Origin of the sequence: Allobosea sp. WAO (assembly GCF_001509835.1) — a bacterium.
GTDB lineage: Bacteria > Pseudomonadota > Alphaproteobacteria > Rhizobiales > Beijerinckiaceae > Allobosea.
Genome location: NZ_JXTJ01000006.1, coordinates 330,759 through 552,097, shown reverse-complemented (window position 1 = coordinate 552,097; position 221,339 = coordinate 330,759). Strand labels below are relative to the sequence as shown.

Sequence of the window (221,339 nt, the reverse complement as noted above, 5' to 3'; positions counted from 1 at the left end):
GCACGCTGATCGCCTCGCCCGAGCGCAAGCTCTGTTGCCGTTCGGCCTGCAAACGTCTTCTCCCCATGCGACCTTATTCCAAGAAAATGGAACGTATGATCCATTTCCCTCATCGCTTGGAATAAGCGTAGCGGACACTTGCATCGCCGTGCAACAGCTTTGTGAAGGCCGTCGGCCGCCCTGACGAGCCAGCCTCATCACGCAAAACCCCTGTGGACAGGCTCTTGTGCGCCGGCAAAATACCAGCATTCTCTCGCTCGCCGGGGGAAGATGCGCAGGAAGCCGCGGATTCGGCTGGGTAGAGGCAACGTCTTCAGGAAGAGCCGGTCAGCGCATGGTATCAGTCGAGCTCAAGGCCGTTTCCAAGAACTGGGGCGGGACCGCCGCCGTCGACCGGGTGACCTTCACCGTCGGGCAGGGGAAGCTCGTCGCGCTGCTCGGCCCCTCCGGCTGCGGCAAGTCGACGACGCTGCGCCTGATCGCCGGGCTGGAGGACGCCAGCTCGGGCGTGATCGCCATCGGCGGCAAGGACGTTACCCAGGCGCCGCCCTCCGGGCGCGGCATTGCCATGGTCTTCCAGAACTACGCGCTGTTCCCGCACCTCTCGGTTGCCGAGAACATCCTGTTCGGGCTCAGGGTCCGCAAGCTGCCGCGCGCCGAGCGCGACGAACGCCTCACCCGTGCCGCCGAGATCCTCGGCCTCGGCGCGCTGCTCGACCGCAAGCCCTCGCAGCTCTCGGGCGGCCAGCAGCAGCGCGTCGCGCTCGGCCGCGCCATCGTGGCGCGGGCCCCGGTTTGCCTGATGGACGAGCCGCTCTCCAATCTCGACGCCCAGCTGCGCGTCGAAATGCGCCGCGAGATCCGCGAGCTCCAGCAGAAGCTCGGCATGACCATGGTCTATGTCACCCATGACCAGGTCGAGGCGATGACCATGGCCGACCAGGTCGTCCTGATGCGCAACGGCCGCATCGAGCAGGACGCCCCGCCGGACGAGCTCTACGAGAACCCTGCCAGCATCTTCGTCGCGCGCTTCGTCGGCACGCCGCCGATGAACGTCGTGCCACTGCAGGCGCTCCGCTCCGGCGGCGGCGACATCGCGCCGCCGCCCGGACTCGATCCCGCCAAGCTCAGTGTCGGTGTCCGCCCCGAAGTGAGCGAGCTCGCCGAGAGTGGTATCGGGGCCGACGTCGTCGCCGTGGAATATCTCGGCGCCGACACGCTGATCGAGGCACGCATCGACGGCCATCCCTTCATCGTGCGGCGTCCCGGCAAGGTCCGGGCCATGGCCGGCGACAAGGTCTACATCAAGCTGTCACAATCGCTGCTGCACTGGTTCGACCAGTCGACCGAGCAAAGAGTGGTACCGGGGTGAGCCGGCCGTAGAAGCCGGGCGATCGCACGAGAAAAGGGAGTTCAGGACATGGACAGACGTGAATTCATGACCGGCGCGATGGCGCTGGCAGGTTCGGTGGCGATGCCGGCGCTGGCGCGCGCGCAGCAGGCCGCGGAGATCTCGTTCTTCTACCCCGTCGCCGTCGGCGGCCCGATCACCAAGCTGATCGATGCCTATGCCAGCGGCTTCGCCGGCGAGAACGCCTCGCTCAAGGTCAACCCGATCTATGCGGGCACCTATCAGGAAACGATCGTCAAGGCGCTGACGGCCCACAAGAGCGGCACCCCGCCGGTGCTCTCCGTGCTGCTCTCGACCGACATGTTCACGCTGATCGACGAGGACGCCATCGTCCCCTTCGACGAGTTCGTGAAGACCGACGAGGACAAGAAGTGGCTCGCCAGCTTCTTCCCCGGCTTCATGGAGAACAGCCAGACCGGCGGCAAGACCTGGGGAATCCCCTTCCAGCGTTCCACCGTGGTCCTCTACTGGAACAAGGAGCTGTTCAAGGAAGCCGGGCTCGATCCCGAGACCCCGCCCAAGACCTGGGCCGAGCAGCTCGCCTTCGCGCAGAAGCTGACCAAGCGCGACGCCGCCGGCAACGTTACGCAGTGGGGCATCCAGATCCCCTCCTCCGGCTTCCCCTACTGGCTGTTCCAGGGCCTCTCGACGCAGGCCGGCTCGATCCTCGCCAACCCGGCCGGCGACAAGACCGACTATGCCAACCCGGCCGTGGTCGAGGCGCTGCAGTACTGGGTCGACCTCGCGCAGAAGCACAAGGTTCACCCCCCCGGCATCGTCGAATGGGGCACCACGCCGCGCGACTTCTTCGAGCGCAAGGTCGCGATGATGTGGACGACCACCGGCAACCTGACCAATGTCAGGACCAACGCCAAGTTCCCCTTCGGCGTCGGCCTGCTGCCCGCGGGCAAGCGGCTCGGCAGCCCGACGGGCGGCGGCAATTTCTACATCTCGAAGAAGGCCTCGAAGGCCGAGCAGGAAGCCGCCTTCAAGTTCGTGCGCTGGATCACCACGCCCGAGCGCGCCGCACAATGGAGCATCGACACCGGCTATGTCGCGGTGCGGCCGGATTCCTACGAGACTGCGGCGATGAAGAAATACGCCGCCGACTTCCCGGCCGCCCTGGTCGCCCGCGACCAGCTTCCGCACGCCGTCGCCGAGCTCTCGACCCATGAGAACCAGCGTGTCACCAAGGCCCTCAACGATGGCCTGCAGGCAGCGCTGACCGGCACCAAGGCGCCGCAGAAGGCGATGGAGGACGCGCAGGCCGAGGCCGAGCGCATCCTCAAGCCCTATCGCTGACCGGACGACGAAGCGGACGATGAACACCCGCGCGACCGCGACCCTCCATGGCTGGCTGCTGCTGCTGCCGGCCATGGCGTGCCTCGCCCTCTTCACGCACTGGCCCGCTGTCGCGAGCTTCATCGATTCCTTCTACTCGACACCGCGCGGGCGCAGGCCCGCGCGGTTCATTGGCCTCGACAACTACCAGCAGATGCTCGCCGACCCGATCTTCTGGAAGGCGATGACCAATAACCTCTGGTTCGCGCTCGGCACGGTCCCGACCTCGATCGCCCTTGCCCTGCTGATGGCGGTCTGGGTCAACGACCGCATCCTGGCGCGCACCTGGGTCCGCATGGCCTATTTCACGCCGACCGTGCTGCCGATGATCGCGGTCGCCAATATCTGGCTGTTCTTCTTCACGCCGCAATACGGGCTGCTCGAGCAGATCGTCGCCTTCTTCGGCGGCAGGCCGACCAACTGGCTCGGCTCGCAGGACACCGCGCTCTACGCCGTCACCATCGTCGCGGTCTGGAAGGAAGCCGGCTTCTTCATGATCTTCTACCTGGCGGCGCTGCAGACGATCCCGCCCAGCCTCGGCGAGGCGGCGGCGATCGAGGGCGCCTCGCGCTGGACCTATTTCCGGCGGATCCAATTCCCGCTGCTGATGCCGACGACGCTGTTCGTGCTGATCAATGCGATGATCAACGCCTTCCGCATGGTCGACCATCTCTTCGTGATGACGCGCGGCGGCCCGGACAATGCGACGACGCTGCTGCTCTACTACATCTACCAGGTCGGTTTCAGCTTCTGGGACACGGCCTATGCGGCAGCGCTGACCTGCGTGCTGCTCGCCCTGCTCGCCCTGATAGCTTTCATCCAGTACGGCTGGCTCGAACGCAGGACGCATTATCGATGAGCGCCGCCGCCAAGCCCGCAAAGCTGCCCGCCGGCAGCATCACCCGCACCGACCCTTACGCACCCACGGGCCTTTCGCTGACGCTGGAATCCTTCGGCGCCATCCTGCTCGCGCTGATCTGGGTGCTGCCCTTGGCCTATGCGGTCTGGGCGGCTTTCCACCCCAGCGAGTTCACCACGCGCTTCGAGCTGACCGCGCCGCTGACGCTCGAGAATTTCTCCCGCGCCTGGGCCGCCGCGCCCTTCGCCCGCTACTTCCTCAACACCTTCGTGCTGGTGACGCTGATCCTCGCCTGCCAGCTCGTGCTCGGCACGCTCGCGGCCTATGCGCTGGCGCGCCAGGATTTCTGGGGGCGGGACGTCGCCTTCGCGCTGATCCTCGCCCAGCTGATGATCATGCCGGACGCGCTGATCGTCGAGAACTACCGCACCATGGCGAAGTTCGGACTGGTCGACACCATCACGGCCATAGCCCTGCCCTATATCGCCTCGGCCTTCGGCATCTTCCTGCTGCGCCAGACCTTCAAGACGGTGCCCAAGGAGCTCGACGACGCCGCCCGCGTCGAGGGGGCGAGCCCGCTGCAGGTGCTGATGAAGGTCTATGTGCCGCTCGCCAAGCCGACCTACATCGCCTACGGACTGGTCTCGGTCAGCTATCACTGGAACAACTTCCTCTGGCCGCTGCTGGTGACGAACTCGGTCGAGGCACGCCCGCTAACCGTCGGCCTGCAGGTCTTCTCCTCGACCGACCAGGGCATCGACTGGGCGGTGATCTGCGCGGCGACGCTGATGACCTCGGCGCCGCTGCTGGTCGGCTTCCTGCTGTTCCAGCGCCAGTTCGTGCAGAGCTTCATGCGCGCTGGCATCAAGTGACGAGACGGCTAATCCAATGAAACTGATCACCTGGAACATTCAGTGGGCCCGCGGCATGGACAACCGCGTCGATCCGGCGCGCGTCGTCGCCCATGCCCGGCAGATGGCCGATTTCGACGTGCTCTGCCTGCAGGAAGTCGCCGACAACTTCCCCGAGCTCGACTTCAACGACGAGACGAACCAGTTCGCGCGCTTCGCCGAGTTGCTGCCCGGCTTCACCGCGATCGAGGGCATCGGCGTCGATGTCGATGACGGCAAGGGCGGCCGCCGGCGCTTCGGCAACATGCTGCTGACGCGCTATCCGGTCGCGCAGATTCTGCGCCATCTCCTGCCCTGGGAAGCGGCCGAAACCCGCAACATGCCGCGCATGATGATCGAGGCCATGGCGCTGACGCCGATGGGGCCGGTCAGGCTGATGACGACGCATCTCGAATACTCCGCCTCCGAGCTGCGCGCCGCGCAGGTCGAGGGTATCCGCGAGGCCCATCGCATGGCACTTGCGCGTCACGCGAAGCCCCGTTCCGCCGGGCCGCACACCTACAGGATGACGCCGAGCTCGCCGAGCGCGGTGCTCACCGGCGACTTCAACATGCGGCCCGACGATCCGGTGCTGGCAAGGCTGATGGCGCCCTTCGCGGGCGGCGAGCCGCCGCTCGTCGATCTCTGGCCCTCGGTGATGGGCGAGGCGCCGCACCCGCCGACCGCCAATCTCTTCGACCAGACCTATGGCCAGCCCGGCTGCCTCGACTACGTGCTGGCGACGCCCGATCTCGCGGCCCGCGCGCGCACCGTCATCTGCGATGTCGAGACCAAGATCTCCGACCACCAGCCCATCCTCGTCGAGTTCGACCTCGGCTGAACGCCGCAATCGAACCGCGCCCTCCACGACCGGACCACGATGATCTTCTCACGCCAGGACCATGAGACGCTCGCGCGCATCCTCGCCGAGGCCGGCCGCCGCGAGGTGATGCCGCGCTTCCGCAACCTCGCCGAGGGCGAGATCCGCGAGAAACGCTCGGCGACCGACCTCGTCACCGAGGCCGACGAGGCGGCGGAGCGCTTCATCAGCGCCGAGCTCGCTCGCGCCTTTCCGGGTGCCGCCCTGATCGGTGAGGAAGGCGTCGCTGCCAATCCGGCTCTGCTCGAGAGTCTGGCGGATGCCGAGCTCGCCTTCGTCATCGATCCGATCGACGGCACGCTCAACTACGCCTCCGACCTGCCGCTCTTCGCGGTGATGGCGGCAGCGCTGGTCAAGGGCGAGGTCGTCGCGGCAGTGATACATGACCCGATCGTCGCCGACAGCGCCATGGCGTTGCGCGGCGAAGGCGCCTGGCTCGCCCGCGAGGACGGCAAGAGCCGCGATCTGAAGGTGGCGCCGGCCGCCGCCCCTGCCGAAATGACCGGCATGGTCAGCTGGCAGTATTTCCCCGAACCGCTGCGGAGCGAGATTCCGGGGCGTCTGCCGGCCTTCGGCAATGTCTCCTCGCTGCGCTGCTGCGGCCATGAGTACCGGCTGGCCGCCGCCGGAAACGGGCATTTCCTGCTCTATGGCCGGCTCAGCCCCTGGGACCACGCGCCGGGCTCGCTGATCTATGCCGAGGCCGGCGGCCATGTCCGCATGCTCGACGGCGAGCCCTATCGCCCGGCGAACCCGACGCTCGGCCTGCTCTGCGCGCCCGATCGCGAGAGCTGGCTGCGCACCCGGGCGATCCTGGCGCCGTCCTTCGCCTGAGGCGCAAGAGCAGCTCCCCCGAGAAAGCCGTTGCCACCTCCGGGCATCGGGAGCGATATGAGGCCGACCCGCCGTTGAGCCTCGCAGCGAGGCTCGGGAGAGCCCCGTTGAATGCGACACGCCCCAAGCTGCACCACCTGAACTGGAACCTGCTCCACACCTTCCTGGTGATCGTGGAGGAGCGTTCCATCACCAAGGCGGCAGACCGCCTGCTGGTCCGGCAGCCCTCGGTCAGCGCCGCCCTGCAGCGGTTGGAGGAGACGCTGGGCAGCCAACTGATCCAGCGCGACAGCCGCCGCTTCGTGCTGACCAAGCGCGGCGAGCTGCTCTACAAGGAATGCGTCGACATCTACCGCAGCGTCGCCCGGATCGGCGACAAGCTGTCGGAGGAGCATGACGAGCTCACCGGCCTCGTCCGCATCCTGGTCGTCACCCATGTCGTGATGCCGGTGCTCGACCGTTCGCTGACCCTGCTGAACCGCCAGCACCCCTCGGTCAATGTCCGCATCGACGTCGCGACCAGCCAGGACATCGTCCGCGCCGTCTCACAGAAGCTGAGCCCGTTCGGCATCTGCCTCTTGCCGAATCCACTGGCCGGGCTGACCTGCCGGCTGCTGCTGCGCGAGGAATTCGGCATCCTGTGCGGACGCGACCACCCGCTCTACGGGCTGAAGGACATCCCGCTCGCCGACATGAAGGACGAGCCCTTCATCGCGCTCGCCTGCGGCCAGGACGGGGCCCTCGAACCGATGGTCTCGCTGCGCCAGGGCGTCGGCCTCGGCAGCCGCATCGTCGGCTCCAGCCCCAATCTCGAGGAGGTCGCGCGGATGATCGCGGCCGGCATGGGCATCGGCATCCTGCCCGTCGCCTCCGTCCAGGACGCGCTCGATGCCGGCACGCTCTGGGACCTTTCCTTGCCGGACGAGAATCTTGGCGCCGATCTCTACTTCATCACCAACCCGGCGATGGAACTGAGCGCTGCGGAAGCGGCGTTCCAGCGCGTCTTCGAGGCCGAATTGCTGACGGCCGAGCCGGCGGGCGACAACCCGGACTCTGCTTCGGATAGCCAATATCTATCTGACGCCCCGCGCAAAGCCCTCTAGCCTTCGCGGGAACCAGATCGAGAAGGCTGCGCCTGCCATGAAAAGAGAAATCATCGAAGTCCCCGTCATCTCGGAGGCGATCCGCCGGCTCGGCGCCCCGACCTCGGCGCTGGCCCGCGCCGGCGGCCTGCTCTTCACCTGCGGCATGCCGCCGGTCGATCTGGTCACCGGCGAGATCGTCACCGGCGATATCGAGACCCAGACCCGCGCTGCGCTCGACGCGCTCGACGTCGCGCTGCGCCATGGCGGCTCCTCGCTCGACGCCGTCGTGAAGGCGACCGTCTACGTCACCGACCCCGCTCTGATGGCCGGCGTCAACGCCGTCTACCGGACCCGCTTCGCCGACGGCTTCCCGGCGAGGACCAGCCTCGCCATCAAGCCCTGGACCCTGCCCTTCGACATCGAGATCGAGTGCATCGCCACGATCGGCTGAGGCGCCTCGCGCCACAAAGAAAAGGGGCTCGCCAGGGAATGCCCGGCGAGCCCTTTTTCATGAGTTGCAGTTGCCTTAGCGGTCGGCGCGGGCGACGACCGACTGGAGCAGCACGTTGAGGCCGGGCTCGAGATCGTCCCGGTCGCAGTTTTCCTCGTTGTTGTGGGTGATGCCGCCCTTGCAGGGCGCAAAGATCATCGTCGTCGGGGCATGGCGCGCGACGAAATAGGCGTCGTGCCCGGCCTGGCTGAGGATGTCCTGCGTCCGGTAGTCCATGGCGTGCGAGGCGCTGCGGACCTGCTCGATCAGCTCCGGCGCGAAGATCGCGCCGCCCCAGTTCCAGACGTCGAGGATCTCGGCGCTGCAGCCGGCACGGGCCGCCGCCTCGCCGACGGCGCGGCGCATGCGCTCGGCCATCACCTGCGCGGTTTCCGGGTCGGAATGGCGGACATCGCAGACGGTCTGGGCCCAGTCGGAGAGGATGCCCGGCTTGTTCGGCCAGGCGATCAGCCGTGCCGCCGTCGCCTTTCCGCCGCTGCCGGCATATTCCCAGCCGAGTTCGTCGACGGCGACCAGCAGGCGCGCCCCGGCGATCAGCGCGTTCTTGCGCCGCTCCATCGGCCAGGGGCCCGTATGGGCGGTCTCGCCGCGGAACTCGACCAGCATGCCGGTGCTCGGATAGCCCCCGGTGACGACGCCGACCTGCATGCCGTCGCGGTCGAGATAGTAACCCTGCTCGATATGGAACTCGAAATAGGCGTCGAAGGCGTGCGGCTTCTCCTCCATCTCGCCGAGATAGCCGATCCGGGCCAGCTCCTCGCCGATCGACTTGCCGTCATCGTCGCGGCGCTCGCGTGCCCAGTCGAGCCCATAGGCGCCGACGAAGCAGCCGGAACCGACCATGGGAGGCGAGAAGCGGCTGCCTTCCTCATTGGTCCAGTTAACCACTTCGAGCGGCCGGCGGGTGCGGTGGCCGAGCGCGTCGAGCGCGCGGCAGACTTCGAGCCCGCCGAGCACGCCGGCGATGCCGTCGAAGCGCCCGCCATTCACCTGCGTGTCGAGATGGCTGCCCATCACCACCGGCGGCAGGCTGTCGTCGAGGCCCGGGCGACGCGCGAAGATGTTGCCCATGCCGTCGATGCGGACGGTGAGCCCGGCCTCGCGGCACCAGCCGACGAACTCGTCGCGCATCTGCTTGTCGGCATCGCCGAGCGCAAGACGCGAGAGGCCGCCCGGCCGGCCGCGGCCGATCTCAGCCGAACGCTCGAGGGTCGCCCAATAGCGCTCGATATCGACGCGCGCAGACGCTGGCAGTGCCATCACACTCTCCTGACTATCTGGATATTTTCAGTGGCCGAACAGGCGCGCCGGGCCGAGCACGATGCCGGGGAACAGCACCATCAGCAGCAGCACCGCCACCATCGAGCCGATGAACGGCAGCAGGTAGCGGAACGAGGCCGACATCGGGATGCCGCCGACCCGGCAGGCCGCCATAAGATCGATGCCGAGCGGCGGGGTGTTCGCGCCGATCGCGAGGTTCACCGTCAGCAGCACGCCGAAGAACACCGGATCGATCTGATAGGCGCGCAGGATCGGCACGAAGACCGGCGCCAGGATCAGAATGATCGCGATGGTCTCCATGAAGGTGCCGAGGATCAGCAGCACGCCCATCATCAAGAGGAGCGCGACGGTGGCGCTGCTCGTCGCCGAGGAAATCGCGTTGACGATCAGCTGCGGCACCTGCTCGGCCGCCAGGATCCAGCCGAAGATGCTGGCGCAGGCGATGACGAACAGGATCGAGGCCGAGCTTTCCGCCGTCTGCTTCACCAGGTTCCAGATCAGCGGGAAGGTGAGCTTGCGGTAGATCAGGCCGCCTACGATCAGCGCATAGAGCACGCCGATGCCGGCCGCTTCCGTCGCCGTGAAGATGCCGCCGCGGATGCCGCCAATGATGATCACCGGGCCGAGCAAAGCGAGCGAGGAATCCTTCAGTGCCAGCCAGAGTTCGCGCCAGTTGAAGGCCTCGCCGCCGCGCCAGTCGTTCCGGCGCGCGATGATGTAGGCGACGACCATCAGGCCGAGACCCGTCAGGATGCCGGGGACGATGGCGGCGACGAAGAGCGCGCCGATCGAGGTGTTGGTGGCGGTGCCGTAGACGATCAGCACGATGCTGGGCGGGATCACCGTGCCGAGCGAGCCGGCGCAGCCGAGCAGCGAGCAGGAGAAACCGGTGTCGTAGCCCCGCTCCTTCATTGCCGGCAGCATCATCGTGCCGATCGCCACGACGTCGGCGACGCCGGAGCCCGAGAGCGCGCCGAACAGCATGCAGCCCATCACCATGACGATGGCGAGGCCGCCGCGGGCGCGCCCGACGATGGCGCTGCAGAGCCGGATGATGCGCGGCGTCAGGTCGCCATGGAGCAGCAGCAGGCCGGCGAGCAGGAAGAGCGGGATCGCGAGCAGTGTGAAGGAGTCGATGCCGGCGAGGACGCGCTGCGCCACGACGATCATCGGCGCGAGGTCCGAGACCAGGAGGTAGACGACCGAGGCGAGGCCGAGCGCGACCGCGATCGGGGCGTCCAGCGCCACCAGCACGGTGAAGCTGGCGAGCAGCAGGGCAAGTCCGAGCGTCACGGGGCGCGCTCCTTGAAGAGGGGCAGGAGGATGACGATGGCCGAGAGACCGGCCCCGATCGGCAGCGCCGCATAGACGACGGCGTTGGGGAGCTGCAGCGCGGTCGTCAGGCTGTCGAGGCCGGCTTCGGTGAGCTGCCAGCCGGTATAGGCGAGGATGGCGAAGAACAGCGCGGTCAGCAGCCGGGCGACGGTCTCCAGCTTGCCCCGCAGGCGCTCATTGCGCACCAGCAGTGGCAGCAGGCCGGCATTGAGATGGCTGGCGCGCACCGTCGCCGGTACGAGGCCGATGAAGACGCTCCAGACCAAGAGGCTGCGTGGCAGCTCCTCGGACCAGTACGGCGTCGTGCCCAGAAGATAGCGCCCCAGGGCGACATAGACCACGACGGCGCTGAACAGCGCGACGCCGATGGAGGAGACGCCCAGCGTCAGCCGGTCGACGATGTCGACGCCACGGGCGAGCACGCCTTTTGGCGCGGCAGGCGATGAGTCGGGGGTCATGAGAGCCTCTCCTCGGCGGGATTGGGATCGCCGGAAGGCGAGACGCCGCCAGGCCTTCACCTGGCGGCGTCCTGCCTGTCCGCGATTGCGGAGTTACTTGCGGTACTTGTCGAGCAGCGCCATTAGCGCCGGGCCATAGACCGCTTCCTGCGACTTCCAGACCGGCTGGACCGCGGCGATGAACGGCGTCGGGTCGACCTTGTTGACGGTCATGCCCTTGCTGGTCAGCTTCTCGACCAGTTGCTGGTCCGAGGCGGTGACCATCTTGCGCTGCTCGTCGCGCCACTTGGCGGCGGCGGCCAGCACGGCCTCCTTGTCGGCCGGGCCGACCTGGTCCCAGATGCGCTTGCTGACGACGAGGCAGGCGGCGCCCCAGACATGGCCGGTCAGGGCGGCATATTTCTGGACGTCGGCGAAGGAGGAGGAATCGATGATCGAGAGCGGGTTCTCCTGCGCGTCGAACACGCCCTGCTGCAGCGCCGAGTAGAGCTCGCCGAAGGCCAGCGGCGCCGGCTCGGCGCCGAGCGCGCGGAAGGTGTCGAGGCGGACCTTGTCCGGCGTCACGCGGATCTTCACGCCCTTCAGGTCTTCCGGCTTGTTGACCGGCGCCTTCTTGGTGGTGATGTGGCGATAGCCGTTCTCCCACCAGCCCAGCACCACGATGTTCTTGGCCGCGAGCAGCTTGGCGAGCTCGGTGCCCATCTCGCCATCGAAGGCAGCGAAGGCCTTTTCACGGGTCGGCCAGGCATAGGGAAGCTCGACGATGCCCATGCGCGGCTCGATCGGCTGGAACGAGCCGCTGCCGATCACGCCGCCCTGCATGGTGCCGATCTGCAGGCCCTCGACGACGTCCTTCTCCGTGCCGAGCTGGCCCGACGGGAAAACCTGGATGGTGACGCGGCCTTCGGTCGCCTTGGCGACATCCTCGGCGAAGCCCTTGGCCGCGACGTTCCAGCTGTGGTTCTCGGCGAGCACATGGCCGAGCCGGATCTGGACCTTGTTCTGCGCCATGGCCGGCACGGCGGCGAAACAGCCGAGGACCGTGGCGACCTTCGCCAATGCGGTCATTCCCACGAATTTCATGGTTTTTACCCCTCTATGCGGCTTTGTAGCTATGCCCGTGATTGTTTGGGGCATGAGCGTGGCTGGCAAATAGATATTGGCTATGCTTGGCATCCGGCCTGCCGCCAGTGCCATTCCGAGCGGCGCCAAACCGCCCTCGCCCGCGCGGTCGAGCGGCTTTCGGAGCCGCCGGAAAACCTGCCTCAGGCGACAACCGGCGCGACGATGGCGTTCAGCGCCGAGACCAGATCGGCCGGTCGCATCCGAAGCTGCAATCCGCGCTGGCCGCCGTTGAGATAGACCTGCTCATGCGCCAGCGCCTGCTCTTCGATCGCGGTCGGGATCCGCCGCATCTGCCCGAAAGGGCTGATGCCGCCGACCTTGTAGCCGGTCAGCCGCTCGGCCTCGGGCGGCTTCATCATCTGGGCCGACTTGCCGCCGAAGGCCGCGGCGAGCTTCTTCATCGAGACCTCGCGATCGGACGGCACGATTACGCAGGCCGGTTTGCCGTCGACCAGCGCCATCAGGGTCTTGAGCACGCGCTGCGGCGGCTCGCCCAGGGCCTCGGCCGCCTGCAGGCCGACCTTGTCGGCCCCGGGATCGTAATCATAGCTGTGGACGGTGAAGGCGACGCCCGCCTGCTCCAGCGCCTTCGTCGCCCTTGTCGCCTTCGACATTCCAGCCTCCAGGGCGCAGCCGCCATGGCCGCAACCTTCCGATGAGGCGCGGACCATCTTCCGCGGCCGGAGCGAGGTCAATGCGGTCATCTGCAAGCCGGACACGCGCCGGGCACCTCCCTGCCCCTGCGACAACCGGCACAAGGCCGGCTTGCCGCAGTTCGGAAACAAGATATATTCAAAGATAAAGATACATCGAACACAATCCTGGGGAGGATCCATGCTGAACCGTCGCGACATGTTGCTCGGTGGCGCGGCCGCTGCGCTGGCCAGCTCCGCTTCGGGCGCCCTGTCCCAGGTTGTCGCCACGGCCAGGCAGGGCGAGCGGGCGATCTCGATCCTCAGCGACGGCAGTTTCGAGCTGCCGCAATCGATGCTGGCGCGTGATGTCCCGCTCGATGCGATCGCCCAGGCGACCAAGGCCAGCGGCCCGTCGGTCAGCGTGCTGAACGTCACCTGCTTCAGGCAGGGCGATCAGGTCATCGTCTTCGATTGCGGCTCGGGCGCCAATTTCCTGCCCGGCACCGGCAAGCTCGCCGCCAGCCTGGAAGCTGCCGGCATCGCGCCGGACAGCGTCACCCATGTCCTGTTCACGCATCTCCACCCCGACCATTTCTGGGGTGCGCTCGACGATTTCGACGCGCCGCTCTTTCCGAAGGCCCGCTGGCATGCCCACCGGCGCGAGGTCGCCTTCTGGACCGACGCCAAAGTCTACGAAAAGCTGCCCGAGGACCGGCACGCCTTCGCCGCCGGGGCGCAGCGCATCGTCAAGGCGCTGGGCGCCTCGCTGGAGCTGCACGATGCCGGCTCGGAATGGGTGCCGGGCGTCGCCGCCTTCGACACGGCCGGCCATACGCCGGGCCATGTCTCATTCGAGCTCAAGGATGCGAGCGGCCCGGTCTTCGTGCTCGGCGACGCGCTGACGCATAAGGTCGCCTCCTTCGCCCACCCCGAGTGGAGCCCGGCCACGGATCATGACGCGGCGCTCGCGGTCGCGACCCGGCGCCGCCTGCTCGACCGCGCCGCGAACGAGAAGGCGCAGGTGATCGGCTATCATCTCGACGGCGCCATCGGCCGCGTCGAGCGCGACGGCAGCGCCTATCGCTTCGTCACCGGCAGCTGAGCGCCCCCCGGGACGCGGGCTGCGCCGGCCTTGCCGGCGTGCCGCCCGGGCTCATTGTCCCGCAGCGTAGAACTTCGCCTTGTCGGGCTTGTAGGTCCAGGGCAGCCCGGCGTTCTTCCAGCCATTGACCGTACGCTGGCCGTAAGAGGACGCATCGCCCTCGAAGCCCTCATACTGGCTGTAGACCTGGGTGAAGCCGGCCTCGGCCAGCTTGTCGGCGGCGCGGGCCGAGCGGTCGCCGGAACGGCACATCAGGATGACGCGGTCGTTCTTGGTCAGCCCCTTGGCGGCCAGCAGACGCTCGACGTCCCGGCTGAAGACCGGGTTCGCATCGAGCTTGTAGCGCCCTTCCTTGTCGTCCCAGTCCCAGAACTCGGTCACCTCGACGAAGGGGACATGGCCGTCGATGACAGGCGCCCAGCCGGTGAACATCATCTCGGCCCGGGTCCGTACGTCGACGAACAAGGTGCGGGCGCCGTCCCGGCTCATCGCCTCCGCAGCCTCGCGCGGTCGCATATAGAGGCCGAGCGAGGTCTGCTTGGCCTTCGGAATGGCGGCCTGCGCCTGGGCGGCAGCATTGGCAGCCGGGCCGGCGCCGGGAACAACCGGAGCCTGCGCCAAGGCGGAAGATGCTGCAGCGGCCATGACGATGGCCGACAGGATGGCGATCTGGCGTTTCATGCGGATGTCCCTCACCGGTCCCTGCTATGCCTGCGCCGCGCTGCTCAGAGCGGCTTGTGCGGGCAGGTGCGGATGCCTAGCAGCGTGTAAGCCGGGCAGAAGCGGAACAGCGCCGTCGCCAGCATGACCACGCCCCAGGCCGTCAGCGCGTATTTCCACGCTCCCCAGCTGGCGACGAGCTCGGCCAGCGGCGAGACGAAGGCCGCCATGACGAGCACGATCCCGACGACGAAACGCACCCAGCGATCAAGAACACCGACATTCATCGATCTGCTCCATGGCTATGACATATTTATATTCATATATATGAATTATAGAATGTAAATTGCCTTGCTGTGCAGCATGGCTGACCCATGGCCACGATTGTGAAAGCTGTTGAGCCACCGTTCGATGATACCGATCAAACAACGCAGCGATTTCCGGGCTTGCGGCTCCGGCGCGTGCGCCCCGCCCGTGCAGGTCGCGCGCACGGCAAGCTGTCTCACCGACGCCTCGACCGCCTGCCATGTACTGACGGCGCATATCGCCGCCGGGGGACGTCGAAGCTCGCTGCCCTCAGCGGCGGAAGATGAAGAGGTTGCGGATCGAGCCTTCCATCAGGAAGGCGATGCCGAGTCTCGCGCCGATCATCATGCCGCCGATCGCCAACGGCCAGGACAGCGCCATCATCGAGCCGGCCGAAATGCCCTGCCCGATCGTGCAACCGCCGGCGAGCACGCCGCCGCCGCCCATCAGCACCGCGCCGAGCAGATGCCGGCGCATCTCGTGATGGTCGTCGAAGGCTTCCCAGCGGAATTCGGCGTCGAACAGCGCCGAGGCGAAGGAGCCGCAGACCACGCCGACGATCGTGCCGACGCCGAAATCGAACAGCCCGACCGGGGTGGTCAGCACCGCATAGAGCGCCCGGCCGACCGGCGAGACGAAGGTCAGGCTCTGCGTGCGCGGGTTGAGCGCGAACTCGTCAATGGCGACGCCCGTCACCCACCAGCCCAGCACAACGCCGAGCCCGAGCGTCAGCCCGGCGAGCAGAAGGCGCGGCGAACGCCGCAGCCGGCGGTCGATCAGCACGGTGCCGATCAGCAGGGCCGGTGCGACGATGCCGAGCGCGAGCCGAAGATCCCCCAACCCCAGCCATTGCAGCACCGAGGGCAGATCGCCCTGTACCGATCCGGGCACGGCGACCGCGACCTTCTCCAGGACATCGATCCGCAGCGGCGCCAGGATGCCGCGTAAGGTCGCATAAGCGACGGCGCCGAAGACCATCATCACGATCAGGCTGCGCAGATCGCCGGAACCGAGCCGGATCAACGAGCCGAAGCTACAGGTTCCGACCAGCGCCATGCCGATGCCGAACAAGGTGCTGCCGAGGAGGATGGAGAACCAGGGCAGCGCGCTCGGCAGATAGGTCGAGAATTCAGGCGACAGATCGCCGCGCCAGACCATGAACTGCGTGCCGAACAGCGCGACCGCCAGCGCCAGTCCGAAAATCCGCAGACGGCGGGTATCGCCGCCGATCCAGAAATCCTCGATGGCGCCGAAGGAGCAGAGGCGCGCCCGCCTTACGGTGAAGCCGCAGACGGCGCCGATTGCGACGCCGACCAGAGTTACGGCCCAGGGGGAAAGCGGCGTCACGGTTCAGCGCCCGGGCAACGGGAGCATTTTTCTGGTCAATCCTCGTTCGCCGGCTTCTGCGGTCCGCAGAAGATATCGTAGATCACCGAGATCATGCGCCGGACATCGTCATTGGCGAGGCTGTAATAGATCGCCTTGCCGTCGCGCCGCGTCGTCACCAGCTGGTCGAGCCGCAGCCGCGCCAGTTGCTGCGACACCATGGGCTGACGCAGCGAAAGAATATGCTCCAGCTCGGTCACCGTGCGCTCGCGCTCGGCGAGCAGGCAGAGCAGCAGGAGGCGGTTTTCGTGCGAGAGCGCCTTGAGGAAATCGCTCGCCTTGCGCGCCTTCCGCATCAGGACATCGAGCTCGGGCGAGAATTCCTCGCCGTCGCGCAGCTCGGTCTCAAGAGCCTTGGAAACGATCGCGGTCATTGTCTGTCCATCGTGGCGGGCAGGCTGCCCGTTCGCTGAATGGGATTTTCTATGTCAGCAAGCATCTTGCCAAGCAAACCCCAGAATGTGTCGTTGCTCAGATAGCCGGTGATCCGGCCGACCTCGCGTCCCTCCGAAACAAGCACGAAGGTCGGTGTATAGCGCACCGGCCTCGCGAGGCCCGGTTCGGGCGGACCGCCCTTGCCGAGGTCGATCCGGCGCAGCGGCGCGGCGCGCCCTTCCACCGTCCTGTCATAGCCCGGCGCGACCTCGCGGTCCCAGCGCTCGCACCAGACACAGCCCGCACGCTCGAACATCAGGAGCTCGGTGCCGCGTGCCGCCATCGCCGGCAGCAGCAGCGCAGAGGCGACCAGCAAGGCGCGCATGACATTGGCGGTTGCATTCATCGCGTTAACATAGTCGTATTCAGATATATAAACCAGAGGCAGGATCAGAGCGTGTTCGACATCTCGATCGCCGGCGCTTTCATCGCCGGGCTGCTCTCCTTCCTCAGCCCCTGCGTGCTGCCTTTGGTGCCGCCCTATCTCTGCTTCCTGGCCGGCGTCGGCATCGGCGAGCTGTCGGGCTCGGGCGGTCGGCTTGAGGCCCGCCAGTCGCGCCGGATCGTCATGATGGCCGGCGCCTTCGTGCTCGGCTTCACCACCGTCTTCGTCGCGCTCGGCGCCACCGCCTCGACCATCGGCGCCGTCGTCACCACCTATTTCGAGACGCTCTCGATCATCGCCGGCGCGCTGATCCTGATCATGGGCCTGCACTTCCTCGGCTGGCTGCGGATTCCATTGCTCTATCGCGAGGCGCGCTTTCAGACCGAGCGCAAGCCGGCGAGCATTGTCGGGGCCTATCTCGTCGGCCTCGCCTTCGCCTTCGGCTGGACGCCCTGCGTCGGACCGGTGCTGGCGACGGTGCTGATGGTCGCCGGCGCGGAAGGCACCGCCGTGCGCGGCGCAACGCTGCTCGCCGCCTATTCGCTGGGGATCGGCGTGCCCTTCCTGCTCGCCGCGGTGCTCGCCGGCCCCTTCCTCAATCTGATGGCGCGCTTCCGGCGGCACATGCCGGTGGTCGAGAAGACCATGGGCGCGGCCCTCGTCATCACCGGCCTGCTGTTCATGACCGGCACCATGCCGGTTCTGGCCGGCTGGCTGCTCCAGACATTCCCGGCCCTCGGCACGATCGGATAGGGAGAGGCTCATGCTGACGCGCAGAACCCTGCTGGGCACCGCCCTCGCGGCGACGCTGACCGGGCCGGCTGCCGCCCGCGCCACGCTGGGCGAGGACGGGCTCTACCATCTCGACTGGTATCTCGAGAGCTTCCTCGACCTTCCCGAGGACCTGCAGACCGCAACCACCAATGGCAAGCGGCTCGCCATCATGTGGGGGCTGAAGGGCTGCCCGGCCTGCCGGCGCATGCACGAGGTCCATCTCGCCGACCCCGCCATCGAGGGCTACATCAAGGCGAATTTCGAGGTGCTGCACCTTAACCATATCGGCGCCCGCGAGGTTACGGATTTCGACGGCGCCAAGCTCGGCGAGAAGCAGCTCGGCGAGCGCTACGGCGTCAGGTTCACCCCGACGATCCAGTTCCTGCCCGAAAGCGCGGACGGGCTGAAGGGGCGTAAGCCGCAGGAGCGCGAGGTCGCGCGCATGCCCGGCCTGCTCGATCCCCCGCAATTCCTCGCGATGTTCCGCTATGTCCGCGAGAAGGGCTATGAGAGCGCGCCCTTCCCCGACTGGCTGAAGCGCAACCCGGTCAAGTCCGGTTGATTCTCCCACCGCCGAGACGCAGCTGCGTGCTGGAAGCCGCTGCAGAGCTCCGAGAGCCCTCATCCTGAGGAGCTGCGCAGCAGCGTCTCGAAGGATGCTCCAGCTTGGTCCAGAGCCTCCTGGAACATCCTTCGAGACGCCATCCCTGGCGGAATGGCTCCTCAGGATGAGGGCTGTACAAAATCTCGAACAAGCACTGAGCCTCTTCGATGACTGCCAGAGCAGAGCGGCGCCCCTTGGACAAAGCCAATGAGAAACGACAACGCCGCCATGAAGGCGGCGTTGCTCGAATATCCGGTCGAACGCCCCCGCCCCGAACCGGGGCGAGCCGAGCCCGCTACTTGTTCACCGGCGATTCCGGGTCGAACAGATAGGCCATCACATCCTTGATCTGCTGCTCGTCGAGCACCTTGTTGACGCCGAAGCGCGGCATGTTCGAGCAGGGCACCACAGCCATCGAGTTGTAGATCTTGGTGTAGGCGTCCTTGATCGTCTCCGGATCGTATTTCCGGTCCTTGCCATAGGCGGCCAGACTCGGGCCGAGCGTGCCGTAGCTGACCTCCTTGGGGTCAAGTTGGTGGCAGGCGAAGCAGTTGCCGCCGGAGACTGTGTTCGGCGGATCGGAGAACTGGCCGCCGCGCCCGTTATTCGCGACCTGGTAGCCCTTCTTCCAGTCGCCGAGGAATTTTCCGTCGGCGGGATAGGAGACGCGCGCTGATTCGCGCTTCAGGATCGCGTCGGATTCCGCCGAGGACGGGTTGTTGCGCGTCGTGTTGCAGACGGCGAGCGTCTCGTCCGGCTTGATCCTGGCCTGCCATTCCGGCGGCGCCTTGCCAAAGGTCGCGGCGAGATAGGCGTCGATCACGGCCTGGCTCGGCCGCTCATCGGCGAAGGCCGGGCCGGCGCAGAGCAGGAGCGCGGCGGCGGCGAATGCGTGCTTCATCATCTCGTTGCCCCTCAGCGCTTGATCGACGGAACCTTGATCTCGCCGCCTTCGGCCTGCTTCTGCAGGAAGACGGTGAGAGCGGTCAGGGCGTCGGTGCCATAGCCGGGCACCGGCCAACGCTGCTGGCGATAGCAGTCCCAGAGCCGGTGCTGCATGGTGCGCAGCGCGCTCTGCGAAACGCGATAGGTCGGCCAGGAAGCCATCGTCTCCTGCGCGGTCTTGCCCTTCACCGAGAGATTCGGCAGGCCCTGCAGACGGATGCGCTTGCCTTCCTCAGCATGGCAGGTGGCGCAGGAGAAATCGTTGACGCCGCCGCGGGTGTAGAACAGCGCCTCGCCGACCGCCGCCATCTCCTTCTCCTTGGGATGGGAGAGCTGCGGCTCGATCTTCATCTCGCTCGACTTGTTGGCGATGAAGGCGACGAGATCCTCCATGTCGGAGGCCCGGGCCGGCCCCGAAAAGCGCCGCAGCACCACGTCCTTGGTGTCGAGCCCCTGGAGCTTGTCCATGCACCAGAGCAGGCGCTGCTCGGTATCCATCACCTTGTCTGCATCGGCGAAATAGCGCGGCAGCTTGGCGAAGGCGCCTTCGAGCTTGCCCGGCCCCTCGCCGAGATCGCAGGCTTCGAGGGAGACATTCTTGGTGCCGCGCTTCTCCGCCCACAGCACCTCGCCGCGGTCGACTGCCAGGAAGCCCGGATTGGAGAACGGGTCCGAGAGCATCTGGCGATAGCGCTCGATTTCCTTTTCGCTATCGTCGAGCGGTTGCGACTGCGCGGTCAGGTGGCCTGCGGCCATTGTCATGGCGGCAGCCAGCACGGCCGCCCCGATCATGGGGAGCTTCATCCCTTGCCCTTTCGTTCCCTCTCGCGGCCGTGGTTTCCCGGCCTGTGCTGTACGCCCCCCTCTCATTGGAGGGGCTTTACATTCACAAAAAACAATATCACGATACGTGAGAATGATCGCGAGCCGGCCCCGCCGTCAAGAGCGAAACAAGAACATTTCAAAGGAGGAATTCCGATGTCTTCAGGGCTTACGCGCCGCAGCACGATCACGGCCGGCGCCGCCGCCGCTTTCGCGAGCCTTCTGGGCTCGCGGCTGGCCTTCGCCGACGAGAAGGCCGTCGCGGCCGAAATCAAGAAGCTCTACGGCGACAAGGCGATGGCCGAGGGCAAGATCAAGCTCGACGTGCCGGAGATTGCCGAGAACGGCCTGGTCGTGCCGGTCAATGTCGAGATCGACAGCCCGATGACCGAGGCCGACTACGTCAAGGCGGTCCACATCTATGCCGACGGCAATCCGCAGCCGGGCATCGTGACCTATCACTTCACGCCGGCCTGCGGCAAAGCCTCGGCCGCGACCCGCATGCGGCTCGCCCAGACCCAGAACATCGTCTGCGTCGCCGAGATGTCGAACGGCACGCTGCACATGGCCAAGGCCAACATCAAGGTCACGATCGGCGGCTGCGGCGGCTGATTTCGCCGCCGATCCAACGAGAACAACGACGTTTCAAGGTGAGGATGCTCCCATGACGACCAAGCCCACCCCGCGCGTGCGCGTGCCGTCCAAGGCCGCCGCCGGAGAGCTGATCGAGATCAAGACGCTGATTTCGCACGAGATGGAATCGGGCCAGCGCAAGGACGCGCAGGGCAACACCATCCCGCGCAAGATCCTCAACAAGTTCAGCGCCAGCTTCAACGGCAAGCCGGTCTTCTCGGCCGACTGGCACCCGGCGATTTCCGCCAACCCCTATCAGTCCTTCTTCTTCAAGGCGACGGAATCGGGCGAGTTCACCTTCACCTGGAAGGATGATGACGGCTCCGAATACACGGCCAAGAACAAGCTGACGGTCGGCTGAGCCGCTGCGGCCGGCGCGGCCGGCCACCACCAGATCACTGAGGCGCGCCGCCGATGGGCAGCGCGCAGGGGCGGCGCGTCTGCGTTCGCCCAGAGGATGAAGCATGGTCTCACGACGCGAATTCCTTCAGGCCACGGCGGCTGCGGCGGCAATCGCCACGGCCTCCGGCCTCGGCCCGCTCGGCCGGGCGGCGGCGCAGCAGAAGCTCTCACAGGCCGATATTCTGCGCTTCGACCCGCTGGGCACGGTGACGATCCTCCACGTCACCGACATTCACGCACAGCTTATGCCGCTGCATTTCCGCGAGCCTTCGGTCAACCTCGGCGTCGGCCCGGCCAAGGGCCAGCCGCCGCATCTCGTCGACGCCGAGTTCCGCGCGCATTTCAAGATCGCCAACGGCTCGGCTGACGCCTTCGCGCTGACCTCCGATGATTTCGTCACGCTGGCGAAGACCTACGGCCGGATGGGCGGGCTCGACCGTGTCGCGACCCTCGCCAAGGCGATCCGGGCCGAGCGCGGCGACGACAAGGTTCTGCTGCTCGACGGCGGCGACACCTGGCAGGGCAGCTGGAGCTCGCTCCAGAGCAAGGGCCAGGACATGGTCGAGGTGATGTCGGCGCTGAAGACCGACGCCATGGTTGGCCATTGGGAGTTCACGCTCGGCGCCGAGCGGGTCAAGGAGATCGCCGAGAGCGCCTCCTTCGCCTTCCTCGCCCAGAACATCCGCGACAAGGAGTGGAACGAGCCGGTCTTCCCACCGCGCAAGGTCTTCGAGAAGGGCGGCGTCAAGATCGCCGTGATCGGCCAGGCCCTGCCCCGGACGGCGATCGCCAATCCGCGCTGGATGTTCCCGGACTGGGAGTTCGGCATCCGCGAGGAGGAAATCCAGAAGCAGGTCGAGGAGGCCCGCGCCGAGGGTGCCGCCATCGTGGTGCTGCTCTCCCATGACGGTTTCGACGTCGACAAGAAGCTGGCCTCCAGGGTCAAGGGCCTCGACATCATCCTGACCGCCCACACCCATGACGCGATGCCCGGCATGATCCGCGTCGGCGACACCGTGCTCGTCGCCTCCGGCTCGCATGGCAAGTTCCTGTCGCGGCTCGACATCGCCGTGAAGAACGGCAAGGTCGCCGATATCCGCTTCAAGCTGATGCCGGTCTTCTCCGACGCCATCGCCCCGGATGCCGAGATGGCGGCGCTGATCAAGAAGGTCCGCGAGCCCTATGCCGCCGATCTCGCCAAGGAGATCGGCCGGACGGATTCGCTGCTCTACCGGCGCGGCAATTTCAACGGCTCGTTCGACGACCTGATCTGCGACGCGATGCTGAGCCAGCGCGATGCCGAGATCGCGCTCTCGCCGGGCTTCCGCTGGGGCGGCAGCCTCCTGCCGGGCGACGCCATCACCTGGGAGGCGATCACCAACGCCACCGCGATCACCTATCCCAACTGCTACCGCATGGAGATGACCGGCGCCCAGCTCAAGGAGATCCTCGAGGACGTCGCCGACAACATCTTCCATCCCGATCCTTATTTCCAGGGCGGTGGCGACATGGTCCGCGTCGGCGGCATGGGCTACGCGATCGATGTCGGCAAGCCGATGGGCAGCCGCATCTCCGGCCTGACCCATCTGAAGTCGGGCCAGCCGATCGAGGCCGCCAAGAAATACGTCGTCTCCGGCTGGGCCAGCGTCAACGAGGGCACGCAGGGACCACCGATCTGGGACGTGGTGCGCGACCACGTCGCCGCGACCAAGACGATCACCATCAAGCCGAACGACGCCGTGAAAGTCACCGGGGCCTGACACGGCCCTCAGGCCGGCTGCCCGCGATCAAACAGGACGAACGCCCATGAGTTCCGAACCACAGGCCGGGCCTCTCAGCCGCCGCCGCTTCCTCGGCGTGGCCGGAGCGGCCGGCGCAGGCCTTGCCGCCTCCACACTGCCCGCGCGCGCCCAGGCGCCGACGCCCGATCCGCTGATCACCGAGGTCCAGGACTGGAACCGCTATCTCGGCGAAGGTGTCGACAAGCGCCCCTATGGCACGCCCTCGCGCTTCGAGAAGCACGTCATGCGCCGCGACGTCTCCTGGCTGACGGCCTCGCCCGAATCCTCGGTGAACTTCACGCCGCTGCATGAGCTCGACGGCATCATCACGCCATCTGGCCTGTGCTTTGAGCGTCACCATGGCGGCATCGCCGATATTGACCCGGCCAATCACCGGTTGATGATCCATGGGCTGGTCGAGAAGCCGCTCGTCTTCACCATGGAAGACATCAAGCGCATGCCGCGCCAGAACCATGTCCACTTCCTGGAATGCGCTGCCAATTCCGGCATGGAATGGCGCGGTGCGCAGCTCAATGGCTGCCAGTTCACCCACGGCATGGTCCACAACGTCATGTACACCGGCGTGCCGCTGAAGCTGCTGCTCGCCGAGGCCGGGCTCAAGCCCAACGCGAAATGGCTGATGCTGGAAGGCGCCGATTCCTCCGGCATGAACCGCTCGCTACCGGTGATGAAGGCGCTCGACGACGTGCTGATCGCCTTCGCCATGAACGGCGAGGCGCTGCGGCCCGAGCAGGGCTACCCGCTGCGCGCCGTCGTTCCGGGCTGGGAAGGCAATATCTGGGTGAAATGGCTGCGCCGGATCGAGGTCGGTGACATGCCCTGGCAGGCCCGCGAGGAGACCTCGAAATACACCGACCTGCTCGCCGATGGCCGCTCGCGCCGCTACACCTTCATCATGGACGCCAAATCGGTGGTGACCAATCCCTCGCCGCAGGCCCCGCTCAAGCACAAGGGCCGCAATGTCCTATCCGGCCTCGCCTGGTCGGGGCGCGGCACGATCAAGCGCGTCGACGTCACGCTCGACGGCGGCAAGAACTGGCAGTCGGCACGGATCGACGGGCCGGTGCTCGATAAGTCGCTGACCCGCTTCTATGTCGATTTCGACTGGGCCGGGCAGGACCTGCTGATCCAGTCGCGCGCCATGGATTCCACCGGCTATGTCCAGCCGACCAAGCAGGAGCTGCGCAAGGTGCGCGGGGCCAACTCCATCTACCACAACAACGGCATCCAGACCTGGCATGTGAAGGCGAATGGGGAGACCGAGAATGTCGAGATCGCTTAAGCCGGTTCTGCTGGCGGGCCTGGCGGGTCTTGCGATCCTCGGCACCGGCCCGCTGATCGCCCAGACCGCCAAGCCGCAGGCGAAAGCCGCCGCACCTGCGCAGGCGCCGGCAGCCAAGGCGCCTATGCTTGGCCTAGGCCGCCCCGCTCTGCCGGAGGAGATCAAGGCCTGGGACATCGCCGTGCGCCCCGACGGCAAGGGCCTGCCGCCCGGCAAGGGCACGGTGAAGCAGGGCGACGAGATCTTCCAGGCGCAATGCGCGAGCTGCCATGGCGAGTTCGGCCAGGGCAATGGCCGCTGGCCGGTGCTCGCCGGCGGCGTGGGCTCGCTCACCGCCGACCGGCCGGAAAAGACCATCGGCTCGTTCTGGCCCGACCTCTCGACGGTCTACGACTACATCCGTCGCGCCATGCCCTATGGCAACGCCCAGTCGCTGAGCCCCGACGAGATCTACGCGCTGACGGCCTATCTGCTCTACCTGAACGACATCGTGAAGGACGAGGAGTTCGAGCTGTCGGACAAGAACTTCACCTCCGTGAAGCTGCCCAACGCCGCCGCATTCTACGATGATGATCGCGAGACGACCGAAAAGGCGTTCTGGGGCAAGGAACCCTGCATGAAGGACTGCAAGGCCGAAGTGAAGATCACCGGGCGGGCCGCAGTGCTCGACGTCACGCCCGATTCGAAATCGGCGCCGAAGGTCGATTGATGCCTAGCGCCTCGCCGGTTCCAACCTGGTTCGGCTCGGTCGCGACCGCGCTTGCGCTCTCGGGCGGTCCCGCGAGCGCGGCCGGCGACAAGGCGCTGGGCGAATACCTGTCGTCGGAGTGCTCCTCCTGCCATCAGAGCAGCGGCCGGCAGGTCGGCGGCATTCCCGCCATCATCGGCCACCCCGCCGACCAGTTCGTCGCGCTGATGATCACCTATCGTGACAAGCAGCGCGACAATCAGGTCATGCAGACCATCGCCGGCCGGCTATCGCAGGAAGAGATCGAGGCGCTCGCCGCCTACTATGAAAGCCTGAAACCGAGCCGGTAAGCGCCCATGGGGCGCGCAACGGCCTCGGCCAAATGAAGATCGGACAGGCCCAGCAAGAGGCCGCCGGGTACGCAGCCGCGACGATGTCGAACGAGAACTGGGGAGAGGGACATGAAGATTCATCGCCGATCTTTCGTCATGACCGGCCTGACGGCAGCCGGCACGCTCGGGCTGGGAGCCCCGGCCGTCCTCGGCCAGGCCAAGCCCCGCGTCGTGGTGATCGGCGGCGGCGCCGGTGGCGCGACGGCGGCACGCTACATCGCCAAGGACAGCCAGGGCGCCATCGCGGTGACGCTGGTCGAGGAAAACGAGACCTACCAGACCTGCTTCCACTCCAATCTCTTTGTCGGCGGCTTCAAGACCTACGAAGAAATCAGCCATCGCTACGATGCGCTGACGAAGAACCACGGCATCACCCTTGCGCGGGCGCGGGCGACCCAGATCGACCGCGACAAGAAGGAGGTCGTGCTCTCGACCGGCCAGCGTCTGCCCTATGACCGGCTCGTCGTCTCGCCCGGCATCGACCTGAAATACGACTCCGTCCCCGGCTGGTCGAAGGAGGTCGAGGAGCAGATGCCGCATGGCTGGAAGCCCGGCCGCCAGACGCAGCTGATCAAGCAGAGGCTCGATGCGGTGCCCAATGGCGGCACCATCGTGATGATCGCCCCGCCCAATCCCTATCGCTGCCCGCCAGGCCCCTATGAGCGCGCCTCGATGTTCGCCCATGTGCTGCAGCAGGCCGGCAAGAAGGACGCCAAGGTCATCATCCTCGATCCGAAGGAGAGCTTTTCCAAGCAGGGCGTCTTCCAGGCCGACTGGGAGAAGCGCTACGGCTCGATGATCGAATGGCTCGGCCCCAAGGTGCATGACGGGATCAAGTCCGTCGATCCGAAGACCAACACGGTCGTCACCGGCTTCGAGACCTACAAGGACTGCGCCTTCGTCAACGTCATTCCGGCGCAGATGGCCGGCGAGATCGCCCGCAGTGCCGGGCTGGCACCGGCCGGCGGCTACTGCGCCATCGATGCGGCCACGATGAAGTCGACCGCCGACCCCAACATCTTCGTGCTCGGAGACGCCTGCATCGCCGGCGACATGCCGAAATCCGCCTTCTCGGCCAACAGCCAGGCCAAAGTCGCGGCGATGACGATCCGCGGCGAGCTGACCAGCGCCCGCACCTTCCCGGCCCGTTACGTCAACACCTGCTGGTCGCTGGTCGCGCCCGACGACACCATCAAGGTCGGCGGCCGCTACGAGCCCAAGGACGGCAAGATCGCGGCGACCGAGACCTTCGTCTCCAAGCCCGGCGAAAGCGCCGAGCTGCGCAAGGAGAACCAGGCCGAGAACATGGGTTGGTATGCCGGCATCACCGCCGACATGTTCAGCTGAGGCAATGCACCGGCGCCGCGGCCTCCCGCGCGGCGCGAACCTGATGGCCGCGCCCCGCGCGGCCTCCTTTTTTCCAGCCACCAGAAACAAGGACGAAGCATGCGACTTCTGATCTCGGCCAGCCTTCTTGCCGCAGTGCTCGGCGCCGGCGCCGCGAGCGCCCAGGACATCGCCGCCGGCGAGCGCTCCTGGAACAAGTGCCGCGCTTGCCATCAGCTCGGCGAGACCGCCAAGAATGGCGTCGGCCCGCAGCTCAACGGCCTGTTTGGCCGTGTCTCCGGCACGGTCGAGGGCTACAGCTATTCCACGGCCAACAAGAACGCGGCGATCACCTGGGACGACGCGGTCTTCGCCGAATACATCAAGGACCCGAAGGCCAAGATCCCGGGCACCAAGATGGTCTTCGCCGGCATCAAGAACGATAAGGAGATCGGCGACCTGACGGCCTATCTCAAGCAGTTCGGCAAGGACGGCAAGAAGCAGTAACGGCAAGAAGCAGTCGCCGGGCGCCGGCCGACCAGCTTCTCAAGAACGAACCGCCCAGGGCCGTGCCATGGGCGGTTTGCATTTGTGGAGCGGGCACCCGCAACGGCGACGTTCCGTCCGGAATAACGAAGCAGACCGACCAGGGCGTACCCGAGCTTGCCGGCCGTGCCGCGCTCAGACCCGGATCAGGCGTCGGTGAATGCGCGCCTCCCGATCCAGAGGCCGAGAAACGAGAACAGCCCGAGGGCCACCCCTGCTTCTGCCGTGCCCAGCGCTAGACTTCCAAACGCCGCCATCGCGACGCTGAAAAGTGCGATTGCCATGCCCCGTCTCCTTGCGACAAGACTATGGCCCCTTCAGAGACGTTCTAGCGTTCATCGGGGGGAATTGGCAAAGCGGCTTCGCGCCGCGGTGTTGGCCTCGAGGGACCGTGGAGCCACAAAAAAACCCGGTACCGTCTGAACGGGCCGGGTCATCTCTTCGGGAAGGCTTGCCGGGCACCGAAGTGCCCGGCGAAAAGGCTCAGCGCATCGCCCCACGAACCACATCGACGGCTTCGCCCACGCCCTTGCCGACCTCGTCCTTCACGCCGCTGACGGTGCCGACGATCGCCCCCGCAATGCCGCCGGCGAAGGCTCCGACGAAGCCGAAGGTGAAGCCGACTTCACCACCCTTCTGGAAGCTTGTCTCGACGGAGTCGCCGATATTGCAGATCGAGTCGTAGAGGTTGAACCCGCCGCTCACGCTCTCCAGGGCCGCGTCATTCAAGGCAATGTTGCTGCGCTCGGTGTTCATCTCTGTGCTCCATCAACCGCGTCGTTTCGATGGAGACAGTTCTATGCCGACTGACTTACAGGCAGCTTACAGGCATGACATCAGCACCGTGCCAGGAACTTGCGTTCCAGTCAGGGTTACGAGACCGCCGATGATTTCTGTAGAATTTTAGCTGTCGGTCCACGTTCACCAAGCGGCCGGATCGAGCAGATTGAACACGACATCGGCATGCGAGACGTGCACTGGCGCGCATGCCTCCGGAACCTCGCAGCCGCGCCGAAGCGCTACATTTCGGATTGTCAGAAAGGGTCCGTGGTGGGTGATGTAGGGCTCGAACCTACGACCCGCTGATTAAGAGTCAGCTGCTCTACCAACTGAGCTAATCACCCATACGCCACGGAGACGTTGTCGGCGAGGCGTGGACCGCGTCCCGACAGGCGGCGATGTAGCAAACACCCCCTGCCCTGTCCACCCGTCTGCGACAGAAATATGCAAACTTCTTTGGAGCACCCCGGCACACCCTGTGGAAAAATCCGTCAGATGGCGCGCCGGAGCGATTTTTCGGCCGTTTTAGGTCGTTTTCGCAGTTCTCAGGCGGCCTGCCGACGATCGAGCAGATGGTAGAGCGCGATCGCCGCGAAGGTCGCGGTGCCGATGCCGCCGAGCTCGTAACCGAAAATCGGCAGCTTGAGATCGCCGGCACCGAGAATCAGCGCGGTCGCGACGGTCAGCAGATTCTTCGGCTCGGCGAAGTTGACCTTGTTCTCGACCCAGATCCGGCCGGCGGTGGCGGCGATCAGGCCGAAGACCACGACCGCAAGGCCGCCGAGCACCGCGACGGGGATCGTGCCGATCACCGCGCCGAACTTCGGCGAGAAGCCGAGCAGCAGGGCGATCACGCCGGCGGCGACGAAGACAAGGGTCGAATAGACCCGCGTCACCGCCATCACGCCCATGTTCTCGGCATAGGTGGTGACGCCGGTGCCACCGCCCGAGCCCGCGATCATCGTGCCGAGGCCGTCGGCGAAGAAGCCGCGACCGATCAGGTTGTCGAGATTGCGCCCGGTCATCACCGAGATGCCCTTGATGTGCCCGAGATTCTCCGCAACCAGGATGATCGCGACCGGGACGATCAGGGCGATCGCCTTGGGCTCGAAGACCGGCGCGACGAAGTTCGGCAGGCCGAACCAGGCGGCTGCGGCGACCTTGCCGAAATCGATCGGCGGCGCGCCGAAGCTCGTGGCCGTCGCGGCGTAAAGGACATAGGCCGCAAGGCCACCGATCAGCACCGGCAGGCGCTGCGCCAGGCCGCGCCCATAGACCGCGATCAGCGCCACCGCGATGACCGTGAACAGCGCGATCCACTTGGTGTAGGGGCTCGCCGAGATCATGTTCATCGCGACTGAGGTCAGGTTAAGACCGATCGCAGCCACGACCGCGCCGGTGACGACCGGCGGCAGCAGCTTCTCGATCCAGCGCGTGCCGACGCCCTGCACGATGAGGCCGATCAGCGCATAGGCCGCCCCGCAGGCGATGATGCCGCCGAGTGCCACGGGAAGGTTGAGGTTGGGGCCGGAGCCGGAATAACCGGTGGCGGCGATGACGACGCCGATGAAGGCGAAGGACGAGCCGAGATAGCTCGGCAGCCGCCCGCCGGTGATCACGAAGAACAGCAGCGTCGCGACGCCGGAGAAGAAGATCGCGACGTTTGGATCGAACCCCATCAGGATCGGCGCCAGCACGGTCGAGCCGAACATGGCGACGACATGCTGTAGGCCGGCGATCACGGTCTGCCCGGCCGGCAGGCGCTCATCCGGCATCACGTCGCCGGAGGTCTTCAAAGTCCAGTTCGGAAAATAGCCAGCCATCTCGCCCGCTCCCAGCCATCGCGCACGCGCGCACCGGGAGGCAATAGTGGCAAGAATCGGGCCTGCGCCAAGCGAATGCGGCGCGCCGTCCACCGCAAAACGGTGTTTCAGGCGGTGAGCCGGTCGGAAACCGATTTCACGAAGCGGTTGAGGTTCTCGGCGAGGCCTCCCGCGACGGTGCCGACGGCGGCCGAGCGCGTGTTCATCTCGCCGACGGAAGCGCCGACGCGCTCCATGGCACTGAGCGCCTCGGCCGCCAGCGCCAAGGCCGCCTCGATCTCATCTGTCGTGGCCTGCGCATCCCGGGCGATGCCATCGCTGACCGCAAATTGCTCCGTCACCGCTCCGGCGACCGCGGACATGTTCGCCGACATGCCGGACACCGACTGGTCGATCCGCGCCATGGCATCGACACAGCGCGCTGTCGCCTGCCGGATGGCCTCGATCCGGCTGCCGATCGCCTCCGTCGCCCCACTGGTCTGCGCGGACAGCGACTTCACCTCGCTGGCCACCACGGCAAAGCCACGGCCGGCCTCGCCGGCACGGGCCGCCTCGATGGTGGCGTTGAGCGCCAGCAGGTTGGTCTGCGCCGCGATCTCGGAGATCAGGCCGACGACCGAACCGACCTCGGAGACGAGGGCGGCGAGGCTCTCGATCGTCCCGCGCGCTTCTCCCGCCGCCATGACCGTCCCGGCCGCGATCTCGGCACTCTCCTGCGTCCGCCTGTCGATCTCGCCGATCGACTGGCGCAATTGCCCGATCGAAGAGACCGTCTGCACGGCGCGCTCGCGCACCTTGGACCAGCTTTGCCGGCTAGCGTCGGTGGTCTCGCCAGCGCGGCGTGAAGCCGCCGCCGAACTGGCGGCAACCCGGCTCAGCGTCGCCGCAGCCTCTTCCGTTTCGCTCGAGACCTGTTCGACCTGCTGACGGAAATCGTCTGCGAGTGCGGCGATGTCGGTGACATAGCGGGTCGTCTGTTCGGCGCGCATCGCATGGATGTCGCCGAGTGCATTGACGAGGTCGACGATCAGGAACTCCGCGAGCTTGACGCAATCGCGCGCCGTCTGCCGTGACGAGAAGCGATGCCGCCTCGCGATCTCGGGGAAAAGCGACCGCATCGCCGTCATCGCCAGAACGGCATGCGTGCGTGGTCCGAAGGGCGAGGCCGTCTCGGTCTGCACGGCGCGCCGCAGCGATTCCGCATAGGCATCGTCGAACGTTGCCTCGAACAGGGAGCGGGCATGCTGTGCCATCTCGGTGCACAGGGTCGGCCCGTAGGTCCGCGAAGCCGCTCCCATGGTCGGATGTCCGGAAAGCCGTTCGAAGTGCAGCGCCATCGCCGCGTCAATCTTCGCACCGAGCGTCGGGGCGAGTTCCCCTGCCAGCTTCAGCGTCGCATCGCCGACGCCGAAGATCGCCAGGCGCGAATTGGGCGCAGCGGGGGCGAACAGGGAATCTCTTTGCGTCTCGTCTGCCATTGCGCGGGCTCGTTTCCGAGGCCCACGCTGCCTGCACAATGGTTAAGGAAGGGCCAAATCGCTCAGGCGGCGGGCCTGTGAGCGGCGGTCCCGGCCGTAACGGAGCTATCCTCGGCAATCCGCGCATCGGGGGCGAGCTCCGGCAGCGCTCGCGCCTGCGCCATCGCCGCCTCCAGCGGTCCGGCGGCAAGATCGGGCATCGCCTCGAAGCCCGGCAGGACGAAGTAGGTCTGCTGGAAATCGTCGATCTTGTAGCGCGTCCGCATCACCCGAGCCGGGTCGAAGCGGATACGGTTTGGCTTGTCGCTCTCCAGCGCGAACAGGGTCTCGCCGGGCGATGAGGCGATGCCGGCACCGAAGATGCGCAGACCCGCCGCAGTCTCGATCAGGCCGAACTCGACGCTGTACCAGTAGAGCCGGGCGAGACGAGAGAGATCGGCCGGATCGGTATAGCGCAGACCGGCTGCGCCATAGGCCGCGACGAAATCGGCGTAGGACCGGTTCATCAGCAGCGGCACATGGCCAAATACATCGTGGAAGATGTCCGGCTCCTCGATATAGTCGAACTCCTCCGGCCGCCTGATCCAGAACCCGGCCGGAAACCGGCGTTCGGCGAGATGGGTGAAGAACACCCGGTCCGGCACCAGCCCGGGCACGGCCACCACCTCCCAGCCGGTTGCAGCCTTCAGGACGCGGTTGATCTGCCGGAAGTCGGGTATGCCGTCGGCGGCGATGCCGAGCGCCGAGAGCCCCGCGAAGAACTCGTCGCAGACGCGCCCGCGGAGCAGCTCGAACTGGCGCCGGTGCAGCCGCGACCAGGTCTCATGGTCAGCGGCGGCGTAGTGCTGGAATCTCTGGTCGACGACGAAATCGGCCGGAACCTCGTCCGGCTTGAGGCCTGACCGGCTGAGCGGGTCGGTAGTCATGGCGCACCTCCCAATGCTGCAAGCATGCTGCGCCCGCCTCCGGGTCATGTCCTGACTTTCTCTTGCGCCTCAGCGGCCTCGATAGAACAATATGACCGGGAAACGCACCAACGGGTCCGATCATGACAGAAACAAGCAAAGCCCCGTCACGCCTCGACGAAACCGACCGGCGCATCCTGCGCGCCCTGCAGCGCAATGGCCGCCTGACCAATGCCGCCCTCGCCGAGGAGATCGGCATGGCGCCCTCTCCCTGCCTGCGCCGCCTCAAGGCGCTGGAGGAGGATGGCGTCATCGCCGGCTATCGTGCGCTGATCGACCGCCGGCAGCTCGGCCATGGCGTCGAGGCCTATGCCTTCGTCAAGCTCGCCCAGTCGGATCCGGACTGGCGAACCCGCCTGATCGAGAAGCTGAAGGCCTTCGACGAGGTCATCTCATGCCAGGCAATGACCGGCGAATGCGACCTGCTCGTCCACATCGTCGCCGATGACATCGAGGCCTATGGCGAATTCGCCATGCAGCGCCTGCTGACGCTGCCGGGCATCGCCGACATGCGCTCCTCGTTCGTGCTGGCGACGATCAAGCCGGATCGGGGCTGGCCGGTCTGAGAAGGCCCCGCTCAGGGCGTCACGCCATAGGCGCGGTAGCGCTCGCCGGCGCTGACGTCGAGATCGCGCGCCCGGGCGAAATCGAAAGCCGCCTCTTCCGCATCGCCGCGGCGCTGATGCGCGATCGCCCGGCCGTACCAGGCCTGCCCGAGCCTTGCATCGAGCGAGAGCGCCCGGTCGTAATCGGCGATGGCGCCATCGAGATCGCCGTGCTTGAGCTGGACGAGCGCCCGCGTGTGCAGGACCCCGCTCTGGTTCGGCGCGAGGCGCAGCGCCTCCTCGCAATCCGGCAGCGCCCCCGCCACCTGCCCGCTGACCGCGCGGATCAGGCAGCGCATGTTCCAGAAGCCGGCCTGCTCTGGGTGGCGCTTGATCAGGCGCCCGAGCTCGTCGATCGCAAGACTCGGCTGCTGAGCGCTGACCAGCGCCTGGGTCAGGCCGAGTGCGGCATCGATGCGGTGCGGCGCCAGCGTCAAGGCCGCGCGGTAATCCGGGATCGCTGCCTCCGGCTCCCCCAGAGCGAGGCGGACCGCGGCGCGCGACAGCCAGCCATCGGCATCCTCGCGATCGATCGCGAGCGCGGCGTCGAAGTCCACGAGCGCGCGCTGGTATTGCCGGGAGCGCTGCAGCAGCTGGCCACGGTTGAGCAGCGCCGCGTGATTGCTCGGCGCTACCGCGAGCACCTGGTCATAGGCGCTCAGCGCCGCATTGGCCTGCCCGCGCGCCTCCAATGCTCGGGCACGCTGGAACAGGGCCTCGACGAAGCGCGGCGCGCGCCGCAGCGCCGCCTCGCTGTCGGCGAGCGACTCCGAGAACACGCCATCGCGAAAATGCAGCCGCGCCCGCAGCACGAGAGCCGCCGGGTGATCCGGCTCGATCGCCAGCGCCGTCGCAACGTCCTGCCGCGCCTGCGCGTCGCGCTGCGGCTGGCCGATGCGGAACTGCGCGCGCCGCACCAGCCGCGTCACGTCGAGGCCATCGACCGCCAGCGCGGCGTCTAGCTCGGCGAGTTCGTCGCGCGTCGGCGCGGCCGGCTGCGGACGGGCCGCATGATAGGCATGCCAGAAGGCCGCTCGCTCGTGCCCGAACTGTGTCCTGGCCGCGTGGATGAAAGCGGCCAGCCGCATCGGCCAGACCTCGATCGAGCGGCCGAGCACCGGCAGCAGGGCCTCGCGCCGCTCTATGGCCCCGGCATGAGCGGGTTCGCGTTCAAGCACGGCGCCATAGGCCGCCAACGCCGCCAGTCTTTCGCCGAGCATCTCCTCGGCCATCGCCAGGCCGAAGCGCGTCGCCAGATCGTCCGGACGCCCCTGCAGCGCGAGCTCGTAGGCCTTACGAGCCGGAGCCGCCCGGCCGAGCGCGAGCAGGGCGTCGCCGCGCATACCGTGCCAGGCCGGTGCGTCGCGGCCGGGCCCGGCGCGGTCGAGATCGCGCAGCGCCTCGTCGTTCCGTCCAAGGGAGAGCAGCAGGTGGGCACGATTGCGCAGGCCGTTGCCATCGTGCGGCGCCAGCGCCAGCAGCTGGTCTAGGTCCCGCAAGGCCTCGGCCTGCCGGCCCTGCTCGATCAGCAGCAAGGCGCGGTTGTTGAAGGCAAAGACGGTAGCCGGATGGGTCGCGATCAGGACGTCATAGGCCTTGATCGCCCGGAGCGGCCGGCCGCTCCGCTGCAGCACCAGAGCGCGTCGCGACAGGGCGGTTTCGTTGCGCGGGTCGAGCCGCAGCGCACGCTCGTAATTCGCCAGCGCCGGTTCCAGCTCCCCGAGAGCCTCGAAAGCCCGCCCGCGCTCGACCCAGCTTTGCGGCACTGCGGGCTCGAGCCGCAGGGCGCGCTCGAAAGCGCCGACCGCCTCGGCGGGACGTTTCAGCGCCGACAGCGACATGCCGCGCCGATAATGGTGCGAGGCGATGGCGGGCTCCAGCTCGATCGCCATGTCGAAGTCGGCCAAAGCGAGATCATGCTCGCCGAGGCCTTGCAGCAGCCTGGCCCGCGCCACCCGCGCCCAGGCGCTCGACGGGTCCAGCCGCAGGCCATGATCGAGGTCCGCCCGTGCGCCAGCCAGGTCGCCGCGCCGTTCGCGCAGGCTGGCCCGGTCGACCAGCAGGCTGGCAGGTGCGTTGCCGGCGGCGAGCCCGGCGGCGAGGACCGCTTCCGCCTCGCGATGACGGCCGAGTTCGGAGAGCACCGCGGCGCGACCGCGCAGAGCCGCAAGATGGCCTTCGGTTGTCCTCAGGGCGGTCTCGAAATCGCGCAGAGCCGCATGGAGAGCGCCCTCGCCTTGCGCCAGCCAGCCGCGGCTGGCGAGCAGATCCGCCCGGTCGCCGCGGTTCAGCTCGACCCGCAGGGCTTCGTCGCAGGCCGCCTTGCGCTCGCCGCGCGGCGTCTCGATCTCGCCCATGCAGATTTGCGCCAGCTCTTCCGTCTGCTCGGCCGGAGAGACCGGCGGAAGTGAGGTATGAGCCGAGGCGGGCGTGGCCTGGAAAGCGACCAGCGCGCCCAAAATAACAAGGCGACGCGACTTCATTAAACTAGGTCTCGCGATGGCCCCCCGCATCATGAGAGCGTCATCCGTTTCGCGAATCCAGTTTTTGTTCCACGCCGCCGTCAAAAAACGGGCCGGTGTGCCGCGCTGGTCACAGCGCGGCACACCGGCCCCGAAAGCGGAAATATGCCGAGCCGACTACTCGGCAGCAGCCTGCGCGTGCATCCGGGCGCCGCGCGCGATCAGCTTGTTGAGCGCGACCAGATAGGCCTTTGCAGAGGAGACCAGCGTGTCCGGATCGGCGCCGCGGCCGGTCACGGATGCGCCGTTCTGCGACAGCCGCACCGAGACTTCGGCTTGGGCATCGGTGCCCTCGGTCACGGCGTGGACGTCGTAGAGCTCCAGCCGCGCCTCATGCGGCACGATCGCCTTGATCGCGTTGAAGACGGCGTCGATCGGGCCGTTGCCCTCGGCCTCTTCGGCGACGACCCGGCCCTCGACATCGAGCTTCATCATCGCCCGCTGCGGGCCGCGCGTGCCGGCGATCACCGTCAGCGAGACCAGTTTCACCCGGTCATGGGCGGAGGCGATGTTCTCGTCGACCAGCGCCTCGATATCCTCGTCGTAGACGTGCTTCTTGCGGTCGGCCAGCGCCTTGAACCGGGTGAAGGCATCTTCCATCTGGTTGTCGCCGAGCTCGTAGCCCATCTCCTTCAGCTTGGAGCGGAAGGCGGCACGGCCCGAATGCTTGCCCATAACCAGCGAGGTCTTGGTCACGCCGACCGATGCCGGCGTCATGATCTCGTAGGTCTGCTGATGCTTCAGCATGCCGTCCTGATGGATGCCGCTCTCATGCGCGAAGGCGTTCCGGCCGACGATCGCCTTGTTGTACTGCACCGGGAAGGAGCAGGCGGTCGAAACCGCCTTGGAGGCGCGCATCAGCATCGTGGCCTCGATGCCGGTGTCGTAAGCCATGACGTCGCCGCGCACACGCAGCGCCATCACGACCTCCTCCAGCGCCGCATTGCCGGCGCGCTCACCGATGCCGTTGATGGTGCACTCGACCTGGCGGGCGCCCCCCTCGATCGCCGCCAGCGAATTGGCTACGGCGAGGCCCAGATCATTGTGGCAATGCGCCGAGAAGATCGCCTTGTCGGCATTCGGCACGCGCTCGCGGATCTGGCGGAACATGGCGCGATACTCGTCTGGCGTCGCGTAGCCGACCGTATCGGGCAGGTTGATCGTGGTCGCGCCGGCCTTGATCGCGGTCTCGACCGTCCGGCAGAGATAGTCAATCGGGGTGCGGGTCGCGTCCATCGCCGACCATTCGACGTCCTCGACCAGGTTGCGCGCCTGGGCGACGGTCTTGGTGATGATCTCCAGCACTTCCTCTTCGGTCTTGCGCATCTGGTGCTGCAGATGAATCGGCGAGGTCGAGACGAAGGTGTGGATGCGCGGCTTCACCGCATGCCGTACCGCTTCGCCGGCGCGGGCGATGTCGGCGCTGATGGCGCGGGCGAGCCCGGCCACGGTCGCACGCTTGATCCGGCGGGCGATTTCGGAGACCGCCTCGAAATCGCCGTCCGAGGCGATCGGGAAACCCGCCTCGATGATGTCGACGCCCATCGCGTCGAGGAAGTCGGCGATCTCGAGCTTCTCCTCGAAGGTCATGGTCGCGCCGGGGCACTGCTCGCCATCGCGCAGGGTGGTGTCGAAGATCAGGACCCGGTCCTTCGACGAGGCGGGCTTGCTGGAGACGGTCATGCTGCTGTTCCTTGGCTCGGAACGCGCCGCTATTCGTGATGGCGGGCGCGGAGGGTCTGGATTTCGGTTCTCGTCACTCCCCTGAGCGCCCAGGCATGCATGCCCGGTCGGCCCTCAGGGGCTGATAAGGAGAAGAAGCTGACCAAGAGCGAGAGGAGCGCGCATGCCGGCGGGCCGCGCGATCGCGCGGTTGAGCGTCAGGGCATGGGTGGCGGATGCGGCCACAGGCGTTCCTCTTCGAATGAGGCTGTTTAACCGATTTGGCTGCACCTGCGCAAGGCGAGTCTGCAGACGCGGTCAGCGGGTCGCGCCGGCCTTCTCCTTCAAGGTCCGCAATCCCGCCAGCGGCGCCGGCCAGAGCTGCAGGCGGTAGAAGTCGTCTCCGTCCAGCCCGTCCTCACAGGGGCTGTCGAGGCCGACATAGGAAACCCGCAGCCTGTATGGGCCGGGCGGGAGCGAAAGCCGCGCGGCATCCTGCAGGGCATCCGTGCAGCCGAGGATGGCGATCCGGCCCGAGCGGACGGTGAAGGAGCATTCATTGACGAGATCCCATTCGTGGAAATCGTCCTCCGGCTCCTCGCTATGGAGTGAAACCGCAACGGGCACCGCCATGTTGCGAACCGTGCCGATGCCGATGCTGCAATCGCCCACGGCGATCAGGCGCTCCACGGCCTCGTCCGTCCACAGCGGGCCGAAATCCTCATTGGCCGCCTCGTCCTCGACGTAGAACTGGAAATAGTCGGCGAAGACGGCGAGTTCGAGCTGGGCTTCGATGGTCATTGCGGCAGCATCCGGCAAACTGGTGACGAGACTGTGTCCAGCGGGCATCGCGCGATTGGCTGGCGGGCCGGAATCGGTCATGCTCGCCCGCGATATCGCTTCGGAGCCGACCATGCGCGCTGGACCTCTCGCAACCGCCCTTTGCCTCGCGCTCGCCGCCTGCCAGACCGCCGGCCCGCCGCCGGCCCCCTCGCCCGAGCAGGCACCGACCGGCGTGACCCCGAACACCTTCCGCATGCCGAGCGGCAGCGGTTGCGGCGGCGAGATCGAGCGCTTCCAGGCGGTGGTCGACAACGACATCCAGACCGGCCACACCACGCGCAACGTCCATGTCCGCGTCAGCGCCGAGATCGAGAAGGCCCGCGCCACCTGCTCCGGCGGCAACGAGGCCGGCGCGCTGTCGCAGCTGCGCGCGACGAAGTCGAAATTCGGCTATCCGTGAAAGTCACCGCCGTCATGCTCGCCCTTGTGGCGAGCATCCGCGTCTTGAACATCGCATTGCATCAAGACGGACGTGGATGGTCGGGACAAGCCCGACCATGACGACCCGAGCCCCCGCTAGCCCGCCAACCCGCGCTTTTCGAGCAGTGCGTCCGGCGTCGGCAGCCGCCCCCGGAACAGCGTATACGCCTCGGCCGGGTCGCGCGTGTCGCCGGCCGAATAGATATAGCGCCGCAGCTTCTGCGCCAGCTCCGGCGCGAAGACGTCGCCCGCCTCGATGAAGGCATTGAAGGCGTCGGCGTCCATCACCTCCGACCACAGATAGCTGTAATAGCCCGCCGAATAGCCGTCGCCCGAGAAGACGTGGCTGAAATGCGGGGTACGGTGGCGCATGGTGATCTCGCCGGGCATGCCGATCCGTGCGAGCTCAGCCGCCTCGAAGGCGAGCGGATCGACCTCGGCCGTCGCCTCCAGCGAATGGAAGGCGAGATCGACCAGCGCCGACGAGGTGTACTCGACGGTGGCGAAGCCCTGGTTGAAGGTCTGCGCCTTCTTGATCTTCTCGATCAGCGCCTCCGGGATCGGCTCGCCGGTCTCGGCATGCAGGCAGAAGCGCTGCATCACCTCCCTGGTCAGGAACCAGTGCTCGTACAGCTGCGAGGGCAATTCGACGAAGTCGCGCGAGACCGAGGTGCCGGCGAGCGAGCCGTATTTCACGTCGGAGAGCAGGCCGTGCAAGGCGTGGCCGAATTCGTGGAACAGCGTGCGCGCATCGTCGATCGAGAGCAGCGCCGGCTTGCCCTCGGCAGGTTTGGCGAAGTTGCAGACGTTGACGATGATCGGCCGGACCTCGCCGTCGAGATTGCGCTGGCCGCGATAGGCGCTCATCCAGGCGCCTGAACGCTTCGAAGGCCGGGCGAAGTAATCGCCGAGGAAGAGGCCGATGTGCCGACCGGACGCGGCCTCGGTCACCTCCCAGATGCGGACGTCGGGATGGTAGCCGGCGAGTTCCGGCTTCTCGGCGAAGGCGAGGCCGAACAGCTTGCCGGCCGTGTCGAAGGCGGCGGCGATGATGCGATCGAGCTGGAGATAGGGCTTCAGAACGGCTTCATCGAGCGCATAGGTCTTCTGCCGCACCTTCTCCGAATAATGCCGCCAGTCGGAGGGTCGGATCGGCCCGTTCTCGCCCTCGGTCTGGGCCAGGGCGGCGAGATCGGCGGCCTCCTGCGCCGCGCGCGCCTTGGCAGGCTTCCAGACAAGCTCTAGCAGTTGGCGGACATTGGCCGGCGCCTTCGCCATGGAATCGTCGAGCTTGAAATGTGCGAAGGTCGGGAAGCCGAGCAGCTTGGCCTTCTCGGCCCGCAGCTTGACCATCTCGGCGACGATGGCGCGGTTGTCGGTCTCGCCACCATTCTCGCCGCGCTTGCTCCAGGCGAGGAAGCTCTCCTCGCGCAGATCCCGGCGCGTCGAGAAGGTCAGGAAGGGCTCGATGATCGAGCGCGACAGCGTCACAGCATGCTTGCCATCCTGGCCGCGATCCGCGGCGGCACGGGCCATGGCAGCAACGACGAAGGCCGGCAGGCCGGCGAGATCGGCCTCGTTCTCCAGCACCAGCGCGTAGCTCGCCTCGTCCTTGAGCAGGTTCTGTCCGAAGCTGGTGCCGAGCCCGGCAAGCCGCTCGTTGATCGCGGCGAGCCGGGCCTTGTCTTCCGATCCGAGCTCCGCGCCGGCGCGGACGAAGCCGCGATGCGTACGCTCCAGCAGACGCATCTGCTCGGCGTCGAGGCCGAGCTTCTCGCGCTGACGGAAGACCGCGTCGACCCGCGCGAACAGCCCCTCGTCCATCATGATCGCCGACCAATGGCGTGACATCACCGGCGAAATCTCGCGCTCGATCGCCTGCAGGGCCTCGTTCGTGTCGGCTCCGGCGAGATTGTAGAAGACGCCGCCGAGCCGGCCCATGCCGCGGGCCGAACGCTCCAGCGCCTCGATCGTATTGGCGAAATCGGGCGCTGCCTTCTCAGCCTTGATCGCCTCGATCTCGGCCCGGTGCTTATCGAGTGCCGCCGGATAGGCCTCGCGGATATGCTCGGGGCGGATCGCGGCGAATGGCGGCAGGCCGAAAGGCGTTTCCCAGACCTGCCCGAAAGGGTTGCCGGCGGGCAGGTTCAAGGCTTCGGATGCGATCATGAGCTGGCCTTTCAGCGTTGCTGAGTCATTCGAACGGCCCCCCTTCGTCCCGATGGGAGACGCGGTGCCGATCCGACGATGTTTTCCTGGGAAGGATCAGGATTCTCGCTCGAAGATATGGGCGAGGTAGGCCGTCATGAAGGGGGGCATGTCGTAATCGCTGCAATCGGCGAGATTGCGGACGATCACCATATCCGAAAGCTCGGGCTCCTCCTGCGATGCGATCCGCTCCAGCATCAGGGCGCGCGCCGCTTCTGCCGGCAGATCGATGCGAACCGGGCGCATGAAGGCAACCCGGCCGGGCACGATCACCGCGTCCCAGCTCTCCTCCACCACGATCTCGTTGAGCGATAGCCCCGTTTCCTCGCAGAGTTCGCGGGTGACGCTGCCGGCGAGGTCGAGGCTGCCGTCGGGCAGGATATCTTCATGATCGGGCGTGCCGGCAGCGAAATAGACCTTGCCGGCATTGGCAGTGTGCTCGCCCATCCTGCCGAGCAGGAAGGCGCCGTCTGCCGCCCGTAGCGCCGCCATGCCGAAGCCGTTGCGGATCGCCGGCGGTGGCACGCCGAAATCACGCCAGGCCAGGAGCGCGGCATAGTCGGTCGCGAAATAGCCGGCATGGAAGACGCCCGCCTCGATCGCAGCCCGATGCTGCAACAGGACGCGGCCGTTGAACATCGCCGGCTTGTCGGCTGTGAGCTTCTGCCAATGCGCGGCAATCTCGCCCGAGCGCTCGCTGATGAAGCTCCACTCATAGGGCTCGACCCTGGCCTCGACGCGCTGGAGCGCGACGATGCTGCCGTCCTCGACGCCGTTCATGACCAGGATCTCCTCACAGCAAGTGCCCCTCGCTCATCACCACAGCCGCCCCTCCGATCGTCGCCGAGACGAGCACGCCATTGGCGACCGTCAGGCCAAGCTCGATCTGCGAGGGCCGGCCGATCTCGTAACCCTGCTCGATCACCAGGCGTTGCTCTCCGTCACCCGGCTTCTCGAAGCGCATCACCGCCCCGGCGAAGGCGGCGACGGCCGAACCGGTGGCCGGATCCTCGACGACCCCCATGCCGGGCGCGAACATCCGCGCATGGAAATGGTGCCCCGTATCGACCGTCTCGCGGCAATAGACGAAGGCGTTCTCCTGCCCGGCGGGCCGCATCGCCTGCGACCACAGGCTGGTGTCGAGCCGGATGCCGGCCAGGGCCTTGCGCGACGCCACCGGCACCAGCGTGAAACCGAGCCCTGCCGAGAACACGCTCGGCACATGGGCATCGAAACCGATGTCGCGCCGGTCGAGCCCGAGCGCGCCGGCGAGCATCGGCGAGGAAGCGGCCGGCTCGATCTCCTCCGGCAGGCGCGGCAAGGTGAAGGTCGCGCGGCCGGAGCGTCCCGTGATCCCGCTAACGGCGCAGGGCACGAAACCAACCTCTTCCTCGAGCACGAGCACCGTCCCCGGCCTTCCCTCGGCTGCATCGCGCAAGGCGAGCAGCACCGCGGTCCCGACCGTCGGATGGCCGGCGAAGGGCAGTTCGCGCTCCGGCGTGAAGATGCGGATGGCGGCGCGATGCGCCGGATCGGCCGGCGGTAGGACAAAGACCGTTTCGGAGAGATTGAACTCGCGGGCGATCGCCTGCATCGCCGCGCCATCAAGGCCATCACTGTCGAGCACCACGGCCAGCGGATTGCCGGCGTGGGGACGAGCGGCGAAGACGTCGAGCGTGACGAAGCGGCGCTGCATCATGACCTTCCGTGCGGTTTCGGGATTGAAAGTTCGATCGTCAGCGGACAATGATCCGAGGCCTTGGGCCGGTCCCAGCCGACGCGCGGATAGCGATCTCCGGTCAGGGCGAGCTTGCCCATCGAACGGTCCGCCTCGCGCGGGTCGAGCGGCACGCGATAGGGCAGACCGCGCCGGATCATCTGGATCACCGGGTCGGGGTTCGCCGCCGCCAGCGCCGGTGAAAGCAGGATATGGTCGAGCGGCATATGGCTTTCGAGCAGCTTCTGATGCGTTTCCGACCAGTAGCGCCGGAAATGCGTCCAGCGCTCATGCGGCGGCAGCGCCTGCATCGGGTCGACGGCGAAATCGTCGAGTAGCGGCTCGATCCCGCTCTCCCCCTCATCGGTCGGCGCCGCCAGCGGCCCGAGCCCGATACGATAAGCGTTGAGATCGCCGAGGATCGCCCAGTTCGCCTCGCGCCAGCCGCTGCCGAACCGGGCCTCGATGATGCGTCTCACCGCCAAAGCCTCGGCGCGCCGGATCGGCAGCGTCGCTTGCCGGCCGTCGTCGCGGCCATTGTTCATCGACTTGAAATGGCAGCCGAACAGCGTCAGCTCCCGGTCGCTGAAAGCGAGCGTCACCGCCAAGCAGTCGCGCGCGAAGACCTTGTCGCGCGGGCCGATGCCGAAGGCCGCGACCTCGGGCGAGAAGGCTTCCGCCTCGGCGAAGCTCATCTCGCGATGCGAGCGCACCGTGACCTGCTGCGGCGCCACAAGGTCGCGGCGGGCGGCGAAGCCGATATCGATGCTGCGGCGATCATTGCCGTCGATCAGCGTGAAATGGCCGTAGCGATGATCGGCGATGCGGTGGACGTAATTGGCGAAGAAGGCCTGCAGGCTGGCGAGTGAGTCGACTTCCTGCAGCATCCAGATGTCGGCATTGGCCTCGGCGATGGCGAGCGCCGTCATCTGGCGCTTGTCGTCCTCCAGCGCCACGGCCAGCGAGCGCTCGACCGCGTCGCGCTCGTCGGCGCGCGGGAAGTGGAACAGCGACATCGCGGCGGCCGTCTCGGTGCGTCCGCCCGGCTCGAAACGATGGCGCGTCAGCAGATTCTCGACGTTGAAGGTGCCGAGGCGCAGCCGCATCCGTTCAGACCGCCTCGGGCACGAACTGGTGCGAGGGCGTAACGAACTCGTCCTGCGCCGCGACGGTCAGGATCTCGCGCGAGCCGGCATCCTTGGTCCGCTTGAGCAGCCCGTAGATCGAGGACGAGGCCTTGGCGAGCGCGCTCGCGGCCGAGCCGTCGCGCAGATAGTGCACGTAGAACAGCGCGGCGATCGCATCGCCGGCGCCGTTGACGCTGATGTCGATCTTCGGCGTGCGTACCCGGAACGTGCCCTGCCCGTCGGCCGCCATCAGGTCGATCGCGTCATCCGGCGTCTCGTCGGTGATCAACGAGGTGACCAGCACGACCTTCGGGCCGGCATCGCGCAACGCCTCGACGGCGCGATGGGCATCGCCGATGGTCCGGACCTCGACATCGGTCAGCAATTCCAGCTCGAACTGGTTCGGCGTCACGATGTCGGCGGCCGGCACCGCCTGCTCGCGCATGAACTCCGGAATGCCCGGGCGCACGAAGATGCCGCGCCCGACATCGCCGATCACCGGATCGCAGCAATACATCGCCTTGGGATTGGCGACCCGCACCCGCTCGACGGCGGAGAGGATCGCATGGCCGATATCGGCCGAGCCCATATAGCCGGAGAGCACGCCGTTGCAGGAAGGCAGCACGCCGCGCTCGGCGATGCCCTCCATCACCTCGTCGATCATGCCGCCGTCGAAGACGCGGCCCTTCCAGTCGCCATAGCCGGTGTGGTTGGAGAACTGCACGGTATGGATCGGCCAGACTTCGACGCCGAGGCGCTGCATCGGAAAGACGGCAGAGGCGTTGCCGACATGTCCATAGGCGACATGGGACTGGATCGAGAGGATGTTCATGGGCACGGGGCTCGCGGCGGGACGGCATGGTCTACCCGCTCAGCGCCCGGCTCGGCAAATCGAAAGCGACGACAGCCCAAGCCGGCGCGGTCCTAGACCGAGAGCCGGGCGACGCCGGCGGTGTCGGTGAACTGCGTCACGCTGGTCAGCTTGCCGTCCGCGACCGTGACGACATCCATGATCTCGAAGGAGCCGGTGCGGCCAGTCGGCACGCAGACGACATCGGCGCGCCAGTGCAGCGTCGCCCGGTCGCCCTCGACCATCAGCGCCAGTTCCTCGATGTTGCTGAAGACGTAGGTCGCGATCAGCCCGGCCATCTGCTCCCGGACCGCCGCATGCCCGTCAGGCTCGGCGAAGACCTCGGCGGCGGCCGGCCCTCCCGCCAGCCGATAGCTGCATTGCTCGTGGAAACAGCTCATCAGCCCGTCGAGATCGCCGCGATGGCGGGCGGCGTAGGCGCTGCGGATGAGTTCGGCGACGGCGGCGCGCTCGGTCATGTCGGCTCCCCCAACGTCAGGCCGACACTCTGATCCCGCAGCAGGCGCGTGTCCAGATTTCCGTAAGAGGGCCGCGGGCGTCAGCTCGAATGAACCGGCTCGGCATTGGCGATGGCGACCATCGCGGTCTCGAGCTCGTAGCGCAGGCCGGCGCTCTCATAGCCCAGCGAGACCTTGCCCTGGAAATCCTGCGCCACGACCCGCTCCAGCAGCCGCGAGCCGAAACCCTTGCGCGTCGGCGCGGTCACCGGGGGGCCGCCGCTTTCGCTCCATCCGAGTGCGAAGCGCTCCTCGCTATCGGGCGCGCCGGCGCGCCAGGCGATCGCGACCCGGCCGCCATCGCGCGACAGCGCCCCGTACTTGATCGCATTGGTCGTGAGCTCGTTGATCGCAAGCGCCAGCGTCAGCGACTGCTTCGCGCCGAGTTCCAGGGCCGGACCGTTGAGCACGACCCGCCCTTCGGCGATACGGTGCGGCGCCAGGGCGCCCTCGATCACCGCGCGGATCGGCGCGCCGCTCCAGCTCGACTGGGTCAGGATCGCATGGGCCTCGCCGAGCGCGGCCACCCGCTCTCCGAAGGTCGCCTGCGCCTCTTCGAGCGAGCCGGCCGAGCGGAAGGTCTGGTTGGCGACCGCGCCGATCATCGCCAGCACGTTCTTCATGCGGTGCGCGAGTTCGGCGTTGAGCAGGCGGGAGTTGCGCTCCGACTGCATCTTGGCCGTGGTCTCGACGACCGTATCGATCATCCCGAGGACGGCACCATTCTCGTCCCGGATCGGGCTGTAGCAGAAGGTGAACCAGGCGCGCTCGGGATAGCCGTAGCGCTCGACGACGAGCGGAAAATCCTCGATGAAGGTCGCCTCGCCCGCATAGGCCTTTTCGACCAGCGGACTGATTTCCTGCCAGACTTCGGCCCAGACCTCGCTGAACGGCTGGCCGAGCGCCGGCGGCTTGTCGCCGAGGATCGCCTTGAAGGCATCGTTATGGATGGTGATGAGCTCGGGGCCCCAGACGATGCATTTCGGGAAATGCGAATTGACCATCATCCCGACCGCGACCCGCAAGGCGGCGGGCCAGTTCTCGGGCGGCCCGAGCGTTGTCGTCCAGTCATGAGCAGCGATGGCCGCCGCCATCGCGCCGCCGCCATCGAGAAACCGTCTGCAATTTTCCAAATGTCACCTAGGATGGCGACCATCGTCGCCTGAGGGAGTGCTTGCCCCCTATTGAAAGCATCGAGCGACCGGCGGCAAGCGGCATTCCGCTCACCGCCGGGCTTGATGCTCGCCGGCTCAGGAACCAGCGCCCGCCTTCTTGGCGAAGGTGTCGATGAACGTCTTGCTCAGGTCGACACTCGAGGTCGCGAGCTCGGGATCGAGCAGCTTCAGCGAATCATACATGCTCTTCATCGCGTCGGGCGTCGAAATGCCGGTGCGCGAATAGCTCTCCTGCGAGTTCTTGACCGCGCGCAGATAGAGCGGCTTGTCGCCGAGATGGTACTCCGCCGGAACGAGATCGGCGACATCCTCGGGCTTGGCCGTCTCCAGCCATTTCAGCGACTTCATCAGCGCGTTGACCAGCTTCTGCGTGGTCACCGGGTTCTTCTCGGCGAAATCGTTCTTGAGATAGAGCACGGCGGCCGGGTTGGCGCCGCCGAACAGCGCCTTGGTGCCGGCTTCGGTGCGCGTGTCGATCAGCGCCACGACATCGCCATCGGCCTCGAGCTTCGAGGTCACCGGATCGAGATGCGAGATCAGGTCGACCTGATTCTGCTTGATCGCCGCGACCGCGCTCGCGCCGGCGCCGACGCCGATGATCGGCGCGTCCGTCGCCTTCAGCTCGGCCTTGACCATGGCGTATTGCGCGGTCAGCGCGGTCGAGGAGCCCGGCGCCGTCACGCCGATCTTCAGCCCCTTGAAGTCGGCTGCCGTCTTGACCTTGTCGGCGAGGTCCTTGCGCACCGCGATGGTGATCGCCGGGAAGCGGCCGAGCTCGATCACCGCCCGGATGTCCTGGCCCTTGGCCTGCATGCGGATGGTGTGCTCATAGGCACCCGTAACGACATCGACCGAGCCGCCGACCAGCGCCTGCAGCGACTTCGCGCCGCCGCCGAAATCGTTGATCTCGACGTCGAGCCCCTGCTCCTTGAAGAAGCCCTTCTTCTCCGCGACCGTGAGCGGGAGATAGTAGAGCAGCTGCTTGCCGCCGACGCCGAGCGTCAGCTTGGGCTTCTCGGCGTTTTGGGCGAGCGCATGGGCGGAAAAGCCGAGCGCGGTGGTGAAGGCGAGCGCGGCGAGCGCCGTGCGACGGGAAAAGCTCATGGGGTTCCTCCGGGTTGTCGATGAGCGCTTCTGAGGCGGCTTCGGGCTGAACGATAGGCGGTATCAATGGCTTGCGGCAAGCGCCCTGCTCCGCGCCTCATATCGGGCACAGCTCGCGGAAGCGCCGGACATGGGCGCCGACAGCGGCAAGGTCGAAGGAAACGGTGTAGCGTTTGCGGACGACAAAGCCGATTTGGCGCGCGCAGAGCAGTGACCCGAACGCCGCAATCGCCGAGAGCCGCTCACGTCGTCGTCGAACTCTGTCCGGGCCGCCAGACCAGGAGCCGGTTCTCGACCATGGTCACCAGCGAGTCGATCAGGATCACGAACAGCGCCAGGATCAGCATGCCCGAGAACACGCCGGTGACGTCGAACACGCTCTCCGCCTCGTGGATCTTGTAGCCGAGCCCAGCGGAGGAGCCGAGATATTCCCCGACCACTGCGCCGACCAGCGCGAAGCCGACCGAGGTGTGGAGCGAGGAGAACATCCAGGTCAGCGCCGAGGGCCAATAGACATGGCGGAAGAGCTGGCGCTCGTTCATGCCGAGCATGCGGGCATTGGCGAGCACGGTCGGCGAGACCTCCTTCACGCCCTGGTAGACGTTGAAGAAGACGATGAAGAAGACCAGCGTGAAGCCGAGCGCCACCTTCGACCAGATGCCGAGGCCGAACCAGAGCGCGAAGATCGGCGCCAGCACGACGCGCGGCAGGGCGTTCGCCGCCTTGATGTAGGGGTCGAACACCGCCGCCAGCAGCGCGTTCCGGGCGAAGGCGAAGCCGAAGAAGATGCCCGCCGCCGAGCCGATGACGAAGGCCAGCACCGTCTCGGTCAGGGTGATGCCGAGATGATAGTAGATCTCGGCGCCGGTGAGCTGCTTCCAGGTCCGCGCCAGCACGTCGAGCGGCGTCGAGAAGAAGAAGCGGATCGTCTTGACGTCGCCGAAGATCGGGAAGTTGCTGATGACGTGCCAGATCGCCAGCGCGACGATCATCACCAGGATTTGCAGCAGAAGCAGCTTGAGCCGGCTCACGGGCTCCCCTCCCCGACCAGTTCCTTGCCCTCGCCCATGGCGTAGGCCTTCTGCACCTCGACCCTGAGCGACGACCAGATGTCGCGATGGATCTCGTGGAAGGCCTTTTCCAGCCTGATCTCGGCGATGTCGCGCGGCCGCGGCAGCGGCACCTTGTAATCGGCGACGATGCCCGCAGCCGGACCGGCCGACATCACCACCACCCGGTCGGACAGCGCGATCGCCTCCTCGAGATCATGGGTGACGAAGATCAGTGCCTTGCGATCCTTCGACCAGAGATCGAGCAGGAGATTGCCCATGATCTGGCGGGTCTGCGCGTCGAGCGGCCCGAAGGGCTCGTCCATCAGCAGGATCTCGGGATCGCGGATCAGCATCTGCGCCAGCGCCACGCGCTTGCGCTGGCCGCCCGACAGCATGTGCGGATAGCGCTCGGTGAACGCACGCAGGCCGACGCGCGCCAGCCAGTCGCGGGCCCGCTTGTCGGCCTCGGCATCGGAGACGCCCATCGGTTCCAGCGCCACCTTGACGTTGTCGAGCGCCGTCTTCCACGGCATCAGCGCGTCCTGCTGGAAGAGGTAGCCGGCGCGGCGGTTGAGCCCGGAGAGAGGTTTCCCGAAGATGTCGACCTTGCCGGCCGAAGGCGTGAGCAACCCGGCGGCAGCGTTGAGCAGGGTCGACTTACCGCAGCCGGTCGGCCCGACCACCGAGACGAACTCGCCGCTGGCGACGCTGAGGTCGATCGCCTTCACCGCCTGGTAGCGCGTGCCGCCCTGGAGATGGAAGGTGATGTCCAGCCCCGTCAGGCGGACGGCCGGAGCGGGAGCGGCGCTCCCCGCGCCCGCCGCCTCCGGCGGGCTGTCTTTAGGCTGCATCAGTATCGTTTCCCCCGCCGGGCAGAGCGCGGCGCCCACAAGCGCTGGCCTTCCCGGTCGATTTTCCCGTTCGCGGGGAGAGTAGGCGATCATCCGGCGAAGGCAACCCGTACGATAGCCGGGTTCCTGCGGGTTTTTTTTAACGCCGGCCGGGTAGCGAAACGCCGACGCTTCTGCTGTATCGCTGCACGCCCCTGAAGGAGACTGGCCGGTGACCGCGCAACTCGACCTATGGATTCAGACTCTCGTCGAGTTCATGCGCAACAACCAGCAATGGGCGCTGCCGATCGTCTTCTTCGTCGCTTTCGCCGAATGCGTCGCGATCCTGTCCTGGCTGGTGCCGGCCACGGTCTTCTTTACCGCCTTCGGTGCGATCGCCGGCGCCTCGGGCCTGAATCTCGTCCCTCTCTCGATCGCCGCCTCGCTCGGAGCGGCTTTCGGCTTCTGGCTGTCCTATTGGGCCGGCCTCGTGCTCGGCCCGCGCGTCGACGATTACTGGCCGCTGCGCGACAACCCTGATTTGCTGCGCAAGGGCCACGACTTCTTCGAGAAATGGGGCTTCCTCGGCATCATTGTTGGCCATTTCTTCGGGCCGATCAGGGCGGTGATCGCGCTCGTCGCCGGCATCGTGAAGATGCCGTTCTGGGCCTTCCAGCTCGCGAATTTCGGCGCCTCCTTCGCCTGGGGCTTCGGCCTGATCTACGGCGCCGGCCAGGCGACCGAGATGATGATGAAGTTCACCGGCAAATAGGCGCAGCGCTCCCGACCAGGGCAGCCCCGAAACACAACGCCAGCTGAACGAAGGTCTCAGATCGCGTTCAGGCTCGCGGGCCGAAAGTCCGGCCATCGCGTCGAGACCGGGTCCTTCCGGTTCACAACCGGCGCGGCGGCGCGGACGGCCCGGCATCTGCGCAGCTCAGCTCCTCCGGGCAGGACTTATGGAGTCCACGCCATGACCATGTCTCGTTTTGCCATCGGCCTCGCCGCGCTTGCCCTCGCAGCCGGCCCGGCCTTCGCGCAGACCGCAACCCAGCCTGCCACCCCGGCCAAGCCGGCAGCCCCCATGACGACGCCTGCTGCGCCAGCCGCGCCCGCGGCCAAACCCGCTGCCCCCGCCGCGACGCAGGCCAAGAAGATCAACATCAATACCGCCAGCGCCAACGAGCTCGACACGCTCAAGGGCATCGGCGAGGCCCGCTCCAAGAAGATCATCGAGGAGCGCGCCAAGGCGAAATTCAAGAATTTCGACGATCTGGTGAAACGCAACGTCCTGCCGGCCAATGTCGAGGCCGACATCAAGGATAAGATCACCTTCTGATCTCGCACCAGGGAGCCGGCCGCACGCGCGGCCGGCTCCGTTTCTTTGTTGGGGCTATCTCTCCCGGACGTGAGCCGTGACGTCCACCGGGCTCTCGTCGAGCTCGCGATCGCGGGCTGCAGAGGGTCCGCTCATAATTGGCCCCCTCAGGCAGCGCTCATTCGACCACTCTGAGAAAGACCACCCGGCCGCTTGTCGCTTTGTCGGTTTCTCTGGCCGCCTGCTCGAACCGGGGCGACGCGTCCGAACTCTGGCGGCGCAGGGCCTCGTCGACGCCTTCTCCGGCCCCCAGGCCACGCCGGTCCTCGCAACGCACAGCGATGATCCCGGTCGGGTCGCCGAAGAATGGGGCGGCGATCCTGTCGCGCTCGCTGCAATCACGCAGGCCGAGATCGCGCAGGTCACGCTCACTCATATCGCAGAACCTGTGATAATCGCGCCGTGTCCGCAGCCAGCGGCCGATGCTGCCCACGACAGCACGCGGGAAGCGGCCAAGCGAACCGCCCCTGGCGAACACGTGCCGGGCCGGTCCGATGATGAAGCTGATCATGATCTTTCTCCGCCATCAGAAGTGATGGCGGAACAGGACACCCGCGGACTGTCAGCTCCTGTCAGAAACTCTCGCGTTCAGTGACAGCTGTTGTCAGCAGGATTAGAGCGCTGGAAGATCCGCGATTGCGGTTCGAGGCTTTCAGAAATGCGGCGCGGCCGAGCGGGTGTTTTGAAGCGCCGAGCAGGTGCACTCGCATCTGTCGGCGATCTGCGACGCCGATGGGCAGCAGACATGCATTCCTCGCCTCTGTGCCATTGAGGCCGCAGAGAATTTACAGCAGGCCGATGACGATCAGCAGGAGCAACGCGAAAGAGCCGCCCAGCGCCAGATACGACAGGCCGAACTGAATGCCATGCGCCTCGTGCAGATGTGGTTCATGCAGCGTTCTAACCGGTTCCATGATTGCCTCCCCTCTGCTCAAAGCCGTCCCGTTCCCTGTATTCCCGTTGTCCTTTGTGCGAGCCGCGTCGCAATTGCTGGCTCAGTAGGCGATGATCTCGACGCCGATCCAGGCGATCACCGCCAGGACCAGCCCACCGACCAGCACCATCAGCACGGGCCTGTCGAGGAAGCCCTGCCGTGCCTCGACGGGCGTCTCGACCGCCGGGTCGGCATCGGTGTGCTTGTCCGCCCGCATCGGCGGAATCGGCTGGCCGCCTTCGGTCGGGATGCGCGCTTCGCGCTCCCTCACATCCTGTTCCATTGCCGTCTCCCTTGCGCGCGGCCCGCAGGTCGCGACCGGCGTGTAGGCGCTCAGCCTGCCACCAACTGCAGCATTGCGCTGGCGATCAAAGTGAGGCCCAGACAGCCGCCGAGCAGGGCGAAGAACATCCGCTCCTGCCGTGAAATCGGGTGGGCGGCGTGGGATCTTCCCCTGCTCGCATGATGGTGGCGGTGGCCATGCCCGCCGCCCCGCTGGTCCAGCGTCTTCCGGTCGTTCATCGGACGCTCCTGCTGTTCGTGACTGCAGCATCAACGTCCATGAGGCAGCCGGGTTCCAGGCACCGCTCCAAACGCGAAACGGGCGCCTTGCGGCGCCCGTTCCTGACTTTCGCTAAGCTGGAACCCTGCTGCGGCGAGCCCGCAGCCAGGGTCCGGATCAGTTTTTGGTCTTGTCGACCAGGGCCTTGGCCTTGATCCACGGCATCATGTCGCGGAGCTTGGCGCCGACTTCCTCGATCGGATGCGCGGCGTAGCGGGCGCGGGTCGCCTTGAACGAGGTCTGGTTGACCTTGTTCTCCAGCATCCAGTCGCGGGTGAACTTGCCTGACTGGATGTCGCTGAGCACGCGCTTCATCTCGGCCTTGGTCTCGGCAGTGATGATCCGCGGGCCGGTGACGTACTCGCCATACTCGGCGGTGTTCGAGATCGAGTAGTTCATGTTGGCGATGCCGCCCTCGTAGATGAGGTCGACGATCAGCTTCACTTCGTGCAGGCACTCGAAATAGGCCATTTCCGGGGCGTAGCCGGCCTCAGTCAGGGTCTCGTAGCCAGCCTTGATCAGCTCGACCAGGCCGCCGCAGAGCACGACCTGCTCGCCGAACAGGTCGGTCTCGCACTCTTCCTTGAAGGTCGTCTCGATGATGCCGGCGCGGCCGCCGCCATTGGCCGAGGCGTAGGACAGGCCGAGATCATGGGCGTTGCCGGTCGCGTCCTGGTGGATCGCGATCAGGGTCGGCACGCCGCCGCCGCGCTGATACTCGGAACGGACGGTGTGGCCCGGGCCCTTCGGCGCGACCATCAGCACGTCGAGGTCCTTGCGCGGCTCGATCAGGTTGAAATGGACGTTGAGGCCGTGCGCAAACAGAAGGGCGGCGCCCTCCTTCATGTTGCCATGCAGCTCGTCACGATAGATGTCGCCCTGCAGCTCGTCCGGGGTCAGCATCATCATGATGTCGGAGACCTTGGCGGCCTCGGACGGAGTCATGACCTTGAAGCCGGCCTCTTCGGCCTTCTTGCGGGTGGCCGAGCCGGCCTTCAGGGCGATGATGATCTCCTTGACGCCGGAATCGCGCAGGTTGAGCGCGTGCGCATGGCCCTGCGAGCCGTAGCCGACGATGCAGACCTTCTTGCCCTTGATCAGATTGATGTCGGCGTCGCGATCGTAATAAACGCGCATTGGATGCGTCCTTCCTTGGGTTGGGTTCTTTGCTTCAGGCTTTCGGTGCGGGTCTCGCCCGCCCGTGAAGTGCGAGGAACTGGTCTGCCGCCCGGGCGGCGTCGCGCTCGATCTCGGCGCCGCTGAGCTTCAGCGCATCGCCGAGCAGCAGGCGGATCTGCACGTCGCGGCCGACCAGGCCGAAAAAGGTCCGGAACGCCGTCTCGGCATCGTCGAAATCAAGCAGCCCGGTCGCGCGCCCGTCCTCGAGCAGCGGACGCAGCCGTTCGCCGATCGCGAAACGGCCATTGGCCAGCACGATGCCGCCGAGATTGCTCTCATGTGTCGCGGCATGGCTGATGGCGAGGCGATTGAGCGCGATCGAGGTCGGGCTGGAGATCACCTCGAGCCAGTTCACGGCGAAACGGATTAGGCTGTCGCGCAGCGACAACGCGTCGAGCTTCTGGCGGTCGTAATTGCCGGCGCGGACCTTCGAGGCCTGCCATTGCACGGTCGCGGTCAACAGGCCGTCGCGGTCACCGAACCATTTGTAGAGCGTCTCCTTGGAGCAGCTCGCCCGCCGCGCCACGGCGGCCATGGTCAGCTGGTCGCCCTTCTCCACCATCAGTCCAAGCACGGCATCGAGCACCGCGAGCTGTCGCGGTGTCAGCGCCTCTGCCTGGCTATCAGTGATAGGGTCGGTCATGGTCCGGAACAGTACCGTACGTTACGGTTCCGTGATCTATCGCAGCCCCCGCGGCCATGCAAGCGGAAAGCTGAGGCGCGGGCTGGCCTCCCCTATCGCGCCACGTGGCCTATATAGCGGACAGCCACCGCACTGCCGAAACCTGACGGAGCCTGCCCATGACCCCGCCCGCCGCGACCGCGATTCTCGACTTCTGGCGCGAGGCCGGCCCGGACAAATGGTTCGACAAGGACGATACCTTCGATGCCGAAATCCGCCGGCGCTTCCTGGCCGAGGTAGAGGCCGCCGCCCGCGGTGAGCTAAGCGCATGGGAAGCGACGCCCGAGGGCGTTTATGCCCTACTGCTGCTGCTCGACCAGTTCCCGCGCAACCTCTATCGCGGCTCGCCGCAGGCCTTTGCCGCCGACCCGCTGGCTCTCGCGGTTGCCGAGCGCGCCATCGCGCGCGGTTTCGACCAGGCTTTCGAGAATCCGGAGCGGCGCTTCATCTACATGCCGTTCATGCATTCGGAGGACCTCACCGACCAGCAGCGCTGCGTCGCGCTCTGCGAGGCGGCCGACGACCCCGAAGGCGTGAAGTTCGCCGAGATCCATCGCGACATCATCCGCGACTTCGGCCGTTTCCCGCATCGCAATCCCGTCCTCGGCCGGCAGAGCTCGGCCGAGGAACGGCGCTTCCTCGAGGATGGCGGCTTCAGCGGCTGACGCTCAGCCTCCCATCTCCACGCGATGCGCCTCCGCCAATTCGTCGAGGCTCCTGAAGTGGAAATCGACACTAGGCCGTTTGGCGGGGATTTTCGTCGCCCCACTCCCCACCATGCCGGATCGCCGGTCGATCCAGGCGCGCGCCAGCCCGGCCCGCTCGGCCGGGACATGGTCATGGAACAGGCTCTGCGCGGTGTGCAGCACTTCGCCGGCCCTGAGGCCCAGATCGGCTTCCAGATGCGCCAGCAGATGGACGAAGTTGCGCGGATCGGGCTTGTAGGAGCCGATATCCTCCGCGGTGTAGATCGCATCGAAGGTGACGCCGAGCTTGCGGTTGCTGGCTGCGAAGCTCGTGCGGTCCACGTTCGACAGGATCACCAGCTTGTAATGCCGCTTGAGATAGGCGAGCGCCTCGGCCGAGTCTGGGAAAGCCGGCCAGTCCGGCACCGAGCCGCCGAAGCGCTCATTCAGGTCGGCATGGATGTTGACGCCGAGATCCTTGGCGAGGCGCGCATGGACGGCGGCGAGCAGCGTCGAATAGCGCAGCGACGGTCCCGCCCCCTCCAGCTCAGTCTCAAGCGTGCCGAAGCGCGCCAGCGCCTCCTCGCGGTCGATGTTGATCCGGCCGGCGCTGATCAGCGGCTGCAGTGCGTTCCAGATCCCGGTCTCCCAGTCGATCAGCGTGCCGTAGCAGTCGAAGGTCAGAACCTTGAAATCGGTGAGTTTCATCGCGGGTAGTCCTCATGGCTCGGGGTCGCGCCGACCATAGCGAGTGCCCGGACAGCCGTGATGAGGCGAAGCTCCGAATGACTTGACCGAAACTGCGCTTCTTTCCACGCCTCCTTGAGCCCTCATCCTGAGGAGGCCGCATCAGCGGCCGTCTCGAAGGATGCTCCAGGGCGCTCCGGAACCAGCTGGAGCATCCTTCGAGACGCGATCTACGATCGCTCCTCAGGATGAGGGTTATGAGGGATCATCCGCGTGACCGGCTCGCCGCACGGAATTCGGACGGCGTCAGGCCGAAGCGCCGCCTGAACTGCCGGTTGAAGGACGAGGCGTTCTGATAGCCGAGCCCGTAGGCGATCTCGGAGACCGGCAGCGCCGTCGTAGCCAACTGATCCGCCGCCTCTCCGAACAGCCGGCTCAGTTGCGCCTGCCTCGGCGACTGCCCCGTCGTCGCCCGGAACAGCGCATGAAACTGGCTCTGGCCGAGGCCCGCCGCCTTCGCCATCTCGGAGACGCTTCCAGGCCGCGTCTCGCGAGCGATATCGAGGACGCGGCCTTCCGCGCGCGACAACGGCCTGGCCGGAGCCTGCGGCTCGACAAGTTGCAGCCCCGCCAGCGCCATGCGCGCCGCATCGCCCGCCCGGCACGCCCCAGCCTCGACCTCGGCGCCTAGCTGGCGGAACATCCGCCACAGCCAGGGCTCGACCCGCGTCAAGGACGGCACGGGCTCGCGCAGCAGCGCCGGCACGGCCTCGCCGGCGAAGGTCTGTGCCTCGATATCGAGGATGAGCATGCTGCAATCGACGCTCGGCTCGAAGTCATGCTCATGGTCGCACGGAATGACGGCGACGCAATTGCTCGAAACGATGCTGCGATGCCCCTCGACATCGAGCCGCATCGCGCCCTGCATCGGCAGCAGGATCTGGCTGTAATCGTGGCTATGGCGATCGGCGCCGCGATAGCTGCGGATTTCGAGTTGGATCGACATCGCCTGCTCACGCGCGAGGGATCATGCGGCACATTTGCCGCCGATCACCGCGCTCAATCAAGAGCAGGGCCTCGCGGCTCAGCCGCCGCCCTGCTGCGCCGCGATCCGCTGCAGGAAGATCGCGACGACGGTGAGACCGAACCCGGCCCACCACAAGGGCGAGCGCAGGCTCCTGCCGCTGCCCAGCGCCTCGGGCTCGGCCCGGCCGGTGAGCCGCTGCAGGATCGGCCAGGTAAAGCAGGCGAGACCGAGGATGCCGAGACCGAGCGCGAATTGTTCGAGGCCGACCATCAAGCGCCAGCCCTTCCCGCTACGAAGGCCAGAAAGCCAGGTCCACAAAGCATGCTGGGCTCCTTCATCGCACTCGCCGATCTCACATCGCGTCCGGGCCGCGGCTCATCGCGGCGATGCCCGTGCGCGACACCTCGGTCAGGCCGACCACGGTCATCAGCTTGATGAAGCGCTCGATCTCCTCGGTCGAGCCGGTGAGCTCGAAGACGAAGGACGTCAGCGAGGCGTCGAGCGTGCGGGCGCCGAAGGCCGAGGCCAGACGCATCGCCTCGACGCGGTGATCGCCCTTACCGACGACTTTGAGCAGGCAGAGTTCGCGCTCCAGCGCCTCGCCCTGCAAGGTCAGGTCGACGACGCGGTGCACCGGCACCAGCCGGTCGAGATGCGCCTTGATCTGGTCGATGACATTGGCGGTCCCGGAGGTGACCACGGTGATACGCGAGATATGCTTCTCATGCTCGGTCTCGGAGACGGTCAGGCTCTCGATGTTGTAGCCGCGGCCGGAGAACAGCCCGGCGATGCGGGCGAGAACACCGGGTTCGTTGTCGACGATCACCGCCAGCGTATGGCGGGCGATCGGCTGGGCGGTCGGGGCGGTCGGATAATGCGTCGTGTTCATCGTTAGGCCTTGCTGCGGCTGAGATGGGGGCGGAATTCCTTGAGGACCGGCTCATCCGCCTCGTCCTCGTCGATGATCCAGAGTTCGGCGAGCGCGGCCGTGCGCCAGGATTGATAGCCGCGCGTCGCCTGTACAGCCTCGGCATAGGCGGCGCTGACCGGATCGAGGTCGATACTGTAGCTGGTGAAGCGCGCTACGACCGGTGCGAACATCGCGTCCGCCGCGCCGAAGGCGCCGAACAGGAACGGCCCGCCTTCTCCGAAGCGCGCCCGCGCATCGCACCAGATCGCCGTGATGCGCGCGACATCGGCAGCGACCTTGGCGCCGCGATCGCGCGGGTGGAACTGGCGTGCGATATTCATTGGGCAGGCACCGCGCAAGGCCTGGAAGCCGGCATGCATCTCGGCCGCGACCGAGCGCGCCATCGCATGCGCCGCCCGCTCGCGCGGCCAGACCGGCAGGTCGGGCCTGAGATCGGCGACATGGTCCATGATCGCCAGCGATTCCCAGACCTGGATCTCGCCATCGAGCAGCGCCGGCACCTTGCCGGCCGGGGTGAAGGCGGAGATCGCCCGCTTCCATTCGGGATCGTCGAAGGTTTGCCCGAATGGAATCAAGACCTCTTCGAAGGTAATGCCGAGTTCGGTCAGCAGCAGCCAGGGCCGCAGCGACCAGGACGAGTAGTTCTTGTTGGCGATGACCAGCTTCATGCCGCCACCTGCTCCGCCATGTCGGCGGCGAAATCGAGGGCGGCCTCGACATGCAGCGCCGTGGTGTCGAAGACCGGGATCTCAAAGTCGGACTGCGACAGCAGGAGCGTGATCTCGGTGCAGCCTAGGATGACGCCGTCGGCGCCATCCTCGCGGATCGCCCGGTCTACGATCTCAAGATAACGCGCCTCCGAGGCCGCATCGATCCGGCCATGGCAGAGTTCCTCGTAGATGATGCGGTGGACATCGGGTCGCTCGGTCTCGTCCGGCACCAGCGCGTCGACGCCGAAGGCGGCGAGCCGGTCGCGATAGAAGCGCTGTTCCATGGTGAAGCGCGTCGCCAGCAAGAGCGGCCGGCGGCTCTGCGTCTTGCGGATCGCCTTGGCGGTGACGTCGGCGAGATGCAGGAAGGGCAGGTTCGTCGCCTGGGTGATGTGGTCGGCGAGCTTGTGCATGGTGTTCGTCGCCAGCACGATGCAGGAGGCGCCGCCGCTTTCGAGGCGACGGGCGCTGTTGGCCATCGCCGCGCCGGCCGCCGCCCAATCCCCGGCCGCCTGCATCTCGGCGATCGGAGAGAAATCGACCGAATGCATCAGGACATCGGCCGAATGCAGCCCGCCCCGGCGCGTCCGCACGCCCTCGTTCAGCAGCCGGTAATAGACCGCCGTCGATTCCCAGCTCATCCCGCCGATCAGGCCGATGGTCGCCATCTGCTCCCCCTGTGCCGAGGCCGTCATGCTCGGGCCCAGCGAAACGCAGACCCGAGACGCTGATGAAGAGGAGGCGCCGACCGGCGCCTCGCCCTACCTGAGATGCCCGGGTCAGGCCCGGGCATGACGCCGCCCGATCAAACGAGCTGCTTGCCCTTGGCGTCGATGATCTCGCCGGTATCGCCCTCGAAATCGGGCAGGATCATCTCGTTGTGCGCCTTGCCCGACGGAATCATCGGGAAGCAGTTCTCTTCCTTCGCGACCAGACAGTCGAAGATCACCGGGCCGGGCGTCTCGATCATCTGCATGATCGCGGCGTCGAGATCGGCCGGGTCGGAGCAGCGGATGCCCTTGCCGCCATAGGCCTCGGCCAGCTTGACGAAGTCCGGCAACGAGGCCGAATAGCTCTCCGAATAGCGCCCGCCATGCAGCAGTTCCTGCCACTGGCGCACCATGCCCATGTACTCGTTGTTCAGGATGAAGATCTTGACCGGCAGCCGGTACTGCACCGCCGTCGACATCTCCTGCATGTTCATCAGGATCGAGGCCTCGCCGGCGATGTCGATCACCAGCGCGCCCGGATTCTTCATCTGAACGCCGATCGCCGCCGGCAGGCCGTAGCCCATGGTGCCGAGCCCGCCCGAGGTCATCCAGCGGTTCGGCTCCTGGAAGCGGAAATACTGCGCCGCCCACATTTGGTGCTGGCCGACCTCGGTGGTGACGTAGGTGTTACGATCCTTCGTCAGCTCGTAGAGCCGCTCGATCGCATATTGCGGCTTGATCACCGAGCCGGACTGCTTGTAGCCGAGGCTGTTCCGCGCCCGCCACCCGTCGATCTGGGTCCACCAGGCGGTCAGCGCCGTCTTGTCGATCTGCGGCGAGGTCTCGCGCCAGATCCGGACCATGTCCTCGAGGACATGGGCGCAGTCGCCGACGATGCCGATGTCGATCTTGACGTTCTTGTTGATCGAGGACGGATCGATGTCGATGTGGATCTTCTTCGAGTGCGGCGAGAAGGCGTCGAGCCTCCCCGTGATCCGGTCGTCGAAGCGCGCGCCGATATTGATCATGACGTCGCAGTCATGCATGGCGAGGTTCGCCTCGTAGGTGCCGTGCATGCCGAGCATGCCTAGCCACTGCTTGTCGGCCGCCGGGAAGGCGCCGAGCCCCATCAGCGTCGAGGTCACCGGGTAGCCGGTCAACCGCGCGAGCTCGCGCAGCAGCGCCGAGGCGTGCGGGCCGGAATTGATGACGCCGCCGCCTGTGTAGAACACCGGCTTTTTGGCCTTGGCGATCAGCTCGACCGCAGCCTTGATCTTGTTGAGGTCGCCCTTGACCGTCGGACGGTAGGTCTTGTGCTGGTTGTCGCGCGGACGGCTATAGGCGCCGGTCGCGAACTGGATGTCCTTGGGGATGTCGATCACGACCGGGCCGGGCCGACCGTTGGCGGCGACATAGAAGGCCTCGTGCAGGACACGCGGCAGGTCGGCGATGCTCTTCACCAGATAGTTGTGCTTGGTGCAGGAGCGGGTGATGCCGACCGTGTCGCATTCCTGGAAGGCGTCCGAGCCGATCAGATGCGTCGGGACCTGGCCGGTGATGACGACGAGCGGGATCGAGTCGAGCAGCGCGTCGGTCAGGCCGGTGACGGCGTTGGTCGCGCCCGGACCCGAGGTGACGAGGACGCAACCGACCTTGCCGGCTGCGGAACGGGCATAGCCCTCGGCCGCATGGACAGCGCCCTGCTCGTGCCGGACGAGGACGTGCTTGACCTTCTCCTGCTGGAAGAGCGCGTCATAAATCGGCAGCACCGCGCCGCCAGGATAGCCGAAGAGATGCTCGACGCCCTGATCCTGAAGGGCGCGAACGACCATTTCGGCGCCTGTCATCATCTCGCTCATAACGGTCTCCTGCGCGGTCTGTCTTGTCGGGTTCAGCTGGAAAAAAGGCAATAAAAAAGGCCCTCCGAGGGGCCTGGGCGTGCGCTGGCGTTGGGGACACCCGGTTTGTTAAACCGGCCCCTACCAGCGCACCTTTACGAGAATGAACTTGCGCATGTCGCGCCCTTACAGTGAACGAATTTGGCGGACGCTAGACGAGCGCCGCCAGCCGGTCAAGCGGCTTGCAGCGCGCAATCTCGTGGCAGCGGATAATTTGCCGGTACTTTTGTTGCCGCAAAGGAACACTTTCTCAAGACCCCCCTGATAGCGATCGGCTGACGGAAGCCGGGCGCGATGTATCAGGAAGTCCACACCCACAACATCGCCGAGAGAGCCTACGCTCCCGAAGTCGCCGACCTGCTGCGCCGCTTCGAGCACAGCGCGCAGGGAGAGCTCGGCGGCGCGCCCTTCGAGGACTTCAGCCACGAGTTGCTCTCCTTCTGCAGCCGCGACATCATGATCATGGCCCCGGCCGAAGGCGATTACGTCTACGAGCACTTCGGCCGCGACATCGCCCGCAATGTGGGCGGCGACCGGACCGGCGCACGGGTCTCCGGCATGTCGCCCAACGTCTCCCGCTTCACCATCGCCTGCTATGATCAGGTGCTGGCCAGCGGCAAGCCGCTCTACTCGATCCATCGCGCCGTCAAGACCGTCCGCGTCAGCCTCTGGGAACGCCTGATTCTGCCGACGACACGCGCCGATGGCGAGCGCCGCCTCATCGTCTTCAGCAAACCCATGCATTTCCACGAGGAGCTGCTGACGACAGTGCTCGATACCTCGCCGGCCGGCATCGTCGCGCTGCGCGCCGTGCGCGACGATGAAGGCGACATCGCCCGCACCGTCATCATCACCGCCAACCGCCGCGCGGCGGCCATGGCCGGCGCTCCTGACGGTGCGCTGGTAGACAGCGACGGGCGCCAGGCCTTGCCCTTCCTCGCCGACGACACGGTCTGGCGCCGCTGCCTCTATGTCATGGAGCTGCGTCGTGGCGATATGTTCGAGACCTGCCATGTGCTCGACGGACGCGAGGTCTGGCTGCAGATCGCCCTCGCCCCGCTCGGCGACGGGCTGGTGATGACCCTCACGGACATCTCCGAGCTGAAACTCGCCAACCTAACCCTGCAAAGTCGAGCCGCGACGCTGGCGCTCGAGATCGGCAAGGAGCGCGCAACGCGGCGCGCCCTTTCCCACGAGCTCGGCCAGCGCGAGGAGCGCGAGCAGGAGCTGCGCCGCCTCGCCGAGACCGATCCGCTGACGACGCTGCTCAATCGCCGCTCGCTGACCGAGAAGGCCAATGCCGAAATCGCGGCCGCGGCCGCCTCTGGCGATGAAACCTCGCTCTTCATCATCGACCTCGACCATTTCAAGCAGGTCAACGACAGCCACGGCCATGCTGCCGGAGACGCCGTCATCCGCGCCTTCGCTGATCTCCTGCTAGGCCAGATGCGCGCCGGGCAGGATCTGGTCGGCCGCCTCGGCGGCGAGGAATTCGCGGTGCTTCTGCCGCGCACGGGAGCGCGCGAGGCGCGGCTCATCGCCGAGCGACTGCATGCCGCTCTGCGCCGGACCCATCTGCCGGTTTCGGAGACGCTCGACCTTCAGGTCACCGCCAGCATCGGCGTCTCCACGCGACATCCCGACGAGGATTTCAACACCTTCGTCGCCCGCGCCGACAAGCAGCTCTACCGGGCCAAGAACGAGGGCCGGGACTGCATCCGCAGCGCCGGGGACGAGAACGCCGCCGCCGCCTGACCGCGCGGCTCAGGACTGCCGCTCAGCCCGTCGGTTCGAGTTCGGCGAGGGCGAAGGCAAGCCCGGCCTCGGGCGCCACGGCATGCCAGCCTTCCATCTGGTGGCGGAACCAGGTGACCTGGCGCTTGGCATAGGCGCGCGTATCGGCCTTGCCTCGCGCCACGGCCTCTTCGAGCGCAAGCGTGCCGTCGAGATAGGCGATCAGCCCGGGCACGCCATGGGCACGCATCACCGGCAACAGCGGATCGAGCTGCCTTTCACGCAGCGCCGCGACCTCCTCCAGCGCTCCTGCCGCCATCATCGCGTCGAAGCGCCGGTCGATCCGCTCCCGAACCAGCTCCCGCTCCGGAGCCAGGAAGATCTGCAGCAGCTTCTGGCCTGCCAGCGGTCCCGGCTGGCGTTCGCCCTGGAAGCTGGCGAGCGAACGGCCGGTCGCGGCGATTACCTCCAGCGCTCGCATTACCCGCAGCCGATCGCTCGGGCGCAGCCGCGCCGCCATCTCCGGGTCTTTATCAGCGAGCTCGGCATGCAGCGCGTCGGTTGCGCATTCGGCCGCATGAGCCCTGAATGCGACGCGGACCGCTTCGGGCACCGGCGGAATTGCAGATAGCCCTTCGGTCAGCGCCTTGAAATAAAGGCCGGTGCCACCGACCAGCACCGGCAGGCGCCCCTGCGCCGACAGAGTGTCAAGCAACGCAGCAGCCTCAGCGGCATAGGCCGCGACCGAATGGTTCGTAGCACCATCGACATGGCCGTAGAGATGGTGAGGGACATCGCCCATCTCCTCCGGCGTCGGCCGCGCCGTGATCACCTGGAGATCGCGATAGACCTGCATCGAGTCGGCATTGACCACGCCGCCGCCGAAGCGTTGCGCCAGCGCGACGGCCAGTGCCGACTTGCCGCTCGCCGTCGGACCTGCGATGAGCACCGCGCTGTATCTCACCTCCTGCCCGGCTCCCTCATGACGCTCGTTGCCACCTTCGTCTCCGCCCATGGTCAGGCCCTGCTCGACGAGGCGCTGCTCGCCCGCCTGCGCGCCGCCTCGCCCGCTCCGGCCCGGATCGAACGCCTGGATGGCGAGATCGCGGCCGATCTCTTCGCGGAAGCCGGCGATGCGCGCAAGCTCGAAGCGACGCTGCGTGCAGCGCTCGACGGCGCCGCCGTCGACATCCTCGTCCAGCCGGCGGCGACGCGGCGCAAGCGCCTGTTCCTCGCCGACATGGATTCGACCATGATCGGCCAGGAGTGCATCGACGAGCTTGCCGCCTATGTCGGGCTGAAGGAGAAGGTCTCCGCTATCACCGAGCGCGCCATGCGCGGCGAGCTCGAATTCGAGCCGGCGCTGCGCGAGCGCGTCGCACTGCTCAAGGGCATCCCGCTCACCGTCGTCGACGAGATCATCGCCGAGCGCATCACGCTGACGCCGGGTGGCAGCGCCCTGGTGCGGACCATGCGCGCCCGTGGCGGCTACACCGCACTGGTTTCAGGTGGATTCACCGTCTTCACCGGGCCGATCGGCCGGATGATCGGCTTCGACGAGGACCGCTCGAACATCCTGCTCGGCGAAGGCCACATGTTGAAGGGAGAGGTCGCCGAGCCGATCCTCGGCAAGCAGGCCAAGCTCGATACGCTGGTTGAATTGCGCAGCCGCTTCAGCCTGCCGAACGAGGCAACGCTCGCCGTCGGCGACGGCGCCAACGATCTCGCCATGCTCGGCGAGGCCGGGCTCGGTGTCGCCTTCCGCGCCAAGCCGGCCGTCGCCGCCGCGGCCGACGCTCGACTGGACCATGCCGATCTGACCGCCCTGCTCTACGCTCAGGGCTATCGCGGCGAGGAAATCGTCAAGACCTGACCGGACGCTTCGCCCCGGCCAGGCGCGAGCCTGCCAACCGGCTCAATCGACGATGAACAGCCGCGCGCCCTTCGGCGCCCGGGACCGATGCGGCTCGGCGCCATCGGCGACCTGATAGCTCATCCCCGGCTGCAGCAGCATGACCCGGCCATCCGCCAGCGTGGTCTCAAGCTCGCCCTCAAGGCAGAGCAGGATATGGCCCTTCTCGCACCAATGGTCGGAGACGTAGCCGGGCGAATACTCGACCATCCGCACCCGGATCGCATTGTCCGCCGGACCGAAACGACGGGTGCGCCAGCTCGCCTGGCCCTGCTCACCCGCATGGAATTCGGGCTCGATGCTCGACCAGTCGGTCGTCCCGAAGGGAATTTCACTCATCCGCATCCGGTAGTTCTCCCGCAGTTGCGGGAACTCTGGCCGCTGCCGTTCCCGCTTGCCAATGCAAAAGGCTGATGACGCCGATCTGCCAGACACTGGTCAGCCAAGAAAAAGGGCGGCCTTGCGGCCGCCCTCGGGATCTTCCGTCGATAGCCGGGCTCAGTTCATCGACACAGCGACGAAGCGCACTTCGCCCTGGCCGTTCGAGACCAGCAGCAGGGCCGACTTCTTGCCCTCCTTCTTGAGGGCGTCGAGACGCTTGGTCACGTCCTCGGGCGAGTTCACCGCCTCCTGGCCGACCTCGACGACGAGCTCGCCGACCAGGATGCGCTTGTCTGCGGCGTTCGAATTGCTGTCGACCTTGGTGATGACGACGCCCTTCAGCCCGTCCTTGATCGAGTAGCGCTTGCGCAGCTCCTCGCTCTGGGCCGAAAGCTCGAGGCCGAGCGCCGAGGTCACGGCCGGCTTGGCAGCTTCTGCCGGCTTGTTGTTGGCCGAAGCCTGCTGGACCTTCTCGCCATCCTCGAGCCGGCCGAGCTTGACCGTCTTGGTGACTTCCTTGCCCTTGCGCATCACCTGCATCGGCACGTCCTTGCCGACCGGCGTCGCCGCCACGATGCGCGGCAGGTCGCGCGAATCCTTGACGTCCTTGCCGTCGAACTTGACGATCACGTCGCCGATCTCGAGGCCCGCCGGCTTGGCCGGGCCCTTGTCGTCGACGCCAGCGACGAGAGCGCCGCGCGCCGTACCGAGGCCGAGCGCCTCGGCGGTGGCGTCATCGACGTTCTGGATGCGCACACCGAGCCAGCCGCGCCGGGTCTCGCCGAACTCCTTGAGCTGGTCGACGATGTTCGTCGCCAGCGAGGACGGCACGGCAAAGCCGATGCCGACCGAGCCGCCGGTCGGCGACAGGATCGCGGTGTTGATGCCGATGACCTCGCCGGCCATGTTGAACAGGGGACCGCCGGAATTGCCCTTGTTGATGGCCGCGTCGGTCTGGATATAGGTGTCGTAGGGACCCTGGTTGATGTCGCGGTTGCGCGCCGAAACGATGCCCGACGAGACCGAGCCTCCGAGACCGAACGGGTTGCCGATCGCCATCACTGGATCGCCGATCCGCATCTTGTCGGAATCGCCGAACTTGACGAAGGGCAGCGGCTTGTCGTGCTTCACCCGCAGCACGGCGAGGTCGACCTTGGCGTCCTTACCGATCACCTCGGCCTTGAGCCGCAGCCCGTCACCGAACACCACCGTGATCTCGTTGGCATCGCCGATGACGTGGTTGTTGGTCACCACGATTCCCGACGGATCGATCACGAAGCCCGAGCCTGCCGATTGCGAACGGCGCTGCTGCGGGGCTTGGCGCTCGCCCTGCTGATTCTGCTGGCCCTGGCCGCGGCGGTTGAAGAACTCTTCGAACAGATCGCCGAACGGCGTGTCGGGGCCCAGCTGCGGCAGCTGCGGCAAGGTGCGGCCGCGCGTCTCGCTCGTCGTCACCGCGGCGATGTTGACCACGGCCGGCATCACGCGCTCGGCAAGGTCGGCCAGCGAAATCTGGCCCTGCACCTGCGGCGAGGCTGCCGTCGCCTGGCCGAATGCCGGCGCCGCAAGCGGCACCCCGAGCGCGACACCGGCGAGGAGCGCGACGCGCGTCAGGCGGGAGGCATGGGAGAGTTTGCTTGCCATCGATGTCCTCGTGAGAAGGTCGCGCCTTGCTGGCATTGCAGCGCAGCCGAAATCTGAACGCAACTCAGAACGCCAAAATGCGGCGGAAGGGCGACGCAAGATTGCGCGATCACGCGCTTCTGACCGCCGAATGCAGCGACCGGCAGGCGGATACCGCCTGCCGGTCAAAATTTGGTGCCGATCGCCCTCGATCGGCGAAGCGGCCACGCTCCCGGCCTCCGGCCGAAAAGCGAAAGCCGCTTCTCGGATGTCAGCGCTGGCCTAACCGCGCACCAGCCAGACCAGCAGCACGCCGACGATCGCCGAGACGATGCCGATCAGCCGCATCCGATCGGGCGGCGTCTCGGCCGCGCTGCGCAGCGCATCCTTGGCGAGATGCGGAATGGCAGCGAACAGAATCCCCTCGATGGCGAAGACCAGGCCCAATGCCGCGAGGAAATCCGTCATGCCGCCCCGACGCCCGCTTGAGATCAGGGCCGGGCGGCGCCGGCCGCCGGAGCAGCGCCGGCAGCGGCGGGTGCCGCTCCCTGCTTGCCGCCGGCCGGATCGTTGAAGAAGCGGAAGAAGGGCGAATCCGGCGAGAGCAGCATGCGCGTATCCCCGGCCTTCAGGCTTGCTTCATAGGCCTGCATCGACCGGTAGAAGGCGAAGAACTCCGGATCCTTGCCGAAGCCTTCGGCGAAGATGCGGTTGCGTTCGCCTTCGCCCTGGCCGCGAATCTCGTCCGACTTGCGCTGCGCCTCGGCCACGATGATCGTCGCCTCGCGCTCGGCCCTGGCCCGGATTTCCTGCGCCTGCTGGGCACCGAGCGCGCGAGCTTCGGCAGCCTCGCGCTGACGCTCGGTCTGCATGCGCTGGAACACCGCCTGCGAGTTGGCCTGCGGCAGGTCGACCCGGCGCAGACGAACGTCGACGACGGTCATGCCGAAGCGGGCCGCCTCGCGGTTCACATCGTCGCGGATGCGGTTCATCAGCCGCGAGCGGTCGTTGCGAACCATCGAGGTGAAGGTCGCCTCGGCCAGCACCGAACGGACGTTACCGTTGACGATCGAAGCCAGCTGCGAGTTGGCGCGCGGGATGTTGTTGACCGCCTGGTAGAAGCGCAGCGGATCGGAGATCCGGTAGCGCGTGAAGGCGTCGACGACGAGACGCTTCTGGTCGGCGGCGATGATTTCCTGCGCCGGCAGGTCGAGGTCGAGGATGCGGTTGTCGAGATAGACGACCTGCTCGAAGGGCGCCGGCAGCTTGAAATAGAGGCCGGGCGCAGTGACGACGCTGCGCACCGCGCCGAAGCGCAGCACGATGGCCGACTGGGTCTGCTGCACCACGAAGGTCGCGACGTAGAACACGACGGCCGCGATGCCGATCAGCGCGAGCGCGCCGACGCGAAGGAAGCCGTTCATCGCACCGCTCCCTGCTGCTGGGCCTGGCCGGCCGGACGACGGGGCTGCCCAAGTTCGGAGAGAGGCAGATAGGGGACGACGCCGCTGCCGGACTTGTTCTGATCGAGGATGATCTTGTCCATGCCGCCGAGGACACGCTCCATGGTTTCGATGAAGAGACGCTCGCGGGTCACGCCCGGCGCGTTCTTGTACTGCTCGTAGACCGCGGTGAAGCGGCTGATCTGGCCGAGCGCCTCATTGACCGTCTGGTCCTTGAAGGCTTCGGCGGACTGGATCAGTTGCGCCGAGCGACCGCGCGATTCCGGCACGACCCGGTTGGCATAGGTCTCGGCCTCGTTGCGCAGGCGCTCCTGGTCGGCGCGCGCCGCCTGGACGTCGCGGAAGGCGTCGATGACCTGCTGCGGCGGATCGACCTTCTGGAGCTGGACAAGCCTGATCTGCACGCCAGCCCGATAGGAGTTGAGCGTGTCCTGCATCAGCTGGCGCACCTCGGTCTCGATCTGGGCGCGGTCGGTGGTCAGCACCGGCTGGATGTTGCGCCGGCCGATGACCTCGCGCATCGCGCTCTCGGCCACGGCCTTCACGGTTCCCGGCGGGTCCTGGATGTTGAAGACGAAGGCCTCGGGCGCACCCGGGTCGATCTGCCACTGCACGATCACGTCGATGTCGACGATGTTCTCGTCGCCGGTCAGCATCAGGCTTTCCTCGGGCACGTCGCTCTGGCGCGAAGCGCGCACGGATTCGACGGTCCGGAAGCCGACCTCGGTGGTGATGACGTTGGTGACCTGGGGCTTGATCACGCTGCCGATCGGGTAAGGCAGGTTGTAGTTCAGGCCCTGGCCGGTCTTGCCGACATATTTGCCGAAGATCAGGTTGAGGCCGACCTCGTTCGGGCGCACCGTATAGACGCCGGTAGCGAGCCAGACGAGCACGAGGCCGAGGCCGATCAGGAGCGCGCCGCGCCCGCCGAGATTGCCGCCGGGCATGAAGTTCTTCAGCCGGTCCTGGCCGCGCCGGATGATTTCCTCGAGATCGGGAGGCGTGCCGCCGCCCGAAGGACCGCCGCCCCAAGGACCGCCGCCATTGCCGCCGCCGCCGCCGCGCTGGCCCCAAGGACCACCTCCGCCGCCGCTTCCCCCGCTACCGCCGCTCTGGTTGCTCCAAGGCATTCTTCAGCCGTTCCTCACTTTAATACCGACCGTGCAATAACCGAACGGCAGTTCATTGTCAGCGCCGGGCGGCGCGATGCGCTGTGACTTGGGCATCGGCCACGGATTCGTCAACGACGCAAGCCCCTTTCGTCGTAAGCCATTTGTCGCGCCGGCGCTCGAAAGGGCTCAAATGCGGCGCTCGAAGCTGGCGAAACTGAAAGCGTGCTCATCTTCCGCCGAAGCGGGATGGTCGCTGCGCGACGTCTCGCGAAAGGCGTCGCGGTCCCAGGACGGAAACTCGGCGTCGCCCTCCGGCGCGGCATGGACGAAGGTCAGCTCCAGCCGGTCGACCAGCGGCAGGGCAAGCGCATAGATCTCGCTGCCTCCCCCGATGATCACGGCGCCAGAGCCCTTCTCGGCCCCGAGCCGCTGCGCCAGCGCCAGCGCCTCCTCCAGCGAAGTCGCGACTTCGACCCCTTCGGCCCGGAAATCCGGATCGCGCGTCAGCACCACGGTGTGCCGACCCGGCAGCGGCTTGCCGATCGAGAGGAAGGTCTTGCGCCCCATGATGATCGGGCAGCCCATGGTCAGCGCGCGAAAGCGCCGCATATCGGTCTTCAGGCGCCAGATCAGGCTGTTCTCGCTGCCGATCACGCCGTTGTCAGCGACCGCCGCGACGAGCACGACCGGGAGTTTCGCCACCTCTGCGGACACCGGCTTAGCCACCTTGCGCCAGCCTCGCCAGCGCTTCGCCGTCGAGGCGCTTCACCGTCCATTCGTCCTGCGCCACCGCCCCGATCGAGCGGTAGAACACCCGCGAGGGCTCGTTCCAGTTCAGCACCCACCAGGCGAAGCGCGAGAGCCCTTCATCGACGCAGCGCCTGGCGAGACGCACCATCAGCGCCTTGCCGATGCCTTGCCCGCGATGCTCGGGCCGCACGAACAGATCCTCGAGCCAGATGCCGTGCCGGCCGGTGAAGGTCGAATAGGTGTAGAACCAGATCGCGAAGCCGGCCGGCTTCCCGTCCCATTCGGCGATATCGCAGAAGACCTTGGGCTCGGGCTCGAACAGCGCCCTGGCGATGTCGGCCTCGCTGGCCACGACCTCGTGCAGCAGCTTCTCGTATTCTGCGAGCTCGCGGATAAAGCCGAGTACGAGGCCGGCGTCCTCGGGCCGGGCGGGGCGAATGGAGAGCGTCATACCGCGATCGGCGCCTTGATGCCGGGATGCGGGTCATAGCCTTCGATCGCGATATCCTCGAAGCGGAACTCCTCGAGCTTCGTCACTGCCGGATTGAGCTTCAGCGTCGGCAGCGCCCGCGGCTCGCGCGAAAGCTGCAGCTTCGCCTGATCGAGATGGTTCACGTAGAGATGCGTGTCGCCGAAGGAGTGGACGAACTCGCCGACGCCGAGCCCCGTCACCTGCGCGACCATATGGGTCAAAAGCGCATAGCTCGCGACATTGAAGGGCACGCCGAGGAAGACGTCCGCCGAGCGCTGATAGAGCTGGCAGGAGAGCTTGCCGTCCGCGACGAAGAACTGGAACAGGCAATGGCAGGGCGCCAGCGCCATCTTTGGGATGTCGGCCGGGTTCCAGGCCGAGACGATCAGGCGGCGCGAATCCGGGTTGCGGCGGATCTCGTTCACCAGCCAGGCGATCTGGTCGATGGTCTGCCCGTCGGGCGCCGGCCAGGAGCGCCATTGCCTGCCATAGACCGGGCCGAGATCGCCGTTCGCATCGGCCCATTCGTCCCAGATCGTGACACCGTTATCCTGCAGGTAGCGCACATTGGTGTCGCCACGCAGGAACCAGATCAGCTCGTGGATGATCGACTTCAGATGCAGCTTCTTGGTCGTCACCAGCGGGAAGCCGGCGGCGAGGTCGAAGCGCATCTGGTGGCCGAACACGGCAAGCGTGCCGGTACCGGTGCGGTCGTCCTTGCGGACACCTTCGTCGAGAACGCGTTTCAGGAGGTCGTGATACTGGCGCATGCCCGCATCTAGCCGGATTCGAGCGCGCTTCAAAAGAGCCGCTGCCGCGCCGTCCAGAGACGTTTGCGCATGCGGCCCCGCAGCAACACGCAGGCGCTCACGAAAACGGCATCACCTGTGACGGTCTGCCCCGCTGCAATGCCGAACCTGCGCCCCAATCTGAATGCCCGATGAAGACAAGGGGCGCTTCGGGCCTGCGCACAATCGGCCCGTGCTGATGAGGATTGGATCATGAGCAGAATGAAGTTGCTGGCTGCCGCTTTCAGTGCGGCGTTGATGGCCGGCGGGGCCCTCGCCGCCCCAAAAGATCCACCGGAGACCAAATCTGCAACCGTAGGCAAGATCAGCGAGGCCCAGGCCCGCATCATCGCCTTCGGCCACGGACTCGTCCATGTCGAGGAGATATCGCTTCTCGACGGCCGCTGGGAGATCGCCGGGCGCGATCCTTCCGGCGACGAACTGCTGATCGACCTGAACGCCGGGGATGGCTCGCTGCTGCGCTGAGGGCTCGCCAGTCTGGAAACGCCGCAAACAAGCGTCTCTTTCGGGCAACCCTCGCAGTGCTTTGCGATAAATGAGCCGGAAAACCGTCCTGCTCTCTTCCCCCCCGCGACCACAGCGCCTATATTCGCTTTGCCGTTCGCAAGGACGGCTATGGCGATAAACGGACGTCGTAATAAGCCTTTCGGACCCGGGGGCGGTACCCGGCGCCTCCACCACAGCCCTGCGGCGCGAGCGGCAGGAGACTTGCAGCCCTCGGGGTGCAGGGCTGCGGCGGGGGCGAAATAGGATCGACGAGGGTGTAAAGGCCGTCTTTTTGCCCGGTATTGTTCCGCCGTTACAGGGCTAACGCATAGTTGCCAACGACAACAATGCTCGGGTTGCTGTCGCCGCGTAAGCGGTGCTGGTTCCCAAACCTAAGTCCTTCCGTTTAGCGACGTAAGGCGGGGCTCGGAGGCGCCTGGCAACAGAAGCCTCCACTTTTTTTGGAGGAAGGGCGGCCTGCCGGTTGAGCGTTGCGCAAAAAACTGGGAACCGGTCGTCTCGCGGGAGCCATGCTCTCCAATGATGGACTAGACGGAATCCGGACCCGATGACCCAGGACATTCTCCGCTACGACCTGATGGTCCAGGACGCGCTCAAGGGAGTCGTCCGCAAGATTCTGTCGGAGGCGGGCCGCGACGGTTTGCCGGGCGACCATCATTTCTACATCACCTTCCGGACCACGGCGCCGGGCGTGCGCCTGTCGCAGCGGCTGCGCGAGAAGCACCCGGACGAGATGACGATCGTGCTCCAGCACCAGTTCTGGGACCTGAACGTCAGCGACCACGCCTTCGAGGTCGGGCTGTCCTTTTCGGGCGTGCCCGAGCGTCTGCTGATCCCCTATGACGCGATCACCACCTTCTTCGATCCGTCGGTCCAGTTCGGTCTGAAGTTCGAGACGCAGGACGCTCCGGGCGAGGCGCAGGCGGAAGCCGCCGAGGCGCCGAAGGGCCCGCGCGGTGCCGGCTCCGAGCCGAGCGTCGCCCCCGCAGTGCCGCTGGCGCTCGCCGGTAAGACTCCGCAGAAGGCTTTGCCGGCCGTCAAGCTGAAGGCGGGAGCCGCCGAAGAGGGCGAGACGCCTGCCGAAGCCGCCGAGAAGCCCGCGGAAACCGAGGAGGAAGGCGGCGCCCAGGTCGTCAGCCTCGACGCATTCCGCAAGAAAACCTGAGATCCCGCCATGACCGAGTATCGTTCCGAGACCGATTCCTTCGGTCCGATCTCCGTTGCCGCCGATCGCTATTGGGCGGCGCAGACGCAGCGCTCGCTCGAGAATTTCCGCATTGGCGGGCCGGCCGAACGCCTGCCGCTGCCGCTCGTGCACGCGCTGGTGCTGGTCAAGAAGGCTGCGGCCATCGTCAACACCCGCCTCGGCCTGCTCGACGCCAAGGTCGAGGCCGCCATCGTCCAGGCCGCCGATGAGGCGTTGTCAGGCCGCTTCGACGACCATTTCCCACTGGTGGTCTGGCAGACCGGCTCCGGCACTCAGTCCAACATGAACGCCAACGAGGTCCTCGCCAACCGCGCCAATGAGATCCTCGGCGCGGGTCTCGGCGCCAAGAGCCCGGTCCACCCGAACGACCACGTCAACAAGGGCCAGTCCTCCAATGACAGCTTCCCGACGGCGATCCATATCGCCGCCGCGCTCGCGGTCTCACGGGACCTGTTGCCGGCGCTGACCCGGCTCAAGGACGCGCTCGACGTCAAGGCCAAGGCCTATGCCGACCTCGTCAAGATCGGCCGCACCCATCTGCAGGACGCGACGCCAGTCACGCTCGGCCAGGAATTCTCCGGTTATGTCGCGCAGATCCAGCTCGGCATCGCCCGCATCGAGCAGACCCTGCCGGGCCTGCTGGCGCTCGCCCAAGGTGGCACCGCGGTCGGCACCGGCCTCAACGCCCATCCGGATTTTGCCAAGGCGTTCTCATCCGAGATCGCGCGGCTGACCGGCCTGCCCTTCCGCACCGCCGACAATCTCTTCGAGGCGCTGGCGAGCCATGGCGCGATGACCTACAGCCATGGCGCGCTGACCGCGCTCGCCATGGATCTGTTCAAGATCGCCAACGACATCCGCCTGATGGGTTCGGGCCCGCGCTCGGGCCTTGGCGAGCTCAGCCTGCCGGAGAACGAGCCGGGATCCTCGATCATGCCGGGCAAGGTCAACCCGACCCAAGCCGAGGCGCTGACCATGGTGGCGACCAGAGTGCACGGCAACCAGGCGACCATCGCCTTCGCCGCCAGCCAGGGCCATTTCGAGCTCAACGTCTTCAAGCCGGTGATCGCGCAGGCCTTCCTGCAATCGGCGCGCCTTCTGGCGGACGCAGCCGAGAGCTTCCGCCTCAACTGCGTCGAGGGCATCGAGCCCAATCGCGAGCGGCTGGAGGAGTTGCTGTCGCGCTCGCTGATGCTGGTAACGGCGCTCGCCCCCGCGATCGGCTACGACAAGGCCGCCGCCATCGCCAAGGCGGCCCATCACAACGGCACGACCCTGCGCGAGGAAGCGCTCAGGGCTGGCGTCGACGCGGCGCTGTTCGACCGCACCGTCGTGCCCGGGCACATGCTCGGCCCGGCCTGAGCGATGGCCGACATCGTCAATCTTCGCCGCGCCCGCAAGGCCCGCGACCGCGCGACGGCCGAAGCGCAGGCCGCGCATAACCGGATCGAGTTCGGCCGCACCAAGGCCGAACGCAAGCTGACGGAAGCCGAGAAGGCGCTGCAGGCGGCCCGGCTCGAAGGTCACCGCTTGGACGCGGCGAAGGACGACAAGGACAAGGCGTGAGCGCCCTGCGCAAGCGCTCACTGGCCATCGCCGGCCACCGCACCAGCGTCTCGCTCGAGGAACCCTTCTGGGAGGCGCTGAAGGAGATCGCCGCCGGCGAAGGCCGACCGCTCGCCAGCCTCGTCGCCGAGATCGACCTCGCCCGCGGCGAGGCCAACCTCTCCTCCGCCTTGCGCCTGCACGTCCTCGCGCATTACCGCGCCCGCGCCGGAGCCGCGTCGCTCAGCCCTGCGGGTTGATCAGAACCCGGCGTGCCGTCTCGACCACGGCGCGCGTGAGATCGGCCAGCCGGTCCGACGCGATCCGATTGACCTGCCAGAACAGCGGAATGTCGAGCGGCCTGCCGAGCTCGAGCTCGCGCAGCCGCCCGGCGGCGATATGATCCTTCACGAGAAGTTCGGGATTGACGCACCAGCCGATGCCCAGAAGGCTTGCATCGACGAAGCCCTGTGTCGAAGGCACCCAGTGGACGGGATGATCCGGGCTCGCACCGAAGGCGAGCTGCATCCACTGGCGCTGCAGCCGGTCCTTCTGGTTGAAGACCAGCGAGGGTGCCAGCGCGAGTGCGTGCAATGTCACGCCCTCGGGGAAATGCCGCGCGACGAAATCCGGGCTCGCCGTCGCGCGGTAGCGGAGCGAGCCGAGCGGCATGACGCGGCAGCCCTGGATCGGCTGTGCCAGTGCCGTGACCGCGGCGAGCACACGGCCGCGCCGCAGCCACTCGGCGGTATGCTCCTGATCGTCGACGGCGATGTCGAGCAGATGCGGGCTGTGCTCCGCGAAGGTCGCGACGGCGCGCAAGAACCAGGTTCCGAGGCTGTCGGCATTGGTCGCGACCCGCAAGGTCACGCGCTGCACCGCCGCACCGTCCTCGGCCAGGGCCGGCAGCCGCTCCATCAGGTCCCGCTCGAGCAGCCCGACCTGCTCCATGTGGCGGCAGAGCCATTCGCCCCGCTCGGTCGCCGTGCAGGGCTGCCCCCTGACGATCAGCACCGTGCCCATCCGCTCCTCGAGCTGCTTGACGCGCTGCGAGACGGCCGAAGGCGTGACGTTCAGGGCCTGAGCTGCCCTTTCGAAGCTACCGGTGCGAACGACGAGGGACACGGCCTGCAGCGCCGGATAGTCGAGCATGAACCTTAGCCTGACTTAATTGGCGTTATCAGATTTAACTACACTAAGGCCGTGATCGAGCCTAGGCGGGGCGGGCAAACCGGAACCCGCAACGATGCCCTTTTCCGTCTACGTCACCGGCTTCACCATGGGCCTCAGCCTGATCGTCGCGATCGGCGCGCAGAACAGCTTCGTGCTGCGGCAGGGGCTACGTAACGAACATGTCTTCGCGGTCTGCCTGACCTGCGCCCTCTCCGATGCGGTGTTGATCCTCGCCGGCGTCATCGGCCTGCGGCAGGCGACGGCGATGCTGCCCTTGCTCGAGCCGGCGCTACGCTATGGCGGCGCCGCCTTCCTCATCTGGTACGGCACCCGAAGCCTGCTTTCGGCGCTCCGCTCTTCCGAGGCCCTGGCGGTCGGCACCGCCGGCGGCGCCAGCCTCTCGGCGAGCCTCGCGACCTGCGCCGCCCTGACCTGGCTCAACCCGCATGTCTATCTCGACACGGTCCTGCTCATCGGCAGCATCGCCAGCCAGTTTCCCGGGCAGGAGCTGATCTTCGCCGCCGGCGCGATGACCGCCTCCTTCCTGTTCTTCTTCGGGCTCGGCTACGGCGCCCGCTGGCTGCGCCCGCTCTTCGCCAATCCGGCGGCCTGGCGCATTCTCGACGGCATCGTCGCGGCCACCATGTGGGCGATCGCCTTCAAGCTGATCCGGGGAAGCTGAGGCGACAAGCCAGCAGAAGATCCAATCTACTCAAAGACTTGCAAAGAAATCCTGACGCGGCGTTGGAAATTGTTCAACCGGCTGGCCAGCCCGTTGAATCAGTTCGGCAACGGCGAGCGAGAGAGCGGCCGCGGCACAGGCTGGATCTCCAGTGGCGGGGCGAGCGGCGGCGCTTCGCCGCGCGGCCGGACATAGGGATCGCCGGGAATATAGGAGGGCGGCGCCCCCTGCAGGATCATCGGCCCGGACCGGCCTTCGATCGCGGCGCGGATCGCCGCCTGCCGCGCGCGCTCGTCGGCTTCCGCCTTGCGGCGCTCCTCCTCGGCCTTGCGCGCTTCCTCCTGCCGCCTTGCGATCTCGAGCTTGCGCGCCTCCTCGGCGAGGCGTGCCTCTTCCAGCCTGCGGGCAATCTCCGCCCTGCGTGCCTCCTCGACCTGCCGCGCCTCCTCGGCACGTCGTGCCGCCTCGGCCTTGCGAGCTTCTTCGGCGAGCCGCGCCTCCTCGGCACGCCGCGCGGCCTCAGCCTTGCGGGCTTCCTCAGCGAGCCTGGCCTCCTCGGCCTTGCGCGCCTCCTCGGCCCGCTTCTCCTCGGCGAGGCGCCGCTCCTCCTCGGCCTTCAGGAACTCGGCGAGCTTGCGCTCGTTCTCGCGCATCTCGCGCTCGGCCCGCAGACGACGCGCATGCATGGCGCGCTCGCGCTGGTCCGCCTCGAAAGCCTCGACGCGCGCGATCTCCTTGGCCAGCGCCCGCGCCGCGACGACATTGGACAAAGCCGCCACATCGGTCTCGCGCCGCGGCGCCGCGATCGGACCTCGCCAGGCGACACCGACTTGCGGCAATTGCTGTGGCCAATCCTTCGGCGGCGCGGCGAGCGGGCGCAGCGCCAGGCGCAGGTCGAGGTTCATCGCCCGCCAGTCGACCGTCCCACTGGCCTCGGCACGCAGCCCCGCCCGCTCGAAGGTGACCGGCTGGACGCGCAGCACGCCACCGGCCTGGGTGAACGGCACCGTGACATCGCCGAGCGGCCAGCTCGCCTGCTCCAGCGCCGCACCGATCCGCTCCTGCAGCCGTTCCGTCTCGCTCTCGGACGCATCGTCCCCGGTCGTGGAAATGACGCGGGACAGGGCAGCGGGGTCGAACCGGGTCACCCCCGCCCCGCTGACGCTGATCGAGCCCGCGCCGCCGAGCCCGGCGATCAGCCTTGCTGGGCTTTCGCCCGAGCCGCCGGCCTCGAACCGGCCGGAGAGCTTGCCGGTGAGGGAGCCGCCGGTCAGCACCGCAAGGTCGAGCCCTTGAAGCGCGAGCTGGCCGGTGAGCTGGGCGAGCCCACCCTCGCGCCGCAGGGCGAGCCCGCCGCCGACATCGCCACCGGCATGGCGGCCGCTCAGCTTGCTGATCGAGAGACCGTCCCGCCCGGCCGAGAGCTCGAAGCCGGCCTTGTCAAGGGCGATCTGCTCGGTCAGCGCGAGCCGCTCCGTCGTGATCGCCAGCCGGATCTCCCCGAGACCGGGCGCCGGCAGGAACCGCGCCGGTGACCAGATGCTGCCCGGTGTCGGCGGCGCGACGCCGAGCGTCGCCGCCAGCAGCGGCTGCAGGGTGAGGGCCGGCAGCGCCAGTGACCCGCTGATCTGTCCTTCGGCACCTAGCGTCAGCGCGCCCCGCACGGTACGTCCGCCGCTGTTGACGACGAGATCGCCGAGCCCGGTCTCCTCGCCGCCACGAACTCGGCCGGACGCATCGATCAGGCCCTGGGGCAAGAGGCGCGCCAAGCCGTCCGGCATCACCTGGCCGGGCGCGTCGGCCTGCAGGTTCATCCGCGCGCCGTCGCCCACGCTTTCCAGCACGAGCGCCAGGCCCTGCCCAGTCAGCGAGCCGACCGGCCCGCCGGAACCGAAATCAAGCCTGAGCTCGCCAGGCCCGCCCTGCGCCGGGCGCGGCAGGCCGAAGGCGGCGAAGGCGCGGCGGCGATCATCGAGCGCAAGGCGCAATTCGCCGCCAGTCCATTCGCCAGCCGAACCGAGGCGCCCGTTGAGCCCGAGCCGGCCTGCCTGCGCCGCCCCATCGGCAACGAGATTGGTCTCGCCCGATGGCGCGCGGGCGAGCCTGAAGCTCGCGTCGAGCTCCGCGAGCCCGTCCTCGATACGCGGCAGGATCCGCCTCGCCTGCTCGGGCAGCAACGGCCCGGCGAGCGCCGCAAGCGCGGCGAAGCGCGGCGCGCGGATCCGGCCGCTGATCTCGCCGCCATCCGGCAGCAGGGCGCCCTGCCCCTCGACGCGGACGCCGCCGAAGCCCTCGACCGACAAACGGCTGAGCCGCCAGTCGCGCCCTTCCCGCGTCAAGGCGAGCCGTGCCGAGCCCGGCGCCGTCGCGCGATAGCGCACACCGCCCAGCGTCAGGTCGAGCGCGAGGTCGCGCCCGCCGGCGAGGCCGGTCAGGCTCTCGCCCGGCGGCAGATTGTTGAGGTCGAGCCCGTCGAGCCGCAGCTTCGCTTCGAGCTTGCCGGGCGTGACCGCGGCCGAGCCCTCGAGGCGCTGGCCCGAAGCGCTCTTCGCGCGCAGCCGCTCGACGGCGAGATGCTCGTCACGCCAGTGCAGCGTCGCGGCGCCTTCGAACTCGCGGAATGCGGCGAAGCTATCGGCCAGCGCCGGCTCGACGCCGAGCCGGCCCAGCGCCAGCGCCGCGCGCCGCGCATCCGGCGCCTTCAGCGAAAGCTCGCCGCGAAAGCCGTTCTCGCCGAGCTCGCCGGTCGCTTCCAATGTCGCATTGGCGATGCGCACGCCGGCGCTGCCGCCCGAAATTCCGGTCTCGCTCAGGCGGCCGCGCAGGGCAAAGCCGCTCAGGTCCTCGCCGCGCCAGGCGATCTGGTCGAGATCGAGCGTAAGATCGAGGGCGCCCGGCAGCGCCTGCAAAGCGCGCTCGAAGCCCGGGCGCTGGGCCAGCGCCTCGATCAGCGCATCGGCATCGATCCGCCGTGCGCGGAGCTGGAACCCGCCGGCGCCCGTCGCCGGCAGCAGGCGACCCTCGCCTTCGAGACGTGCCGCCCCGCCGGCGATCTCGACCGCAAGCCCGGTGAAATCAAGCTGGCGGTGCCCGCCGCTGACCGTGCCGGCAAGGCTGATCGCGCCGCCGGGCGTCAACGTGAAGGCGCCCTGGAGCGAAGGCTGCAGCCGTCCGCCAGCCAGCGGCAGGGCGAGCGCACCATCGAACGAAACCTGGTTCTGCTCGCCGGTGACGAAGACCTTGGCGCGCAGACGGCCGTCGGCCTCGGCCTCGCCGGTGGCGAGCCGCAGCGATGCCCCCGCGACCTCGCCCTCGACCCGCCAGGGCCCGCCGAGTCCGGCGGCGGCGACATCGACCGAGATCGGCGCCAGCACCTGCGCCGGCTTGTCGCCCTCGCGCCAGATGATGGCCGAACGACGGATCGCGAAGTTGTCGATCGCCGTCGCGGCCGGCAGCCCCGTGCCATGGCGTGGCGGCATCAGCACCGCTCCCTTGGCGTCGGTGACCAGGGTGAGCGCCATGCCGTCGGCTTCCGCCTCGGTCAGGCGGAAATCGCCGCGCGCCAGTGCCGACAAAGCGAGCTCGACCGTGAGGCGCTCGATGGTCGCTGCACTGCTCTCGCCATCGGCAGCGCCCAGCTTGACCCCGCGCAAGGTCAGGCGTGGCGATGGCAAAAGGCGCAGGCCGATATCGCCGGCGATGCGCGTCTCCAGCCCGAGCGCCGCGCCGATGCGCTGCTCGAAATGGCTGCGGTACTCCCGCCAGTCGACAAAGCCGGGCCCGAGCAGCGCCGCCAGCAACGCCGCCACCAACAGCCCGGCCAGGAAGGTCAGGGCCTCACGCACGCTCTTGCAACATTCTGTTCATCACGCGCGCGATCATGCACCCAAGTCGCGGCAGGATCACGACCTCCCTGACGAGATAACCCTCCTGCCGCCACCAATATTTTCACAACGTGACGATTTTACCCGGATTGAGGATGTTCTGCGGGTCGAGCGAACGCTTCAGCAGGCGCATCACCGCCAGAGCCGGCGCGCCGTGCTCGGCCTCGAGATACTTCATCTTCTTCTGGCCGACGCCATGCTCGCCGGTGCAGGTGCCGCCCATGGCGAGCGCGCGCTTGACCAGACGGTCGATGAAATCCTGGCAGACCGCGACTTCCTCGGGATTGGAGAGGTCGACCATCGGCTGGGTGTGGAAATTGCCGTCGCCGACATGGCCGACAATCGGCGCGATCAGCCCGAGCGCCTCGATGTCGCGCTTGGTCTCCTCGACGCAGTCCGCCAGCCGCGAGATCGGCACGCAGACATCGGTCGCGACGGATTCGGCACCGGGCCGGAGCGTGCGCGCCGCCCAGTAGGCGTCGTGCCTTGCCTGCCAGAGCTTCGAGCGGTCCTCGGCCTTGGTCGCCCAGTCGAACGGCCCGCCGCCGAACTCGGCGGCGATCTCGCCGAAGCGCTCGGCCTGCTCCTTCACGCCCTCCTCCGAGCCGTGGAACTCGACGAACAGCATCGTCGTCTCCGGCAGGCCGAGCTTGGAGTGCAGGTTGACGCCGCGCATCATCACGTCGTCGACGAGCTCGATCCGCGCCACCGGCAGGCCGGACTGGATGGTGACGATGGTCGCATCGCAGGCCGCCTTGACCGACGGGAACGGACAGACGCCGGCCGAGATCGCCTCGGGGATACCGTGCAGCTTCAGCGTCACCTCGGTGATGATGCCGAGCGTGCCTTCCGAGCCGACGAGCAGCCGCGTCAGGTCGTAGCCGGCCGAGGTTTTCCGGGCCCGGCTCGACGTCTTCACGATAGCGCCATCGGCCATCACCGCCGTCAGCGCGACCACATTGTCCTTCATCGTGCCATAGCGCACGGCATTGGTGCCGGAGGCGCGCGTCGCCGCCATGCCGCCGATCGAGGCGTCGGCGCCGGGATCGATCGGGAAGAACAGGCCCTGGTCGCGCAGATGCTCGTTAAGTTCCTTGCGCGTCACGCCGGCCTCGACGACGCAGTCGAGGTCTTCCGCATGCACGGCCACGACCTTCTTCATCTGGCTCATATCGATGCAGACGCCGCCATAGGGCGCGTTGACATGGCCCTCGAGCGAGGTTCCGGTGCCGAACGCGATCACCGGAACCCCATGCGCCGCACAGAGCTTCACGATGGCGGACACCTCTTCGGTGCTCTGCGGGAAGACCACTGCGTCCGGCGGCTGGTTCGGAATCCAGGTCAGGGTGTGCCCGTGCTGCTGACGAACTGCCAGACTGGTTACCAGACGGTTACCGAAGCGAGCCGCCAGTTCCTGCGTGACAGCCGCAATTGCCTCGGCCGATGGCGGCAGCTCTGCAGCAGGGACAGGGGGGGTCTGAGCCATCGCGTCGGGAGAGTGCATTGTCATAACCTGAAAGGATCGCCTAGTCTGGAATGGTTCGGCTTTCGAGCAGCCGCCATGGCGCTGTTTTCCCGCGCGCCGTGAGCAACGGCAAGTGCCAAGCTGCGAAGCCGGGCAGGTCTGTAGCGCAGGGCTCCGGGGCAGGCTCGCGATTGGTGAAGCGAGAGCAAGAGGAGGCGCCCATGCATGACGAACCCCGCACGACCGCCCTTTTCTTCGCGCCCTTTGTCTCGTCGAACATGCGCGTCGAGCCGCAATGGATCGATTACAACGGTCATCTCAACATGGCCTATTACCACGTGATGTTCGACCGGGCCGTGGACGAGCTGTTCTCGCTCATCGGCCTCAACCATGACTATGTCGAGACCCGCAACGCCTCCGTCTTCGCGGCCGAATGCCACATCCTCTACAAGCGCGAGCTGACCGAGAGCGACCAGATCCGGGTCACCGCCCAGCTCATCGCCTTCGACGAGAAGCGGCTGCATTTCTATCTCGAGATGCGCCATGCCAGCGAAGGCTGGCTGGCGGCGACCTCGGAGAACCTCTCGCTCCATGTCGACATGGCGAGCCGCAAGGTCACGCCCTTCCCGGCCGACATCCTCGCCGGGCTCGCCTTGATGAAGGCCGCACATGCCCGCATGCCGCTGCCGGCCATCGTCGGCCGAATGATCGGCATGCCGGTGAAGACCGCGATCACCGTCGAGTCGATGAGCGGCGAGCGCGAGAAAGAGACGCGCCACTAAGCCAACGACGCGGCCACGCATTCGGCACAGCGCTCCGATCGTGCCATAGTCCCGGGATTGTCGATCCTGGGCAGGTTTGCATGCCGGCTGCGGTCAACACATTCCTGATCGTGCTCGCGGCCATTTTTCCCGTGGTCAATCCACCGGGCTCGGCCCTCGTCTTCCTCGGGCTGACGCGCGGCGCAACCGCGGAAACCCGGCGCGTTCTCGCACGTCGCATCGCCGTGAACTCGCTCTTCGTCCTGATGGGCTCGTTCCTTCTCGGCTCGCTCGTCCTCCAGTTCTATGGGATCTCGATCCCCATCCTGCGCGTGGCCGGCGGTTTGATCGTCGCCGTATCCGGCTGGAAGCTGCTCAATGAAGGCAGCCAGAAGGATATCGAGACGTCCGCCGGCGAGGTCGCCCGCACGGACCTGATATCCCAGGCCTTCTACCCGCTGACCCTGCCGCTGACGACGGGCCCCGGCACCATCGCCGTCACGATCAGCATCGGGCTGTCGCGCGCGACGTTCACAGGTTCCTCCGGCGAGCTCATCTTCGTGCTGGCGAGCCTGCTGGCGATTTTCGTAATCGCGCTCAGCATCTGGTTCTGTTTCGCCTATGCGGTGCGCGTGCAGAAGCTGCTCGGGAAAGGCGGCACGGAAATCGCCGTCCGGCTCTCCGCCTTCATCCTGTTCTGCCTCGGCGTCCAGATCCTCTGGTCGGGACTGAGCGAATTGCTGACGTCGACGTTCGCGCCCCGGTAAGGCAGCCGAAGGGAAAGCCGCGGCCCAGCCACGCCAATACCGCGAACAGCATCCGTGGGCGCCTCAGTCGTCGTGATCCGGGATCTTCAGGATATGGCCGCAGGCCTTGCAGTGGACGGCGTCGGGCTCGTGACGCTGGAGCGCGCATTGCGGGCACGGAAAGGTCACCTTCTGCGGCCGGAACACCGCCTGCGCCAGCCGGACGAACAGCGAGATGCCGACGATCATCACCACGATCGAGGTCAGCTTGCCGCCGATACCGGGCAGCGTGATGTCGCCGAAGCCGGTCGTCGTCACCGTCGCGACCGTGAAATAGAGCGCCTCGACATAACCATCGATGCCCGGCCGGCCCATGAAGAAGAAGGTGTAGACGAAGCCGGTGACCACGAAGAGGAAGGTGATGAGGTTGATCAGCGCCCGCGCGACATCCTCCCATTCGCGATAGCGCGTCTCGCGCAACTGCCCCCAGAGCAGGTTGCGCTGCGACAGCGACCAGAGCCGCAGGATGCGCAGGAAGCCGAAATTCTCCAGCCATTGCGGAGCCAGCAGCGTCGCCAGGATGAACAGGTCGAGCAGCATGCTCGGCTGGCGCAACAGCCTCGGCACGTTGGAGGAGGCCAGCATCCGCGCCACGATCTCGATCAGCACGATGGTGGCTACGGCGTAGTCGAGCCAGAGAAAGGCCGGCCGATCGCGCAGCAGCGGCGTCGCGATGAAGAAGCCGATGATCAGGAGATCGACGATCAGCGTCGCGAACTGGAAGCGCAACGCCGCCGGGGTGCGGCCGTGATAGAGCTGGCGCAGACGATCGCAGGTGCGCTCGAAACGCTCCGACGGCCCAGCCTGATCCTGCGTTTCGCTCATCCGGATGGCGTATCAGGCCAAAGGCGGCGCCGTCCAGATGGCTCAGCCGCGCCGAGTCGCGAGCCCTTGCACGGCATAGCCGCCATAGAGCCGCCGCGTGCCGCCGCTCGCCGCATTCTCGGTGCAGAGCCGCTCGAGCTCGGCGCCGAGCTCCGGTCGGGGCGTGACATGGAACAGCGCCAGCCAGCGGTTCAGCACCACCTTGAACGGGCCCGGCAGATGCGCCTGATCGCCGAAGTCGACGATATGGAGCGAGCCGCCCGGCGCCAGCGTCGACAACGCCTGCGCCAGCACCGCGCGCCAGGGCGGGATCATCGACAGGGCATAGGAGATCACGACCCTGTCGAAATCGGCCCGGCCGAACAGCGCTTCCGGCTCGAAACGCGTCGCATCGGCCTGCCTCAGGGTGATGCGGCCGGAAAGCCCGGCCTTCGCCACCTGCTGGCGCGCCGTCGCGAGCATCTCCTCGGAGACGTCGAGCCCGTAGCAGCGCGCATGGGGATAGGCGTGGGCGATCCTGATCAGGTTGCGGCCAGTACCACAGCCGATCTCGAGCACGCTGCCGTCCATCGGGGGCTGGAGGCCGTCGACCAGCCCGTCGCGGCCGAGCAGGTAGAATTTCCGGGTCGCGTCGTAGATGTGCCGCTGGAAACGATACATCCGGTCCATCAACCCGGCTGCATCCTCGCTCTGCCGGGCCGCGCTCACGCCTGCGCCCCGCTTCGCGTGTAGAGATGGAAGGCGCCATAGATCGAGGAGCGGTCGCGCGCCCCGAGTTCGCGGCTGCGCGCCTCGTGATACTGCCATTGCGACAGGATCGCCTCCGGCACCCGCCCCGGCAGCAGGCGCTCGTCGGCGGCGGTACGGAAGATCACCCGCGCTCCCGGCGCGGCCGTCCGCGTGATCTGGGTCCACAGCGCCGTCAGCTCGGCATCGTTCATCCAGTCCTGCGCATCGAGCAGGACATAGCCATGGCAGCTCGCCGCCGGCTGCTGCGCGAGATAGGCCGTGACCGAGCCCTGATGGTAGCCGACCCGGCCGGCACGCGCCCGCACCGTCTCGAAATGGCGCGGCTCGAGATAGGGCGGCACCGAGGCGTCCGGCCCCAGCCCGTAGCCGCGACCGAAAGCCTGCCAGGCGAAGTAATTGGATTTCAGGTCGAAGCCGCAGGCGAGCCGCTCCAGCCGGTGGCGCAGCACACTGAGGATGCCGGCATCGCCATCGGCCGCCAGCGCCTCGTATTGCGCCGGCGGGATGCCGAGCCCGTAGAGCGAGGCTGGCTGCCGCACCAGCCAGCGCACCAGCTTCTTCTCGAAGACAGGAGCGAGATGGGCATCGAACAGGGCCCGCTGTTCCTCCATCGACTTGGCCTGCAGCATGATGCGCGGGTCGCAGCCGAGCCGCCGCCCCAGGAAATGACCGGCGCCGATGAAGCGGCCGAGCAGGCCGTGGCGATAGAAATTGCGGGCGAATGCCTCGATCCGCCGCCGCCCGATCAGGCTCCGCCCTTCCCAATAGCCGCGGCTGACCGCATCGAGCCGCGGCGCGATCGCGCGGTCATAGAGCGCGACATTCGCCTTGGACTGCGCCTCGCCGAAGAAGCGCCGGAAGGTCGGCTGGTCCTCGATCTCGGCCAGCGCCGCGAGCTTGAGATGGCCGAGCGCGATATGGGCGCCGTTGAGATCGACGGCGCTGATCCTGGCGGGGTCGGCGGTGAGATAGGACAGGATGTTGCAGGAGCCCGACGCGATCGCGACGAGATGGTCGCCCGGCTGCAGCGCCAGCGCCTCCATGTCGACGACCGGGTCCTCCCAGATCTGCGGATAGACCAGACCGGAGAAGGCGAGCGTGAACATCCGCTCCAGGAGCCCGGCGCGCGACAGCGCCTTGCTGCGATGGACCGCATTGTTGAGCCCGAGGCTGGTGTTGCGCTTGACCGCCCTGACCGTCTGCGTCACGCCTGCCTCGATGTCACCGTTGCGATGGCGAGCCGACTAGAGGAGTCGCGTGACGGTTGGGTGACGCGGGACAGCGCTGGAGAAGAGCCTGCTCGCCGCCGAACGAGAACGTGAAGCGGGCGACGCGCCGGCCCCGTGAAATCAGGAAGACAAATCCCCATATCCCGCGCCACACTCCCGATGAGACAGCGCGGAAAGGAGCCTCGCATGGGCCTGATGGACATGTTCGCCAAGACGGGAAAGCCTGAGCGCGAATTCCCCTTCCAGCTCAGCGATGCAGAATGGCGCGAGAAGCTGACGCCCGAGCAGTATTACGTGCTGCGTGGCCACGGCACCGAGCGTGCTGGCTCCTGCGCCCTGAACTTCGAGAAGCGCGCCGGCACCTTCTCCTGCGCCGGCTGCGACCAGCCGCTGTTCAAGGCCGGCAAGAAGTTCGAGAGCGGAACCGGTTGGCCGAGCTTCGACCAGCCGCTCCAGGGCGCGGTCGAGGAGAGCGAGGACTACAGCTTCGGCATGCACCGGGTCGAGGTGCACTGCGCCAATTGCGGCGGCCATCTTGGCCATGTCTTTCCCGACGGCCCGCCGCCGACCGGATTGCGCTACTGCATCAACGGCGTCGCGATGAATTTCGCGCCGGAAGCGGGTTGAACGCAGTCATCATCATGGTCGGGCTTGTCCCGACCATGACGACAAGTGCCAGCCGATAGCCCATTCTCTCGTCATCCTGTAGCTTCGCCCGAGCTGATGCCGGAGCGCCAGGATGCGGCCGCCCATCGATACCGAACTGCTCAAGACTTTCGTCACGATCGTCGAAACGCAGAGCTTCACCCGCACCGGCGACCGGCTGCACCGGACCCAGCCGGCCATCAGCATGCAGATCAGGCGGCTGGAGGAGGCGCTCGGCAAGGAGGTCTTCGATCGGACCAGGCGTCAGGTTCAGCTCACGCGGGAAGGCGAGGTCCTTCTCCACTACGCCAGGCGCATCCTCTCGCTCAGCGACGAGGCCATGAGCCGCATCGGCCAGGCCGGTTTGGCAGGAGTAGTCCGCATCGGCACCTCCGACGACTATGCCAACATCCTGCTGCCCGAGATCCTGCGCCGCTTTGCTCAGGCCCATGCCGAGATTCAGGTCGACATCGTCTGCGACAACGGCGTTGCCATCGAGCGCAGGCTGAAGGACGGGCTGATTGATCTCGCGCTCGTCGCCTGCCGCGGCATGGTCACGGAGGAGGAACTGATCCGGACGGAGGAACTGGTCTGGATCGCTGCGACTCCATCACAGGCAAAGAGCCGTCCCCTCCCTCTGGCCGTGTTTCCCGAAGGTTGCGTCTGCCGGACGACGATGATGGACGCTCTTGATGCTGCCGGGCGCGACTGGCGTGTCGGCTTCAGCAGCGACAATATCGGGGCGATTCATGTCGCGGTCCGCTCCGGCATGGGCATCAGCGCCGTCGAGCGCAGCCTCGTCCCGGCCGGAGTACGGATTCTGGATCAGGCGGAAGGCCTGCCCCGGCTCGCGTCCGTCCATCTCTGCCTCAAGCTCAACCGAAACAGCGCTTCACCGGTCCTCGATGCGCTAGCCGACGAGATCCGGGTCGGCCTCTCGCCTGCACCCCTCCGATACGAGCCGCAAGCCCATCACGTCTGAGGCACCACCTTGCGCCGCGGCTCGCGCGGCACCACCGCGATCGCGCTCAGGATGATGATTGCGAGCCCGACATAGGCCCAGCGGTCCGGTACGTCGCCGAAGACGAGCACACCGAGAATGGTCGCGGTGATCACCTCCGCATAGTTGAAGGGTGCGAGTACGCTCGCCTCTGCCCGCTCAAACGCCTTGACGATCAGGAAATGCGCGATGGCGGCGACGCAGCCGGTCGCCATCAGCTGCAGCCACTGGGTTGCGCTCGGCGACTGCCAGAGCGGGATGACCGCAATGCTCGACAGGACGCAGCCGACGAGCCCGGTCTGGTAAACCGTGACGATCGCCGGTATCCGGCTCCCGATCACCCGCGTCAGCAGCAGGAAGACGGCATAGCCCACGCCGGCCGCAAGGCCGACCAGATAAGTCCAGTGCCAGCTGTCTGCGCTAGGCCTGATCGCCAGGACGATGCCGAGGAAACCGACGGCGATCGCCAGCCATTGTGCCGGAGCGACCTTTTCCTTGAAGACGACCATGGCGAGTATCGTCAGCAGGAATGGCGCGACGAACCACAAGGTCAGGGCCGTGGTCAGCGGCATCTGGTGGATCGCGAAATAAAACAGCGCGATCGCGAGGAAGAGCGCGGCGCTCCTGGCGGTCAGTGCCCAGGAGACGGTGGGCAGGAGCAAGCGCGGGCCATATCGCCAGGCGCTATAGAGACCCGTCGCCAGGCAGTGGAAGAAGAAGCGCGCCCAGATCACCTGCAGAACCGGCAAAGACGCGGAGAGATGTTTCGCGAGCGTATCCGAGACCGGCAGGATCTGGAGCGCGATCACGAGCAGGAGAATGCCGGTCAGTTGCCGCCTGTCCATATCCGAATGCCTCGCATGACATACGGAACAGGCTCGCAGAATGGCCGGCGCGACAGAAATCCGGAGTTTGGATGCCAGGATCAAGAATGCTTATGGCACATACCCGTCATGGTCGGGCTTGTCCCGACCATCCACGTCTTCTTTCGGGTAGGGCGGTGTTCAAGACGTGGACGCTCGCCACAAGGGCGAGCGTGACGGGTGAGGCTAAGCCACCTCCGGCACCGCCCGGCGCGCCAGCGTCACCGCATCGACAGCCAGCGGCAGGTCGCCGAAATGGCCGGACCAGTGCCCGCCGAGCCGCGTCGCGACGAAGGCGTCCGCCACCGCATGCGGCGCATGCCGGATCAGCAGCGCGCCCTGCAGCATCAGCGCCAGCCGCTCGGTCAGCAGGCGCGCCTGGCCTTCATGGCGGATGAGGTCGTGCAGATCGTTGTCGAGCGTCTGCAGCGCCGCGTCATAGCGCCGGTCCTGGCCGGAGACCGCGTGCAGCTCCGCCCGCAAGGCCTGCAGCGAGCCCGGCTCGCGCTCGAGCGAACGCAGCACGTCCAAGCAGATGACGTTGCCCGAGCCCTCCCAGACCGAGTTCAGCGGCGCCTCGCGATAATGCCGCGCCATCGGGTTCTCCTCGATGAAGCCGTTGCCGCCATGGCATTCCAGCGCCTCGACCACGACGGCCGGCGTGCGCTTCGCCACCCAGTATTTCGCCAGCGGCGCACCGATCCGGGCCAGCAGCTTCTCGCTTTCCGACTGCTCCTGCCGGTCGACCGCGGCGAAGAGCCGGAAGGCGAGCCAGGCGGCCGCCTCCGCCTCGATCGCGAGATCGGCGAGGACGTTCTGCATGATCGGCTGGTCGATCAGCAGGCGCTGGAAGGCGGTGCGATGCTGGGCATGATGGCCGGCGAGCATCACCGCCTGCCGCATCAGCCCGGCCGAGGCCGCGGCGATGTCGAGCCGGGTATTGTGGTTCATCGACAGGCCGGTGCGCAGGCCCCGGCCGGGATCACCGAGCATATGGCCGATCGCGCCGCGGAACTCGACCTCGGAGGAGGCGTTCGAGCGGTTGCCGCATTTGTCCTTCAGGCGCTGGATCGCGATGCCGTTGCGCTCGCCATCCGGCCGCCAGCCCGGCACGACGAAGCAGGAGATGCCCTCTTCATTCCGCGCCAATGTCAGGAAGACGTCGGAATGCGGCACCGAGAAGAACCATTTGCTGCCGTGCAGCGAATAGGTGCCGTCGCGATTGTCATAGGCGATGGTCTGGGTCTGGCGCAGGTCCGAGCCGCCTTGCGTCTCGGTCATCGCCATGCCGACGGTCGCCCCTGTCTTGCCGGCGGCCGGCCCCTGAGTCTTGTCGTAGGTCTTCGAGGAGATCAGCGCGCCCCACTGCGCCCAGCGCGCCCGGTCCTGCTTCAGCACGGGGATGGCAGAATAGGTCATCGAGATCGGGCAGCAGATGCCGCTCTCGCAGCCATACCAGAGATATTGCAGGGCGGCCCGCGCCACCTGCGCCCCCGGCCCCGGCCGGTTCCAGGCGAGAGCATGCGTCTCCTGGCCGATGGCGCGGGCCATCAGCGCGTGCCAGGCCGGGTGGAACTCGATCTGGTCGATGCGATTGCCGAAGCGGTCATGGCTGCGCAGCTCCGGTCCGTGCCGGTTGGCGAGCCGCGCCATCTCGATCGTCTCGGCCGCGCCGACCGTCCGCCCGGCCTCGTGCAGCCGCTCATCGGCCCAGCCGGCATCGAAGGCCGCGATCGCCGCCTTCAGCACCGGATCGGCGGCATAGGCGTCGTAATCGGCCAGCGGCGGCACCTGATTGGTGACCTGGTGGGCGTGCGATGCCTGGGCCATGAGCTTCCCTTCCGATCCGCGAACCGCCCCCGTCATTAACCAGCAGACTATGCCGATGCCCTGGAATTGCGAACCTGCCCGATTGCCGCCCGAGTTCACCCGGCACTTCACCGCGCGCCGCCACTGGCGCAGCCTATGGAGAGCCTTCACGTGCTGCGACGCGTCCTGAGTACCCTTGTCATCACGCTTGGCGCCGGCTTCGGCCTTGCCGCCATTCCGGCAAAAGCCCAGCCCCAATCCGCTGCGAAGATACAACCCGGCGAAGGCCGCCCCTATGAGATCGCCGACAGCGAGGTCTGGGACGTGCCCGATCCGGTCTCGCGCCGCGGCTATCAGGTCTTCGTCGCCCTGCCGCCGTCCTATGCCAGGGAGCCGCAGCGGAAATATCCCGTGCTCTACGTCACCGATGCCGACTACGCCTTCCCGATCATCCGCCAGATCAACCGCCGCCTGAATCTCGACGGCTCCAGGATCGAGGAGTTCATCCTGGTCGGCCTGTCCTATGCCAAGGGCGAGGATGGCGCGGTCAGCCGCCGGCGCGACTACACCCCGACGCCGAACGGACCGAGTACCGCACCCTCAGGCGCGATCCATGGCCAGGGGCAGGCCTACCAGACCTATCTGCGCGATCAGGTGAAGCCGTTCATCGCCAACCGCTACCGCACCGATCCGGCCCGGACGCTCTTTCTCGGACACTCCTACGGATCGCTGCTTGGCGCACAAATCCTCTTTACCGAGCCCGGCCTGTTCAGCGGCTACGTCCTCGGCAGCCCGTCGCTCTGGTACGACAAGCGCCACACTTTGGGCCTGGAGGCGAGCTACGCCGCCAAGAACCGCGATCTGCCGGCCAAGGTCTTCCTCTATGTCGGCGAGTACGAGGCGCTGCGCAAAGGCGACCGGCGCTACAGCCAGAGCGTCGACATGGTCGCCGACAACCAAGCGCTGGAGAAGGCGCTGAAGGACCGGAAGTATCCTAACCTGAGCTTGAAGTCCGTCGTCCTCAACGACGAAGACCATCTCACCGTCGCCCCACGCGGCTTCACGCAAGGTCTGCGATATCTCCTGCCAGCACGTTGATGCAGCGGGGTTTATGATGGCCTGCTCGCCGTCGCGGAAAACCATTCCTGACGGCGAGCAATCCACGACGCCTGCCCCTATATTGACCGTGAACGAATCACGATCACGCAGCGAACCCAAGCCAGCCCCTTGTCAGACCAGTTCACCTCCGCCCCCCTGCCCCGCCCCGGTGGCCTCGCCGCGCGCGCTGCCGCGCAGCCTGCGGCCGGCTATCTGCAAGGGCTCAACCCGGAGCAGCGCCTGGCGGTCGAGGCCACAGACGGCCCCGTGCTGGTGCTCGCCGGCGCCGGCACCGGCAAGACCCGCGTCCTCACCACCCGCATCGCCCATCTGATCGCGACGGGCCGCGCCTATCCCTCGCAGATCCTCGCCGTGACCTTCACCAACAAGGCGGCGCGCGAGATGAAGGAGCGCGTCGCCCATCTCGTCGGCCCGGTCGCCGAGGGCATGCCCTGGCTCGGTACCTTCCACTCGATCTCGGCCAAGCTGCTGCGCCGCCATGCCGAGCTGGTCGACCTGCGCTCCGATTTCACCATCCTCGACACCGACGACCAGATCCGCCTGATGAAGCAGGTGATCCAGGCCGAGGGGATCGATGAGAAGCGCTGGCCTGGCCGGATGCTGGCCGGCTTCATCGACTCCTGGAAGAATCGCGGCCTCGCGCCCAAGGACGTGCCGCCGGGCGAATCCGGCGTCTTCGCCAACGGCAAGGGCGGCAAGCTCTACGCCGCCTATCAGGACCGGCTGAAGACGCTGAACGCCGTCGATTTCGGCGACCTCTTGCTGCACTGCCTGACGCTGTTCCGTGAGCATCCGGAACTGCTGGCGAGCTACCACGAGCGTTTCCGCTACATCCTCGTCGACGAGTACCAGGACACCAACGTCGCCCAGTATCTCTGGCTGCGCCTCTTGGCGCAGGGCCGACGCAACATCGCCTGCGTCGGCGACGACGACCAGTCGATCTATGGCTGGCGCGGCGCCGAGGTCGACAACATCCTGCGCTTCGAGCACGATTTCCCCGGCGCGACCGTGGTCCGCCTCGAGCGCAATTACCGCTCGACCGGCCATATCCTCGCCACCGCCGCCAAGCTGATCGCCCGCAATGAGGGCCGCCTCGGCAAGACGCTGCGCACCGAGGACGAGGCCGGCGAGAAGGTCACCATCACCGGCGCCTGGGACAGCCAGGAGGAGGCGCGGCTGATCTCCGACGAGATCGAGGCGATGCAGTCCAAGGGCGAGAACCTCGCCGAGGTCGCGATCCTGGTCCGCATCTCCGCGCAGATGCGCGAGATGGAGGAACGGCTCATCCATGTCGGCGTGCCCTATCGCGTCATTGGTGGCCCGCGCTTCTATGAGCGCGCCGAGATCCGCGACGCCATGGCGTATCTGCGCTGCGTGGTCTCGCCCACCGACGACCTCGCCTTCGAACGCATCGTCAATGTGCCCAAGCGCGGCCTCGGCGACGCCACCATCCAGATCCTGCACAACCATGCGCGCGCCACCGATTTCTCGCTGATGCAGTCGGCGCGGGCCGTGGTCGAGACCGAGGAATTGAAGCCCAAGGCCCGCACTGCCTTGCGCGAGCTGGTCGAGGCCTTCGCCCGCTGGCAAAGCAAGGCCGAGGCGATGCAGCAGGGCGAGCTCGCCGAGCTGGTTCTGGAAGAGAGCGGCTACACCGAGATGTGGCAGAAGGACCGCTCGGCCGACGCCGCCGGGCGCCTGGAAAACCTCAAGGAGCTGGTCCGCTCGCTCGACGAATTCCCCGATCTGCCATCCTTTCTCGAGCACGTCTCGCTCGTGATGGACGCCGATAGCGGCGATGGCGGCGCCCGCGTCTCGATCATGACGCTGCACGCCGCCAAGGGGCTGGAATTCGACACCGTCTTCCTGCCCGGCTGGGAGGAAGGGCTGTTCCCGAGCCAGCGCGCCCTAGACGAGAACGGCCGCGCTGGGCTGGAGGAGGAACGCCGCCTCGCCCATGTCGGCCTGACCCGGGCCCGCAAGCGCCTCAAGCTCTATTTCGCCTCGAATCGCCGCATCCACGGCCTCTGGCAGTCGAGCCTGCCCTCGCGCTTCATCGACGAACTGCCCGAGGACCATGTCGAAGTCGTCCAGGCCCCCACCGCCTACAGCCAGGGCGGCTACGGCGCCTCGCGCTTCGAGCGCATGGAGAGCTTCGGCTCCTCCTACCAGACGCCGGGCTGGCAGCGCGCCCAGGAGAACAAGGCCAAGTTCAACTCGGGCGGCGGCAGCTCCGGCTTCTCCGACGCCGGCCAGCGCGGCTTCGGTTCAGGCCGCCAGCGCGGCCCGATGCTGATCGAGGGCGAGCTGACGGCGAAGTCGACGGGAAGCTCCGCCTTCGACACCGGCGCCCGCGTCTTCCACGTCAAGTTCGGCCCCGGCTCGGTGGCGAGCGTCGATGGCAACAAGCTGACGGTCGACTTCGACAAGGCCGGCCGGAAGATGGTGCTGGACAGCTTTGTCCAGAAGGCGGGGTAGCGAGGCGCCATCCTCAACATGGGTCATCCCGGACAAGCGGCGAAGCCGCGCCGATCCGGGATCCATTCCGGAGCCTCTCCGAGTGAAGTTCCGGGATGTGTCCCGGGGCACCCTTCGGTCGCCCGGGACGGCCGCGCTCCTGCTACCGGCGGGCTGATTGTGATATTCAGCCAACAGGAGGGGACGATGCACCATAAGCGAAAACGGCCAAAGAGCGCCCGCGCCGGCTGCCTGCTCTGCAAGCCGCACAAGGCGAATGGCTGCTGCGCCGATCATAAGAACATGCGGCATGGCAATCGCCGGCGCTACGATGGCAGCCGCGACCAGTTGCGTTGCGAAGGCTTGGCCGCACGCTGATCCAGCTCGTCATACCACCCTCGTGGCGAGCATCCACGTCTTGACCACCGCGATCGACCAGCCAAGCGAAGACGTGGATGGTCGGGACAAGTCCGACCATGACGAACAAGGCGCCGTTCACGCCTCCCGGCACGAAGACAAGTCCCCTACCCCTCCTCCCGCTCCCGAAAGGCCCGACGCGCCGCCGAGACTTCGGCATGGTACGTCTCCGCCCAGGTCCAGACCCCGCAGAAGGCCGCGCTGAGTTCGCGGCCGAGTTCGGTCAGCGTGTAGTCGACATGCGGCGGGATCACCGGATGGACGGTGCGGACTACCAGCCCGTCGCGCTCCATCTCGCGCAGTGTCTTGGTCAGCATCTTCTGGCTGATGCCGCCGACGATGCGCCCGCATTCGCCAAAGCGCAGCGTGCCGTGCTCCTCCAGCGCCTCCAGCACCAGCATCGTCCATTTGTCGGCGACCTGCGCGATCACCTGTCGCACCAGCGATTCCACCGCCTTCGAGACCGGCGGGATCTCCTCGCTGCGCTTGTGCATCGTCGCCATCGCCTCGCGGATCGCATGCATGCCGACACTCTCCTTTTGGTGCGTATCGAACCTTTAGGCGCCTTCTTTCTACCAGAGAGTATCGACACCAGCTGTTGTCTCGCAACCAGGAAAGGGATCTGCGATGAACATCACCGGCAACACCATCCTCATCACCGGCGGCGGCTCCGGCATCGGCCGGGCTCTGGCCGAAGCCCTGCATCGGGCCGGCAATCAGGTCGTCATCGCCGGCCGGCGTGAGGCGCTGCTCAATGAGGTGACCTCGGCCAATCCGGGGATGGAAGCGCTTCTGCTCGACATCCAGGACAAGGACGATGTCGCCGCCTTCGCCCGGCAGGCGGTCGAGAGCTTTCCGGCGCTCAATGGCGTCATCCACAATGCCGGCATCATGCGCAGCGAGGCCATCGCGGCCGGCGACTTCCTCGCCACCGCCGAGGACACGATCTCGACCAATCTGCTCGGACCGATCAGGCTCACCTCGGCGCTGCTGCCGCATCTCCTGAAGCAGGAGCGCGCCGCGATCCTGACCGTATCCTCCGGCCTCGCCTTCGTGCCGCTGGCGACGACGCCGACCTACAGCGCGACGAAGGCCGCGATCCATTCCTGGTCGATTGCGCTGCGCGAGCAGCTCAAGGCGACCTCGGTCGAGGTCATCGAGATCGCCCCACCCTATGTGCAGACCGAGCTGCTCGGCCCGCAGCAGGCGGTCGATCCCGCAGCGATGCCGCTCGCCGAGTTCATTGCAGAGGTGATGGCGCTGCTCGAAAGCGCTCCGGCCTCGGGCGAGATCATCGTGGAGCGCTGCAAGCCGCTGCGCTTCGCCGCCGAGAAAGGCCAGGTCGCAGCGATCTTCGCCCAGCTGAACGCGCAGCACGGCTGAACGATCGGTTGCCCGTCGTCCCGGGGCGCGCTGCGCCCGGGACGATAGCTGACTGAGCTGCCTCCCAAGTCTGACTCGAATCTCCAGCCCCCGTCCTGAGGAGGCCCGAAGGGCCGTCTCGAAGGGCGTTCCCGGCGGACTCCGGAGCCTCCTGGAACATCCTTCGAGACGCCATTCCTCCCGGAATGGCTCCTCAGGATGAGGGCTCAGGGAATTCCCAGTCAGACACTAAGCCGCCTCGCGCCCGAATTGCAGCGCCGCGAGCCGGGCATAGAGCCCGCCCTTGGCGACGAGGGCGGCGTGGGTGCCCTCCTCGACCACGCGGCCCTCCTCCATCACCAGGATGCGGTCGGCTGAGAGGATGGTCGCGAGCCGATGGGCGACGACCAGTGTGGTACGGCCCTGCATCAGCCGGTCGAGCGCGTCCTGCACCGCCCGCTCGCTTTCGGAATCGAGTGCCGAGGTCGCCTCGTCCAGCAGCAGGATCGGCGCGTCCTTGAGAACCGCGCGGGCGATAGCGAGGCGCTGGCGTTGGCCACCCGAGAGCGTCACGCCGCGCTCGCCGATCACCGTGTCGTAGCCTTCCGGCAGGGCGCGGATGAAATCGTCGGCGGCGGCGAGCTTCGCCGCCTCCTCGATCTCGGCACGGCTGGCGCCAGGGCGTCCATAGGTGATGTTCTGGGCCACCGAGACGCCGAACACCGTCGGCTCCTGCGGCACCAGCGCGAAGCGGCTGCGCCAGTCGGTCGGGTCGGCCTCCGGCCCGGCGACGCCGTCGACGACGACGCGGCCGGCGAAGGGATCGTAGAAGCGCAGCGCCAGTTGCAGCACCGTGCTCTTGCCGGCGCCGGACGGGCCGACCAGCGCAATGCGCTCGCCCGGTCGGACGCTGATGTCGAGATCGGCCAGAGCGAGATTCGTCCGTCCGGGATAGCGGAAGGAGACGTTCTCGAAGGACAGCGCCCCGACCGCGGGCTGCGGCATCGGCTTGGGATGGGCGGGAGCCGCGATCGCCGGCTTCGTCGCCAGGATCTCGCCGAGCCGCCCGGCCGCTCCCGCAGCGGCGGAGATATCTCCATAGACCTCGGAGAGCTGGCCGAGCGAGCTCGCAGCCAGCACGGCATAGAGCACGAACTGCGACAGGCGCCCGCCGCTCATCCGCCCAGCGAAGACCTCGGTCGCACCGGCCCAGAGCACCATCACGACGCTGGCGCTGACCAGGAAGATTGCGAAGCCCGAGAGCCAGGCCCGCGAGCGGGTGGCATCGCGCGAGGCGGCATAGGCATCCTCGGACGCATCCTGGAAGCGCTTCGCCGTGTCGCGCTCAGCCCCGAAGGATTGCATGGTGCGGATCGCGCCGACCGCTTCCGAGGCGAAGGCCGAGGCGTCGGCCAGCCTGTCCTGCGCCGCCCGCGAGCGCTTGCGCACGGTGCGGCCCGAGAACACGAGCGGCAGGACGACCAGCGGGATCGCGCCGATCACGATCGCCGAAAGCCGCGGGCTGGTCGCGACCATCATGGCGAGCGCGCCGAGGAACATGATGGCGTTGCGCAGCGCGATCGAGGCCGTCGAGGCGAAGGTCGACTTGATCTGGGTGGTGTCGGCAGTCAGCCGCGAGACGAGGTCGCCCGCCCGGCTGGCATCGAAGAAGGCCGGCTCGAGCCGCGTCAGATGCCGGAACACATCGGCGCGCAGATTCGAGACGATGCGCTCGCCGACCGTCATGACGAGGTAGAATCGTGCCGAGCTCGCTAGCGCCAGCACCGCGACGACGCCGATCAGCAGGGCGAAATAGGAATTGGCGAGCTGCTGCTCGCCGCCGGAGAAACCGGCATCGATAACCCGCCGGACCGCCAGCGGCAGCGCTAGGGTCGCACCCGATGCGACGACCAAGGCCACCAAAGCGAAGGCGATCCGCCGCTTCTGCGCCTTTGCATAGGGCCAGAACGAACGCAGCGCGCTGAAATCCGGGCGCTGCTTGCGGTCTTCCACCAGTTCTTTCGCCACTCTCACATATCCCGAAAAGCTTGCACCGCAGCCAAGGCTGCGCTATGGCCACGCGACTTCACGACAGGCTCGTACGAATTGTTCGAAGAGCCGGCGATGCGCGCCGCGTTCCGGCCGCCCGCTTTTCGAAACTTGAGGAATTCGCCATGAAGACCGGCATTCATCCCGACTACCACACCATCAAGGTCGTCATGACCGATGGCACCGAATACTTCACGCGTTCGACCCTCGGCAAGGAGGGCGACACGCTGAACCTCGACATCGACCCGAAGACCCACCCGGCCTGGACCGGCGGCACCCAGCACATGCTGGACCGCGGCGGCCGCGTCTCGCGCTTCAATTCGCGCTTCGGCGCGCTCGGCGCCCTCGGCAAGAAGTAATTCCCGGCTTTCCGACCCCGATGGGGCCGGATGCTCGACACCGAAAAGCCCGGCCTCGCGGCCGGGCTTTTTGCTTTGCGGCGACGAATGGCCGCGGACGAATTGCACAGAACTGGCCCACACTGCGCGCCGAACCGGACACGCCAGCGCCCCCTCGCCCAGCTGCAGGGGTACGCCGGCGCCGGCAGCCTTCACATGTCAGGATTTGGGAGTGGCTGCGCTCAGCCCTGCAGGGCGAGCCGGGCCTGCAAATTCGCGAGCTGCCCGCGCACCGGGTTGGCCGCCGTAGCGGGAGCCGCCGTCATCTGGGTCTCGATACGGGAAATCCGGTCCTGCAGGCGCATCGAATGGGCGATCAGGTCGCGCAGGCGCTCCGGCAGGCGGGCGGCCTCGGCGCTGGTCGGCTGAAGCATCGGCTCGGCGATGCGGACCTTGTTGTTCTCGGTCCGCGCCTGCTCGGCCGTCATCTCACCCTCGGCGACGGCGCGCTGCACCAGCAGCCAGGACGCGATCTGCATCAGCCGCGTCGTCAGCCGCATGCTCTCGGTTGCGTAGATCAGCGAGACTTCGCGCGGCAGTGCCGCCGACTCCTGCCGCCCGTCCCCGTCGAGATAGTTCGCCGTCGACTCGACCAGCCCCATGCCCTCGCGAAAGAGCTGCATGAAGGCGTCGGACTTGACGAAGTTGCGCGCGAACGAAATCGCTCCGTCTTCGGCCGGCAGCCTCAGCATGGGGAAATCGGTCATTGCAGCGTCTCCATTCGGCACAATGGCGTGCGTAAGCGGGACGCAGCGCCGGTTCGTGCCAGAAGCCCCGCAAGGATAGCGCCATAGCATTTGTCGCGGCCGCGGTAAGGCCTCGTTAACCTTAATAATGGCAGGTTCACGGCCGCCCACGCAGCGAGCGCCGCTCCGCAAGGCCCGAACAAAAAAGAGCCGCCCCGAAGGCGGCTCGAAGGTCAACAGGGAGGCGTCAAACAGAGTGGGCAGGAGCCACTCGACATCCAGACAAACTGGACGATCAGATTCATACTTTGGAATCGTTAAGGGCCGGTTAATGCCGCGGCCCGTATTGGCGATTCCGCGGCGCTCGCGCGCCTTGCCGCGTCAGGCCCCACCACAAGCCAGCTTCGGAACGGAATCGTCAGAAATCGGCACGTCGTCCCTGCCCGATCGGCACTCGCTCAGGCATCGGCGCGTCGGTTGCTTGCCGCGATGGCGGCTGGTCTTCGAACAGCCTTGCGGTCGGCGCCGTGCAGCGCGGTGCGCTGGACGTTCTCGCGCCACCATTTCAGAGGTCGGGCGCGCCTTGTCGCTTCAGCCCCGCTTCTGGAAGAAGGCGTCGGCCGCCGAGCGCGAGGCGTTCTTCTTCTCCCTCGCCTCGCGGAGCCGGACGATCTCGGCTTCGAGCAGGCCGATCCGCTCGTCGATCTCCGCCACCGAAAGTTGCGAGAGGTCCTGCCCGATTTCATGGGCGCGCTTGGGCGCCGGGCGGTCGTCGTCGAGAAATCCAGCCATCGCAGCCTCGCCTTGCATCGGTTGCGGCGCGCAGACTAGACCATCGGCCGGAAAAATGATGCCTGTTTAAAGACCGAACGCGCGAGGACGCCGCGAACGGTCGCGTATGCCAAGGCCGACCGACACCCTACCAGGAGAGCGCCATGACCGCCCTGCCGCAGACCATGACCGCGATCGGCTTCGACGCGCCGGGCGGACCGGAGGTCCTGAAGCCGCAGCAACGGCCGCTGCCGCAGCCCGGCCCCGGGGAAGTGCTCGTCGCGGTCGCCTTCGCCGGCATCAACCGGCCGGACGTGCTGCAGCGCATGGGCGGCTATGCCCCCCCGCCCGGCGCCTCCGACATTCCGGGTCTCGAATTCGCCGGCACTGTGGTCGGCCTCGGCGAAGGCGTCTCGCGCTTCCGGCTGGGGGACCAGCTCTGCGGACTCGTCGCCGGCGGCGGCTATGCCCAGTATGTCACCGTCCATGAAAGCAACGCCCTGCCGATTCCAGCCGGATTGTCGCTCGAGGAGGCCGGCGCCATCCCGGAGACCTACTTCACCGTCTGGAGCAATGTCTTCCAGCGCGGCGGCCTGAAGAGCGGCGAGAGCTTCATGGTCCATGGCGGAACCTCCGGCATCGGCACCACGGCGATCCAACTCGCCAAGGCCTTCGGCGCGACCGTGCTGGCGACCGCCGGCTCCGACGAGAAATGCCGGGCCTGCCGCGAGCTCGGCGCCGACCACGCCATCAACTACCGCACCGAGGACTTCGTCGTCGCCGCCAAGGCCGCGACGGGCAAGCGCGGCGTCGACCTGATCCTCGACATGGTCGGCGGCGACTACATCTCGCGCAACTACGCCGCCGCTGCCGACCAGGGGCACATCGTCCAGATCGCCTTCCTCAACGGATCGAAGGCCGAGGCCGACTTCAGCCGCCTCATGCTCAAGCGCCTGACCCATACCGGCTCGACGCTACGCCCGCGCACGATTTCCGAGAAGGCGGCGATCGCCCGCGAACTGGAGGAGAAGGTCTGGCCCCTCCTGGCTCAAGGGCGCTGCAAGCCGGTGATCCACGCCCGTTTCCCGCTGGCGCAAGCCGCAGAGGCGCACGCGCTGATGGAGAGCAACGCGCATATTGGCAAGATCGTGCTGACGGTCTGAGAATTCCCGGCCAGGGACCTGGCACGCGGCACATGGTTTCCATGGACAGCGATCACGGCTTTCCCTATAACGCCGCAATCCTGTTCATCGTCGATGATTTGGATGACCGGCCGGGGCGGCCGGTCGGCGCATGAGAGCTTTTGCCCGCGACACTTCAGGAGACGAGCCCGTGTCAACATCGCCGCTGATGCCGAAGGCCACCGCGGTCTGGCTGGTCGAGAACACCTCGCTGACCTTCGAGCAGATCGCCGAGTTCTGTAAACTCCACCCGCTCGAAGTGCGCGGCATCGCCGATGGCGAGGTCGCCGCCGGCATCAAGGGTCTCGACCCCATCACCTCCGGGCAGCTGACCCGCGAGGAGCTGGAGCGCGCCGCCAAGAACCCGAACCACCGCCTCAAGCTCGCCGAGCGCAAGGTCAAGGTGCCGGAAGTCAAGCGCGCCAAAGGGCCGCGCTACACCCCGGTGTCGAAGCGCCAGGACCGGCCGAACGCCATCCTCTGGCTGCTCCGCAACCATCCCGAGCTCAAGGACGCGCAGATCATCCGTCTGGTCGGCACAACCAAATCGACCATCGCGCAGATCCGCGACCGCACCCACTGGAACGCCCAGACGCTCAGCCCGGTCGACCCGGTCAGCCTCGGCCTCGCCTCGCAGATCGACCTTGACTTCGAAGTCGCCCGCGCCGCCAAGGATCGCCCGGCCGCCCTCGCCGCCGAGACCGGCTCGACCCTGCTTTCGGCCGAGGAGACCACCGCTCCCGAGCCGGTGCCGTCGAGCCAGCCCTTCGCCGACATGAGCAAGCCCAAGCGCGAGGAAGAGGCGGCGATCGACGTCGACTCCGTCTTCGCCAAGCTCAAGCAGATGAAGCGTCCGGTCGACGAGGACGACGACGACCTCTGAGCCGTCCTCCCGTCGGGCGACAGAATGGGAGCGGCCCGCGGGCCGCTCCAGCTTGCCGGACAGGCGCCGCTTTGCCACTCTCCGGCGATGACGCCCGCCGATAATGCACTCGCCTTCACCTTCCTCGGAACCGGTGCGCCGCCGGTCAGCCTGCGCCGGGCCGGCCCGGCGCATCTCGTCGAGGCCGGCGGAACCAGCGTCCTGATCGATTGCGGCTCGGGCGTCAGCCAGCGCCTCGTCGCCGCCGGCCATGCCGGCGCCCGCATCGACGCGCTGATCGTCACGCATGAGCATTCCGATCATCTGGTCGATTTCTACCAGCTCGTCGTCTCCTCCTGGCATCAGGGCCGCGATCGGCCCTGGCGCGTGCTCGCCCCTGCCCCGGCGCTCGCCAACATGCGCGGGCAATACGAGGCCTTCGCCCGCGAGCGTACCCTGCGCATCGCCTTCGAGAAGCGGCCGGACGCCACAGGCCTGGAGGTCGTCTTCGAGGAGCTGCATGAAGGGCCGATCGCCGGCCTCGGCGGCCTCGAGATCGAAGCCTTCCTGGTCGATCACCACCCAGTGGAGCCGGCCTTCGGCCTAGCCCTCACGGCGCATGCAGGCCGCATCGTTTTCTCCGGCGACACCAGGCTGACGCCTTCGCTGGAGCAAGCGGCGCAGGGCTGCGAGCTCCTGGTCTGCGAGGTCTTCATCGACAGCCAGATGCCGGTCGTCGCCGGCGTGCGCTCGGCTGAGACCGTCGCCTCGGTAAAGAGCTATCACATGACGCCGGCGGTCGTGGCGGGGCTCGCCTCGCGCTCCGGCGTGAAGGCCCTGGCCCTCACCCATCTCGTCCCGCCCGGCGCCGACACCGCCGCCCTCACTGGCGAGATCCGCGCTGGCGGCTATGCCGGCCCACTAATCATCGGCGAAGATCTGATGCGGCTCGAACTCCCTGGCCGCCTGCTGCGCTGGAACGGCGCGACGATCGGGTTCTGAGCCGCAAGACAGCTCGCATCCTGAGGAGCTGCTTCGCAAGAAGCAGCGTCTCGAAGGATGTTTGAGAAGTCTCCGGAGCCATCTGGAGCATCCTTCGAGACGCGCCTGCGGCGCTCCTCAGGATGAAGATCCAGGTTCCGGAGCTGGTGCGGCTTCAGCCCAGTCCCCGGCCCTTCAGCGCGACGCCGATCTCGTCGAGGACGGCAAGATCCTCGATCGTCGCCGGCACGGCGTAATCTTCGCCATCGGCGATCTTCTTCATCGTCGCGCGCAGGATCTTGCCGGAGCGCGTCTTCGGCAGGCGCCCGACTGTAATCGCGATCTTGAAGGCAGCGACCGGGCCGATCTTGTCACGCACCAGCCCGACCAGCTCCTTCTCGACCTGATCCGGCGCCAGCGTCACGCCGGCCTTGAGCACGACGAAGCCGCAGGGTTGCTCGCCCTTCAGCGCGTCCTTGATCCCGACCACGGCGCATTCGGCGACGGCCGGGTGCGAAGCCAGCACCTCCTCCATGCCGCCGGTCGAGAGTCGGTGCCCGGCGACATTGATGATGTCGTCCGTGCGCCCCATGATGAAGACATAGCCGTCCTCGTCGATGAAGCCGGCATCCGAGGTGTTGTAATAGCCGGGATAGGCCTCGAGATAGGCGCTGCGGAAACGGGCATCGTCGTTCCACAGCGTCGGCAGTGCCCCGGGTGGCAGCGGCAGCTTCAGCACGATAGCGCCCATCGCCCCGGGGGCAACCGGCCTGCCGCCCTCGTCGAGGCATTGCACGTCGTAGCCCGGTAGCGGCACGCTCGGTGAGCCATGCTTGATCGGCAACAGGCCGAGTCCGACGGGATTGCCGACGATGCAGGAGCCAGTCTCGGTCTGCCACCAATGATCGACCACCGGCACCTTCAGCACCTCCTCGGCCCATTTCAGCGTGTCGGGATCGGCCCGCTCGCCGGCGAGGAAGAGCGTGCGGAACTGCGAGAGGTCGTAGTTCTTGAGATAGGTCGCCTGCGGGTCTTCCTTGCGGATGGCGCGGAAGGCGGTCGGCGCGGTGAACATCGCCACCACCTTGTACTCCGAGATCACCCGCCAGAAGGCGCCGGGATCGGGCGTGCCGACCGGCTTGCCTTCATAGAGGATCGAGGTCGCGCCCTGCAGCAGCGGGCCGTAGACGATGTAGCTGTGGCCGACCACCCAGCCGACATCCGAAGCGGTGAACATCACCTCGCCGGGCCGGACGTCGTAGAGCTGGCTCATGGTCGCGAGCAGCATGACCATGTGCCCGCCATTGTCGCGGACCACGCCCTTGGGCTTGCCCGTCGTGCCCGAGGTGTAGAGCACATAGAGCGGATCGGTCGCGGCGACCTCGACGCACTCCGCCTTGCGGCCATTGGCGCGGGCGACGGCGACGAGCGTGCGCCAGTTCTTGTCGCGGCTGACATGCATGGAGGCGTCGACCTGCGGCCGCTGCAGCACGAGGCAGGCATCCGGCTTGTGCGCGGCGAGTTCGATCGCAGCGTCGAGCAACGGCTTGTATTCGACCACGCGCGTCGGCTCGATGCCGCAGGTCGCGGTCAGGATCAGCTTCGGCTTGGCATCGTCGATGCGCGTCGCCAGCTCCTTGGCGGCGAAGCCGCCGAACACCACCGAATGCACGGCGCCGATCCGGGCGCAGGCCAGCATGGCGAAGGCCGCCTCCGGGATCATCGGCATGTAGATGATGACGCGATCGCCCTTGCCGACGCCCTGGTACTGCAGTACGGCGGCAAGCGTCGCGACCTCGTCGAGCATCTCAGCGTAAGTGTAGCTCGCCTTGGTCCCGGTGACCGGGCTGTCATAGATCAGCGCCGCCTGCTCGCCCCTGCCGTCGCGGACATGCCGGTCGAGGGCGTTGAAGCAGGTGTTGCAGCTCGCATCCGGGAACCAGCGCCCATAGATGCCGGCCTTGGCATCGAATATCTGCTGCGGCGGCCTGATCCACTCGATACCCCCAGCAATCCCGCGCCAGTAGCCTTCCGGGTCGCGCCGCCAGGCGGAATAGGTTTCGCTGTAGCGGCTTGCATGGCTGGCAGTCATGAAATGCGTTCCTCTTCGCCGGATTTTCGGCCTAGAGCTTGGCTCCGGGCGGGCCGTCTGGGGGCCGGATTTGGCGCGGAGGATCGTGCCCACTCTCTCCCCCCCGGCGCAAGCGCCCGGATGTCAGACTTTCAGCGCACCCCGTATGGGACGCGCTGCACCCGCCGGCCGCCCGGCCGCAGCTGTCGGTAGGCCATGAACTTCGCCCCATGAACTTCGATCTCACCTTCTTCGCCGTCATGGTCCCGGCCGTCATCCTGATGGGCCTGTCAAAGGGCGGCTTCTCGGGGCTTGGCCTGCTCTCGCTCCCCCTGATGGCGCTGATCGTCTCGCCGGTGCAGGCAGCCGCGATCATGCTGCCGATCCTGATCATCCAGGACGTCGTCACCGTCTGGTCCTATCGCCACGAATTCGACCGACGAAACCTCGCGACCCTGATCCCAGGCATGCTGCTCGGCGTGCTCGCCGGCTATCTGCTGGCGGCAAAGGTCTCCGACGCTGTGGTCGGTTTCGCGGTCGGGGTGATCTCGATCGGCTTCGCGCTTCGGCGCCTGCTTGGCGGCAAAGCCGCGAAGGCCCCGGTCACGCAGGCCAACTACGCGGCCGGCAGCTTCTGGGGCGTGGTCTGTGGCTTCACCAGCATGATCGCCCATGCCGGCGGCCCCCCCTTCCAGATCTATGTGATGCCGCAGCGCCTGCCGCCGGCGGTCTTCGTCGGCACCGGAGCGCTGTTCTTCGCGCTGATGAACTGGATCAAGGTGCTGCCCTATTTCATCCTCGGCCAGTTCAGCCCGCAGAACCTCACCGCCTCGGCCGTGCTTTTCCCGGTCGCGATCCTCTCCACCCTCGCCGGCGTCTGGCTGGTGCGGCGCGTCCCGGCCGAGCGCTTCTACACCCTGATCTACTGGCTGCTGGTCGCGGTTGGCCTGAAGTTGGTCTACGAAGGAGTGCGGCCGCTCTTCGGCTGAGCCGCCTCCCCGCTCCCCTTCCGGCCGGACATTGCGCCGCATCCGCAAAAGGGATGGATTACATGGCTGCGCCCCAGCGGCTAAAGCTGCGGCGACATTCCGGCAGAAGAGCGCCCCGATGACCGCATCGCCTTACGATACCGATCTCGACCGCAACCCCGCGAACTTCCAGCCGCTCTCGCCGCTGCCCTTCCTAGAGCGCGCCGCCGCCGTCTTCCCGCAGCAGATCGCCGTCGTCCACGGCCCGCTGCGGCGCAATTACGCCGAACTCTATGCCCGCACCCGCCGGCTCGCCTCGGCGCTGGCCCGGCACGGCATCGGCAAGAACGACACCGTCGCGGCGATGCTGCCGAACACGCCGGCCATGCTCGAATGCCATTACGGCGTGCCGATGTGCGGTGCCGTCCTGAACACGCTGAACACGAGGCTCGACGCCGCGATCATCGCCTTCTCGCTCGACCATGGCGGCGCCAAGGTGCTGATCGCCGACCGCGAATTCTCGAGGACGGTCAAGGAGGCGCTGGCGCTCTGCAAGGTGAAGCCGCTGGTCATCGACTATGACGACCCGGTTTATGACGGCCCGGGCGAGCGCCTTGGCAGCGTCGAATACGAGGACTTCCTCGCCGAGGGCGATCCCGATTTCGACTGGCTGATGCCGACGGACGAGTGGGATGCGATCGCGCTGAACTACACCTCCGGCACCACGGGCGACCCCAAGGGAGTGGTCTACCACCATCGCGGCGCCAACCTGCTCGCGACCTCGAACGTGCTCACCGGCGGCATGGGCCGGCACCCGGTCTATCTCTGGACCCTGCCGATGTTCCACTGCAATGGCTGGTGCTTCCCCTGGACGATCTCGCTGCTCGCCGGCACCCATGTCTGCCTGCGCCAGGTCCGCGCCAAGGCGATGTACGACGCGCTCGCCGACCATGGCGTCACCCATATGTGCGGGGCGCCGATCGTGATGTCGGCGCTGCTCAACGCGCCCGACGCCGAACGCCGCAGCTTCCCGCAGAAGGTCAACTTCTTCACAGCGGCCGCGCCGCCGCCGGAAGCCGTGCTCGCCGGCATGGCGCAGGCCGGTTTCAACGTCGTCCACCTCTACGGGCTGACCGAGGTCTACGGCCCCGCCGTCGTCAACGAATGGAATAGCGACTGGGACGCACTGCCCGGCTCCGAGCAGGCGGCGCTGAAGGCCCGCCAGGGCGTGCGCTACCCGGCGCTGGAAGGGCTCGACGTGCTCGATCCCGAGACGATGAAGCCTGTCCCGCGCGATGGCCAGACCCTCGGCGAGGTGATGTTCCGCGGCAATGTCGTGATGAAGGGCTATCTCAAGAACCCGAAATCGACCAAGGCGGCCTTCGAGGGCGGCTGGTTCCATTCCGGCGACCTCGGCGTCATCCATCCCGACGGCTACATCCAGCTCAAGGACCGCTCCAAGGACATCATCATCTCCGGCGGCGAGAACATCTCCTCGATCGAGGTCGAGGACGCGCTCTACAAGCACCCTTCGGTGCAGGCGGCGGCCGTTGTCGCCAGGCCCGACGAGAAATGGGGCGAGACGCCCTGCGCCTTCGTCGAGCTGAAACCCGGCAAGACGGCGACTCAGGACGAGATCATCGCCTGGTGCAAGACCCTGCTCGCCTCGTTCAAGTGCCCGCGCACCGTGGTCTTCATCGAGGTCCCGAAGACCTCGACCGGCAAGATCCAGAAATTCAAGCTCAGAGAGATGGCGCGGGCGCTGTAGCGCCCCGCCTCCGGCTAGGAATCTGCCGCAGCCGCCCCAAGAGCGGAGCGACTTCACCAATCCAGGCGGCGCTCTAGAGCGTCCCTCGGCATCGCATCTACCGACCGCTACCCAGGCGGCATAATCCTGTCGGCGCCCAAGGCGCCGTCATTCATCGAGCGCAGCGCCGCCGGCCAGCGGCGGGATGACCGGGAAGTGCCTGGCAGCTTCGTCATCTCACCGGCCTATCCGGTGTGTTCTCAGGGCATGCCGCCTCTTCATCGGCAGGGCGATGCGCCGCCGACAAGGGCGGCCGGCCTCCGATGTCCCCCCTCATCCGCTGTTGGCGGATGAGGGGGGATACCTCGGCTTTACGAGGCGTCCCACTCATCGAGTGGCAGCGGCTTGTCCTGAATGGTCATGATGTCGAGCGGCGACATCATCTCTGTCGTCGTCGCCGCCAGGAACGCCCCGAAAGGGGCCGACGCATGCTGCGCCACAATGAAGAGCACTGCGGCAGCGAGCGCGCAGGCTCCAAGGAGGCGCATGGGCTTTGGCATTCTGGTCTCGGCCATCGAAGTCACTCCTCCACCGGGGTTTTGGCATGTGAACGAACGGGCCGACCCGCGATCGGGACCGGGTGTAGAGCGCAGCACTCCTTGGCCGCGGCCCACTCTGTCGGGCGGGTCACGGGCGAAACAGCGTCTGCGTCACACCATACGATTGATCTGCGGGCAGGAACCCGCCCTCACCATGATCCTCGACCGCTCCAATGACCGTGATCTCGCTCACAGAGCATGTTCAGCCGGGTCCGGAATCGGATCGTTGTCCCCATGCCGGACGCTCACCACTTCACGCTCGAAGGCGCTGTGCCCTCATGGGAAGGGAATAGCGGCAAAACCTCCTCTGCCAGCTCCTGAACGATCTCCGCAGCCGGACGCTCGGCGAACTGCATGCCGAGCGCGGCGTGATTGACGCCGGCCTCCCGCCACTCGCCGAGCAGGTCGATCAGGCCTTTGCGCCCGGTCCGCAGGACAAAGCCACCCTGTAGCGGCGTTCTCGGGAAATGCAGGTCGTCGACCAGGTCGATCCATTCGTTTGTCACATGCGGCCGGAAGCCTCCGTCCGGGATGAGCTCACGCCAGGCCCTGACCTTCTGCGCAAGTTGGCGCGGACCTTCCGGCAAGTGCGTCGCATGCGGATAGGTCAGCCAGCCGTCGGCATGTTCGGCCACCCATGACAGCACCTGCCGACTCGACCCGGTGACGAGGAGCGGAATGCCGCCGAAGACCGCCTTGGGCAGGAAATCGACGCCGCTCATCCGCCCAAGCGGCGAGACGATCGAGGACTGGCCGGGTCCGACCAGCTTCCGGAAGTATGTCACCGCCTCGGCGAAGCGTTCCCCACGCGTCTCGATGTCGATGCCATAGGCTGGAAATTCCACGGGCCGGTCGCCCGAGGCGACACCGAGGACCAGACGTCCACCGGACAGATGGTCGATGGTCGTGGCCATCTTGGCGAGATCGATCGGATGGCGCAGCGAGAAGATCACGCTTCCGGTCGCCAGGGCCACGCGCTCCGTTCGCGCAGCGAGATAGGCCAGGTAGGTGAACGGGTCGAAGACCTGGCCAGCATCGCCGAAACCGGGATCGAAGAGCGGCACGTCGCGAACCCAGACGGCAGCGAAGCCGCGCCGGTCGATATTGGCGACGAGCTCGGCCTGCCCCTCGAGCACGCGCATGTCGCCCTGGAAGAAGCGCAGCGGCAGGAAAATCCCCAGGGTGAGCTGGCCCGGCGCGAACATCCGGCGATATCCGGGATGCTGGACAAAGGCTTCCGCGGACGCGCCGCCATGGCTTTGCCCGGACGACACGGGCCTTGTGGCGATGTTCATGGGATCGACCTCTTCGAAAGGGCTCACGGGCCTGTTGCCGGGGCGGGAAGCGCAATGCCCCGCTGGACCGCCGGGCGCGCGGCGACGTGCTCGTGCCAGCGCAAGAGATTGCGGTGGAGGGCGAAGCTGAAGCCGCAGATTGCCGCGATATGGGTCCAGCCGAAGGTCGCGATATCGGCGATCGAATACTCGTCGCCAGCGAGCCAGCTGGCATCGGCCAGCCGCGAATCGAGCGTCGAAAAGGCCTCTTCCGTCAAACGCCGATAGCGCTCGATGGCCGCCGGCAGCTTCTCCTCAGCGAACATCTCGAAATGCACGCGCTGGCCGAGCAGCGGCCCCATGCTCGCGGCATGAAACTGCAGCCACTTGATCGCCTCCCAGCGCGCCGTCGTCTCTTGCGGCAGCAATCGGCCAGACTTGTCGGCGAGATAGAGGAGGATGGCCGCGGATTCGAACAATGTGACGCCGGTTTCGGCATCGCGGATGACCGGGATGCGTCCATGCGGGTTGAGCGCCAGGAATTCGGGCCGGCGATGCGCGCCGTCGTCGATTTTCACATGGTGCAGGCGGTAGGGCAGCGCCAGTTCTTCAAGCGCGATCGTCGCCTTGAAGCCGTTCGGCGAAGAGTCCGTATAGAGGTCGATCATCTCATGCTTCCTGCCGGCAGCTCCGCGGCGCCGGCTCCATCAGATTTGAGGTGAAGGCGAGAGACCGCGGCCCAACAGCAACGATCGGAAGAACTCGCTACCAGAAGAGAGGCCTGCTAAATCCCTTCCAACACCCTTGGATGAATAGGTATCGAAGCTGAAATGGATTCTGAAACGATGGTATCTGCACCTAGGATTTAGTAGGGCTACATTATGAATCCCGTCCTCCCGCTCCTTGCGCTACGCGCATTCGCCGAGACCGGCCGCCATGGCAGCGTCAAGCGCGCGGCCGAGGCGATGGGCGTCACCTCCGGCGCGGTCAGCCAGCAGATCCGGCAACTGGAAGAGAGGGTCGGCGTCACGCTGTTCACGCGCACGCGCTATGGCGTGCAGCTCACCGAGGCTGGCACCAAGGTCCACCCGGCGCTGTTGCGGGCGTTCGAACAAATCGGAAGCAGCCTCGAGGCCCTGGAGACGATCAGCGCCCGGCAGACCCTGACGGTCAGCACGGTTCCCTCCTTCGCAGCCTCCTGGCTGGTGCCGCGTCTCGGCCGCTTCAACCGCGAGCACCCCGACATTGAAATTCGTGTCGAGGCGACGCCCGGCCTTGTCGACCACCGTCGGGATAGGGTCGACATTGCGATCCGCCACGGGCTGGGCAGCTATCCCGGCTTGGTCTCGGAGCATCTGATGGCGCCGGTGTTCCTGCCCGTCGCAAGCCCAAGCCTGCTAGCGGAAGGGCCGCCGATCCGCGAACCCGCCGACTGCCTCGCCTATCCGCTGCTTCAGGATTCCGACCGGGCCGACTGGCCGCTCTGGTTCAAGGCGCTGGGTGTGGCGGACGACGCACGCGCCGAGCGCGGCCCATCCTTCGACGACGACTTCCTGCTGATCCGCGCAGCCGAGTCCGGCCAGGGCGTAGCGCTGGTGCGCGATATTTATGCCAGGCAGGAAATCGCCGCGGGTCGCCTCGCTCTGGCGCTCGACCAGCCATGGCCGGCCGCCTTCGCCTATTATGTCGTGACCCTGCCTGATGCGGCGAGCCGCCCACCGCTCGCTGCGTTCATCGACTGGCTGAAGTGCGAGGCATCAGGCGGCTGAGCGCATTCCAAGGCGGCATCGCCGCGTACTGTGTGGCGGCGCCGGGATGATGTCGCGCCAAACGCCGACGCGCGCTGTTGGAACAGTCGCGTGCGCCCCGAAAGCGGAAGACAGAGCAGCGCACTGCGAAACCCGAAGCTAGCCGCCCATATTCTTGGCGCGATAGTAGGCGACCAGGGCATTGGCGTGGCCATGGCCCAGCCCATGCTCCGACTTGAGCATGGCGACCATCTCGCCGTGCTTCTTGTCCGTCGAGGCGGCCAGGAGCGCGAACCAATGGTCGACAGGTTGGCCATAGGTCTTCTCGATCGAGGGGAAATACGAGGCCGGGCCCTTCACCTTCTCGACGGTCATCGAATGCTCCTGCTTTCTCACTCTGACATCTGTGATACCGGGAGCCTCGCGACGCCTGGCCGGTGAGATGGCCGCTCTATGGAGAGAGGCTCGCCATGGAAACCGGACAGCTCATCTGAGGATTCGGATCTCCCTGTACTGCCCAAAAAAAGCCGGCCCCTCGCGGGGCCGGTAATGGCGTCTTGACGCCGGATCGATGCGAGCCGCACCGGCCCGCTTGGAATTCAGTGCAACGTCGGTGCCGGCATGGTTTGCCGCACGCGCTCGATCTCGTCCTTCAGCAGCAGCTTCTTCCGCTTGAGTTCGGCCACGCCGAGATCGTCCGACGAGGGGCTGGCGACCGCCTGGGCGATGGCCTCCTCAAGCTGGCGATGCTTGCGCTCGAGCTCGGCGAGATGGGTCTGCAGCGACATCTGGATCCTCCTGATGAGCGTTCTGGCAAGAACGAGTCTGACACAGAGCCGGCTTCACGTCTGCGGGGCAGCCGTGCAGCGCAGCATGAGTTTCTGTGATCCCTTCCGGGACCTTTCCCGAGGCCCGCGAATATGAGCGAGTCACTCCTGCGTCACCGTCGCAGCGCTCTTGCCGCGCCGCTCCGGCCTGCGCATAGTCGGCACCGATCGCGGCGATGTTGAGACGGCTTATGGGATTCGAGTTGAGCGCCGAGGAAGTCGAGGTCCTTATGGTGGAGCTCGCGCGGCTGCGGGACGAGCACCGCGATCTCGACAGCGCCATCGACGCGCTCGAGCGGCTCGGTGCCATCAACCAGATCCAGGTCCAGCGCCTGAAGAAGCGCAAGCTCTATCTGCGTGACCGCATCGCCCATCTCGAAGACCAGCTCACCCCCGACATCATCGCCTGAGCGGGAAGGATTCGGCCCTGTCGCCGATTCCGCCCTTGCTTGCAGCGCGTCTACCGGTCTAGATCGCGCCCTTCCCCTCCCCTCCGGGAAGCGAGCATTTCATGGCCGAGCCGACCCCTCCCGTCGCCATCATCATGGGCAGCCAGTCCGACTGGGCGACCATGCGCCACGCCGCCGAGACGCTGTCGGCGCTTGATATCGGGCATGAGGCTCTGATCGTCTCGGCGCATCGCACACCCGAGCGCCTGTTCGACTTCGCCAAGGGCGCCAAGGCCAAGGGCTACAAGGTCGTGATCGCCGGTGCCGGTGGCGCCGCCCATCTGCCCGGCATGGCGGCCTCTCTGACGCCGCTGCCGGTATTCGGCGTACCGGTCGAATCGAAGGCGCTCTCCGGACAGGACAGCCTGCTCTCGATCGTGCAGATGCCGGCCGGCATCCCGGTCGGAACCCTGGCCATCGGCCGTGCCGGCGCCGTCAACGCCGCGCTGCTCGCCGCAGCCGTACTGGCCCTCAACGACGCCCCCCTCGCGGAGCGCCTCGACGCCTGGCGTCGGCGCCAGAGCGAGGCGGTCGCGCTGCAGCCGGTGGACGGCCAATGAGCCGGCCCGATCCCACTGGCCTTGCCCCCGGCGCCGTGCTCGGCATCCTCGGCGGCGGCCAACTCGCCCGCATGCTGGCGCTTGCGGCGGCAGATCTCGGCGTGCGCGCCCATATCTTCGCGCCCGAGCCCGACAGCCCTGCCTATGAGGTCGCGGCCCGCCACACCATCGGCGCCTATGAGGACGAGGCAGCGCTGGCGGCGTTTGCCGATGCCGTCGATGTCGTGACCTACGAATTCGAGAACGTGCCGGCCGCCACCGCCGCCTTCCTCGCCGCGCGCACCCCGCTGCATCCCGGCGCCCGGGCCCTGGCGGTCACGCAGGACCGGCTCACCGAGAAGCGCTTCGTCTCCGAACTCGGCCTCGCCGTCGCGCCCTTCCGCCAGGTCGATTCGCTCGGCGATCTCGAGCAGGCCGTCGCCGCGCTCGGCCGGCCCAGCGTGCTGAAGACCCGCCGCTTCGGCTATGACGGCAAGGGCCAGGTCAAGATCGCCGCCGACACTGACCTCGCGCAGGCGTGGGAGGAGATCGGGCACTTCCCCGCGATCCTCGAAGGTTTCGTCAGCTTCGCCCGCGAGGTCTCGGTCGTCGCCGCGCGCGGCAGCGACGGCAGCTTCGCCGCCTTCGACGTTTGCGAGAACGAGCATCGCGATCACATCCTGGCGCTGACCCGCGTTCCCGCGCGGATCGGCGCCGCGGCGAGCGCTGCCGCGATCGACGCCGCAAGGCGCATCGGCGAGGCGCTCGCCTATGTCGGCGTCTTCGCGGTCGAGTTCTTCATCGTCGAGGACGCCACGGGCGAGCAGGTCGTGGTCAACGAAATCGCCCCGCGCGTCCATAATTCCGGGCACTGGACCAGCGAAGGCGCGCAGACCTCGCAGTTCCACCAGCATGTCCGCGCCGTCTGCGGCTTTCCGCTTGGTGCCGCGACCCGGCGCGGGCATGTCACCATGGAAAACCTGATCGGCGACCGGGTCCATGACTGGCGTGCCATTCTGGCCGAGCCGAACGCCCATCTGCACCTCTACGGCAAGCGCGAGGCCAGGCCCGGCCGCAAGATGGGCCATGTCACGCGCGTCGTCCCCGAAAGCGCCTGAACCGACCGAGACTGCCGATAATCCCAGTGTCATCGCAGGCTTCGCCGCCCTGCAGCGTGGACAGGGTGCCGGAATTCTGGTAACGGCACGGCCTTCTAGGCGGTTTTCCTCGAGGGGGCTCCGCCGGCGATCCAGGCCAACCAGTAACCACGGACCAAAAACGTGCAGATTCTCGTTCGCGACAATAATGTCGACCAGGCTCTCCGCGCGCTGAAGAAGAAGCTGCAGCGTGAAGGCGTATTCCGCGAGATGAAGCTCCGCGGTCACTACGAGAAGCCCTCCGAAAAGAAGGCACGCGAAAAGGCCGAGGCCGTCCGCCGCGCCCGCAAGCTGATGCGCAAGAAGCTCCAGCGCGAGGGCCTGCTGCCCGCGCCGGTGAAGCCGAAGCGCCCCGCAGCGACCGCATCGCGCCCCGCCCAGCCCTGACCGGCAAGCCAAGTCCATGATGCCTGACGCCCGCCCGCTTTTGCGGGCGTCGTTGCTTTTTCCGGCATCATTAACCAAAAGTTGTCACGCTTCGGGCGTTTGATCGGAGACGAACGTTTCGCCGAGAGCTGGCGCTACGAAAAGGGGCAAGACCGAGAGCGATGAGACAGAGCATCTTCCGAGGCAGGAACTGGCTGACCGCGCTTGGCCTCGCCGCCGCGCTCGCCGGCTGCGACACGGTCAGCATGAATTCCGGCGCCGGGATCGCCGAACTGCAGACCGAGAACACGGAAAACGCCAGCGTCAACATCGGCTCGTTGACCGAGGTCATCAACCGCAACCCGAACGACCCTCAGGCCTACAATACCCGCGGTGCCGCCTATGCCCGCATCGGCCGCTATTCGGACGCGATCTCTGATTTCAGCAAGGCGACCCAGCTCGACCCGAACTTCGCCCCGGCCTTCACCAACCGGGCGCTCGCTTTGCGCCAGACCGGCCGCAACGACGCGGCGCTGCAGGACTTCACCCGCGCCACCACTGCCAATCCGAACTACGGCCCGGCCTATGTCGGCCGCGCCAACCTGCTGCGTGCCCAGGGCAACAGCCAGCAGGCGCTGGCTGACCTCAACACCGCGATTCGTCTCAACCCGGAATCGGCCGAGACTTTCCATGCCCGCGGGTTGGTCTACCAGAAGGAAGGCCAGCACCAGCACGCTGTCACCGATTTCGACTCGGTGATCGACCGCAACCCCTACAACGCCCCGCCCTACATCGCCCGTGGCGAGAGCCTCAACGCGCTCGGCAAATACGAATCGGCGCTGGAGGACTTCACCGCCGCCCTCAACGTCGACAACCGCAATGCCGCCGCCTGGGCCGGCCGCGGCTTCGCCTTCGAGAAACTCGGCAAGAAGAACGAGGCGAGCGAGGCCTACCAGCGCGCGCTCGGCCTCGACGGCAACAACCAGACGGCCCGCGCCGGCCAGGCCCGCCTCGGCGGCGGCGGCATCTTCCGGATGTGAGCCACCCTGCCCGGTCGGGATTTCCGGCCGGGCAACCGAGAAATGCCTTTCCGGCCTGCCATTCCAAGAGGCCGGTCGGATCGGCGCGCTTCCCTGCAAATTGCTTCCTACTGCCGCGGCTCGTCCTGCGTAGCCAGAACCACGTCGCTCGCCGGCAGCGCGCCCGCCGCCTGATCGGCTAGGAAGCGCCGGATTTCCGGCACAGCCCCCTGCGACACTAGGTTCCCGTGATTGCCTTCCGGGAAGCGGACGAAGCGCTTCGGCGCGTTCGCCAGCGCAAACAACGCCTCGCCCTGGCTGTAGGGAATGACCGTGTCGCGCGCGCCATGCAGGAACAGCACCGGCCCGCGCACCTTGCCGATCGCAAGATCCGAGCGGAACTGGTCGTGCATCATCAAGGCGACCGGCACAAAGGGATAGACCTGCTGCGCCACCGCGGCGGTCGACATGTAGGGCGCCTCGAGGATCACGGCCCTGAGCGGCTTGCTGGCGGCGAGCTTGAGCACCACCCCGGTGCCGAGCGATTCGCCATATCCGACCAGCCTGTCGGCTCCGAAACGAGCCGCAGCCGCGTCATAGGCCGCGAGCGCGTCCTGCTCCAGCCCCGCCTCGCTCGGCGCGCCCGTCGAACCGCCATAGCCGCGATAGTTCACCGCGAACAGCCCGGTGCCGTCCTCAGTCAGCGCCCGGAACCGGGCCTGCCGGCCCGGACCGAAATTGCCCGCATTGCCATGGAAGAACAGCAGCACGGGCTTGCCCTCGCGCGGCGGCACCACCCAGGCGATCAGCGTCTCGCCATCCGCCGTGGTCAGCCGGGCCTCGCCGACGCCGGGCAGATTGGCCGCCGCGATCTCGGCTCGCGCCGGATTGCGCGGATAGAGCAGATCGCGCTGCTTGATGTAGAGCAGCCCCAGCACGCCGGCATAGGCGCTCGCCAGAGCAATCGTGGTGATGGCGAGGAACCGCCTCATCGCAGCCGCTTGACCATTTCGACGGCGTGCGGCTGGAAGCCGAAGCGCTGGTAGAGCCGTTCGGCGCCCGCATTGCCGGCGAGCACACCGACCCCCAGCGCAGCGACGCCCTGCTCGCGCGCATAGCCCTCCGCCTCATCCAGAAGGGCCGCGGCGACGCCGCGTCCGCGATAGGGTTCGCCGACCACCAGGGTCGTGACATAGGCTTGGTGCCGCAGATCGGCGCGCAGGAACGGCCCGCCATCGGTAAGGACGCAGCAGACATAGCCGGCGATCGCACCGTCGACCACGGCGACCAGCGCGACGCCGCCGCGCGCCGCCATCTGCTTCTCATCATCGGCGAGGCAGGCCTCGGCATCCTCGCGGTCGAGCGCCCGGTCGCCGGAGACGGTCTGCTCATGGCGATTGAGTTCCCAATGCAGGGCGATGACCGCCTCGCGGTCCTGCGGTTGGAACGAGCGGATCAGCAATTCAGGCATGGAGTTTCCAACAAAAAAGGGCCAGCATCGAAGCCGGCCCTTTGCGACATTGCTATGGCGGGCGGCTCAGTGCGCCATCGCCTTGACGATCTCGTCGGTGACCTTCTTGGCGTCGCCGAACAGCATCATCGTGTTGGGCCGGAAGAACAGCTCGTTCTCGACGCCGGCATAGCCCGCCGCCATGCCGCGCTTGATGAACAGCACGGTCTTGGCCTTCTCGACGTCGAGGATCGGCATGCCGTAGATCGGCGAGGTCTTGTCGGTCTTGGCGGCCGGGTTGGTGACGTCGTTGGCGCCGATGACGAAGGCGACGTCGGCCTGGCCGAATTCCGAGTTGATGTCCTCGAGCTCGAAGACCTCGTCATAGGGCACGTTGGCCTCAGCCAGCAGCACGTTCATATGACCGGGCATGCGGCCCGCCACCGGGTGGATGGCGTACTTGACCTCGACGCCCTCCTTCTTGAGGAGGTCGGCCATCTCGCGCAGCGCGTGCTGGGCCTGCGCCACCGCCATGCCGTACCCCGGCACGATCAGCACCTTGCCGGCATTCTTCATGATGTAGGCGGCGTCGTCCGGCGAGCCCTGCTTGACCGGGCGCGCCTCGACCGCGCCACCCGCGCCGGCCGCGGCTTCATCGCCGCCGAAGCCGCCGAGGATGACGGAGATGAAGCTCCGGTTCATCGCCTTGCACATGATGTAGGACAGGATCGCGCCGGAGGAGCCGACCAGCGCGCCGGTGATGATCAGCGCCATGTTGCCGAGCGTGAAGCCGATACCCGCCGCTGCCCAACCCGAATAGGAGTTCAGCATCGACACGACGACCGGCATGTCAGCGCCGCCGATCGGGATGATCAGCAGGATGCCGAGCGCGAAGGAGACCAGAACGATCAGCCAAAAGACGGCATGGTTCTCGCTCTTCAGGAAGAACATGAGCAGCACGAAGAGCGCAATGCCGAGGCCGATATTGATGGCGTGGCGCTGCGGCAGCATGATTGGCTTGCCGCTCATCCGCCCGTCGAGCTTGAGGAAGGCGATGATCGAGCCGGTGAAGGTGATCGCGCCGATCGCGACACCGAGCCCCATCTCGAACAGGCTGGCGGCCTTGATCTTGTTGACCTGGCCGATGCCGAACGCTTCCGGCGCATAGAGCGCGGCGGCCGCCACCAGCACGGCGGCGAGGCCGACCAGCGAGTGGAAGAAGGCGACGAGCTGCGGCATCTGCGTCATCTGCACGCGCTTGGCCATGTAGGCGCCGAAGCCGCCGCCGATCGCGATGCCGAGGATGACGAGCAGCCAGCCGGAGAAGCCGGCCGGCGGATAGAAGATCACCGTGGTCAGCACGGCGATCGCCATGCCGATCATGCCGTAGCGGTTGCCCTGGCGCGAGGTCGTCGGGTGCGACAGCCCGCGCAGGGCCATGATGAAGAGGACGCCGGAAACGACGTAGAGCAGGGCGGAGAGGTTCGCGGCCATGCGCTCAGCCCTTCTTCTTGTACATCGCGAGCATCCGCTCGGTGACGAGGAAGCCGCCGAAGATGTTCACCGAGGCGAGTACCAGGGCGATGAAGCCGAACACCTTGGCCCAGAGCGGCCCGTCGCCCATCGCGGGCGCCGCCTGGACGCCGACGGCGAGCAGCGCGCCGACGACGATGACCGAGGAGATCGCGTTGGTGACCGACATCAGCGGCGTGTGCAGGGCCGGCGTCACCGACCAGACCACGTAGTAGCCGACGAAGACGGCGAGGACGAAGATCGCGAGGCGGAAAACCGTCGGGTCGACGCCGGTCGCGGCGCCCGCGGCATGGGCCGCCTGCTCCGCGTACTTCTCGGCGAGCTCGGCGGCCTGCTTGGCAAGCGCGGCGGCCGAGCGGGCCTGTTCGAGCGCCTGTTCGGGGGTCGGATTAGCCATGATGTGACACTCCCTGGTCGGCCGCTCAGGCCTTGGGCGCGAAATTCGGATGGATGACAGCGCCGTCCTTGGTCAGGCAGGTCGCCTTGACCAGCTCGTCTTCCCAGTTCACCGCGAGCTTCCGCTCCTTCTTGTCGATCAGGGTCTCGACGAAGGCGAAGAGGTTCTTGGCGTAGAGGCTGGAGGAGGTCGCAGGCAGTCGGCCGGGCACGTTGAGATGGCCGACGATCTTGACGCCATTAGCCGTCATCACCGTCTCGCCGGGCTTGGCGAGCTCGCAATTGCCGCCGCGCTCGACCGCGAGGTCGACGATGACCGAACCTGCCTTCATGCTCTCAACCATGGCGGCCGAGATCAGCTTCGGCGCCGGCCGTCCGGGAATCAGGGCGGTGGTGATAACGATGTCCTGCTTGGCGATATGGCTCGCCGTCAGCTCGGCCTGCTTGGCCTGGTATTCCTTGGACATTTCCTTGGCGTAGCCGCCGGCGGTCTGCGCCTGCTTGAACTCCTCGTCCTCGACCGCGAGGAACTTGGCACCGAGCGATTCGACCTGCTCCTTGGTCGCCGGTCGCACGTCCGTCGCGGTGACGATCGCGCCCATGCGGCGCGCGGTGGCGATCGCCTGCAAGCCGGCGACGCCGACGCCCATGATGAAGATCTTGGCCGCCGGCACGGTGCCCGCCGCCGTCATCATCATCGGTAGCGCCCGGCCATATTCGGCTGCGGCGTCGACGACGGCGCGATAGCCCGCGAGATTCGCCTGCGAGGACAGAACGTCCATCACCTGCGCACGCGTGATGCGCGGCATGAACTCCATGGCGAAGGCGGCGACGTTCGCCTTGGCCAGAGCCTCGACCTGCGCCTCGCTGCCATAGGGGTCCATGATGCCGACGACGAGCGCGCCGGCGGGCAGGCCATTGATCTCGGCTTCGGCCGGGCGGCGCACCTTCAGGACGATTTCCGCCCCGGCCACCGCCTCGGCGGCGCTGGCGGCGATTTTGGCGCCGGCCGCCTCATATTCCGCATCGCTGATGCCGGACGTTGTGCCGGCACCTTTCTCGACCACGACCTCGGCACCGAGGCCGATGAACTTGCGGACGGTTTCCGGCGTCGCAGCGACGCGGGTCTCCGCCCCTTGCGTTTCCGCGGGGACAGCAATGCGCATGGGGAGGCCGGGCCTTTCGGGCTTTACAGGAGGAGGAGCGCGAGCAGCATCAGGGCGAACGGCACGGCCGGAGCGCGCCAGCCGATCGAGGGCGCCGCGATGCCGACACCGGTGCTGACCAGCGCCAGCAGGGTGCCGACGATCGCCGTGCCCCAGGCATGCTTGGTGCCGCCGACGGCGAGCGCCGTGACGATGGTCAGGCAGGCGACCGTGGCGATCTCGGCGAAGCGCACGAAGCCATGATAGGTGCCTTCATGCTCCGCATAGTCCATCTGCGGAATGTCTGCGGCGTGATGTCCGTGGTCGGCCATGAAAAATGGTCCCTGCTCTATGAAAATCCTGTTGCCCTGTAGCGCACTGGCGCGGCCGATGGCAACGCATGACACCATGCCGCCCGCCTCATTGCTAGGCAACCGCGGGGCGAAACCGACGTAGCGTCAGGGCGTTCGGACGCAAGGCGCACGGCAGGTCGGCGTCAGGGCATCAATTCCGGTGGAATCCGGCGGGGTTCGTAGGTTCGCGGCGCGTTCTTCTGCACCCAGCCGAAATAGCCCCAGACGAAGCCCACTCCGACGAAGATGACCCAAAGCATGCTCAGCTCCCCAGTCATCGCCAGCAGCACGAGCGGCAGGGCGACCATCAGCAGCCCCATGACGATCAGCATCACCTGGATGAAGGCGATGCGCGCCTCGCTGACGCCGGAGGAATAGCGGACCTTGCCGGGCAGGCGCGCGGCGAGCGTTCCGTGCAGGTCCTCCAAGAAGGAACGATAGACCCGGCTACGTTCCTCGTCGGGGTAGCCATAGGCCGTGCTGGAGCTCACGATCAGCGGCGGCGCTCCCGAAAACGCAATGGAACAGGTGCCGAAATCGCCCTGCCGGGCGATATGCGCCGTCGAAAGATGCACGCCTGAGATCTCGGAGAACGGCCTTGCGACCTCGCCCTGCGGCGTGCTCCAGAACAGCAGGTCGCCGTCGAGCCCGACGCCCTCGTCACTCTGCTTCAGAGTAAACCCACCGGCGCCGCGCCGCACGAACAACCCGTAGCGACGCCGCTCTTCGCCCGCTTCCGCCTCGGCTTCCGCGCCCTGCCTGGCCATGTCCGCCCCCCTGCCCGCACTGCACGAGGCTTGTGCCGACATGAGGCATTATGGCGCAGCTGCTCAGGCGCCGGCCAGCCCCGCTGCCGAAAGGGCAGCCTCTTGTGCACCCGCCACCCGCGCGACGCTGAAATCCTCGATCTCCTGCTCGAACAGCCGGTGGAAATTCAGCTCGGCGTCGAGCTGCAGGAAGACGCCGCCAAGGCCGATCGCGGCGCGGTCCATGAAGACGAATTCGCGCGGCACCGTCACCGGCCCGCGCGCCTTGAGCGCGCTATGGACCTGGAAAGCCTGCTTCCGGCCGTACTCGGCCGGGCTGACGCCCTCGGCGATGCGGCGGGTGCGATCCTCGAGCAGCGGCCCGTAGATGAAGCGCGCCCAGATGTTGAGCGTGTCGATCAGCTCCTTGGTCAGCCCCTTGAAGCCCCAGACCTCATAGGCATGGACGACGCGCGTCTCGTCGCCCTCCAGCAGGCCCCGGTAGAGGTCGACCACGCCGCCGACGAAGCTCGGCGGGAAGATCCGGATGCAGCCATAATCGAGCAGGTTGATGCCCCGGGGCTCGCCGGCCTCCTGGAAGACCGTGTAGTTTCCGAGATGCGGATCGCCATGGATGACGCCATGATGGCTGAAGGGCCGCCACCAGGCCCGGAACATCGCGGTCGAGATTCTATCCCGGACCTCCTGGCTCGCCTGCTTGTGGGCAAGGATCTTGTCGCCATCCAGCCAGTGCATGGTCAGCAGCCGGCGCGTCGACAATTCGGCGACCACGCCCGGCACCCGCACCTCGGGCGTTTCGGCGAGCATGTCTTGGTAGAGCGCCGCGTGCTTCGCCTCGCGCCGGTAGTCGAGTTCCTCGCGGACGCGGGCGCTGATCTCCTTGGCGATCTCGCTGGTGTCGATCACCGCGCCCATGCGCCGGTGCAGTCCGAACAGGATTTCAAGCTGGGCGATATCGGCCTCGACCGCCGATTCCATGTCGGGATACTGCAGCTTGCAGGCCAGAGGCGCGCCATCCTGCGAGGTGGCACGGTGCACCTGACCAAGCGAGGCCGCGGCCGCCGGCTTCAGGTCGAACTCGCGGAAGCGCTCGCGCCAATTGGCGCCGAGCTCTGCCTGCATGCGGCGCTTGACGAAGGCCGCCCCCATGGGCGGCGCCTCGGATTGCAGCTTCTGCAACTCGGCGGCGTATTCCGGCGGCACCACGTCGGGGATGGTGGCGACGAGCTGCGCCACCTTCATCAGTGGCCCCTTCAGACCACCCAGCGCCTTGGCCAACGCCTCGGCATTGGTCGCGTTGCGGCCCTCGAGTCCGAACAGTTTCGTGCCCGCGATCCGCGCCGCGACCCCGCCGACATTGGCGCCGACACGGGCATAGCGTGCCGCGCGGGCAGAGAATCGGTTGGCTTCGCTATCGCGTTCGGACATCGGGTCTCGCTGGGCCTGAGCGGGCTTGTCCGGCCAATGTAGGTGCCGCCCCGGCCAAGCTCCAGCCCTCGACCCTTCTCAACCCGGCGCCAGCCCGGGCCAGTAGAGCCCATTCGCCGTCGGGCGCTTGCCGAAGATCGCCTGCCCGACCCTGACGACATTGGCGCCCTCTTCTATCGCTGCCTCGAAGTCGCCGGACATGCCCATGGAGAGCTCGCCGAGGCCGGCATGCAGCTTCACGACGTCGTCGCGGAGCCGACGCAGCAGGCGAAAGCACGGCCGAACCCGCTCCATCTCGTCGCTGAACAGCGCCAGCGTCATCAGCCCGCGCGGCCGCAGCCTCGGGAAGTCCGGCAAGGCCTCAACGAAGGCTCTCAAGGCGTCGGGATGCAGCCCGTACTTGCTCTCCTCGCCCGAGGTGTTGACCTGGACATAGACGTCGAGGCTGCGCCCTTCCGCCGTCAGCCGGGCGTCGAGCAAAGCCGCCAGCTTCAAGCTGTCCAGCGCATGGAACTCGACGGCGAAGCGCGTCAGCTGGCGGACCTTGTTGCTCTGCAGATGGCCGACGATGCTCCACGCCACCGGCAGGTCGGCGAGCGCCTCCTGCTTGCCCTGCGCCTCCTGGATCTTGTTCTCGCCGAACCGGTCGATGCCGGCAGCGAAGGCGTGCCGCAGCATCTCAGCCGGCACGGTCTTGCTGATCGGCAGCAGCCGCACCGAATCCGGATCGCGCCCGGCGCGCCGGCAGGCGGCGGCGATCCGCTCGTGGACGGCGGCGAGGTTCTGCCTGAACATCGCCTCGGGATCGGGGCCGAAACGAGCTGCGAGGTCGCCCGGAACCGACGCTGCGATGTTCATGACGCGCCTTCCTCCGCTACCAACTCGGCCACGACATGGTCGCTGGCGCGCTCGCCCTGCCGCAGGCCGGCGGCGACGCCGGCCCGATCCTCTGCACTGCGGTTCTGGCTCATCTTGCGCTTGCCCATCAGCCGGGTGACCGGCATGCGCAATCCGACGATGCCGCGCAGCTGCGCCGCGACGAAGGCCTCCGGCGCATCCGACACCGCCCAGGCTTCGACGCGGGGCCGCTCGTGCAGATCCGTCAGGCGCGTCACAACCTCACGCAGGCGCGCCGGATCGTCGAAGAACTCGACTGGCCCCGAGGCCTGCACCGCGACATAGTTCCAGGTCGGCACGACCTTCCCGTGCTCGCGCTTGGCCGCATACCAGCTCGGCGTGACGTAGGCGTCCGGCCCCATGAAGATCGCCATCGCTTCGCCCAGCACCGGCGCCTGCCATTGCGGGTTGGCCCGGGCGAGATGACCGTAGAGCGTGCCGAACTCGCCCTCGCTCTCGTCGAGGAACAGCGGCAACGGCGTCGCCATCAGGCCCTGCGGCGTCGCCGTGACAAAGTTGCAGAGGCGCGCGGCCCGCATCAGCGCATGGAGCACATGGGTATCGTCTTCGCGAAAGGCCGGGGGCGTGTACATGGCAGGTCCTGTTGATCGGCTTCACGCTAAGGCCATACTGGACCGCGCAAAATATCCAGTTTAAGGATTTTTATCTGGTCCAGTCAGCGAGGTGCTGTCGTGACATTGGCTGGTCCGCATGGCGCCCGGGGCATCTACACCGCGCTGAAGGCGCAGATCGCCTCCGGCGTCTATCGCCCAGGCGCACCCCTGCCCTCGACTCGGGCGCTCGCTGCCGAGCTCGGGGTCTCGCGCACGACCGTGACTGCGGCCTATGAGCAGCTGCATTCGGAAGGGTTTCTCACCGGCCGCCAGGGCGCACGCACCCGCGTCGCAGCAATGCCGGCGGCAGCCAAGCCGGAAGTGCCCAACACAGGCGCAAACGAGGCGAGGCCAACTCTCTCCCGCTTCGGCGAACGCGTCGCTGCGACAATCCTTCCGGCGCGCCCGCAGGCGCCTTCCGGGCTTGTCGCCGATTTCCGCTATGGCGATCTCGCCTCGACCGATTTCCCGGCCGACATCTGGAAGCGAGCGGTCACCATGGCGGCGAGCCGGCGGCCGCGGCGGATGAGCTATGATGCGCCGGCTGGCGCGGATGAACTGCGCCAGGCGCTGCAGGCCTATCTCTGGCGCGCCCGCAGCCTGCGCTGCGAGATGGAGCAGATCGTCATCGTCAACGGCTCGCAGCAGGGGCTCGATCTCTGCGCCCGGCTGCTGCTCGAACCCGGCGAGAGCTTCGTCGTCGAGGACCCCTGCTATGGCATGGCACGGCAGGTCTTCGCCGCGGCGGGCGGCATCGCCATCCCGGTCGAGGCCGACCAGGAAGGGTTGAGGACCGACCGGCTCGCCACGCTGTCCGCCCGGCTCGCCTATGTCACGCCCTCGCACCAGTACCCGCTCGGCGGGGTCATGCCGGTCGCCCGCCGGTTCGAATTGCTCGCCTGGGCACGTCGTTGCGGCGCCTGCGTGATCGAGGACGACTACGACAGCGAATACCGCTACGACATCGCACCGGTCCCGCCGCTTCACGCGCTCGCCGAGGGCAGCGAGATCATCTATCTCGGCACCGTCTCAAAGGCGCTCTCGCCGACGATCCGGCTCGGCTATCTCGTGCTGCCACCGGCGCTCGCCCCGGTCTTCACCACCGCCAAGGCGCTGGCCGACCGCCACGCGCCGGGGCTCGAGCAGCACGCGCTGACGATCTTGCTCGAAAGCGGCGCCTATGAGCGCCATGTCCGCCGCAGCCGCAGGCGCAATGCCGAGCGGCGCGCGACCCTGCTGGCGGCCCTCGCCCGCCGGCTCGGCGACCGCGTCGTCGTCGCCGGGGCTGATGCCGGCCTGCATGTCGTGGTCTGGTTCCGCGACATCGCGGCCGCGGATGAACTCGCCTTCGTCGCGCGGGGGCGGGAGCGCGGCATCGGCGTCTACCCGATCGGCCCGCTCTACATGTCTCCCGAGACCGCCGCCCGGCCGGACATGGCCGGCCTCGTCATCGGCTACGCCAGCGTCGAGCCCCAGGAGATCGAGCGCGGTGTCGCGATCCTGACCGAGTTGGTCGAGGCGTTCAGCGCCGCGCCTTGAGGTCGGCGCGGACCTCATCGGCGCTCGCCGGCCGGCCTCCCGCCGCCTCGACGCGCGCCACCAGCTCCGCGATCAGCTCCCGATTGCTGCGCGTCTCGCCGAAATGCGCGTCCTCCAGCCCGGCGCGGACATGGACGCCGCGCACGACCGCGTGCGGGATCAGCGCGCCGAGCTCGACGCCGAGCCCCGCGATCATCACCGGAGCACCGGGCGCGCATTCGTCGAGCAAGGCAAGATGCGCCTCGAGTCCGAAGAGCTTCGGCGGAAAGCCCCAAGCAAAGGCATCGGAGAACATCAGCCGGTAGATCGGCATCGGCATGCCGGGATAGGCCTTCGCGAGGCCCGCGCCGAGGCGGGTGAAGCCCGGCTCGTAGATCGCGAAGCTCGGATGCACCTTGTGGCGCTGCGCCACCTCCATGCCCTCGCGGATATGCTCGCCCGGGTTCTGGTAGATGAAGCCGGCTTCGCCTGCGGGCATGCCGGCATAGGTCATCCAGTTGCAGGAGCCGGGATCGAGCACGCCCCATTCGACGAGGCCGCGCTTCGCAAGCTCCTCGAGATGCGTGTAGCGGCCGGAACCGTGCATGTCGCCGGCATAGGCCGAGCCCATGATCGGGATGGTCGGATAGACGATGGCATCGACCTTCGCCCGGATGCCTTCGATCGCCCGGGCATAGAGCTCCCAGTCGTCGCGCTGGCGGCCGGTCTCGACATCGTAGACATGCAGATGGACGATCGACGCCCCCGCCTCGACGACGGCGATCCCGTCGGCGACGATCTCCTCGATCGCGATCGGGATGCCGGGCTGGCGTTCCTTGCCCCAGGGGCCGTTGATCGCGGCCTCGACCCAGATCGGCGTCTTCATGCAGGAGTATCCTTTGGCCAGTTGTCGCGAATCCAGCGCGACAGCCCCTCTTCGTCGACTTCGCCCGCGGCGAGAGCAAGGATGGCTGCGGTGGCTTCCGGCTCGGGCACCAGGAAATCGATGCCGTTGAGACCGAGAAAAACAATCATGCTTGCGAACGCCGCCCGCTTGTTGCCGTCGACGAAGGGATGGTTGCGCGCAACACCGAAAGCGTAGGTCGCCGCGAGGGCCGCAAGGTCATGCTCGCCATAGGAATACTTGTTCGGAGCCCGTGCCAGCGCCGACTCCAGAAGCCCCTGATCGCGAATTCCAGCCGGCCCGCCGAACAGCGCGAGCTGCTCGGCGTGAATATCGACCACCAGCTCGACGCTGACCCAGATGGGCTCGGTCATTTCGCCAAAGCGCGATAGGTGTTCGCGTAGGTCTTGAACGAGCGGCGGGCGATCTCAAGCCCGCGCGCATGGGTATCGTCGTAGCGCGTCAGTTTCAGGCCGAGTTCCGGCTGCTCGACCACCGTCAGCTTGTCGCCTTCCGCCAGCTTCAGCCGCGCCAGCAGTTCCTTCGGCAGGATGATGCCGACCGAATTGCCGATCTTGCGGACTTGCAGGACCATGGCCTGCTCGCCGGCGGGCTTTTCGGGCTTGTTCATCGCCTGCTCCAAGGCTCGCGTTATACAGGACGTATAACAGAAAGAGCGGCGCCCGTCAGCGCCGCTCCGTCATCCCACGCAGTTTGGCGAACCGAACTCTCGGCCCGCCGATACCGCAAGCTCACTCGCCCTTGTTGACCGAGATCGGCTTCAGGGCGTTGTCGGGCAGGCCATACTTGGCGATGAGCGCGTCATAGGTGCCGTTCGCCTGCAGTCGCTCCAGCGCGCCCTTGACCGCATCGCGCAGCTGACCGCCCTCGGCGGTCTTCGGGAACGGGATGCCGGCCAGCGAGCGGGTGAAGGGCGTGCCGAGCACCACATAGGTGTTGGGCTCGAGCTTCTGGTTGTGGCTCATCGTCTCGCTGCCCTGGACGCCGCCCTGCAGGCGCTGCGTCTTGAGCTGCGTGCGGGCATCGACCGAGCCTTCCGTGCCGACGACGTTGATCGCCGGCTTGCCCTTGGCGACGCAGTTGGCCTCGCTCCACTCGCCGATCTGGCGGGGCCAGTTGGTCGAGCGGCTGGCGCCGACGGTCTTGCCGCAGAGATCCTCGGGGGTCTTGATCGAGCCCGCGAGCGCCGTGACCGTGTAAAACTGCGCGCCGGAGACCAGGTAGTTCACGAAATCGGCGGTCTCGCGACGGGCCGGCAGGTCGCTCATGCCGGCCATCACCATGTCGACGCGCCCGGTCTGCAGCGAGGGCAGCATCTGGGCGAAGGCGGTTTCCTGCCACTCGGCCTTGACGCCGAGCTCCTTGGCGATCGCCTCGCCGAGCTCGTAGTCGAAGCCCGTCATCGTGTTGGTCGCCGGGTCCTTGTAGACGATCGGCGCGTAGTTCGGCTGGGTCGCGATGACGATCTTGCCGGCGTTCTTGACGCGGTCCGGCAGGGCCTGGGCCTGCGCGGCGAGCGCGGTACCGGCGACGAGCGCGGCGGCGAGCGAAAGGCGAAGCATGGTGATCTCCCTGTTTTCTCGGGCCGAACTGGCCTGGCTTGAATTCACTTGAGGACAGCGGCGATGAAGTCGCGGGTCCTGGCTTGCTGCGGCGCGACCAGCACCTGCTGCGGATGGCCGCGCTCGACGATCTCCCCCTTGTCCATGAAGACGACGTCGCTGGCGACCTCGCGGGCAAAGCCGAGCTCATGGGTGACGACGATCATCGTCATGCCGCTGGCGGCAAGATCGCGCATCACGGCGAGCACCTCGCCGACGAGTTCGGGATCTAGCGCCGAGGTCGGTTCGTCGAACAGCATCAGCTTCGGCTTCATGGCAAGCGCCCGGGCGATCGCGATGCGCTGCTGCTGGCCGCCCGAAAGCTCGATCGGATAGGAATTGCGCTTCTCCGACAGGCCGACGCGGGCGAGCAGCTTCTCGGCCTCGGCTACCGCCTCCTGTCGCGGCCGCTTCAGCACCGTGACCGGACCCTCGATGATGTTCTCCAGCACGGTCAGGTGGTTGAACAGATTGAAGCGCTGGAAGACCATGCCGGTCGCAAGCCGCTGGCGCGCGATCTCGGCATCGCTCAGCTCGTGCAGCTCATTGCCCTTGATCCGGTAGCCGATCAGCTCGCCATCGACCCAGATCGCGCCCTGGTCGATCTTCTCGAGCTGGTTGATGCAGCGCAGCAGGGTGCTCTTGCCGGAACCGGACGGCCCGATGATGCACTGCACTGCGCCCGGCGCGATGGTCAGAGAGACATCGTTCAGCGCCCGCAACTCGCCGAAGCGCTTGGTGACGTTGGCGGCGGTGACGATGGCGTCCTGGGCGGCGGTGCTCATGCCCCGGCCTCCTCGGCAACCTGGACTTTGGCGCGGCGGTCTCCGCGGCCCTTGGAGAAATGACGTTCCAGGAAGAACTGCCCGATCTGCAGGATGGTCACGACGATCAGGTACCAGCCGGCGGCGACGATCAGCAATTCGATGACGCGGGCGTTGGCATAGTAGATCGTCTGCGCATTGCGCAGGATTTCGGAGAACTGGATCACGCTGGCGATCGAGGTCAGCTTGACCATGCTGATCACCTCGTTGCCGACCGGCGGGATGATCACCCGCATCGCCTGCGGCAGCACGATCCGGCGCAGCGTCGTCAGGCGGGTCATGCCGATCGACTTGGCGGCTTCCGTCTGGCCGACATCGACCGAGAGGATGCCGCCGCGCACGACCTCCGCCGTATAGGCGCCCTGGTTCATGCCGAGGCCGAGCAGCGTCGCCATGAAAGGCCCGATCACGTCGATGGTGCGCCATTCGATCACGCCGGGAATGCCGATCGTCGGGAAGACCAGCGCCAGGTTGAACCAGAGCAGGAGCTGCAGCAGCAGCGGCGTGCCGCGGAAAAACCAAATGTAGAACAGCGCGACGCCGCGCAGCACCGGGTTCGGCGACATGTACATGATCGCGAAGATCACGCCGAGCGCGATGCCGAGCGCCATGGCGCAGACGGTCATGATGATGGTGTTGACGAGCCCTGCGAGGATGGCGGGCGCCGTGAAGAACTGCCCGACGACCTTCCAGTCGATCTGGCCTTCGGCGAAGGCCTTGATGACCCAGGCCAGCACCAGGATGATCAGCGCCGCCGCGACCCAGCGCCCGTAATAGCGGCGCGGCACGAGCTTGAGGCCAGCGACCCCGGCGAGATCCCGCCCTATTCCAATTCCGACTGCGCTGGTCATCTCTGCGCTCCGCGCGTCCAATCTTCAAAAGCTGCCAGCCAGATGCGGAAGCGGGCGATCTGCTCGGCCACGCGCGCTGGCGCCGTGCCGCCGAAACCGCTGCGGGCGGCCACCGCAGCATCAAGGGTGAGACAGGCCCTTACATCCTCTGTGAGGCGCGGATCAATGGCGCGCAGCTCGACCGCGTCGAGATGCTCCAGTTCTCGGCCCATTTCCTCGCAATAGCGCACCAGCGAGCCCGATATCTCATGGGCCTCGGCGAAGGGCACGCCCTTGCGCGCCAGATAGTCGGCGACCTCGGTCGCGAGCGCGAAGCCGGCGCCGGCCTGGGCCCGCATCACCTCCGGCTTCGCTTCCATGGTCTCGACCATGCCGGCGAAGGCCGGCAGCACCTCGCCAAGCACATCGACCGCGTCGAAGGCTGAGCGCTTGTCCTCGGCGAGATCGCGGTTATAGGCGAGAGGCAGGCCCTTCAGCGCGCCCAGCATGGCGACGAGATCGCCGGTCAGCCGCGCCGCCCTGCCGCGCGAAAGCTCGGCGATATCCGGGTTCTTCTTCTGCGGCATGATCGAGGAGCCGGTGGCGAAGGCATCGTCGAGCACGACCCAGCCGAATTGGCGCGAGGTCCAGAGCGTCACCTCCTCAGCCAGCCGGGAGAGATTGGTGGCCAGCATCGCGGCTACGAACAGGAATTCCGCGACATGGTCGCGCGCGCCGACGGCATCGACCGAGTTTTCGCACGGCGCCTCATAGCCGAGCGCTTTGGCGCTCAGCTCCGGTGTCAGCGCGATCGCCGAGCCGGCTAGGGCCGCCGCGCCGAGCGGCGACTGGGTCGAGCGCCTGTCCCAGTCCTGCAGCCGGGTCGCGTCACGCGACAGCGCCTGGCCATGCGCCATCAGCCAATGGCCGAAGGTCACCGGCTGGGCGCTCTGCAGATGGGTGAAGCCTGGGCAGACGGAGGCGGCATGTTGCTCAGCCTGTCCGGCCAGCGCCTCCAGCAGTTCGGCCAGCATCGTGCCGATCAACCGCGACTGCTCGCGCAGATAGAGCTTGAGATTGTTGGCGGCCTGGTCATTGCGCGAGCGCCCGGCCCTGAGCTTGGCGCCCGTCGCGCCGATGCGCGCCGTCAGGACGCGCTCGATGAAGGTGTGGATATCCTCGTCCTCGGGCCCGGGCAGCAACGTCCCGGCCGCGAACTCGCCGGCGATGCCATCGAGCGTCGCGACGATGAGCTTCGCCTCGTCAGGGCTCAGCAGCCCGGCCCGCTCGAGCTCGGCCGCATGGGCCTTGCCGCCGGCGATGTCCTGGGGCGCGAGGCGCGAATAGGCGCCAGCGGCGCTGGAAAGCCGCATCATCCGCGGGTCCGGCGGCTTGCGGAAGCGGCCACCCCAGAGGCGCGTGGTCTGATTCATGCTGACGGTCTCCCCTTCTCTAAAGACTGTCGCTTGACCCCGACCCCGGCAAACGAAACGATCTCCGGCAGGATAGTCGTAAAAGGAATATCTGATTGGCGAGCCCGAATCTCCCGCCCTCGACCACGGCACTGCGGGTCTTCCTTGCCGTGGCGCGGCTGGGATCGACGGCGAAGGCAGCTTCAGCCGTACACCTGACCCAGAGCGCGGTCTCCAAGCAGATCCAGGCGCTGGAGGAGCATCTTGGCATCGCCCTGTTCGAGCGCAGCCCTATCGGCCTCAAAGCCACCGAGGCCGGCAGGATCTACCGGCCCTATGCCGAGGCGGCGATCGAGCAGATGGAGCGTGGTGCCCGGCGTATCGCCGAAAGAGCCGCGCTCGGCCGGCCGATCCGGCTGCACCTCGTCGCGATCGCCGGCGAGCGCTGGCTGATGGAGCGCTTTCCGAGCTTCGCCCAGGCGCATCCCGAGATCGACGTGCAGTTCACCAATTTCATCAGCGAGAGCCAGACCGAAGACTCCGATATCGATATCGTCCATGGCACCGGCCCCTGGCCCGACCGCGAGGCGCATTATCTGTTCGGGCGTCAGGTGGCTCTGGTCGCGGCCCCTGCCCTGCTCGAGCGCATGGGCGGCTTCACCAGCCCGGCGGACATCCAGAAGATGACGCTGCTGCAGCATTTCCAGATGCCGGCCTTCTGGGCCGAGTTCACCGAGGCGCACGGCCTGCGTGGCGCTGTCCCAGCGCACACGGTACGCTATGGCTATTATTCGGTGATCATCCGTGCCGCCATGGCGGGGCTTGGCGTCGCGCTGGCGCCGCGCTGCTACGTCACCGAGGAACTGGCCTCGGGCACGCTGGTCAACCCGCTCAGCCTCGGTTTCGACAGCACCGTCGGCTGCTGGATGACGCTCAACCCGCGGGGACAGCGCGGCGCCGGCGTCGAGGCGCTGGTCGGCTGGCTGCGCGAGGAAGCGGCCCGCTTCGAGGCGGAGGCCAGCGGTTGAGGCCGGCCGAGCCTTGCTCTAAACCGAGCCGCCCGGCACTCGAGATGGCGAAGGCATGATGCGCATTGCCGTGACCGGCACCACCGGACAGCTCGTTCGATCCTTGCTCACCAACGCGACGGCCACGGACGTCGAGGTCGTCACGCTCGGGCGGCCGGACCTGGACCTGGAGCGGCCCGCCGACATCCACGCAGTGATCGAGCGCGTGCGGGCCGACTGCATCGTCAACGCCGCCGCTTATACCGCCGTCGACAAGGCTGAGAGCGAGCCGGAGCTCGCCATGGCGATCAACGCCACCGGCGTACGGGCGGTCGCCGACGCGGCCCATGCGCTACGCCTGCCGCTGATCCAGATCTCCACCGACTATGTCTTCGACGGAGCCCTTCCCCGCCCCTGGCGAGAGGACGACGCGACAGGCCCGCTCGGCGCCTATGGCCGCTCCAAGCTTCTTGGCGAGCAGGCCATCGCGGCGGCAGGCGACAACCACGTCATCCTGCGCACCGCCTGGGTCCACAGCCCCTATGGCGCAAATTTCGTGAAGACCATGCTGCGCCTGGCCGAAAGCCGGGAGGAGATCGGCGTCGTCGCCGACCAGGTCGGCACACCGACCTACGCCCCCGATCTCGCGGAAGCGGTGATCGCGATTGCGCGCCGTCTGGTCAATGAACCCGGGAATGCCGAGCTGCGCGGGACCTTCCATGCCGCCGGCAGCGGCGAGACCAGCTGGGCCGGCCTCGCCGAGGCGGTCTTCGCGGCTTCCGCAAGGCTTGGCGGCCCTTCCGTGCGGGTCAAGCCGATCACCACCGCCGATTACCCGACCCCCGCCCGCCGGCCGGCAAATTCCCGGCTCGATTGCGGCCGGCTGGAAGCACGCTACGGCTTGCGCCTGCCACACTGGCAGGTTTCCGTAGAGGATTGCGTGGCCCGGCTGCTCACCGGCTCCGAACGCTGAAGGAAACGCGCGTGAAAGGCATCATCCTCGCCGGCGGCAGCGGCACGCGGCTTCACCCGATGACGATGGTGACGTCGAAGCAGCTCCTGCCGGTCTACGACAAGCCGATGATCTATTATCCGTTGTCGACGCTGATGCTCGCCGGCATCCGGGAGATCCTGATCATCGCGACGCCGGAGGACGCGCCGCGCTTCGAGGCGCTGTTCGGCACCGGGGAACGTTGGGGCCTGAAGCTTTCCTATGCCGTGCAGCCGAAGCCGGAAGGGCTAGCGCAGGCCTACCAGATCGGAGCCGATTTCGTCGCCGGCGGCCCCTCGGCCCTGATCCTCGGCGACAACCTCTATTATGGCGACGGTCTGACCGAGGTGCTGCGCCGCGCCGCGGCACGCCAGCAGGGCGCCACCGTCTTCGCCTATCGCGTCAGCGATCCCGAGCGCTACGGCGTCGTCTCCTTCGACGCCGCCGGCAAGGCGCTCTCGATCGAGGAAAAGCCCAAGGTCCCGCGCTCGCACTGGGCCGTGACCGGGCTCTATTTCTACGACGCGGAGGTCGTCGAGATCGCCCGCAAGCTCAAGCCATCGGCGCGCGGGGAACTTGAGATCACCGACGTCAACCTCGCCTATCTCGAGCGCGGGGCGCTCAACGTCGAGCGCCTCGGCCGCGGCTATGCCTGGCTCGACACCGGCACGCCGGATTCCCTCGTCGAGGCCTCCGAATTCGTGCGCACGCTGGAGCGCCGCCAGGGTTTCCGCATCGCCTGTCCGGAGGAGATCGCCTTCGAGAATGGCTGGATCGGCCGCGAGCAGTTACACGCGCTCGGCCAGGCACTCGCGAAGAGCGGCTACGGGCAATATCTGCTGGGGCTGGCCGGGCGCGATCAGTCGGGCTGATTCCACTCGCTGATGCGAGCCTTGATCTCGAGGAACGCTACGCGGGATGAGGCCTCAGGGAAGCACAGCGGCGGGTCTCAGGCGGGGGACGCTCGCGTGATCGTCGCCATCACTTTTCTTCAAGACACGGATGCCGGTATCGGCTCTATCTTGCGGCATGGATCTGATCACACAGGGCGAGGCACTGGAGCAGACCCCGCTCCAGTCGGGCGAGCGGGCGCATCTGTTCACGGCGCGTCGCTTCGACGGGCTCGAATTCCTGTCGGCGACCTTCCGCACCCATGCCTACGCGCCGCATGTCCACGACACCTATGCGATCGGAACTATCGAGATCGGCTGCGAGATCTGGCATGCGCGCGGCCGCAAGCTCTATGCTGGAGCGGGCGACATCGTCTTCAACCAGCCGCTCGACGTCCATGACGGCGCCCCCAGCGAGGGCGGCTATCGCTACCGGATGAGCTATCCGACGGTCGAGCTGATGCGCGAGGTCGCGGCATCGCTGACCGGCCGTAACGATATCGGCACGCCGTTCTTCGCAGAGCCGACTGTGCGGGACCCGGAAGGGGCCGCGCTGTTCGGCGCCGCTCACCGCGTGCTGGAGGAAGGCGGCGACGCGCTCGCCGGCGAGGAAGGGCTGCTGCGCGCCTATGGCTGGTGCCTCGCCCGCCATGCCGACCTGACGGTGCGGGGGCTCGGGCGGGAGAGCGGGCCGATCGCGCAGGCGCGCGAGATGCTGGAGCAGCGCTATGACGAAGATCTCTCGCTGGCCGAGTTGGCGAAGCGCTCCGGCCTGCCGCGCCATCACCTGATCCGGGCCTTCCGTTGCGAGACCGGGCTGACGCCGCATGCCTATCTCGTCGATATCCGCGTCCGCCGCGCGCGCGAATGCCTGCGCCGCGGCGATACGCCGGGGCAGGTCGCGGTGGCGACCGGGTTCTGTGACCAGGCCCATCTGACCCGGGCCTTCAAGGCGCGGCTCGGCGTGACGCCGGGTGCCTTCCGCGCCGCTCATCTCGCCTGAACAGGTTCCCGAGAGATTCAAAGCAATGTCCTGGACCGATGAAGCCCGCGCAGGGCTGAGCGATATCTGGCCGGCGGCGCTGGCCGCCGTGCCGATCGGCTTCCTGTTCGGCGCGCTCGCGGCCGGCAAGGGCCTGTCTCCGCTCGAGGTCTTCGCGATGAGCGCGCTGGTCTTCGCCGGCGGCGCGCAGTTCGCCGCGGTCGAACTCTGGGCCAGCCCGGCGCCGATCCTGGCGCTGGTGTTCTCGACGGCGCTGATCAATGCCCGCCACATCCTGATGAGTGCGTCGCTGGCGCCGAAGCTCTCCGGCTTCTCGCGGGCGCAGACCTTCCTCGGGCTCTACTACATGGCCGACGAGAACTGGGCGCTGGCAGAGAAGCGGGCACGCACGCATCCGATCACGCCGGTCTACTGGTTCGCGATGGCGATTCCCTTCGTCTGCCTGTGGCTGCTGACCTCGACCACCGGGGCGATCATCGGCGCGGCACTCGGCGATCCCAAGCGCTACGGCGCCGATTTCGCCTTCACCGCGCTGTTCATCGCGCTCGTCGCCGCCTTCTGGAAGGGGCGCGTCACGGCCTGGACGGTGGCCTCGGCCGGCATCGCCTCGGCGTTGGCCTACCGGTTCGCCGGCCCGCCCTGGCATGTGCTGGCTGGCGCGCTCAGTGGACTTGCCGCCGCCTGGATCGCCGCCGGCAGCGAAGCCGCCGCGCAACCTTGCGAAAGCCCGGCCGAATGAGCCTCGATCCGATCAATCTCGCCGCCTTCCTCGGCATGGCGCTGGTGACCTATCTCACCCGCATCGCCGGGCTCGCCCTGGTCGGCCGGCTCAACCTGACGCCGCGGGCGCAGGCCGCCTTCGACGCGATCCCGCCGGCCGTGCTGATCGCGGTGATCGCGCCGAGCGCGTTGGCGACGGGCTGGATCGAGACGGTCGCGGCGTTGGTCTCCGGCCTCGCCGCAACGCGGCTGCCGCTGCTCGGCGTCGTCGCCGTGGGCGTTGCGACCGTGGTAGGGCTCCGGGCGCTGTTCTGAGGCGCGACGTCTCCTTCTCCCCCTGCGAGAGAAGGTGGCCCGGCAAAGCCGGAAGGCGCCGCGCGACCCCTCACCCCAACCCTCTCCCGCAACGGGAGAGGGCGTACGCCGCGGTTACAACGGCTGGCAGGCCTTCTCCAGCCAAGCCTTGGTCTCGCCTTCGACCAGCGGGCCGATCTTCTTCCAGACCTCGGCATGATAGGCGTCGATCCAGGCGCGCTCGCCTTCGTCGAGCAAAGCGGGCTCGATCAGGGCGCGCTCGTAGGGGCTCCAGGTGATCGTCTCGAAACCGTAGATGGTGCGGTCGCCGCCGGGGATGGAGCGCTCCTCGACCACGATCAGGTTCTCGATGCGGATGCCGTAGGCGCCTTCCTTGTAGTAGCCCGGCTCATTGCTGAGGATCATACCGGGCTCAAGCGGCGTGGTGCCGAGCTTGGAGAGGCGTTGCGGGCCCTCGTGTACCGACAGATAGCTGCCGACGCCATGGCCGGTGCCATGGTCGAAATCTAGCCCGACCTGCCAGAGTGGAGCACGGGCGAAGGCGTCAAGCTGGGCGCCTGAAGTGCCTTTCGGGAAGACGGCGCGCGAGATCGCGACATGACCCTTGAGCACGCGGGTGTAGCGGTCGCGCATTTCCGGGCTGGGCTCGCCGACCGTCATGGTGCGGGTGATGTCGGTGGTGCCGTCCTCGTACTGCCCGCCGGAATCGACCAGGAAGATGCCGGGCTCGATGGCGCGGTTGCTCGAATCGGTGACGCGGTAATGCGGGAGGGCGGCGTTCGGCCCGGCGCCGGCGATGGTGGTGAAGGACACGTCCTTGAGCAGGCCGCTGCTGCGGCGCTCGGCCTCCAGTGCCGCCACCGCGTCGATCTCGGTGAGGCCGCCCTTCGGCGCCTCGCGCGCGAGCCAGGAGAGGAAGCGGGCCATGGCGGCGCCGTCGCGCAGATGCGCCGCGCGGGCGCCGTCGAGCTCGGCCTCGTTCTTGCGCGCCTTCATGAGCGCAACAGGATCGGTTCCGGCTTCCGGCGTGCCGCCGGCCTCGCGGATCAGGGTCGCCAGTGCTGCCGCGGCGGTGGTCGCATCGAGGCGCACCTTGGCCTTGCGCGCGCCGAGCGCCTTGAGCTGCTCCTCCAGTGCCTGTGGCGGAGCGATCTCGCCGAGCGCGCCGATGGCGTCGCCGGCCTCGTTGGTGATCTTCTCCGGTGCCAGGAAGACGGTCGGCCGGCCCTCGCGCGGCACGATGGCGTAGCCGAGCGGCAGCGGCGTGTGCTCGACATCGCCGCCGCGGATGTTGAAGGTCCAGGCCAGCGCATGCGGATCCGAGAGGACCAGCGCATCAACCTTGTCCTTGCCGAGCGCTTCCTGGATGCGGGCGAGCTTGCTCGCCGCGTCCTCGCCGGCGTAGGCGGCGGGATGTGCCTTGACCGGCGCCGATGGCGGGGCAGGGCGGTCGCTCCAGAGCGCGTCGATCGGGTTCGGCGTCACCGGCACCAGCATGCCGCCGGCCGCCGCGACGGCCTTTTCCAGTTTGGCGACGCCGTCGACGGTGTGCAGCCAGGGATCGTAGCCGAGCTTGCCGCCGGCGGGGAGGTTTGCCGCCACCCATTTGTCGAGCGGCGTCTCCTCCATCCTGACCGGCGTGATCACGGCGGTGTCGGTCTGCTCGGCGGACTGGATGGTGTAGCGGCCATCGACGATCAGCGCGGCCTTGTCGGCCAGCACCACCGCATTGCCGGCCGAACCGGTGAAGCCGCTGAGCCAGGCGAGGCGCGCCATGTGAGCGGGAACGTACTCGCCCTGGTGCTCATCGGCGCGCGGCACGATGAAGCCCGCCAGCCCATGGCGCGCGAGGGCGGCGCGCAGGGCCGCGACCCGGGGCGCGACCTGCGACGGATCGCTCGGCTCGGAAAAGGACTGGAAGTGGGGAGGTGAGGCCTGGGCGGGGATCGAGGCGGTCATGTCGGGTCCGGAAGCTGCGATATCCGGCCATGCTGGCGCGCCGGCCGGTCAAAGGCCAGTGCAAATCCGGCATTTTCGCCGCGCTCACACAGCAGGCTTCGGCTGACCTCCGATTGGGCGCTCTGTCGGTTCGTTATGCAATATTTTGCAATGATTAACGGCTTGCGGTTTTTGTTATGCGCTTTTTGCATGTTGTGCATATGCGAACACATCTTCTCGCAAGTGCGAAGAAGGCCCATCTTGCTGCCATAAGAGAACGAGGAAGCGACCGGGACTGTCCTTCGTTTTGCTGAGGAGATGGACCCTATGACCTATGTGCTGAACACCACCACGGACCTGCCGGTAGCCAAGCGCACCGAGGCGACCACGAAGGCCGCCGGCCCGAGCTTCTGGCAGCGCCTCTACGCCGCCATGATCGAGAGCCGCCGCCGCTCTGCGCTGCGCGAACTTCGCGCCTACTCGTACCTCGCCCGCGAGTCCGAGCTGATCCTCGGCGGCTATCCGAAGGCTTCGCTGCAAAACGACGCCGAGCTGCCGTTCAACCGCTGAATTTCTATCCGCTGAAACCCGGAGCGCCGGCTGCGACACGCGCCGCGCCCTGATCGAGGAGAAAGACCATGATCGCTGTCATCAAGTACGTCTACGAGAGCGTTGCCGATGCCGCCAAGTTCGCGGCCGCCGTCTGGCACGATGCCCGTGTCATGCAGGCGAAGGCCGAAGAGAAGTACGGCCATTTCGACTTCTGAGCGCGGCAGCGTTCGAAGCAGACGGCCTATCGGAGGCGGCGTGGCCTGGCGGCTGCGCCGCCTCTTTTCATGACCAGCGTCGCCCAGCCCTCGCGCGAGGAGCGCCGCACCAGCGCGATGTCCTGGTGGCGATAGGCGGAAACCACGCCGGCGACATCCATTTCGAGCAGGCCCGAGAGGATGACGACGCCGTCATCGGAGAGGACCGCGGCGATCGACGGCGCGAGCTTGCGCAGCGGTCCTGCCAGGATGTTGGCGAAGACCAGATCGAAACGCCGGGGCCGGTTCGCCTTGGCGTGGCGTAGGCCGGGCGCGACATAAAGGTCGAGCGCCTGCGGGGCGTGATTGAGCCTGGCATTGCGGGCTGCGACTTCGACGGCGACGGCGTCGATATCGCCGGCGACGACCTTGCGCTTGATCTGCTTGGCCAGGGCAAGCGCGAGAATGCCGGTGCCGGTGCCGACATCGATGGCGTTTCGCGGGCGCCGCTTCTTCAGCTCGGCATCGAGGGCAAGCAGGCAGCCCGAGGTGGTGCCGTGATGGCCGGTGCCGAAGGCGAGCGCCGCCTCGATCTCGATCGCGACATCGTTGATGCGCACGGTCTCGCGGTCATGGGCGCCATGGACCAGGACGCGGCCGGCGCGCACCGGCTTCAGCCCTTCGAGGCTGTTGGCGACCCAGTCCTGCTGGCTGACGGTGGTGAACGGGGTGCCGTCGATGACAGCGCCGACGATCGGCCGCAGCAGGTCGCGCACCGCCTCCTCGTCGGGATGGCTCGAGAAGTAGATCTCGACCTTCCAGGGCTCGTTCAGCGACAGGGTGGTGACGCCGCTCTCGACCTCGAAGGCGGAGATCGCGGTCTCCGTCGGGTCGAAGATCTCGCCGAGCAGTTCGGTCAGCGCGCGCGCCTGCTCGCCGCTGGTCGAGAGTTCGAGAACGGTCGTGACCGTCGAGGGGAGGAGGCCTTCACGCATGGCGCGGGCTTATAGCATCGGACCGAAAAGTGGAATCCACTTTTCGGAAAACTCCGATGCGATAACAAAAAGATAGATCGCCGCAACCGGGTCCGGACGGACGGGAGGCGATCTCGCAGCCCGCCGACGGCTTGTCATGCGGCCGCGCATCTTGGAGGCGTTTCAGGCGCCTCGCTTGGTGGCGAGCAGCAGGAAACCGACGAGCCCGGCCGCGGCACAGGTCAGGAAACCGAGGTCGAAGCGGCCGGTCGCGGCGACGAGCAGCGCGAAGGACAAGGGGCCGACGACATAGCCGAGGAAGACGACGATGGTCGCGCCCGATGCCGCCTCGCGGATCTGCCCGCTCGGCGAGCGCCGGGCGATCTCGGCGATCTGGACGCCGTTCCAGCTCGAGACCGTGATGCCCGCCACCGCCGCCAGCACATAGAGCAGCCAGGAGGGCCAGGCTGGCGTCGCTAGCATCAGCGCGAGCGAGGTTGCGCCCGACGCCAGGCAGACGAAAGCGAGCAACCGGACGCTCGCGCGCATGCGGTCGGCGAGCCAGCCGAGCAGCACGCGGCCGAACACGCCGGTGGCCTGCATCACGGCGAAGGCGAGGCCAGCGGCGCGCAGATCGTAGCCGAGCTCTGATACCGCGAAGGTGATGAGATAGGCGAACCAGATACCCTGGCCGATGGCGAGGCAGGCGCCGACAGCGGCGATCCGCATCACCGAGGTCGAGCCCCGCAACGCCCGCAACGGCTCCAGCACATTGCCGAGCGAGAGGAAGGCGCCCGGCGCCAACGATTGCGTCTGATCGCGCCCTGCATCGAGCCGGCGGCGCATCGGCTGCACCACCAGAATGACGGCGACCACCAGCGCGGCCGAGAACAGCAGCGAGGCGCGCCAGCCATAGGCGGCGACGATCGGCGGCAAGGCGAGGCCGGCGACGATGCCGCCGGCCGGTACCCCGGCCTGTTTGAGCGAGAAGATCAGGGCGTGGTGGCGGGGCGGGGCGATGCGATGGAGAACGTCGCTGCCGGCCGGCGAGGACGGGCCGTAGCCGAGGCCGATCAGAAAGGCGCCGGCCATCGCCACCGGCAGCAGGGGCGGCAGCAGGAAGCAGAGTCCGAAAATGCCGAGGGCGAGGCCGAGCTGCAGCGCGCGGATCGAGCCGAAGCGGCGCATGATCGGCGCACCCATCACCAGAAAGGCGATCGAGCCGACGGTGCTGATGCTCGAAAGATAGCCGATCACGGCGTCGGACCAGCCGAGCTCTGCCGACATGGCGGGCGCGATGGTCGGCGTGACCCGCGTCAGGAAGGCGGTCGCCATCTGCACGACGATCATCGCCGAGAGGGCGCTGACCCAGCCCGGTGTCGCTGGAGACTCCTTCATGGCCGCGTCATGCCTGCCGGGTCATCTCTGCCAGGTCTTGGCGGCCTTCACGGCGACGCGGGCGGCAGGACCTTGCCGGGATTGAGGATGTTGTCGGGGTCGAGGCTCTGCTTGATCTGGCGCATCACCGCGATCGCTTCGTCGCCATACTCCCGGCGCAGGAACTTGGACTTGCCGTAGCCGACGCCATGCTCGCCGGTGCAGGTGCCGCCGAGATCGATGGCGCGGTTGACCAGGAGGGCGTTGAGCCGCTCGGCCTCGGCGATCTCCGCGGGCGAATCCATCTTGATCAGGAAGCCCATATGGAAATTGCCGTCGCCGACATGGCCGAGCGCCGGCACCGGGAAGGGCGCATCCTTGGCGTGCTCGCGGATTTCGGTGATGCAGGTGGCGAGCTCGGAGATCGGCACGCAGGCATCGGTGCCCCAGCTGCTGGCTCCGGGGCGCAAAGCCAGCAGGGCGTAGTGGAGATTGTGGCGGGCCTGCCAGAGCTTGGTGCGCTCCTCGGCGCTGGCGGCATGGCGCCAGCCGCTGCCGCCATGGCCCTGCGCGATCGCGTGCATGGCCGCCGATTGCTGTTCGACGCCGGCCTGCGTGCCATGGAATTCGATGAACAGCGTCGCGGTCTTGGGATAGCTCAGCCCGTTATGTAGGTTGATGGCGCGCATGCAGGTCTCGTCGAGTAGTTCGACGCGAGCGACCTGGATGCCGCTCTGGATGGTCTCGATGGCGCAGGACACGGCGGCGCCGACATCCGGGAAGGAGCAGACCGCGACCGAGCTCGCCTCGGGGATGCCGTAGAGCTTCAGGGTGATCTCGGTGATCACGCCGAGCGTGCCTTCCGAGCCGACGAAGAGCCGCGTCAGATCGTAGCCGGCCGAGGATTTGCGGGCGCGGCCGCCGGTCTTCAGCACGGTGCCGTCGGCGAGCACCACGGTTAGTGCCAGGACATTGTCCTTCATCGTGCCGTAGCGCACGGCATTGGTGCCCGAGGCGCGCGTGGCGGTCATGCCGCCGAGCGTCGCGTCGGCACCGGGGTCGACCGGAAAGAACAGGCCGGTGTCGCGCAGATGCTCGTTGAGCTGCTTGCGGGTGACGCCGGGCTCGATGACGCAGTCGAGATCCTCGGTATTGACCGCGATGATGCGCTGCATGCGCGAGAGGTCGAGGCAGACGCCGCCATGCAGCGCGACGACATGGCCTTCCAGCGAGGTACCGGCGCCGAAGGGGATCACCGGCACCTTGGCCTGATGGCAGAGCGTCAGGATGCGGCTGACTTCTTCGGTCGTCGCGGGGTAGCAGACCACGTCCGGCGCTTTGGTCGGATGATAGGATTCGCCATGGCCGTGATGCTCGCGCTCGGCTTCCGAGGTCGAGCAGCGCGGGCCGAGGAGATCGCGCAACGCAGCCGTCAAACCGTCCAGGGCGGGATGGCGGGAGATGGCCGACGTGGCTGCAGTAGCGTTCATGCGATTCTCGATCCTCATGCCGGTCTTCGGCGCGGCTGCGCGGCAATCTCGACCGGTCCGCCGCCTCGGGCCAGAGCTGATGCAGCATGAGCGCTCTGCATCCGGAACGGAAGTGCCATCTCCGTCGCTGCCGCGCGGCTTGTTCAGGGACGCGGCGGCTCCTTGCCGGCGACGAGGACAAGTACCGCGCCGGCGAGCGCCGCGACCGCCATGTAGCCGATCGGTCCGAGGCCTCCGACATGATTGACCAGCAGGCCGCCGAAGACGGCACCACTCGCGATCGCGACCAGAAAGGCGGCGGTCAGCAGCCCGCTTGCCGCCTCCGCATGGTCGGCCGCGATCCGCACCATCCAGCTCTGGAATCCGACGGGCGCGAAGCCGAAGGCGAAGCCCCAGAGCGCCACCGCGATCCCCGCCACGACGGGCGAGATCCCGAACAGGATCAGGCCGAGCGCCAGGGCCGAGATCGCCAGTGAGAACGAGACAATTGCGAGCTTGACGCCGCGTGCCACCACGGCTCCGCCGACGAAATTGCCGATGACATTGCCGAGGCCGTAGCCGAGCAGGACGAAGGTGATCGCCGTGACGCCGAGTTGCGGCGCCTGCTCCAGGAACGGCCGGATATAGGTGAAACCGGTGAACTGGCCGGAGATGATGACCAGCACCGAGAGCAGCATCAGGCGCACGCTCGGCCGCCGCAGAAGCTCGTTGAGCGTGCCGAGCTTCGGCACGGCCTGCGGCGGCAACTGGGGCACGGTCGTCAGCAGCGTCAGCAGGGCGACGCCGGCGAGCCCGGCCGACAGCATGAAGACCATCCGCCAGCCCATCAGCGCGTCGAGATAGGCCCCGAGTGGCCCCGCACCGATGAATGCCGCCGAGACGCCGGCCGAGATGATCGCCAGCGCCCGCGGCACGGACTTTGTCGGCACGAGCCGCAGCGTCAGCGCCGGAGCCATCGACCAGAAGCCGCCGAGGCTGAGCCCGAGCAGGAAGCGCGCCGCAAGCAGCATCGCAAACCCGTTGGCCAGCGCCGTGGTCAGGCTGGACAGCGCCAGCAGGAACATCAGCGCCCACAGCACCAGGCGCCGGTCGAACCGGCTGGTGAGGATCGGCGTGAAGATCGCCGCGACGACGCCGACCAGCGAGGTTACCGTGACGGTCTGTCCGGCCGCGCCGACGCTGATCGAAAGATCGGCCGCGATCGAGGTCAGGACGCTTGCAGGCAGGAACTCCGCGCTCACCAGGGCGAACACGCCCATGCCGAGCGCAAGCACCGCCGGCCAGGCCGCGGCGCTCCGTTCATGGGCGGCGATATCGGCGAGTTCGGGATCGGCGGTGACTGAGAGGGAATTCGACATGGGTCGCTCCGGAAAGATCGGACACCGGAGTTAGGCGTGACGCTCTGGGGCTTCCATGCTAGGAAATCCGCAATGCTTGACCATTCGTCCAAAACCGCGTCGGCCGATCCGCTGACCGAGATGCTGCGCGGCCTGCGGCTCGAGGGGGTCGACTACGCCCGCTATCAGATGACGGCGCCCTGGGGCCTGCTCTTCCCGGCGCAGAAGGCGGCGCGCTTCCACTTCGTCGCCGAGCGCGGCTGCTGGCTGCGCACCCCGACCGATGAATGGGTCAGGCTAGAACAGGGCGATGCCGTGCTGCTGCCGCGGGGCGCCGAGCATGCCCTGGCGAGCGCGCCCGGCGCCTGCACCAAGCCGCTCGGAAAATGCCAGTTCCAGACGGTTTGCGGCGACATCGTCGAGGCGCGTGGCGGCGGCGATGGCGAGGAGACTCTGTTCTTCAGCGCAAGCATGAACTTCAACGTCGACGGCCAGCACCCGCTACTGCGGATGATGCCGGAACTGATGCGGATGCATGAGCTCGCGGCCAACGAGCCCGGCATCCCGCCTTTGCTCGCCACCATGGCCTGCGAGCTGGCGCTCGACCGGGTCGGGGCTGGCAGCATGCTGACGCGGCTGGCCGATGTCGTCGCCGCCGCGCTGATCCGCACCTGGGTCGAGAAGGGCTGCGGCGACTCCACCGGCTGGGTCGCGGCAGCGCGCGATCCGGATATCGGCCGGGTGCTGGCGGCGATCCATCTCGATCCCGCCAACGAGTGGACCGTCGAGGCGCTGGCCGGCGTGATGCACGCCTCGCGCTCCGCCTTCGCCGAGCGTTTCGCGGCGATCGTCGGCGAGACCCCGGCGCGCTATGTCGCGCAGGTCAGGATGCACCAGGCCAGGCAATGGCTGGTCCGCGACAGGATGAGGATCGCGGTCGTGGCCCGCCGGCTGGGCTATGATTCCGAGGCGTCGTTCAGCCGCGCCTTCAAGCGCATCATCGGTGCCTCGCCGAGCCATTTCCGCGCGGGCGAGGCGGATGCCCCGACTGGGCTCAGCGGCCAGCCACCGGCTTCGTCAGCGCCCCAGCAGTTCGGCGAGCCCTGAGGCTGCGCCGGACAAGCCTGCCTGCGCCCAGGAATACCGCCCTGAGCCATTGCGCGACGATCCCGGGCGTTGCGGCAAAGGCCTCGCGCCGCAGGTGGGCGCTGCGGCGCGCGTAGAAATCGATGTCGATCGAGCCGTCTGTCCGGCGGATGATCGCGTCGTGAAGCTCCCGTGCCATGATCGCCTCCTTCGGCTGCCATGGCGAGATTGGCGCAGCATGCGGCGCCGCGCTTGACCGGGCTCTTGCGCTTTCCTTGTCCTTTCCCTGCTTTTTCGCCAGGCAAGCCGGCATCGATACCAGCCCCGACTTCCGCATGGTAAGAAGCGGCATGCGCTATCGCTTCGGGGCATTCGAGCTCGTTCCGGAAACGCGAGAGCTTCTCGCGGACGGGCGGCCGCGCGCGATCGAGCCGCAGGTCTTCGACCTCCTGCATTATCTGGTCAGCGAGCGCGAGCGCGTGGTGTCGCAGGACGACCTGATCGCCGCGGTCTGGCACGGACGCATCGTCTCAGATTCGGCGATCAGCGCCAGGATCAGCGCCGCCCGCGCCGCGATCGACGATGGCGGCAAGCGCCAGGACTGGATCCGCACCGTGGCGCGGCGCGGCTTCCGCTTCATCGGCCCGGTCGAGCCCGTGCAGGCGCTACGCCGCGAGCAGCCCACCACGCATGCGGCCGCACCCACCTCAGCGACACCGCATCAGCGCGTCGCCTTCTGCCGCTCGCGCGACGGCACCCGCATCGCCTATGCCACCAGCGGGGCAGGATACCCGATGGTCAAGGCAGGCCATTGGCTGACGCATCTCGAACATGACTGGCACAGCCCGCTCTGGCGCCCGCTGCTGAGCCGGCTCGGTCAGCGGTTTGCACTGCTGCGCTACGACCAGCGCGGCAATGGCCTCTCCGATCGGGACGTCAGCGATCTGGCCTTGGAGCGCTTCGTCGAGGACCTGGAAGCTGCCGTCGACGCCGCCGGGCTCGAACGCTTTGCGCTCTACGGGACGTCGCAGGGCGTGCCGATTGCGCTGGCCTATGCCAGGCGACACCCGGACAGGCTGAGCCACCTCGTCCTGCATGGCGGCTTCGTCAAGGGCCGGCTCGTCCGATCGGGCGCCGACCGGGAACAGGGGCTGGCGCTGCTGACCCTGATACGGCATGGCTGGGGCAAGGCGAACAGCCCCTTCATCAAGGCCTTCGCAACCCTGTTCATCCCCGATGGCAGCCGCGAGCAGATCGAATCCCTGGCCGAGTTGCAGCGGCTCACCACCTCGGCCGACAATGCCGCGGCTCTGCGCTGGGCGATCGACCATTTCGACGTTTCGGATCTGCTGGGCGCGATTGCGGTGCCGACGCTGGTGATCCATGCCAACGATGATGGTGTCCAGCCGCTCGAACAGGGGTTGGAACTGGCCTCGCGGCTTCCCGATGCCGAATTCCTGCTGCTCCAGAGCCGCAATCACGTCGTCGTGCCGGAGGAGCCGGCCTGGCCGGTCCTCTTCGACGGGATCGAGCGCTTCATCCTGGGCGCAACCCCACCTGTCTGAGCCGGACAGCCAAGAACCTGAGGCCAAGCGCCCTGCCCTCCTCCCGTGACGCCTCTTAGACATCAGCCACCACTCGCGCGACGGAACGACCATGAGCATTCGCCAGCAGCTGACCGACCGCTTCTTCCGCTATCTCTCGGTCGCGAGCCAGAGCGACGCCAAGGCGGTGACGTTGCCGAGCACGCCGGGCCAGCAGCACCTCGCCGAACTGCTGGCGGAAGAGTTGCGTGCGCTCGGCCTCGACGAGGTCGTCATCGACCGGCACGCCACCGTCACGGCGGTGAAGCGCGGCACCGTGCCGGATGCGCCGAAGATCGGCTTCATCGCCCATCTCGACACCTTCGATGCCGGGCTCTCGTCGGAGATCCGGCCACAGCGCCTGCGCTTCGAGGGTGAGGATCTCTGCCTCAACCGCGATCAGGACATCTGGCTGCGCGTCGTCGAGCATCCGCAACTACGCGATTGGCAGGGGGCCGAGATCATCGCCGGCGACGGCACCAGCGTGCTTGGCGCCGACAACAAGGCAGCGATCGCGGTGATCATGACCCTGCTCGCCAATCTCGGCTCGCAGGACGCGCATGGCGACATCCTCGTCGCGTTCGTTCCCGACGAGGAGATCGGCCTGCGCGGCGCCAAGGCGCTCGATCTGTCGCGTTTTGGCTGCGATTTCGCCTACACGATCGACAGCTGCGAGCTCGGCGAGGTGGTGATCGAGAACTTCAACGCAGCCGCGGCCGAGATCACCCTCACCGGCGTCAGCGCCCATCCGATGTCAGCCAAGGGCGTATTGGTGAACCCGGTGCTGATGGCGCAGGACTTCATCGCCCGTTTCGACCGTGCGGAAACACCGGAGAACACGCAGGGGCGCGAGGGCTATGTCTGGTTCAACAGCATCACCGCCAATGCCAGCGAGGCGAAGCTCGGCGCGCTGATCCGCGATTTCGACAAGGAGAGCTTCGCAGCGCGCAAGCGCCGCATCTGCGCGGTCGCGGCCGAGATCGCCGCGCTCTATCCGACCGGCCGCGTCGAAGCCCGCATCACCGACACCTATGGCAACATCCATGACAGCCTCGGCCACGACCATCGCCCGGTCGCGCTGCTCTTTGCCGCGCTGGAGGCGCTGCAGATCCCAAAGAAGCAGATCCCGATGCGCGGCGGCACCGACGGCGCGGCGCTCTCGGCGCGCGGCCTGCCGACGCCGAATTTCTTCACCGGCGCCTATAATTTCCACTCGCGCTACGAGTTCCTGCCGGTGCCTGCCTTCGAGAAGTCCTATGAGGTGGCGCGGATGATCTGCACGCTGGCGGCCGGGCGGGGTTAGCCGGCCATTCCGCTTCATGGTCGGGCTTGTCCCGACCATCCACGTCTTCCTTCGCACGGTGTTCAAGAGGTGGATGCTCGCCACAAGGGCGAGCATGACGGCGAAACTATCCCCCGACCAGCTCGAACCAGCCGGCCTCGTCGATCACCTTGACGCCGTGCTTGGCGGCATCCTTGAGCTTCGAGCCGGCGCCCGGCCCGGCCACCAGCAAATTGGTCTTCGACGAGACCGAGCCGGCGACCTTGGCGCCGAGGCGCTCCGCCATCGCCTTGGCCTCGTCGCGGGTCATGCGCTCCAGTGCGCCGGTGAAGACGACGATCTGGCCGGCGACCGGGCTCGAGGAGGCAACTGCCTCCAGCGGCTGCGGCGTAACCTGCGCCAAGAGCCGGGCGAGCATCTCCTGATTGTGCTCCTCGGCGAAGAACTGCAGCAGCGCCTCGACCACGGTCGGGCCGACGCCGTCGATCGCGTCGAGCGCCGCGCGCTCCTCGCTCTCCGGGTTCTCGGCGGCTAGGCAGGCGGCCTGCAAGGCCTCGAACGAGCCGTAATGGCGCGCCAGCAGACGCGCATTGGTCTCGCCGATATGGCGGATGCCGAGCCCGAAGATGAAGCGGTTCAGCGGTGGCTTGCGCCGGTCCTCGATCGCCTCGAACAGCTTCTTCGTGCTGGTCGCTCCGAAGCCTTCCTTGTCCTTCAGCTTCTTCAGGTTGGCCTGATCGCGCTCAGCCAGCGTGAAGATGTCGGCCGGCTCCTTCACCGGCAGATCAGGATCGGCATGGAAGAACTCGATCTGCTTGTCACCGAGCCCATCGATGTCGAGCGCGTCGCGCGAGACGAAGTGCTTGAGCCGCTCCACCGCCTGCGCCGCGCAGATAAGCCCGCCGGTGCAGCGGCGCACCGCATCCTCCTTGCCCGAGCGCGGATTGTGCTCGCGCACCGCATCCGAGCCGCAGACCGGGCAGCTCGTCGGGAAGACGTAAGGCTTCGCGTCGGCAGGCCGCTTGGCGAGATCGACCGCCTCGACGCGCGGGATCACGTCGCCGGCGCGCTTCACCGTCACCGTGTCGCCGATGCGGATGTCGCTGCCGTCGCGGATCGGCAGTCCTTTCGAGTCGAAGCCGCGGATATAGTCCTCGTTATGCAGCGTCGCATTGGTGACCACGACGCCGCCGACGGTCACCGGCCTCAACCGCGCCACCGGCGAGAGCGCCCCGGTCCGGCCGACCTGAATGTCGATCGCCTCCAGCACGGTGGTCGCGAGCTCGGCCGGAAATTTATGCGCGATCGCCCAGCGCGGCGCGCGCGCGACGAAGCCGAGCCGTGCCTGCAGGGCGAGCTCGTCGACCTTGTAGACGACGCCGTCGATATCGTAGCCCAGCGTCGCCCGCTGCGCCTCGATCAGCCGGTAATGCGCGAGGAGCTCTTCGACGCTCTCGCAGCGGACCATCAGCGGATTGGTGCGGAAGCCCCAGCGCGCAAAAGCCTCGACAACGCCCAACTGGGTCGGCGCCGGCAGCACCGGCATTTCGCCCCAGGCATAGGCGAAGAAGCGCAAGGGCCGCGCGGCGGTGATCGAAACGTCGAGCTGGCGCAGCGAGCCCGCGGCGGCATTGCGCGGATTGGCGAACTCCCGTTCTTCTTTCTCGCGCTGGCGCTGGTTGATCGCCGCGAAATCGGCATGGCCGAGATAGACCTCGCCGCGCACCTCCGCGACCTCAGGCATATCCCCGCCCTTCAGCCTGTGCGGAATCTCGGCGATGGTGCGGGCATTGGCGGTGACGTCCTCGCCCTCCTCCCCATCGCCGCGGGTCGCGGCGCTGACCAGTTCGCCCTTCTCGTAGCGCAGGGAGAGCGAGAGCCCGTCGATCTTGGGCTCGGCGGTGAAGGCGATCGGCTGGTCGTCCTTGCGGCCGAGGAAGGTTCTGACGCGCGTGACGAAATCGCTGACGTCCTCGTCCGCAAAGGCGTTGCCGAGCGAGAGCATCGGCACGCGATGGCGGATCTTGGCGAACTTGCCGGACGGCTTGGCGCCGACCTTGTCGGAGAGCGCCTCGGGCCCCTTCAGCTCCGGAAAGGCGCCTTCCAGCGCGTTGAGCCGCCGGCGCTTCTCGTCATAGACGGCATCCTCCAGGACTGGGGCATCGTCCTGGAAATAGGCGCGGTCAGCCTCGGCGATCTCGGCGACGAGCAGTCTGTGCTCGGCGCGAGCCGCCTCGGGCATCAGGTCTTCGACGGGAAGGGCAGGATTGGCAGTCATGGCGCTGTTCTAGATGAGGGGCCGCCCCCTGCGAAGCACCCTTTGTCACGTTTGCGTTCGTCGATTTGTGGCAGCAGCGCGCCGGGTGTAAGCTCACCGGGCTGACAATTGGATGCTCGACGCCTCAAGGCTCTCGAACCAGGGATCACGTCAGGGCCATCGAGGCGAACCGGGCCGGAACCGGGAATAAACGCCATGGCCGATATCAACAGCACCCACCCCCACCCCCGCATGAGTTCGGTGCAAGCCGCCGGGCCCGCCGAGGCGCTGCCCGTCCGCGCGCTGACGCTCAGCGATATCGGCGACGCGCTGCGGCGTGGCTATGCCGATTTCCTGGCGCAGCCGAGCCATTTGCTCTTCATCGCACTGATCTATCCGGTGGCGGGTATCGTGATCGCGCAGCTGACGGTCAGCTACAACATCTTCCCGCTGCTCTTCCCGCTGCTCGGCGGCTTTGCCCTGCTCGGGCCCTTCGCCGCGGTCGGCCTTTACGAGATCAGCCGGCGTCGTGAGCTCCACATCAACTCGTCCTGGCTGCACGCCTTCGCCGTGCTGAAATCCCCGGCGATCCGGCCGATCGCAACCCTGGGCGGCCTGCTGACCGGGCTGTTCATCACCTGGCTGCTCAGCGCCTGGGTGCTCTATCGCTGGCTGATGGGCAATGTCCCGCTGACCTCGGCCGAGAGCTTCCTGGTCCCGCTCTTCACGACCGTGAACGGCTGGACGCTGATCATCGTCGGGAACGCGCTCGGCCTGCTCTTCGCCATCGCGGCCTTCTCGGTGACCGTGGTCTCCTTCCCGCTGATGCTGGACCGGCATGTCGACGTCGGCACCGCCGTGCGAACCTCGATCGCCGCAGTCGAGGAAAGCCCACGGGCGATGATGTGCTGGGGCCTGACGATCACCGCGCTGCTGGTGCTCGGTACCTTGCCGGTGCTGGTCGGGCTGATGGTGGTGATGCCGATACTCGGCCATGCGAGCTGGCACATCTACCGCAAGGTCGTGCCGCGCTAATTTCGCCGCCGGGAGCACAGGATATCAGGAAGAACTGATGGCCGGCCCTTCCTGAGCTTGCAACGGCAACGGCCGAACCTTGTAGGAATGCCGCGTGACTGGCGCTCAGCCGGTCACTTCCGCGGCGAGCCTGTCACAGGATCGATCTTCACCTCGACCCTGGAGCCGTCGGCCTTGAGGTACTCGATCTCCCAATAGCCGTCATTGTCCCACTCCACCTCCTTGATGCTCGCAAAACCGCTGACGCCTTCGATGCCGGCGACGATCTGGGACAAGGGCTTGGCGTTCTGGGGAGGAGCGGCGGCGGCCGGACCGACCGCGAGAGCAAGAGCAAGCAGCGCGCCCGCGGCCATGGATTGATTTCGCATCGACATCTCCTGCGCGAAGGACAGCGGAGCTCACCGAGAAGCGGCTGCCCCACGACGACCTTCGAGCCATCACGTGACGAAAACACGACGACAAATCGCAGCAGGCGAGATGCGCCCGTTCGGAGTGGCCAAGCGGTGCTGCTCGCACTGGCGGGGAACAATGGCGCGCGAAAGCGCGTTCTCTAACGGCTGCGGCAGGCACGCCGCAGCCCGATGCCGCAAAGGAGCGGCCTGACGCAACCAACGGGGGGGGTCCGCCATGAACAACATCATCTACATCGTCGGTCTTGTCGTCGTCGTTCTCGCGATCCTGTCGTTCCTCGGCCTGCGCTGAGCACCGGACCGAAAGTGGAATCCACTTCCCGCGGCCTCTAGATCGCCAGTGCTCGTCCGATAGGACGCTCGGCGATCTGGAGGCCGGGAAGGACCAGGACGGAACGGCTCAACGATCGTCGCGACGCGGCTTCTTGCCCGCGAACGGCTTTTTCGCGCCAAAAGGCTTTTTGTCGGCGAATGGCTTCTTCTCGCCGAAAGCCTTCTTGGCTCCGAACGGCTTTGCGCCGCCGAAATCCCGCTCACCATGCTTCGGCTTGCCGGCGAACGGCTTGCCGCCGCGCGGGAAGTCCGCCGCATCGGCAGGCGGCTCACGGTCGCGCCTGACCGGATCGTAGGTCTCGCGGGTATTCTCACGGCCGAACGGCTTGCCCTTGCCTTCATAAGGCTTGCGGAAGCCACGCTCCGGCGCACCGGCGTGTCCGTGCGGCGCCTCCTCGCGGCGTGGCGCCTTCGTGTGCTGCGCCTTGTCGGCGAAAGGCTTTGCCGGCCGGCGTTCCTCGTCGCCCGTCACCAGCTCGATCACGACCCTGTCGCGGTCCGGCGCGCTCGTCAGCGAGGCGAAGCGCTCGGCGACGTCGGCATCGATCTCGACCTTCGTTTCCTTGTCGAAGATGCGGATCGCCCCGACCTCGTCGCGGGTGATCTTGCCACGACGGCACAGCATCGGCAGGAGCTGGCGCGGATCGGCGCCGTCCTTGCGGCCGACATTGAGGCGGAACCAGACCGTCTCGCCGCGCGGCCCGGCCTTGCGGGGCGCATCCGGATCGGCATTGTCGAAGCGCGGACCGGCCCGGTCGCGCGGCCTCGCATAGTCCTCGGGGCTGCGCGGCGCACGGCTCGCGCGCTCATCGCGGCCGAAGCCGGGATCGCCGACTTCTTCCGTCGCCGGCAGGCGCGAGCGATAGACCCGAACCAGCGCCGCGGCGAGCTCGTTGGCCGAGCGGCCGGCAAGCAGCGCCTCGATCATCCCGGCATCGTCTTCCTCGGCATCGCCCGACAGCAGTGGATCCTGCAGCAGGCGCTCCTGGTCGAGCTTGCGAATCTCCTCCTGGGTCGGCGGGCCGCCCCAGACAGCCTGCACCCCGGCGGCACCGATCAGCATCTCGGCCTTGCGCCGGCGCGAAGCCGGAACCAAGAGAACGCTGGTGCCCTTGCGACCGGCGCGGCCGGTGCGGCCGCTGCGGTGCTGCATCACTTCCGGATCGTTCGGCAGCTCTGCATGGATCACCAGGGTCAATCCCGGCAGGTCGATGCCGCGCGCCGCGACGTCGGTCGCGACGCAGACCCGGGCCCGCCCGTCACGCAGCGCCTGCAGCGCCGAATTGCGCTCGCTCTGACTGAGCTCGCCCGAGAGCGCCACAGCCGCGAATCCACGCTCCAGCAGGATCGCCTCGAGATGGCGCACCGCATTGCGGGTGTTGCAGAACACCAGCGCGCAGGCCGCGTCATGGAAGCGCAGCAGGTTGACGACGGCGAGCTCGGCCTCTTTCGGATAGACCCGGACGGCCTTGTACTCGATGTCGGCATGGCCGCGATCAGCGCCGGCGACCTCGATGCGCAGCGCATCGCGCTGATAGCTCCGGGCCAGCGCAATGATCGCCTTGGGCAGCGTCGCCGAGAACAGCAGGCTTCGCCGGTCCTCGGGAGCAGTCTTAAGGATGAATTCGAGATCGTCGCGGAAGCCGAGATCGAGCATCTCGTCGGCCTCGTCGAGCACGACGGCCCGCAGCGCCGAGACGTCGAGCCGGCCGCGCTCGATATGGTCGCGCAGGCGTCCCGGCGTGCCGACGACGATATGGGCGCCCTCGTCGAGCAGCGCGGCCTCGCGGCGCGGATCCATGCCGCCGACGCAGGAGATCACGCGGGCGTTCGCCTGCTGGTAGAGCCAGTTCAGCTCGCGCTGGACCTGGAGCGCAAGCTCGCGCGTCGGCGCGATGATCAGCGCCAGCGGCTTGCCGGCCCGGCCGAGCGTCTCGGCGCCGTCTAGCAGCGTCTCGCCGATGGCGAGACCATAGGCCACGGTCTTGCCCGAGCCGGTCTGCGAGGAGACGAGCAGGTCACGCCCGGCCGCGGCGGCTTCGAGCACCGCGTTCTGGACCGGAGTCGGCTCGCTGTAATTGCGTTCGGCGAGCGCACGCGCGAGCGGCGGGCTCGTGGAAATGAAGGACATCGATGTCAGGCCTTAGGTTCCAGCCGGCCGGCTGCCGGCGCGGAGATCGAAGGGCAGCGCCGGACGCGGCACCGCAAAGTTGCAGCGCACATAACGCAAATCCTCGGAAAAGGGAATGGATACTGCAGCGGCATGCGTCCTCCGGCATCCACCATGCCGGCGACACCATTGCCGCTCGCGACGACGTCGTGATCAATGCGCGCCGACGCGATCGGAGGCGATTCATGGGCGGATCATGGCGGCGCTTCGGCCAGTTCGAGATCCTGACGCTTCTTGACGGCAGCTTCGAGGCCTTCAGCGAGGTCTTCACTCATACCGCGGGGCCCGAGGCGCGCCGCGCCGCGATCACGGCCTGGGGCGAGCCCACCTTCAGGATCGACGTGAACTGCTTCGTCCTGCGCGGGCCCGACGGCATCACCATGGTCGACGCCGGCACGGGCACCTCATGGGGAGAGGCCTACGGCCACGCCCGCGCCGCGCTGGCGGAAGCCGGGATCGCACCGGGCAGCGTCCGGCGCATCCTCATCACCCATGTCCATGGTGACCATGCGCTCGGCCTGTTCGAAGGCGACGCGCCCTATTTCCCGGCGGCCGAGGTCTGGGTTCCACAAGCCGACCTTTCCTTCTTCACCGATCCGCAGGCCCGTGCCTCGCTGCCCAAGGCGCGCCAAGGCGGTTTCGACATCGCCGAGCGGCTGCAGCGGCTTTATGCGCAGCGCCTGAAGACGATAGGCGCAGGAGAAATCCTGCCCGGCATCGAGCTTCATCCGTTGCCGGGGCACACCTTCGGCCATTCCGGCTATCTGATCCGCGGCGCCGGCGAGAGCCTCCTGCTCTGGGGCGACGCGCTGCATCTCGGCGACTTCCAATCGGCAGCTCCCGAGATCGGCCTGGAATACGACCTCGATGGTGCGCTGGCAGCCAGGACGCGCCGCACGGTGCTGGAGCAAGCCGCGCGCGAAGGCTGGGTCGTCTCGGGCGGGCATATTCGTGGCTTCGGAACAATAGAGCCGCGCGGCGACGGCTTCGCGATCACTCCAGCCTGAAGGCGACGGATCGCGCACCCTTCCCTCGGAACCTGCCGCGATTACCCTCGCATGCCGGCAGCAGCGAGCAGCCTGGCCGCCGCCGCCCTCGCCTCCTCGGTAATCGAGGCGCCGGCAAGCATGCGGGCGATCTCCTCGCGTCGCGTCTCTTGTTCCAGCGGCGTGACACGCGTGACGGTGCGCTCGCTCGCGCCCTCCGTCGCCTGCGCGGATTTGGCGATCAGGAAGTGCCGGCCGGCCTTGGCCGCGACCTGCGGCGCATGCGTCACCGAGACAACCTGCACCCGGGCTGCGAGCCGCGCCAGCCGCTCGCCGATCGCATCCGCGACGGCACCGCCGACGCCCGTATCGATCTCGTCGAAGACCAGCGTCGGCGCCGAGCCGCGCTCGGCCAGCACGACCTTCAACGCCAGCATGAAGCGCGAGAGCTCGCCCCCGGACGCGACCTTCATCATAGGTCCGGGCCGGGTGCCCGGATTGGTCTCGACCCAGAACTCGACACGATCGAAACCTTCCGGCCCCCGCGCCTCCGGATCGCTGTCGATCTGGGTGATGAAGCGCGCCCGCTCCAGCTTCAGCGGCGGCAGCTCGACCTTGACGGCCGCGTCGAGCGCCGCGGCCGCGCGGACCCGGCCGGCCGAAAGCGCCGTCGCCCCGGCGATGTAGGCAGCCTCGGCTTCGGCGAGTTCCGCCTCGAGCCGTTTCAGCGAGCCTTCGCTCTCGTCGAGGGCCGCAAGGTCGGTCGTCATGGTCTGCGCCAACGCCGGCAGGGCATCGACCGGCACGTCAAATTTCCGGGCCGCAGCGCGCAGGGCGAACAGCCGCTCCTCGACCCGCTCCAGCACCCGCGGGTCATATTCGGCGGCACGCATCGCAGCTGCGAGCACCTCGCCCGCCTCCTCCAGCGCGACGATCGCGGTGTTCAGCGCCGCCGTCGAGGGGTCGATCAGCTCCGGTGCCTGCGCCGCCCGGCGCTCGAGCCGCCGCAGCACGCCCGACAGCGCCGCCATCGGCGAGGCCGAACCGCCGACCGCCTCATAGGCCTCTGAGATGTCGCGTGCGACCTTCTCGGCCTGCATCATGCCCTGGCGCTGGCCCGCCAGCGCCTCCTCCTCGCCCGGTTGCGGGGCGAGCTTGCCGAGCTCTGCCACGGCATGGCGCAGGAAATCGGCCTCCTTGCGCGCGGTCTCGACCCGCATGCGCTGGCTCTGCAGGGCCTGTCGGGCGCGCTTCAGCACCTCGCTGTCCTGCGCGACCTTGCCGGCCTGCTGCGTCAACTCGCCGAAGCCGTCGAGGATCGTACGGTGCTGGGCTGGATCGGTCAGCGCCCGGTCGTCGTGCTGGCCGTGGATCTCGACCAACGCCGCGCCGATCATCCGCAGGATCTGGACGCTGACCGGCTGGTCGTTGACGAAGGCGCGGGTGCGCCCGTCGGCATACTGCACACGGCGCAGGATCAGGTCGCCGTCCGTGTCGAGTTCCTGCGCCTGCGCCAGAGCGCGGGCCGGATGGTCGAGCGCAAGATCGAAAACGGCACTGACCTGGCCTTGCGTTTCGCCATGGCGGACGAGACCGCCATCGCCGCGCCCGCCGAGGGCCAACGCGAAACCGTCGAGCAGGATCGACTTACCGGCACCGGTCTCGCCGGTGAGGACGCTGAGCCCATCATGAAAGGCCAGATCGAGCCGGTCGATCAGAACGATGTCGCGGATCGAGAGCTGGGCAAGCATGAGGCGGACTCAGCCGGTGAGCGGATATTGGGCAGGCCCGGCCGGAACATGCCGGACCGGGCAGCTGGATGCCGGGACGTGCACGGCCTTGCCGTCGCCGCTCGCCCGTCGACTCAGCGGATCAGGCCGGTGACGGTGCGGCTGAACCCGTTGAACAGCCGGCTGATATAGGAGCCGCGGTCCTCGCGCGGCTGCAACCCGCCGCTTTCGAGCAGCACATAGGCGTCCTTGTACCAGGGACTGTCCGGGAAATTGTGCCCGAGCACCGCCGCGGCGGTCTGCGCCTCGTTGGTGATGCCGAGCGCCATATACGCCTCGGTCAGGCGCATCAGCGCCTCCTCGACATGGCGCGTCGTCTGGTACTTGGTGATCACGTCGCGGAACCGGTTCACGGCGCCGGGATAATTGCGCTTCTCGAGATAGAAGCGGCCGACATTCATCTCCTTGCCGGCGAGCTGGTCGCGCGCGACCAGCATCTTCTCGCGGACGTCGACGACGTATTCGGACTTCGGATAACGGTCGAGCAGCTCCTGCATCGCCCGCAGCGCCTGCTCCGTCCGCTCCTGGTCGCGCGTCGCGTCCGGGATCTGATTAAAGTAGGACATCGCCATGATGTACTGCGCATAGGCAGCATCGGGGCTCGCTGGGTTCTGCGCGAGGAAGCGCTTGGACGCGGTGATCGCGTCGTCCCACTTGCTCGCCTGATAGTTCGAATAGGCGGTGAGGATCAGGCCCTTTCGCGAATAGGGCGAGAACGGCGCCTGCTTGTCGATTTCCTCGAACTTCTTGCTCGCGCCTTCGCTATCGCCGTTCTGCAACCGCGCCAGGCCCTCATTGTAGAGCTTGTCGGCCGGTACCGCCGGCAACACCTCGGGCTTGTAGACCTCGGGCTTGTCGAACGGATTGAGCGAACTCAGCGTATCGCAGCCGCCGAGAGCCGCCGCCAGCGAGAACACGAGCGCGAGCCGCTTGCCACCGCTCGTTACTTCGCCGGTATTGAATGTCTTCAGCCGCATGACGCTCACTTCATCCGTCCTTCAGCGCCGCTTTCGAGGAGCGGGCGAAAATGGCTTTACTCCAGAAGTCACCGTTTCGCCAACCGTGAAGGGCGCTTCATGCAATGCAATCGGCACCGTGCTTCCGACAGGAAGCCGGCGAATGCAAGGCGCGGCGTCGCGTGATCGCCGGATTTCAGTGCAGATCGGGGGCGAGAGCCGCCGGCATCGGGGCACCAGCCGCCATCTGGACGGCGCGCGGCGCGTAGACCGGCTCGGCCTCGACGATCGCGTAATTGGCGCGGTCGGCGAACAGGGCCTCGAGGATTCGCACGTTCATGCGGTGGCCGCCGCAATAGGAGCGGAACTCGCCGAGAATCGGGTAGCCGGCCAGAGCGAGATCGCCGACCGCATCGAGCACCTTGTGGCGCACGAACTCGTCGGCATAGCGCAGGCCTTCCGGATTGATCACCTTGTCCTCGCCGATGGCGACGGTGTTGTCGAGCGAGGCGCCGAGCGCGAAGCCGGCCTTCCAGAGCTGCTCGACATCGCGCATGAAGCCGAAGGTGCGGGCGCGGGAGATCTCGCTGGCATAGGCAGCGGGATCGAGGTCGAAGATCTTGCGCTGGCGGCCGATGGCCGGCGTGTCGAAATCGATCTCGACATCGAGGCGGAAGCCCGCCTCGGACGGCGCCAGCTCGGCGAAGGCCCGGCCGTGCTCGACGCGCACCGGGCGCAGGACCTTGAGATAGCGGCGCGCGGCACTGAGGGCGACGATGCCCGCAGCCTCGATGGCCGTTACGAATTCGGCGGCGCTGCCATCCATGATCGGCATTTCCGGCCCGTCGATCTCGACCAGCACATTGTCGAGCCCGAGGCCGGCGCAGGCCGACATCAGATGCTCGATGGTCGCGACTGAGCCGGACGCCTGCTCGCCGACCACCGTGCAGAGCTCGGTGGCGCTGACCTTGTTGTGGCGCGCGTGAATGAGCTGCTCATGACCGCCTTCGAGCCCCTTGCGGAGGAAGACGACACCGGTGTTGGCGGCAGAGGGGCGCAGGCACAGACAGGCGGGAGCTCCCGAATGAACGCCGATGCCTTCGAGGGTCACGGGCGAGCGTAGGGTCGTCTGCCGGTCAGCCATCATACTCTTATCCGATCCTTAGCGCGATGATCAGGTCCGGCGCCTGGCGGCGCAGCCAATCTGACGATCGATCGCGGTTCCCTGAAACGAGCGGCCCGAGACCTAACCCCGAATCCGTCTTCCTGGTGTTGGCCTGCAAGATAAGCGCAGGAAGCCGGGCCTCAAAATCACGCTTTCTTTCGCTCTGTAACAGGATTCAAGAAATGCCAAAAACCTAACTATCGCATTGAGATATATGGTTTTCCAGACGTTAAAAAGAGCCCGGCGCAAGGTTGCGCCGGACCCTTTGTTTAAAACCGGTCTTGAGACCTGCTTGGCCCTCAGCTGGACTGACGCCGCAGGAAGGCCGGGATCTCCAGATGATCCTCCTCGGCCGGTCGGGCCGGAGCGGCGCGGCCGTGCGGGTCGAGCTGCCCCTGCGCCGGCCTGGACGCCTGCGGCGGAGCCGGGCGGCGCATGAACTCGGCATGGGCGGCGCTCGGCGGCGCAACCGGAACCGGCGGAGCCTGACGCGGTGCGGGCGCCGGAGCCGGAGCTTCCACAGCTTCCTCTTCCTTGCGGCCGAAGCCGACGGAGGCCAGGCGCTGCATCAGCGACATCCGCTTCTGGTCGGCGGAGACGGCCGGTGGCGGCGCAGCGGCGGCCGCGCGGGTCTGCGCGATCTGGTTCTGGGCCGGCATCGGCAGGTCCTCGATCCGCGGCATGCGGGTCGGCCGAATCACGGCGCGCTCGGGAGCCGGCGGGATGAAGCTGTCTTCGAGATAGGGCAGCTCGGCCTCGACGGGCCGGGGCTGCGGCGCCGGCGCGGCGGCCATGACCGGACGCGGCTGCACCGGCTCGATGCGGACATCGGCGGCGAAGTTCGCCGGCGCGGCCGGGCGGACGGGCTCGGGCATCGGCGGCAGGCGCAGCTCGGGAGCCGGCTCCGGCTGCGGGATGGGAGCCGGCGCCGGGGCGGTGCGCACGTTCGGCACGGCGGAGCGCAGCCGCGCCTCGGCCTTCAGCCGCTCGGCCACCTCGGCGATGCGGGCCTCGGTCGCGTCGACCTCGACCTGCGAGCTCACCGGCTTGTCGATGCCGGTCGCGACGACCGAGACGCGCACGGTGCCCTCGAGCGATTCGTCGAAGGTGGCGCCGACGATGATGTTGGCCTCGGAATCGACCTCCTCGCGGATGCGGGTGGCGGCCTCGTCGACCTCGTAGAGCTTCATGTCGCGGCCGCCGGTGATCGAGATCAGCAGGCCACGGGCGCCCTTCATCGAGACGTCGTCGAGGAGCGGGTTATTGATCGCGGCCTGGGCGGCCGAGAGCGCGCGCTTCTCGCCCTGAGCCTCGCCGGTGCCCATCATCGCCTTGCCCATGCCGCGCATCACGGCGCGCACGTCGGCGAAGTCGAGGTTGATCAGGCCGGGACGGACCATCAGGTCGGTGATGCAGGCGACGCCCGAATAGAGCACCTGGTCGGCCATGCCGAACGCGTCGGCGAAGCCGGTGTTCTCGTTGGCGACGCGGAACAGGTTCTGGTTCGGGATGACGATCAGCGTGTCGACGGCTTCGTTGAGCTCGCCGATGCCGGCCTCGGCCATGCGCATGCGGCGATGGCCCTCGAACTGGAACGGCTTGGTGACGACGCCGACGGTGAGGATGCCCATGTCCCGGGCGACGCGGGCGATGGCGGGCGCCGCGCCGGTGCCGGTACCACCGCCCATGCCGGCGGTGATGAAGACCATGTGCGCACCGGCGAGGTGATCACGGATCTCGTCGACGACCTCCTCGGCCGCCGCGCGCCCGACTTCCGGCTGCGAGCCGGCGCCGAGACCTTCGGTGACCTGGAGACCCATCTGGATGATGCGCGGGGCGCGCGAGAGCGCCAGAGCTTGGGCATCGGTGTTGGCACAGACGAAATCGACCCCGTCGAGGCCAGCCTCGATCATGTTGTTCACGGCGTTGCCGCCGGCACCGCCGACGCCGAACACGGTGATTCGGGGCTTCAGTTCCCGGATGTCCGGGGCTTGCAGATTCATCGCCATGGTTGCCTCTTTCAAATTTCCGTCCGGTCCCTGGCGGGCGCCGTCCCGTTTTCCACGCCAGGGGCCGGGGCCCCGATTTCATCAACTCACTCCGTTCCGCCCGGCCGGTAGGCCGCACGGACCGCAACTCTCAGAAACTCTCCTTCAGCCAGCGGCCGACACGCGAGAAATACCCGTCGGCAGCATGGGCGAAGTAGGACGCGCCGGCCCGCGGTTCGAAATGCTCGACATGGGCGACCTGCGGATAGACCAGCAGGCCGACCGCCGCGGCGAAGGACGGACCCTTGCCCGCTTCGGGCAAGCCCCGGATACCGAGCGGGCGCCCGGTGCGGACCTGGCCGCCGAGCACGCGCCTTGCAACTTCCGGCATGCCGGTGAGCTGGCAGGCGCCGCCCGTCAGGACGACGCGCCGGCCGGCCTCGGCCGAGAATCCGGCCGCCTTGAGCCGGTCGCGCACGAGTTCGAGGATCTCCTCGACGCGTGGCTTGATGATCCGGATGAGATGCGACTTCGCCAGATGGTTCGGCATATCGCGCTCGTCATCGTCGACCTGCGGCACCGCGATCATGTCGCGATCGTCGGACGGGCTGGAGATCGCCGAGCCGTGCAGCGTCTTCAGCCGCTCGGCCGCCGCCACCCGGGTCGAAAGCCCGCGCGCCACGTCCATGGTGATGTGGTTGCCCCCGACGGCGATCGCGTCGGCATGGGTCAGATGACCGCCGGCGAAGACGCCGAGCGAGGTCGTGCCGCCGCCCATGTCGACCACGACGACGCCCATCTCGGCTTCGTCGTCGACCAGCACGGAAAGCCCCGCCGCATAAGGCGTCGCGACCACGGCCTCGACTTCGAGATGGCAGCGCTCGACCGCCAGCATGACGTTGCGGGCAGCCGCCGCTTCGGAGGCGACGACATGCATGTCGACCGAGAGCGAGCCGCCGATCAGCCCGCGCGGATCGAGCACGCCGGGAGAACCGTCGAGCGCATAGCCCGTCGGCAGCGCGTGCAGCACCGCCTTGCCCGGCCGGATGGCATGGTTGGCGGCCGCCGCGAGCACGCGCTTCACGTCGGAATCGCCGACCGAGCCGCCACGCAACTCGACGCTGGCCTGGTAGTGCTGCGAGTTCAGCCGGCCGCCGGTCAAATTGACGATGACCGATTGCACCTCGACTTTGGCCATCCGCTCGGCGGCATCGACCGCGGCCCGGATGGCGCGCTCGGCGCTGTCGAGGTCGATGATCGCCCCGCCCTTCAGGCCGAGCGAACGCTGATGGCCGATGCCGACGATGCGGGCGACATGAGTGCGCCCACGCAGGCGCTCGTTCGCCTCGGCCGGATTGAGCTCGGCGATCAGGCAGACGACCTTGCTCGTGCCGATATCCAGAATCGACAGGGTCGCGCTCTTGCGCGACGAGAGCGGCCGCATCCGCGGCGTCAGGCCCTGGGAGGTCAGGCTCATGCCTCGCCTCCCTTCTTCTTGCCCTTGTTCTTGAGCAGCTCGGACCTTGCGGCCGCGCCCTCCTCGGTCAGTCGCATGGTCACGCGGTCAGGCTGGCGCAGGTCGATGGCGATCAGATCCTTCTCGCTGATCCGGAAATCTTGCTCGAGGCCGACGAGGCGCTTCAGCGCCGCGCCAGAATCCGTTTCGGGCAGGCGGATGTCGATGCCGGTGTCGAGCTTGAGGTTCCAGCGCCGGCCGGCGACGAGACTGCCGGCGCGGATGCGCGGCGCGAACGGACCGGCCGAAGCAAGCAACGCGACATAGTCGCGAGCGCGCAGATTGGCGTCGACGCCAACGACCAGCGGCAGATGGGCGAAGCGCCCATCGTCCATGCGATCGATCACCGTGCCGTCGGCCGCGATCAAGAACAGATCTCCCTTGGTCTGCCAGAGCGCGAAGGGCTCGCGCTCGGTGAGGTTGATCGCGATCTCGCCGGGATAGAGCTTCCGGACCGACGCTTCGCGGATCAGCGGCGTCGATTCGAGCCGCCGGCGCGCCTCGTCGGCGTCGAAGAAGGCAAGCGAGATCTTCGGATCGATGCCGGCCGCGACCAGAACCTCGATCTCGGACAGCTCGGTCAAGCCGGAAATGGTGACGCGGTCGATGCCGAGGCCGACCAGCCGGGCCAGAGCGTGCTTCGGCTCGCCATAAGCCTCGCGCAGTGATTCGAAATGCCCGCCGAGCGCCGCCCCCGTCGTCGCCGAGAGCGCCAGGAAGCCAACCGCCAGCCAGGAGCCCAAGCCGCGCGGCAGGCGCTGCGCCAGAGGCAGCGCGAAGGCGCTGCGCCGCGAGCCGCGGAACCAGCGGCGCGAGCGCTCGCCGACGAGGAGTTGAGGCCCCGCAGCGCGCATCGGTGTCATCGGACCGGACCCTGCCAGCACCGTGTTCACCGATCTAAGGAGGCGTCCTCCACCATCCATGTGACGAGCTCACTGAAATTCATGCCCGCGTGGGCGGCCAGTTCGGGTACCAGGCTGGTCTCGGTCATGCCGGGCTGCGTGTTCACTTCCAGCCAGACGAGAGTGTCGGTCTCGTCGTCATATCGGAAGTCGGAACGACTGACGCCGCGGCACCCGATTGCTTGATGCGCCGTTAACGCACACTCTTCGATCCGCTGGTAAATATTCGGTAAAATTTGAGCGGGGCAGATGTGAATCGAACCGCCTTTCGCATACTTCGCATCGTAGTCGTAGAACTCACCTGTCGCCGCCCGAATCTCGGTCACTCCCAAGGACTTGCCGTCCATCACCGCGCAGGTCAGCTCGCGCCCGGCGATGAAGGTTTCGGCCAGTAGGAGGTCCCCGCAGGGCCAGTCCGGCCGGGCGATTTCCTGGGGTGGATGCTCGCGGCCCTTCTTTACGATCACGACCCCGACCGAGGATCCCTCATCGATCGGCTTCAGCACGTAAGGCGGCTGCAGGACGTGGCGCTTGGCGGCTTCGAAGCGCGAGACATTGACGCCGTGCGCGACCGGGACGCCGGCCGCTGCGACGACCATCTTGGCCTTGTCCTTGCGGATCGCCAGTGCCGAGGCCAGCACGCCGGAATGGGTATAGGGGATGCCCATGATCTCGAGCATGCCCTGGATGGTGCCGTCCTCGCCGAAACGGCCATGCAGGCCGTTGAAGGCGACGTCGGGCCGGAGCTTCTCGAGCACCGCCGCAATGTCCCGCTGGACGTCGACCCGGGTCACGCGGAAGCCTGCCCGCTCCAGCGCGGCAGCACAGCCGGCACCGGAATTCAGGCTGACCTCGCGCTCCACGGACCATCCGCCCATCAGAACTGCGACGTGTTTGCTCATGCTGGCTCCAAGCTCCGCACCTGCGGCGAAACTGGCCAGATATGGTTAACGACGCGTTAAGAAACCGCGCTCTTGGTTAATGTCGAGCCGGCTGTGGCGGCCGCGCCTCACTCCCCTTCCCCAGCCGCGACCTTTGTCAGCAGGGCCGTGAGCAAGGCCCGTTCGGCCTTATCCAGCCGGGCAATCAGGCGCTCCTCGGTCTCGACATGGGAGACCACGAGCCGCTCGATCAGCGCGAAGCCTTCATCGGTGAGGACGATGCGCAGGCTGCGCCGGTCCTGCGGATCGGACTGCCTGGCGATTAAACCGCGCCTCTCCAGCCGGTCGAGCCGATTCGTCATCGCCGAGGTCGACAGCATCATGTCCTTGGCGAGTTCGGAGGGCGTCAGCGAACCCCCGCGCTCGCCTTGGCGGCGCAGCGTCATCAGCACGTCGAACCCCGCGAAATCGAGATCCTCGCCCGCAAGGTTTCTCCCGACGCCGAGCCGGATGCGTTCCGCCGCCCGCCAGATCGTGCCGCACACAACCATCGGGCTCGCGTCGATGTCCGGGCGGGCACGCCGCCACTGCATGAGGATCGAATCCAGCGGGCCGCCTTGCCCGGCTTCGTCAGCTTGACTCATGGAAATCCCGCACCTAATTATCCTTCATCAAATAATTCGATATCGAATTATCAGACTTCGGATGAACCTAGCAGCCACCTCCCGCTGCCGCAAACCAAACGCGAGCAAGACGATGATGGACAGAACCGCCGCATTCCCGATCGACCCGGTCTTCATCGAGCGCTGGTCGCCCCGCGCCTTCCACCCGGAGCCCATGCCCGCCGAGGCGCTGCTGACCATCCTCGAAGCCGCTCGCTGGGCTCCGTCCGCCTACAATGTGCAGCCCTGGCGCTTCCTCTACGCTCTGCGCGACGATGCTCACTGGCCGCGCTTCCTCTCGCTGCTCGACGATTTCAACCAGAGCTGGGCCGGCTCGGCCTCGGCCCTCGTGTTCGTGTTGTCCGACACAGGCTCGGACGACGCTGCCCAGCAGCCGCAGGCCTCGCCGATCCGCAGTTTCGACACCGGCGCCGCCTGGTCGCACATCGCTCTGCAGGCGGTCCGGCTCGGCTACCATGCCCATGCGATGGCCGGCATCGATGTCGAGGCCGCCCGCACGAGCCTCGCGGTCCCGCCGCGCTTCCGCATTGAGATCGCCGTCGCGCTCGGCCGCCGGGCAGAGCCCGAGACGCTGCCGCCGCAGCTGCGCGAGCGCGAATGGCCGAGCCCGCGGCGCCCGCTGACGGAGACTGCGTTCTCCGGTCCCTTCCCGGCCTGAGCGCCGGTCCCGCCTCTCTCGAAAGGTCACGGCCATGGCCGACACCAAGACCCGCATCCTGTTCGCGACGATCCTGGCGCCCATTCTCTGGGGCTCGACCTATGTCGTCTTCACCCAGACGCTTCCCGTCGAGCATCCGCTGCTGGTCGGGGCGCTACGCGCCTTGCCGGCCGGCATTCTCTTGATGCTGCTCGGACCGGGCCTGCCGCCGCGCGACAAGCTCCTTCCGCTCGCCATCATCGGCTTCGCCAATATCGGGCTGTTCTTCGGCATGCTCTTCCTCAGCGCCGCGCGCCTGCCGGGCGGGCTTGCCGCGACGCTGGGCTCGATGCAGCCGCTGCTCGTCGCCTTCCTGGCCTGGCCGCTGCTGCTGCGCCGGCCCCGTCTCGGCCAAGTACTCGCCGCGCTCGCCGGTACGGTCGGCGTCGGCCTGCTGGTGATCGACGATACGGTGAAGCTCGATGCGATTGGCGTCGCCGCCGCGCTCGTCGGCGCCGCCTCGATGGCGACTGGCACGGTGCTGATCGAGCGCTGGGGCAAGGTCGGCACACCGCTCGCGCTCGCCGCCTGGCAGCTCACCCTCGGCGGGCTGCTGCTCCTGCCGGTTGCGCTGATGGTCGAGGGCCTGCCGCCCGTGCCGACCATGAGCAACCTCGTCGGCCTGACCTATCTCGTCGTGATCGGCACTGCCCTCGCCTATTGGCTCTGGGTGCGCGGGATCGCCGCGATCGGCACGGGCGTCGCCTTCCTGAGCCTGCTCAGCCCGCTGGTCGCGACCTTCCTCGGCGCCGCCCTGCTCAATGAATGGTTCAACGCCCAGCAATGGCTCGGCATCGCCATCATCTTCGGCTCGACCGTCGCCGGCATCATGCTGTCACGGCCCAAGCCCGCCGAAGCGGCGGCGCCCGCTCAGGCCGCGACGCCGAAGCGCTTGATCTCCCAGTGCAACTCGTAGCCCGAGTTGTCCTTGACCCGGCGCCGGACCTCTTCGCCCAGCCCTTCGATATCGGCGGCGCTCGCACCGCCGGTATTGATCAGGAAGTTGCAGTGCATCTCGGAGACCTGAGCTCCGCCGATGCGCAGGCCGCGGCAGCCGGCGGCGTCGATCAGTTGCCAGGCCTTGCCGCCTTCGGGGTTCTTGAAGGTCGAGCCGCCGGTGCGCTCCTTGATCGGCTGCGCCGCCTCGCGCGCGGAGGTGACGCGGTCCATCTCGGCGAGGATCGCCGCCTGCTCGCCGGGCCGCCCCTGGAACAAGGCCGAGGTGAAGATCACGTCGCTTGGGGCGGTCGAGTTGCGGTAGCTGAAGCCCATATCGGCATGCGAAAAGGTCACGATCTCGCCGGCGCGCGTCACGCCGCGCGCCTCGACCAGGACGTCGGTCGTCTCGCCGCCATGGGCGCCGGCGTTCATCCGCAGCGCCCCGCCGATGCAGCCCGGAATACCGCGATAGAAGGCGAGCCCGTCGAGCGAGGCATCGGCCGCCGCCCGCGCCACCTTGACGTCCGGGGTCGCGGTGCCAGCGCGCAGCCGGTCGCCGTCCTCGCGCACGATCTCGCCGAAGGCCTTGCCACCGAGGCGGATGACCACGCCGGGTATACCGCCGTCACGCACGATCAGGTTGGAGCCGAGCCCCACCACCGTCACCGGGATCTCGGCCGGCAGCCTGGACAGGAAATAGGCGAGATCGGCCTCGTCGGCCGGCGTGAACAGGACCTGCGCCGGCCCGCCGACACGGAACCAGGTCAGCCCCGCCATCTCCTGATTGGCGACGAGGCGCCCGCGCAGCTCAGGGGCGGCGGCGTGGAGGGCGGGCGTGATGTCTGGGAAACTCACTTGCCGCCCCCCAGCGCCGTGAGTTCTCCCGGCAGGGCATAGGCCCATTGCGTGATGTTGCCGGCGCCGAGCAGCACGACATAGTCGCCCGGCCCCGCCAGCGTCGCGACGATGCCGGCGAGCTTCTCGGAGGATGGCAGCGGCAGCGCATGGCGGTGGCCGCGTGCCTTGATCGCCGCGACCAGCCCGTCGCGATCGGCACCCGGGATCGGCTGCTCGCCGGCCGCGTAGGTCTCGGCGACGATCACCGTGTCGGCATCGTTGAAGCAGGAGGCGAAGTCGTTGAACAGGCTGGAGAGGCGCGTGTAGCGGTGCGGTTGCACGACCGCCACGACCTTGCCCTTGGTCGAGGCCCGCGCCGCCTTGAGCACGGCGGCGATCTCGACCGGATGGTGGCCGTAATCGTCGAAGATCTGGGCGCCGTTCCATTCGCCGGTGCGGGTGAAGCGGCGCTTGACGCCGCCGAAGCCGGCGAGCCCCTGGCGGATCGTCTCGACCGGCACGCCGAGATCATAGGCGACGGCGATCGCCGCAGTCGCGTTCAAGGCGTTGTGGTGGCCCGGCATCGGCATGACGAGATCGCGGATCGCGTCCTCGCGCCCGTTCTTGCGGTCGCGGATCAGCAGCGTGAACCGCGCCTGGCCGCCGGAAAGGTCGATATCGGTCAGGCGGAAATCGGCCTGCGGGTTCTCGCCATAGGTGATGACCCGGCGATCCTCGATCTGGCCGACCAGCTCCTGCACGGTCGGATGGTCGATGCACATCACCGCGAAGCCGTAGAAGGGCAGGTTCTCGACGAAGGAACGGAAGGCGCCCTTGATCGCGTCGAACGTCCCGAAATGGTCGAGATGCTCGGGGTCGATATTGGTGATGATCGCGACATCGGCCGGCAGCTTCAGGAAGGTGCCGTCCGACTCGTCGGCCTCGACGACCATCCAGTCGCTCTCGCCCATGCGGGCATTGGTGCCGTAGGCGTTGATGATGCCGCCATTGATCACGGTCGGGTCTAGCCCGCCCTTGTCCAGCAGCGTCGCGACCAGCGAGGTCGTGGTGGTCTTGCCATGGGTGCCGGCGATGGCGACGCAGCTCTTGAGGCGCATCAGCTCGGCCAGCATCTCGGCCCGCCGGACCACCGGCAGGCGCTTCTCGCGCGCCGCCATCAATTCCGGATTGTCGCGTTTGATCGCGGTCGAGACCACGACGACCTCAGCCTCGCCGAGATTGCCGGCGGCATGGCCGACGAAGGTCTTGATGCCCTTCTCGGCGAGGCGCCGGACATTGGCGTTGTCGGAGGCGTCCGAGCCCTGCACCTTGTAGCCGAGATTGTGCAGCACCTCGGCGATCCCCGACATTCCGATGCCGCCGATGCCGACGAAATGGATGGAGCCGAGCTTCGGCGGCAGCTTCATGGTGCGGTACTCTCTGGAAAATTCAGATCTGGGCGGTTTCGGCGATCAGGCGCGCCAGCCGTTCGGCGGCGTCCGGGATGCCGGCGCTCTTGGCGCTCGCAGCCATCGCAGTCAAGCGTGACGGGTCGGCAAGCAGGGCAGAAAGCTCTCCGGCGAGCCGACGCGGCGTGAAATCCGGCTGCATGATGCGGATGGCGCCGCCCGCCTTTTCGAGCACCGCCGCATTGGCCGCCTGATCCTGGTCGAGCGAGCCCGGCAGCGGCACCAGCAGCGCCGGCCGGCCGATCACCGAGAGCTCGGCGACGGTCGAGGCGCCGGAACGCGCGACGACGAGATGGGAGGCCGCCATGCGCGCCGGCAGGTCCTTGAAGAACGGGGCGATCTCGGCCTTGACGCCGAGCCCGGCGTAGATGCCGCGCACCCGCTCGTCATCCTCGGCCCGCGCCTGCTGGACGATCGAGATCCTCGCCCGCTCCTCGGGACTGAGCAACTGGATCGCGGGAGGTACGATGTCGGCCATCACGCGCGCGCCCTGGCTGCCGCCGAAGACGAGCAGGTTCACGCCGCCGTCGGGCGACGGATAGGGCGAGGCCGCCTGGATCACCGCCGGGCGCACGGGATTGCCGACCTGGCGACATTTCGCCGCCTGCGTGGCGGAGAGCCCGCCAACCTCGGTGAAGCCGGTGGCGATCACCTTCACCCGGCCAGCGAGGAAGCGGTTCGCCCGGCCGATCACCGCATTCTGCTCGTGCACCATGGTCGGCACGCCCATCAACGAGGCCGAGAAGACGGGAGGCACGGTCGGATAGCCGCCGAAACCGACGACGAGCGCCGGCCGCAGCGCCTTGATCTCGCGACGGGCCGCCAGAGCGCCCTTCGCCAGCACCAGCACCGCCTGCAGCATCTTCAGCGGCGAACGCCCCGACGGCGTCGCCGCCGGCACGGCATGGATCGACTCGGCCGGAAAGCTACCGGCATATTCGGCGGCGCGCGTGTCGGTGATCAGCGCGACCCGCAGACCGCGGGCATGCAGGGCATGGCTCAGCGCCTCGGCCGGAAAGAGATGCCCGCCCGTGCCGCCCGCAGCGAGCACGACGAGCGGAGCCCGCGCGCCTGCCGTCACTGCCCGCGCCCCGTCTGGCCGAAATTCTCGGCCCTTGGCCGTTTGCGTGTCAGCGCCAGCAGGAAGCCCGTCCCCAACGCCAGCGAGATCAGCGAGGAGCCGCCATAGGAGATGAAGGGCAGCGTCATGCCCTTGGCCGGCATCATGTGCAGGTTCACCATCATGTTGATCGCGGCCTGAATGCCGAACAGCAAGGCGAGTCCGGTAACGCCGAGACGCACGAACGGATCCTCGGCTCGCTGCGCCACGAAGAGCGCGCGCAGCACGATGATGGCGAACATCGCGACCAGCACCATGCAGACCACGACGCCGAACTCCTCGGCCGTCACCGCGAAGATGAAGTCGGTATGCGCGTCGGGAAGGATGCGCTTGACGGTGCCCTCACCCGGGCCTTTCCCGAGCCAGCCGCCCTGCGCGAAGCTCTCCAGCGCAGTGTCGACCTGGAAGGTGTCGCCCGAGCCCTTGTCCATGAAGCGCTCGATGCGGCCGCGCACGTGCGGCACGAGCTGATAAGCGATCAACAGGCCGAAGGCGCCGGCGCCGCCGAGGCCCATCACCCAGAACCAGTGCAGCCCGGCGACGAAGAACAGCCCGGCCCAGACCAGGGTGACCAGCACCGTCTGCCCGAAATCGGGCTGTAGTACCAGCGGCACGATGGTCATCGGCAGGAGCAGGAAGGCGATGATCGTGCCCGGCAGGTCCGGCCGGCGGCTGCCCTCGGCGAAGGCCCAGGCGGCCATGACGACGAACGCCGGCTTGAGGAACTCCGAGGGCTGGATCGAGCCCAGCGGGCCGAGGGTCAGCCAGCGCTTGGCGCCCTTGACCTCGACCCCGAAGTAGAGCGTCCCGATCACCCCGGCGAGCGCGGCGAGATAGACGATCAGGGCCGCCCGGCGCACTTGGCGCGGCGTCAGCAGCGAGGTGACGAGGAACACCGCCAACGCTGCCAGCAGGTAGACCGCCTGGCGGTTGACGAAGTGGAAAGTCGACAGGCCCAGCCGCTCGGCGACCGGCGGACCGCCCGCCATCAGCAGCACGACGCCGGAAACCATCAGCGCCACCATTGTCGAGAGGATGACGCGGTCGATCGACCACCACCAACGGCCGCTCAGGCTGGGTTCTGCGCGCGAGGTCATCTATGTGGGCTCCGTCAGCGAACAGGCAGATCTTGGGCGCCCGTTCCAGCGAATCACTCTGTCAATGAATGGTTAACCGATTGATTCCGAGTTGAACTCTCACGACCTCCGCCAGCCTTCATCCTGAGGAGGCGATCCCTTACTCAGGCGAGTGTCCCACCGCCTCGAACCCCGGCAGCGCCTTGACGAGCGCCCGGAAGGCGTCGCCGCGGACCTCGAAATTTGGGAACTGGTCGTAAGAAGCGCAGGCCGGCGAGAGCAGCACCGCGATCTCGCCCTCGCCCGGTGCCGCCAGCGCAGCTTCGGTTGCGGCTGCGACCGCGACGTCGAGCGTGCCGCTGCGCTCATAGGCGACGCGGCCGTCATCGTCGAAGGTCGCGGCGAAGAGATCGCTGGCCGCACCGATCAGATAGCCGTGGGCGATGTTCGGGAAATAGCGCCGCAGCGACTCGATGCCGCCCTCCTTGGCCTTGCCGCCGAGTATCCAGAAGATCGCGCGGAAGGAGGTCAGCGCCTTCTCGGTGGAGTCGGCATTGGTCGCCTTGGAATCGTTGATGAAGACGACGCGGCCGATCCGCCCGAGCTCCTCCATCCGGTGCTTGAGGCCCGGATAGCTCTTGAACCCGGCAGCGATCTCCTCGGCCGTGAGGCCGACCGCAGCGCAGGCGGCGAAGGCAGCCGCCGCATTCTGGGCGTTGTGCGCGCCGCGCAACGAACCGATCCCGGCGAGATTGGCGACGACCCTGGGCTTGCCGTCCCGGACCTCGACGATGCGCGTGTCGAGCTTGCCCTGATTGGCCGTGACGCCGGCGAAGACGCCCTCGTCGAGCGGCTGCTCGCCGCTGATCTTGACCAATGGCTTGCCCGAGACGGCGCGTCGCCGCGCCATCTGCTTCGAGGGCTCGTCGTCGACGCCGATCACCGCGAGGTCGGAGGCGGCGACCAGCCGCTCCTTGATCGCGCCATAGGCCTCGAAGGTGCCGTGCCGATCGAGATGATCCGGCGTCAGGTTCATCTGGATGCCGACGCTAGGCCTTATGGAAGGCGCCAGATCGATCTGGAACGTCGAGCACTCGATGACGTAGATGCGGTCATTGGCCGGCGGCGCCAGTGCCAGCACGGCGGTGCCGATATTGCCGCCCATCTGCACGTCGCGGCCGGCGAAGGCCAGGACATGGGCGATCAGCGCCGTGGTCGTCGACTTGCCGTTGGTGCCGGTGATGCAGATCACCGGCGCTTCCGGTGCAAGCTTCGCGCGCTCGAGGAAGAACAACTCGATGTCGCCGATCACCGGGACATTCGCGGCCTTGGCCTTCTCGACCGTCCAATGCGGTGCGGGATGGGTCAGCGGCACGCCGGGCGAGAGCACGAAGGCGGCAAAGCCCGACCAGTCGGCGGCGGCGAGATCGACGATGGCGAGTCCTTCGGCCGCCGCCTTGTCGCGGCTCGCCGGATTGTCATCCCAGCAGGCGACTTCAGCGCCACCGGCGACCAGCGCGCGGGCCGCCACGAGGCCGGAGCCTCCGAGGCCGAAAAGGGCGAGCGTCCTGCCCGCGAAGACGGAGACCGGTGTCATCGGCTCAACGCAGCTTCAGCGTGGCGAGGCCGACCAGCGCCAGCACCACCGAGATGATCCAGAAGCGGATCACCACCTGCGGCTCGGTCCAGCCCAGCTTCTCGAAATGATGGTGGATCGGGGCCATCAGGAAGACGCGCTTGCCGGTGCGCTTGAACACCGCGACCTGGATGATCACCGAGAGCGCCTCGACCACGAACAGACCGCCGACGATGGCGAGGACGATCTCGTGCTTGATCGCGACCGCGATGGTGCCGAGCATGCCGCCGAGCCCGAGCGAGCCCGTGTCGCCCATGAAGATCTGGGCCGGCGGCGCGTTGAACCAGAGGAAGCCGAGCCCGGCCCCCATCATCGCGCCGCAGATCACGGCGAGTTCGCCGACGCCGGGCACATGGTGAATCTGCAGGTAGTTGGCGAAGATCGCGTTACCGGCGAGATAGGCGATGAAACCGAAAGTACCGGCCGCGATCATCACCGGCACGATGGCGAGCCCGTCGAGCCCGTCGGTCAGGTTCACCGAATTGCCGGCGCCGACCACGACGAAGGCCGTGACGAGCGGGAACAGGATGCCGAGCGGGATCATCAGTTCCTTGAGGAACGGCATCGCGAAGCCGCTCGCGATCGAAGGCGGGCTGACCAGCATGATCGCCGTGCAGGCGATCAGCGCGATGACGATCTCGAGGCCGAGGCGCGCCTTGCTCGAAAAGCCCTTATGCGACTGCTTCGTCACCTTGAGGTAGTCGTCATAGAAGCCGATGGCGCCGTAGGTCGCGGTCACGCCGAGCACGATCCAGACGTAAGGGTTGCGCAGATTGCCCCAGAGCAGTGTCGCGACGAAAAGCCCGGTCAGGATCATCAGCCCGCCCATGGTCGGCGTGCCGCGCTTGGCGAGATGCGATTCCGGCCCGTCGGTGCGGATCGGCTGGCCCTTGCCCTGCTTGATCCTGAGCCAGGAGATCGCCGCCGGCCCGAAGAAGAAGACGAAGAGCAGCGCGGTCGCGGTCGCCCCGCCGGCCCGGAAGGTGATGTAGCGGAAAACGTTCAGGATCGGGAAGTGAACCGCGAAATCGGCTAGCCAGACCAGCATTGCAACCTGTTCCTTGTCCTCAGTCGTCGGCCGTGACGACCGGGAAGCGAGCGGTCATCGCCTTCACGATCGAGCCCATGCGCGATCCGAGCGAGCCTTTGACCGTGACGACGTCGCCGGCACGCAGCGCGTCGAGCACCAGCGGTTCGAGTCCGCTCGCCTGCGCGGCATAAGCACCACGCTGGCGTGAAGGCAAGGCATCGTAGAGAGAACGCATCAGGGGTCCGCATGCGAAGACGAGATCGACCCCGTTGCCGGTGACAGCCTCGGCGAGCCCCTTGTGCAGCGCTGGGCCGCTTTCGCCGAGTTCCAGCATGTCGCCGAGCACCGCGATCCGCCGGCCGCGGCCATGGGCCTCGATCCGCCCGAGATTCTCGATCGCAGCCCGCATCGAGGCCGGGTTGCCGTTATAGCTCTCGTCGATCAGCGTGAACGGACCCGACGGCGCGTGCAGCATCTGGCGTGCCCCGCGCCCGGCCGGCGGCTTCAGCTCGCCAAGCGCCAGCGCCGCCAGAGCGAGATCGGCACCGATCGCCTCGACAGCCGCCAGCACCGCCAGCGAATTCAGGACGATGTGCTTGCCCGGACTGCCGAGCTTGTAAGTGACGGGGCGGCCGAGCACATTGGCCTCGACCGTCGAGATGTCGGGCTTGAGCGAGCAACCGAGCAGGCGGACATCCGCCGTTTCGCTCTCGCCGAAGCTGATGATGCGCCCGGCCGGACTCGCCTCGGCGAGCTCGCGCAGCAGGCCCGTCTGGACGATGTCGGCATTGATGATCGCCGTGCCGCCTGCCTTCAGCCCGCTGAAGATCGCCGCCTTCTCGCGGGCGATGCCCTCGATCGACTCAAAAGCGGCGAGGTGCACCGGCTGCACCGTGGTGATGATCGCGACCTCGGGCTGAACCATCCTGGCGAGCGGCAGGATCTCGCCGGGACTGTTCATGCCGATCTCGTAGACGCCGTAGCGCACATCCGCCGGCGTCCGCGTCAGCGTCAGCGGCACGCCCCAATGATTATTGTAGGAGGCGACCGGCGCATGCGTCTTGCCCTGGCGCGAGAGCACGAGGCGCAGCGCCTCCTTGGTGCCGGTCTTGCCGACCGAGCCGGTGACCGCAACGACGCCCGCATGAAGTTCTGCGCGTCTCGCGACGCCGGCGCGCTCCATGGCGCGGAGCACGTCCGGCACCACCGCCAGGGGCGCCTCCGCTGGAAAGGCACCGGCATGCGCCTCGTCGACGACGGCGAGCGCCGCACCCTTCTCGAGCGCGGCGGCGACGAAATCATGCCCGTCGCGCGTGTCGCCCTGGATGGCGAAGAAGGCATCGCCCGGCTCGAGGGTACGGGTGTCGATCGAGGCCCCCGTCACCGCGGCCGGCTGCGGGCCTTGCGCCCGCGCCTCCATCGCCTCGATCAGGCGGGCTCCGGTCCAGAGCGGCGCAGCCGTCATGCTCATCTTCTCCCGCTGATCTCGGCAACCGCCTGCCGCACCGTCTCATGGTCGGAGAACGGCAAGGTCCGGTCGCCGATGATCTGGCCGGTTTCATGGCCCTTGCCGGCGACGACCAGGAGGTCGCCCGGCTGCAATTCGGCGACGCCGGCGGCGATCGCCCTCGCCCGGTCGCCGATCTCGCGCAGGCCGGGCGCGGCAGCGAGGATTTCGGCACGGATCGCGACCGGGTCTTCGCTGCGCGGATTGTCGTCGGTGACGATGGCGATGTCGGCGCCCTCGGCCGCGATCTTTCCCATCAGGGGGCGCTTGCCGCGGTCGCGATCACCGCCGCAGCCGAACACGCAGATCAGCCTGCCGCTGGCATAGGGGCGCAGGGTCCTGAGCACCGCCGCGAGCGCGTCGGGCTTGTGGGCATAGTCGACGACGACGAGCCCGCCATTGTGCTCGGCCACGCGCTCCAGCCGGCCGGGCACGCCCTTGAGGCCGGACAGTGCCGCGACCGCCGCCTCCGGTTCCTCACCCGCCGCAATGGCGAGCCCTGCCGCGACCAGCGCATTGCCGGCCATGAAATCGCCGACCAGCGGCAGCATCACCTCGACCTCGCGGCCGTCGACGGCGACGCGCAGGCGCTGCGAGAAGCCCTCGCGCTCGACCGAAAGCAGTTTGAGCCGGTCACCGCCCCGGCCGATCCCGATCACCGCATGGCCGCCAGACTGCGCCGCCTCCGCCGCCTCGGCGGCATAGGGCTCGTCGCGGTTGATCACGACCGGCGCCCCGGGAGGCAGCAATTCCCAGAGCCTGAGCTTTGCAGCGAGGTAGTCCTCGACGCTCGGGTGATAGTCGAGATGGTCGCGGCCGAGATTGAGGAAAGCGCCGGCGGTCAGCCGCACACCATCGAGCCGGCGCTGGTCGAGCCCGTGCGAGGACGCTTCCATCGCAACATGGCTGACGCCCTGCCCGGCCAGCCGGTCGAGCGAGGCATGCAGCGAGAGCGGGTCGGGCGTGGTCAGCGAGCCGTAATCGGCACCAGCCGCGGTGACGATGCCGATCGTGCCGAGGCTCGCAGCCTCCCGGCCGAGCGCCATGAAGATCTGCCGGGTGAATTCCGCCACCGAGGATTTGCCGCTGGTGCCGGTCACAGCGACGATGGTCGCCGGCTGACGCGGGTGCACCTTGGCGGCGGCGAGCGCCAACGCCCGGCGCGGATCGGCGAACTCGGCGAAGGCGATGCCGGGCGCAAGGCCCGCTGGCCGCGGTTGGCCCGAAACGATCGCGGTCGCGCCGCGCGCTGCCGCATCGGCGATGAACTGCGCGCCGTCGGCCCTGGCACCGGCGAGCGCGACGAAAGCCTCGCCCGCCGCGACCTTGCGGCTGTCGAAGGCGACCCCCGCGACGCGCCGCTCGGGATCGTCCGGAAACGCCCCGGGAAAGAGCTGGCCGAGGCTGAAACCGGTATCTTCCATCTTTTCGTCCGCCTAGCGTGTGCCCCAGGCGCCGAGCCTCGCCATCAAGGGGAAGGGCGCGACCGGCGGCTCGAAGCGCGGCGGCAGGCCGAGAATCGGCGCCGCCCGCTCGATGACCTTGCCGGTGGTGATGCCGGCATTCCAGGCGGCCGTCGAATAGCCGCCGCTCTCGGCATAGCCTTTAGGCTCGTCATAGATCGAAAGGAACAGATATCGCGGCTTGTCGGCCGGCACGATCGCCATGAAGGTCGTGAAATTCTTGTTCTTGGCGTAGCGGCCGTTGATGACCTTCTCCGCCGTGCCAGTCTTGCCGCCGACGAAATAGCCGGCGACATCGGCCTTGCGTGCCGAGCCGCGCTCGCCGTTGAGGCGCATGATGTAGCGCATCGCCTCCGAGGTTTCGGGCTTGATCACGCGGGTGCTGACGGCCTCCGCATCCTCGGCCGAGCGCTTGATGAAGGTCGGCGTCATCAACTTGCCGCCATTGACCAGCGCCGCGACCGCCGCCAGCGCCTGGATCGGCGCCACCGCGAGACCATGGCCGAAGGCGATCGTCGCGGTGTTCAGTTCGCCCCAGCGCTGCGGCACGATCGGCGAAGCGCTTTCCGGCAGCTCGGTCTGCAAGCGGTCGAGCTGGACCATCTTGCGCAGGAAGGCCTTGTGGCCCTCGACCCCGACCGAGAGCGCCATCTTGACGGTGCCCATGTTGGAGGAGTGCACGAACACTTCCGGCACCGTCAGCGTGCGGCCGGTGCCGCCCCGGTACTCGCGGATGACCTGCCGGCCGAAGCGCATCATGCCGCCCGCGGTCGAATAGCTCGAATTGATGTTGGCCTTACCGGTATCGAGCGCCATCGCGACGGTCAGCGCCTTGAAGGTCGAGCCCATCTCGTAGACGCCGACATTGATCCGGTTGATCCGGTCCTTCTCGAGCGCGTCAACCGGGTTGCTCGGGTCGAAATCCGGCAGCGAGACGGTGGCGATGATCTCGCCGGTGTTCACGTCCATCACCGCCCCGGCCGCCGCGAGCGCCCGGTACTTCTCCATCCCCTTCAAGAGCTCGTCGCGCAGGAGGTGCTGGACGCGCAGGTCGACCGACAACGTCACCGGCTTCAGGTCGGAAGCTTGCACCGCGAGCCCCGCGCCGTTCAGGTCCTGCAGCCCCTGCGAGTCGATGTATTTCTCGATGCCGGCAATGCCGACATTGTCGACATTGGCGAAGCCGAGCACATGCGCGGCCGCCGGGCCGTTCGGATAGACGCGCTTGTTCTCGGGCACGAAGCCGACGCCGGGGATGCCGAGCCGGTGCACCTCCGCCTGCTGGCGCGGCGTGATCTCGCGCTTGACCCAGACGAAGCCCTTCTTGGTGCCGAGCTTGTCGCGCAGCTCCTTGGCGTTGAGGTCCGGCAGCACCGCGGTGAGCAGTTCCGTCGCCTCGTCCTTGTCGAGGATCTTGCGCGGCTCGGCGAAGACCGAGACGGTCCGGATGTCGGTCGCCATCACCGTGCCGTTGCGATCGACGATGTCGGGCCGCGCCGCCGAGATCGCGTTCGAGGTCGCTCGGCGCAGGCCGACCTGATCGTTCGGGAAGGCAGCGAGCGCCACCAGCCGGCCGGTGATCGCCAGGAAGAGCGCGCTGAAGCCGAGGATGACGAGGCCGACGCGCGGCCCGCTCTTCTCCCCGCTCATCCGGAAGACGTCGCGCAGCAGGCCGGCGCGCAGGCTCGCCCGGCGCGGCTTTTCGACCACCGGTGCTGCGACCACGGCTGGGGCGACGGGCTCGGTCGTCATGGGCGGCCTCCCGGCGTGGTGGAGCTGTTGCTCTTGACGTTGCGCGGCGTCTCGGTCGGCAGGCCGAGGCCGAGATCCTCGAGCTTGCGGCCGATCGAATCGACCTTGGGCCCGCGATTGGGGATGTCGGACAGGCGCACGACCTGGTTGATCACCAGCGGCTGCAGATCGAGATGCCGGTCGGCCAGCGCCTGCAGCCGGTCAGGCCGGTTGAGGAATTGCCATTCGGCCTTCAGCACGGCGATCGCGTCGCGCTCGCGCTGGGCCTTGGCCTTCAGCTTCTGCAGCTGTTCGGCCTCCAGCGTCGTCTCGTACTTGATCGAATAGGCGTAGAGCGCCGAGGAGACCAGCGCGCCGATGGCGATGACGTGCAGCAGCTTGATCACGCTCAGCTTCTCCGGCGGGTTTGCGGGGCGGGCACGACCGCGAGCGCGACCAACTCGGCGTCGGGCGCGCGGGTCGCGGCCTCGGTGCGCTCGGCCGCGCGCAGCTTCGCTGAACGGGCCCGCGGATTGGCGCGCATCTCTGCCTCGGACGGCGCCAGCGCTCCCTTGATCACGGGACGGAAGGTCGCCGTCGGCACCGCCGCACTCGGCGCATGGCGCGAGGCGGCGGGAGCCTTCCCGGAGCGCTGCGCAAAGAACTGCTTGACGATGCGATCCTCGAGCGAGTGAAAGGTCACGACGGCGAGCCGCCCACCGGGCGCCAGCGCGGCCTCCGCGGCATGCAGCGCCCGGACGAGCTCGCCGAGTTCGTCGTTGATCGCGATCCGGAGCGCCTGGAAGGTACGGGTCGCCGGATGCGGGCCGTTGGGATCGGCACGGACGATGCCGGCGACGAGATCGGCCAATTGCTTGGTCGTGGTCAACGGCGCCTTGCGGCGTGCCTCGACGATGGCGCGGGCGATGGCGCGCGAGCGCCGTTCCTCGCCATAGTGATAGATGATGTTGGCGAGCACGCCTTCGTCGGCTTCGTTGACGAGCTCGGCGGCGCTTTGGCCATCGGCCTCCATGCGCATGTCGAGCGGCCCGTCGAAGCGGAACGAGAAACCGCGCTGGGCCTGATCGAGCTGCATCGACGAGACGCCGATGTCGAGCACCACGCCGTCGAGCGGCGTCATGCCGAAACGCTCGGCTTCTTCAGCGAGAGCGCCGAAACGCGCCTGCGCCAAGGTCAGCCGCCCGGCCATGGCGGCGACGAGATCGGCTCCACCGGCAATGGCATTGGGATCGCGGTCGAGCGCCAGAAGCTCCGCCTGCGGCTCGCGCGTCAGCAGGGCGCGGGAATAGCCACCGGCCCCGAAGGTGCCGTCGAGATAACGACCGCTCGGCTTCAGCGCGAGCGCATCAAGCGCCTCCTCCATCAGGACGGGTACGTGCGGCACGGCCACCTCCCCTTCCGCCGGCTTCACGAGGCCACCGTCGCGCCGAGCGCGCGCCTGACGTCCCGCAGCTTCGCCCGCGCCTGGTCGAGATGGGCCTTGAAGCGCTCCGGCTCCCAGATCTGGAATTTGTGCCCCTGCCCGACGAAGGCGACGGCGTCGCCGATGCCGGCATGGGCCTTCAGCGCCTCGCTCAGCACGATGCGCCCCTCCGGGTCGACCTTCAACACTTCCGAGGTTCCGTTCAGCGCCGTGGATAGCGAATCCCACTCCTCCGAGAAGGGCGAGAAGCGCGAGAGAATATCGTCGATCGTCGCGCGCAGCGCATGGCCGCCGCAGTCGAGACTGGCCTGGTCGAGCGCCGGATGGACGTAGAGCCCCTCGTAGCCGTCTTTCGCCAGCACGGCGCGAAAGGTCGCAGGGATCGAGACCCTGCCCTTGGCGTCCAGCTTGTTGGTGAAATGGGAGACGAAGCGGTCCGTCAACGCCGCCTCCCGGCCAAGTTTCCACGGTGCGGAGCAGGCCGGTCAGAGCCGACCGCTGATACTCCCGTCGAACCCGACAAAGCGAAGCCCTTGGCCTGAATCCGCGCGGCACACGGACCCTGACCTGTCGCTTGCCTGTCGGTTTCGACGGGATGATTTGGGATACCATGGGATATTATGGGCGTCAACGGATTCAGGGGGCCAGACGCGACCCTGCGCCGGCCTAGAAACATCACAGCCCGTTAAGGTTAACTATCCGTAAAAACGTCGATTTCCAGCGCGCGAGCGCAAGCGCCGCGGCATGTCCTGGCCGCTTCACACTGCCTGCCCGCGAAGAAAAATTTTTGAGGCGATCGGCCCCGCTGGGCCGGACCTAATCTTCCGCAGCCGCGCGGCGCAGCAAGGCCTCTCGCAGGGCCCGGACCTCTTCCAGCAAGCGGGCCGGCGGGACGCCACTTTCCTCGACTGCGCAGGGCACCGGATTGACCGAGCGCCCCGCCTTCTCGTGCAGGACACGGCCCGCCTCGGTCAGGTCGACCAGCACCTGCCGCTCATCTTCCCGGCCGCGCTTGCGCAGGATCAGGCCATTCCCTTCGAGGCGCTTGAGCAATGGCGTCAGCGTGCCGGAATCGAGCATCAGCCGCTCGCCGATCGCCTTCACGCTCTGGCCGTCCTGCTCCCAGAGCACGAGCATGACCACATATTGCGGATAGGTCAGCCCGAGCTCGGCGAGGAACGGCCGATAGGCCCGGTTGAAGGCATGGGCGGCCGAATAAACCGCAAAGCAGATCTGCTCGTCGAGCCCGCGCACCGATTGCGCCTTCGCATCCTTCGTCATGGCCTTGCCGTCAGTTGCGCGCATCATGGCTCCTCGACCAGGAAAGCGATCCGACCGGGAACAACCCGCCGACGAAACAGTCTCCCTGTCATGGGCAAGATACTCCGTCATCGCGTCGCGCGCTGCCTGTTCACGGGAATTTGAATTGCGAACAATTAGATTGCACACAATCTAATTCACATCGACCACGGCGGACGACCGCCCAGCAAGGAGAGCAGCGATGAAGATCCTCTACACCGCCCATGGTTCCGCGACGGGCGGCCGCGAAGGCCAGGCCGCGACCGACACCGGCAACGTCAAGCTCGTGCTCAACACGCCCAAGGAACTCGGCGGCGGCGGTGGTGACGGCACCAACCCCGAGCAGCTGTTCGCCATGGGCTATTCGGCCTGCTTTCTCGGCGCGCTGAAATTCGCCGCCGGCAAGGAAGGCGTGAAGATCCCGGATGATGCGCGTGTCAGCGCCGATGTCGGCATCGGTCCGCGCGACGACGGCAAGGGTTTCGGCATCGCCGTCAAGCTGACGATCGCGGCGCCCGGCATCGAGAAGGCCAAGCTCGAGGACCTCGTCCAGAAGGCTCACATCGTCTGCCCGTATTCGGACGCGACCCGGGGCAACATCCAGGTCGACCTGACGGTTGCGGCCTGACGCAACGCCACCCATCTGCTCCTCACGGCCGGCCTTGACCCGGCCGTGAGACGATTAGGTCCCACGTCGCGAGGCGCGGGCATCGTTTCCGGAAGCCCTTCGCCCCTAGCCTCTGGAAAACACCATGATCGACCGCCGCCATCTCCTCGCCGGCATCGCCGCAACCGCACTGGCGCCCGCCCTTCCCGCTCTCGCCGGGGCTCCGCAAGCCTCGACACAGGTGGCGGGCATTTATCGCCGCAAGCTCGGCGACATCGAGATAACCGTAATCCTCGACGGCTACATTCCGCTCGACGCCAAGGCCTTTATCAGCAGCGACCCAGACGCCGTCCGCCGCGCGCTGGCCAATGCCGGCCAGGACGAGAAGCTGCCGACCTCGGTCAACGCCTTCGTCGTCAACACCAAGGACAGGACCTATCTGCTCGACACCGGCACCGGCGCCAACACCGCCTTCGGCCCGACCATGGGCCGGCTCGACGCCAATCTGCGCGCCGCAGGCATCGAGCCGGCGCAGATCGACGCGGTGATCCTGACGCACGCCCATCCCGACCATGCCGAAGGCCTGATCACCGCGGAGAAGACCGCGCGCTTCCCGAATGCCGAAGTGATCATCAACGAGACCGAGCATGCCTTCTGGCACGATGACGGCATTCTCAATCAGGCTCCCGACGCAATGAAACAGTTCTTCGCCTCGGCCCGCAACACGCTCGCCCCCTATGCCGCCCGCACCCGCAAGGTGAAGCCGGGCGAGATCGCCCCCGGCCTCAGCCTTGAGCACGCGCCGGGCCACACGCCGGGCCATAGCCTGCTGCGCATCGCCTCCGGAAACGAGCAGGCACTGCTGGTCGGCGACTGCGTCCACAATGCGGTGATCCAGACGGCCCGGCCTGAGGTCGCCTTCGTGTTCGATGCCGACGGCGCACAGGCTGCAGCCTCGCGCCGGCGCGTGCTCGACATGGCGGCAGCGGACCAGCTGCTGATCAGTGGAGCGCACATGCCCTTCCCCGGCTTCGGCAAGGTGCTGAAGGATGGCGCGGCCTTCCGCTTCGTCCCCGCAGAATGGAGCTACACGCTCTGACGGCCCCTTGACGACGAAAGGGCCGGGATCGCTCCCGGCCCTTTTCGCTGCGAAGTTTTGGGCGCCAGCCGGCCTGTAAGCCGGGTTCTGGATGGCCGGAGGATTTCTCCCGCGGCGTGACGGCCATTCCTCTGGGACGCGCATTGCTGCGCGCCTCGAGCAACCAACCCGGACGACCAGGCCAGGAAACAGGCCCCTCCCCGCTTGCACGGAGAGCATCGTCCCTATTTGGTTTTGCTCCCGGTGGGGCTTGCCATGCCGTTCCCGTTGCCGGGTACGCGGTGCGCTCTTACCGCACCTTTTCACCCTTACCCCGGGCCGAGGCCTGGGGCGGTTCGATCTCTGTGGCGCTTTCCCTGGGGTCGCCCCCGCCGGACGTTATCCGGCACCGTGTTTCCGTGGAGCCCGGACTTTCCTCCCCCGCGAAGCGGGAGCGGCCGTCCGACCGACTGGCGGATCGCCTGTGCGCTCTTGCGCCTCCGGCGTCAAGCGCCGGCTCAGTTGCTGGCGGTGATGGTGCGCACCTTGGAGCAATAGGTGCGGTTCGCGCCGCTCATGCGCTTGGCCATGTGGCCGCTCTGGTACATCATCACGGTGCGGCAGGTGTCGCCGCCGGCGAGCCTATAGGCCTGCGCCAGGTACTTCATGCCGTAACGGGCATTGGTCTCGGCATCGAGCAGCCCGGCCGCGCCACCGCTATAGCCGACGCCGCGCGCCGTCTGGTGGCGGATCTGCATCAGGCCGTAATTGCCGGCATTAGCCGCACGGGGGTTGTAGCGGCTCTCGATGCGGACCACCGCATCGGCGAGCGAGAACGGCACGCCGTTGGCGGCTGCATGGCGGGCGACTAGAGAGCGAAGATTGTCGCTGCCGGCCGGCGCCGCGAGCGGCTGGCGGCGCTGTCTCTCGCCTTTGCCAGGCCTGCCGGTGAGCTTCTGCGCCGCCGAAGAGCCGGATTCCGCAGCCCCTTCCGGTGCGAGACGCGCCTGCTGCTGACCGGTATCGCCTCCCTCCTTCGCCCGCCTGATCTCGGCCTCGCGCACGATGAAAGCGCGGGCATCGGTCTCGGCATTGATCTCGGCAGCAGCCGGTTGCAGTAGGCCTAGGCAAATCGCGAAGGCGGCGCAGCCGCTACCATAGATCCGGTTCATATTGGGGAGCCCCATGTGGCGTTGATCGGATTGAACAGCGGGGCAAATGAAAGATGAATGTGACGACAATCCGGCAGATTCGCTCGCAGATCTATATTATACTGTATCGAAATGATTATTACTGTCTAAATCATTCAAAAGTAATCATCATGTATTGGAGTGCGGAACGATTCGCCCCTGGCGGCGTTGACGCAGTCAAGGCAAGGCGCCAAATCATTGCCGCATTGCGACCGCAATTGCCGGCCGCAATGGGCCAGTCGAGACCGGAAAACGCCTTGCTGCGCTGGATCGACCTGAGACGGGGGAATGAGATGAAGAAATTGCTGGCAGTCGCGGCCGTCGGCCTCGCCCTGGGCGCCGCGGCCTGCACGCCGCATGAGCAGCGCGTCGGTGGAGGCGCCGCGATCGGCGCAGCGACCGGCGCCGTGATCGGCGGTCTCGCCACCGGCCGCGCGGGCGGCGCCGTCGCCGGCGGCCTGATCGGCGCAGCGGGCGGCGCCATCATCGGATCGGCGACATCGCCCTATTATGATGACGGCTATTACGACGGCTGCCCCTATGGCTATTACCGCGACCGCTACGGCCGGCTCTACTGCCGCTGAGCGCGTGTCCTTCGAGCAGGCCTGAACGCCTCTCATCCGATGGATCGCCATGCGTCCTGCCGGACGTCGACTGGCGATCCATCGCCTTGTTGCTGCCGCTTTGTCGCAGCGCCGGCCTTCGTCGATAAAGTGGATATCGCTTTTCGGCACGATGCTTTAGATCGAGCTTCATGCGGAAGACCGGTTCCCACCGTTTCGCGTCCTGCACCGGGACGGGTTGAACGATGAAATCATTCCACTGGGGCGCATTGGGGGGCGGAGGCCTCGGCTTTGCGCTCGGCGGGCCGCTCGGAGCACTCGTTGGCGCGCTTGCCGGCCATGTCCTGGTCGACCGCGAGGGGGCGCCCTTCGGTCCGGCGCCACGGCAACTCATCTTCACCACGGGCCTCGTCGCACTCGCCGCCAAGATGGCGCGCGCCGACGGCGTCGTGACGCGCGACGAGGTCGCAGCCTTCCGCCGCATCGTCACGGTACCGGCCGACGAGCAGGGTCATATCGAGCGCCTGTTCGACCTCGCCAAGCAGACCAGCGCCGGCTTCGAGGCCTATGCCAGCCAGATCGCCGAGAGCTTTCGCGAGGAGCCGGCCCTGCTCGAGGACGTGCTCGACGGGCTTTTCCTGATCGCTGCCGCCGACGGCGCGATCCATGAGCGCGAGCACGACTATCTGCACGACGTCGCGATGATCTTCGGCATCGACGAGGCCGGCTTCGCCCGCATCGAGGCGCGCCATGTCCGCCGTCGCGACGATCCCTATCTCGTCCTCGGCGCCAACCGCGAGATGAGCGACGCCGAAATCCGCAAGCTGCATCGCGCCTTGGTGGTCGAGAACCATCCCGATCGCGAGATCGCCCGCGGTTTGCCCGAAGAGGCCATCTGCATCGCGACGCGCCGGCTGGCCGCGATCAATGCCGCCTGGGATGCAATCCAGAAGGAGCGCGGCCTCGCTGGCCGCCTGGCGGCACCGGCATGAGCGTCACGACCAAGCCCGACAGCCGCTTCGCCGCCAAGGTCTTCCCCTCGCCCAATCATGGCGAGCGCAAGTTCCGTGACGGGTCTACCGATCGCCGCCCGGACACGCTGATCCTGCACTACACCGGCATGCCCGACACCGGCGAGGCACTGCAATGGCTGTGCAACCCGATCGCCCAGGTTTCCTGCCACTACTTCGTCTTCGAGAACGGCCACATTCTCCAGCTCGTCCCCGAGGAGCGCCGCGCCTGGCATGCCGGCGCCTCGCACTGGGCCGGCGAGACCGATCTCAACTCCGCCTCGATCGGCATCGAGATCGCCAATCCCGGCCATCCCGGCGGCCTCCCCGACTTCCCGGAGGAACAGCTCGCCGCGACGCTGAACCTCTGCCGCGATATCTGCGAACGCTGGCAAATCGCGCCCGAGCGCGTGCTCGCCCACTCCGACATCGCGCCCGGCCGCAAGATCGATCCCGGCGAGAAGTTTCCCTGGCGTCGCTTCGCCGAAGGCGGCGTCGGCACATGGGTCGAGCCGGCGCCGATCAAGGGCGGCCGTTTCTTCGCCCGCGGCGATGCCGGCCCGCCGGTCGAGGCCCTGCAGGCGATGTTCGCCATGCTCGGCTACGGCGTCTCGGTGGACGGGGTCTATGACGAGCGCTTCGAGGCCGTCGTCGCCGCCTTCCAGCGTCACTGGCGGCCTGAAAAGATTGATGGCGTCGCCGATGGCTCGACGATCACGACCCTGCGCGACCTGCTTGCCCTGACCCAGGAAGCCCGCACGGCGTAGAGCCGCGGCTTTCGCCAACATTGCAGCGAGTTAACTCGTCTGCGCCGCCCGTTTCTGGCATGCTGCTGCTATGGCAGAGCGATTGCACTGCCGGAGGAGGATGAACCTTGCGTGTCTGGGTAATCGGGGCCGGAGTCGGAGCGGCAGCGCTCGCCGCCGGCTACTTCGCGCTGCGGCCGACAGGAGGTGCCGCCAGCGACGCCGCCTACCGTACTGCCGCGATCGACCGCGGCCAGATCACCGCCTCCGTCCGCGCCACCGGCACCCTGACCCCGGTCACCACCGTGGTCGTCGGCTCGATGCTGTCCGGCCAGGTCGTAGAGATCCTTGCCGACTATAATTCGCAGGTGAAGGCCGGCCAGATCGTCGCCCGCCTGAACAGCGACCAGATCAAGACCCGCCGCGACGCCGCGGCCGCCGACCTCTCCCAGGCCAAGGCCGATCTCGTCGTCAAGCGTGCCCAGCTTGAGCGCGCCAAGGTCGCGCGCACCAAGGCCGACTCCACCGTCAAGGACCTGGAAGCCCAGCGCGACCGCACCAAGGCGCAGCTCACCGATGCCAAGCGCACCTTCGACCGTCAGAACGAGCTGTTCACGCGCGGCGCCGGCGCCCAGCAAGGCCTCGACAGCGCCCGCACCCAGGTCGAGATCCAGACCGCGACGCTCGCCTCGAACGAAGCCCAGATCGCCTCGCTCAAGGCCGAGATTGCTGGGCTCGACGCCGATATCTCGCTCGCAGAGGGGCAGGTCCAGTCCGGCGAGGCGCTGATCTCCCAGCGCGAGGCCAAGCTGAAGGACATCCTGATCGATCTCGAGCGCACCGATATCCGCTCGCCCGTCGACGGCGTCGTCGTGCAGCGCCAGGTCAATCTCGGCCAGACCGTCGCCGCCTCGCTATCGGCGCCGGAGCTGTTCCAGATCGCCCAGGATCTGCGCGTCATCGACATCTACGCCAATATTGACGAGGCCGATGTCGGACGCCTCAAGACCGGCCAGACCGTATCGTTCAGCGTCAACGCCTATCCGAACCGCAGCTTCCAGGGACGCGTCGAGATGGTGCGCCTGGGGGCCCAGACCATCCAGAACGTGGTCACCTATACCGGTGTCGTGCGGGTCGAGAACCGTGACCTCGCGCTGCTGCCGGGCATGACCGCCAATGTTCAGATCGTGACCGACGACCGGCAGGACGTGCTGCGCGTTCCGAATGCCGCCCTGCGCTTCCGCCCGCTCGGCGGTCCGACCGCCCTCCCCGCCGAGGCGCCGGCCGCTCGCAGCGGCGGGAACCGCGCCGCGGGTGCCCTTCGCGAGCGTATCGAGGAGGAGGTGCAGCCGACGCCGGAGCAGAAGCAGGCGATCGCCGCGATCTTCGCCGAGCGGCGTGGCGAAGGCCGGCGCCCGACAGCCGGACTCTCCGAGGAAGAGCGCCGCGCCGCCTTCCGCGCCGCGCGCGAGGAGATGCGCAGCAAGATCGCCGCCGTGCTCGATCCCGAGCGCCGCGCCAAATTCGAGGCGCTGATGCAGGAGGGGCGCCCGACGGCGCAGGACTTCGCGCCCGGCCGCGTCTATGTGCTCGACGGCAATGGCCAGCCGAAGCCGGTCGCGGTGCGGCTCGGCCCGAGCGACGGCGCCTTCACGCAGATCGTGCCCGCAGCCGAGATCGCGGAGAATACGCAGGTCGTGGTCGGCGGCGGTCCGCGTGGTGCCGAGCCGACGCCGGCGAGCCGCGGCCCCGCCCCGCGCGGTCCGCGGCTGTTCTGAGGCGCCGGCGATGGCCCTGATCGAGGCACGCGCGCTCTCCCGGGTCTACGACCTCGATTCCGGCCGCGTCACCGCGCTCGACCGGGTCAACCTCGACATCGAGGCCGGCGAGCTCGTCGCGGTGATGGGCCCCTCCGGCTCCGGCAAGTCGACCTTCATGAACCTGATCGGCTGCCTCGATCGGCCGACCGGAGGCCAGTACCGGCTCGACGGCGTCGAGGTCGAGACGCTCTCCGGCGACGGGCTCGCCGAACTGCGCAACCGCAAGCTCGGCTTCGTCTTCCAGCAGTTCAACCTGCTGCCGCGCGTCGATGCCTGTGCCAATGTCGAATTGCCGATGGTCTATGCCGGCGTCGACCGCAAGGCGCGGCGCGAGCGTGCGCTCGCCGCGCTCGGCCGGGTCGGCCTCGCGGAGCGTGCCCATCACCGGCCGATGCAGCTTTCCGGCGGCCAGCAGCAGCGCGTCGCCATCGCCCGCGCCCTCGTCAACCAGCCGCGCCTGCTGCTCGCCGACGAACCGACCGGCGCGCTCGACAGCCGCACCGCGCTGGAAATCCTCGGCCTGTTCCAGGATCTCAACCGCGAGGGCGTCACCGTCGTGCTGGTGACGCATGATGCCGAGGTCGCCCGTCACGCCCGCCGCGTCGTGCGCTTCCGCGATGGCCATGTCATCGCCGACGCCCGCCAGGAACCGGCCGATGCCCGCGCCGCGCTGGCCGAACTCGACCGCGCGCCCTCCACGGAGGCCGCCGCATGAGCCTGATCGAAGCGATCCGCTCCGCCCTCTCCGCCATCGGCGCCAATGCGCTGCGCTCGGCCCTGACCATGCTCGGCATCATCATCGGCGTCGCCGCCGTGATCGCCATGGTCGCGATCGGCTCGGGCGCGCGGGAGCGCGTCGACAGCCAGATCAAGTCGCTCGGCGCCAATCTCGCCATCATCCAGTCGGGCAACGTCACCCAGGGCGGCGTGCGGCTCGGCGCCGGCGCCTCCTCTACCCTGACCGACGAGGATGCCCGCGCCGTCGTCAACGAGGTCGAGGACGTCGTCGCGGCCGCCCCGGTGATCACCACCCGTGCCCAGGCGGTCTATGCCGGCACCAACTGGTCGACCATGATCACCGCGACCGATCTCGATTTCTTCACCGCCCGCGAATGGGGCCTCGCCGAGGGCCGGCTGTTCGAGCCGGAGGAAATCCGCCGCGGCGAGATCGTCGCCATCATCGGCCAGACCGTGGCGCGCAACCTCTTCGGCGACTCCGACCCACTCGACCAGATGTTCCGCATCCGCAACGTGCCGTTCAAGGTCATCGGCGTGATGGCGGGCAAGGGTCAGTCGGCCCTCGGGCAGGATCAGGACGACGTCATCTTCGTGCCGCTCGACACCGGCCGCCGCCGCATCGTCGGTCGTAATTATGCCCGCGACCGCTCGGTACAGACCATCATGGTCAAGTTCGCCAGCGAACAGGCGATCAACCCTGGCATCGAGCAGACCCGCGCTTTGCTGCGCCAGCGCCATCGCCTTACCGAGGACCAGGACGACGACTTCATCGTCCGCAACCTGACCGAGATCGCCAACACCGCGACCGCTGCCGCCAGTACCCTCTCCTGGCTGCTCGCCGCCGTCGCCGGCGTCTCGCTGCTGGTCGGCGGCATCGGTATCATGAACATCATGCTCGTCTCGGTGACCGAGCGCACCCGCGAGATCGGCCTGCGCCTGGCCGTCGGCGCCCGCCAGCGCGACGTGCTCTCGCAATTCCTGATCGAGGCGACGACGCTGGCGACCATCGGCGGCGCCGTCGGCATCGCGCTCGGCATCGGCGCGGCGACGGCGATCGCCCGCTTCGCCGGCTGGCCCTTCGTGATCTCGATCCAGACCATCCTGATCGCGGTCGGCGTCTCCGGATTGATCGGCGTCTTCTTCGGCTTCTACCCGGCAAGGCAGGCGGCGCGGCTCGACCCGATCGAGGCGCTCAGGCGGGAATAGTACGCTCCGCGACGTGCAAGTCAGACAAGCGTTAACCATTCAGGCCTAGGCTCGCTGCACAGCGCGAAGGGGAACGACGCCCTGCCGCGGCAATGCATGCGAGAAAGTCGTTGACCCGCAATCTGCTCACCGATGAAAAGGCCAGGCGCCTTTACGATCAGGCAGCACTGCTGGCAGGCCTCGGCGCCTGGGAATGTGACCTCAAGACGACGCAGCTCTGCTGGACGGACGGCGTCTACGATCTCTTCGGCCTGCCGCGCGGCTCCACGCTGCATCGTCCCTCGACCGTCGACCTCTATCACAACGACTCCCGCGCCGAGATGGAGCGCCTGCGCGGCCGGCTAATCACCTCGGGCCAGAGTTTCGTTATGGACGCCCGCATCCGCAACGCCGCCGGTGCCGAGCGCTGGATGCGCCTTTCCGCCTCGGTCACGCACGAGCATGGTCGGCCCGTGCGCATCCACGGCGCTAAGCAGGACATCACCCGCGAGAAGGATATGTGGCAGGGCCTGCGCCGGCTCGCCTACAGCGACCCGCTGACCGGCCTCGCCAACCGCCGTGCCTTCGAGATGCAGCTCTCGGATCTCCGCCGCAGCCTCGGCGACGGCTGCGCGCTCGGTGTCCTCGCCATCGTCGATCTCGACAATCTGAAGCCGATCAACGACCGCTTCGGCCATGCCGCCGGCGACGAATGCCTGCGGCAGCTCGCGATGCGGCTGGAGACTTCCCTAAGCGACGCTGCGATCGTCGCCCGGATCGGCGGCGATGAATTCGCCCTGCTGCTCTGCTCGGCCGGTGGCCGCCCCTATCTGCTCCACCGCCTAGAGCAGGCGCAGAAGGCGCTGGCGCGCCCGGTCGCCTGGCGCGAGAACATGATCGAGATCAGCGCCTCGGTCGGCGCGACCATGCTGCGCCCCGGCCTGCTGCACGATCCGGAGCGCCGCTTCGCCGAGGCCGATGCCGCCCTCTACATCGCCAAGACCGCGGGCAGGAACCGCCTGCGCCTGTACGGCGATCCGGTGTGGAATGCGGAGCCGGCGACAGGCACGGCCAGCGCCGCGACGTTGCGCATGGTCCAGGGATCGAGCTGAACGGCAGATATCCGCTCTGGACTGCTTTCTCGTTACGGCGCCGGCCAGGGGATCCTTCGCCGTCCCGGTGCTACTGCCGAAAATAGACGATCATCTTCAGGTGCCTGTATTCGTCGACGGTCAGCACCTCGTGCGCGAAGCCGAGCTGGGTGCCGCCCGGGTCCCGGATCGCAGCGATGCCGCGGGCGTAGCTTGCCGTGCTCGGCTCCCGGAGCCATCGGCGGAAATCCGGCGATAGCGTCTTCAACTCCTCGACGAGCGCGAGCATCGCCGGATCGTCGGGAACGGTCGCGAGATCGTAACGGAACTGCGCCAGCAACTTCGGCGCTTCATCGCGCCAATCGGGAAGGCGCCGGCGCAGTGCGGGATCGGCGAAGATGAGGCGCATGATGTTCCGCTCGCGCCGTTCGCGGTCCGCGAAGCCGAACAGCGCGTTGGCGCTCGCGTTCCAGGCCACGACGTCCCAGCGCAAATTGGCGACGTAGGCGGGCCGCGCAGCAAGCTCGTCCAGCAAGCTCTGGATGAGGGGGCTGATGGAGGGCCATTGCTGCGCTTCGGCCGGCGGCGGTCGCCTGTGTGCCAGCAGGAAAAGGTGGCCGCACTCGGCATCGTCCAGCTTCAGCGCCTTCGCCACCTTGAGCAGGAAGCTCTCCGAAACCTGAATGTCGCGGCCCTGCTCGAACCATGTGTACCAGGTGAGACCTACACCCGCGATCGCAGCTACCTCCTCTCTCCGCAGCCCGGGCGTGCGGCGATGACCGGTCGAGGGCAAACCGGCATCGACCGGCGTCAGCTTTTTCCTGTGACGCATCAGGAAGTTGGACAAGTCGGATCGCGTTCGGGCAAGGCTGCGGTCAGACAAAGGCTGTTGCCTCTAGTAACAGGATAATTTCCAATATTGTAACAGGATGTCACTGCTTCGAAAGTCCCTCCACGACAAGGAGGCAGCATGACTTCTCGGGACGGACACGATCTTCCACTTTCCGGAAACGCGGTTGAAACCGCCCTGTCCCCGGCCGCGACGGCAGGGGCTCGCGAATGGCTCGGTCTCGCCTTGCTGGCCTTACCGACGATTCTGCTCGGGCTGGACCTGACGCTTCTTCATCTGGCGCTTCCGGCGCTTGCCGCCGATCTGCAGCCGACGAGCACGCAGGCGCTCTGGATCATGGACGCCTACGGCTTCATGATCGCAGGCTTCCTGATCACCATGGGCACGCTCGGCGATCGTATCGGGCGCCGCAAGCTCCTGATGATGGGCGCAGCCGCCTTCGCACTGGCCTCGGTCCTGGCCGCCTTCTCCGTGAGCGCCCTGATGCTGGTCGCGGCCCGCGCGCTGCTCGGAGTGGCCGGCGCGACCCTGATGCCTTCGACGCTGGCGCTCATCACCAACATGTTTGCCGACCCACGGCAGCGCGCCCTCGGCTTTGGAATATGGGCGACCATGTTCGCGTTCGGCATGGCGCTCGGGCCGGTTGTCGGCGGCGTGCTGCTGGAGCATTTCTGGTGGGGCTCGGCCTTCCTCATCGCCATCCCCGTGGTCGGCTTGCTGCTTCTGCTGGCACCCGTCCTGCTGCCCGAGTACCGCGCGCCGTATGCCGGCCGGCTCGACCTTGCAAGCGTCGGCCTCTCCCTCGCCGCCATGTTGCCGATTGTCTATGGCATCAAGCAGGTCGCCAAGGCTGGGCCTGATCTTTATTCGATCGGCCCGATCGTGATCGGGCTCGTCTTCGCCGCCCTGTTCGTGCGCCGCCAACGGCGTCTCGCCGATCCGCTGCTCGATGTTTCCCTGTTTGCCGACAGAGCTTTCAGTGTCGCGTTAATCGTGCTGCTCTTCGGCCTCGTCGCGGTGGGCGGCACGATGCTGCTGGTGACGCAGTATCTGCAGCTCGTCGCCGGCTTCTCCCCGCTCGTCGCCGGCCTGTGGATGGGGCCGCCGGCGCTCGCCATGGTAGCCGCGGGCGTGGCGGCGCCGCTGTTGGCCAGGCATGTCCGCCCCGGCTTTGTGGTGGCTGGCGCACTGGGATTGTCGGTTGTCGGCTATCTCCTGCTGGCCCAGCTGGGCAACGGTGCCTCCGGCGCAGCAACCGTCGTCGCAGGCTTCTCATTGGCCTATCTGGGGCTCGGCACGATCGCGGCGCTGGGCACGGACCTCGTGGTCGGGTCCGCCCCAGCCGAAAAGGCCGGTTCTGCATCGGCGATGTCCGAAACGGTGCAGGATCTCGGCGTATCGCTCGGCATTGCCGTGCTCGGCAGCCTCGCAACCGCGATCTATCGCCGGACCGTGCTCGACCACATGCCCGAAAGTCTCGGCGAGGAGGCGCGCCAGGCGGTCGGCGACAGCCTGTGGGCAGCCTCGTCGGTTGCCTCGGAGCTGCCCGCCGGCCTTATCGAAGCAGCGCAGGCGGCCTTCATGACCGGGTTCGGCAGCGCGGCGCTGCTCAGCGCGCTCGGCGTTTCCTTGCTCACCATCCTCGCTGCCGTTTCGCTGCGGCACATCGGCGTGATCGACGCTGGCGAGCCCCGCCAGTGAGCCGGATCTCGTCAACGATGCGTGGACCACACCCGTCATCCAGCGCGATCAGGCAGACAGCCGCTCCGGCAAACCTATAGCCGAAAAATCCGCCGCGCTGTCGGAACCAATGCGCCTCGCTCGTCCTTGGATCGGCAGGCCATCGTCGGGCCTGATGACGCAGAAAGGAGAGGCGCGATGAAAGTGGTCCAGAATCTCTGGTTCGATAAGGACATGGAGGACGCGATCAGCCTCTACACCTCGCTTATCCCGAACTCTCGGCGCAAATGGGCCAGCACCCTGCCGGCGGAATCGCCGAGCGGACCGGCCGAAAGCGTCAAGATCGCCACCTTCACCATCGGCGACCAGCGCTACCAGGCCTTCGAGGCCGGGCGCTCCGACACCTTCAACCACACCTTCTCGATCGTCGTGGAATGCGAGACGCAGGCCGAGATCGACCGTCTCTGGGCCTCGCTCGGCGAAGGCGGGATGGTAGAGCAGTGCGGCTGGCTCAGGGATCGCTGGGGACTGTGCTGGCAGATCGTTCCGAAGCGGCTGGGCGAGCTGGTGCGCGACCCCGATCGCGCCAAGGCCAGGCGCGTCGCCGAGGCGATGCTGAAGATGGTCAAGCTCGACATCGCCGGGCTGGAAGCCGCGGCGAAGGGCTGAAGCCTTCGATCAAGCGAGCCATTATTCCGGCCGCAGCCGCTTCGCGGCTCGTCCGGAATGACGACGCGATTGGACGATGCCGGCCGCCGCTCGCGCGACAGCCAGCGCCTTCAGGCTGTCTCGAACCGCCGCGACCGCGCGGATCGCTGGCGCTGTGACGCTTGGTCACCGGGCTGTCGTACGACCTGCCTAGGACTCCGCCGGCTTGGTGGGGAAACCGGTACGGAGAAGCGCGCGCGTCCAGTACGGGCCTGCGTGCCAACGCTCGCCGTGACGAGCCGACCCGCCGCAGACGCGACCGCGCCCCCTTGTCGGAGTCGAGAGCATGCAAGTCGATATTTTCACGCAGGTGATCGTGCCTGTGATCGGTGGCCTGGGCATCTTCATGCTCGGCCTCGAATTCATGAGCAACGGCATCCAGAACCTCGCCGTCAACAAGATGCGGGCGCTGCTCGCCAGGATCGCCGGCACCCCGGCGAAGGGCGTCATGGCCGGCACCTTCATCACCGGCGTCATCCAGTCGTCTACCGCGATGACCGTGATGGTCGTCGGCCTCGTCAATGCCGGCGTGATCGGCTTGCGACCCGCGATCTCGGTCATCATGGGCGCCAATATCGGCACGACGCTCGGCAACGGCCTGATCGCACTGCCGCTAGGCCCGCTCGGGCTGCTGCTCGCCGGCATCTTCGCGCTGCTCCACATCTTCGCCAAGACCGATAAGGTGAAGAACATCGCGCTCGCCTGCATGGGCTTCGCGCTGATCTTCTACGGCCTCAACCTGATGACCGGCGGCCTGCGCCCCCTTCGGAACATGCCGGAGGTGATGAGCGTCATCTCCGCGCTCAGGGCCGACAGCTATCTCAACCTGATCTACTGTGTGCTGATCGCCGCCGGCATCACCGCGATGATCCACTCCTCCTCGGCGACCATCGGCATCGTCATGGGCCTCGGCGCTGCCGGCATCCTCGACTGGAAAACCGCCGTCGCCTTCTCGCTCGGCGCCGATCTTGGGACCACCATCACCTCCTGGATGGCGTCGCTCAACCTGTCCAAGAACGCCAAGCGCGCAGCCTATGCCCATATCTCCTTCAACCTGATCGGCGTCGCCGTCACGATCCCGCTCTTCTTTGTGTCGATGGACATTCTCGCCTGGGCGATGCAGTGGTTCGGGGGTGATCCGGGCGTGCCGGTGATCAAGGACGGCAAGGAAACTTTCCCGCTCGTACCCGTCGCGGTCGGCCTCTACTCGACCTTCTTCAACATCTTCAACACTGCCCTGCTCTTCCCCTTCGTCGGCGTGTTCGAACGCGTCCTGTCGCGCGTCGGCGCGTCGTCGGTCGACGATATCGAGGATTATTCGACCCCGCGCTTCCTCGCGAAGGCGACCGACCACGGCCAGGCCGTCGCCAACATCCAGAAGGAAACGGGACGCTATCTCCAGGCGGCGCAGCTTTTCCTCGACATCGCGCGCAACAAGCCAGATGCGCCGCAAAAGAGCGAGGAGCACTACGCGGCGATCGACATCCTCAACCGCGACATCCGCGCCTACACCTCCGGCATGTTCACGCCGGAGATGCCCTATGCCCGCGCCGACCTCGTCGCGAGCCTGATCGAGGAAGAGGACTTCACCGCGAGCCTGGGCGAGACCCTCTACCAGATCGCCCGCCGCATCGAACGCCAGCCCTTCGGCGCGCCGGGCCGGGCGATCGTCGACAGCATCGTCGACCAGGTCGCCGAGGCGATGCGCGCCATCGTGCCGGCCGGGCAGGATGCTGCGCTCGTCTCCGCGGAGGCGGAGCCGCGCATCGCCGCGCTGCCCGCCGACCGCGAGCGTTGCCTGCGCCTCGGCACCGAATTGCCCTGGGTGGAGCGCGGCGCAATCCTCGCGCTGCTCGGCTCGGCAGAACGCGCCTACTTCCTGATCGAGCGCATCGACGCGGAGCGTCGTTCGGTCTCGCGCGTCGTGCCGGTCTCGGAAACCAGCACGCAAACCCGCGAGGCCGGCGCTTTCGGTGCCGCCATGCCTGCCTGAGCAGGCCGACATCTCTGGGTTGTGGACAGGCCGCCTACGGGCGGCCTGTTTGCTTTCTCCCGCTCGATTTTCTTGTCGCGACTGCAGGCGAAGCCAAGCCACCGCAATAGCGGTACAATACGCGAATACGCACAGCAGGCCTTCAGCAGCGCAACTAGCCGAGCTTGGCGACGCTAAAGCCATGACTCCTTGCGCCCCATGCGACCGCGAATGTCGCGATCAGAAGCGCCGCCAGCACCCACGGGAACGGTGTCACGCCAAACTCGCTCAGCAGTAGGCCGCCCAGAATGCCGCCGCCGGCGATGGCGAGGTTCCAGGTCGTCACCAGCATCGACTGGGCGACATCGGCCGCGTTGCCCGCTGTCTTGGCGGAGGCCGTCTGGAACAGCGTCCCGACCCCGCCGAAGGCCAGCCCCCAGACGGCGACCGCGCCATAGATCACCGCGGGCACAGTACCCGCCATTCCGAGGGCCAATGCGGAAAGACCGAACAGCGCGACGCTCGCGAGAACCAATTCGCGCAGCCAGCGGTCGATCAGGGCGCCGGTGATCCAGATGCCGAGCAGAGAAGCGAGGCCGAAGACCAGCAGCACGATGTCGGTCCGGTCCTTGATACCGGCCGGCTCGAGGAAGGGCGCGATGTAGGTGTAGAGCGTGTTGTGGGCGAGCACATAGGCGAAGACCACGAACAGAACCGGCCGGACGCCCGGCAGCGTGAAGACCGCCCTCAGCCCGAACTCCTGCCCCCGCTTCTGGCCGGGAAAATCGGGCACGCTGGCCAGCACCCAGAAGACGAGGAGCACCGTCAGCCCGCTCATCACGCCGAAGGTCCAGCGCCAGCCCACAAGGGTGCCGAGGAAGGTGCCCGCCGGAATGCCGAGCGAGAGTGCGAGCGGCGCGCCGACCATGGCAATGGCGATCGCGCGCCCCTGCAGATGCTCGGGCACCATGCGCGCGGCATAGCCGGCCGCGAGCGCCCAGAGCAGGCCCGCACTCATGCCCGCGACGAAACGCGCGACGAGCGTGACAGCATAGCTGTCGGAAATCGCTGTCACCGTGTTGACGACAGCGAAGCCGGAGATGGCGAGCAGCAGCAGCGTCCGCCGCCGCCAGCTCTGCGTGGCGATCGTCAGGGGAATGGCGGAGACGAGCGAGCCAACCGCATAGGCGGTGACGAGCTGGCCGATCAGCGCCTCGGACTGTCCGAGGCTCGCAGCCATTTGCGGGAGCAGGCCCGATGGCAGGATTTCGGTCAGAAGCGTGATGAAGGCCGCCATGGCGAGCGCCAGCAAGCCGCCCAAGGGCAGCCGCATTTCGCGCGCGCCTGCCGATATCGTGTCCGTCGCTGATGTCATGAGTAGAGCGCCTTTAAAGATGGGTCGGCGCTTGAGGTAGCTGGTTCCCAATGGGCGAAAAACAGGACACAACTCAAGACACTTTGGACATTTCCGTCATGATCGGGTGACCACCGCATGGACAGTCTCGGAGCGCTCTTCGCCTTTGTGCATGCGGCCGATGCCGATGGTTTCACTGAAGCCGGCCGCAAGCTCGGCATCTCCGCCTCGGCCGTCAGCAAGGCCGTGGCGCGGCTGGAGGAGCGGCTCGGCGCGAGGCTGTTCCACCGCTCGACCCGCAGCGTCACGCTGACGCCGGAGGGGGCGATGTTCCTCGAACGCTGCCGGCGCATCCTTTGCGAATATGAAGCCGCGGAGCTCGAATTGTCGCGCAGCCGGGCGACCCCGCAAGGCAAGCTGCGCGTCAGCCTGCCGTCGATGAGCATGATCCCGATGGCGAAGCTCGCCGCCTTCAAGCGGCGCCATCCGCAGATCGAGCTTGAACTCGACTCCACCGACCGCGTCGTAGACGTCATCGGCGAAGGCTTCGACGTGGTCCTCCGCACCGGCGAGCACGCGGATTCCCGGCTGATGACCCGCACGCTCGGCCATTTCCGTCAGGCGCTCGTCGGGTCGCCGGACTATTTCCGCCAGATGGGAAAGCCGGAGAAGCCCGAGGATCTCGCCCGGCATGCCTGCCTCGTCTACCGCTTCGCCAACACCGGCAAGCTCCACCAATGGCCCTTGTCCAGACAGGGCGAGCCTGTGCAGGTTGAGATCCAGCCCAGCGTCGTAACGAACGCGCTCGAAGCGCAGATCGGCCTCGCCGAAAGCGGGCTCGGCATCGCCTGCGTTCCCGATCTGTCGGTCGCTGAGCACCTGCGACGCGGCTCGCTCGTCCGCATCCTCGAAAGCTATGTCGAGGTGCAGACGAAACTCAGTGTGATGTGGCCCGCCAGCCGCTACGCCTCGCCGAAACTACGGGCCTTCGTCGATTTCGCCGCCGAGGAGTTCCTCGCCCCATGACAGCGCCTCGCCGCATGCGCAGCAAGGTGGCTGATCACTCGGCCGCCTCAAGCCTGTAGGCACTGGTGTCGTAGTTCAGGATCGGCGCCAACCAGCGCTCGACCTCACGAATGTCCATGCCCTTGCGCGCGGCATAGTCCTCGACCTGATCGCGCTCGACCTTGGCGACGCCGAAATAGTAGGCGTCGGGATGCGAGAGATAGAGGCCCGAGACCGAGGAACCCGGCCACATCGCAAAACTCTCGGTCAGCTTGACGCCGACGCGGCGCTCCGCCTGCAGCAGCTCGAACAGCGTCGCCTTCTCGGTATGGTCGGGCTGGGCCGGATAGCCCGGCGCCGGGCGGATGCCCTGGTACTCCTCGCGGATCAGGTCCTCGTTCGAATAGTTCTCGTCCGGCGCATAGGCCCAGAACTCCGTGCGCACGCGCTGGTGCATGCGCTCGGCGAAGGCCTCGGCGATGCGGTCGGCCAGCGCCTTGACCATGATCGAGCGGTAGTCGTCATTGTCGCGGGCGAAGCGCTCCGAGATGCGCTCCTCCTCAGCCCCGGAGGTCACGACGAACGCCCCGATATAGTCGGGCGCCCCGCCTTCCGGCGCGACGAAGTCGGAGATGCACATGTTCGGCTTGCCATCGCGCTTCGAGAGCTGCTGGCGCAGGCCGTGGAAGGTCGCGAGTTTCTCTTGCCGGCTCTCGCCAGTATAGAGCCGGATATCATCGCCGACCGCATTCGCCGGCCAGAAGCCGACCACCGCCTTCGGGTTGAACCAGCGCTCCTCGACGACGCGCTTCAGCATTGCCTGCGCATCTTCCCAGAGCGCACGCGCTGCCTCGCCCTGCTTCTCATCCTCGAGGATCGCAGGGTACCGGCCCTTCAGCTCCCAGGTCTGGAAGAACGGCGTCCAGTCGATCAGCGGCACGAGCTCGGCGAGGTCGTAGCTGCGGAACACACGGGTGCCGAGGAAGGTCGGCTTCGGCGGCTGGTAGCCGGCCCAGTCCGGCCTGAAGGCGTTGGCGCGCGCCTTGGCGAGCGGCAGGCGCTGCTTGTCGGCCTCGGAGCGGCGATGGGCGGCGGCGACCTTCTCGTACTCGGCCTGGAGGCCCTCGACGTAAGGCCCCTTCTGCTCCTGCGAGAGCAGGCTGGAGACGACGCCGACGGCGCGCGAGGCATCGGTGACATAGACCGCCTGGCCCTGGTTGTAGGCAGGGTGGATCTTCACGGCCGTGTGGACACGGCTCGTCGTCGCGCCGCCGATCAGGAGCGGGATATCGAAGCCCTCGCGCTCCATCTCGGAGGCGACCGTGACCATCTCGTCGAGCGAGGGCGTGATCAGACCGGAGAGGCCGATGATGTCGACCTTCTCCTTGCGTGCGGTATCGAGGATCTTCTGCGTCGGCACCATCACGCCGAGGTCGATGACCTCGTAGTTGTTGCACTGGAGCACGACGCCGACGATGTTCTTGCCGATGTCATGGACATCGCCTTTCACCGTCGCCATCAGCACCTTGCCGGCCGCCGAGCGCTCGGCACCGCCATTGAGGCGCTTCTCCTCCTCCATGAACGGCATCAGGTAGGCCACGGCCTGCTTCATCACCCGGGCCGACTTCACCACCTGCGGCAGGAACATCTTGCCGGCGCCGAACAGGTCGCCGACCACGTTCATGCCGGCCATCAGCGGCCCCTCGATGACATGAAGCGGCTTCTCCGCCTGCGCCCTCGCCTCTTCCGTATCGCGATCGATGAACTCGGTGATGCCGTTCACGAGCGCGTGCTTGAGACGCTCGTGAACGTCGGCCTCGCGCCAGGCGAGGTCCTTGCCCGAAACCGCCGCCGAGCCGTCGCCCTTGAAGCGCGGCGCGGCATCGAGCAGCCGCTCGGTCGCATCCTTGCGGCGGTTGAGGACGACATCCTCGCAAAGCTCGCGCAATTCGGGATCGAGATCGTCGTAGGAGCCGAGCTGGCCGGCATTCACGATCCCCATATCCATCCCGACCTTGATGCAATGGTACAGGAAGACCGAATGCATCGCTTCGCGGACCTTCTCATTGCCGCGGAACGAGAAGGACAGGTTCGAGACACCGCCCGAGATATGCGCGTGCGGCAGCGTCTCGCGGATAGTGCGGGTCGCGTTGATGAAGTCGTTGCCGTAGTTGTCGTGTTCCTCGATGCCGGTCGCGACCGCGAAGATGTTCGGATCGAAGATGATGTCCTCGGGCGGGAAGCCCGCGACCTCGGTCAGCAGCTTATAGGCGCGGGTGCAGATCTCGATCTTGCGCTCATAGGTGTCGGCCTGGCCGGTCTCGTCGAAGGCCATGACGACGACGGCCGCGCCGTATTGCCGGCAGATGCGGGCGTGCTCAAGGAAAGCTTCCTCGCCCTCCTTCATCGAGATCGAGTTGACGATCGGCTTGCCCTGGATGGTCTTCAGGCCTGCCTCGATCACATGGAATTTCGAGGAATCGACCATGATCGGCACGCGGGAGATGTCCGGCTCCGAGGCGATCAGATTGCAGAACTCGGTCATCGCCTTCTCGGAATCGAGCAGGCCCTCATCCATGTTGATGTCGATGACCTGCGCGCCATTGGCGACCTGGTCGCGCGCCACATCAAGCGCCGCCGCATAATCGCCATTGGTGACGAGCTTGCGGAACTTGGCCGAACCGGTGACGTTGGTGCGCTCGCCGACGTTCACGAAGGGGATGGTCTCGTCGAGCGTGAACGGCTCGAGGCCGGCAAGCCTGAGATACGGCTTCGGCTCCGGCACGGTGCGCGGCGCCTTGCCGGCGACGGCTTCGGCGATGGCGCGGATATGGCCGGGCGTCGTGCCGCAGCAGCCGCCGACCATGTTGACGAAGCCGGCATCGGCGAATTCGGCGAGCATCGCCGCCGTCGCCTCGGGGCGCTCGTCATAGAGGCCGAACTCATTGGGCAGGCCGGCATTCGGATAGGCGCAGACCAGCGTCCCGGCGACGCGCGACATGTCCTTGATATGCGCGCGCATCTCGCGCGCGCCGAGCGCGCAGTTGAGGCCGATGGTCAGCGGATTGGCGTGGCGCACCGCGTTCCAGAACGCCTCGACCGTCTGGCCCGACAGGGTGCGGCCGGAAAGATCGGTGATCGTGCCGGAGATCATCACCGGCAGGCGGATGCCCCGCTCGCGATAGACCTCCTCGATCGCGACGATCGCCGCCTTGGCGTTGAGCGTGTCGAAGATCGTCTCGATCAGCAGCAGCTCCGAGCCACCGTCGATCAGGCCGCGCACCTGCTCGGCGTAGGAATCGCGCACCTGGTCGAAGGTGACCGCTCGGAAGCCGGGATTGTTGACGTCGGGCGAGATCGAGAGCGTGCGGTTGGTCGGGCCAATAGCGCCGGCGACGAAGCGGCGGCGGCCATCCTCCTTGCGAGCGATCTCGGCTGCCTCGCGGGCGATGCGAGCGCATTCGACGTTCAACTCATAGACGATCGCTTCCATGCCGTAATCGGCCTGGGCGATCGAGGTGCCCGAGAAGGTGTTGGTCTCGACGATGTCGGCGCCGGCCCGGTAATAGGCGAGATGGATGTCGCGCAGCGCATCGGCCTGCGTCAGCGCGATCAGGTCGTTATTGCCCTTGAGATCGTGGTTCCAGCCTTTGAAACGCTCGCCGCGGAAATCGGCCTCGGAGAGCTTCAGATTCTGGATCTGCGTGCCCATCGCGCCATCGAGCACGAGGATGCGCTCCGAAGCGGCCTGGCGCAGGGCGCGGTCGATCTCGGCGCCGTCGGCGGGAGTGGGCTTGTAGTCGGACATTGCTACGCTTTCACCGGAAGGCGGAAACAGGAATTGCGGTTCAGTGCTGGCCTTCGAGGGCGGCGAGGCGCTTCTCGATTGCTTCGATGCGCTCTTCGACCTCTGCGGCGGCGTAGCGGCCCAGGACGGATTCGCCAAACGCCGCCTGCCTGACATTCTCGAGGCGCTTCTTGATCTCCGTCAGGTCGGTACGGACCTCCTCGCGGAAAGCCGCATTCTCCGCGCGCATCTCCCGCAGGAGCGGGAGGATCAGGTCGTCAGGCTCAGCCATATGACATCATCCCTGCTTGTCACCCCTCTAATATAGGGCGACGAAATCGACCTCACTCCGCCGCCACCTGCTGCGCCTGCACCTTCTCCGGCTTCAGGCCGACGAGATGGCAGATCGCATAGACCAGATCGGCCTTGTTCATCGTGTAGAAGTGCAGGTCCGAGACGCCGCGATCGACCAGGTCGAGCACCTGCTCGGCGCAGACGGCGGCGGCGACGAGCCGACGCGTCGCCGGATCGTCCTCGAGCCCCTCGAAGCGATCAGCCAGCCATTGCGGCACGCTCGCCCCGGTCTTGCGGGCGAAGCCGGCCGTCTGCCGGAAGTTCTGCACCGGCACGATGCCCGGCAGGATCGGGATCTCGATGCCGCGAGCGCGAACCTTGTCGAGATAGCGGAAATAGACATCGTTATCGAAGAAGAACTGGCTGATCGCCCGCGTCGCGCCGGCATCGACCTTCTTCTTCAGCGCGTCGATGTCGGCATCGAGCGAGGCCGCTTCCGGGTGCTTTTCCGGATAGGCCGAAACCGTGACCTCGAAATCACCGACTTTGCGAATGCCGGCGACGAGGTCCGAGGTCTGGTGATAGCCCTGCGGATGCGGCTCGTAGACCGTGCCGAGCCCGCCGGCAGGATCGCCGCGCAACGCCACGATATGGCGCACTCCGGCGGCCCAATAGGCGCGGATCACATCATCGACCTCCTCGCAGGAGGCCGAGACGCAGGTCAGATGCGCTGCCGGCTTCAAACCGGTCTCGTCGACCATGCGCTTGACGGTGTTGTGCGTGCGCTCGCGCGTCGAACCTCCGGCGCCATAGGTCACCGAGACGAAGGCCGGGCCTAGCGGCTCGAGCCGACGCACGCTCTCCCAGAGGCTGACCTCCATCTCCTCGTTCTTCGGCGGGAAGAACTCGAAGGAGACGCGCGGGCGGCGCGAGCCGTGCCGGCTGGGGCGGAAAGCGTTCATCACGCAACCTCACGATCGAACTGACGAAGGGGGAAATCGCCCTGGAGGCGCCGGTCGCGGCCGCGCCAGAGCATGACACCGAGCTGGCCGCTTCCACCATCGGCGGCCGTGATCTCCTCGGCGAGATCGCATTCGAGGCCGGCTTCGGCGAACCAGGCGAGGATCTCGTCCTTCTCGAAGCCGAGGCGGCGATGGGCGTGCTCGGTGCGCAGGAATTCCATCTCGTGCGGCGCGAAATCGACCAGGATCAGCCGCCCGCCCGGGGCGAGCAGCGCCGCCGCCTCGCGCAGCGCACGAGCCGGGTCGTCGAGGAAATGCAGGACCTGATGGACGATCACGAGGTCGAAGGAGCCGCGCGCGAAGGGCAGCGCATAGATGTCGCCCTGCCGGAGCTCGACCCGCGACAGCCCGGCTTTCTCCAGATTGGCCCGCGCCACCGCCAGCATGGCGTGGCTTGCATCGACGCCGACCGCCCGCGCCGCCTTTGGCGCCAGCCGCTCCAGCATGCGCCCGGTGCCGGTGCCGAGATCGAGCAGCGCCTGCAACGGCTGCTCGCCGACCGCAGCCTCGACCGCCGCCTCGACCGCTGCATCGGAGACGTGTAGCGAGCGCAACTGATCCCATTCGCGCGCGACATTGGCGAAATAGGACTGGGCGGCGGCAGAGCGGGTCGCGCGCACCGCAGCGAGCCGCTCACGATCGGCCGCCAGGACCGGGTCGGCGGAATCGAGATCCCGCGCCAGCGAGAGCGCGAGCGCGCCGCCCGGCGTCGCATCGTCGAGACGGAAGAAGGCGAAGGCTCCCTCGCGTGAGCGGCGCAACAAGCCCGCCTCCGCCATCAACTTGAGATGCCGCGAGATGCGCGGCTGCGACTGGCCGAGGATGTCGGTCAGGTCCGAAACCGAGAGCTCGCCTTCCGCCAGCAGCGCCAGGATCCGCAGGCGCGTTTCCTCGCCCGCCGCGCGTAGCGAGGCCAGCATGGTCGGCAGCGAATGACGGAACCGGCGATTCACCTGCAAACACCTCGAAATTCTATGAAAGATATAAAGATATCTTTATGTCAAACACGAAGGCGATGCAAGCCTGATTGTCCGATATTCCAGTCGACACCGACGGATCAAACAAACGCAGGAGCCCTCTGCCACACAGGAAGGGCTCCGGACAGCCTTCCTACGTGGGCTTGTGTGATGCAGCTGCCTGCATCGCCCCCCGGAGCACCCCGTAGATCCGCGGATCGGCCGCCTGCGCTACGTTGAAACGCATGAAATGCCGGGCCGTCTGCGTCAGGCTGAAGGCATTTCCCGGCGCGAGCACGACGCCCTCGGCCAGCGCGTGCCGGGCGATCTGCGCGCCGTCGAGCTCGCCGGGCAAGCGGCACCAGAGAAACATGCCGCCACGCGGCGTCAGCCAGGGCTCGATGCCGAGCCCGGCGAGCCGGCCGCGCGTCTCGGCCATAGCCCGCGCCAGCCGCTGGCGGAGTGCCTCGACATGCCTGCGATAGCTGCCGTCCTTCAGGAGGTCGAGGACCAACTCGGCCGCAAGCCGCCCGCCACCAAATGAGAGCGCGACCTTGAGATCGGTCAGCCCTTCGATCCAGTCGGGCCTTGCAGCGATGTAGCCGCAGCGCACCGAGGCCGACAGCGTCTTCGAGAAACTGCCGATCTGGACGACCCGTTCCAGCCCGTCGAGCCCAGCGAGCCTCGGCGCCACCTCCGGTTCGATATCGCCGAAGATATCATCCTCGACGATGGTCAGCCCGGACTGCTCGGCGAGCTTGAGCAGGCGATGGGCAGTCGCGGCCGAGAGCGTCGCGCCGGTCGGATTGTGCAGGGCAGAGTTGGTGACATAGAGCCGCGGCCGATGCTCGGTCAGCGCCTGCGCGAACAGGGCAAGATCGGGGCCCGACGGCGTATAAGGCACACCGACGATCTTCACCCGGTGAACGCGCAACAGCGCATGAAAATTGAAATAGCAGGGGTCGTCGACCAGCACCGTGTCACCGGGCTCGAGCAGGAAGCGGCAGACCAGGTCGATCGCCTGCGTACCCGATTCCGTCAGGACGATCTGGTCCGGCGAAGCCTCGACGCCGCGCTCCCCCAGGCGATGGGCGAGCAGATGGCGCAGCCCCGGCAGGCCGAGCGGCGTGCCGTATTCGGCCAATGTCCCGGCCTCGGCCCGGCTGAGCCGGCGCAGCGACTGGCGGATAGAGGCCTCCGGCATCCAATCGGGCGGCAGCCAGCCGCATCCGGCCCGCAAGCCCTCGACACCGGCTTCGAGTGATTGCCTGGAGAGCCAGAGCGGATCAATGGCTCGGTCGAGCTTCGGCGCGACATCAGCGAGCGAAAGCGGCGGCAGTCGCCGAACGTAGAAGCCGGAGCCGCGCTTCGCCTGGATCGCCCCTTCCGCCGCCAATCGTTCATAGGCTTCGACCACGGTCGATTTCGACACGCCCATGCTCTCGGCGAGACCGCGGATAGAGGGCAGCTTGGCGCCTGGCACCAGCGTTCGCCCGGCGATGCGCTGCCGGATGGTCGCCATGACGCGCCCGACCAGCGTGTCGGCTGCCGCCCCGCTATCGGCGGAATACTTAATCTGTACGGCATCCTGCATCAGGACAGTTTGCCCGAACTGTACCGGACTGTCTCTGGAAATCCGTGAGCCCGCGCCGCATGCAGGCAGGCTCCTGGAGGGATCATGGACAGAACTGCGAACGGCCTGCTCAACGGCTTTATCGGCGTCCTTATCTTCAGCGGCTCGCTGCCGGCGACGCGCGTCGCCGTCGCTGATTTCGACCCGATCTTCCTGACGGTAGCGCGCGCCGCCATCGCCGGGCTGCTCGGGCTCGGGCTCCTGCTCGCGCTCAGGCAGAAGCGGCCGAGGCCCGAAGACCTGCTGCCCCTCGCCGTGGTAGCGCTCTGCGTCGTCGTCGGCTTCCCGCTGCTCACCGCGCTCGCTCTACAGCACGTCACCTCTGCCCATTCGATCGTCTTCGTCGGCCTGCTGCCGCTCGCGACCGCGATCTTCGGCGTGCTGCGTGGCGGCGAGCGGCCTCGGCCTGCATTCTGGCTCTTCGCGATCCTCGGCAGCCTCTGCGTCGTCGGCTTCGCCTGGACCCAAGGCTTCGCCGCCTCTCCGGTCGGCGATCTCCTGATGCTCGCCGCCATCGTCGCCTGTGGCCTTGGCTATGCCGAGGGCGCTCGCCTCTCGCGCCATCTCGGCGGCTGGCAGGTGATCTCCTGGGCACTGGTGCTGTCGCTGCCGATCATGGCCGGCCTGACGCTGCTGACGCTGCCGGCCTCGTTCGCCCAGGCGGGCACCCCGGCCTGGCTCGGCCTCGCCTATGTCTCGCTGTTCAGCATGCTGATCGGCTTCGTCTTCTGGTATCGCGGCCTCGTCCAGGGCGGCATCGCCGCCGTCGGGCAACTGCAGTTGCTGCAGCCCTTCTTCGGGCTGTCTCTGGCGGCTTTGCTGCTCGGCGAAACCGTGGGCTGGCAGATGGTGGCGACCTCGATCGCCGTTATCGCCTGCGTCGCCGGCGCAAGGCGCTTTGCACGGTAGGCCGCGCCGACGGCTCAACCCTGCATCGGCTTCAGCACGACCACGGTATCGCCGGGCGCGATCCGCCCCGGCACGTCGACCGAGAGCACGAGCCCGCGCAAGCGCGCCGCCGCCTTGACGAAGGAAAATTCGAGCTCCGGCCGGCCGACAGCCGCGGCGATAGCTCGGCCTGAGAGCCGGCATGGTGCGTTATAGGCCTCGACCCGCAGGACGGCATTGCCGTCGAAGCGGCCCTTGCCGCCCCAGGCACCACCGATTGCGAGCCGACTGCCCGGCGCAATCTGCGAGAAGCCCGGCAATCCCTCGACCACAAGGTTGCCGCCGATCCATTGCGGCGGCAGCGCCTCGATCGCGAGCGAAGCGGCAATCTCGGCGAGATCGCCCGGGCACAGCGCCGAGAGCTGCCGGTCGTTGCGCAGCACGGTTCCCCGCGACAGCCAGGGCTCGCGCGCGCCAGCACGACGCGTCGCGCCGTGATGGCGGTCGCCTGGAATACCGTGATGATCGAGATCGAGATGATCGGCGGGCGCAGTGACGAAGCTTGCGCCGGAGCGATCCGTCCGCGCGGCCTGCAGTACCGCGACGAGCCTTCCGCTTGCGAGCACAGCCGTCATTGCGGCCGGGCCGGCGGTGGCCTCGCCGTTCTCATGCGTCCGGCCGGCTCAGATCAACTTGAGCGAGCCGGCTGCTGTCTTGCCCCGTTCGGTCTTGAGCTCGAACGAGACCTTCTGTCCTTCCGTCAGCGTCAACATCCCCGCTTCCTTGACGGCAGTGACGTGCACGAACACGTCCTTGCCGCCATCAGCGGGCTGAATGAAGCCAAAGCCTTTCTCGGTATTGAACCACTTCACGGTTCCGGTCGCCATCGCCGCATCCTTTGGAGCATTCATGGTCTCGCGACGCGCCTTGGAGACTAGTTCTCCAGGAGCCGCGCCAGTCGAGGATTGACCGAAAACGAAATCTTGTCGAGATCAAAGCATTGGCAATTAAAGCGGACCTCTTCAGGGTTTCGTGATCTCGAATTGCGTCTTCGCCTGCGCCAGCGACGCCCCGCCGAGATAGACCTCGATCAGGCCGGGATCGAGCTGGTAGCGGCCCGCATCGTCATGGGTGCCCAGTGTCCGGGCCTCCAGCTTGAAGCGCACAGTCTTCGTCTCGCCGGCCTTCACGAAGACTTTGTCGAAACCCTTGAGTTGGCGCAGCGGCCGCGACCGCTCCGCCACTGGCTGGCGGACATAGAGCTGCACCACCTCCTGCCCGTCGCGCTCGCTTTGGTTGGTGACGTCAACGCTGATCTCGGCGACGCCGTTCATCGCCACCTTCTCGCTCGAGACGCGCGGATTGGCATAGGAAAAGCGGCTATAGGAGAGGCCGAAGCCGAACGGGTAGAGCGCCTCATTGGCCTCGTCCATGAAGATCGATTCATAGCGCTGGCGGATCTTCTGCGGCCGGCCGGTCGGCAGCTGGTCGTAATAGACCGGGATCTGCCCGACCGAGCGCGGGAAGCTCATCGGCACCCGCCCCGCCGGATTGGCCTTGCCGGCCAGGACCTCGGCGATGGCGGCGCGTCCCTCGGTGCCGCCATGGAAGGTCTGGACAATCGCCGCGACGTGCTTGTCGGCCCAGCTCAGGACCAGCGGCCGGCCCGTCGCCAAGACCAGCACCACCGGCTTGCCGGTCGAAACCAGTGCCGCGAGCAGCTCCTGCTGCACGCCCGGTAGGCCAAGATCGGTGCGCGAGGCGCCCTCGCCCATGAACTCGCAATCCTCGCCGAGCATGGCGACGACGAGATCGGCCGCAGCGGCCGCCTTCACGGCTGCGTCCTTGTCCTTGAACTCGGTGCCGCAATTCTTGGTGAAGGCCGGCTCGTAGGCGACCGTGACATCGGCCGGGAGCTGCTCGCGCAGCGCGTCCGGCAGCGGCTGGACGAGGCGGCGGCCGAGCCCGGCCGGATCGGTCCAGACCCGCTCATCCTCCGGCACCGCCATGGCGCCGATCACCGCGACCGACTTCACCGCAGGCGCGATCGGCAGCGTCGCCTTGTCATTCTTGAGCAGGATGACGCCCTCGCGCGCCGCCTGCCGCGCGACCTTGCGCGCTTCTTCCGTCTGCATCAGCGACGGCGCCGCGGCGACGTCGACATCAGGCCGATCGAACAGGCCGAGATGGTACTTGACCCGCAGCACGCGCCGCACCGCCTCGTCGAGCGCCTTCACCGGCACGCGCCCAGCCTTCACCTCATTGGCGAGGTGCTTGTGGAAGACGTCGCCCATCATGTCCATGTCGATGCCGGCGAGCAGCGCCTTGCGCGCCGCCTCGGCATCGTCCTTGGCGATGCCGTGCAGGCGCAATTCGGTGATCGAGCCGAAATCCGAGGTGACGAAGCCGCGAAAGCCCCATTTGCCGCGCAGGAGGTCGGTCAGCATGCCGCGATGGGCCGTGGCCGGCATGCCGTTCAGCGCGTTGAAGGCCGCCATCGCGGTCATCGCGCCGGCCTCGAAGGCGGCCTTGAACGGCGGCAGGTGCAGATCGTGCAGCTGGCTCAGCGGAATCCAGGTCGAGTTGTAGTCGCGCCCGGCCTCGCCCGCGCCATAGCCGACGAAATGCTTGACGCTCGCCGCGACACCGCCGCGCTGATAGCCGCGGGTCCGCGCCGCCGCGACGACGCTCGCGAGATGGACATCCTCGCCGGCGCCTTCCAACACGCGCCCCCAGCGCGGATCCCGCGACATGTCGACCATCGGCGCGAAGGTCCAATTGATGCCGGCGGCGCTCGCCTCGCGCCCGGTCCAGTAGGCCGCTTGCTCGATCAGTTGCGGGTTCCAGCTCGACGCCTGGCCGAGCGGCAGCGGAAAATAGGTCGAGAAGCCGTGGACGGCATCGAGCCCGATGATCAGCGGTATCTTCAGCCGTGACTGGCGCACCGCCTCCTGGACCTGACGGACCTCCTGCGGCACGACGAAGTTCATCACGGCGCCCATCCGACCGGCCTTGACCTGATTGATGTCGAAGCCCTCGCCGCGGCCGGAGAGGTGGAGCTGGCCGACCTTCTCCTCCAGCGTCATCTTGCCGATGAGCGCATCGACCTTGCGCTCGATCGCGGCGGCCTCGGGGCCGGCCTTCCAGCCGACCCCCTGCTGGGCGAAAGCGATAGTGGCGAAGCCGCAGGTCAGAAGTGCAGCGAAGAGCCGCAGAATCATGTTGAAGCCTTGTGCTTGCTCGGAAGGTCGGGCGCCCGGTACAGGATCGGCGCGGATGGCTCAACCATTGCTTCGCCGCCGGGCCATGAATGGAAGCTGAAGCGCGCGCGTCGACGGATGACACAGATGACGATCGGCACGGGCGCGACCAACCGGCACCGCCTCTACGAAGACGCACTGGCGATGCTGCTCGGCGCGATGCTGGTCAGCCTCGGCGTCGTGCTCTACGCCAAGGCGACGCTGGTGACCGGCGGGCTCGCCGGCCTCGCGCTCCTGGTCGAAGCGGCTGGTGGCCCCGCCTTTTCCGCCGGCTTCTTCCTCCTGAACCTGCCCTTCTACTGGCTTGCGCTGCAGCGCCTCGGCCGCGGCTATACGCTACGGACCTTCCTCGCCGTCGCGCTGGTCTCAGGCCTGAGCTGGGCGACGCCGCAGCTGATCCGGATCGAGCAGATCGATCCGTTCTATGCCGCGATCGCCGGCGGCTCGCTGATGGGCATCGGCATGCTCGTACTCTTTCGCCACCGCACCGGGCTCGGCGGCGTCAATGTGCTCGCCGCCTATCTTCAGGAGCAGCACGGCCTGCGCGCCGGCTGGGTCCAGCTCGGCATCGACGCCGCGATCCTCGCCGCAGCCGCTTTCGTGCTGCCACTCGACAAGGTCGCGCTCTCACTGGTCGGCGCCGTCGCGCTCAATCTCAACCTCGCGATCAACCACAAGCCGGGCCGCTATCTCGGCGTGACATGACGCGGGCGTTGCCTCCCGCGACATTCCATGCGACCGAGCGCAGCGACGACAATGCGGACGAGGCGACCATGGCCCAGCTCTTGACCATCGAGGATCTGCGCATCCAGGCGAAGCGCCGCGTGCCGCGCATGTTCTACGACTATGCCGATTCAGGCGCCTGGACCGAAGGCACCTACCGCGCCAACGAAACCGACTTCGCCCCGATCAAGCTGCGCCAGCGCGTCGCGGTCGACATGACCAACCGCACGCTCGCCTCGACCATGGTCGGCCAGAACGTCTCGATGCCCGTCGCGCTCGCGCCGACCGGCCTCACCGGCATGCAGCACGCCGATGGCGAGATCCTCGCCGCCCGCGCCGCCGCCAAGGCCGGCGTGCCCTTCACGCTCTCGACCATGAGCATCTGCTCGATCGAGGACGTGGCGCAGAACAGCCCGGCGCCGTTCTGGTTTCAGCTCTATGTGATGAAGGACCGCGACTTCATCGGCCGGCTGATCGACCGCGCCAAGGCGGCCGGCTGCTCGGCGCTGATGCTGACACTCGACCTGCAGATCCTCGGCCAGCGCCACAAGGACATCCGCAACGGCCTCTCCGCCCCGCCGAAGCCGACGCTCGCCAACATGATCAACCTCGCCATGAAGCCGCGCTGGTGCATGGGCATGCTCGGCACCAAGCGCCGGACATTCGGCAACATCGTCGGCCATGCCAAGGGCGTCGGCGATCTCTCCTCGCTCTCCTCCTGGACCGCGGAGCAGTTCGACCCGGCTCTGAGCTGGGACGACGTCAAATGGATCAAGGACCGCTGGGGCGGCAAGCTGATCCTCAAGGGTATCCTCGACGCCGAAGATGCCGAGCTCGCGGCCCAGAGCGGCGCCGATGCGCTGATCGTCTCCAACCATGGCGGACGCCAGCTCGACGGCGCGGTCTCCTCGATTGCCGCACTGCCCGGCATCGTCGAGCAGGTCGGCGGCCGCATGGAGGTCTGGATGGATGGCGGCATCCGCTCCGGCCAGGACGTGATCAAGGCCGTGGCGCTCGGCGCGCGCGGCGTGCTGATCGGCCGCGCCTTCCTCTACGGGCTCGGCGCGATGGGCGAGGAAGGCGTGACCCGCTGCCTCGACATCATCCGCAAGGAGCTCGACATCACCATGGCCCTCTGCGGTCTCCGCGACATCCAGGACGTCGACGGCCGCATCCTGGTGAAGGGCAAAGCCTGAGCGCCTCGACGCTCAGGGCTCCTCTTCCAGAGCGAGAACGGCGAAGCTGGCGAGCCAATGCTCGCCCATATAGTCGCCGGCGATGTGCGGGATGCCTGCGGCGAGATGCTCCGCCGCAGCGGCTTTGACGACCGCCCGGCGGGCATCGTCTTCCGGCAGCGCGCCGGCCAGCGCCCGCCAGCACCAGGCGCGGCTGAGGTTCAGCCCGTCGAGATGGGCGATCTTGCCATCGCTGCGATCCGTCACCGTCGCGGGCCGGAACAGCGTCGCCGGCTCCTGGCGCACCAGCCGCGGCAGGAACTTGTCGAACCAGGGCAGAAACTGGTCCGCGGCGAGCAGGCGGCGCATGCATTCGGCCTCGATCAGGGCCGAGGACTGGAAATCATCGCCGCTCGGCTCGCCCCAGGCCGGGCAGTCCGCGTCATCGCCATACCAGCGCAAGGCGGTTTCCCGCAGCAACGTCGCGAAATCCGTATCCGCCGTTGCGGCCGCATAATCCGCCGCCATGCGCAAGCCGAAGGCGGTGTTGAAATGCGTCCCGACCCGCACCGGATAGGTCGCGAGCGGCAGGAAATCGCGGAAGCGCTGCGCGAAGGCCTCGGCCAGTGGCCTGGTATTCTCCGACCAGCTTTTGTCGTCGAGCAGGCTCAGCTCCGCCGCCAGCTTCAAGAGCCACCCCCAACCATAGGGGCGCTTGAAGCCGCGCGCGGTGGGAGCCGCGAGATAGGCGCATTCGACCGCGACCTTCTCCGGCGTGAGCTGTTCGTCGAACAGAGCGCGGATATCGCCAGCGGCCTCGAAGCCCGGATAGCGCCGCAGCAGCCGCGCCAGCATCCAGTAGCTGTGCACGCAGGAATGCCAGTCATAGCTGCCATAGAAGATCGGATGCAGATCGCGCGGAGTCTGCGCATCCTGCGGCCCGGCCAGCGTATGGTCGGGCTTGTTCGGGTATTCGCGCCGGACATGCCCGAGCGCGATGCGGGCGAAACGAAGCGCGATTTCCTCGGTGAGGCGGGCTGCGGTCACGATGGCTTCCTTGCTCTGGCGTAGCTGATGATCAGGTCGATCAGACGCGGGGTGATATAGATCGGCAACTGCGTCGCCGCGAAGAACAGCGCCATGCGTGGCGAGGCAGCGGCGCCGAGCGCCGACCAGACCAGCCCGACATTGCGGTTGCCGAGGATGAGGCCGACGGTCAATCGCTCGGCGAGCGCACCGGGTAGCAGGGCAGCCCCTACTCCCTGCAGACCGAGATTGCAGGCGAAAGCAAGCGCGAGGCAGAGCAGCGCACCATGCCAATCCGCCGCGATCTGCGCGCGGACCCCGGCCATAGTAGCGACCACGAAGACGAGCAGCGCCGCAACCACGACCCTGTCGACGGCTTCGCCATGGCTGTGCAATTGCGGCCCCGCAAAGCGCCGCAGCAGCAGGGCGACGCCCTCCGCGCCACCGACCAGCAGAGCAAGGCGCAAGGCAAGATCGAATGCGCTGATGCCGATGCCGCCGAACCAGCCGGCGAGAAGCGGCACGGTGAGCGGCGCGAGCGCCATACACAGCAGCGTCACCGCGAGCGGAACCGTGCAATCGAGCCCGAGCATCCGCGCCACCGCCGCGGTGCCGCTCGACGGCGGCGCGGCGGTCGCCAGCACGAGCGCGAGCGCCAGCTCAGCGCCGAGGCCGAGACGATAGGCGATCAGGCCGATCAGAGCCGGACAAGCGACCATGACGGTGACCGGGAGCAGCACGGAGAGCGCCGGCCGGCCGAGCACAGCAACAACCGCCTTCCCTTCGGTCCGCAGCAGCGTGCCGAGCACGATGACGAAGATCATCACCGGCATAGACGGCCGGGCCAGCTCGGCCAGCGCCGGAAAGGCCAGGCCGACCAAAACGCCGAGCACCAGAATGGTCGGTCCGCGCGGCACGAGGCGCGACAGGGATATTCGCATGCGCCTCTTCCGGCGGGTTCGACTCCCCTCCTTTCAGCAACCCGCACGGCATTGTGGAAATCGATTTTTATTATATGTACTATCGTTCAGATGAATTTAGCTGCCGTCGACCTCAACCTTCTCGTCGCCTTCGAAGCGCTGATGGAGGAGCGTAACGTCACCCGCGCCGGCCAGCGCATCGGCCTCGCGCAGCCCTCGATGAGCAGCGCGCTGACCCGCCTGCGCGCCCTGTTCGACGATGAGCTCTTCATTCGCACCGCCGCGGGCATGCAGCCGACTGCCAGGGCGCTGGCACTGGCCCAGCCGATCGGCGAGGCGCTCGCCCAGATCAGGACGACGCTCGCGCCGGATGCAGCCTTCGATCCCGCGACCGCGCGGCGCCGCGTGACCATCGCCGTCACGGATTACGGCGACCTCGTCGTCGTGCCGGCGCTCGTCGCCCTGCTCCGGCAGGAGGCGCCGGGCATAGATCTGGTGGTTCGGCCGATCGCCGATCCCGCTTCGAGCCTCGCCGCCCTCGAACGCGGCGATGTCGACGCGCTGATCGGCGGCCATCTGCCGGGCTCGGCGCGCATCGTGCGGCAGAGATTGTTCGACGAGGATTTCATCTGCATTCGCGACAAGGCGCGCGCCGCGACAGGGGGCCCGCTCACGGCCGATGATTATGTCGGACTGCCGCATGCACTGTTCTCTGCCGCCGGCGGCGACGGATCGCCCGGCGTGGTCGACAGCCTCCTCGCCATGGAAGGCCGCAAGCGCCGGGTCGCGGTCACGCTCGCCCATGTCGTCGCCGTGCCCTTCGCCGTCGCCGGCACCGATCTCGTCGCGACCATGGCGCGACGCGTCGCCGGGCGCTTCGCCGAAATCGCCGGCGTCGCGCTCATGCCCCTGCCCTATGACGCACCACCCTTCGCCATCGACCTGCTGTATAGCCGCCGTGCCACGGCCGACCCGGCCCTGGCCTGGTTCATGGCGACCATCGAGCGGGTCGGGCGCGCGCTTTGAGAAGCCGGAGGCCTGGCGGGACCGTCAGCTGACGACCTCTTGCGGAGCCTGCTCACTATAGCGAAACTACTGGCTCTGGAGCCACGCGTACGTCTGCGCTTTGTTTCATGCGGCCACCCGCACGATCGGTCGCTTGCTGCCTGATGTTCTGATCTCGACCCTTGGGGAGATATCCGATCCGACATGATCAAGCTTTATCGCTCCTCCGGTCCAACAATCCACTACTGGGAAACCTGGGCGGAAGACGACAGGCGTCACATTGTGCATTGGGGAGAACTGGGAACGCGCGGAACGTCGAAGATTGTCAAATCGACATTTCTGCGCAAGGCGCGACACATCGTTCAAAAGGAAATCGATGAGCGCCTGCAACAAGGATATCAGCCGATTCCGGACGAAAACCATGCCATCCTCATGATCGAATATGCCGTGGCGGGTTTCGGAACGTCAGCCGACCTGGACAAGCGCCACCGGCTGGAACAACGGATGAATGAAACCTTGGGCTGGACCGGCTTGGGGACGTGCGACGGCGGTAGCATTGGCAGCGGGTCGATGGAGGTCTGCAACTCCGTTGTCGATTTCGACCTTGCAAAGCGCATGATAGAAAGAGACTTGGCCGACACAGAGTTTAGCGACTTCGTCCGGATCTATGATGAAAGGGCGGGCTAGGGGTTATGCGAGCGGCTGCTTTCGACCCGACAGAGACAATCGCGACATCAGGCAGCTTAATGCCCATCGCCCAATAGAAAAACCCGCGCCCCGTTTCCGGAGCGCGGGCCTTCTGAAGTCTAAGTCAGCGCCTCAGCGCGTGAACTTCTTGTACTGGATGCGCTTCGGGATCGTGGAATCGATGCCGAGGCGGCGCTTCTTGTCTTCCTCGTAGTCGGCGAAGTTGCCTTCGAACCACTCGACATGGCTGTCGCCCTCGAAGGCGAGGATGTGGGTTGCGATGCGGTCGAGGAACCAGCGATCGTGGCTGATGATCACGGCGCAGCCGGCGTAATCCTCCAGCGCCTCTTCGAGCGCCCGCAGCGTGTCGACGTCGAGATCGTTGGTCGGCTCGTCGAGCAGGAGGACGTTGGCGCCGGACTTCAGCATCTTGGCGAGGTGGACGCGATTACGCTCACCGCCCGAGAGCGAGCCGACCTTCTTCTGCTGGTCGCCGCCCTTGAAGTTGAAGGCCGAGCAATAGGCCCGCGAATTGATCTCTTTCTTGCCGAGATAGATGATGTCGTTGCCGCCCGAGATCTCCTCCCAGACGTTCTTCTTGTCGTCGAGCGAGTCGCGGCTCTGGTCGACATAGCCGAGCTGGACGCTCTCGCCGATCTTGATCGTGCCGGCATCGGGCTTCTCGACGCCGGTGATCATCTTGAACAGCGTGGTCTTGCCGGCGCCGTTGGGGCCGATCACGCCAACGATGCCGCCCGGCGGCAGCTTGAAGGTGAGCCCGTCGATCAGGAGCTTGTCCTGGAAGCCCTTCGACAGGTCCTCGAAATCGACGACGTTGTTGCCGAGCCGTTCGGCGATCGGGATGATGATCTGGGCTGTGTCCGGCCCCTTCTGCGAGGCCTTCTGCACCAGCTCGTCATAGCGCTGGATACGGGCCTTGCTCTTGGCCTGGCGGGCCTTCGGCGAGGCAGAGACCCACTCCTGCTCGCGCGCCAGCGTCTTCTGGCGGGCGACGTCCTCGCGGCCTTCCTGCTCGAGGCGCTTCTGCTTCTGCACCGACCAGGCCGAGTAGTTGCCCTCATAGGGGATGCCCTGGCCGCGATCGAGCTCGAGAATCCAGCTCGTGACGTTGTCGAGGAAGTAGCGATCGTGGGTGACGATCAGGATCGCGCCCGGATAGGTCCGCAGATGGCCTTCGAGCCAAGCGGTGGTCTCGGCGTCGAGATGGTTGGTCGGCTCGTCGAGCAGCAGGAGTTCCGGCTGCTCAAGCAGGAGCTTGCAGAGCGCGACGCGGCGGCGCTCGCCGCCCGAGAGCTTGTCGACCGCCCAGTCGTCAGGCGGGCAGCGCAGCGCGTCCATCGCCTGGTCGACCTTGGAATCGAGATCCCACAGGCCCTTGGCCTCGATCTCGTCCTGGAGATTGGTCATCTCGTCCGCGGTCTCGTCCGAATAGTTCATGGCGAGCTCGTTGTAGCGGTCGAGGATCGCCTTCTGCGGGGCAACGCCGAGCATGACGTTGTCGCGGACGTTCAGGCTCTCGTCGAGCTTCGGCTCCTGCGGCAGGTAGCCGACGCGGGCGCCGTCCGCGACCCAGGCCTCGCCGGTCCATTCCTTGTCGAAGCCGGCCATGATCTTCAGCAGGGTCGATTTACCGGCGCCGTTGACGCCGAGCACGCCGATCTTGGCGTCCGGATAGAAGGACAGGTGGATGTTGTTCAGGACCTGCTTGCCGCCCGGATAGGTCTTGGACAGGCCGCGCATATGGTAGATGAACTGACGAGACATAGAGGTGCGAACTCCGCTCCGGGCGTGATGGCCTGAGGCTTTCGGGAAATCTGCCGCGTATGTAGCGACAGGGGCAGCGGGCCGCAACCGGCGCGCGATGCCTCGCTGACCATCCGGAGCGCAACGCGCGCTTTCGCCGGACCGCGCCGCCGCCTATGAACGCAGCGAGGGCGGAGGGACTGGCGGTGGCGGCGACGAACAACACGGGCGCGATCGAACTGCGCCTGACCGACGGCGCACAGCTCTTCAACAACCTCGACCCGTTCCCCTTCCGCGAGCGCGATCTCTCAGCCGAGGCCGAGCAGTACATCGTCGAATGGGCCGAGGAGTTGCCGAAGAAGCAGCCGATCGAGATCGTGGTGCATCTGCAATCGCCCGGCTCGATGCAAGATCCCGCCGCCTACATTCCCGCCGCGATCACTGGCTGGTTCCGGACCAAGGAGCGCGAGCAGGCCCGCGCCATCCGCCAGCTCTTCCATGACGGGCGACTCGCCTTCCTGATCGGGCTCGCCGGGCTCGCGCTCTGCATGGCGCTGATCTGGCTGCTGACCCAGGCCTTCGAAGGGCCGTTCATGCGGGTCGTCCAGGAGAGCCTCGTGATCGTGGGCTGGGTGGTGATCTGGCGGCCCGCCGAGATGTTCCTTTACGACTGGGTGCCGCTGCTGCGGCGCAAGACCCTGTACCGCCGCCTCGCCGATGCCACGGTGACGGTCCGCACCGGCTGAAGCCAACGAGGTACCTGCAAGTCACGAAACCAGCAGGTCACGAAACCGCCAGAGCGCGCAGCCGGACTTTTCACGGCCCGGCTTTTGCCTGAAGCTTTGTCCGCTGGGCAGAGACGGAGCGCTTGCAATGGGCTTGTCGGACACTCTCTTGCGACATGGCCTCGCCATGCTGGCGACAGCGTTCCTGCTCGCACCGCCCGCCCGCTCCGAGACCGGCGAGCCCGGCTGCCGTCCGGAGATGGCGCGCAGCCGTCTGCCGATTAGCCTCGCCAATCTCGGCAAGGACGAGGTCCGCCTCACCTTCGTCGGCCACGCCACCTTCCTGATCGAGACGCCTGGCGGCGTGAAGGTCGCGACCGACTATAACGACTATGTCCGCCCGCCCGTGACGCCCGACATCGCCACGATGAACAAGGCGCATTCGACCCATTATTCGCGCGCGCCCGACCCGGCGATCAAGCGCGTCCTCCCCGGCTGGGACCAGAGCGGCGCCGGCGCGGCGAAGCATGACGTCACCTTCGGCGATCTGCGCGTGCGCAACGTCCCGACCAATATCCGCACCTATTCCGGCGGCACCGATTTCGACGGCAACTCGATGTTCGTCTTCGAGATCGGCGATCTCTGCATCGCCCATCTCGGCCATCTGCATCATCCGCTGGAGCCCGGCCATTTGCGCGCGCTCGGCCGGGTCGACATCGTGCTCTTTCCGGTCGACGGCAGCTATACGCTCGACCAGGAAGGCATGATGGAGGTGCTGAAATCGCTGCAGGCGCGGGCGATGATCCCGATGCACTTCTTCGGCGGCGGCACGCTCAACCGCTTCCTCGCCCGCTCGCAGGACTTCTGGCCGGTCGAGCGACGCGAGCAGTCGCAGATCTTGATGTCGAAGGCTTCGCTGCCGGCGAAACCGACGATCATCGTCCTCCAGGGCTATTAAGTTCCGAAGCGGCGCGATCCAGCGTTTCGGGAGCAGATTTGCGGGCCGCAGGTTCGGCGCGGCGCTTATCCGCTGAGGCTGGCCCAAGCCAGCGCGGCCGCTCGAACAGGAAGCCGAGCATCGTTCCCCGAACCAGCCGATTAAGCGCCAACGGCAGCGCAATACAGAGCGCAGCGAGCAGCAGCGAGGCCGTGCCGAGATCGAATTCAGCCTCCGTCTTGATCAACAGGATCCGTGTCGCCGCCATCGGGACGAAGAAGGCGAGGTAGATCGGCAGGGAGTTGCGGCCGCAATAGGCGATCCAGCCAAGACGCTCGGCGAACAGGGCCGAAAACGCGATGACGCCGAGCGCGCCGACATGGCCTAGCACCAAATCGGCCCCAAATGTCTCATGCAGGACCTGATAGCCGAACAGGCCGGTCAGCAAGGCGCTCGCCACCGCCCAGCCGAGCCAGAGCCTCAATGCGACAGCACGATGCTCGCGAACCCAGTCGGCGAAGCGGAAGAGTGCCGGGGCGAACAACGCTCCGCTCAGGAAGAAGACGAAATAGGCCGCGAACTTATCGACGAGCAGCCAGCCGGTCGTCACCGGCACGGTCGCGATCGCCGCCGCGGCCAGCCAGGACGCCACGGGATAGCCCCGCAACGCCTTGCTCATCACGAAGAACACCGCCAGCAGATAGATGAACCAGAGCAGGCCAAAAGGCTGGACGAGGCCCAACGCATAGGCGCTGAACAGTGTCGCAACATCGCCATCGCCCCAGCTCTGGAACTTGAGCAGGCAGTGGATCGTCAGCCAGAGCAGGTAGAAATAGACGAGCGGCGCGATCTTCCGGTCGAGGAATTCAGGCCAGCTCTTCCCGATCAGCCGCGGCGCGAACAGTCCCGAGAGCAGGAAGAAACCCGGCATCCGAAACTGCTTCGCCCATTCGATGAACGGATCGATCCAGCTCTCGCGCTCCTGCGCGACCTCGAAACCGACGACGACATGCATCAGCACCACGAGGATGATGCAGAAGCCCTTGGCGGTATCGACCCAGTCCAGGCGGGACGCGACGCGGTTCGGCGCCGCTCCGGTGAAGTCGGACATTTCAGGCAAGGCTCCGCTCAGCCTCGCCATTCTGCCATGCCGGCTTTAGCGCCCGGTTAGGTCGATCACCGAAACCACGGATATCCCGGCAACGAATCGTCAACGAATTGGCGGGGGCGAGCACAGCCCGCCCCCGCCCGCTCGCAGCAGGCTAGCTGTTCACCCCGCCATCGATGGTCAGCCCGGCCCCGGTGATGAAACGTCCCTCTTCGCTCGCCAGATAGGCGATGAGCCCGGCGATATCCTCCGGCTTGCCGAAATGCGGGATCGCCATGCGGGCGAGCTGGGCATCGGCATGCTCGCCGACGGCCGGGTTCATGTCGGTGTCGGTCGCGCCGGGATGGACGACGTTGACGGTGATGCCGCGCGGCCCGAGATCGCGCGCCAGGCCCTTGGTGAAGCCGATCAGCGCCGCCTTGCTCATCGCATAGAGCGCGATGCCGGGGTCGGTCACGCGCTCGGCAAGGCAGGAGCCGGTGGTGATGATGCGCCCGCCCTCGCGCAGATGAGCGGTTGCGGCCTGCGAAGCGACGATCACGGCCCGGACATTGACCGCAAGGATCGCGTCGATCTCCTGCAGGCTCCAGGCGCCGACCTCGCCATAGTGCCAGATGCCGGCATTGTTGACGAGGATGTCGAGCCCGCCGAGCTCCCGCGCCGCGTTGTCGACCGCAGCCGTAAGCGCCGCCGCATCGGCACTGTCGGCCTGGAGCGCGATCGCCTTGCAGCCGAGCGCGCGAATCTGCCCGACGACCGCCTCGGCCTTGTCGCGGGAACGCTCATAGGTGATCGCGACATCCGCGCCCTCCTGCGCCAGCCGTAGCGCCGTCGCTGCCCCGATGCCACGGCTGCCGCCGGTCACCAGCGCCTTCTTTCCAGTCATCCTAGTCATCGCGTCACCTATTTTGTACCGAATGATACACAATAGGTGATGCGCTTGCAGCTCAGCGTCAAGAAGATTATTTATCGATCGATATAGAAAGGAACCCAGCCTTGGCTGAACGCGGCCGGCCACGCAGCTTCGACCGGGACAACGCCCTGCATCGGGCCATGATGCTGTTTTGGGAGAAGGGCTTCCAGGGCACCTCGATGAGCGAGTTGACCACCGCGATCGGCATCAATGCGCCGAGCCTCTACGCCGCCTTCGGCAGCAAGGACGCGCTCTATCGTGAGGCGATGGCGCTCTACGAACAAGGCGACGGCATTGAGCTCGGCCGCCAGATCGCCGAAGCCCCGAGCGCGAAGGCGGCGGTCGAAGCCTATCTGATGCGCTCCGCGGCGCTCTTCACCCGCCCCGGCAAACCGGCCGGCTGTATGGTCGTGCTTTCGGTGATCCACGGCGCCGGTACGAGCTCGCAGACCGGCGCGGCGCTGCGCGATGCAAGGGCGGAGGCCCAGACGATCATCGAAGCGCGGCTGCGCCAG

The 221,339-nt window shown here is 67.2% G+C and carries 223 protein-coding genes, 1 tRNA gene and 2 other RNA genes (2 of these 226 cut by a window edge); 89 read left to right on the top strand and 137 right to left on the bottom strand.

The genetic code is table 11. The annotated features are described in order from the left end of the window. Window positions 1–67 carry the beginning of an ABC transporter ATP-binding protein gene (locus DK26_RS11775; RefSeq protein ID WP_083533152.1) on the bottom strand. The gene continues 1,061 nt to the left of window position 1, outside the view, so the window shows 67 of its 1,128 coding nt (coding positions 1–67); the start codon lies at window positions 65–67; its stop codon lies beyond the left edge, outside the window. A gap of 267 nt (window positions 68–334) precedes the next feature. Between DK26_RS11775 and DK26_RS11770 the strand changes: the two genes are divergently transcribed. The 8 genes from DK26_RS11770 (at window position 335) to DK26_RS11735 (ending at window position 7,751) form a co-directional block, all read left to right on the top strand. Next, window positions 335–1,372: an ABC transporter ATP-binding protein gene (locus DK26_RS11770; protein WP_066472131.1), complete on the top strand. Its 1,038-nt coding sequence runs from the start codon at window positions 335–337 to the stop codon at window positions 1,370–1,372. Window positions 1,373–1,420: 48 nt separating this feature from the next. Further along, window positions 1,421–2,713 carry an ABC transporter substrate-binding protein gene (locus tag DK26_RS11765; RefSeq protein WP_066472129.1) on the top strand — a complete coding sequence of 431 codons (1,293 nt, stop codon included), beginning with the start codon at window positions 1,421–1,423 and terminating at the stop codon, window positions 2,711–2,713. A gap of 19 nt (window positions 2,714–2,732) precedes the next feature. Beyond that, window positions 2,733–3,611: a sugar ABC transporter permease gene (locus DK26_RS11760; protein ID WP_066472126.1), complete on the top strand. Its 879-nt coding sequence runs from the start codon at window positions 2,733–2,735 to the stop codon at window positions 3,609–3,611. Continuing rightward, on the top strand, window positions 3,608–4,483 hold the full coding sequence (locus DK26_RS11755; RefSeq protein ID WP_157089621.1) for a carbohydrate ABC transporter permease: 876 nt from the start codon (window positions 3,608–3,610) through the stop codon (window positions 4,481–4,483). Before DK26_RS11760 ends, DK26_RS11755 begins: the two co-directional genes overlap by 4 nt. Before the next feature lie 16 nt (window positions 4,484–4,499). Further along, window positions 4,500–5,342, top strand: a complete 843-nt coding sequence (locus DK26_RS11750; protein WP_066472123.1) for an endonuclease/exonuclease/phosphatase family protein — start codon at window positions 4,500–4,502, stop codon at window positions 5,340–5,342. Window positions 5,343–5,381: 39 nt separating this feature from the next. Beyond that, complete coding sequence (locus DK26_RS11745; protein ID WP_066472120.1) at window positions 5,382–6,215, top strand: inositol monophosphatase family protein; 834 nt, start codon at window positions 5,382–5,384, stop codon at window positions 6,213–6,215. A gap of 107 nt (window positions 6,216–6,322) precedes the next feature. Continuing rightward, on the top strand, window positions 6,323–7,318 hold the full coding sequence (locus DK26_RS11740) for a LysR family transcriptional regulator (RefSeq protein ID WP_066472118.1): 996 nt from the start codon (window positions 6,323–6,325) through the stop codon (window positions 7,316–7,318). Window positions 7,319–7,355: 37 nt separating this feature from the next. After that, window positions 7,356–7,751, top strand: coding sequence for a RidA family protein (locus DK26_RS11735; protein ID WP_066472117.1), 396 nt, complete (start codon window positions 7,356–7,358; stop codon window positions 7,749–7,751). A 75-nt stretch (window positions 7,752–7,826) separates the two neighbouring features. Here the strand turns inward: DK26_RS11735 and DK26_RS11730 are convergent, their stop codons facing one another. The 5 genes from DK26_RS11730 to ybaK all read right to left on the bottom strand — a co-directional run bounded on the left by DK26_RS11730 (window position 7,827) and on the right by ybaK (window position 12,624). Next, entirely contained in the window at window positions 7,827–9,071 is a 1,245-nt protein-coding gene (locus tag DK26_RS11730) for a Zn-dependent hydrolase (RefSeq protein ID WP_066472114.1), read from the bottom strand. 27 nt (window positions 9,072–9,098) lie between these two features. After that, the gene (locus DK26_RS11725) at window positions 9,099–10,385 is read right to left on the bottom strand and encodes a TRAP transporter large permease (RefSeq protein ID WP_066472112.1); all 1,287 of its coding nucleotides are present in this window, start codon (window positions 10,383–10,385) and stop codon (window positions 9,099–9,101) included. Further along, the gene (locus DK26_RS11720; RefSeq protein ID WP_066472109.1) at window positions 10,382–10,885 is read right to left on the bottom strand and encodes a TRAP transporter small permease; all 504 of its coding nucleotides are present in this window, start codon (window positions 10,883–10,885) and stop codon (window positions 10,382–10,384) included. Before DK26_RS11720 ends, DK26_RS11725 begins: the two co-directional genes overlap by 4 nt. A gap of 93 nt (window positions 10,886–10,978) precedes the next feature. Continuing rightward, window positions 10,979–11,968 (bottom strand): DctP family TRAP transporter solute-binding subunit, encoded by a 990-nt coding sequence (locus tag DK26_RS11715; RefSeq protein ID WP_083533151.1) that lies wholly within the window; start codon window positions 11,966–11,968, stop codon window positions 10,979–10,981. 182 nt (window positions 11,969–12,150) lie between these two features. Further along, window positions 12,151–12,624: a Cys-tRNA(Pro) deacylase gene (gene ybaK, locus DK26_RS11710; RefSeq protein WP_066472103.1), complete on the bottom strand. Its 474-nt coding sequence runs from the start codon at window positions 12,622–12,624 to the stop codon at window positions 12,151–12,153. 220 nt (window positions 12,625–12,844) lie between these two features. On the opposite strand from ybaK, the gene DK26_RS11705 reads away from it, so the two are divergent. Then, entirely contained in the window at window positions 12,845–13,747 is a 903-nt protein-coding gene (locus DK26_RS11705) for an MBL fold metallo-hydrolase (RefSeq protein ID WP_066472102.1), read from the top strand. Between the two features lie 51 nt (window positions 13,748–13,798). Here DK26_RS11705 and DK26_RS11700 read toward each other — a convergent pair whose 3' ends face one another. From DK26_RS11700 to DK26_RS11680, 5 genes are all read right to left on the bottom strand, one after another. Beyond that, window positions 13,799–14,428 (bottom strand): rhodanese-like domain-containing protein, encoded by a 630-nt coding sequence (locus DK26_RS11700; protein WP_248309935.1) that lies wholly within the window; start codon window positions 14,426–14,428, stop codon window positions 13,799–13,801. A gap of 44 nt (window positions 14,429–14,472) precedes the next feature. Beyond that, window positions 14,473–14,694 (bottom strand): DUF2892 domain-containing protein, encoded by a 222-nt coding sequence (locus DK26_RS11695; protein WP_066472099.1) that lies wholly within the window; start codon window positions 14,692–14,694, stop codon window positions 14,473–14,475. 289 nt (window positions 14,695–14,983) lie between these two features. Beyond that, window positions 14,984–16,060, bottom strand: a complete 1,077-nt coding sequence (locus tag DK26_RS11690) for a YeeE/YedE family protein (RefSeq protein WP_066472098.1) — start codon at window positions 16,058–16,060, stop codon at window positions 14,984–14,986. Window positions 16,061–16,095: 35 nt separating this feature from the next. After that, on the bottom strand, window positions 16,096–16,473 hold the full coding sequence (locus DK26_RS11685; RefSeq protein ID WP_066472095.1) for a metalloregulator ArsR/SmtB family transcription factor: 378 nt from the start codon (window positions 16,471–16,473) through the stop codon (window positions 16,096–16,098). Next, the gene (locus DK26_RS11680) at window positions 16,470–16,880 is read right to left on the bottom strand and encodes a hypothetical protein (RefSeq protein WP_066472092.1); all 411 of its coding nucleotides are present in this window, start codon (window positions 16,878–16,880) and stop codon (window positions 16,470–16,472) included. The genes DK26_RS11685 and DK26_RS11680 overlap by 4 nt, the downstream gene beginning before the upstream one ends. Before the next feature lie 51 nt (window positions 16,881–16,931). Between DK26_RS11680 and DK26_RS11675 the strand changes: the two genes are divergently transcribed. Both DK26_RS11675 and DK26_RS11670 read left to right on the top strand, forming a co-directional pair. Next, on the top strand, window positions 16,932–17,672 hold the full coding sequence (locus tag DK26_RS11675) for a cytochrome c biogenesis protein CcdA (RefSeq protein ID WP_248309934.1): 741 nt from the start codon (window positions 16,932–16,934) through the stop codon (window positions 17,670–17,672). Between the two features lie 10 nt (window positions 17,673–17,682). Further along, window positions 17,683–18,255: a thioredoxin family protein gene (locus DK26_RS11670; RefSeq protein ID WP_066472089.1), complete on the top strand. Its 573-nt coding sequence runs from the start codon at window positions 17,683–17,685 to the stop codon at window positions 18,253–18,255. Window positions 18,256–18,592: 337 nt separating this feature from the next. On the opposite strand, the gene soxX is transcribed toward DK26_RS11670, so the two are convergent. Continuing rightward, window positions 18,593–19,198: a sulfur oxidation c-type cytochrome SoxX gene (soxX, locus tag DK26_RS11665; RefSeq protein WP_066472635.1), complete on the bottom strand. Its 606-nt coding sequence runs from the start codon at window positions 19,196–19,198 to the stop codon at window positions 18,593–18,595. 14 nt (window positions 19,199–19,212) lie between these two features. After that, window positions 19,213–20,004 (bottom strand): sulfur oxidation c-type cytochrome SoxA, encoded by a 792-nt coding sequence (gene soxA / locus DK26_RS11660; RefSeq protein ID WP_248309950.1) that lies wholly within the window; start codon window positions 20,002–20,004, stop codon window positions 19,213–19,215. A gap of 216 nt (window positions 20,005–20,220) precedes the next feature. Here soxA and soxY point away from each other — a divergent pair, with 216 nt between their 5' ends. From soxY to DK26_RS11620, 8 genes are all read left to right on the top strand, one after another. Beyond that, window positions 20,221–20,676, top strand: coding sequence for a thiosulfate oxidation carrier protein SoxY (gene soxY / locus DK26_RS11655; protein ID WP_066472086.1), 456 nt, complete (start codon window positions 20,221–20,223; stop codon window positions 20,674–20,676). A 52-nt stretch (window positions 20,677–20,728) separates the two neighbouring features. Beyond that, window positions 20,729–21,058 (top strand): thiosulfate oxidation carrier complex protein SoxZ, encoded by a 330-nt coding sequence (soxZ, locus tag DK26_RS11650; protein WP_066472084.1) that lies wholly within the window; start codon window positions 20,729–20,731, stop codon window positions 21,056–21,058. A 103-nt stretch (window positions 21,059–21,161) separates the two neighbouring features. Then, on the top strand, window positions 21,162–22,859 hold the full coding sequence (gene soxB, locus DK26_RS11645; RefSeq protein ID WP_066472083.1) for a thiosulfohydrolase SoxB: 1,698 nt from the start codon (window positions 21,162–21,164) through the stop codon (window positions 22,857–22,859). 46 nt (window positions 22,860–22,905) lie between these two features. Next, window positions 22,906–24,183: a sulfite dehydrogenase gene (soxC, locus tag DK26_RS11640; protein ID WP_066472082.1), complete on the top strand. Its 1,278-nt coding sequence runs from the start codon at window positions 22,906–22,908 to the stop codon at window positions 24,181–24,183. Further along, on the top strand, window positions 24,167–24,892 hold the full coding sequence (locus tag DK26_RS11635; RefSeq protein ID WP_066472081.1) for a cytochrome c: 726 nt from the start codon (window positions 24,167–24,169) through the stop codon (window positions 24,890–24,892). Before soxC ends, DK26_RS11635 begins: the two co-directional genes overlap by 17 nt. After that, the gene (locus DK26_RS11630) at window positions 24,892–25,221 is read left to right on the top strand and encodes a c-type cytochrome (RefSeq protein ID WP_066472079.1); all 330 of its coding nucleotides are present in this window, start codon (window positions 24,892–24,894) and stop codon (window positions 25,219–25,221) included. Before DK26_RS11635 ends, DK26_RS11630 begins: the two co-directional genes overlap by 1 nt. Window positions 25,222–25,332: 111 nt before the next feature. Next, entirely contained in the window at window positions 25,333–26,610 is a 1,278-nt protein-coding gene (locus DK26_RS11625) for an NAD(P)/FAD-dependent oxidoreductase (protein ID WP_066472077.1), read from the top strand. Between the two features lie 99 nt (window positions 26,611–26,709). Beyond that, on the top strand, window positions 26,710–27,096 hold the full coding sequence (locus DK26_RS11620; protein WP_066472075.1) for a cytochrome c family protein: 387 nt from the start codon (window positions 26,710–26,712) through the stop codon (window positions 27,094–27,096). Window positions 27,097–27,281: 185 nt separating this feature from the next. Here the strand turns inward: DK26_RS11620 and DK26_RS28970 are convergent, their stop codons facing one another. The 6 genes from DK26_RS28970 to phhA all read right to left on the bottom strand — a co-directional run bounded on the left by DK26_RS28970 (window position 27,282) and on the right by phhA (window position 32,142). After that, window positions 27,282–27,419 carry a hypothetical protein gene (locus tag DK26_RS28970; protein ID WP_157089620.1) on the bottom strand — a complete coding sequence of 46 codons (138 nt, stop codon included), beginning with the start codon at window positions 27,417–27,419 and terminating at the stop codon, window positions 27,282–27,284. Window positions 27,420–27,618: 199 nt separating this feature from the next. Next, window positions 27,619–27,891 (bottom strand): hypothetical protein, encoded by a 273-nt coding sequence (locus DK26_RS11615; protein WP_066472073.1) that lies wholly within the window; start codon window positions 27,889–27,891, stop codon window positions 27,619–27,621. Window positions 27,892–28,183: 292 nt separating this feature from the next. Continuing rightward, a tRNA-Lys gene (locus DK26_RS11610) sits at window positions 28,184–28,259 on the bottom strand. Window positions 28,260–28,460: 201 nt separating this feature from the next. After that, window positions 28,461–29,738 carry a solute carrier family 23 protein gene (locus DK26_RS11605; RefSeq protein ID WP_066472072.1) on the bottom strand — a complete coding sequence of 426 codons (1,278 nt, stop codon included), beginning with the start codon at window positions 29,736–29,738 and terminating at the stop codon, window positions 28,461–28,463. 107 nt (window positions 29,739–29,845) lie between these two features. After that, window positions 29,846–31,216 (bottom strand): methyl-accepting chemotaxis protein, encoded by a 1,371-nt coding sequence (locus DK26_RS11600; RefSeq protein ID WP_066472069.1) that lies wholly within the window; start codon window positions 31,214–31,216, stop codon window positions 29,846–29,848. Window positions 31,217–31,278: 62 nt separating this feature from the next. Further along, window positions 31,279–32,142 carry a phenylalanine 4-monooxygenase gene (phhA, locus tag DK26_RS11595; RefSeq protein WP_066472067.1) on the bottom strand — a complete coding sequence of 288 codons (864 nt, stop codon included), beginning with the start codon at window positions 32,140–32,142 and terminating at the stop codon, window positions 31,279–31,281. A gap of 122 nt (window positions 32,143–32,264) precedes the next feature. On the opposite strand from phhA, the gene DK26_RS11590 reads away from it, so the two are divergent. Next, window positions 32,265–32,747, top strand: coding sequence for an Lrp/AsnC family transcriptional regulator (locus DK26_RS11590; RefSeq protein WP_066472065.1), 483 nt, complete (start codon window positions 32,265–32,267; stop codon window positions 32,745–32,747). Window positions 32,748–32,758: 11 nt separating this feature from the next. Here DK26_RS11590 and DK26_RS11585 read toward each other — a convergent pair whose 3' ends face one another. From DK26_RS11585 to DK26_RS11575, 3 genes are all read right to left on the bottom strand, one after another. After that, the gene (locus DK26_RS11585) at window positions 32,759–35,143 is read right to left on the bottom strand and encodes a tetratricopeptide repeat protein (RefSeq protein ID WP_157089618.1); all 2,385 of its coding nucleotides are present in this window, start codon (window positions 35,141–35,143) and stop codon (window positions 32,759–32,761) included. A 282-nt stretch (window positions 35,144–35,425) separates the two neighbouring features. Further along, entirely contained in the window at window positions 35,426–36,991 is a 1,566-nt protein-coding gene (locus DK26_RS11580; RefSeq protein ID WP_066472057.1) for a 2-isopropylmalate synthase, read from the bottom strand. Window positions 36,992–37,288: 297 nt separating this feature from the next. Beyond that, complete coding sequence (locus tag DK26_RS11575) at window positions 37,289–37,771, bottom strand: hypothetical protein (RefSeq protein WP_066472054.1); 483 nt, start codon at window positions 37,769–37,771, stop codon at window positions 37,289–37,291. Between the two features lie 112 nt (window positions 37,772–37,883). Here DK26_RS11575 and DK26_RS11570 point away from each other — a divergent pair, with 112 nt between their 5' ends. Beyond that, the gene (locus tag DK26_RS11570; RefSeq protein WP_157089617.1) at window positions 37,884–38,213 is read left to right on the top strand and encodes a hypothetical protein; all 330 of its coding nucleotides are present in this window, start codon (window positions 37,884–37,886) and stop codon (window positions 38,211–38,213) included. A gap of 116 nt (window positions 38,214–38,329) precedes the next feature. Here the strand turns inward: DK26_RS11570 and DK26_RS11565 are convergent, their stop codons facing one another. The 10 genes from DK26_RS11565 to DK26_RS11520 all read right to left on the bottom strand — a co-directional run bounded on the left by DK26_RS11565 (window position 38,330) and on the right by DK26_RS11520 (window position 48,835). After that, window positions 38,330–40,402: a M3 family metallopeptidase gene (locus DK26_RS11565; RefSeq protein WP_066472050.1), complete on the bottom strand. Its 2,073-nt coding sequence runs from the start codon at window positions 40,400–40,402 to the stop codon at window positions 38,330–38,332. A 96-nt stretch (window positions 40,403–40,498) separates the two neighbouring features. Then, a complete protein-coding gene (locus DK26_RS11560) occupies window positions 40,499–41,221 on the bottom strand; it encodes a hypothetical protein (protein WP_066472042.1) in 723 nt (240 codons plus the stop codon). Between the two features lie 13 nt (window positions 41,222–41,234). Further along, window positions 41,235–42,140 (bottom strand): PhzF family phenazine biosynthesis protein, encoded by a 906-nt coding sequence (locus DK26_RS11555; RefSeq protein ID WP_066472040.1) that lies wholly within the window; start codon window positions 42,138–42,140, stop codon window positions 41,235–41,237. Next, the gene (locus DK26_RS11550; protein WP_066472038.1) at window positions 42,137–43,264 is read right to left on the bottom strand and encodes an endonuclease/exonuclease/phosphatase family protein; all 1,128 of its coding nucleotides are present in this window, start codon (window positions 43,262–43,264) and stop codon (window positions 42,137–42,139) included. Before DK26_RS11550 ends, DK26_RS11555 begins: the two co-directional genes overlap by 4 nt. A 4-nt stretch (window positions 43,265–43,268) precedes the next feature. Next, on the bottom strand, window positions 43,269–44,117 hold the full coding sequence (gene pdxY, locus DK26_RS11545) for a pyridoxal kinase PdxY (protein ID WP_066472036.1): 849 nt from the start codon (window positions 44,115–44,117) through the stop codon (window positions 43,269–43,271). A 92-nt stretch (window positions 44,118–44,209) separates the two neighbouring features. Then, window positions 44,210–44,614 carry a nuclear transport factor 2 family protein gene (locus DK26_RS11540; RefSeq protein WP_066472034.1) on the bottom strand — a complete coding sequence of 135 codons (405 nt, stop codon included), beginning with the start codon at window positions 44,612–44,614 and terminating at the stop codon, window positions 44,210–44,212. Between the two features lie 80 nt (window positions 44,615–44,694). Further along, complete coding sequence (locus DK26_RS11535; protein WP_066472031.1) at window positions 44,695–45,747, bottom strand: PAS domain-containing sensor histidine kinase; 1,053 nt, start codon at window positions 45,745–45,747, stop codon at window positions 44,695–44,697. A gap of 156 nt (window positions 45,748–45,903) precedes the next feature. Next, window positions 45,904–46,932: an ABC transporter substrate-binding protein gene (locus DK26_RS11530; RefSeq protein WP_066472029.1), complete on the bottom strand. Its 1,029-nt coding sequence runs from the start codon at window positions 46,930–46,932 to the stop codon at window positions 45,904–45,906. Between the two features lie 242 nt (window positions 46,933–47,174). Then, entirely contained in the window at window positions 47,175–47,963 is a 789-nt protein-coding gene (locus DK26_RS11525) for an ABC transporter permease (protein ID WP_066472027.1), read from the bottom strand. Further along, on the bottom strand, window positions 47,960–48,835 hold the full coding sequence (locus DK26_RS11520) for an ABC transporter ATP-binding protein (RefSeq protein WP_066472026.1): 876 nt from the start codon (window positions 48,833–48,835) through the stop codon (window positions 47,960–47,962). Before DK26_RS11520 ends, DK26_RS11525 begins: the two co-directional genes overlap by 4 nt. 211 nt (window positions 48,836–49,046) lie before the next feature. Between DK26_RS11520 and DK26_RS11515 the strand changes: the two genes are divergently transcribed. Then, the gene (locus DK26_RS11515) at window positions 49,047–49,586 is read left to right on the top strand and encodes a DedA family protein (RefSeq protein ID WP_198162312.1); all 540 of its coding nucleotides are present in this window, start codon (window positions 49,047–49,049) and stop codon (window positions 49,584–49,586) included. A 201-nt stretch (window positions 49,587–49,787) separates the two neighbouring features. After that, window positions 49,788–50,153, top strand: coding sequence for a DUF655 domain-containing protein (locus tag DK26_RS11510; RefSeq protein WP_066472021.1), 366 nt, complete (start codon window positions 49,788–49,790; stop codon window positions 50,151–50,153). A 157-nt stretch (window positions 50,154–50,310) separates the two neighbouring features. On the opposite strand, the gene DK26_RS11505 is transcribed toward DK26_RS11510, so the two are convergent. The 6 genes from DK26_RS11505 to DK26_RS11485 all read right to left on the bottom strand — a co-directional run bounded on the left by DK26_RS11505 (window position 50,311) and on the right by DK26_RS11485 (window position 53,510). After that, window positions 50,311–50,703, bottom strand: coding sequence for a hypothetical protein (locus DK26_RS11505; RefSeq protein WP_066472019.1), 393 nt, complete (start codon window positions 50,701–50,703; stop codon window positions 50,311–50,313). 274 nt (window positions 50,704–50,977) lie between these two features. Beyond that, window positions 50,978–51,106: a hypothetical protein gene (locus DK26_RS29840; RefSeq protein ID WP_282568031.1), complete on the bottom strand. Its 129-nt coding sequence runs from the start codon at window positions 51,104–51,106 to the stop codon at window positions 50,978–50,980. A gap of 81 nt (window positions 51,107–51,187) precedes the next feature. After that, window positions 51,188–51,409 (bottom strand): hypothetical protein, encoded by a 222-nt coding sequence (locus DK26_RS11500; RefSeq protein ID WP_066472017.1) that lies wholly within the window; start codon window positions 51,407–51,409, stop codon window positions 51,188–51,190. A 50-nt stretch (window positions 51,410–51,459) separates the two neighbouring features. Beyond that, entirely contained in the window at window positions 51,460–51,648 is a 189-nt protein-coding gene (locus DK26_RS11495; protein WP_066472015.1) for a hypothetical protein, read from the bottom strand. 157 nt (window positions 51,649–51,805) lie between these two features. After that, the gene (ilvC, locus tag DK26_RS11490; protein WP_066472012.1) at window positions 51,806–52,825 is read right to left on the bottom strand and encodes a ketol-acid reductoisomerase; all 1,020 of its coding nucleotides are present in this window, start codon (window positions 52,823–52,825) and stop codon (window positions 51,806–51,808) included. Between the two features lie 34 nt (window positions 52,826–52,859). Further along, a complete protein-coding gene (locus DK26_RS11485) occupies window positions 52,860–53,510 on the bottom strand; it encodes a TetR/AcrR family transcriptional regulator C-terminal domain-containing protein (protein WP_066472010.1) in 651 nt (216 codons plus the stop codon). A 158-nt stretch (window positions 53,511–53,668) separates the two neighbouring features. Between DK26_RS11485 and DK26_RS11480 the strand changes: the two genes are divergently transcribed. After that, entirely contained in the window at window positions 53,669–54,214 is a 546-nt protein-coding gene (locus DK26_RS11480; protein WP_066472007.1) for a DUF924 family protein, read from the top strand. Between the two features lie 3 nt (window positions 54,215–54,217). On the opposite strand, the gene DK26_RS11475 is transcribed toward DK26_RS11480, so the two are convergent. The 7 genes from DK26_RS11475 to DK26_RS11445 all read right to left on the bottom strand — a co-directional run bounded on the left by DK26_RS11475 (window position 54,218) and on the right by DK26_RS11445 (window position 60,159). Further along, window positions 54,218–54,943: a haloacid dehalogenase type II gene (locus DK26_RS11475; RefSeq protein ID WP_066471998.1), complete on the bottom strand. Its 726-nt coding sequence runs from the start codon at window positions 54,941–54,943 to the stop codon at window positions 54,218–54,220. Window positions 54,944–55,187: 244 nt separating this feature from the next. Beyond that, window positions 55,188–55,928: an AraC family transcriptional regulator gene (locus tag DK26_RS11470; RefSeq protein WP_066471996.1), complete on the bottom strand. Its 741-nt coding sequence runs from the start codon at window positions 55,926–55,928 to the stop codon at window positions 55,188–55,190. Window positions 55,929–56,006: 78 nt separating this feature from the next. Beyond that, a complete protein-coding gene (locus DK26_RS11465; RefSeq protein WP_066471994.1) occupies window positions 56,007–56,219 on the bottom strand; it encodes a hypothetical protein in 213 nt (70 codons plus the stop codon). Between the two features lie 82 nt (window positions 56,220–56,301). Continuing rightward, the gene (gene ilvN / locus DK26_RS11460) at window positions 56,302–56,838 is read right to left on the bottom strand and encodes an acetolactate synthase small subunit (protein ID WP_066471992.1); all 537 of its coding nucleotides are present in this window, start codon (window positions 56,836–56,838) and stop codon (window positions 56,302–56,304) included. Between the two features lie 2 nt (window positions 56,839–56,840). Further along, window positions 56,841–57,548, bottom strand: coding sequence for a glutathione S-transferase family protein (locus DK26_RS11455; protein WP_066471990.1), 708 nt, complete (start codon window positions 57,546–57,548; stop codon window positions 56,841–56,843). Beyond that, window positions 57,545–58,258, bottom strand: coding sequence for an aspartate/glutamate racemase family protein (locus DK26_RS11450; RefSeq protein ID WP_066471989.1), 714 nt, complete (start codon window positions 58,256–58,258; stop codon window positions 57,545–57,547). Before DK26_RS11450 ends, DK26_RS11455 begins: the two co-directional genes overlap by 4 nt. A 137-nt stretch (window positions 58,259–58,395) precedes the next feature. After that, window positions 58,396–60,159, bottom strand: a complete 1,764-nt coding sequence (locus DK26_RS11445; protein WP_066471988.1) for an acetolactate synthase 3 large subunit — start codon at window positions 60,157–60,159, stop codon at window positions 58,396–58,398. Window positions 60,160–60,492: 333 nt separating this feature from the next. Between DK26_RS11445 and DK26_RS11440 the strand changes: the two genes are divergently transcribed. Continuing rightward, window positions 60,493–61,953: a sensor domain-containing diguanylate cyclase gene (locus DK26_RS11440; protein ID WP_066471986.1), complete on the top strand. Its 1,461-nt coding sequence runs from the start codon at window positions 60,493–60,495 to the stop codon at window positions 61,951–61,953. 22 nt (window positions 61,954–61,975) lie between these two features. Here DK26_RS11440 and miaA read toward each other — a convergent pair whose 3' ends face one another. Beyond that, a complete protein-coding gene (gene miaA / locus DK26_RS11435; protein WP_083533178.1) occupies window positions 61,976–62,947 on the bottom strand; it encodes a tRNA (adenosine(37)-N6)-dimethylallyltransferase MiaA in 972 nt (323 codons plus the stop codon). On the opposite strand from miaA, the gene serB reads away from it, so the two are divergent. After that, window positions 62,915–63,805: a phosphoserine phosphatase SerB gene (serB, locus tag DK26_RS11430; RefSeq protein ID WP_066471981.1), complete on the top strand. Its 891-nt coding sequence runs from the start codon at window positions 62,915–62,917 to the stop codon at window positions 63,803–63,805. The genes miaA and serB overlap by 33 nt on opposite strands. A 42-nt stretch (window positions 63,806–63,847) precedes the next feature. Here serB and DK26_RS11425 read toward each other — a convergent pair whose 3' ends face one another. The 8 genes from DK26_RS11425 to DK26_RS11390 all read right to left on the bottom strand — a co-directional run bounded on the left by DK26_RS11425 (window position 63,848) and on the right by DK26_RS11390 (window position 70,415). Continuing rightward, a complete protein-coding gene (locus DK26_RS11425; RefSeq protein ID WP_066471980.1) occupies window positions 63,848–64,189 on the bottom strand; it encodes a DHCW motif cupin fold protein in 342 nt (113 codons plus the stop codon). Window positions 64,190–64,342: 153 nt separating this feature from the next. Further along, the gene (locus DK26_RS11420; RefSeq protein WP_083533147.1) at window positions 64,343–65,869 is read right to left on the bottom strand and encodes a DegQ family serine endoprotease; all 1,527 of its coding nucleotides are present in this window, start codon (window positions 65,867–65,869) and stop codon (window positions 64,343–64,345) included. A gap of 261 nt (window positions 65,870–66,130) precedes the next feature. Next, window positions 66,131–66,316 (bottom strand): DUF2065 domain-containing protein, encoded by a 186-nt coding sequence (locus tag DK26_RS11415; RefSeq protein ID WP_066471979.1) that lies wholly within the window; start codon window positions 66,314–66,316, stop codon window positions 66,131–66,133. A 23-nt stretch (window positions 66,317–66,339) separates the two neighbouring features. Continuing rightward, the gene (locus DK26_RS11410) at window positions 66,340–67,272 is read right to left on the bottom strand and encodes a protease modulator HflC (RefSeq protein WP_066471978.1); all 933 of its coding nucleotides are present in this window, start codon (window positions 67,270–67,272) and stop codon (window positions 66,340–66,342) included. Continuing rightward, window positions 67,269–68,441, bottom strand: coding sequence for an FtsH protease activity modulator HflK (gene hflK, locus DK26_RS11405; RefSeq protein WP_066471976.1), 1,173 nt, complete (start codon window positions 68,439–68,441; stop codon window positions 67,269–67,271). The genes DK26_RS11410 and hflK overlap by 4 nt, the downstream gene beginning before the upstream one ends. 168 nt (window positions 68,442–68,609) lie before the next feature. Then, window positions 68,610–69,125, bottom strand: coding sequence for a dihydrofolate reductase (locus DK26_RS11400; RefSeq protein ID WP_066472626.1), 516 nt, complete (start codon window positions 69,123–69,125; stop codon window positions 68,610–68,612). A gap of 16 nt (window positions 69,126–69,141) precedes the next feature. Continuing rightward, a complete protein-coding gene (locus tag DK26_RS11395) occupies window positions 69,142–69,624 on the bottom strand; it encodes a GNAT family N-acetyltransferase (RefSeq protein WP_066471974.1) in 483 nt (160 codons plus the stop codon). Beyond that, window positions 69,621–70,415, bottom strand: a complete 795-nt coding sequence (locus DK26_RS11390; RefSeq protein ID WP_066471971.1) for a thymidylate synthase — start codon at window positions 70,413–70,415, stop codon at window positions 69,621–69,623. Before DK26_RS11390 ends, DK26_RS11395 begins: the two co-directional genes overlap by 4 nt. 231 nt (window positions 70,416–70,646) lie before the next feature. Between DK26_RS11390 and DK26_RS11385 the strand changes: the two genes are divergently transcribed. From DK26_RS11385 to DK26_RS11360, 6 genes are all read left to right on the top strand, one after another. Further along, window positions 70,647–70,919 (top strand): PepSY domain-containing protein, encoded by a 273-nt coding sequence (locus tag DK26_RS11385; protein WP_083533145.1) that lies wholly within the window; start codon window positions 70,647–70,649, stop codon window positions 70,917–70,919. A 92-nt stretch (window positions 70,920–71,011) separates the two neighbouring features. After that, window positions 71,012–71,397, top strand: a transfer-messenger RNA (tmRNA) gene (gene ssrA / locus DK26_RS11380). Window positions 71,398–71,508: 111 nt separating this feature from the next. Continuing rightward, complete coding sequence (locus tag DK26_RS11375; protein ID WP_066471968.1) at window positions 71,509–72,126, top strand: ClpXP protease specificity-enhancing factor SspB; 618 nt, start codon at window positions 71,509–71,511, stop codon at window positions 72,124–72,126. Between the two features lie 9 nt (window positions 72,127–72,135). Next, window positions 72,136–73,530 (top strand): class II fumarate hydratase, encoded by a 1,395-nt coding sequence (fumC, locus tag DK26_RS11370; protein WP_066471967.1) that lies wholly within the window; start codon window positions 72,136–72,138, stop codon window positions 73,528–73,530. A 3-nt stretch (window positions 73,531–73,533) separates the two neighbouring features. Then, entirely contained in the window at window positions 73,534–73,734 is a 201-nt protein-coding gene (locus DK26_RS11365; RefSeq protein WP_066471965.1) for a DUF4169 family protein, read from the top strand. Beyond that, window positions 73,731–73,973, top strand: coding sequence for a ribbon-helix-helix domain-containing protein (locus tag DK26_RS11360; RefSeq protein ID WP_066471963.1), 243 nt, complete (start codon window positions 73,731–73,733; stop codon window positions 73,971–73,973). Before DK26_RS11365 ends, DK26_RS11360 begins: the two co-directional genes overlap by 4 nt. Here the strand turns inward: DK26_RS11360 and DK26_RS11355 are convergent. Continuing rightward, window positions 73,957–74,865: a LysR family transcriptional regulator ArgP gene (locus tag DK26_RS11355; RefSeq protein WP_066471959.1), complete on the bottom strand. Its 909-nt coding sequence runs from the start codon at window positions 74,863–74,865 to the stop codon at window positions 73,957–73,959. The two genes, DK26_RS11360 and DK26_RS11355, sit on opposite strands and share 17 nt — an antisense overlap. Before the next feature lie 94 nt (window positions 74,866–74,959). On the opposite strand from DK26_RS11355, the gene DK26_RS11350 reads away from it, so the two are divergent. Then, window positions 74,960–75,568 carry a LysE/ArgO family amino acid transporter gene (locus tag DK26_RS11350; protein ID WP_066471955.1) on the top strand — a complete coding sequence of 203 codons (609 nt, stop codon included), beginning with the start codon at window positions 74,960–74,962 and terminating at the stop codon, window positions 75,566–75,568. A gap of 98 nt (window positions 75,569–75,666) precedes the next feature. Here DK26_RS11350 and DK26_RS11345 read toward each other — a convergent pair whose 3' ends face one another. Together DK26_RS11345 and DK26_RS11340 are read right to left on the bottom strand one after the other, a co-directional pair. Beyond that, complete coding sequence (locus tag DK26_RS11345) at window positions 75,667–79,413, bottom strand: AsmA family protein (protein ID WP_066471952.1); 3,747 nt, start codon at window positions 79,411–79,413, stop codon at window positions 75,667–75,669. Window positions 79,414–79,516: 103 nt separating this feature from the next. Further along, entirely contained in the window at window positions 79,517–80,938 is a 1,422-nt protein-coding gene (locus DK26_RS11340; RefSeq protein ID WP_066471950.1) for an FAD-linked oxidase C-terminal domain-containing protein, read from the bottom strand. A gap of 200 nt (window positions 80,939–81,138) precedes the next feature. Here DK26_RS11340 and DK26_RS11335 point away from each other — a divergent pair, with 200 nt between their 5' ends. Then, window positions 81,139–81,699 carry a thioesterase family protein gene (locus tag DK26_RS11335; RefSeq protein ID WP_066471946.1) on the top strand — a complete coding sequence of 187 codons (561 nt, stop codon included), beginning with the start codon at window positions 81,139–81,141 and terminating at the stop codon, window positions 81,697–81,699. An 80-nt stretch (window positions 81,700–81,779) separates the two neighbouring features. Beyond that, a complete protein-coding gene (locus tag DK26_RS11330) occupies window positions 81,780–82,445 on the top strand; it encodes a MarC family protein (protein WP_066471943.1) in 666 nt (221 codons plus the stop codon). 63 nt (window positions 82,446–82,508) lie between these two features. On the opposite strand, the gene DK26_RS11325 is transcribed toward DK26_RS11330, so the two are convergent. Genes DK26_RS11325 through DK26_RS11315 form a run of 3 tightly spaced genes read right to left on the bottom strand, consistent with a single transcriptional unit; the run spans window position 82,509 to window position 85,267 of the window. Then, window positions 82,509–83,309, bottom strand: a complete 801-nt coding sequence (locus tag DK26_RS11325) for a potassium channel family protein (protein ID WP_066471940.1) — start codon at window positions 83,307–83,309, stop codon at window positions 82,509–82,511. 42 nt (window positions 83,310–83,351) lie between these two features. Further along, complete coding sequence (locus DK26_RS11320; protein WP_083533144.1) at window positions 83,352–83,969, bottom strand: class I SAM-dependent methyltransferase; 618 nt, start codon at window positions 83,967–83,969, stop codon at window positions 83,352–83,354. A 44-nt stretch (window positions 83,970–84,013) separates the two neighbouring features. Further along, on the bottom strand, window positions 84,014–85,267 hold the full coding sequence (locus DK26_RS11315) for a DUF3419 family protein (RefSeq protein WP_066471935.1): 1,254 nt from the start codon (window positions 85,265–85,267) through the stop codon (window positions 84,014–84,016). Between the two features lie 216 nt (window positions 85,268–85,483). Here DK26_RS11315 and msrB point away from each other — a divergent pair, with 216 nt between their 5' ends. Next, complete coding sequence (gene msrB, locus DK26_RS11310) at window positions 85,484–85,915, top strand: peptide-methionine (R)-S-oxide reductase MsrB (RefSeq protein ID WP_248309949.1); 432 nt, start codon at window positions 85,484–85,486, stop codon at window positions 85,913–85,915. Window positions 85,916–86,027: 112 nt separating this feature from the next. Then, on the top strand, window positions 86,028–86,915 hold the full coding sequence (locus DK26_RS11305) for a LysR substrate-binding domain-containing protein (RefSeq protein ID WP_066471933.1): 888 nt from the start codon (window positions 86,028–86,030) through the stop codon (window positions 86,913–86,915). Here DK26_RS11305 and DK26_RS11300 read toward each other — a convergent pair. Further along, on the bottom strand, window positions 86,906–87,778 hold the full coding sequence (locus DK26_RS11300) for a DMT family transporter (RefSeq protein WP_066471930.1): 873 nt from the start codon (window positions 87,776–87,778) through the stop codon (window positions 86,906–86,908). The genes DK26_RS11305 and DK26_RS11300 overlap by 10 nt on opposite strands. Before the next feature lie 204 nt (window positions 87,779–87,982). Further along, a complete protein-coding gene (locus tag DK26_RS11295; RefSeq protein ID WP_066471928.1) occupies window positions 87,983–89,626 on the bottom strand; it encodes an acyl-CoA dehydrogenase family protein in 1,644 nt (547 codons plus the stop codon). A gap of 150 nt (window positions 89,627–89,776) precedes the next feature. On the opposite strand from DK26_RS11295, the gene DK26_RS11290 reads away from it, so the two are divergent. Next, a complete protein-coding gene (locus DK26_RS11290) occupies window positions 89,777–90,703 on the top strand; it encodes an alpha/beta hydrolase-fold protein (RefSeq protein ID WP_248309933.1) in 927 nt (308 codons plus the stop codon). A 156-nt stretch (window positions 90,704–90,859) separates the two neighbouring features. After that, window positions 90,860–93,202 carry a UvrD-helicase domain-containing protein gene (locus DK26_RS11285; protein WP_248309948.1) on the top strand — a complete coding sequence of 781 codons (2,343 nt, stop codon included), beginning with the start codon at window positions 90,860–90,862 and terminating at the stop codon, window positions 93,200–93,202. Between the two features lie 503 nt (window positions 93,203–93,705). Here DK26_RS11285 and DK26_RS11280 read toward each other — a convergent pair. Continuing rightward, window positions 93,706–94,101: a helix-turn-helix domain-containing protein gene (locus DK26_RS11280; RefSeq protein WP_066472624.1), complete on the bottom strand. Its 396-nt coding sequence runs from the start codon at window positions 94,099–94,101 to the stop codon at window positions 93,706–93,708. 124 nt (window positions 94,102–94,225) lie between these two features. Here DK26_RS11280 and DK26_RS11275 point away from each other — a divergent pair, with 124 nt between their 5' ends. After that, a complete protein-coding gene (locus DK26_RS11275) occupies window positions 94,226–94,981 on the top strand; it encodes an SDR family oxidoreductase (RefSeq protein WP_066471916.1) in 756 nt (251 codons plus the stop codon). A 228-nt stretch (window positions 94,982–95,209) separates the two neighbouring features. On the opposite strand, the gene DK26_RS11270 is transcribed toward DK26_RS11275, so the two are convergent. Then, window positions 95,210–96,988, bottom strand: a complete 1,779-nt coding sequence (locus DK26_RS11270; protein ID WP_248309932.1) for an ABC transporter transmembrane domain-containing protein — start codon at window positions 96,986–96,988, stop codon at window positions 95,210–95,212. Window positions 96,989–97,134: 146 nt separating this feature from the next. Between DK26_RS11270 and rpmE the strand changes: the two genes are divergently transcribed. Continuing rightward, the gene (rpmE, locus tag DK26_RS11265; protein ID WP_066471911.1) at window positions 97,135–97,368 is read left to right on the top strand and encodes a 50S ribosomal protein L31; all 234 of its coding nucleotides are present in this window, start codon (window positions 97,135–97,137) and stop codon (window positions 97,366–97,368) included. 221 nt (window positions 97,369–97,589) lie between these two features. Here rpmE and DK26_RS11260 read toward each other — a convergent pair whose 3' ends face one another. Then, window positions 97,590–98,114, bottom strand: coding sequence for a DUF1465 family protein (locus tag DK26_RS11260; protein ID WP_066471909.1), 525 nt, complete (start codon window positions 98,112–98,114; stop codon window positions 97,590–97,592). A gap of 570 nt (window positions 98,115–98,684) precedes the next feature. Then, window positions 98,685–98,885, bottom strand: a complete 201-nt coding sequence (locus tag DK26_RS11255) for a DUF1192 domain-containing protein (RefSeq protein ID WP_066472623.1) — start codon at window positions 98,883–98,885, stop codon at window positions 98,685–98,687. A gap of 143 nt (window positions 98,886–99,028) precedes the next feature. Here DK26_RS11255 and DK26_RS11250 point away from each other — a divergent pair, with 143 nt between their 5' ends. The 3 genes from DK26_RS11250 to DK26_RS11240 all read left to right on the top strand — a co-directional run bounded on the left by DK26_RS11250 (window position 99,029) and on the right by DK26_RS11240 (window position 101,909). Further along, window positions 99,029–100,027 (top strand): NAD(P)H-quinone oxidoreductase, encoded by a 999-nt coding sequence (locus tag DK26_RS11250; protein ID WP_066471908.1) that lies wholly within the window; start codon window positions 99,029–99,031, stop codon window positions 100,025–100,027. Window positions 100,028–100,196: 169 nt separating this feature from the next. Next, window positions 100,197–100,928, top strand: a complete 732-nt coding sequence (locus DK26_RS11245; RefSeq protein WP_066471907.1) for a cell cycle transcriptional regulator TrcR — start codon at window positions 100,197–100,199, stop codon at window positions 100,926–100,928. A 24-nt stretch (window positions 100,929–100,952) separates the two neighbouring features. Further along, complete coding sequence (locus DK26_RS11240; RefSeq protein ID WP_198162310.1) at window positions 100,953–101,909, top strand: MBL fold metallo-hydrolase; 957 nt, start codon at window positions 100,953–100,955, stop codon at window positions 101,907–101,909. Window positions 101,910–102,063: 154 nt separating this feature from the next. Here DK26_RS11240 and DK26_RS11235 read toward each other — a convergent pair whose 3' ends face one another. Further along, a complete protein-coding gene (locus DK26_RS11235; RefSeq protein ID WP_066471901.1) occupies window positions 102,064–103,980 on the bottom strand; it encodes a propionyl-CoA synthetase in 1,917 nt (638 codons plus the stop codon). A 209-nt stretch (window positions 103,981–104,189) separates the two neighbouring features. Between DK26_RS11235 and DK26_RS11230 the strand changes: the two genes are divergently transcribed. Together DK26_RS11230 and DK26_RS11225 are read left to right on the top strand one after the other, a co-directional pair. Beyond that, window positions 104,190–104,948: a sulfite exporter TauE/SafE family protein gene (locus DK26_RS11230; protein WP_066471898.1), complete on the top strand. Its 759-nt coding sequence runs from the start codon at window positions 104,190–104,192 to the stop codon at window positions 104,946–104,948. Window positions 104,949–105,066: 118 nt separating this feature from the next. Then, the gene (locus DK26_RS11225; protein WP_066471890.1) at window positions 105,067–106,695 is read left to right on the top strand and encodes an acyl-CoA synthetase; all 1,629 of its coding nucleotides are present in this window, start codon (window positions 105,067–105,069) and stop codon (window positions 106,693–106,695) included. A 350-nt stretch (window positions 106,696–107,045) separates the two neighbouring features. On the opposite strand, the gene DK26_RS11220 is transcribed toward DK26_RS11225, so the two are convergent. The 3 genes from DK26_RS11220 to DK26_RS11210 form a co-directional block, all read right to left on the bottom strand. Beyond that, complete coding sequence (locus DK26_RS11220) at window positions 107,046–107,249, bottom strand: hypothetical protein (RefSeq protein WP_066471887.1); 204 nt, start codon at window positions 107,247–107,249, stop codon at window positions 107,046–107,048. A gap of 269 nt (window positions 107,250–107,518) precedes the next feature. Further along, window positions 107,519–108,478, bottom strand: a complete 960-nt coding sequence (locus DK26_RS11215) for an LLM class oxidoreductase (protein WP_066471884.1) — start codon at window positions 108,476–108,478, stop codon at window positions 107,519–107,521. Between the two features lie 113 nt (window positions 108,479–108,591). Next, window positions 108,592–109,215: a glutathione S-transferase N-terminal domain-containing protein gene (locus DK26_RS11210; protein ID WP_066471882.1), complete on the bottom strand. Its 624-nt coding sequence runs from the start codon at window positions 109,213–109,215 to the stop codon at window positions 108,592–108,594. A gap of 213 nt (window positions 109,216–109,428) precedes the next feature. Between DK26_RS11210 and gcvA the strand changes: the two genes are divergently transcribed. After that, the gene (gene gcvA / locus DK26_RS11205; RefSeq protein WP_066471879.1) at window positions 109,429–110,316 is read left to right on the top strand and encodes a transcriptional regulator GcvA; all 888 of its coding nucleotides are present in this window, start codon (window positions 109,429–109,431) and stop codon (window positions 110,314–110,316) included. 138 nt (window positions 110,317–110,454) lie between these two features. Here gcvA and DK26_RS11200 read toward each other — a convergent pair whose 3' ends face one another. Next, window positions 110,455–110,670 carry a DUF4287 domain-containing protein gene (locus tag DK26_RS11200; RefSeq protein ID WP_066471877.1) on the bottom strand — a complete coding sequence of 72 codons (216 nt, stop codon included), beginning with the start codon at window positions 110,668–110,670 and terminating at the stop codon, window positions 110,455–110,457. Between the two features lie 224 nt (window positions 110,671–110,894). Continuing rightward, window positions 110,895–111,083: a DUF465 domain-containing protein gene (locus DK26_RS11195; RefSeq protein WP_066471875.1), complete on the bottom strand. Its 189-nt coding sequence runs from the start codon at window positions 111,081–111,083 to the stop codon at window positions 110,895–110,897. Window positions 111,084–111,313: 230 nt separating this feature from the next. Between DK26_RS11195 and DK26_RS11190 the strand changes: the two genes are divergently transcribed. From DK26_RS11190 to DK26_RS11170, 5 genes are all read left to right on the top strand, one after another. Further along, entirely contained in the window at window positions 111,314–111,532 is a 219-nt protein-coding gene (locus tag DK26_RS11190) for a DUF465 domain-containing protein (protein WP_066471873.1), read from the top strand. A 101-nt stretch (window positions 111,533–111,633) separates the two neighbouring features. After that, window positions 111,634–112,131 carry a 5-(carboxyamino)imidazole ribonucleotide mutase gene (gene purE, locus DK26_RS11185; RefSeq protein ID WP_066471870.1) on the top strand — a complete coding sequence of 166 codons (498 nt, stop codon included), beginning with the start codon at window positions 111,634–111,636 and terminating at the stop codon, window positions 112,129–112,131. Beyond that, window positions 112,128–113,228 (top strand): 5-(carboxyamino)imidazole ribonucleotide synthase, encoded by a 1,101-nt coding sequence (locus tag DK26_RS11180; RefSeq protein WP_066471868.1) that lies wholly within the window; start codon window positions 112,128–112,130, stop codon window positions 113,226–113,228. Before purE ends, DK26_RS11180 begins: the two co-directional genes overlap by 4 nt. A 162-nt stretch (window positions 113,229–113,390) precedes the next feature. Continuing rightward, window positions 113,391–113,654: a 30S ribosomal protein S21 gene (gene rpsU / locus DK26_RS11175; protein WP_066471867.1), complete on the top strand. Its 264-nt coding sequence runs from the start codon at window positions 113,391–113,393 to the stop codon at window positions 113,652–113,654. A gap of 161 nt (window positions 113,655–113,815) precedes the next feature. Further along, window positions 113,816–114,673 carry a tetratricopeptide repeat protein gene (locus DK26_RS11170; RefSeq protein WP_066471865.1) on the top strand — a complete coding sequence of 286 codons (858 nt, stop codon included), beginning with the start codon at window positions 113,816–113,818 and terminating at the stop codon, window positions 114,671–114,673. A 107-nt stretch (window positions 114,674–114,780) separates the two neighbouring features. On the opposite strand, the gene DK26_RS11165 is transcribed toward DK26_RS11170, so the two are convergent. From DK26_RS11165 to DK26_RS11120, 10 genes are all read right to left on the bottom strand, one after another. Further along, a complete protein-coding gene (locus DK26_RS11165) occupies window positions 114,781–115,644 on the bottom strand; it encodes an alpha/beta fold hydrolase (RefSeq protein WP_066471863.1) in 864 nt (287 codons plus the stop codon). Further along, a complete protein-coding gene (locus DK26_RS11160; RefSeq protein ID WP_066471856.1) occupies window positions 115,641–116,123 on the bottom strand; it encodes a GNAT family N-acetyltransferase in 483 nt (160 codons plus the stop codon). The genes DK26_RS11165 and DK26_RS11160 overlap by 4 nt, the downstream gene beginning before the upstream one ends. A 66-nt stretch (window positions 116,124–116,189) precedes the next feature. Continuing rightward, complete coding sequence (locus DK26_RS11155; protein ID WP_066471854.1) at window positions 116,190–117,596, bottom strand: NAD(P)(+) transhydrogenase (Re/Si-specific) subunit beta; 1,407 nt, start codon at window positions 117,594–117,596, stop codon at window positions 116,190–116,192. 4 nt (window positions 117,597–117,600) lie between these two features. After that, on the bottom strand, window positions 117,601–118,032 hold the full coding sequence (locus tag DK26_RS11150) for an NAD(P) transhydrogenase subunit alpha (RefSeq protein ID WP_066471851.1): 432 nt from the start codon (window positions 118,030–118,032) through the stop codon (window positions 117,601–117,603). A gap of 25 nt (window positions 118,033–118,057) precedes the next feature. Continuing rightward, a complete protein-coding gene (locus DK26_RS11145; protein WP_066471850.1) occupies window positions 118,058–119,197 on the bottom strand; it encodes a Re/Si-specific NAD(P)(+) transhydrogenase subunit alpha in 1,140 nt (379 codons plus the stop codon). A gap of 23 nt (window positions 119,198–119,220) precedes the next feature. Then, on the bottom strand, window positions 119,221–119,508 hold the full coding sequence (locus DK26_RS11140; RefSeq protein WP_066471848.1) for an aa3-type cytochrome c oxidase subunit IV: 288 nt from the start codon (window positions 119,506–119,508) through the stop codon (window positions 119,221–119,223). A 164-nt stretch (window positions 119,509–119,672) separates the two neighbouring features. After that, window positions 119,673–120,296 (bottom strand): hypothetical protein, encoded by a 624-nt coding sequence (locus DK26_RS11135; RefSeq protein WP_066471846.1) that lies wholly within the window; start codon window positions 120,294–120,296, stop codon window positions 119,673–119,675. Between the two features lie 63 nt (window positions 120,297–120,359). After that, entirely contained in the window at window positions 120,360–121,724 is a 1,365-nt protein-coding gene (locus DK26_RS11130) for an AarF/UbiB family protein (RefSeq protein WP_066471844.1), read from the bottom strand. 78 nt (window positions 121,725–121,802) lie between these two features. Next, window positions 121,803–122,582: a YggS family pyridoxal phosphate-dependent enzyme gene (locus tag DK26_RS11125; protein WP_066471843.1), complete on the bottom strand. Its 780-nt coding sequence runs from the start codon at window positions 122,580–122,582 to the stop codon at window positions 121,803–121,805. Further along, window positions 122,579–123,214: an FMN-binding negative transcriptional regulator gene (locus DK26_RS11120; protein WP_066471842.1), complete on the bottom strand. Its 636-nt coding sequence runs from the start codon at window positions 123,212–123,214 to the stop codon at window positions 122,579–122,581. Before DK26_RS11120 ends, DK26_RS11125 begins: the two co-directional genes overlap by 4 nt. 99 nt (window positions 123,215–123,313) lie before the next feature. Between DK26_RS11120 and DK26_RS11115 the strand changes: the two genes are divergently transcribed. After that, the gene (locus tag DK26_RS11115) at window positions 123,314–124,774 is read left to right on the top strand and encodes a PLP-dependent aminotransferase family protein (protein ID WP_157089616.1); all 1,461 of its coding nucleotides are present in this window, start codon (window positions 123,314–123,316) and stop codon (window positions 124,772–124,774) included. Here the strand turns inward: DK26_RS11115 and DK26_RS11110 are convergent. From DK26_RS11110 to argH, 7 genes are all read right to left on the bottom strand, one after another. Next, window positions 124,758–125,639 (bottom strand): 3-keto-5-aminohexanoate cleavage protein, encoded by an 882-nt coding sequence (locus DK26_RS11110; RefSeq protein ID WP_066471839.1) that lies wholly within the window; start codon window positions 125,637–125,639, stop codon window positions 124,758–124,760. The genes DK26_RS11115 and DK26_RS11110 overlap by 17 nt on opposite strands. After that, window positions 125,636–126,031, bottom strand: coding sequence for a type II toxin-antitoxin system death-on-curing family toxin (locus DK26_RS11105; RefSeq protein WP_066471833.1), 396 nt, complete (start codon window positions 126,029–126,031; stop codon window positions 125,636–125,638). The genes DK26_RS11110 and DK26_RS11105 overlap by 4 nt, the downstream gene beginning before the upstream one ends. Further along, window positions 126,028–126,288 (bottom strand): AbrB/MazE/SpoVT family DNA-binding domain-containing protein, encoded by a 261-nt coding sequence (locus DK26_RS11100; protein WP_244494940.1) that lies wholly within the window; start codon window positions 126,286–126,288, stop codon window positions 126,028–126,030. Before DK26_RS11100 ends, DK26_RS11105 begins: the two co-directional genes overlap by 4 nt. 121 nt (window positions 126,289–126,409) lie before the next feature. Further along, window positions 126,410–127,240, bottom strand: a complete 831-nt coding sequence (locus DK26_RS11095) for an ABC transporter substrate-binding protein (protein WP_066471831.1) — start codon at window positions 127,238–127,240, stop codon at window positions 126,410–126,412. A 44-nt stretch (window positions 127,241–127,284) separates the two neighbouring features. Beyond that, window positions 127,285–128,064 carry an amino acid ABC transporter ATP-binding protein gene (locus DK26_RS11090; RefSeq protein ID WP_066471829.1) on the bottom strand — a complete coding sequence of 260 codons (780 nt, stop codon included), beginning with the start codon at window positions 128,062–128,064 and terminating at the stop codon, window positions 127,285–127,287. Then, complete coding sequence (locus DK26_RS11085; RefSeq protein ID WP_066471826.1) at window positions 128,061–128,954, bottom strand: amino acid ABC transporter permease; 894 nt, start codon at window positions 128,952–128,954, stop codon at window positions 128,061–128,063. The genes DK26_RS11090 and DK26_RS11085 overlap by 4 nt, the downstream gene beginning before the upstream one ends. Beyond that, on the bottom strand, window positions 128,951–130,366 hold the full coding sequence (gene argH / locus DK26_RS11080; RefSeq protein ID WP_066471824.1) for an argininosuccinate lyase: 1,416 nt from the start codon (window positions 130,364–130,366) through the stop codon (window positions 128,951–128,953). Before argH ends, DK26_RS11085 begins: the two co-directional genes overlap by 4 nt. A 95-nt stretch (window positions 130,367–130,461) precedes the next feature. Between argH and DK26_RS11075 the strand changes: the two genes are divergently transcribed. The 6 genes from DK26_RS11075 (at window position 130,462) to DK26_RS11050 (ending at window position 135,271) form a co-directional block, all read left to right on the top strand. Beyond that, window positions 130,462–131,373: a LysR substrate-binding domain-containing protein gene (locus DK26_RS11075; RefSeq protein ID WP_066471822.1), complete on the top strand. Its 912-nt coding sequence runs from the start codon at window positions 130,462–130,464 to the stop codon at window positions 131,371–131,373. 58 nt (window positions 131,374–131,431) lie between these two features. Further along, window positions 131,432–132,325, top strand: a complete 894-nt coding sequence (gene rfbD, locus DK26_RS11070) for a dTDP-4-dehydrorhamnose reductase (RefSeq protein ID WP_066472621.1) — start codon at window positions 131,432–131,434, stop codon at window positions 132,323–132,325. An 11-nt stretch (window positions 132,326–132,336) separates the two neighbouring features. Next, a complete protein-coding gene (gene rfbA, locus DK26_RS11065; RefSeq protein WP_066471819.1) occupies window positions 132,337–133,215 on the top strand; it encodes a glucose-1-phosphate thymidylyltransferase RfbA in 879 nt (292 codons plus the stop codon). Between the two features lie 157 nt (window positions 133,216–133,372). After that, on the top strand, window positions 133,373–134,236 hold the full coding sequence (locus DK26_RS11060; protein ID WP_066471816.1) for an AraC family transcriptional regulator: 864 nt from the start codon (window positions 133,373–133,375) through the stop codon (window positions 134,234–134,236). A gap of 25 nt (window positions 134,237–134,261) precedes the next feature. Then, on the top strand, window positions 134,262–134,975 hold the full coding sequence (locus DK26_RS11055) for an AzlC family ABC transporter permease (RefSeq protein ID WP_066471814.1): 714 nt from the start codon (window positions 134,262–134,264) through the stop codon (window positions 134,973–134,975). Then, window positions 134,972–135,271: an AzlD domain-containing protein gene (locus tag DK26_RS11050; RefSeq protein ID WP_066471812.1), complete on the top strand. Its 300-nt coding sequence runs from the start codon at window positions 134,972–134,974 to the stop codon at window positions 135,269–135,271. The genes DK26_RS11055 and DK26_RS11050 overlap by 4 nt, the downstream gene beginning before the upstream one ends. A gap of 114 nt (window positions 135,272–135,385) precedes the next feature. Here DK26_RS11050 and DK26_RS11045 read toward each other — a convergent pair whose 3' ends face one another. Next, window positions 135,386–137,230 carry an aminopeptidase P family protein gene (locus tag DK26_RS11045; RefSeq protein ID WP_066471803.1) on the bottom strand — a complete coding sequence of 615 codons (1,845 nt, stop codon included), beginning with the start codon at window positions 137,228–137,230 and terminating at the stop codon, window positions 135,386–135,388. Continuing rightward, the gene (locus DK26_RS29515) at window positions 137,227–137,430 is read right to left on the bottom strand and encodes a hypothetical protein (protein ID WP_210179282.1); all 204 of its coding nucleotides are present in this window, start codon (window positions 137,428–137,430) and stop codon (window positions 137,227–137,229) included. The genes DK26_RS11045 and DK26_RS29515 overlap by 4 nt, the downstream gene beginning before the upstream one ends. Window positions 137,431–137,536: 106 nt before the next feature. Between DK26_RS29515 and DK26_RS11040 the strand changes: the two genes are divergently transcribed. Both DK26_RS11040 and DK26_RS29835 read left to right on the top strand, forming a co-directional pair. Beyond that, on the top strand, window positions 137,537–137,779 hold the full coding sequence (locus DK26_RS11040) for a hypothetical protein (RefSeq protein WP_066471795.1): 243 nt from the start codon (window positions 137,537–137,539) through the stop codon (window positions 137,777–137,779). A gap of 68 nt (window positions 137,780–137,847) precedes the next feature. Then, on the top strand, window positions 137,848–137,976 hold the full coding sequence (locus DK26_RS29835) for a hypothetical protein (protein WP_282568030.1): 129 nt from the start codon (window positions 137,848–137,850) through the stop codon (window positions 137,974–137,976). A 26-nt stretch (window positions 137,977–138,002) separates the two neighbouring features. Here the strand turns inward: DK26_RS29835 and DK26_RS11035 are convergent, their stop codons facing one another. The 4 genes from DK26_RS11035 to DK26_RS11020 all read right to left on the bottom strand — a co-directional run bounded on the left by DK26_RS11035 (window position 138,003) and on the right by DK26_RS11020 (window position 143,154). After that, window positions 138,003–138,950: a 50S ribosomal protein L11 methyltransferase gene (locus tag DK26_RS11035; RefSeq protein ID WP_066471793.1), complete on the bottom strand. Its 948-nt coding sequence runs from the start codon at window positions 138,948–138,950 to the stop codon at window positions 138,003–138,005. Between the two features lie 162 nt (window positions 138,951–139,112). After that, on the bottom strand, window positions 139,113–140,327 hold the full coding sequence (locus DK26_RS11030; RefSeq protein ID WP_066471792.1) for an MFS transporter: 1,215 nt from the start codon (window positions 140,325–140,327) through the stop codon (window positions 139,113–139,115). A gap of 47 nt (window positions 140,328–140,374) precedes the next feature. Further along, complete coding sequence (locus DK26_RS11025) at window positions 140,375–141,796, bottom strand: FAD-linked oxidase C-terminal domain-containing protein (protein WP_066472618.1); 1,422 nt, start codon at window positions 141,794–141,796, stop codon at window positions 140,375–140,377. A 143-nt stretch (window positions 141,797–141,939) separates the two neighbouring features. Further along, a complete protein-coding gene (locus tag DK26_RS11020; RefSeq protein ID WP_066471790.1) occupies window positions 141,940–143,154 on the bottom strand; it encodes an MFS transporter in 1,215 nt (404 codons plus the stop codon). A gap of 72 nt (window positions 143,155–143,226) precedes the next feature. On the opposite strand from DK26_RS11020, the gene DK26_RS11015 reads away from it, so the two are divergent. Then, window positions 143,227–144,240 (top strand): AraC family transcriptional regulator, encoded by a 1,014-nt coding sequence (locus DK26_RS11015; RefSeq protein ID WP_066471788.1) that lies wholly within the window; start codon window positions 143,227–143,229, stop codon window positions 144,238–144,240. Here the strand turns inward: DK26_RS11015 and DK26_RS29340 are convergent. Beyond that, the gene (locus DK26_RS29340) at window positions 144,188–144,571 is read right to left on the bottom strand and encodes a hypothetical protein (protein WP_184231645.1); all 384 of its coding nucleotides are present in this window, start codon (window positions 144,569–144,571) and stop codon (window positions 144,188–144,190) included. The genes DK26_RS11015 and DK26_RS29340 overlap by 53 nt on opposite strands. Between DK26_RS29340 and DK26_RS11005 the strand changes: the two genes are divergently transcribed. Beyond that, the gene (locus tag DK26_RS11005; RefSeq protein ID WP_184231646.1) at window positions 144,570–145,784 is read left to right on the top strand and encodes an alpha/beta fold hydrolase; all 1,215 of its coding nucleotides are present in this window, start codon (window positions 144,570–144,572) and stop codon (window positions 145,782–145,784) included. The two genes, DK26_RS29340 and DK26_RS11005, sit on opposite strands and share 2 nt — an antisense overlap. A 91-nt stretch (window positions 145,785–145,875) precedes the next feature. Next, a complete protein-coding gene (gene pepT / locus DK26_RS11000) occupies window positions 145,876–147,105 on the top strand; it encodes a peptidase T (RefSeq protein ID WP_066471782.1) in 1,230 nt (409 codons plus the stop codon). A 106-nt stretch (window positions 147,106–147,211) separates the two neighbouring features. On the opposite strand, the gene ligA is transcribed toward pepT, so the two are convergent. Beyond that, the gene (gene ligA, locus DK26_RS10995) at window positions 147,212–149,362 is read right to left on the bottom strand and encodes an NAD-dependent DNA ligase LigA (RefSeq protein ID WP_066471779.1); all 2,151 of its coding nucleotides are present in this window, start codon (window positions 149,360–149,362) and stop codon (window positions 147,212–147,214) included. 195 nt (window positions 149,363–149,557) lie between these two features. On the opposite strand from ligA, the gene DK26_RS10990 reads away from it, so the two are divergent. After that, complete coding sequence (locus tag DK26_RS10990; RefSeq protein WP_349236326.1) at window positions 149,558–150,376, top strand: DUF2189 domain-containing protein; 819 nt, start codon at window positions 149,558–149,560, stop codon at window positions 150,374–150,376. Window positions 150,377–150,489: 113 nt separating this feature from the next. Here DK26_RS10990 and DK26_RS10985 read toward each other — a convergent pair whose 3' ends face one another. Then, window positions 150,490–150,744 (bottom strand): PepSY domain-containing protein, encoded by a 255-nt coding sequence (locus tag DK26_RS10985; RefSeq protein WP_248309931.1) that lies wholly within the window; start codon window positions 150,742–150,744, stop codon window positions 150,490–150,492. 442 nt (window positions 150,745–151,186) lie between these two features. After that, window positions 151,187–153,250 (bottom strand): DEAD/DEAH box helicase, encoded by a 2,064-nt coding sequence (locus DK26_RS10980; RefSeq protein WP_083533140.1) that lies wholly within the window; start codon window positions 153,248–153,250, stop codon window positions 151,187–151,189. Window positions 153,251–153,474: 224 nt separating this feature from the next. On the opposite strand from DK26_RS10980, the gene DK26_RS10975 reads away from it, so the two are divergent. Further along, window positions 153,475–154,296, top strand: coding sequence for an MBL fold metallo-hydrolase (locus tag DK26_RS10975; RefSeq protein WP_066471770.1), 822 nt, complete (start codon window positions 153,475–153,477; stop codon window positions 154,294–154,296). Window positions 154,297–154,337: 41 nt separating this feature from the next. Here the strand turns inward: DK26_RS10975 and recN are convergent, their stop codons facing one another. From recN to DK26_RS10935, 8 genes are all read right to left on the bottom strand, one after another. Beyond that, window positions 154,338–156,026, bottom strand: coding sequence for a DNA repair protein RecN (recN, locus tag DK26_RS10970; RefSeq protein ID WP_066471767.1), 1,689 nt, complete (start codon window positions 156,024–156,026; stop codon window positions 154,338–154,340). Between the two features lie 113 nt (window positions 156,027–156,139). Next, window positions 156,140–157,042: an outer membrane protein assembly factor BamD gene (locus tag DK26_RS10965; protein WP_066471764.1), complete on the bottom strand. Its 903-nt coding sequence runs from the start codon at window positions 157,040–157,042 to the stop codon at window positions 156,140–156,142. A gap of 175 nt (window positions 157,043–157,217) precedes the next feature. Continuing rightward, window positions 157,218–158,168, bottom strand: a complete 951-nt coding sequence (lpxC, locus tag DK26_RS10960) for a UDP-3-O-acyl-N-acetylglucosamine deacetylase (protein ID WP_066471761.1) — start codon at window positions 158,166–158,168, stop codon at window positions 157,218–157,220. 317 nt (window positions 158,169–158,485) lie between these two features. Further along, the gene (ftsZ, locus tag DK26_RS10955; RefSeq protein WP_066471752.1) at window positions 158,486–160,195 is read right to left on the bottom strand and encodes a cell division protein FtsZ; all 1,710 of its coding nucleotides are present in this window, start codon (window positions 160,193–160,195) and stop codon (window positions 158,486–158,488) included. A gap of 130 nt (window positions 160,196–160,325) precedes the next feature. Further along, the gene (gene ftsA / locus DK26_RS10950) at window positions 160,326–161,651 is read right to left on the bottom strand and encodes a cell division protein FtsA (RefSeq protein WP_066471751.1); all 1,326 of its coding nucleotides are present in this window, start codon (window positions 161,649–161,651) and stop codon (window positions 160,326–160,328) included. Next, on the bottom strand, window positions 161,648–162,553 hold the full coding sequence (locus tag DK26_RS10945) for a cell division protein FtsQ/DivIB (RefSeq protein WP_248309930.1): 906 nt from the start codon (window positions 162,551–162,553) through the stop codon (window positions 161,648–161,650). The genes ftsA and DK26_RS10945 overlap by 4 nt, the downstream gene beginning before the upstream one ends. A 26-nt stretch (window positions 162,554–162,579) precedes the next feature. Next, window positions 162,580–163,494 (bottom strand): D-alanine--D-alanine ligase, encoded by a 915-nt coding sequence (locus tag DK26_RS10940; protein WP_066471747.1) that lies wholly within the window; start codon window positions 163,492–163,494, stop codon window positions 162,580–162,582. A gap of 107 nt (window positions 163,495–163,601) precedes the next feature. Next, window positions 163,602–164,117: a MarR family transcriptional regulator gene (locus tag DK26_RS10935; protein ID WP_066471745.1), complete on the bottom strand. Its 516-nt coding sequence runs from the start codon at window positions 164,115–164,117 to the stop codon at window positions 163,602–163,604. Window positions 164,118–164,232: 115 nt separating this feature from the next. Between DK26_RS10935 and DK26_RS10930 the strand changes: the two genes are divergently transcribed. Together DK26_RS10930 and DK26_RS10925 are read left to right on the top strand one after the other, a co-directional pair. Next, window positions 164,233–164,814, top strand: coding sequence for a nitroreductase family protein (locus DK26_RS10930; RefSeq protein ID WP_211200558.1), 582 nt, complete (start codon window positions 164,233–164,235; stop codon window positions 164,812–164,814). Between the two features lie 34 nt (window positions 164,815–164,848). Then, entirely contained in the window at window positions 164,849–165,769 is a 921-nt protein-coding gene (locus tag DK26_RS10925) for an EamA family transporter (RefSeq protein ID WP_066471739.1), read from the top strand. On the opposite strand, the gene murB is transcribed toward DK26_RS10925, so the two are convergent. The 13 genes from murB to DK26_RS10860 form a co-directional block, all read right to left on the bottom strand. Beyond that, entirely contained in the window at window positions 165,724–166,647 is a 924-nt protein-coding gene (murB, locus tag DK26_RS10920; protein ID WP_066471736.1) for a UDP-N-acetylmuramate dehydrogenase, read from the bottom strand. The two genes, DK26_RS10925 and murB, sit on opposite strands and share 46 nt — an antisense overlap. Then, complete coding sequence (gene murC / locus DK26_RS10915) at window positions 166,644–168,056, bottom strand: UDP-N-acetylmuramate--L-alanine ligase (RefSeq protein WP_066471731.1); 1,413 nt, start codon at window positions 168,054–168,056, stop codon at window positions 166,644–166,646. The genes murB and murC overlap by 4 nt, the downstream gene beginning before the upstream one ends. Window positions 168,057–168,078: 22 nt before the next feature. Beyond that, window positions 168,079–169,179, bottom strand: coding sequence for an undecaprenyldiphospho-muramoylpentapeptide beta-N-acetylglucosaminyltransferase (gene murG / locus DK26_RS10910; protein WP_066471729.1), 1,101 nt, complete (start codon window positions 169,177–169,179; stop codon window positions 168,079–168,081). Further along, complete coding sequence (locus DK26_RS10905) at window positions 169,176–170,315, bottom strand: putative peptidoglycan glycosyltransferase FtsW (protein WP_066471727.1); 1,140 nt, start codon at window positions 170,313–170,315, stop codon at window positions 169,176–169,178. The genes murG and DK26_RS10905 overlap by 4 nt, the downstream gene beginning before the upstream one ends. 139 nt (window positions 170,316–170,454) lie before the next feature. Next, window positions 170,455–171,891: a UDP-N-acetylmuramoyl-L-alanine--D-glutamate ligase gene (gene murD / locus DK26_RS10900; RefSeq protein WP_066471725.1), complete on the bottom strand. Its 1,437-nt coding sequence runs from the start codon at window positions 171,889–171,891 to the stop codon at window positions 170,455–170,457. A gap of 4 nt (window positions 171,892–171,895) precedes the next feature. Next, a complete protein-coding gene (gene mraY / locus DK26_RS10895) occupies window positions 171,896–172,978 on the bottom strand; it encodes a phospho-N-acetylmuramoyl-pentapeptide-transferase (protein ID WP_066471723.1) in 1,083 nt (360 codons plus the stop codon). A 19-nt stretch (window positions 172,979–172,997) separates the two neighbouring features. Then, on the bottom strand, window positions 172,998–174,425 hold the full coding sequence (locus tag DK26_RS10890; protein WP_066471716.1) for a UDP-N-acetylmuramoylalanyl-D-glutamyl-2,6-diaminopimelate--D-alanyl-D-alanine ligase: 1,428 nt from the start codon (window positions 174,423–174,425) through the stop codon (window positions 172,998–173,000). Between the two features lie 2 nt (window positions 174,426–174,427). Continuing rightward, a complete protein-coding gene (locus tag DK26_RS10885) occupies window positions 174,428–175,891 on the bottom strand; it encodes a UDP-N-acetylmuramoyl-L-alanyl-D-glutamate--2,6-diaminopimelate ligase (RefSeq protein WP_066471714.1) in 1,464 nt (487 codons plus the stop codon). 12 nt (window positions 175,892–175,903) lie between these two features. Beyond that, entirely contained in the window at window positions 175,904–177,682 is a 1,779-nt protein-coding gene (locus tag DK26_RS10880; RefSeq protein ID WP_066471712.1) for a penicillin-binding protein 2, read from the bottom strand. Then, complete coding sequence (locus DK26_RS10875; protein ID WP_066471710.1) at window positions 177,679–178,068, bottom strand: hypothetical protein; 390 nt, start codon at window positions 178,066–178,068, stop codon at window positions 177,679–177,681. Before DK26_RS10875 ends, DK26_RS10880 begins: the two co-directional genes overlap by 4 nt. A gap of 2 nt (window positions 178,069–178,070) precedes the next feature. Next, window positions 178,071–179,072, bottom strand: a complete 1,002-nt coding sequence (gene rsmH, locus DK26_RS28965; protein ID WP_282568029.1) for a 16S rRNA (cytosine(1402)-N(4))-methyltransferase RsmH — start codon at window positions 179,070–179,072, stop codon at window positions 178,071–178,073. A 17-nt stretch (window positions 179,073–179,089) separates the two neighbouring features. Next, the gene (locus DK26_RS28960) at window positions 179,090–179,548 is read right to left on the bottom strand and encodes a cell division protein MraZ (RefSeq protein WP_066471704.1); all 459 of its coding nucleotides are present in this window, start codon (window positions 179,546–179,548) and stop codon (window positions 179,090–179,092) included. A 373-nt stretch (window positions 179,549–179,921) separates the two neighbouring features. Beyond that, a complete protein-coding gene (locus tag DK26_RS10860) occupies window positions 179,922–180,386 on the bottom strand; it encodes a MarR family transcriptional regulator (protein ID WP_066472616.1) in 465 nt (154 codons plus the stop codon). A 220-nt stretch (window positions 180,387–180,606) separates the two neighbouring features. On the opposite strand from DK26_RS10860, the gene DK26_RS10855 reads away from it, so the two are divergent. Continuing rightward, window positions 180,607–181,032: an organic hydroperoxide resistance protein gene (locus tag DK26_RS10855; RefSeq protein WP_066471702.1), complete on the top strand. Its 426-nt coding sequence runs from the start codon at window positions 180,607–180,609 to the stop codon at window positions 181,030–181,032. A 124-nt stretch (window positions 181,033–181,156) separates the two neighbouring features. Beyond that, window positions 181,157–182,110 carry an MBL fold metallo-hydrolase gene (locus DK26_RS10850; RefSeq protein WP_066471699.1) on the top strand — a complete coding sequence of 318 codons (954 nt, stop codon included), beginning with the start codon at window positions 181,157–181,159 and terminating at the stop codon, window positions 182,108–182,110. Between the two features lie 60 nt (window positions 182,111–182,170). Here DK26_RS10850 and rnpB read toward each other — a convergent pair. Together rnpB and DK26_RS10840 are read right to left on the bottom strand one after the other, a co-directional pair. Further along, window positions 182,171–182,563: RNase P RNA component class A (gene rnpB, locus DK26_RS10845), an RNA gene on the bottom strand. Between the two features lie 44 nt (window positions 182,564–182,607). Then, entirely contained in the window at window positions 182,608–183,261 is a 654-nt protein-coding gene (locus DK26_RS10840; RefSeq protein WP_083533175.1) for a lytic transglycosylase domain-containing protein, read from the bottom strand. A 311-nt stretch (window positions 183,262–183,572) separates the two neighbouring features. On the opposite strand from DK26_RS10840, the gene DK26_RS10835 reads away from it, so the two are divergent. The 7 genes from DK26_RS10835 (at window position 183,573) to DK26_RS10805 (ending at window position 190,453) form a co-directional block, all read left to right on the top strand. Beyond that, a complete protein-coding gene (locus tag DK26_RS10835) occupies window positions 183,573–183,863 on the top strand; it encodes a glycine zipper domain-containing protein (RefSeq protein WP_066472615.1) in 291 nt (96 codons plus the stop codon). 224 nt (window positions 183,864–184,087) lie between these two features. After that, on the top strand, window positions 184,088–184,834 hold the full coding sequence (locus DK26_RS10830) for a DnaJ family molecular chaperone (protein WP_066471693.1): 747 nt from the start codon (window positions 184,088–184,090) through the stop codon (window positions 184,832–184,834). After that, window positions 184,831–185,619 (top strand): N-acetylmuramoyl-L-alanine amidase, encoded by a 789-nt coding sequence (locus tag DK26_RS10825; protein ID WP_066471690.1) that lies wholly within the window; start codon window positions 184,831–184,833, stop codon window positions 185,617–185,619. The genes DK26_RS10830 and DK26_RS10825 overlap by 4 nt, the downstream gene beginning before the upstream one ends. Window positions 185,620–185,726: 107 nt before the next feature. Continuing rightward, window positions 185,727–187,376, top strand: a complete 1,650-nt coding sequence (locus tag DK26_RS10820) for an efflux RND transporter periplasmic adaptor subunit (RefSeq protein WP_066471687.1) — start codon at window positions 185,727–185,729, stop codon at window positions 187,374–187,376. Between the two features lie 10 nt (window positions 187,377–187,386). Beyond that, window positions 187,387–188,133: an ABC transporter ATP-binding protein gene (locus tag DK26_RS10815; RefSeq protein WP_066471686.1), complete on the top strand. Its 747-nt coding sequence runs from the start codon at window positions 187,387–187,389 to the stop codon at window positions 188,131–188,133. Beyond that, complete coding sequence (locus DK26_RS10810) at window positions 188,130–189,362, top strand: ABC transporter permease (RefSeq protein ID WP_066471681.1); 1,233 nt, start codon at window positions 188,130–188,132, stop codon at window positions 189,360–189,362. The genes DK26_RS10815 and DK26_RS10810 overlap by 4 nt, the downstream gene beginning before the upstream one ends. A 110-nt stretch (window positions 189,363–189,472) precedes the next feature. Next, complete coding sequence (locus DK26_RS10805) at window positions 189,473–190,453, top strand: diguanylate cyclase (protein ID WP_066471678.1); 981 nt, start codon at window positions 189,473–189,475, stop codon at window positions 190,451–190,453. A 70-nt stretch (window positions 190,454–190,523) separates the two neighbouring features. Here the strand turns inward: DK26_RS10805 and DK26_RS10800 are convergent, their stop codons facing one another. Beyond that, window positions 190,524–191,279: a helix-turn-helix transcriptional regulator gene (locus tag DK26_RS10800; RefSeq protein ID WP_248309929.1), complete on the bottom strand. Its 756-nt coding sequence runs from the start codon at window positions 191,277–191,279 to the stop codon at window positions 190,524–190,526. Window positions 191,280–191,402: 123 nt separating this feature from the next. Here DK26_RS10800 and DK26_RS10795 point away from each other — a divergent pair, with 123 nt between their 5' ends. From DK26_RS10795 to DK26_RS10785, 3 genes are all read left to right on the top strand, one after another. Then, entirely contained in the window at window positions 191,403–192,983 is a 1,581-nt protein-coding gene (locus DK26_RS10795; protein ID WP_066471675.1) for an MFS transporter, read from the top strand. A gap of 177 nt (window positions 192,984–193,160) precedes the next feature. Further along, on the top strand, window positions 193,161–193,631 hold the full coding sequence (locus tag DK26_RS10790; protein ID WP_066471669.1) for a VOC family protein: 471 nt from the start codon (window positions 193,161–193,163) through the stop codon (window positions 193,629–193,631). A gap of 325 nt (window positions 193,632–193,956) precedes the next feature. Next, entirely contained in the window at window positions 193,957–195,663 is a 1,707-nt protein-coding gene (locus DK26_RS10785; protein ID WP_066471666.1) for a Na/Pi symporter, read from the top strand. 154 nt (window positions 195,664–195,817) lie between these two features. Here the strand turns inward: DK26_RS10785 and DK26_RS10780 are convergent, their stop codons facing one another. Then, window positions 195,818–197,017 carry an MFS transporter gene (locus DK26_RS10780; RefSeq protein ID WP_066471664.1) on the bottom strand — a complete coding sequence of 400 codons (1,200 nt, stop codon included), beginning with the start codon at window positions 197,015–197,017 and terminating at the stop codon, window positions 195,818–195,820. Window positions 197,018–197,134: 117 nt separating this feature from the next. Between DK26_RS10780 and DK26_RS10775 the strand changes: the two genes are divergently transcribed. After that, complete coding sequence (locus tag DK26_RS10775; protein ID WP_066471662.1) at window positions 197,135–198,022, top strand: LysR family transcriptional regulator; 888 nt, start codon at window positions 197,135–197,137, stop codon at window positions 198,020–198,022. 34 nt (window positions 198,023–198,056) lie between these two features. Here DK26_RS10775 and metH read toward each other — a convergent pair whose 3' ends face one another. The 5 genes from metH to DK26_RS10750 form a co-directional block, all read right to left on the bottom strand. Further along, complete coding sequence (metH, locus tag DK26_RS10770) at window positions 198,057–201,809, bottom strand: methionine synthase (protein WP_066471660.1); 3,753 nt, start codon at window positions 201,807–201,809, stop codon at window positions 198,057–198,059. Window positions 201,810–201,849: 40 nt separating this feature from the next. Beyond that, a complete protein-coding gene (locus tag DK26_RS10765; RefSeq protein WP_066471659.1) occupies window positions 201,850–202,080 on the bottom strand; it encodes a hypothetical protein in 231 nt (76 codons plus the stop codon). 52 nt (window positions 202,081–202,132) lie between these two features. After that, a complete protein-coding gene (gene metF, locus DK26_RS10760; RefSeq protein WP_157089615.1) occupies window positions 202,133–203,044 on the bottom strand; it encodes a methylenetetrahydrofolate reductase [NAD(P)H] in 912 nt (303 codons plus the stop codon). After that, a complete protein-coding gene (locus DK26_RS10755) occupies window positions 203,044–204,024 on the bottom strand; it encodes a metalloregulator ArsR/SmtB family transcription factor (RefSeq protein WP_066472607.1) in 981 nt (326 codons plus the stop codon). The genes metF and DK26_RS10755 overlap by 1 nt, the downstream gene beginning before the upstream one ends. A gap of 190 nt (window positions 204,025–204,214) precedes the next feature. Next, on the bottom strand, window positions 204,215–205,654 hold the full coding sequence (locus DK26_RS10750; RefSeq protein ID WP_066471656.1) for a PLP-dependent aminotransferase family protein: 1,440 nt from the start codon (window positions 205,652–205,654) through the stop codon (window positions 204,215–204,217). A gap of 84 nt (window positions 205,655–205,738) precedes the next feature. Between DK26_RS10750 and DK26_RS10745 the strand changes: the two genes are divergently transcribed. Then, window positions 205,739–206,602 carry a DMT family transporter gene (locus DK26_RS10745; protein WP_066471654.1) on the top strand — a complete coding sequence of 288 codons (864 nt, stop codon included), beginning with the start codon at window positions 205,739–205,741 and terminating at the stop codon, window positions 206,600–206,602. A 14-nt stretch (window positions 206,603–206,616) separates the two neighbouring features. Here DK26_RS10745 and DK26_RS10740 read toward each other — a convergent pair whose 3' ends face one another. From DK26_RS10740 to DK26_RS10730, 3 genes are all read right to left on the bottom strand, one after another. Continuing rightward, window positions 206,617–207,216 (bottom strand): MOSC domain-containing protein, encoded by a 600-nt coding sequence (locus DK26_RS10740; RefSeq protein ID WP_066471652.1) that lies wholly within the window; start codon window positions 207,214–207,216, stop codon window positions 206,617–206,619. A gap of 48 nt (window positions 207,217–207,264) precedes the next feature. After that, window positions 207,265–207,468, bottom strand: coding sequence for a cold-shock protein (locus tag DK26_RS10735; RefSeq protein WP_066472604.1), 204 nt, complete (start codon window positions 207,466–207,468; stop codon window positions 207,265–207,267). Window positions 207,469–207,603: 135 nt separating this feature from the next. Further along, window positions 207,604–209,802 (bottom strand): glycoside hydrolase family 3 N-terminal domain-containing protein, encoded by a 2,199-nt coding sequence (locus tag DK26_RS10730; RefSeq protein ID WP_066471650.1) that lies wholly within the window; start codon window positions 209,800–209,802, stop codon window positions 207,604–207,606. 117 nt (window positions 209,803–209,919) lie between these two features. On the opposite strand from DK26_RS10730, the gene DK26_RS10725 reads away from it, so the two are divergent. Then, window positions 209,920–210,546, top strand: coding sequence for a YitT family protein (locus DK26_RS10725; RefSeq protein WP_066471647.1), 627 nt, complete (start codon window positions 209,920–209,922; stop codon window positions 210,544–210,546). Between the two features lie 68 nt (window positions 210,547–210,614). Beyond that, the gene (locus DK26_RS10720) at window positions 210,615–211,760 is read left to right on the top strand and encodes an alpha-hydroxy acid oxidase (RefSeq protein WP_066472603.1); all 1,146 of its coding nucleotides are present in this window, start codon (window positions 210,615–210,617) and stop codon (window positions 211,758–211,760) included. A gap of 12 nt (window positions 211,761–211,772) precedes the next feature. Here the strand turns inward: DK26_RS10720 and DK26_RS10715 are convergent, their stop codons facing one another. Together DK26_RS10715 and DK26_RS10710 are read right to left on the bottom strand one after the other, a co-directional pair. Further along, the gene (locus DK26_RS10715) at window positions 211,773–212,786 is read right to left on the bottom strand and encodes a DUF2891 domain-containing protein (protein ID WP_066471644.1); all 1,014 of its coding nucleotides are present in this window, start codon (window positions 212,784–212,786) and stop codon (window positions 211,773–211,775) included. Next, window positions 212,783–213,706: a hypothetical protein gene (locus DK26_RS10710; RefSeq protein ID WP_066471642.1), complete on the bottom strand. Its 924-nt coding sequence runs from the start codon at window positions 213,704–213,706 to the stop codon at window positions 212,783–212,785. Before DK26_RS10710 ends, DK26_RS10715 begins: the two co-directional genes overlap by 4 nt. A 90-nt stretch (window positions 213,707–213,796) precedes the next feature. Here DK26_RS10710 and DK26_RS10705 point away from each other — a divergent pair, with 90 nt between their 5' ends. Both DK26_RS10705 and DK26_RS10700 read left to right on the top strand, forming a co-directional pair. Continuing rightward, window positions 213,797–214,711, top strand: coding sequence for a LysR family transcriptional regulator (locus DK26_RS10705; protein ID WP_066471639.1), 915 nt, complete (start codon window positions 213,797–213,799; stop codon window positions 214,709–214,711). Window positions 214,712–214,894: 183 nt separating this feature from the next. Then, window positions 214,895–215,377, top strand: coding sequence for a WGR domain-containing protein (locus DK26_RS10700; RefSeq protein WP_066471637.1), 483 nt, complete (start codon window positions 214,895–214,897; stop codon window positions 215,375–215,377). Between the two features lie 132 nt (window positions 215,378–215,509). Here DK26_RS10700 and ettA read toward each other — a convergent pair whose 3' ends face one another. Further along, on the bottom strand, window positions 215,510–217,162 hold the full coding sequence (gene ettA, locus DK26_RS10695; RefSeq protein WP_066471635.1) for an energy-dependent translational throttle protein EttA: 1,653 nt from the start codon (window positions 217,160–217,162) through the stop codon (window positions 215,510–215,512). Window positions 217,163–217,317: 155 nt separating this feature from the next. Here ettA and DK26_RS10690 point away from each other — a divergent pair, with 155 nt between their 5' ends. Both DK26_RS10690 and DK26_RS10685 read left to right on the top strand, forming a co-directional pair. Then, on the top strand, window positions 217,318–217,887 hold the full coding sequence (locus tag DK26_RS10690) for a hypothetical protein (RefSeq protein WP_066471634.1): 570 nt from the start codon (window positions 217,318–217,320) through the stop codon (window positions 217,885–217,887). Window positions 217,888–218,020: 133 nt separating this feature from the next. After that, window positions 218,021–218,824 (top strand): MBL fold metallo-hydrolase, encoded by an 804-nt coding sequence (locus DK26_RS10685; protein ID WP_248309928.1) that lies wholly within the window; start codon window positions 218,021–218,023, stop codon window positions 218,822–218,824. Here the strand turns inward: DK26_RS10685 and DK26_RS10680 are convergent. Both DK26_RS10680 and DK26_RS10675 read right to left on the bottom strand, forming a co-directional pair. Continuing rightward, the gene (locus tag DK26_RS10680; protein WP_066471623.1) at window positions 218,802–219,914 is read right to left on the bottom strand and encodes an acyltransferase family protein; all 1,113 of its coding nucleotides are present in this window, start codon (window positions 219,912–219,914) and stop codon (window positions 218,802–218,804) included. The two genes, DK26_RS10685 and DK26_RS10680, sit on opposite strands and share 23 nt — an antisense overlap. A 151-nt stretch (window positions 219,915–220,065) precedes the next feature. Continuing rightward, window positions 220,066–220,806 (bottom strand): SDR family oxidoreductase, encoded by a 741-nt coding sequence (locus DK26_RS10675; RefSeq protein WP_066471622.1) that lies wholly within the window; start codon window positions 220,804–220,806, stop codon window positions 220,066–220,068. 101 nt (window positions 220,807–220,907) lie between these two features. Here DK26_RS10675 and DK26_RS10670 point away from each other — a divergent pair, with 101 nt between their 5' ends. Then, window positions 220,908–221,339, top strand: the 5' portion of a protein-coding gene (locus DK26_RS10670; protein ID WP_066471619.1) for a TetR/AcrR family transcriptional regulator. The gene runs 180 nt beyond the window's last position; only the first 432 of its 612 coding nucleotides appear in the window; it begins with the start codon at window positions 220,908–220,910; the stop codon falls past the right edge of the window.

Bases quoted from the DNA above. Each gene is read 5' to 3' on its own strand.
- DK26_RS10815 (WP_066471686.1), top strand. From the start codon at position 187,387: ATGGCCCTGATCGAGGCACGCGCGCTCTCCCGGGTCTACGACCTCGAT.
- DK26_RS10835 (WP_066472615.1), top strand. From the start codon at position 183,573: ATGAAGAAATTGCTGGCAGTCGCGGCCGTCGGCCTCGCCCTGGGCGCC.
- DK26_RS11140 (WP_066471848.1), bottom strand. From the start codon at position 119,508: ATGGCCGACCACGGACATCACGCCGCAGACATTCCGCAGATGGACTAT.
- DK26_RS11005 (WP_184231646.1), top strand. From the start codon at position 144,570: ATGCGCTATCGCTTCGGGGCATTCGAGCTCGTTCCGGAAACGCGAGAG.
- ybaK (WP_066472103.1), bottom strand. From the start codon at position 12,624: ATGTCGAAGGCGACAAGGGCGACGAAGGCGCTGGAGCAGGCGGGCGTC.
- DK26_RS11730 (WP_066472114.1), bottom strand. From the start codon at position 9,071: ATGGCACTGCCAGCGTCTGCGCGCGTCGATATCGAGCGCTATTGGGCG.
- DK26_RS11260 (WP_066471909.1), bottom strand. From the start codon at position 98,114: ATGACCGATTTCCCCATGCTGAGGCTGCCGGCCGAAGACGGAGCGATT.
- DK26_RS11715 (WP_083533151.1), bottom strand. From the start codon at position 11,968: ATGAAATTCGTGGGAATGACCGCATTGGCGAAGGTCGCCACGGTCCTC.
- DK26_RS11755 (WP_157089621.1), top strand. From the start codon at position 3,608: ATGAGCGCCGCCGCCAAGCCCGCAAAGCTGCCCGCCGGCAGCATCACC.
- DK26_RS11470 (WP_066471996.1), bottom strand. From the start codon at position 55,928: ATGTCGATCCAACTCGAAATCCGCAGCTATCGCGGCGCCGATCGCCAT.
- ftsA (WP_066471751.1), bottom strand. From the start codon at position 161,651: ATGAGCCTGACCTCCCAGGGCCTGACGCCGCGGATGCGGCCGCTCTCG.
- DK26_RS10765 (WP_066471659.1), bottom strand. From the start codon at position 202,080: ATGGCTGAGCCTGACGACCTGATCCTCCCGCTCCTGCGGGAGATGCGC.
- DK26_RS11685 (WP_066472095.1), bottom strand. From the start codon at position 16,473: ATGACCGCGATCGTTTCCAAGGCTCTTGAGACCGAGCTGCGCGACGGC.
- DK26_RS11040 (WP_066471795.1), top strand. From the start codon at position 137,537: ATGACCTATGTGCTGAACACCACCACGGACCTGCCGGTAGCCAAGCGC.
- purE (WP_066471870.1), top strand. From the start codon at position 111,634: ATGGCCGAGCCGACCCCTCCCGTCGCCATCATCATGGGCAGCCAGTCC.
- soxX (WP_066472635.1), bottom strand. From the start codon at position 19,198: ATGAAGCACGCATTCGCCGCCGCCGCGCTCCTGCTCTGCGCCGGCCCG.
- DK26_RS11605 (WP_066472072.1), bottom strand. From the start codon at position 29,738: ATGGCTGGCTATTTTCCGAACTGGACTTTGAAGACCTCCGGCGACGTG.
- DK26_RS11560 (WP_066472042.1), bottom strand. From the start codon at position 41,221: ATGAACGGCGTCGAGGACGGCAGCATCGTCGCGCTCCAGCGCGTCGAG.
- DK26_RS10730 (WP_066471650.1), bottom strand. From the start codon at position 209,802: ATGATTCTGCGGCTCTTCGCTGCACTTCTGACCTGCGGCTTCGCCACT.
- DK26_RS11220 (WP_066471887.1), bottom strand. From the start codon at position 107,249: ATGGCCGAGACCAGAATGCCAAAGCCCATGCGCCTCCTTGGAGCCTGC.
- DK26_RS11720 (WP_066472109.1), bottom strand. From the start codon at position 10,885: ATGACCCCCGACTCATCGCCTGCCGCGCCAAAAGGCGTGCTCGCCCGT.
- DK26_RS11630 (WP_066472079.1), top strand. From the start codon at position 24,892: ATGCCTAGCGCCTCGCCGGTTCCAACCTGGTTCGGCTCGGTCGCGACC.
- DK26_RS11420 (WP_083533147.1), bottom strand. From the start codon at position 65,869: ATGGCAAGCAAACTCTCCCATGCCTCCCGCCTGACGCGCGTCGCGCTC.
- DK26_RS11695 (WP_066472099.1), bottom strand. From the start codon at position 14,694: ATGAATGTCGGTGTTCTTGATCGCTGGGTGCGTTTCGTCGTCGGGATC.
- DK26_RS11375 (WP_066471968.1), top strand. From the start codon at position 71,509: ATGACCCAGGACATTCTCCGCTACGACCTGATGGTCCAGGACGCGCTC.
- DK26_RS11475 (WP_066471998.1), bottom strand. From the start codon at position 54,943: ATGAAACTCACCGATTTCAAGGTTCTGACCTTCGACTGCTACGGCACG.
- DK26_RS10925 (WP_066471739.1), top strand. From the start codon at position 164,849: ATGGCCGACACCAAGACCCGCATCCTGTTCGCGACGATCCTGGCGCCC.
- fumC (WP_066471967.1), top strand. From the start codon at position 72,136: ATGACCGAGTATCGTTCCGAGACCGATTCCTTCGGTCCGATCTCCGTT.
- DK26_RS10725 (WP_066471647.1), top strand. From the start codon at position 209,920: ATGACACAGATGACGATCGGCACGGGCGCGACCAACCGGCACCGCCTC.
- DK26_RS11150 (WP_066471851.1), bottom strand. From the start codon at position 118,032: ATGGCTAATCCGACCCCCGAACAGGCGCTCGAACAGGCCCGCTCGGCC.
- DK26_RS11160 (WP_066471856.1), bottom strand. From the start codon at position 116,123: ATGCCTGAATTGCTGATCCGCTCGTTCCAACCGCAGGACCGCGAGGCG.
- DK26_RS11580 (WP_066472057.1), bottom strand. From the start codon at position 36,991: ATGACCGTCTCCAGCAAGCCCGCCTCGTCGAAGGACCGGGTCCTGATC.
- DK26_RS10755 (WP_066472607.1), bottom strand. From the start codon at position 204,024: ATGCTGGCCTCGCTACGCGCGGCGGGCGAGGAAACGCGCCTGCGGATC.
- metH (WP_066471660.1), bottom strand. From the start codon at position 201,809: ATGTCCGACTACAAGCCCACTCCCGCCGACGGCGCCGAGATCGACCGC.
- DK26_RS11300 (WP_066471930.1), bottom strand. From the start codon at position 87,778: ATGGACAGGCGGCAACTGACCGGCATTCTCCTGCTCGTGATCGCGCTC.
- DK26_RS10975 (WP_066471770.1), top strand. From the start codon at position 153,475: ATGGGCGGATCATGGCGGCGCTTCGGCCAGTTCGAGATCCTGACGCTT.
- DK26_RS11625 (WP_066472077.1), top strand. From the start codon at position 25,333: ATGAAGATTCATCGCCGATCTTTCGTCATGACCGGCCTGACGGCAGCC.
- soxY (WP_066472086.1), top strand. From the start codon at position 20,221: ATGTCTTCAGGGCTTACGCGCCGCAGCACGATCACGGCCGGCGCCGCC.
- DK26_RS11195 (WP_066471875.1), bottom strand. From the start codon at position 111,083: ATGTCGCTGCAGACCCATCTCGCCGAGCTCGAGCGCAAGCATCGCCAG.
- DK26_RS11095 (WP_066471831.1), bottom strand. From the start codon at position 127,240: ATGCTTCGCCTTTCGCTCGCCGCCGCGCTCGTCGCCGGTACCGCGCTC.
- ilvN (WP_066471992.1), bottom strand. From the start codon at position 56,838: ATGAACACGACGCATTATCCGACCGCCCCGACCGCCCAGCCGATCGCC.
- DK26_RS11130 (WP_066471844.1), bottom strand. From the start codon at position 121,724: ATGTCCGAACGCGATAGCGAAGCCAACCGATTCTCTGCCCGCGCGGCA.
- DK26_RS11555 (WP_066472040.1), bottom strand. From the start codon at position 42,140: ATGATGCAGCGCCGCTTCGTCACGCTCGACGTCTTCGCCGCTCGTCCC.
- DK26_RS10775 (WP_066471662.1), top strand. From the start codon at position 197,135: ATGGACAGTCTCGGAGCGCTCTTCGCCTTTGTGCATGCGGCCGATGCC.
- DK26_RS11025 (WP_066472618.1), bottom strand. From the start codon at position 141,796: ATGAACGCTACTGCAGCCACGTCGGCCATCTCCCGCCATCCCGCCCTG.
- DK26_RS10985 (WP_248309931.1), bottom strand. From the start codon at position 150,744: ATGCGAAATCAATCCATGGCCGCGGGCGCGCTGCTTGCTCTTGCTCTC.
- DK26_RS10840 (WP_083533175.1), bottom strand. From the start codon at position 183,261: ATGAACCGGATCTATGGTAGCGGCTGCGCCGCCTTCGCGATTTGCCTA.
- DK26_RS11145 (WP_066471850.1), bottom strand. From the start codon at position 119,197: ATGCGCATTGCTGTCCCCGCGGAAACGCAAGGGGCGGAGACCCGCGTC.
- DK26_RS10700 (WP_066471637.1), top strand. From the start codon at position 214,895: ATGATCAAGCTTTATCGCTCCTCCGGTCCAACAATCCACTACTGGGAA.
- DK26_RS10890 (WP_066471716.1), bottom strand. From the start codon at position 174,425: ATGACGGCTGCGCCGCTCTGGACCGGAGCCCGCCTGATCGAGGCGATG.
- DK26_RS10855 (WP_066471702.1), top strand. From the start codon at position 180,607: ATGAAGATCCTCTACACCGCCCATGGTTCCGCGACGGGCGGCCGCGAA.
- DK26_RS10690 (WP_066471634.1), top strand. From the start codon at position 217,318: ATGAACGCAGCGAGGGCGGAGGGACTGGCGGTGGCGGCGACGAACAAC.
- DK26_RS11450 (WP_066471989.1), bottom strand. From the start codon at position 58,258: ATGGCGACCATCGGCCTGATCGGCGGGATGAGCTGGGAATCGACGGCG.
- DK26_RS11225 (WP_066471890.1), top strand. From the start codon at position 105,067: ATGACCGCATCGCCTTACGATACCGATCTCGACCGCAACCCCGCGAAC.
- pepT (WP_066471782.1), top strand. From the start codon at position 145,876: ATGAGCATTCGCCAGCAGCTGACCGACCGCTTCTTCCGCTATCTCTCG.
- serB (WP_066471981.1), top strand. From the start codon at position 62,915: ATGACGCTCGTTGCCACCTTCGTCTCCGCCCATGGTCAGGCCCTGCTC.
- DK26_RS11100 (WP_244494940.1), bottom strand. From the start codon at position 126,288: ATGAACAAGCCCGAAAAGCCCGCCGGCGAGCAGGCCATGGTCCTGCAA.
- DK26_RS10780 (WP_066471664.1), bottom strand. From the start codon at position 197,017: ATGACATCAGCGACGGACACGATATCGGCAGGCGCGCGCGAAATGCGG.
- DK26_RS11670 (WP_066472089.1), top strand. From the start codon at position 17,683: ATGCTGACGCGCAGAACCCTGCTGGGCACCGCCCTCGCGGCGACGCTG.
- DK26_RS10940 (WP_066471747.1), bottom strand. From the start codon at position 163,494: ATGAGCAAACACGTCGCAGTTCTGATGGGCGGATGGTCCGTGGAGCGC.
- DK26_RS10930 (WP_211200558.1), top strand. From the start codon at position 164,233: ATGGACAGAACCGCCGCATTCCCGATCGACCCGGTCTTCATCGAGCGC.
- DK26_RS11340 (WP_066471950.1), bottom strand. From the start codon at position 80,938: ATGGCTCAGACCCCCCCTGTCCCTGCTGCAGAGCTGCCGCCATCGGCC.
- DK26_RS11390 (WP_066471971.1), bottom strand. From the start codon at position 70,415: ATGCGCCAGTATCACGACCTCCTGAAACGCGTTCTCGACGAAGGTGTC.
- DK26_RS11255 (WP_066472623.1), bottom strand. From the start codon at position 98,885: ATGGCTGGATTTCTCGACGACGACCGCCCGGCGCCCAAGCGCGCCCAT.
- DK26_RS10795 (WP_066471675.1), top strand. From the start codon at position 191,403: ATGACTTCTCGGGACGGACACGATCTTCCACTTTCCGGAAACGCGGTT.
- recN (WP_066471767.1), bottom strand. From the start codon at position 156,026: ATGCTTGCCCAGCTCTCGATCCGCGACATCGTTCTGATCGACCGGCTC.
- soxC (WP_066472082.1), top strand. From the start codon at position 22,906: ATGAGTTCCGAACCACAGGCCGGGCCTCTCAGCCGCCGCCGCTTCCTC.
- phhA (WP_066472067.1), bottom strand. From the start codon at position 32,142: ATGACTACCGACCCGCTCAGCCGGTCAGGCCTCAAGCCGGACGAGGTT.
- DK26_RS11305 (WP_066471933.1), top strand. From the start codon at position 86,028: ATGCGGCCGCCCATCGATACCGAACTGCTCAAGACTTTCGTCACGATC.
- metF (WP_157089615.1), bottom strand. From the start codon at position 203,044: ATGAACGCTTTCCGCCCCAGCCGGCACGGCTCGCGCCGCCCGCGCGTC.
- DK26_RS11030 (WP_066471792.1), bottom strand. From the start codon at position 140,327: ATGAAGGAGTCTCCAGCGACACCGGGCTGGGTCAGCGCCCTCTCGGCG.
- DK26_RS10825 (WP_066471690.1), top strand. From the start codon at position 184,831: ATGAGCGTCACGACCAAGCCCGACAGCCGCTTCGCCGCCAAGGTCTTC.
- ettA (WP_066471635.1), bottom strand. From the start codon at position 217,162: ATGTCTCGTCAGTTCATCTACCATATGCGCGGCCTGTCCAAGACCTAT.
- DK26_RS11410 (WP_066471978.1), bottom strand. From the start codon at position 67,272: ATGAACGGCTTCCTTCGCGTCGGCGCGCTCGCGCTGATCGGCATCGCG.
- DK26_RS11215 (WP_066471884.1), bottom strand. From the start codon at position 108,478: ATGTTCGCGCCGGGCCAGCTCACCCTGGGGATTTTCCTGCCGCTGCGC.
- DK26_RS10905 (WP_066471727.1), bottom strand. From the start codon at position 170,315: ATGACCTCGCGCGCAGAACCCAGCCTGAGCGGCCGTTGGTGGTGGTCG.
- DK26_RS11035 (WP_066471793.1), bottom strand. From the start codon at position 138,950: ATGCGTGAAGGCCTCCTCCCCTCGACGGTCACGACCGTTCTCGAACTC.
- ftsZ (WP_066471752.1), bottom strand. From the start codon at position 160,195: ATGGCGATGAATCTGCAAGCCCCGGACATCCGGGAACTGAAGCCCCGA.
- DK26_RS10935 (WP_066471745.1), bottom strand. From the start codon at position 164,117: ATGAGTCAAGCTGACGAAGCCGGGCAAGGCGGCCCGCTGGATTCGATC.
- DK26_RS11495 (WP_066472015.1), bottom strand. From the start codon at position 51,648: ATGAACGACCGGAAGACGCTGGACCAGCGGGGCGGCGGGCATGGCCAC.
- DK26_RS10885 (WP_066471714.1), bottom strand. From the start codon at position 175,891: ATGGAAGATACCGGTTTCAGCCTCGGCCAGCTCTTTCCCGGGGCGTTT.
- DK26_RS11045 (WP_066471803.1), bottom strand. From the start codon at position 137,230: ATGACCGCCTCGATCCCCGCCCAGGCCTCACCTCCCCACTTCCAGTCC.
- DK26_RS11535 (WP_066472031.1), bottom strand. From the start codon at position 45,747: ATGGCGGCGGCCATCGCTGCTCATGACTGGACGACAACGCTCGGGCCG.
- DK26_RS10750 (WP_066471656.1), bottom strand. From the start codon at position 205,654: ATGCAGGATGCCGTACAGATTAAGTATTCCGCCGATAGCGGGGCGGCA.
- DK26_RS29840 (WP_282568031.1), bottom strand. From the start codon at position 51,106: ATGGAACCGGTTAGAACGCTGCATGAACCACATCTGCACGAGGCGCAT.
- soxB (WP_066472083.1), top strand. From the start codon at position 21,162: ATGGTCTCACGACGCGAATTCCTTCAGGCCACGGCGGCTGCGGCGGCA.
- DK26_RS11335 (WP_066471946.1), top strand. From the start codon at position 81,139: ATGCATGACGAACCCCGCACGACCGCCCTTTTCTTCGCGCCCTTTGTC.
- gcvA (WP_066471879.1), top strand. From the start codon at position 109,429: ATGAATCCCGTCCTCCCGCTCCTTGCGCTACGCGCATTCGCCGAGACC.
- DK26_RS10880 (WP_066471712.1), bottom strand. From the start codon at position 177,682: ATGACGACCGAGCCCGTCGCCCCAGCCGTGGTCGCAGCACCGGTGGTC.
- DK26_RS11350 (WP_066471955.1), top strand. From the start codon at position 74,960: ATGCCCTTTTCCGTCTACGTCACCGGCTTCACCATGGGCCTCAGCCTG.
- rpmE (WP_066471911.1), top strand. From the start codon at position 97,135: ATGAAGACCGGCATTCATCCCGACTACCACACCATCAAGGTCGTCATG.
- DK26_RS11550 (WP_066472038.1), bottom strand. From the start codon at position 43,264: ATGCGGCTGCGCCTCGGCACCTTCAACGTCGAGAATCTGCTGACGCGC.
- DK26_RS11050 (WP_066471812.1), top strand. From the start codon at position 134,972: ATGAGCCTCGATCCGATCAATCTCGCCGCCTTCCTCGGCATGGCGCTG.
- DK26_RS11765 (WP_066472129.1), top strand. From the start codon at position 1,421: ATGGACAGACGTGAATTCATGACCGGCGCGATGGCGCTGGCAGGTTCG.
- DK26_RS11275 (WP_066471916.1), top strand. From the start codon at position 94,226: ATGAACATCACCGGCAACACCATCCTCATCACCGGCGGCGGCTCCGGC.
- hflK (WP_066471976.1), bottom strand. From the start codon at position 68,441: ATGCCTTGGAGCAACCAGAGCGGCGGTAGCGGGGGAAGCGGCGGCGGA.
- DK26_RS10675 (WP_066471622.1), bottom strand. From the start codon at position 220,806: ATGACTAGGATGACTGGAAAGAAGGCGCTGGTGACCGGCGGCAGCCGT.
- DK26_RS11240 (WP_198162310.1), top strand. From the start codon at position 100,953: ATGGGAGCGGCCCGCGGGCCGCTCCAGCTTGCCGGACAGGCGCCGCTT.
- DK26_RS11590 (WP_066472065.1), top strand. From the start codon at position 32,265: ATGACAGAAACAAGCAAAGCCCCGTCACGCCTCGACGAAACCGACCGG.
- DK26_RS11385 (WP_083533145.1), top strand. From the start codon at position 70,647: ATGAGCAGAATGAAGTTGCTGGCTGCCGCTTTCAGTGCGGCGTTGATG.
- DK26_RS11280 (WP_066472624.1), bottom strand. From the start codon at position 94,101: ATGGCGACGATGCACAAGCGCAGCGAGGAGATCCCGCCGGTCTCGAAG.
- DK26_RS11330 (WP_066471943.1), top strand. From the start codon at position 81,780: ATGCCGGCTGCGGTCAACACATTCCTGATCGTGCTCGCGGCCATTTTT.
- soxA (WP_248309950.1), bottom strand. From the start codon at position 20,004: ATGACAATGGCCGCAGGCCACCTGACCGCGCAGTCGCAACCGCTCGAC.
- DK26_RS11700 (WP_248309935.1), bottom strand. From the start codon at position 14,428: ATGAAACGCCAGATCGCCATCCTGTCGGCCATCGTCATGGCCGCTGCA.
- ligA (WP_066471779.1), bottom strand. From the start codon at position 149,362: ATGACTGCCAATCCTGCCCTTCCCGTCGAAGACCTGATGCCCGAGGCG.
- DK26_RS11125 (WP_066471843.1), bottom strand. From the start codon at position 122,582: ATGAACATCGCAGCGTCGGTTCCGGGCGACCTCGCAGCTCGTTTCGGC.
- DK26_RS11090 (WP_066471829.1), bottom strand. From the start codon at position 128,064: ATGAGCACCGCCGCCCAGGACGCCATCGTCACCGCCGCCAACGTCACC.
- DK26_RS11250 (WP_066471908.1), top strand. From the start codon at position 99,029: ATGACCGCCCTGCCGCAGACCATGACCGCGATCGGCTTCGACGCGCCG.
- DK26_RS10810 (WP_066471681.1), top strand. From the start codon at position 188,130: ATGAGCCTGATCGAAGCGATCCGCTCCGCCCTCTCCGCCATCGGCGCC.
- DK26_RS11120 (WP_066471842.1), bottom strand. From the start codon at position 123,214: ATGTACACGCCCCCGGCCTTTCGCGAAGACGATACCCATGTGCTCCAT.
- DK26_RS10705 (WP_066471639.1), top strand. From the start codon at position 213,797: ATGAATTTAGCTGCCGTCGACCTCAACCTTCTCGTCGCCTTCGAAGCG.
- DK26_RS11210 (WP_066471882.1), bottom strand. From the start codon at position 109,215: ATGATCGACCTCTATACGGACTCTTCGCCGAACGGCTTCAAGGCGACG.
- DK26_RS11325 (WP_066471940.1), bottom strand. From the start codon at position 83,309: ATGAGCGAAACGCAGGATCAGGCTGGGCCGTCGGAGCGTTTCGAGCGC.
- murD (WP_066471725.1), bottom strand. From the start codon at position 171,891: ATGACACCGGTCTCCGTCTTCGCGGGCAGGACGCTCGCCCTTTTCGGC.
- DK26_RS11135 (WP_066471846.1), bottom strand. From the start codon at position 120,296: ATGGCCAGGCAGGGCGCGGAAGCCGAGGCGGAAGCGGGCGAAGAGCGG.
- soxZ (WP_066472084.1), top strand. From the start codon at position 20,729: ATGACGACCAAGCCCACCCCGCGCGTGCGCGTGCCGTCCAAGGCCGCC.
- DK26_RS11415 (WP_066471979.1), bottom strand. From the start codon at position 66,316: ATGACGGATTTCCTCGCGGCATTGGGCCTGGTCTTCGCCATCGAGGGG.
- DK26_RS11750 (WP_066472123.1), top strand. From the start codon at position 4,500: ATGAAACTGATCACCTGGAACATTCAGTGGGCCCGCGGCATGGACAAC.
- DK26_RS11445 (WP_066471988.1), bottom strand. From the start codon at position 60,159: ATGAGCGAGATGATGACAGGCGCCGAAATGGTCGTTCGCGCCCTTCAG.
- DK26_RS29835 (WP_282568030.1), top strand. From the start codon at position 137,848: ATGATCGCTGTCATCAAGTACGTCTACGAGAGCGTTGCCGATGCCGCC.
- DK26_RS11190 (WP_066471873.1), top strand. From the start codon at position 111,314: ATGGGATTCGAGTTGAGCGCCGAGGAAGTCGAGGTCCTTATGGTGGAG.
- DK26_RS11570 (WP_157089617.1), top strand. From the start codon at position 37,884: ATGCGCGCTGGACCTCTCGCAACCGCCCTTTGCCTCGCGCTCGCCGCC.
- DK26_RS11110 (WP_066471839.1), bottom strand. From the start codon at position 125,639: ATGAAGACGCCGATCTGGGTCGAGGCCGCGATCAACGGCCCCTGGGGC.
- DK26_RS11440 (WP_066471986.1), top strand. From the start codon at position 60,493: ATGTATCAGGAAGTCCACACCCACAACATCGCCGAGAGAGCCTACGCT.
- DK26_RS11635 (WP_066472081.1), top strand. From the start codon at position 24,167: ATGTCGAGATCGCTTAAGCCGGTTCTGCTGGCGGGCCTGGCGGGTCTT.
- DK26_RS11770 (WP_066472131.1), top strand. From the start codon at position 335: ATGGTATCAGTCGAGCTCAAGGCCGTTTCCAAGAACTGGGGCGGGACC.
- DK26_RS10830 (WP_066471693.1), top strand. From the start codon at position 184,088: ATGAAATCATTCCACTGGGGCGCATTGGGGGGCGGAGGCCTCGGCTTT.
- DK26_RS11520 (WP_066472026.1), bottom strand. From the start codon at position 48,835: ATGCAGCCTAAAGACAGCCCGCCGGAGGCGGCGGGCGCGGGGAGCGCC.
- DK26_RS28970 (WP_157089620.1), bottom strand. From the start codon at position 27,419: ATGGCAATCGCACTTTTCAGCGTCGCGATGGCGGCGTTTGGAAGTCTA.
- DK26_RS11455 (WP_066471990.1), bottom strand. From the start codon at position 57,548: ATGAAGCTGGTCATCGCCAACAAGAACTACTCGTCCTGGTCGCTGCGG.
- DK26_RS10680 (WP_066471623.1), bottom strand. From the start codon at position 219,914: ATGTCCGACTTCACCGGAGCGGCGCCGAACCGCGTCGCGTCCCGCCTG.
- DK26_RS11680 (WP_066472092.1), bottom strand. From the start codon at position 16,880: ATGAATGCAACCGCCAATGTCATGCGCGCCTTGCTGGTCGCCTCTGCG.
- DK26_RS11620 (WP_066472075.1), top strand. From the start codon at position 26,710: ATGCGACTTCTGATCTCGGCCAGCCTTCTTGCCGCAGTGCTCGGCGCC.
- DK26_RS11365 (WP_066471965.1), top strand. From the start codon at position 73,534: ATGGCCGACATCGTCAATCTTCGCCGCGCCCGCAAGGCCCGCGACCGC.
- DK26_RS10740 (WP_066471652.1), bottom strand. From the start codon at position 207,216: ATGACGGCTGTGCTCGCAAGCGGAAGGCTCGTCGCGGTACTGCAGGCC.
- DK26_RS11500 (WP_066472017.1), bottom strand. From the start codon at position 51,409: ATGGAACAGGATGTGAGGGAGCGCGAAGCGCGCATCCCGACCGAAGGC.
- DK26_RS11505 (WP_066472019.1), bottom strand. From the start codon at position 50,703: ATGATCAGCTTCATCATCGGACCGGCCCGGCACGTGTTCGCCAGGGGC.
- DK26_RS11540 (WP_066472034.1), bottom strand. From the start codon at position 44,614: ATGACCGAGCGCGCCGCCGTCGCCGAACTCATCCGCAGCGCCTACGCC.
- DK26_RS10990 (WP_349236326.1), top strand. From the start codon at position 149,558: ATGGCCGATATCAACAGCACCCACCCCCACCCCCGCATGAGTTCGGTG.
- DK26_RS11510 (WP_066472021.1), top strand. From the start codon at position 49,788: ATGACCATGTCTCGTTTTGCCATCGGCCTCGCCGCGCTTGCCCTCGCA.
- DK26_RS11235 (WP_066471901.1), bottom strand. From the start codon at position 103,980: ATGACTGCCAGCCATGCAAGCCGCTACAGCGAAACCTATTCCGCCTGG.
- ilvC (WP_066472012.1), bottom strand. From the start codon at position 52,825: ATGCGCGTTTATTACGATCGCGACGCCGACATCAATCTGATCAAGGGC.
- DK26_RS11060 (WP_066471816.1), top strand. From the start codon at position 133,373: ATGGATCTGATCACACAGGGCGAGGCACTGGAGCAGACCCCGCTCCAG.
- DK26_RS11200 (WP_066471877.1), bottom strand. From the start codon at position 110,670: ATGACCGTCGAGAAGGTGAAGGGCCCGGCCTCGTATTTCCCCTCGATC.
- DK26_RS29515 (WP_210179282.1), bottom strand. From the start codon at position 137,430: ATGCACAACATGCAAAAAGCGCATAACAAAAACCGCAAGCCGTTAATC.
- DK26_RS11760 (WP_066472126.1), top strand. From the start codon at position 2,733: ATGAACACCCGCGCGACCGCGACCCTCCATGGCTGGCTGCTGCTGCTG.
- DK26_RS11165 (WP_066471863.1), bottom strand. From the start codon at position 115,644: ATGAGGCGGTTCCTCGCCATCACCACGATTGCTCTGGCGAGCGCCTAT.
- DK26_RS10965 (WP_066471764.1), bottom strand. From the start codon at position 157,042: ATGCGGCTGAAGACATTCAATACCGGCGAAGTAACGAGCGGTGGCAAG.
- DK26_RS10945 (WP_248309930.1), bottom strand. From the start codon at position 162,553: ATGACACCGATGCGCGCTGCGGGGCCTCAACTCCTCGTCGGCGAGCGC.
- DK26_RS11575 (WP_066472054.1), bottom strand. From the start codon at position 37,771: ATGACCATCGAAGCCCAGCTCGAACTCGCCGTCTTCGCCGACTATTTC.
- DK26_RS11295 (WP_066471928.1), bottom strand. From the start codon at position 89,626: ATGGCCCAGGCATCGCACGCCCACCAGGTCACCAATCAGGTGCCGCCG.
- mraY (WP_066471723.1), bottom strand. From the start codon at position 172,978: ATGCTGGTCTGGCTAGCCGATTTCGCGGTTCACTTCCCGATCCTGAAC.
- DK26_RS11180 (WP_066471868.1), top strand. From the start codon at position 112,128: ATGAGCCGGCCCGATCCCACTGGCCTTGCCCCCGGCGCCGTGCTCGGC.
- DK26_RS11425 (WP_066471980.1), bottom strand. From the start codon at position 64,189: ATGCGGATGAGTGAAATTCCCTTCGGGACGACCGACTGGTCGAGCATC.
- DK26_RS11480 (WP_066472007.1), top strand. From the start codon at position 53,669: ATGACCCCGCCCGCCGCGACCGCGATTCTCGACTTCTGGCGCGAGGCC.
- DK26_RS10790 (WP_066471669.1), top strand. From the start codon at position 193,161: ATGAAAGTGGTCCAGAATCTCTGGTTCGATAAGGACATGGAGGACGCG.
- DK26_RS29340 (WP_184231645.1), bottom strand. From the start codon at position 144,571: ATGCCGCTTCTTACCATGCGGAAGTCGGGGCTGGTATCGATGCCGGCT.
- DK26_RS11320 (WP_083533144.1), bottom strand. From the start codon at position 83,969: ATGTATCGTTTCCAGCGGCACATCTACGACGCGACCCGGAAATTCTAC.
- rfbD (WP_066472621.1), top strand. From the start codon at position 131,432: ATGCGCATTGCCGTGACCGGCACCACCGGACAGCTCGTTCGATCCTTG.
- DK26_RS11735 (WP_066472117.1), top strand. From the start codon at position 7,356: ATGAAAAGAGAAATCATCGAAGTCCCCGTCATCTCGGAGGCGATCCGC.
- DK26_RS10720 (WP_066472603.1), top strand. From the start codon at position 210,615: ATGGCCCAGCTCTTGACCATCGAGGATCTGCGCATCCAGGCGAAGCGC.
- lpxC (WP_066471761.1), bottom strand. From the start codon at position 158,168: ATGATGGCTGACCGGCAGACGACCCTACGCTCGCCCGTGACCCTCGAA.
- DK26_RS11105 (WP_066471833.1), bottom strand. From the start codon at position 126,031: ATGACCGAGCCCATCTGGGTCAGCGTCGAGCTGGTGGTCGATATTCAC.
- murC (WP_066471731.1), bottom strand. From the start codon at position 168,056: ATGAAGCTGCCGCCGAAGCTCGGCTCCATCCATTTCGTCGGCATCGGC.
- DK26_RS11395 (WP_066471974.1), bottom strand. From the start codon at position 69,624: ATGACGCTCTCCATTCGCCCCGCCCGGCCCGAGGACGCCGGCCTCGTA.
- DK26_RS11015 (WP_066471788.1), top strand. From the start codon at position 143,227: ATGCTTGACCATTCGTCCAAAACCGCGTCGGCCGATCCGCTGACCGAG.
- DK26_RS11020 (WP_066471790.1), bottom strand. From the start codon at position 143,154: ATGTCGAATTCCCTCTCAGTCACCGCCGATCCCGAACTCGCCGATATC.
- DK26_RS11230 (WP_066471898.1), top strand. From the start codon at position 104,190: ATGAACTTCGATCTCACCTTCTTCGCCGTCATGGTCCCGGCCGTCATC.
- DK26_RS10735 (WP_066472604.1), bottom strand. From the start codon at position 207,468: ATGGCGACCGGAACCGTGAAGTGGTTCAATACCGAGAAAGGCTTTGGC.
- DK26_RS10980 (WP_083533140.1), bottom strand. From the start codon at position 153,250: ATGTCCTTCATTTCCACGAGCCCGCCGCTCGCGCGTGCGCTCGCCGAA.
- DK26_RS10785 (WP_066471666.1), top strand. From the start codon at position 193,957: ATGCAAGTCGATATTTTCACGCAGGTGATCGTGCCTGTGATCGGTGGC.
- DK26_RS11485 (WP_066472010.1), bottom strand. From the start codon at position 53,510: ATGACCGACCCTATCACTGATAGCCAGGCAGAGGCGCTGACACCGCGA.
- DK26_RS11055 (WP_066471814.1), top strand. From the start codon at position 134,262: ATGTCCTGGACCGATGAAGCCCGCGCAGGGCTGAGCGATATCTGGCCG.
- DK26_RS11170 (WP_066471865.1), top strand. From the start codon at position 113,816: ATGAGACAGAGCATCTTCCGAGGCAGGAACTGGCTGACCGCGCTTGGC.
- DK26_RS10850 (WP_066471699.1), top strand. From the start codon at position 181,157: ATGATCGACCGCCGCCATCTCCTCGCCGGCATCGCCGCAACCGCACTG.
- DK26_RS11155 (WP_066471854.1), bottom strand. From the start codon at position 117,596: ATGGCCGCGAACCTCTCCGCCCTGCTCTACGTCGTTTCCGGCGTCCTC.
- DK26_RS11085 (WP_066471826.1), bottom strand. From the start codon at position 128,954: ATGACCAGCGCAGTCGGAATTGGAATAGGGCGGGATCTCGCCGGGGTC.
- DK26_RS10745 (WP_066471654.1), top strand. From the start codon at position 205,739: ATGGACAGAACTGCGAACGGCCTGCTCAACGGCTTTATCGGCGTCCTT.
- DK26_RS11600 (WP_066472069.1), bottom strand. From the start codon at position 31,216: ATGGCAGACGAGACGCAAAGAGATTCCCTGTTCGCCCCCGCTGCGCCC.
- argH (WP_066471824.1), bottom strand. From the start codon at position 130,366: ATGAATCAGACCACGCGCCTCTGGGGTGGCCGCTTCCGCAAGCCGCCG.
- DK26_RS11355 (WP_066471959.1), bottom strand. From the start codon at position 74,865: ATGCTCGACTATCCGGCGCTGCAGGCCGTGTCCCTCGTCGTTCGCACC.
- miaA (WP_083533178.1), bottom strand. From the start codon at position 62,947: ATGGGCGGAGACGAAGGTGGCAACGAGCGTCATGAGGGAGCCGGGCAG.
- DK26_RS11745 (WP_066472120.1), top strand. From the start codon at position 5,382: ATGATCTTCTCACGCCAGGACCATGAGACGCTCGCGCGCATCCTCGCC.
- DK26_RS11565 (WP_066472050.1), bottom strand. From the start codon at position 40,402: ATGATCGCATCCGAAGCCTTGAACCTGCCCGCCGGCAACCCTTTCGGG.
- DK26_RS11585 (WP_157089618.1), bottom strand. From the start codon at position 35,143: ATGGGCGAGATCGAGACGCCGCGCGGCGAGCGCAAGGCGGCCTGCGAC.
- DK26_RS10860 (WP_066472616.1), bottom strand. From the start codon at position 180,386: ATGACGAAGGATGCGAAGGCGCAATCGGTGCGCGGGCTCGACGAGCAG.
- DK26_RS10710 (WP_066471642.1), bottom strand. From the start codon at position 213,706: ATGCGAATATCCCTGTCGCGCCTCGTGCCGCGCGGACCGACCATTCTG.
- DK26_RS11530 (WP_066472029.1), bottom strand. From the start codon at position 46,932: ATGAGCTTTTCCCGTCGCACGGCGCTCGCCGCGCTCGCCTTCACCACC.
- pdxY (WP_066472036.1), bottom strand. From the start codon at position 44,117: ATGAACATCCTCTCGATCCAGTCCCATGTCGCCTATGGACATGTCGGC.
- DK26_RS11465 (WP_066471994.1), bottom strand. From the start codon at position 56,219: ATGGTCGGCCTCGAACAATTCGCGCTCGGTCTCGGCATCCTCGGTCTC.
- msrB (WP_248309949.1), top strand. From the start codon at position 85,484: ATGGACATGTTCGCCAAGACGGGAAAGCCTGAGCGCGAATTCCCCTTC.
- DK26_RS11705 (WP_066472102.1), top strand. From the start codon at position 12,845: ATGCTGAACCGTCGCGACATGTTGCTCGGTGGCGCGGCCGCTGCGCTG.
- DK26_RS11615 (WP_066472073.1), bottom strand. From the start codon at position 27,891: ATGAACACCGAGCGCAGCAACATTGCCTTGAATGACGCGGCCCTGGAG.